This is a genomic window from Wenjunlia tyrosinilytica (assembly GCF_014646055.1).
In the GTDB taxonomy this organism is placed as follows: Bacteria; Actinomycetota; Actinomycetes; order Streptomycetales; family Streptomycetaceae; genus Wenjunlia; species Wenjunlia tyrosinilytica.
On sequence record NZ_BMMS01000003.1, the window covers coordinates 172,541 to 357,979 of the forward strand.

General features: G+C 71.9%; 154 protein-coding genes, 7 tRNA genes and 5 pseudogenes (1 of these 166 running past the window's edge). 60 read left to right on the forward strand and 106 right to left on the reverse strand.

The annotated features are described in order from the left end of the window. The 3 genes from thrS to IEY86_RS04610 all read right to left on the reverse strand — a co-directional run. Positions 1 to 47: the 5' end (the start) of a threonine--tRNA ligase gene (gene thrS / locus IEY86_RS04600; RefSeq protein ID WP_189130207.1), read on the reverse strand. It extends 1,933 nt beyond the left edge of the window; only the first 47 of its 1,980 coding nucleotides appear in the window; its start codon is at positions 45 to 47; its stop codon lies beyond the left edge, outside the window. Positions 48 to 260: 213 nt separating this feature from the next. After that, positions 261 to 1,460, reverse strand: a complete 1,200-nt coding sequence (locus IEY86_RS04605; protein WP_229698151.1) for a hypothetical protein — start codon at positions 1,458 to 1,460, stop codon at positions 261 to 263. Next, on the reverse strand, positions 1,457 to 2,023 hold the full coding sequence (locus IEY86_RS04610) for a DUF4365 domain-containing protein (RefSeq protein ID WP_189130208.1): 567 nt from the start codon (positions 2,021 to 2,023) through the stop codon (positions 1,457 to 1,459). Before IEY86_RS04610 ends, IEY86_RS04605 begins: the two co-directional genes overlap by 4 nt. 269 nt (positions 2,024 to 2,292) lie before the next feature. Between IEY86_RS04610 and IEY86_RS04615 the strand changes: the two genes are divergently transcribed. Next, complete coding sequence (locus IEY86_RS04615; protein ID WP_189130209.1) at positions 2,293 to 3,033, forward strand: exonuclease domain-containing protein; 741 nt, start codon at positions 2,293 to 2,295, stop codon at positions 3,031 to 3,033. Between the two features lie 76 nt (positions 3,034 to 3,109). Here the strand turns inward: IEY86_RS04615 and IEY86_RS04620 are convergent, their stop codons facing one another. Next, complete coding sequence (locus tag IEY86_RS04620; protein WP_189130210.1) at positions 3,110 to 3,553, reverse strand: hypothetical protein; 444 nt, start codon at positions 3,551 to 3,553, stop codon at positions 3,110 to 3,112. Between the two features lie 887 nt (positions 3,554 to 4,440). Between IEY86_RS04620 and IEY86_RS04625 the strand changes: the two genes are divergently transcribed. Together IEY86_RS04625 and IEY86_RS36175 are read left to right on the forward strand one after the other, a co-directional pair. Next, positions 4,441 to 5,019: an alpha/beta hydrolase gene (locus tag IEY86_RS04625; protein ID WP_229698152.1), complete on the forward strand. Its 579-nt coding sequence runs from the start codon at positions 4,441 to 4,443 to the stop codon at positions 5,017 to 5,019. A 13-nt stretch (positions 5,020 to 5,032) separates the two neighbouring features. After that, entirely contained in the window at positions 5,033 to 5,263 is a 231-nt protein-coding gene (locus IEY86_RS36175; RefSeq protein WP_229698153.1) for an alpha/beta hydrolase family protein, read from the forward strand. A 3-nt stretch (positions 5,264 to 5,266) separates the two neighbouring features. Here IEY86_RS36175 and IEY86_RS04630 read toward each other — a convergent pair whose 3' ends face one another. Continuing rightward, positions 5,267 to 6,715 carry a helix-turn-helix domain-containing protein gene (locus IEY86_RS04630; RefSeq protein ID WP_189130211.1) on the reverse strand — a complete coding sequence of 483 codons (1,449 nt, stop codon included), beginning with the start codon at positions 6,713 to 6,715 and terminating at the stop codon, positions 5,267 to 5,269. A 369-nt stretch (positions 6,716 to 7,084) separates the two neighbouring features. Between IEY86_RS04630 and IEY86_RS04635 the strand changes: the two genes are divergently transcribed. After that, positions 7,085 to 7,375 carry a hypothetical protein gene (locus tag IEY86_RS04635; RefSeq protein WP_189130212.1) on the forward strand — a complete coding sequence of 97 codons (291 nt, stop codon included), beginning with the start codon at positions 7,085 to 7,087 and terminating at the stop codon, positions 7,373 to 7,375. Further along, entirely contained in the window at positions 7,365 to 7,775 is a 411-nt protein-coding gene (locus IEY86_RS04640) for an ATP-binding protein (RefSeq protein WP_229698154.1), read from the forward strand. The genes IEY86_RS04635 and IEY86_RS04640 overlap by 11 nt, the downstream gene beginning before the upstream one ends. 517 nt (positions 7,776 to 8,292) lie before the next feature. On the opposite strand, the gene IEY86_RS04645 is transcribed toward IEY86_RS04640, so the two are convergent. Further along, positions 8,293 to 8,367: transfer RNA gene (locus IEY86_RS04645), tRNA-Val, on the reverse strand. A gap of 158 nt (positions 8,368 to 8,525) precedes the next feature. On the opposite strand from IEY86_RS04645, the gene IEY86_RS04650 reads away from it, so the two are divergent. Both IEY86_RS04650 and IEY86_RS04655 read left to right on the forward strand, forming a co-directional pair. Next, a complete protein-coding gene (locus IEY86_RS04650; RefSeq protein WP_189130213.1) occupies positions 8,526 to 12,005 on the forward strand; it encodes an SCO7613 C-terminal domain-containing membrane protein in 3,480 nt (1,159 codons plus the stop codon). A 56-nt stretch (positions 12,006 to 12,061) separates the two neighbouring features. Continuing rightward, on the forward strand, positions 12,062 to 13,180 hold the full coding sequence (locus IEY86_RS04655; protein WP_189130214.1) for a PP2C family protein-serine/threonine phosphatase: 1,119 nt from the start codon (positions 12,062 to 12,064) through the stop codon (positions 13,178 to 13,180). Positions 13,181 to 13,527: 347 nt separating this feature from the next. Here the strand turns inward: IEY86_RS04655 and IEY86_RS04660 are convergent. Beyond that, positions 13,528 to 13,599, reverse strand: a tRNA-Val gene (locus IEY86_RS04660). Between the two features lie 57 nt (positions 13,600 to 13,656). Continuing rightward, positions 13,657 to 14,136 carry a TIGR02611 family protein gene (locus IEY86_RS04665; protein ID WP_229698155.1) on the reverse strand — a complete coding sequence of 160 codons (480 nt, stop codon included), beginning with the start codon at positions 14,134 to 14,136 and terminating at the stop codon, positions 13,657 to 13,659. Positions 14,137 to 14,356: 220 nt separating this feature from the next. On the opposite strand from IEY86_RS04665, the gene IEY86_RS04670 reads away from it, so the two are divergent. Together IEY86_RS04670 and IEY86_RS04675 are read left to right on the forward strand one after the other, a co-directional pair. Then, the gene (locus IEY86_RS04670; RefSeq protein ID WP_018382204.1) at positions 14,357 to 14,770 is read left to right on the forward strand and encodes an SsgA family sporulation/cell division regulator; all 414 of its coding nucleotides are present in this window, start codon (positions 14,357 to 14,359) and stop codon (positions 14,768 to 14,770) included. 255 nt (positions 14,771 to 15,025) lie between these two features. Beyond that, positions 15,026 to 15,607, forward strand: coding sequence for a CGNR zinc finger domain-containing protein (locus IEY86_RS04675; RefSeq protein ID WP_189130216.1), 582 nt, complete (start codon positions 15,026 to 15,028; stop codon positions 15,605 to 15,607). 217 nt (positions 15,608 to 15,824) lie between these two features. On the opposite strand, the gene IEY86_RS04680 is transcribed toward IEY86_RS04675, so the two are convergent. Further along, positions 15,825 to 16,322 (reverse strand): hypothetical protein, encoded by a 498-nt coding sequence (locus tag IEY86_RS04680; RefSeq protein WP_189130217.1) that lies wholly within the window; start codon positions 16,320 to 16,322, stop codon positions 15,825 to 15,827. 204 nt (positions 16,323 to 16,526) lie between these two features. On the opposite strand from IEY86_RS04680, the gene IEY86_RS04685 reads away from it, so the two are divergent. Next, positions 16,527 to 17,045, forward strand: a complete 519-nt coding sequence (locus IEY86_RS04685; protein ID WP_189130218.1) for a DsbA family protein — start codon at positions 16,527 to 16,529, stop codon at positions 17,043 to 17,045. 57 nt (positions 17,046 to 17,102) lie between these two features. Here IEY86_RS04685 and IEY86_RS04690 read toward each other — a convergent pair whose 3' ends face one another. The 3 genes from IEY86_RS04690 to IEY86_RS04700 all read right to left on the reverse strand — a co-directional run bounded on the left by IEY86_RS04690 (position 17,103) and on the right by IEY86_RS04700 (position 20,060). Continuing rightward, the gene (locus IEY86_RS04690; protein ID WP_189130219.1) at positions 17,103 to 17,945 is read right to left on the reverse strand and encodes a GNAT family N-acetyltransferase; all 843 of its coding nucleotides are present in this window, start codon (positions 17,943 to 17,945) and stop codon (positions 17,103 to 17,105) included. Between the two features lie 223 nt (positions 17,946 to 18,168). Next, a complete protein-coding gene (locus IEY86_RS04695; protein ID WP_189130220.1) occupies positions 18,169 to 18,990 on the reverse strand; it encodes an aminotransferase class IV in 822 nt (273 codons plus the stop codon). After that, positions 18,987 to 20,060 carry a chorismate-binding protein gene (locus IEY86_RS04700; protein WP_373286955.1) on the reverse strand — a complete coding sequence of 358 codons (1,074 nt, stop codon included), beginning with the start codon at positions 20,058 to 20,060 and terminating at the stop codon, positions 18,987 to 18,989. The genes IEY86_RS04695 and IEY86_RS04700 overlap by 4 nt, the downstream gene beginning before the upstream one ends. A gap of 316 nt (positions 20,061 to 20,376) precedes the next feature. Between IEY86_RS04700 and IEY86_RS04705 the strand changes: the two genes are divergently transcribed. The 6 genes from IEY86_RS04705 to IEY86_RS04730 all read left to right on the forward strand — a co-directional run bounded on the left by IEY86_RS04705 (position 20,377) and on the right by IEY86_RS04730 (position 21,830). Further along, a tRNA-Gly gene (locus tag IEY86_RS04705) sits at positions 20,377 to 20,449 on the forward strand. 26 nt (positions 20,450 to 20,475) lie between these two features. After that, positions 20,476 to 20,546 (forward strand) — tRNA-Cys (locus tag IEY86_RS04710). A gap of 38 nt (positions 20,547 to 20,584) precedes the next feature. Further along, positions 20,585 to 20,659, forward strand: a tRNA-Val gene (locus IEY86_RS04715). 23 nt (positions 20,660 to 20,682) lie between these two features. Then, positions 20,683 to 20,754: transfer RNA gene (locus IEY86_RS04720), tRNA-Val, on the forward strand. A 211-nt stretch (positions 20,755 to 20,965) separates the two neighbouring features. Then, positions 20,966 to 21,412, forward strand: a complete 447-nt coding sequence (locus tag IEY86_RS04725) for a helix-turn-helix transcriptional regulator (protein ID WP_189130222.1) — start codon at positions 20,966 to 20,968, stop codon at positions 21,410 to 21,412. Between the two features lie 10 nt (positions 21,413 to 21,422). Next, positions 21,423 to 21,830: a VOC family protein gene (locus IEY86_RS04730; protein WP_189130223.1), complete on the forward strand. Its 408-nt coding sequence runs from the start codon at positions 21,423 to 21,425 to the stop codon at positions 21,828 to 21,830. A 108-nt stretch (positions 21,831 to 21,938) separates the two neighbouring features. Here IEY86_RS04730 and IEY86_RS04735 read toward each other — a convergent pair whose 3' ends face one another. From IEY86_RS04735 to IEY86_RS04745, 3 genes are all read right to left on the reverse strand, one after another. Continuing rightward, the gene (locus tag IEY86_RS04735) at positions 21,939 to 22,241 is read right to left on the reverse strand and encodes a TFIIB-type zinc ribbon-containing protein (protein WP_189130224.1); all 303 of its coding nucleotides are present in this window, start codon (positions 22,239 to 22,241) and stop codon (positions 21,939 to 21,941) included. Positions 22,242 to 22,297: 56 nt separating this feature from the next. Beyond that, positions 22,298 to 23,215, reverse strand: a complete 918-nt coding sequence (locus IEY86_RS04740) for a phosphotransferase (protein ID WP_373286956.1) — start codon at positions 23,213 to 23,215, stop codon at positions 22,298 to 22,300. A gap of 209 nt (positions 23,216 to 23,424) precedes the next feature. Beyond that, the gene (locus IEY86_RS04745; protein ID WP_189130225.1) at positions 23,425 to 23,619 is read right to left on the reverse strand and encodes a hypothetical protein; all 195 of its coding nucleotides are present in this window, start codon (positions 23,617 to 23,619) and stop codon (positions 23,425 to 23,427) included. Between the two features lie 129 nt (positions 23,620 to 23,748). Here IEY86_RS04745 and IEY86_RS37480 point away from each other — a divergent pair, with 129 nt between their 5' ends. Further along, a complete protein-coding gene (locus IEY86_RS37480) occupies positions 23,749 to 23,880 on the forward strand; it encodes a hypothetical protein (protein ID WP_265803720.1) in 132 nt (43 codons plus the stop codon). Between the two features lie 68 nt (positions 23,881 to 23,948). On the opposite strand, the gene IEY86_RS04750 is transcribed toward IEY86_RS37480, so the two are convergent. Then, on the reverse strand, positions 23,949 to 25,838 hold the full coding sequence (locus tag IEY86_RS04750) for a penicillin-binding transpeptidase domain-containing protein (protein WP_189130226.1): 1,890 nt from the start codon (positions 25,836 to 25,838) through the stop codon (positions 23,949 to 23,951). Positions 25,839 to 25,942: 104 nt separating this feature from the next. Continuing rightward, positions 25,943 to 26,176 carry a DUF8836 family protein gene (locus tag IEY86_RS04755; RefSeq protein WP_189130227.1) on the reverse strand — a complete coding sequence of 78 codons (234 nt, stop codon included), beginning with the start codon at positions 26,174 to 26,176 and terminating at the stop codon, positions 25,943 to 25,945. A 254-nt stretch (positions 26,177 to 26,430) separates the two neighbouring features. Between IEY86_RS04755 and IEY86_RS04760 the strand changes: the two are divergent. Continuing rightward, positions 26,431 to 27,690 (forward strand): annotated as a pseudogene (locus IEY86_RS04760) (serine/threonine-protein kinase); the annotation flags it as partial. 812 nt (positions 27,691 to 28,502) lie between these two features. Here IEY86_RS04760 and IEY86_RS04765 read toward each other — a convergent pair. Next, a complete protein-coding gene (locus tag IEY86_RS04765) occupies positions 28,503 to 30,050 on the reverse strand; it encodes an aldehyde dehydrogenase family protein (RefSeq protein ID WP_189130229.1) in 1,548 nt (515 codons plus the stop codon). A gap of 228 nt (positions 30,051 to 30,278) precedes the next feature. On the opposite strand from IEY86_RS04765, the gene IEY86_RS04770 reads away from it, so the two are divergent. The 4 genes from IEY86_RS04770 to IEY86_RS04785 all read left to right on the forward strand — a co-directional run bounded on the left by IEY86_RS04770 (position 30,279) and on the right by IEY86_RS04785 (position 33,765). Continuing rightward, entirely contained in the window at positions 30,279 to 30,731 is a 453-nt protein-coding gene (locus IEY86_RS04770) for a MaoC family dehydratase (protein WP_189130230.1), read from the forward strand. A gap of 63 nt (positions 30,732 to 30,794) precedes the next feature. Continuing rightward, positions 30,795 to 31,982 carry an acyl-CoA dehydrogenase family protein gene (locus IEY86_RS04775; protein WP_189130231.1) on the forward strand — a complete coding sequence of 396 codons (1,188 nt, stop codon included), beginning with the start codon at positions 30,795 to 30,797 and terminating at the stop codon, positions 31,980 to 31,982. Continuing rightward, the gene (locus IEY86_RS04780; RefSeq protein WP_189130232.1) at positions 31,979 to 33,091 is read left to right on the forward strand and encodes an acyl-CoA dehydrogenase family protein; all 1,113 of its coding nucleotides are present in this window, start codon (positions 31,979 to 31,981) and stop codon (positions 33,089 to 33,091) included. Before IEY86_RS04775 ends, IEY86_RS04780 begins: the two co-directional genes overlap by 4 nt. Before the next feature lie 47 nt (positions 33,092 to 33,138). After that, a complete protein-coding gene (locus IEY86_RS04785) occupies positions 33,139 to 33,765 on the forward strand; it encodes a TetR/AcrR family transcriptional regulator (protein WP_229698156.1) in 627 nt (208 codons plus the stop codon). A 32-nt stretch (positions 33,766 to 33,797) separates the two neighbouring features. Here IEY86_RS04785 and IEY86_RS04790 read toward each other — a convergent pair whose 3' ends face one another. The 5 genes from IEY86_RS04790 to IEY86_RS04810 all read right to left on the reverse strand — a co-directional run bounded on the left by IEY86_RS04790 (position 33,798) and on the right by IEY86_RS04810 (position 42,856). Next, the gene (locus IEY86_RS04790; protein ID WP_189130233.1) at positions 33,798 to 34,619 is read right to left on the reverse strand and encodes a TrmH family RNA methyltransferase; all 822 of its coding nucleotides are present in this window, start codon (positions 34,617 to 34,619) and stop codon (positions 33,798 to 33,800) included. A gap of 82 nt (positions 34,620 to 34,701) precedes the next feature. Further along, on the reverse strand, positions 34,702 to 35,922 hold the full coding sequence (gene cobA, locus IEY86_RS04795; protein WP_189130234.1) for a uroporphyrinogen-III C-methyltransferase: 1,221 nt from the start codon (positions 35,920 to 35,922) through the stop codon (positions 34,702 to 34,704). Between the two features lie 125 nt (positions 35,923 to 36,047). Then, positions 36,048 to 40,394 carry a nicotinate-nucleotide--dimethylbenzimidazole phosphoribosyltransferase gene (gene cobT / locus IEY86_RS04800; RefSeq protein WP_189130235.1) on the reverse strand — a complete coding sequence of 1,449 codons (4,347 nt, stop codon included), beginning with the start codon at positions 40,392 to 40,394 and terminating at the stop codon, positions 36,048 to 36,050. 335 nt (positions 40,395 to 40,729) lie between these two features. After that, a complete protein-coding gene (cbiE, locus tag IEY86_RS04805) occupies positions 40,730 to 41,923 on the reverse strand; it encodes a precorrin-6y C5,15-methyltransferase (decarboxylating) subunit CbiE (RefSeq protein ID WP_189130236.1) in 1,194 nt (397 codons plus the stop codon). A gap of 279 nt (positions 41,924 to 42,202) precedes the next feature. Then, positions 42,203 to 42,856: a GNAT family N-acetyltransferase gene (locus IEY86_RS04810; protein ID WP_189130237.1), complete on the reverse strand. Its 654-nt coding sequence runs from the start codon at positions 42,854 to 42,856 to the stop codon at positions 42,203 to 42,205. A 213-nt stretch (positions 42,857 to 43,069) separates the two neighbouring features. Between IEY86_RS04810 and IEY86_RS04815 the strand changes: the two genes are divergently transcribed. Then, complete coding sequence (locus IEY86_RS04815) at positions 43,070 to 43,837, forward strand: class I SAM-dependent methyltransferase (RefSeq protein ID WP_189130238.1); 768 nt, start codon at positions 43,070 to 43,072, stop codon at positions 43,835 to 43,837. 60 nt (positions 43,838 to 43,897) lie between these two features. On the opposite strand, the gene IEY86_RS04820 is transcribed toward IEY86_RS04815, so the two are convergent. The 8 genes from IEY86_RS04820 to IEY86_RS04855 form a co-directional block, all read right to left on the reverse strand. After that, positions 43,898 to 45,073: a serine hydrolase domain-containing protein gene (locus IEY86_RS04820; RefSeq protein ID WP_373286951.1), complete on the reverse strand. Its 1,176-nt coding sequence runs from the start codon at positions 45,071 to 45,073 to the stop codon at positions 43,898 to 43,900. A 118-nt stretch (positions 45,074 to 45,191) separates the two neighbouring features. Further along, positions 45,192 to 46,022, reverse strand: a complete 831-nt coding sequence (locus IEY86_RS04825; RefSeq protein WP_189130239.1) for a MetQ/NlpA family ABC transporter substrate-binding protein — start codon at positions 46,020 to 46,022, stop codon at positions 45,192 to 45,194. Between the two features lie 230 nt (positions 46,023 to 46,252). Then, positions 46,253 to 47,017 (reverse strand): methionine ABC transporter permease, encoded by a 765-nt coding sequence (locus IEY86_RS04830; RefSeq protein WP_189130240.1) that lies wholly within the window; start codon positions 47,015 to 47,017, stop codon positions 46,253 to 46,255. After that, complete coding sequence (locus tag IEY86_RS04835; protein WP_189130241.1) at positions 47,014 to 48,093, reverse strand: methionine ABC transporter ATP-binding protein; 1,080 nt, start codon at positions 48,091 to 48,093, stop codon at positions 47,014 to 47,016. Before IEY86_RS04835 ends, IEY86_RS04830 begins: the two co-directional genes overlap by 4 nt. A gap of 722 nt (positions 48,094 to 48,815) precedes the next feature. Next, on the reverse strand, positions 48,816 to 49,487 hold the full coding sequence (locus IEY86_RS04840; protein ID WP_189130242.1) for an AIM24 family protein: 672 nt from the start codon (positions 49,485 to 49,487) through the stop codon (positions 48,816 to 48,818). A gap of 332 nt (positions 49,488 to 49,819) precedes the next feature. Beyond that, positions 49,820 to 50,335, reverse strand: coding sequence for a GNAT family N-acetyltransferase (locus IEY86_RS04845; RefSeq protein ID WP_189130243.1), 516 nt, complete (start codon positions 50,333 to 50,335; stop codon positions 49,820 to 49,822). Between the two features lie 211 nt (positions 50,336 to 50,546). Next, entirely contained in the window at positions 50,547 to 51,209 is a 663-nt protein-coding gene (locus tag IEY86_RS04850) for a sigma-70 family RNA polymerase sigma factor (protein WP_189130244.1), read from the reverse strand. A 101-nt stretch (positions 51,210 to 51,310) separates the two neighbouring features. After that, the gene (locus tag IEY86_RS04855) at positions 51,311 to 52,519 is read right to left on the reverse strand and encodes a glycerophosphodiester phosphodiesterase (protein WP_189130245.1); all 1,209 of its coding nucleotides are present in this window, start codon (positions 52,517 to 52,519) and stop codon (positions 51,311 to 51,313) included. 279 nt (positions 52,520 to 52,798) lie between these two features. Between IEY86_RS04855 and IEY86_RS04860 the strand changes: the two genes are divergently transcribed. Next, complete coding sequence (locus tag IEY86_RS04860) at positions 52,799 to 53,470, forward strand: lysophospholipid acyltransferase family protein (protein WP_189130246.1); 672 nt, start codon at positions 52,799 to 52,801, stop codon at positions 53,468 to 53,470. Positions 53,471 to 53,592: 122 nt separating this feature from the next. On the opposite strand, the gene IEY86_RS04865 is transcribed toward IEY86_RS04860, so the two are convergent. Together IEY86_RS04865 and IEY86_RS04870 are read right to left on the reverse strand one after the other, a co-directional pair. Further along, positions 53,593 to 55,137 carry an MFS transporter gene (locus IEY86_RS04865; RefSeq protein WP_189130247.1) on the reverse strand — a complete coding sequence of 515 codons (1,545 nt, stop codon included), beginning with the start codon at positions 55,135 to 55,137 and terminating at the stop codon, positions 53,593 to 53,595. Continuing rightward, positions 55,134 to 55,682, reverse strand: a complete 549-nt coding sequence (locus tag IEY86_RS04870; protein WP_189130248.1) for a TetR/AcrR family transcriptional regulator — start codon at positions 55,680 to 55,682, stop codon at positions 55,134 to 55,136. Before IEY86_RS04870 ends, IEY86_RS04865 begins: the two co-directional genes overlap by 4 nt. 138 nt (positions 55,683 to 55,820) lie before the next feature. Between IEY86_RS04870 and IEY86_RS04875 the strand changes: the two genes are divergently transcribed. Continuing rightward, complete coding sequence (locus IEY86_RS04875) at positions 55,821 to 56,555, forward strand: DUF427 domain-containing protein (RefSeq protein WP_189130249.1); 735 nt, start codon at positions 55,821 to 55,823, stop codon at positions 56,553 to 56,555. A 55-nt stretch (positions 56,556 to 56,610) separates the two neighbouring features. Here IEY86_RS04875 and IEY86_RS04880 read toward each other — a convergent pair whose 3' ends face one another. Further along, complete coding sequence (locus IEY86_RS04880; RefSeq protein WP_189130250.1) at positions 56,611 to 56,799, reverse strand: hypothetical protein; 189 nt, start codon at positions 56,797 to 56,799, stop codon at positions 56,611 to 56,613. Positions 56,800 to 56,958: 159 nt separating this feature from the next. Next, positions 56,959 to 61,671: an HAD-IC family P-type ATPase gene (locus tag IEY86_RS04885; RefSeq protein WP_189130251.1), complete on the reverse strand. Its 4,713-nt coding sequence runs from the start codon at positions 61,669 to 61,671 to the stop codon at positions 56,959 to 56,961. A gap of 120 nt (positions 61,672 to 61,791) precedes the next feature. Here IEY86_RS04885 and IEY86_RS04890 point away from each other — a divergent pair, with 120 nt between their 5' ends. Continuing rightward, on the forward strand, positions 61,792 to 62,250 hold the full coding sequence (locus IEY86_RS04890) for a hypothetical protein (RefSeq protein WP_189130252.1): 459 nt from the start codon (positions 61,792 to 61,794) through the stop codon (positions 62,248 to 62,250). Positions 62,251 to 62,345: 95 nt separating this feature from the next. Here the strand turns inward: IEY86_RS04890 and argH are convergent, their stop codons facing one another. The 7 genes from argH to argC form a co-directional block, all read right to left on the reverse strand. After that, on the reverse strand, positions 62,346 to 63,779 hold the full coding sequence (gene argH / locus IEY86_RS04895; protein WP_189130352.1) for an argininosuccinate lyase: 1,434 nt from the start codon (positions 63,777 to 63,779) through the stop codon (positions 62,346 to 62,348). A 123-nt stretch (positions 63,780 to 63,902) separates the two neighbouring features. Further along, positions 63,903 to 65,117 (reverse strand): argininosuccinate synthase, encoded by a 1,215-nt coding sequence (locus IEY86_RS04900; RefSeq protein WP_189130253.1) that lies wholly within the window; start codon positions 65,115 to 65,117, stop codon positions 63,903 to 63,905. 288 nt (positions 65,118 to 65,405) lie between these two features. Further along, positions 65,406 to 65,933 (reverse strand): arginine repressor, encoded by a 528-nt coding sequence (locus tag IEY86_RS04905; protein ID WP_189130254.1) that lies wholly within the window; start codon positions 65,931 to 65,933, stop codon positions 65,406 to 65,408. A 5-nt stretch (positions 65,934 to 65,938) separates the two neighbouring features. Next, positions 65,939 to 67,123 carry an acetylornithine transaminase gene (locus IEY86_RS04910; RefSeq protein ID WP_189130353.1) on the reverse strand — a complete coding sequence of 395 codons (1,185 nt, stop codon included), beginning with the start codon at positions 67,121 to 67,123 and terminating at the stop codon, positions 65,939 to 65,941. Beyond that, positions 67,123 to 68,028, reverse strand: coding sequence for an acetylglutamate kinase (argB, locus tag IEY86_RS04915; protein WP_189130255.1), 906 nt, complete (start codon positions 68,026 to 68,028; stop codon positions 67,123 to 67,125). Before argB ends, IEY86_RS04910 begins: the two co-directional genes overlap by 1 nt. Beyond that, entirely contained in the window at positions 68,025 to 69,176 is a 1,152-nt protein-coding gene (gene argJ, locus IEY86_RS04920; RefSeq protein WP_189130256.1) for a bifunctional glutamate N-acetyltransferase/amino-acid acetyltransferase ArgJ, read from the reverse strand. Before argJ ends, argB begins: the two co-directional genes overlap by 4 nt. After that, the gene (gene argC / locus IEY86_RS04925; RefSeq protein WP_189130257.1) at positions 69,173 to 70,201 is read right to left on the reverse strand and encodes an N-acetyl-gamma-glutamyl-phosphate reductase; all 1,029 of its coding nucleotides are present in this window, start codon (positions 70,199 to 70,201) and stop codon (positions 69,173 to 69,175) included. The genes argJ and argC overlap by 4 nt, the downstream gene beginning before the upstream one ends. 145 nt (positions 70,202 to 70,346) lie before the next feature. On the opposite strand from argC, the gene IEY86_RS04930 reads away from it, so the two are divergent. Beyond that, positions 70,347 to 70,538: a DUF1918 domain-containing protein gene (locus IEY86_RS04930; RefSeq protein WP_189130258.1), complete on the forward strand. Its 192-nt coding sequence runs from the start codon at positions 70,347 to 70,349 to the stop codon at positions 70,536 to 70,538. Between the two features lie 3 nt (positions 70,539 to 70,541). Here the strand turns inward: IEY86_RS04930 and IEY86_RS04935 are convergent, their stop codons facing one another. After that, positions 70,542 to 71,735: a glycoside hydrolase family 10-like protein gene (locus IEY86_RS04935; RefSeq protein ID WP_444545846.1), complete on the reverse strand. Its 1,194-nt coding sequence runs from the start codon at positions 71,733 to 71,735 to the stop codon at positions 70,542 to 70,544. A 429-nt stretch (positions 71,736 to 72,164) separates the two neighbouring features. Between IEY86_RS04935 and IEY86_RS04940 the strand changes: the two genes are divergently transcribed. Next, positions 72,165 to 73,022, forward strand: a complete 858-nt coding sequence (locus tag IEY86_RS04940) for a 3-hydroxybutyryl-CoA dehydrogenase (RefSeq protein WP_189130259.1) — start codon at positions 72,165 to 72,167, stop codon at positions 73,020 to 73,022. A gap of 195 nt (positions 73,023 to 73,217) precedes the next feature. Here the strand turns inward: IEY86_RS04940 and IEY86_RS04945 are convergent, their stop codons facing one another. Next, a complete protein-coding gene (locus tag IEY86_RS04945) occupies positions 73,218 to 73,454 on the reverse strand; it encodes a hypothetical protein (protein ID WP_189130260.1) in 237 nt (78 codons plus the stop codon). 194 nt (positions 73,455 to 73,648) lie between these two features. Here IEY86_RS04945 and IEY86_RS04950 point away from each other — a divergent pair, with 194 nt between their 5' ends. Next, positions 73,649 to 73,849, forward strand: a complete 201-nt coding sequence (locus IEY86_RS04950; RefSeq protein WP_189130261.1) for a hypothetical protein — start codon at positions 73,649 to 73,651, stop codon at positions 73,847 to 73,849. 473 nt (positions 73,850 to 74,322) lie between these two features. Here the strand turns inward: IEY86_RS04950 and IEY86_RS04955 are convergent, their stop codons facing one another. The 11 genes from IEY86_RS04955 to infC all read right to left on the reverse strand — a co-directional run bounded on the left by IEY86_RS04955 (position 74,323) and on the right by infC (position 86,097). Continuing rightward, the gene (locus IEY86_RS04955; RefSeq protein WP_189130262.1) at positions 74,323 to 74,733 is read right to left on the reverse strand and encodes a VOC family protein; all 411 of its coding nucleotides are present in this window, start codon (positions 74,731 to 74,733) and stop codon (positions 74,323 to 74,325) included. Between the two features lie 137 nt (positions 74,734 to 74,870). Next, the gene (locus tag IEY86_RS04960) at positions 74,871 to 75,263 is read right to left on the reverse strand and encodes a helix-turn-helix domain-containing protein (RefSeq protein ID WP_189130263.1); all 393 of its coding nucleotides are present in this window, start codon (positions 75,261 to 75,263) and stop codon (positions 74,871 to 74,873) included. An 80-nt stretch (positions 75,264 to 75,343) separates the two neighbouring features. After that, positions 75,344 to 76,468 carry an FAD-dependent oxidoreductase gene (locus IEY86_RS04965; protein WP_189130264.1) on the reverse strand — a complete coding sequence of 375 codons (1,125 nt, stop codon included), beginning with the start codon at positions 76,466 to 76,468 and terminating at the stop codon, positions 75,344 to 75,346. Positions 76,469 to 76,582: 114 nt separating this feature from the next. Then, positions 76,583 to 77,860, reverse strand: a complete 1,278-nt coding sequence (locus tag IEY86_RS04970) for a PP2C family protein-serine/threonine phosphatase (protein ID WP_189130265.1) — start codon at positions 77,858 to 77,860, stop codon at positions 76,583 to 76,585. 417 nt (positions 77,861 to 78,277) lie between these two features. Beyond that, on the reverse strand, positions 78,278 to 80,797 hold the full coding sequence (pheT, locus tag IEY86_RS04975; RefSeq protein WP_189130266.1) for a phenylalanine--tRNA ligase subunit beta: 2,520 nt from the start codon (positions 80,795 to 80,797) through the stop codon (positions 78,278 to 78,280). Next, a complete protein-coding gene (gene pheS / locus IEY86_RS04980) occupies positions 80,797 to 81,942 on the reverse strand; it encodes a phenylalanine--tRNA ligase subunit alpha (RefSeq protein ID WP_189130267.1) in 1,146 nt (381 codons plus the stop codon). The genes pheT and pheS overlap by 1 nt, the downstream gene beginning before the upstream one ends. Before the next feature lie 223 nt (positions 81,943 to 82,165). After that, positions 82,166 to 83,455 (reverse strand): ATP-binding protein, encoded by a 1,290-nt coding sequence (locus IEY86_RS04985; protein WP_189130355.1) that lies wholly within the window; start codon positions 83,453 to 83,455, stop codon positions 82,166 to 82,168. A gap of 191 nt (positions 83,456 to 83,646) precedes the next feature. Next, positions 83,647 to 84,465 carry a TrmH family RNA methyltransferase gene (locus IEY86_RS04990; protein WP_189130268.1) on the reverse strand — a complete coding sequence of 273 codons (819 nt, stop codon included), beginning with the start codon at positions 84,463 to 84,465 and terminating at the stop codon, positions 83,647 to 83,649. Between the two features lie 182 nt (positions 84,466 to 84,647). Then, a complete protein-coding gene (gene rplT / locus IEY86_RS04995; protein WP_189130269.1) occupies positions 84,648 to 85,034 on the reverse strand; it encodes a 50S ribosomal protein L20 in 387 nt (128 codons plus the stop codon). 99 nt (positions 85,035 to 85,133) lie between these two features. Next, positions 85,134 to 85,328, reverse strand: a complete 195-nt coding sequence (gene rpmI, locus IEY86_RS05000) for a 50S ribosomal protein L35 (protein WP_189130270.1) — start codon at positions 85,326 to 85,328, stop codon at positions 85,134 to 85,136. Between the two features lie 127 nt (positions 85,329 to 85,455). After that, a complete protein-coding gene (gene infC / locus IEY86_RS05005; protein ID WP_189130356.1) occupies positions 85,456 to 86,097 on the reverse strand; it encodes a translation initiation factor IF-3 in 642 nt (213 codons plus the stop codon). Between the two features lie 420 nt (positions 86,098 to 86,517). On the opposite strand from infC, the gene IEY86_RS05010 reads away from it, so the two are divergent. Continuing rightward, positions 86,518 to 86,892, forward strand: a complete 375-nt coding sequence (locus IEY86_RS05010) for a DUF1844 domain-containing protein (protein WP_189130271.1) — start codon at positions 86,518 to 86,520, stop codon at positions 86,890 to 86,892. 50 nt (positions 86,893 to 86,942) lie between these two features. Here IEY86_RS05010 and IEY86_RS05015 read toward each other — a convergent pair whose 3' ends face one another. From IEY86_RS05015 to IEY86_RS05025, 3 genes are read right to left on the reverse strand one after another with little or no spacing between them, the layout of a single operon-like run. Next, complete coding sequence (locus IEY86_RS05015; RefSeq protein WP_189130272.1) at positions 86,943 to 87,680, reverse strand: SseB family protein; 738 nt, start codon at positions 87,678 to 87,680, stop codon at positions 86,943 to 86,945. A 31-nt stretch (positions 87,681 to 87,711) separates the two neighbouring features. Further along, positions 87,712 to 88,923: a type VII secretion-associated serine protease mycosin gene (gene mycP / locus IEY86_RS05020; RefSeq protein WP_189130273.1), complete on the reverse strand. Its 1,212-nt coding sequence runs from the start codon at positions 88,921 to 88,923 to the stop codon at positions 87,712 to 87,714. Next, positions 88,920 to 89,879, reverse strand: a complete 960-nt coding sequence (locus IEY86_RS05025; RefSeq protein WP_229698158.1) for a hypothetical protein — start codon at positions 89,877 to 89,879, stop codon at positions 88,920 to 88,922. The genes mycP and IEY86_RS05025 overlap by 4 nt, the downstream gene beginning before the upstream one ends. 127 nt (positions 89,880 to 90,006) lie before the next feature. Here IEY86_RS05025 and IEY86_RS05030 point away from each other — a divergent pair, with 127 nt between their 5' ends. Then, entirely contained in the window at positions 90,007 to 91,206 is a 1,200-nt protein-coding gene (locus IEY86_RS05030) for an amino acid deaminase/aldolase (RefSeq protein ID WP_189130274.1), read from the forward strand. Between the two features lie 104 nt (positions 91,207 to 91,310). Here the strand turns inward: IEY86_RS05030 and IEY86_RS05035 are convergent, their stop codons facing one another. The 4 genes from IEY86_RS05035 to IEY86_RS05050 all read right to left on the reverse strand — a co-directional run bounded on the left by IEY86_RS05035 (position 91,311) and on the right by IEY86_RS05050 (position 95,924). Beyond that, positions 91,311 to 92,207: a DUF2510 domain-containing protein gene (locus IEY86_RS05035; RefSeq protein WP_229698169.1), complete on the reverse strand. Its 897-nt coding sequence runs from the start codon at positions 92,205 to 92,207 to the stop codon at positions 91,311 to 91,313. A gap of 86 nt (positions 92,208 to 92,293) precedes the next feature. Beyond that, on the reverse strand, positions 92,294 to 93,079 hold the full coding sequence (locus IEY86_RS05040) for a 3-oxoacyl-ACP reductase (RefSeq protein ID WP_189130276.1): 786 nt from the start codon (positions 93,077 to 93,079) through the stop codon (positions 92,294 to 92,296). A 95-nt stretch (positions 93,080 to 93,174) separates the two neighbouring features. Further along, complete coding sequence (locus tag IEY86_RS05045) at positions 93,175 to 94,551, reverse strand: aldehyde dehydrogenase family protein (RefSeq protein WP_373286952.1); 1,377 nt, start codon at positions 94,549 to 94,551, stop codon at positions 93,175 to 93,177. Between the two features lie 8 nt (positions 94,552 to 94,559). Further along, positions 94,560 to 95,924: a glutamine synthetase family protein gene (locus tag IEY86_RS05050; RefSeq protein WP_189130277.1), complete on the reverse strand. Its 1,365-nt coding sequence runs from the start codon at positions 95,922 to 95,924 to the stop codon at positions 94,560 to 94,562. A 38-nt stretch (positions 95,925 to 95,962) separates the two neighbouring features. Here IEY86_RS05050 and IEY86_RS05055 point away from each other — a divergent pair, with 38 nt between their 5' ends. Both IEY86_RS05055 and IEY86_RS05060 read left to right on the forward strand, forming a co-directional pair. Next, positions 95,963 to 96,832: a FadR/GntR family transcriptional regulator gene (locus tag IEY86_RS05055; protein WP_189130278.1), complete on the forward strand. Its 870-nt coding sequence runs from the start codon at positions 95,963 to 95,965 to the stop codon at positions 96,830 to 96,832. Positions 96,833 to 96,935: 103 nt separating this feature from the next. Further along, positions 96,936 to 97,631, forward strand: a complete 696-nt coding sequence (locus IEY86_RS05060; RefSeq protein WP_189130279.1) for a gamma-glutamyl-gamma-aminobutyrate hydrolase family protein — start codon at positions 96,936 to 96,938, stop codon at positions 97,629 to 97,631. Positions 97,632 to 97,669: 38 nt separating this feature from the next. Here IEY86_RS05060 and IEY86_RS05065 read toward each other — a convergent pair whose 3' ends face one another. From IEY86_RS05065 to IEY86_RS05075, 3 genes are read right to left on the reverse strand one after another with little or no spacing between them, the layout of a single operon-like run. Beyond that, the gene (locus IEY86_RS05065; RefSeq protein WP_189130280.1) at positions 97,670 to 99,979 is read right to left on the reverse strand and encodes an ABC transporter permease; all 2,310 of its coding nucleotides are present in this window, start codon (positions 99,977 to 99,979) and stop codon (positions 97,670 to 97,672) included. A gap of 5 nt (positions 99,980 to 99,984) precedes the next feature. After that, on the reverse strand, positions 99,985 to 100,752 hold the full coding sequence (locus tag IEY86_RS05070) for an ABC transporter ATP-binding protein (RefSeq protein ID WP_189130281.1): 768 nt from the start codon (positions 100,750 to 100,752) through the stop codon (positions 99,985 to 99,987). Further along, positions 100,749 to 101,255: a PadR family transcriptional regulator gene (locus tag IEY86_RS05075; protein ID WP_189130282.1), complete on the reverse strand. Its 507-nt coding sequence runs from the start codon at positions 101,253 to 101,255 to the stop codon at positions 100,749 to 100,751. Before IEY86_RS05075 ends, IEY86_RS05070 begins: the two co-directional genes overlap by 4 nt. A gap of 175 nt (positions 101,256 to 101,430) precedes the next feature. On the opposite strand from IEY86_RS05075, the gene IEY86_RS05080 reads away from it, so the two are divergent. From IEY86_RS05080 to IEY86_RS05100, 5 genes are all read left to right on the forward strand, one after another. Continuing rightward, positions 101,431 to 102,708, forward strand: coding sequence for an ABC transporter substrate-binding protein (locus tag IEY86_RS05080; RefSeq protein WP_189130283.1), 1,278 nt, complete (start codon positions 101,431 to 101,433; stop codon positions 102,706 to 102,708). Positions 102,709 to 102,928: 220 nt separating this feature from the next. Then, entirely contained in the window at positions 102,929 to 104,671 is a 1,743-nt protein-coding gene (locus IEY86_RS05085) for a glycoside hydrolase family 13 protein (RefSeq protein WP_189130284.1), read from the forward strand. A 22-nt stretch (positions 104,672 to 104,693) separates the two neighbouring features. Continuing rightward, a complete protein-coding gene (locus IEY86_RS05090) occupies positions 104,694 to 106,013 on the forward strand; it encodes an ABC transporter substrate-binding protein (RefSeq protein ID WP_189130285.1) in 1,320 nt (439 codons plus the stop codon). Between the two features lie 9 nt (positions 106,014 to 106,022). Next, positions 106,023 to 107,408 (forward strand): ABC transporter permease, encoded by a 1,386-nt coding sequence (locus IEY86_RS05095; protein ID WP_189130286.1) that lies wholly within the window; start codon positions 106,023 to 106,025, stop codon positions 107,406 to 107,408. After that, positions 107,405 to 108,319 (forward strand): carbohydrate ABC transporter permease, encoded by a 915-nt coding sequence (locus tag IEY86_RS05100; RefSeq protein WP_189130287.1) that lies wholly within the window; start codon positions 107,405 to 107,407, stop codon positions 108,317 to 108,319. Before IEY86_RS05095 ends, IEY86_RS05100 begins: the two co-directional genes overlap by 4 nt. On the opposite strand, the pseudogene IEY86_RS05105 reads toward IEY86_RS05100, so the two are convergent. Then, positions 108,297 to 108,598 (reverse strand): annotated as a pseudogene (locus IEY86_RS05105) (helical backbone metal receptor); the annotation flags it as partial. The gene IEY86_RS05100 and the pseudogene IEY86_RS05105 overlap by 23 nt on opposite strands. Positions 108,599 to 108,730: 132 nt before the next feature. Beyond that, positions 108,731 to 109,180 carry a MarR family winged helix-turn-helix transcriptional regulator gene (locus tag IEY86_RS05110; protein ID WP_189130288.1) on the reverse strand — a complete coding sequence of 150 codons (450 nt, stop codon included), beginning with the start codon at positions 109,178 to 109,180 and terminating at the stop codon, positions 108,731 to 108,733. 130 nt (positions 109,181 to 109,310) lie between these two features. On the opposite strand from IEY86_RS05110, the gene IEY86_RS05115 reads away from it, so the two are divergent. The 3 genes from IEY86_RS05115 (at position 109,311) to IEY86_RS05125 (ending at position 112,953) form a co-directional block, all read left to right on the forward strand. Continuing rightward, positions 109,311 to 110,894 (forward strand): MFS transporter, encoded by a 1,584-nt coding sequence (locus IEY86_RS05115; RefSeq protein WP_189130289.1) that lies wholly within the window; start codon positions 109,311 to 109,313, stop codon positions 110,892 to 110,894. Between the two features lie 76 nt (positions 110,895 to 110,970). Beyond that, positions 110,971 to 111,897 carry an NADP-dependent oxidoreductase gene (locus IEY86_RS05120; RefSeq protein ID WP_189130290.1) on the forward strand — a complete coding sequence of 309 codons (927 nt, stop codon included), beginning with the start codon at positions 110,971 to 110,973 and terminating at the stop codon, positions 111,895 to 111,897. Positions 111,898 to 112,041: 144 nt separating this feature from the next. Further along, entirely contained in the window at positions 112,042 to 112,953 is a 912-nt protein-coding gene (locus tag IEY86_RS05125) for a 5'-3' exonuclease (protein ID WP_189130359.1), read from the forward strand. A 49-nt stretch (positions 112,954 to 113,002) separates the two neighbouring features. Here IEY86_RS05125 and IEY86_RS05130 read toward each other — a convergent pair whose 3' ends face one another. The 13 genes and pseudogenes from IEY86_RS05130 to IEY86_RS05190 all read right to left on the reverse strand — a co-directional run bounded on the left by IEY86_RS05130 (position 113,003) and on the right by IEY86_RS05190 (position 126,592). Further along, a complete protein-coding gene (locus IEY86_RS05130) occupies positions 113,003 to 114,163 on the reverse strand; it encodes a phosphatidylinositol-specific phospholipase C1-like protein (RefSeq protein ID WP_189130291.1) in 1,161 nt (386 codons plus the stop codon). 221 nt (positions 114,164 to 114,384) lie between these two features. Continuing rightward, positions 114,385 to 117,171 carry a DEAD/DEAH box helicase gene (locus tag IEY86_RS05135; RefSeq protein WP_189130292.1) on the reverse strand — a complete coding sequence of 929 codons (2,787 nt, stop codon included), beginning with the start codon at positions 117,169 to 117,171 and terminating at the stop codon, positions 114,385 to 114,387. A 61-nt stretch (positions 117,172 to 117,232) separates the two neighbouring features. After that, positions 117,233 to 118,120: a diacylglycerol kinase gene (locus IEY86_RS05140; RefSeq protein ID WP_189130293.1), complete on the reverse strand. Its 888-nt coding sequence runs from the start codon at positions 118,118 to 118,120 to the stop codon at positions 117,233 to 117,235. Positions 118,121 to 118,256: 136 nt separating this feature from the next. Next, the gene (tatC, locus tag IEY86_RS05145) at positions 118,257 to 119,186 is read right to left on the reverse strand and encodes a twin-arginine translocase subunit TatC (RefSeq protein WP_189130294.1); all 930 of its coding nucleotides are present in this window, start codon (positions 119,184 to 119,186) and stop codon (positions 118,257 to 118,259) included. A 58-nt stretch (positions 119,187 to 119,244) separates the two neighbouring features. Continuing rightward, entirely contained in the window at positions 119,245 to 119,526 is a 282-nt protein-coding gene (gene tatA, locus IEY86_RS05150) for a Sec-independent protein translocase subunit TatA (RefSeq protein WP_189130295.1), read from the reverse strand. A 295-nt stretch (positions 119,527 to 119,821) separates the two neighbouring features. Then, positions 119,822 to 120,022 carry a hypothetical protein gene (locus IEY86_RS05155; RefSeq protein ID WP_189130296.1) on the reverse strand — a complete coding sequence of 67 codons (201 nt, stop codon included), beginning with the start codon at positions 120,020 to 120,022 and terminating at the stop codon, positions 119,822 to 119,824. 23 nt (positions 120,023 to 120,045) lie between these two features. After that, the gene (locus IEY86_RS05160; protein ID WP_308425098.1) at positions 120,046 to 120,255 is read right to left on the reverse strand and encodes a hypothetical protein; all 210 of its coding nucleotides are present in this window, start codon (positions 120,253 to 120,255) and stop codon (positions 120,046 to 120,048) included. A 144-nt stretch (positions 120,256 to 120,399) separates the two neighbouring features. Beyond that, entirely contained in the window at positions 120,400 to 121,347 is a 948-nt protein-coding gene (locus IEY86_RS05165; protein WP_189130298.1) for a helix-turn-helix transcriptional regulator, read from the reverse strand. Positions 121,348 to 121,360: 13 nt separating this feature from the next. Continuing rightward, complete coding sequence (locus IEY86_RS05170) at positions 121,361 to 122,323, reverse strand: helix-turn-helix transcriptional regulator (RefSeq protein WP_189130299.1); 963 nt, start codon at positions 122,321 to 122,323, stop codon at positions 121,361 to 121,363. A 170-nt stretch (positions 122,324 to 122,493) separates the two neighbouring features. Continuing rightward, entirely contained in the window at positions 122,494 to 122,865 is a 372-nt protein-coding gene (locus tag IEY86_RS05175) for an FKBP-type peptidyl-prolyl cis-trans isomerase (RefSeq protein WP_189130300.1), read from the reverse strand. A 40-nt stretch (positions 122,866 to 122,905) separates the two neighbouring features. Beyond that, complete coding sequence (locus IEY86_RS05180; protein ID WP_189130301.1) at positions 122,906 to 123,820, reverse strand: FKBP-type peptidyl-prolyl cis-trans isomerase; 915 nt, start codon at positions 123,818 to 123,820, stop codon at positions 122,906 to 122,908. Between the two features lie 122 nt (positions 123,821 to 123,942). Next, complete coding sequence (gene pafA, locus IEY86_RS05185) at positions 123,943 to 125,304, reverse strand: Pup--protein ligase (protein ID WP_189130302.1); 1,362 nt, start codon at positions 125,302 to 125,304, stop codon at positions 123,943 to 123,945. Between the two features lie 9 nt (positions 125,305 to 125,313). Next, positions 125,314 to 126,592, reverse strand: a pseudogene (locus tag IEY86_RS05190) (MFS transporter). A gap of 97 nt (positions 126,593 to 126,689) precedes the next feature. On the opposite strand from IEY86_RS05190, the gene IEY86_RS05195 reads away from it, so the two are divergent. Continuing rightward, positions 126,690 to 127,751 carry a LacI family DNA-binding transcriptional regulator gene (locus IEY86_RS05195; RefSeq protein ID WP_229698160.1) on the forward strand — a complete coding sequence of 354 codons (1,062 nt, stop codon included), beginning with the start codon at positions 126,690 to 126,692 and terminating at the stop codon, positions 127,749 to 127,751. 191 nt (positions 127,752 to 127,942) lie between these two features. On the opposite strand, the gene prcA is transcribed toward IEY86_RS05195, so the two are convergent. The 5 genes from prcA to arc all read right to left on the reverse strand — a co-directional run bounded on the left by prcA (position 127,943) and on the right by arc (position 133,661). Next, positions 127,943 to 128,740: a proteasome subunit alpha gene (prcA, locus tag IEY86_RS05200; protein ID WP_189130304.1), complete on the reverse strand. Its 798-nt coding sequence runs from the start codon at positions 128,738 to 128,740 to the stop codon at positions 127,943 to 127,945. Positions 128,741 to 128,842: 102 nt separating this feature from the next. Beyond that, positions 128,843 to 129,688 carry a proteasome subunit beta gene (prcB, locus tag IEY86_RS05205; protein WP_189130305.1) on the reverse strand — a complete coding sequence of 282 codons (846 nt, stop codon included), beginning with the start codon at positions 129,686 to 129,688 and terminating at the stop codon, positions 128,843 to 128,845. 93 nt (positions 129,689 to 129,781) lie between these two features. Further along, positions 129,782 to 130,000: a ubiquitin-like protein Pup gene (locus IEY86_RS05210; protein ID WP_189130361.1), complete on the reverse strand. Its 219-nt coding sequence runs from the start codon at positions 129,998 to 130,000 to the stop codon at positions 129,782 to 129,784. A 138-nt stretch (positions 130,001 to 130,138) separates the two neighbouring features. After that, positions 130,139 to 131,650: a depupylase/deamidase Dop gene (dop, locus tag IEY86_RS05215; RefSeq protein WP_373286953.1), complete on the reverse strand. Its 1,512-nt coding sequence runs from the start codon at positions 131,648 to 131,650 to the stop codon at positions 130,139 to 130,141. Between the two features lie 244 nt (positions 131,651 to 131,894). Then, entirely contained in the window at positions 131,895 to 133,661 is a 1,767-nt protein-coding gene (arc, locus tag IEY86_RS05220) for a proteasome ATPase (protein WP_189130306.1), read from the reverse strand. 182 nt (positions 133,662 to 133,843) lie between these two features. On the opposite strand from arc, the gene IEY86_RS05225 reads away from it, so the two are divergent. Beyond that, positions 133,844 to 134,197: a ferredoxin gene (locus IEY86_RS05225; RefSeq protein WP_189130307.1), complete on the forward strand. Its 354-nt coding sequence runs from the start codon at positions 133,844 to 133,846 to the stop codon at positions 134,195 to 134,197. A 56-nt stretch (positions 134,198 to 134,253) separates the two neighbouring features. Here the strand turns inward: IEY86_RS05225 and IEY86_RS05230 are convergent, their stop codons facing one another. From IEY86_RS05230 to IEY86_RS05240, 3 genes are all read right to left on the reverse strand, one after another. After that, positions 134,254 to 134,826, reverse strand: a complete 573-nt coding sequence (locus tag IEY86_RS05230; RefSeq protein ID WP_189130308.1) for a hypothetical protein — start codon at positions 134,824 to 134,826, stop codon at positions 134,254 to 134,256. A 212-nt stretch (positions 134,827 to 135,038) separates the two neighbouring features. Beyond that, the gene (locus tag IEY86_RS05235; RefSeq protein ID WP_189130309.1) at positions 135,039 to 135,950 is read right to left on the reverse strand and encodes a tRNA (adenine-N1)-methyltransferase; all 912 of its coding nucleotides are present in this window, start codon (positions 135,948 to 135,950) and stop codon (positions 135,039 to 135,041) included. Between the two features lie 131 nt (positions 135,951 to 136,081). Continuing rightward, the gene (locus IEY86_RS05240) at positions 136,082 to 137,332 is read right to left on the reverse strand and encodes a site-2 protease family protein (protein WP_189130363.1); all 1,251 of its coding nucleotides are present in this window, start codon (positions 137,330 to 137,332) and stop codon (positions 136,082 to 136,084) included. A gap of 110 nt (positions 137,333 to 137,442) precedes the next feature. Here IEY86_RS05240 and IEY86_RS05245 point away from each other — a divergent pair, with 110 nt between their 5' ends. Continuing rightward, the gene (locus tag IEY86_RS05245; RefSeq protein WP_373286954.1) at positions 137,443 to 138,525 is read left to right on the forward strand and encodes a RecB family exonuclease; all 1,083 of its coding nucleotides are present in this window, start codon (positions 137,443 to 137,445) and stop codon (positions 138,523 to 138,525) included. Between the two features lie 39 nt (positions 138,526 to 138,564). Next, complete coding sequence (locus tag IEY86_RS05250; RefSeq protein WP_189130310.1) at positions 138,565 to 139,236, forward strand: response regulator; 672 nt, start codon at positions 138,565 to 138,567, stop codon at positions 139,234 to 139,236. A 136-nt stretch (positions 139,237 to 139,372) separates the two neighbouring features. On the opposite strand, the gene IEY86_RS05255 is transcribed toward IEY86_RS05250, so the two are convergent. The 8 genes from IEY86_RS05255 to metH all read right to left on the reverse strand — a co-directional run bounded on the left by IEY86_RS05255 (position 139,373) and on the right by metH (position 152,643). After that, positions 139,373 to 140,971 carry an ABC transporter substrate-binding protein gene (locus IEY86_RS05255; RefSeq protein WP_189130311.1) on the reverse strand — a complete coding sequence of 533 codons (1,599 nt, stop codon included), beginning with the start codon at positions 140,969 to 140,971 and terminating at the stop codon, positions 139,373 to 139,375. 85 nt (positions 140,972 to 141,056) lie between these two features. Beyond that, positions 141,057 to 142,418, reverse strand: a complete 1,362-nt coding sequence (locus IEY86_RS05260; protein ID WP_229698162.1) for an ABC transporter ATP-binding protein — start codon at positions 142,416 to 142,418, stop codon at positions 141,057 to 141,059. Further along, positions 142,402 to 143,493, reverse strand: a complete 1,092-nt coding sequence (locus IEY86_RS05265; protein WP_189130312.1) for an ABC transporter ATP-binding protein — start codon at positions 143,491 to 143,493, stop codon at positions 142,402 to 142,404. The genes IEY86_RS05260 and IEY86_RS05265 overlap by 17 nt, the downstream gene beginning before the upstream one ends. Beyond that, positions 143,493 to 145,172 (reverse strand): ABC transporter permease, encoded by a 1,680-nt coding sequence (locus IEY86_RS37485; protein WP_265803746.1) that lies wholly within the window; start codon positions 145,170 to 145,172, stop codon positions 143,493 to 143,495. Before IEY86_RS37485 ends, IEY86_RS05265 begins: the two co-directional genes overlap by 1 nt. Continuing rightward, positions 145,172 to 146,194, reverse strand: a complete 1,023-nt coding sequence (locus IEY86_RS05275) for an ABC transporter permease (protein WP_189130313.1) — start codon at positions 146,192 to 146,194, stop codon at positions 145,172 to 145,174. Before IEY86_RS05275 ends, IEY86_RS37485 begins: the two co-directional genes overlap by 1 nt. Positions 146,195 to 146,293: 99 nt before the next feature. Continuing rightward, entirely contained in the window at positions 146,294 to 147,835 is a 1,542-nt protein-coding gene (locus IEY86_RS05280; protein ID WP_229698163.1) for an ABC transporter substrate-binding protein, read from the reverse strand. Between the two features lie 432 nt (positions 147,836 to 148,267). After that, on the reverse strand, positions 148,268 to 148,975 hold the full coding sequence (locus IEY86_RS05285; RefSeq protein WP_189130315.1) for an HAD family hydrolase: 708 nt from the start codon (positions 148,973 to 148,975) through the stop codon (positions 148,268 to 148,270). A gap of 161 nt (positions 148,976 to 149,136) precedes the next feature. Beyond that, positions 149,137 to 152,643 carry a methionine synthase gene (gene metH / locus IEY86_RS05290; RefSeq protein WP_189130316.1) on the reverse strand — a complete coding sequence of 1,169 codons (3,507 nt, stop codon included), beginning with the start codon at positions 152,641 to 152,643 and terminating at the stop codon, positions 149,137 to 149,139. A 255-nt stretch (positions 152,644 to 152,898) separates the two neighbouring features. Between metH and IEY86_RS05295 the strand changes: the two genes are divergently transcribed. The 5 genes and pseudogenes from IEY86_RS05295 to IEY86_RS05315 all read left to right on the forward strand — a co-directional run. Beyond that, positions 152,899 to 153,663 carry an IclR family transcriptional regulator gene (locus IEY86_RS05295; protein ID WP_189130317.1) on the forward strand — a complete coding sequence of 255 codons (765 nt, stop codon included), beginning with the start codon at positions 152,899 to 152,901 and terminating at the stop codon, positions 153,661 to 153,663. A gap of 209 nt (positions 153,664 to 153,872) precedes the next feature. Beyond that, positions 153,873 to 154,664 carry an MIP/aquaporin family protein gene (locus tag IEY86_RS05300; protein ID WP_189130318.1) on the forward strand — a complete coding sequence of 264 codons (792 nt, stop codon included), beginning with the start codon at positions 153,873 to 153,875 and terminating at the stop codon, positions 154,662 to 154,664. 51 nt (positions 154,665 to 154,715) lie between these two features. Then, entirely contained in the window at positions 154,716 to 156,272 is a 1,557-nt protein-coding gene (gene glpK, locus IEY86_RS05305; protein WP_189130319.1) for a glycerol kinase GlpK, read from the forward strand. A 2-nt stretch (positions 156,273 to 156,274) separates the two neighbouring features. Next, entirely contained in the window at positions 156,275 to 157,876 is a 1,602-nt protein-coding gene (locus IEY86_RS05310) for a glycerol-3-phosphate dehydrogenase/oxidase (protein WP_189130320.1), read from the forward strand. A 403-nt stretch (positions 157,877 to 158,279) separates the two neighbouring features. Next, positions 158,280 to 159,180: pseudogene (locus tag IEY86_RS05315) on the forward strand (PAC2 family protein); the annotation flags it as partial. A gap of 639 nt (positions 159,181 to 159,819) precedes the next feature. Here IEY86_RS05315 and mshC read toward each other — a convergent pair. The 4 genes from mshC to IEY86_RS05335 form a co-directional block, all read right to left on the reverse strand. After that, positions 159,820 to 161,049 carry a cysteine--1-D-myo-inosityl 2-amino-2-deoxy-alpha-D-glucopyranoside ligase gene (mshC, locus tag IEY86_RS05320; protein ID WP_189130321.1) on the reverse strand — a complete coding sequence of 410 codons (1,230 nt, stop codon included), beginning with the start codon at positions 161,047 to 161,049 and terminating at the stop codon, positions 159,820 to 159,822. 142 nt (positions 161,050 to 161,191) lie between these two features. After that, entirely contained in the window at positions 161,192 to 162,022 is an 831-nt protein-coding gene (locus tag IEY86_RS05325; RefSeq protein ID WP_189130322.1) for an SCO1664 family protein, read from the reverse strand. Further along, complete coding sequence (locus IEY86_RS05330; RefSeq protein WP_189130323.1) at positions 161,980 to 162,576, reverse strand: DUF3090 domain-containing protein; 597 nt, start codon at positions 162,574 to 162,576, stop codon at positions 161,980 to 161,982. Before IEY86_RS05330 ends, IEY86_RS05325 begins: the two co-directional genes overlap by 43 nt. Before the next feature lie 178 nt (positions 162,577 to 162,754). Then, positions 162,755 to 163,462 (reverse strand): histidine phosphatase family protein, encoded by a 708-nt coding sequence (locus tag IEY86_RS05335; protein ID WP_189130324.1) that lies wholly within the window; start codon positions 163,460 to 163,462, stop codon positions 162,755 to 162,757. A 91-nt stretch (positions 163,463 to 163,553) separates the two neighbouring features. Here IEY86_RS05335 and corA point away from each other — a divergent pair, with 91 nt between their 5' ends. Then, positions 163,554 to 164,540 carry a magnesium/cobalt transporter CorA gene (gene corA, locus IEY86_RS05340; protein ID WP_189130325.1) on the forward strand — a complete coding sequence of 329 codons (987 nt, stop codon included), beginning with the start codon at positions 163,554 to 163,556 and terminating at the stop codon, positions 164,538 to 164,540. A 104-nt stretch (positions 164,541 to 164,644) separates the two neighbouring features. Here corA and IEY86_RS05345 read toward each other — a convergent pair whose 3' ends face one another. Next, a complete protein-coding gene (locus IEY86_RS05345; RefSeq protein ID WP_189130326.1) occupies positions 164,645 to 165,430 on the reverse strand; it encodes a ferritin-like domain-containing protein in 786 nt (261 codons plus the stop codon). A 386-nt stretch (positions 165,431 to 165,816) separates the two neighbouring features. Here IEY86_RS05345 and IEY86_RS05350 point away from each other — a divergent pair, with 386 nt between their 5' ends. Continuing rightward, positions 165,817 to 166,422 (forward strand): hypothetical protein, encoded by a 606-nt coding sequence (locus IEY86_RS05350; RefSeq protein ID WP_189130366.1) that lies wholly within the window; start codon positions 165,817 to 165,819, stop codon positions 166,420 to 166,422. A 124-nt stretch (positions 166,423 to 166,546) separates the two neighbouring features. Here IEY86_RS05350 and IEY86_RS05355 read toward each other — a convergent pair whose 3' ends face one another. Further along, complete coding sequence (locus tag IEY86_RS05355) at positions 166,547 to 167,596, reverse strand: LLM class F420-dependent oxidoreductase (RefSeq protein ID WP_189130327.1); 1,050 nt, start codon at positions 167,594 to 167,596, stop codon at positions 166,547 to 166,549. A 119-nt stretch (positions 167,597 to 167,715) separates the two neighbouring features. Between IEY86_RS05355 and IEY86_RS05360 the strand changes: the two genes are divergently transcribed. Then, a complete protein-coding gene (locus IEY86_RS05360; protein ID WP_189130328.1) occupies positions 167,716 to 168,696 on the forward strand; it encodes an aldo/keto reductase in 981 nt (326 codons plus the stop codon). Further along, entirely contained in the window at positions 168,681 to 170,684 is a 2,004-nt protein-coding gene (locus IEY86_RS05365) for a helix-hairpin-helix domain-containing protein (RefSeq protein ID WP_444545847.1), read from the forward strand. Before IEY86_RS05360 ends, IEY86_RS05365 begins: the two co-directional genes overlap by 16 nt. Positions 170,685 to 170,885: 201 nt before the next feature. On the opposite strand, the gene IEY86_RS05370 is transcribed toward IEY86_RS05365, so the two are convergent. Further along, positions 170,886 to 171,509 carry a hypothetical protein gene (locus tag IEY86_RS05370; RefSeq protein WP_189130329.1) on the reverse strand — a complete coding sequence of 208 codons (624 nt, stop codon included), beginning with the start codon at positions 171,507 to 171,509 and terminating at the stop codon, positions 170,886 to 170,888. A 47-nt stretch (positions 171,510 to 171,556) separates the two neighbouring features. Between IEY86_RS05370 and IEY86_RS05375 the strand changes: the two genes are divergently transcribed. Continuing rightward, positions 171,557 to 171,742 (forward strand): DUF5703 family protein, encoded by a 186-nt coding sequence (locus IEY86_RS05375; protein ID WP_189130330.1) that lies wholly within the window; start codon positions 171,557 to 171,559, stop codon positions 171,740 to 171,742. A 68-nt stretch (positions 171,743 to 171,810) separates the two neighbouring features. Here the strand turns inward: IEY86_RS05375 and IEY86_RS37775 are convergent, their stop codons facing one another. The 3 genes from IEY86_RS37775 to IEY86_RS05390 all read right to left on the reverse strand — a co-directional run bounded on the left by IEY86_RS37775 (position 171,811) and on the right by IEY86_RS05390 (position 174,557). Next, positions 171,811 to 172,572: a chaplin gene (locus tag IEY86_RS37775; RefSeq protein ID WP_189130331.1), complete on the reverse strand. Its 762-nt coding sequence runs from the start codon at positions 172,570 to 172,572 to the stop codon at positions 171,811 to 171,813. A 269-nt stretch (positions 172,573 to 172,841) separates the two neighbouring features. Beyond that, entirely contained in the window at positions 172,842 to 173,075 is a 234-nt protein-coding gene (locus tag IEY86_RS05385; RefSeq protein ID WP_189130332.1) for a chaplin, read from the reverse strand. 156 nt (positions 173,076 to 173,231) lie between these two features. Beyond that, positions 173,232 to 174,557, reverse strand: coding sequence for a M20/M25/M40 family metallo-hydrolase (locus IEY86_RS05390; RefSeq protein WP_189130333.1), 1,326 nt, complete (start codon positions 174,555 to 174,557; stop codon positions 173,232 to 173,234). A 212-nt stretch (positions 174,558 to 174,769) separates the two neighbouring features. Here IEY86_RS05390 and IEY86_RS05395 point away from each other — a divergent pair. The 5 genes and pseudogenes from IEY86_RS05395 to IEY86_RS05415 all read left to right on the forward strand — a co-directional run. Next, positions 174,770 to 174,857: transfer RNA gene (locus IEY86_RS05395), tRNA-Leu, on the forward strand. Positions 174,858 to 175,131: 274 nt separating this feature from the next. Further along, positions 175,132 to 176,631 carry an esterase/lipase family protein gene (locus IEY86_RS05400; RefSeq protein ID WP_229698164.1) on the forward strand — a complete coding sequence of 500 codons (1,500 nt, stop codon included), beginning with the start codon at positions 175,132 to 175,134 and terminating at the stop codon, positions 176,629 to 176,631. Positions 176,632 to 176,635: 4 nt separating this feature from the next. After that, positions 176,636 to 181,069 (forward strand): WD40 repeat domain-containing protein, encoded by a 4,434-nt coding sequence (locus tag IEY86_RS37500; RefSeq protein WP_189130334.1) that lies wholly within the window; start codon positions 176,636 to 176,638, stop codon positions 181,067 to 181,069. Between the two features lie 81 nt (positions 181,070 to 181,150). Further along, positions 181,151 to 184,753 (forward strand): NACHT domain-containing protein, encoded by a 3,603-nt coding sequence (locus tag IEY86_RS05410; RefSeq protein WP_189130335.1) that lies wholly within the window; start codon positions 181,151 to 181,153, stop codon positions 184,751 to 184,753. A 333-nt stretch (positions 184,754 to 185,086) separates the two neighbouring features. Next, positions 185,087 to 185,439: pseudogene (locus tag IEY86_RS05415) on the forward strand (2-oxoacid:acceptor oxidoreductase family protein); the annotation flags it as partial.

The following is a 185,439-nucleotide window of genomic DNA, read 5'->3' on the forward strand; positions in this document are numbered from 1 at the left end:
TCTTCCCGCTCGGAATCGCGTTTGATGGTCACACGGAGGTCTGACACCGGTCTCTCCTGACTCGTTCTGCTGGTCGCAGCGGATGCTGCGTGGTGAATCGTACCGATCCCGGAGGGCTCGGGGCGAAGCGATGAGCCGCCCCGTGATCGTCGGCGCTCTCCATCGATTCCCTGCTTCGATCCGCTGCCTCGGCCGATCCCCGAGTCCTTCTCCCGTGTCCTCCTCCCGGTCCTCCTCCGGTCCTCCTCTCACTCCCCGCCTCAGTCCTCGCCCTCACGGGCTCCCCCGATGAGGTCCGCCTGTTCCTGGAGGGACTTCAGGAGCCGGTCGCGCTCCGCGTCGTCGACGTGCACGGGGGTGACGTCCTCGGCACCGATGAGGGTGCGGAAGCCTCCCCTGCTCTCCAGCCGGCCGCTGACCCGGATCGGCACCCCGGACAGATGGGCGTGGGCGGCGGTCCGGTAGTCGTCCGGCTCGAGCTCCGCCCGCACATGCCGTACGTCGGCGCCCGCGAGGACCCTCAGCCGCACCGTCCCAGGGACGCCTGGTCTCGACAGGCGCAGCCGCACCACGGAACCCGTGATGCGCACCGGCACCGAGGGTTCCAGCTCCCGGTAGCGCTCGCCCGCCTGCTGGAGGGCGGGCAGGTCACCCGGGGAGAACTCCACGGTCCGGGGGCGGTCGGCGAATCCCAGGGGCGTCCCGGCGGCGGGCGACCAGGCAAGGCAGACCTGCGCCCCCTCGCTGTCGCGGACCAGACGTACCACCGCGCGCGTCAGCTCGCGGCAGACCCCGAGCCGGACCGCGGCGTCGAAGGCTTCCATGGAGCCGGTGGCGCGCCGGTGGTCGACGGCGTCACGGACGGCCTGCAGGCCCCGCAGCAGGGTCAGGGCCGCTCCTCTGCCCTCAGGGGCGGGGATGTAGGCGGTGAGGACGTGGCCGCCCGATGACGGCCCGACGAGGACCTGGTCCACGTATCCGGCCGCGAACCGGTCGTAGCGCTGCCCGAAGAAACCGGCCGGGACGCAGTCGGCGCGCACCGCCGCCATCAGCATGGCGCGGGCGGCCGAGCGCATCCGGTCGGCGGCGTTCCACGGCACGGCGCCCGCGACGCCGGGGGCCTCGCGCTGCCAGCGGATCTCGTCGCCGGGGACGGTCAGGCCCAGCAGGATGCGGCGGGCCGAGGGGGTCCCGGAGCGGGCCAGGGCGGTGAGCGCCTCGGCGAGCAGGTCGGTGTAGTCCTCGAGGCGGCAGCCCTCGGGCACCAGGAGGCTGGGCTCGCGCTCGCCCGGCCGTGCGCCGCTACCCGGCGGGGTCCAGCGGGTGTACCTGCCGGGGACGCCGCCGCGCCGCTCCCAGCCGTTGCGGGCGAGCAGCGCCCCGAGGACGGCGGGGTCGACGCGGTCGGGGTCGGGGATCTGCGCCGGCCGGTCGGGCCGTGGTCCGGGGATGCGCGTCAAGGTCTTCCTCCCGCCCCGACCCGCGCCATGATCGCGCACAGCGCCCGGTCGTCGAAGATCCGCGAGGTCGGGATCCGGACATTGGTCCTGTGCCGTCCCGTGACGGCGTGGCCCGCGAGATTGGTCCAGTAGCAGCAGTGGCGCAGCTCCAGGCGGTCGTGGCCGGCGCGCACCCATTCCTCGCGCGCCCGGGGGGCGATCATCACCACGAGGATCTTGGGAACCGACACCGGGGTCCTGGCGAGCTTGACCAGATGGTCGTTGTCGAGGGTGAAGCCGAACGAGGTCCCACTGGGGCTGGGGGTGATCTGGTAGGTGCACTTGAGCTGCACCTTTATGGTCACTTCGTCGTCCACGAGGTGGGCGCCGGAACTGTGGCTCAGATGCCAGTCGATGCCGTTGTCCGGGAAGGGCTGGGAGAGGGAGCAGCCCGCCGCTGCCGTCACGGCGTGGAGGTAGGCGACCTGGAGGGTCTCCATACAACTGGTGGCGGCGAGCGCCCCCCGCAGCGGTTCGCCGGGCCGGGGGATCAGCGCGCCGTGCTCGGGCTGCGTGAGCGCCATCTCGGTGCCTTCCGGGCTGTGGGCGCGAGTTGGACGAGAGGGAACGGGTAACCGTGCGTAGCCACCGGGAGCATGGCGGGAATACGGCCCGTCACCTTGTTCTTCTCCCCCGGGAACGGGCCGCAAACGGCTCCGGCCGAACAGGGTTCGATGACGCTCTGTCACGGGTACACCGAGGACAGCGGGTTGCTCGCGCACAACCGCGAGGCATCTCCGTGGAAATGCTCTGACGACTCGTCATGCACCTTGCTGCCCAAGGGGGTTGGCCGATGCTGTCCTGGTTCGAGGGTCCTCTCGCCTCTTTCGACACGGAGACGACGGGCGTGGATGTGGAGCGCGACCGGATCGTCTCGGCGGCGCTGGTGGTGCAGGAGGCTCCCGGGGTTGACGCCCGCACCACCCGCTGGCTCGTGGACCCCGGGGTGGCGGTGCCGGAGGCGGCCACCGCGATACACGGGCTGACCGACGCCTTCCTGATCGAGTACGGGCGCCAGCCGGGTCCGGTGGCGGAGGAGTTGGCGCTTGCCCTGGCCGAACAGGCCGCGGACGGCGTGCCCTTGGTGGTGATGAACGCCCCGTTCGACCTGACACTGCTCGACCGGGAGCTGCGCCGCCACCTGGGCCGTGAGCTGTCCGGCTTTCTGGACCACCGGCCGCTCACCGTGCTCGACCCCCGTGTCCTGGACAAGCATCTGGACCGCTACCGCAGGGGACGGCGCACTCTCACGGACCTGTGCCTGCACTACGGGGTGACCATCACGGACGCGCACGACGCGGCCGCGGACGCCGCGGCGTCACTGGAGCTGGTGCGCGCGATCGGCCGCGGGTACGCGGCGAGGATCGGGCGGCTGAGCCCGGCGCAGCTGCACGCCCGCCAGGCGATGTGGCACGCGGCGCAGGCGCGGGGGCTTCAGGAGTGGTTCGCCAGGAACGGCTCGCTGGAGCGCTGCGACCCGGCGTGGCCGGTGCGCCCCCGCACCGCGCGTGCCGACTCCGGCGAGGCGGCGTAGCGGTTGACAGCCTTTGGGGGGCGGCCGGGCGGGCCCACCGCCGCATGGGCGGTGGGCCCGCGGAAGGGGCCGCGGGTCAGTGCGTGGGCGCGACGGTGGCGCAGATGGCGTAGACGTTGATGGCGAGGGCGGGGGTGGTGTTGACGACGGTGACCCTCCACGAGTCGCCGTCCGCGTCCGGTGCGTCCGTCACCACGGTGGCGTTGACCGGGGTGAGGGGGAAGGAGTAGCCACCGCCGAGGACCCTCTTGCCGGCCGGGCAGTTGGCGGTGACTGTCGTGGTGCCGTTCGCGGGCACCGTGCCCTCCTGGGTCACGATCTCGTACCCGGCGATGCCCCGGGGGCCCCTGTCGTTGCGGCGGGCGTCGTCTTCCTCACCCGGGTGCGGCGTGACCTTGCCGTGGGCCGCACGGGCGGTCGTGGGCACGTCATGGCCGCGGGCGGCGGCGCTGCCCGCGCCGAGACCCGCGACGGCTACGGCCGCCGTCAGTACCGTGGCCACTTTGTTGATGCGATTCATCTGGACACTCCTCAAGTTCCTGTTGGAGCCGCCGGAGGCAGCGCCGATGAGGATGCCCGAGGGGCGGCGCGAATAGTCCTATTAGCCCTTTTTCGACCCATGTGGCGGGCATAGTTCAGCCGACCGTCGGCACACACGGCACCCACCCTCACGGCCCACCGCCGTCCCGGCGATGGGCCATTGACCCGGCATCACGCACGGTGAAGCTCGTGGATGCGCGCGGCGAAGCCCCCACCCGGGGGCGCGGGTGGCCAGGCCTCACCGCATCGGTTGTGAAGCGGGAACCTCGCCCGATGCCGCGCACAGCCAAGCGCCTCAAAGACGACCAAGGTCGACCCGACGACTGCCTCCCCGGGAGGCTTCTGCCCGCCGTGAGATTTCTTCGGAAGATGAAACCCGAACGCTACCTCGCCATGGAAGTGAATGGACACACGAACTTCTACGTCCACTCGCCGGCATTCATCGAATCAGCGGCGTCTAATGACGGCCACAGGTCAGTGGTTGCGGTTGAATCTCGAATTAGCGATAGAAGGCTTGCCCTAGCCGGACATGCAACAGCTTGAGAAAGACAGGGAAGCACGAGACGTATGGCTCAAGAACCTCTACTCGTCAAGCTCGGCGACAAGATCTGCATGCTCGGCATCACCAGAAGGATTCTCGCTGCAGTACGTGTCGTCACGTGGCCCGAGATCCCTGAGGGAGCTACACCCGACACGGGGGTCACAATAAGTCTTGAGCCAGGGCCTGATCCCTCTGCGGGCATCGATATTTTCAAGCCAAGGATATAGATGGTTCTGTATTACCGGGGCTACAAACATCGCTATCGCTGAGCTGCCGTAAGCGGGTGCTCTGTTGCACCGACCGGCCCCCGCCCTACGCTTGGCCCCATGCCCACCAGCGCAGAAGTGACAGTCCGCACCCTCGACGGTCTCCACCTCGCCGGCACCTTGGTCGAGCCGGGACAGCCAACCTCCCGGGCCGTGGTGTTCGTACATGGCGGCGGCGTCACACGGGAAGAGGGCGGCTTTTTCACGCGGCTGGCGGATGGGTTGGCCGACGCGGGCGTTGCCTCGCTACGCTTCGACCTCCGCGGCCACGGGCAGAGCGAGGGTCGTCAGGAAGACCTCACGCTATCGGCCGTCCTCAACGACATCCGAGTCGTGCTGGCACAAGTCCGAGAGTCCACCGGGGCGGAGGATGCCATACTGCTTGGCGCCAGCTTCGGCGGTGGCATCTGCGCGTACTACGCCGCACAGCGTCCCGACGACGTCTCACGCCTGGTGCTCTTCAACCCCCAGCTCGACTACAAGAAGCGCACCATCGACAGTCGGCCGTACTGGGAGAACGACTACCTCCAGGAGGAAGCCGCACAGCAGTTGGCGTCGGAGGGCTTCATCCAGTTCACGCCGACGCTGAAGCATGGGCGGCCCCATCTTCAACGAGGCCTTTTGGCTACGGCCCCATGAGGCACTCGGTGACGTGCAAGCTCCGACCCTCATCGTGCACGGCACGAAGGACACCTTCGTGCCCGTCGAATCTTCGAGAGCAGCGGTCGGGCGGTTCGGCGGTCCGTGCAAGCTCGTCGAGATCGATGGCTCTCAGCACGGCTTCGCCGTCCATGACGACCCGCAGTACCTCAACCCCCAGAGCCAGGAGTGGCAGGCGTTCGTCATCCGCACCGTGACCGAGTGGGTGACCACGCCTCTGTGACCGTCAGGAGGCGCGCAGCGCTTCGCGGAAGTCTCGTACCGCAGGCCGGCTGCTCCAGCGATCCAGGGTGTGCAGCACCTCGGAGAGGACCCGCAAGGTTCGCTCCGACTTCATGGCGTGAGCGACCTCGGCAGATCTGCGGCCGAGCTGGGCAGCTTCGTCGGGCTCACCGCAGAACGCCACAGCAGCGGCACGTCGGGCGTTGAAGAACCCTGTATCGCGCCGCGACAAGGTTCCTGCCCCGATCGCCTCGCCGAACAGCTCGACCGCCATGCTCGGCTTCCCGGCCTCGGTGTAGGTGACAGCTTTGCGCAGCAACAGCGTGTCGGCGGTGAAGTACGCCCCCAGGGGCGAGGGGTCGTCACTGGGCACCGCGGCCAACAGCCCGCGGGCCTCGTCGAGCTTCTGCTTGACGGCGTCCAGCGGTTCACCGGTCATGGCCAGACCGAGGGCTTGTTGCTGCGTGACTTCGGCACGGGCGCGCGGCGGGAGTTGCCACCGCTCATGGCGCCCTGCTTGGGCAAAGGTGAGCACCCGTACGGCGTCGCGTTCGTCGTAGGCCATCTGGGACTTCTTGAGCAGGACATATCCCTGCATGGCGGCGTCATCGGCTTCCTGAGCCCACTCCATCGCGCGGTCGTACCAGAAGCCAGCCTGACCAGGTTGGCGCATATCGCGGTACAGCCATCCGGCGAACTCCGCTCCGTCGGCTCCGACCGACAAGAGCTCCCGGCGCGCCTTGGGCTTCACGCCCCGAGCATGCTGCTCGATGGCCCCCAGCAGCCCGAGGACCACCGGCAGGGTCTTCTTCGGCCCAAGGGCCCCGTCGTCACGCTTGGCGAGGTCGAGTTGAGTACGGAAGCAGTCGACGACCGGACCATCGGGACAACGGCGGGAATCCTCCAGGGCGCTCCTGGCGCGCTGGAGTTCCTCCAGGCCACGGCCAGGCAGGGCGGCAGCGGCAATGCCGCTGATGAGCGTTCGGCGGTAGAGCGGACTCATGGCCTCGAATTCCGTGGCGGTAGTACCGTCGGCTGGGAGTGCCGACAGGCTGCCGACGCCGCTCGTCGCCAGCGCTTCCGCGTCGACCGGCACGAAGACCTGTTGCCCGTTGACCACAACCGGAAGTAGCGCGGACCCTTGGTTCCGGGGCCGTTGCTCGGACTTGTGGTCGGTCCCCTGCCGCGGATTGGCAGAAGCCGCGAACTGTCGTTCACTGCCTGGCAGCTTGAACCACAGTAAGGATGCAGGGATCTTCAGGCTATGCGCCCATTGCATGAGCTTGGAGAGGTCCTGCGGCGCCGATCCGTTCTCGATCCGGCTGAGCTGCGCCTGGGTCACGCCGAGCCACTCGGCGACGGCTCCTTGCGGCAACGCTCGCTCGTGGTGCGGATGGGTGCGGTAGGCGTAGAGCACCTGGCCGAAGTGCCAGCTTTCCAGCGCCTCCCGCATCCGTGGGTGCTGCCAGAATTCGGCAGGAAGAGCGGGCGGTCGGCCGACTGACTGCCGCTCCTGACGGGTGCAGGCCCCGCACCGATCTCCGGCGTTGTCTCTGGCCAGCCGCGTACCGCAGGGGCAGAAGCGGGCCGCTTGCTGTGGTGCCATATTGCCGTCGCTCCCGCCCTTGGTGCCCCTGGCCATGCCTACCCAGCGTATTGCCGCATACGGCCCCGGGACGGCGAATACACCAGACGTATACCCGCCTATTCGCGGCCGCCGTTGGCCTGCCGACTGGCCCCCAGCAGGCTCGGGAGGCCCCGCTTTCCCCCCAGCCGACACGGGGCGGCAAGGAGCCGACACCATGCCCACAACACCCCAAGCTTGCAGCGCGACCTGCCGGCCTTCGCTGAAGCGCGCGGTTCGCGGCTCGCTGACCTGTTCGTCGAGGCCCAATGGCAGCAGCTCAAGGCGTGGCAGGAAGTTGTGACCCACTGCCACGCCAAGAACGTACGCCACGTCGTCATGTCCTCGCCCGAACACCTCCACCAGGTCCCGATCTCGGCAGAGATCATGAAGGACGAGGTCGAACGAGAGATTGGCGGCACGCTGTGGCTCGCCAAACGCTGTGAAGCGACCGCGACTTCCTGGCAGGAGGCGAGCCGTGGACAGTGAGCATTTCACCAGCCGACTGGAGTTGGCCGCCCAGCTCGAAGCTTCTCCTTGGGCTCGGCGTCACACACGGGATGTACTCGGCGCCTGGGGTCTGATGGCCGAGCGGACCGACACGGTTGAGCTGTGCGTCAGCGAGCTGGTGAGCAACGCGGTGCGGATCTGCGAGGAAACCCCGGGTGCTCCGGTGACCCGGATCGTGCTGACGCTGCGCTACCTGCCCGGCGAACTCGTGGTCGAGGTTGCGGACGGCTTCCACCGACCGCCGGTCCGCAGGACACAGGTCAGCCCTGAAGGCGAGAACGGCGGCTTTTCATCGTGGAAGCCCTCTCCAAGGAGTGGGGGGTACTTCCAGCCTCCGACCGGTGGCAAAGTCGTGTGGTGCGCCATTGGGCTGACCTGAAACGCCCCTCGGTCACCCGTGTTCCGTCATCCCCTCGTCAGGCTTTCTCTGGAGTGCGCACGTGTCCCCTCGTCGAACCGCTCGGTTCCGCAACTACGTGATTCGGGCGGACAGCGACAGCCGGAAGCTGTACCGCGCGGTGTGCGTCACCGACGAGAGCGCGTCGAGCGTCGAAGGATGATCATCCAGCACGCCACCACCCGGCACGGCAACACGTACCTCGCCGCCGACTGAACCGGGCTCTCTTCGAGGCCCTAGTCCATCCACGAGGAACCGAACGGCGGCATCCGCAGGAGCCATCAAATCAAGGAGCCGCTCGAAAGCCTGCACACGGCCTAGAACAGCAGTCACGGCCCCGCAGACGGGCAGGCGGCCCCGGCCGGCCTCTGGGCCGTACAACCGGCCGCCGAACGCGCACAGCGCCTTCCCCAGCCGGGGACGGGTGCTGCCGTGGAGCCAACAGGGGCCGCCCTGGTGGGCAGCCCCTGGAAGGTACCGGGTTCCAGTTGTCTTCTTGTGGTGGGCGATACTGGGATCGAACCAGTGACCCCTTCGGTGTGAACGAAGTGCTCTCCCGCTGAGCTAATCGCCCGGAATGTCGCAGGGTCTCCCCCGCGGGCACTCGAGAACAATACAGGGCGGCCGAGGCTTCGTTCAAACGGCATTGCGCGGTCCGGCCGCTCCCGTACTCATCGCGAGTTGAGTAGCGGTACCCATGTGCCCGCCGTCACACGTGTCGAGACTCGGGGCATGCCGCACCAGTCAGCACCCTGCCCCGGCTGCGGGGTCCCGCTGCCCTACGCCGTCCGCGCCTGCCCGCGCTGCCGTCTGCCGCTCGAAGGCCCCCTCGCCGCCGAGCTGTGGCAGGTGGACCGGACCCTCTCCGACATCGACCAGCGGCGTACCGGGCTGCTGCACCGCCGCGCCGAACTGCTCGCTGCGCTGCGTGCCCTGACGGTCGTGCAGATGGCGGCTCCCGTCCCGCGAGCGGCCGGGCCCGTGTGGGGCCTCCCCGGGCAGGCCCCGGCGGCGGCGCGGCCGAAGCGGGATGCCTCGCCCCCGACCGTCCAGAACATGCTGCTGGCCCTCGGCGGGGTGCTCCTCACCGTGGCCGCCGTCGCCTTCACCGTCGTCAGCTGGGGTCATCTGGGGATCGGCGGCCGGGCCGCCGTGCTGCTCGCCATGACGCTGATCGCGCTGGCGGTCCCGGTGCGGCTGATGCGACGCGAGCTGGCCGCGACCGCCGAGGCCGTCGCCGGACTCGGCCTCGCGCTGGCGGTCCTCGACACCTACGCCGCACGCCACACCGGTCTCGCCGGCCTCGATTCGGTGAACGGGCCCGGCTACGCGGCCGTTTGCCTCGCTGTCCTCAGTGTCGGATGGGCGTACTACGGCCGACGGGTCGGACTGCGGCTGGCCGCGCCGACCGCCCTGGTCCTGGCGCAGTTGCCGTTCAACCTCCTCGCCTCGGCGCTCACGCCCGGTGTCCACGGCATGGTGACGGGGCTGCTGGCCACGGCGGCGCTCGATGCCGCGGTCGGGCTCGCCGTCCGCCCCGGCGGACGGGCGGTGCGCGTCATCGCCGCCGCCGCAGGGGCGGTCTTCGGACTCAGTGGGACGGTCACCGCGCTCGTTCTGTCCTTCCGCACCGACGCAGTCCTGGACGCGGCCGAGGCCGCCGCCCTGCTGGCCGCAGGTGCGGCGCTCGCCCTCGGGTCGGCCCACCGCCTGCCGAAGCCGACCGCTCCTCGTGGGGCACGCCCCGACGCCGACACCTGGTCCTCGCTCCTGGCCGCCGTCGCCGGGATCGCGCTGATCGCGGCTGTCGGCGGGCTGGGCCGGACCGTTCTGCACGCCGACTGGCGGATCGTGGGCTACCTGGCCGCCGCGGTGGCGGCCCTGGGCACGGTCGCCTTCGCGGCCTCGCGGACCGGGTTCCCCAAGCGGTTGTCCACCGGGCTCGCCGCGGCCGCGGCCGCCGTGCACACGGCCGTGCTGCTGTGGGCGGCTCCCGCGCTCGCCACGGCGGTCGCCGCTCCCCTGGGATGGGGCCACTCGGCATGGGACGGAGCACCTCGCGGTTCCCGGGCCGCGCTCTCCCCCGAGTTGGTCTGGCCTGGCTCCGCCGCCGTCGCCGTGGTCCTCGCGACGACCGCCGCCGTCCTCGCGGCCGCGTCCCAATGGTCCGGCCCGGCCGATGAGCGCACGGCCGATGAACACAGGACCGATGAACGCGGGGCCGACGCGCGCACGGCCGGGGCCCGCCCCACCGGGCGGCGCTCGGCCCGCCTGGTGTGCGCGGCGATCGCCATGGGCGCCGCCACGGCCGCCGTGGCACCGCTCGCCCTCGATCTGCCCTACACCCTGGCCGTGCCGGTGCTCGTCCTCTCCTCCGGGGCCCTGCTCGCCGCCTCCGCTCTCGTGGCCCGCACGGACGCGGCCCGCACCTGCCTGGCCGCGGGGACGGCGATGGCCGCCACGGCCTCCGGCTGGTCGCTCGCCGAACGGCCCATGACCCTCGCGGCGCTGGGCCTGCTCCTCACCGCCTTCGCCGCCTCCGCCTTCCTGGCCAACGAGCCGGCGGTGAGGGCCACGGCCACCTCGGGCGCGGTGCTCGCCGCGACCGGGCTCGCCTGGGCGGGTCCGCTCGCGCTCGGCGTCCCGGCCCATGGCGCGGCCTTCGCCGTGCTGGCCGTCCGCGCGGGCTGCCTGGCCCTGGCCGCCGTCCCCGCGCTACGGGGACGCGTCGAGTCCACCGCCCTGGACTTCGTGGGCACCGTTCCCGCACTGCTCGCCATCGGCCTCGCCGTGCCTGGAGAGGGCGCGGGTCCGGTCACGGCGCTCGCGGCTTTGTGCGCGGTCGCCGCCGCGTGGCTCAGGCCCGGCCAGTGGCGGGGCGTGGCGCTCACCGAGTCGGCCGCCCTCGCCGCGCTGGCACCGCTGCTGTCCGCTCCCGCACTCGTGGAGGCGCTGGCGCGGCCGTTCCGCCCGCTGGACGCGCCCTGGTCGGGTGCGAGTGACATGGCCGCGGGTGCCATGACGTCCGCCTCCCTCCTGCTCGCGGCCGTGGTGCTGCTCTCGGCGGTCTGCGCGGTCCTGGCGGCCGCGGTGGCAGGAGGCCGGGCCTGGGCGGAGACGACGACGTGCTCGACGGCCCCGGTGGTCCTGGTCGTCGTCACGGGCTCGACGGGGCTGCCGTACCCGGCGGCTCCGGCGTGCGTGGTGATGGGCGCCGCGGCCCTGTTCGCGGTCGCCGCCGCCCGGAAGGGCATGACGGCACTGGTCGCCTCGGCCGCCGCCCTCAGCGCCACCGCCGCGGCCGCCACCTGGTCGCTCGCCGAACGTTCCGCCACGCTCATCGTCCTCGCCGCGGCCACCGTGCTGGCGGCGGGCTGCGCCGCCCGGGCGCGCTCCGCTCCGGTACGGGCGCAGACGGCCTGCGCGGCGGTGTCGGCCGCCTGCGCCGAGGCCGCCGCCCTCTCCTGGGCCGTGCACCCCGTTGCCGCGTACGCGGCGTTCCCCGTGCTGGCCGTGGCGGCGGCCACGGTGCCGCTCGCCGCCCGACTCAGGGCCCGCCCGGAGGGTGTCCCGATCGAGGTCACGGGCTACGCGGCGGCCGTCGCCGCCGTGGCGCTCACCGCGCACGACACGGCGCTCCTGGCTCTCTCCCTCGCCCTGACCGGAGTGATCGCGCTCGGCACCGCGATACGCCGGGACCGCCGTCGCGCGGCCTGCGCGGGCACGGTCCTGCTGGTCCTGGCCGCCTGGATCCGGCTGGCCGACTCCTCGGTCCACGCCCCCGAGGCCTACTCGCTGCCCGTGACCGTGGCGGCGCTCCTGGTGGGGTGGCTGCGCCGCCGCAAGGACCCCGCCTTGTCCTCCTGGACGGCGTACGCACCGGGGCTGGGCGCCACGATGCTGCCGAGCCTGGCCGCCGCGTGGACGGACCCCGACTGGCCGCGCCCGCTCCTGCTCGGAACGGCCGCCCTGGCCGTGACGCTGGCCGGCGCCCGGTACCGCCTGCGGGCCCCGCTCCTGCTCGGCGCGGGCGTCCTCGCCCTGGTGGCGGCGCACGAGCTCGCGCCCACCGTCATACAGGTCGTCGACCGGCTGCCCCGCTGGGTCCCGCCGGCGCTGGCCGGAGCGCTCCTGCTCGCCGTGGGGGCGACGTACGAGCACCGGCTGCGCGACATCCGGCGGCTGCGCGGGACCCTCGGGCGGATGAGCTGAACGCCCGGGGCTCAGGGCCGGTATTTCCCCCTCCGGGCGTGATGTACTGATCTGTGATGGTTGAGCAGGCCGCGGCCGACGCGCAGCGGCAGACCGTCCAGCGCCCCAACGCCTCCCGACTGCGCCGGGAGGCCACCCCACTGCGCTTGCTTCCGTATCTGATCATCGCGGCCATCCTCGTGCTGAACACCGCGACCACCCACGACGAGGTCTTCACGCCGCTGCTGGCCGCGGCACCCGCCCTCGCGGGAATCGGCACCAACCAGGTGTGGCGCCCGATCACCGCGGGGAGCATCGCCGCCTGCGCCCTGCTGGCGCAGCACGCCAGCCACCCCTCCCCCGAGGACGTCACCCAGTTGTTCGTCATCGTCGGGCTGACCTTCGCCAGCGCGGCGGCGGTCACCCTGTGGGACCGCCAGCAGCGGGAACTGGACGTGGTCAGAGCCATCGCGGAGGCGGCCCAGCGGGTCGTGCTGCGCCCCGTGCCGTCCAAGGTCGGTCCCCTGCGCGTCGCGGTCAGCTACCGCGCGGCCACCAAGGGGGCGAGCATCGGGGGCGATGTGTACGACGTGGCCCGCACCCCGTACGGCGTGTGCGTTCTGCTGGGGGACGTCTGCGGCAAGGGGCTGACCGCGGTGCGCACCGGCGCCGACGTCCTGGGGGCGTTCCGGGAACTGTCGCGCAGCGAGCGCGACCTCGCGTCGCTGGCTGCCCGTCTGGACCTGACGGTGTCGCACAGCGTCGGCGACGGCAGGACGCAGGAGGGCATGGCCGCGTTCGTGACGGCCGTACTGCTGAGGGTGCCGGACGGGGGCCGCGAGGCGGAACTGGTCAACTGCGGCCACCCCTCACCGATGCTGCTGAAGGACGGCAGGGCCATGTCGGTCGACCCGCCGCGCACCGCGCCGCCGCTTGGCCTGCTGGACCTGAGTGAGGGCGCCTACCGGGTGGACAAGGTGCCTTTCGACTCCGGGGACACGCTGCTGCTCTACACCGACGGGGTCAGTGAGACCCGTGACGGGGCGGGCACTTTCTATCCGCTCGCGGAACGGCTACCGAGGCTGAGCACCACCGACCCCCAGGCGCTCCTGGACGCCCTGGGGGCGGAGCTGGGCGCCTACGCCCGGCCGGGCCCGAGCGACGACGCGGCGATGCTGGCCCTGCGCCGCAGGTGACCCGGCGCGTCCGCGCACCACCGACGGCGGCGAAGCCCCCGCTTCCGGGGGGTGCGGGTGGCGAAGCCCCCGCCCGCGAGGCGAAGCCGAGCACAAACGACAAGACCGACGCCCGTCCGCGCTCTCCGCGGACACCCCCCGCCCGGGGGTGCGGGTGGCAAAGCCCCCGCCCGCGAGGCGAAGCCGAGCACAAACGACAAGACCGACGCCCGTCCGCGCTCTCCGCGGACACCCCCCGCCCGGGGGTGCGGGTGGCAAAGCCCCCGCCCGCGAGGCGAAGCCGAGCACAAACGACAAGACCGACGCCCGTCCGCGCTCTCCGCGGACATGCGTCGGTCTCGGTCTTGTGGGCGATACTGGGATCGAACCAGTGACCTCTTCGGTGTGAACGAAGCGCTCTCCCGCTGAGCTAATCGCCCGGGCGCAGGGAAAACACTACCGCACCGCGGGGGGTGGTCAGTGCGCCGCGGCCTCGTTCACCAGGGCACACCCCGCTCGTGGATGTAGATCGCGATCCCGCCGGCGGCCAGCAGGAGTCCGGCCACGAGGAAGGCCAGATTGCGTCTGCGGGTCCTGGGATCGAGCGCCTTGTGGGCTGCCTTGGTGGCCTGTTCTTTGCTCCAGCGCAGGGCGCGCTGCGCCCAGACGAACTCGGTGCCGAGCACCGCCAGGCCCAGGAAGATGGCGACCCAGCCGGGCCCGGGGAGTACCAGCATCGCCATCCCGGCGACGATGATCGCGACTCCCACCAGGAAGACGCCGACCTGCCAGGTCACATGCAGTGGCCTGGAGCGCTTGATGAACATCGGTGCCTTGGATCCGAAGACCCGCTCACCGGCGTCCGCGGCCGCCTCGTCCTCGGCGTGCCCCGGTGCGCCGGCCTCGGCGCCGCCGCCCGCGCCACCCTCGGCGGACTCGCCCTCGGGACCGGCCGCCGGCACCTCATCCGTCGGCACGGACCGCCGATCGTCACTCCCCGCTGTCATGGCACCAAAGTTACCCGACCTTTGCCTTTCACCGGAACGGCGGTTGTGCCTGGGAAAACGCTGAGCCGGACGGGGTACCCGAAGCTTCACAATCCGGGCAGAGGGGTTTACAACGTCCTTCCAGGTGGCATGTCGATTTCGCCGACGTGCGAATCCCCGAGCGCACACTGAGCGAAAGGCCCTGGCGCTTATGAACACCACGGTCAGCTGCGAGCTGCACCTGCGCCTCGTTGTGTCGAGCGAATCCTCACTGCCCGTCCCGGCGGGCCTGCGGTACGACACGGCCGATCCCTACGCCGTGCATGCCACCTTCCACACCGGCGCGGACGAGACCGTCGACTGGGTCTTCGCCCGTGACCTCCTGGCCGAGGGCCTGCACCGGCCCACCGGCACCGGCGACGTCCGAGTCTGGCCGTCCCGCAGCCACGGTCAGGGCGTCGTGTGCATCGCACTCAGCTCCCCGGAGGGCGAGGCCCTCCTGGAGGCTCCCGCACGCGCGCTGGAATCCTTCCTCAAGCGCACCGACGCCGCGGTCCCGCCCGGCACCGAGCACCGCCACTTCGACCTGGACACCGAGCTCTCGCACATCCTCGCGGAGAGCTGAGGCCCGACGCTCTCGCCGTCCTACTCGGGGGCACGGCACGAGCCAGACCCAGATGGCCAGCAACGGCCCGCAAGGCTCAACAGCACGGCACCAAGGCTTCGCCGGAGCGCCGCCACACTTGGATGATCGTCCAAGTGCGGTGGCGCTTCGCTCGTTCGCGACCGCGTCTTCCCGCGCTACAGTCACCCGTCAGAGCGCGCGGCGCACCAGCCGTGCCCAACCGCAGCGACACCTGACGGGCCAGGGGGCCATCCCGTGCTGATCACCCACGACACCCGGTGTGCGCTCGACTGCGTGGTCGACCTGCTCAACACCGATCCGCGGAGCAACGGCGAGGAGGGCCTGCCGGACGTCCCCGCGCTGCGGGCCTTCGTCAAGGCGCACCGGATAAGCGACGTGGGCGGACTCGACGAGCGCGATCTGGCCGCGGTGCGCACCACCCGGGACCGGTTCCGCGCCGTCCACCACGCCGGGTCCGACCGTGTGGCGGCCGAACTGCTGAACGCGATGGTGGCCGAGGCCGGAACCACCCCGCAGCTCACCGACCACGACGCCTACAACTGGCACATGCACTACTTCGCGCCGGGCGCGGCACTCGCCGAGCACATCGCGGCGGACGGCGGCATGGCGCTCGCATTCCTTCTGGTGGCCGGTGAACGGGAACGGCTGCGGTACTGCGACGCGCCCGACTGCCGCCGTGCCTTCGTGGACCTCTCCCGCAACCGCTCGCGCCGCTACTGCGACAGCCGCACCTGCGGGAACCGACTGCACGTCGCCGCCTACCGGGCACGCCGGCGCGAGGCCGCGGTGCCCTCCCCGAGCGGCCCGGCGGACTGAGCCCGGCCCCGGCGCCCCGGCCGCGAAAGCCCGAAAGCGAAATCTCGCACCGCACATCTCTGCGGATTACGCAATTCCATCACAAGGAGTACGGGAACGTCACACAGAGGAAATTCCCGGGTGCTCGATCGAGAGTTCAGCGATAAAGGGAATGACGTTTCATCAGACCGGGCGAATTATCCGTCGGATGACAATGGCCCACTAATGTGAGGACTTGTCAGATTCCGCGTTTGCGCAGGATCTCCTCGATCTCCTTGAAGTCCGACAGGCCGTCATCGCCGCCCCGGGCCGAGCCCTTACGGGTGGCAGCCGGGCGCTTCGCGGCAGGCTCCACCGCCGCCGGAGCGCCCTTCGACGCCTGCGAGGACGCCTTCGGGGACGCCTTGGGGGACGCCTTCGGGGCCTCGATCCGCGGGCTGTCTCCCGACGCCCTGCGCCCGGCGAAGCGCGTGACCAGGAAGAGCAGCGCGGACAGCGCCAGCACCACCACACCGGCCCACACGGTCGGCTTGAAGACCAGGTCGGCGCCCCACTTCCCGATCGCCCTGCCGATCTTCTCCCCCAGCGGGAGCACCCCGGTCATGTACAGACCGATGGGCAGCAGAGACCACGCCGCCAGGCGCGCCGCCGCCAGATACCGGCGCCGCCAAGCGGTCACGAACGTGATCGCAAGCCCCGCCCCGGACAGGGCGATGCACACCGTTGCCGTCAGCATCCCGTCGCCGCCTCAGCCGTCGCGGACATACCGCCTCCACCCCCGTAGACGTCACTCTCCCTCCCATCCTGCCTCCGCGCACGGGTGGAAGGCCATGACGCCGGCCCGTTACCGGGGAAAACTCAGGGACCCGATCCGGGCGTTCCCGGGGGCCGCCCCTCCCTGGGCGCGATCCGCCGCGCGGAAGGTGCCACACTTCACCGCATGAGTGACGCCCCACGCCGCCGCGCCGTCCTCGAGGTCTGGTGCGAGCTGCAATGCCCCGACTGCCGCACCGCGCTCGACGACATCCGCGCCCTGCGCGAACGCTACGGCGACGCCCTCACCATCGATCTGCGGCACTTCCCGCTGGAGAAGCACAGGATGGCCACCCCCGCCGCGCAGGCGGCCGAGGAGGCACTCGCCCAGGGCCAGGGCTGGCCCTACGTCGAAGCGGTGCTCTCCCGCGCGGAGGAACTGGGCGAGCGAGGCGAGAAGGTGCTCCTGGAGGTGGCCGAGGAGCTCGGCCTCGACGCCGCCGAGGTCGACACCGCGCTCATCGACGGACGGCACTTCCTGATCGTCGACGCGGACCTCGCCGAGGGCAAGGCCATCGGCGTCACGGGCACCCCGACGTATGTCATCGACGGCGTGCGGCTCGACGGAGGCAGGAGCCAGGAGGGGCTGCGCGAGCGCGTCGAGCGGATCGTGGACCGGCTCCTGGCGGGCGGCGACGGGGGGTAGCCCGCCCGGGCGAAGACCGCTCCTGGGACAGGCCTGTGCGCGAGGAGTCGCCCACGGCTACAGCAGCGGCTTGGCCAGGTAGTGGTCCGTGATCGTGAAACCCAGCGATTCGTACAGCCGCTTCGCGGGAGCGTTGGCCGCGAAGACGTTCAGTCCCAGCTCGGCCACCGCGGCGGCGGCGCACTCCGCCTCGGCGATCCGCATCAGCGTGCGCCCGTGGCCGCGCCCCCGGAAGCCGGGCCCGACCTCCACGTCGTACACCCATGCCTGCTCGGGGCGCAGGGGCCCGCGAAGGCCGACCCACACCACGCCGACCCTGGCGCCGTCGCCGGACAGGACCCGCAGGACCGTCCCCGGCGTGCGCGGTCCGTCGGCGAGCAGGTCGCGGTAGCCCTGCTCGGCCTTGGCGCGCGCCCGCTCCGGGGACAGCCCGGCCTCGACCCAGTCGCGGATGTACCCGGCCTTCTGCTCCTCCAGCCAGGCCGGGTACTCGTCGTCGCCCATGGGCCGCACGGTCATACCGTCGGGCAGGGGAAGGTGCTGGGGCGCCCGCCCCAGGCGCTTGGCCATGTGCCGCGCCATCTCGGTGTACCCCAGCGCGGACGCCAGCCGCAGCGCCGGTTCCGCCCCGCCGGGCACCTTGATCTCGACCCTCTCGCAGCCCCACTGCCGCAGCACTTCCTCAGCGGCCAGGGCGGCCACCGTGCCACGACCGCGGCGGCGGTCCGCCTCGTCGATGCGCAGCTCGCCGACCTCGCCGACGAGTGCGCCGAGGGAGCGCTTGGCCCCGACGACGACCTCGCCCGCCTCCCGGCTGTTGACGCAGACCGCGTATCGGCGCCTGCGCGCCGCGTCCGGTCCGCGCTCCTCGGGCTCCTTCGGCCTCAGCGTCGTCGTCATCGCGTTCCCCCGTCCCCTGGCCCGTCCCTGGCCCGTCCCTGACCCGTCCCTGGCCTGTCCCGCCGGTCACCGCCGTGCGGCGGCCCCGCACGGCCTCGTCCAGTGCATACCCCTCGCCCCCGACCCCACCGCCCCCAATCCCACCGCGCCCGTGCTCATCCTGCTCACCGCGCCCGTGCTCGCCCCGCCGTGCTCATGGACCCATACCCGCCGCTGCGGACGGTCACGGGGCGATGTCGGCCGCGCTCCGCTCGGCGAACACCTCCATGGCCTTGGCCGTCACCGGTCCGGGCGCGCCGGGCAGTTCCCGGCCGTCCACGCGGTTCACGGCCTGCACATCGCGCAGCGAGGAGGTCAGGAAGACCTCCTCCGCCTCGAACAGCGCGGCCAGCGGCAGATCGGCCTCCTCCGCCCCGCACCAGTCGGCCACCAGCCGCCGGGTGATCCCGGCCAGGCAGCCGGACTCCAGCGGCGGAGTCAGCAGGCGTCCGCCGAGCACGACGAAGACATTGGAGCCGGTGCCCTCGCACAGCGCGCCGGTGGTGTTGCCGAGCACCGCCTCGGAGGCACCCTGCTCGCGGGCGCGGGCGAGCGCGACCACATTCTCCGCGTAGGAGGTGGTCTTCAGACCGGCGACGGCGCTGCGTTCGTTGCGGGTCCACGGGACGGTGACGACGGCCGTGCTGTCGGGGCGGCGGCTCGTCGGCGCGAGGGCGACCACGAGCGTCGGGCCCGCCTCGCCCCGGTCCGAGCCCAGCGGGGACAGTCCGCCGGTGTAGGTGACGCGCAGCCGCCCGAGGGGTGCCGGGTTGGCCTCCAGGACGGCCTCGCAGGCGCGCCGGACCTCGTCGGCGTCGGGATCGGGCAGGCCGAGCCCGCGGGCGGAGCGGGTGAGGCGCTCGAGATGGCGGGTCAGCGCGAACGCCCGGCCCTCCTGCGCCTTGAGTGTTTCGAAGACGCCGTCGCCGACGGTGAGCCCGTGGTCGAACACGGACACTGTCGCGCTGTCGACGTCCCGCAGGCCGCCGTCCACCCAGATCGTCACCGCTGAATCCTCTCCATCGCCTGGTCGCCGGTCCCCGTGCCCAGGTCGCCGTACTCGCTCGCTCCCGACGCTACCGCCAGCAGCCTGGCGGCCTTCAGTTCTGTCTCGTCCCACTCGCGTTTGGGCTCCGATCCCCAGGTGATGCCGGCGCCGGTACCGAAGCACAGCACGGGGCCCTCGGTGGCGGCTCGGTCGATCCAGAAGGTGCGGATACCGACGGCGAGCTCGCCCTCGCCGCGGTCGGCGTCCACCCAGCCGACGCCTCCGCAGTAGGGGCCGCGGGGGGCGGTCTCCAGCTCCTCGATGATGCGCAGGGCACTGGACTTGGGTGCTCCGGTGACCGAGCCCGGGGGGAAGGTCGCGGCGAACAGCTGCGCCCAGCCGGCGCCGGGGCGCAGCTCGCCGCGGACGGTGGAGACCAGGTGGACCAGCCCGGGATGGGGTTCGACGGCGCACAGCCGCGGGACGGTGACCGTTCCGGTGGCGCACACGCGCCCGAGGTCGTTGCGGACGAGGTCCACGATCATCACGTTCTCGGCGCGGTCCTTGTCCAGCAGGTCGGCGGGGGTGCGCCCGGTGCCCTTGATGGGGCCGGACAGCACGGTGGAGCCGGTGCGGCGCAGGAAGAGCTCGGGGGACGCGGTGGCGACCTCGACCCCGTGGGCGGGCAGGCGGACCGTTCCGGCATGGGGGGCGGGGTTGCCGCGGGCGAGGACGGCGGTCAGCTCGTCGATGTCGGCGGCAGCGGGGTCGGGCAGCGGCGCGGACAGTACCCGGCACAGGTTGGCCTGGTAGACCGCGCCTTCCGCGATGCGCTCACGTATGCGGTGGACCCCGTCGACGTAGGCGGCCTCGTCCATGGAGGAGGTCCAGGCGGTGCGGTCGGGCCCGTGCCAGCGGCCGGGCACCGGGCGGTGCGGGCGCGCGGGGCGGACGGTGCCGAAGCGCGCGCACAGGATCCGGCCCTCGAAGTCCGCGACGACCGCCCAGAAGCCGGAGGAGTCGAGCGCGGCCGGGTCGGTCGTGACGTCCCGCAGGTCGGTGGCGATGCGGCCGCCGAAGCGGGCCATGGGGGCGAGCTCGGTCACGGTGCTTCCTGGTGCCGGTGTGGTGCTGGGGGCGCAAGAGACACATGATTCGCACATGCGTCCTGGTAATCACCCCTGGGGGTGGTGCGAGTGTAGGTCGGGTGCCGGGCGGGGTGTCGGGCGCACCGGTCGGCGGATGCGAGCGGAGGGGGAAGGGCCGCTGACCGGCACCTGGCCAGCACACTGCGGATAACGGAATTTGAGCTGGCTCCGGAATCCGCTAGAGTTCATGACGTCGCCGGGGCACGGAAGTGGCCCGGCGGGAGTCCCTCCCGGACGTAGCCCGGGGGAGGCGCACGCGGACGTGGCTCAGTTGGTAGAGCATCACCTTGCCAAGGTGAGGGTCGCGGGTTCGAATCCCGTCGTCCGCTCGATGGGGGCTCCTCGAGCCCCCCTCGGTGGAGTGGCCGAGAGGCGAGGCAACGGCCTGCAAAGCCGTCTACACGGGTTCAAATCCCGTCTCCACCTCCGAGGAGCCGACGGTGCCGCAGCGCGGGAAGCTTCACGGGCGATTAGCTCAGTGGGAGAGCACTACCTTGACACGGTAGGGGTCACTGGTTCAATCCCAGTATCGCCCACCAGGTCCGCGAGGACCTGCTGGTAAGGACGATTAGCTCAGCGGGAGAGCACTACCTTGACACGGTAGGGGTCACTGGTTCGATCCCAGTATCGTCCACGAGGACGAGGCCGACACGGGTCCGCAGAAAGCGCGGACTCGCGTCGGCCTCGTCATTTCGGCGTTGGCCGTTTCGGCGTTGGCCGTCGAGGACGTCGGATGGAGCCGCTCGGCCGGCGTCGGCGTCTCGAGCACCACCAGCAGCGCCGGCCCCACCGAGTCGGCGACGTGATCGTAGCCGGGGACCCTCGGCGGCCCGTATCCTCCTCTCATGACCCCGGAAGACCTCGCCAACCTGGAGCACCTGCGGCGGGCGCGGGACCTGATCGACCGGGAGTACGCGCGTCCGCTCGATGTGCCGACAATGGCCCGCCACGCGCTGATGTCCTCCGGGCACTTCTCGCGGCAGTTCCGGGCGGCCTATGGCGAGACCCCGTACAGCTATCTGATGACCCGCCGGATCGAGCGCGCGATGGCGCTGCTGCGGGCCGGGATGAGCGTGACCGACGCCTGCATGACGGTCGGCTGTACGTCGCTCGGCTCGTTCAGCTCGCGCTTCACCGAGCTGGTGGGCGAGACGCCGAGCGCGTACCGGGGCCGCGAGCACTCCGCCATTGCGGCGATGCCCGCGTGCATGGCGAAGCTGAGCACCCGGCCGAGCAGGGCCGGGTCACCGTCGAGCAGGATTGGAGAAGCGGGCGACCCGGCCGCCGCTTAGCGTTGCTCTCATGGACATCGCACTTCAGTACTGCAACATCACCGTCAACAACGTGGACGACTCGCTCGCCTTCTACCGCGACGCACTCGGCCTGGAGGTGCGCAATGACGTGGCCTCGGGCGGTTTCCGCTGGGTCACCCTCGGCAGCGCGGCCCAGCCGGGCCTGGAGATCGTGCTCTCCGAGCCGCACGCCGGACGCTCCCAGGCCGACGGCGACGCCCTCCAGGCGCTGCTGACCAAGGGCGTCCTGCCGATGATGGTCTTCCGCACCGACGATCTCGACGCCACCTTCGAGAAGGTCCAGGCCTCCGGCGCCGAGGTGCTCCAGGAGCCGATCGACCAGTCCTGGGGGCCGCGGGACTGCGCCTTCCGTGACCCCTCGGGCAACATGGTGCGGATCTCGCAGGCGAAGAAGTAGCCCTGGTCAGGACCGGGGCCCGCGTGGAACAAGCCCCGGACGCGCGAACGGGGTCCGGACGCACCCGAGGAGTGTCCGGACCCCGCCGCCTCAAAGCGGATCAGGGAATCACGAGGAGAACAGCATCCGCCCGAAGCCGCGGTGGTGGCTGCCGTGACCGTGTCCGTAGTGACCCTGGTGGCCTCCGTGAACCGCGCCCCAGGCGGGACCGGCGGGAGCGGCGTTCCCCGGGTACGCGGGCGGCGGGGCGGCGGCCGGCGGCGCCTGCTGGACCCACTGGGACTCCAGACGGGTCAGCGCCTCCAACTCCCCGTAGTCCAGGAAGATCCCCCGGCAGCCGGAGCACTGCTCGATCTGCACGCCGTTGCGGTTGTACGTCTGCATCAGCGCGTGACACTTGGGGCACTGCATGGCGACTCACTCCTTCGGTCCCGTTCCACACCGGCGGGTCACCCGCTCGGCGGTCCTCACGATACGACGTCGACCCGGGCTCGACCGGCCATCCTGGCGCACGTCTCGAGCAGGAGTTCGTCCACTTCGTCCAGCGCGCGCCCCTCACGCCGCGCCCGCACCACGGCCAGCGCGGCCGACTGGACCGTCAGCGCCCGCGCGGGCACGTCCAGGGCACCCCAGGGATCACCCTCGCCCGGCACCGCCGGGCCGCCCGCCGCCCGGTACGACCCGAGGAAGCGCGACCACACCTCGGGCGCCAGCAGGCCCGTCGCGAACCACGCCGCCGGGCGCGCCAGATCCCAGGCGGGTTCCCCCAGGCCCAGATCGTCCACGTCGATCAGCAGCCACGGGCCACCGCCGTAGCGCACCAGCTGCCCGAGGTGCAGATCGCCGTGGACCAGCACCCGAGAAGGCGGCTGCGGCCCCTCCCCTCGGGCCCAGCCGGGCAGTCCCGCCGCCGCCCGGAAGACCACGTCGTGGGCTGCCGCGTCGTCCAGCCCGCTGAGCCTGTCGAGGGCACGCGCCACCTTCGCGGGGCCGCGCATCGGGGGAACGGGGCCGGGCAGCGAGTCGACGCGGACGGTGTGGAGGCGGGCCAGCAGTACCGCCGCATCCTCCCAAGGGGCGGCATCCGGGTCATCGCGGTCGACGGGCTCGGCATAGGGCCACAGGGTGACCCGGCGGCCGAGCAGGAAGGCCTCCGGCGGGCCGCCCGGCACGGGCGCGAGCAGGATGCCGCCGAGTGGGGGCGCCGACGCGATCCGCAGCCGCGCCCCGAGCTCCGTGTGATCCGAGTCGGCGGCATGCGCCTTCGCGACGACCGTGCCAGCGCGCACGACCGTCCCGTCGGGCCGGTCGGCGAGCACCTCCGGCTCACCTCCGCCACCGGCCACCGCCAGCCGCCCCAGCCCTTCGACGAGCTCCGCTTCCACATCCACCGCCACGGAAGGAAACCCAAGCAAAGAAACCCGGGCAAAGAAACCCGAGCGATGGAACCCGAGCGGTGGAACCCGAGCAATAAGAGGGGCTTGCCCGGCACCTCCCCAGATGCCGGGCAAGCCCGCCGTCCGCGCTACCCCCGTCCCCACGGGGCCGCCGGTTCGCCTGCCCGATCCGCTCCACCGGGCCCGGAGGGCGTCTGTCAGCGCCCCATCACTCCGGCGACGGACGACGCCTGTGTGACCACCTGCTCCCAGCCGCCGAAGGCGACGGCAAGCACTATCGCCAAAGGCAGCACCATCGCCGCCGCGACCAGGGGGTGCCTGGTGCCGGAGGTCCGGCCGCCGAACAGTGCCACGGCTCGTGTCCGAGTCCAGTTGACCGTCCGCCCTGTCATGGCCCGCTCCCGTGGTCGGCTTCGCTTCCGGCGATGGTGTGAAACGCCTGTGCAGATGGGAGCGGCGGGCGGGCTGACCTCGGGGGACGAGTGGCCGCCCACCGCTTGCGCCAAGACTAGGTTTCCGCGGTGCCACCGGACGTCATGCCGTCGTACCGCTTTCCAGGCATCCCGGAGGAGGAGCGCACGAGCGTCGACGTACTCCCCTGGGTGGAGACCGCCGCCGCGGTCCCGGGGATGTCCCCGACGGGTTCCCTGTGAGGAGCTGTGTCCGGATCTGTGTCCGGAGCTGTGTCCGGGTGCCTGTCAGGACCCCACGCCGGAGGGGATCATCCGAGCCCCTTGAGGAAGCGCGCGGCCACCGGACCGGCGTCCCGGCCGCCCGATCCTCCGTCCTCGAGCAGGACCGCGAAGGCCAGGTCACCGCGGAAGCCGATCATCCAGGCGTGCGTGTGCGGCGGGGTGTCCTGCCCGAACTCCGCCGTCCCGGTCTTGGCCCCCGGCTCTCCCCCTATGCCGCGCAGCGCCTTGCCCGAGCCCTCGGTGACCACGGCCCGCATCAGGGTGCGCAGTTGACGCGCCGCATCCGGATCCAGCGGCTCGGCGGCCTTGTGCCGCTCCTTCACGGCGTCGGGCACGAGCACCGGCTGGTGGAACGAGCCGCTCCGCACGGTCGCGGCGATCGACGCCATGACCAGCGGGGAGGCCTCGACCTTTCCCTGGCCGATCATGTCGGCGGCCTTCTCGTTCTCACTCGTGGGCGCGGGCGCGCTGCCGTCGAAGGAGGCGGCGCCGACCTGCCACTCGCCGCCGATGCCGAACCGCCCCGCCGCCTCGGTCAGTGCCGCGTTGTCGAGCTTGCCGCGCAGGCCGATGAAACCGGTGTTGCAGGACTGGGCGAAGTCCTCACGGAAGGTGGTGCCCTTGGGCAGGACGAACTCCGCCTGGTTCTCGAACTTCTGACCGTTGACGGTGGCCGTGCGCGGGCAGGAGGCGGCCGTCCCGGGCTCGACCCCGGCCTCGAGCAGGGCCGCCGCGGTCACCACCTTGAATGTGGAGCCGGGTGCGTAGCGGCCGGTGAAGGCGCGGTTCCCTTCCGATCCGGGGTTGTTGGCCACGGCCAGCACCTCTCCGGTGCTGGGCCGGACGGCCACCAGGGAGGCGTTCTTCTTCAGCCCGGACAGGGCGGCGTCGGCGGCCTTCTGGGTGTCGCGGTCGATCGTCGTGCGCACCGCCCGCCCCGGCTTCGGCTTGGTGCCGAAGACCTCCCCCGACGCTTCCTTTGTCTCCTTGTCGATGATCCGGATCGTGACGCCGGGGGTTCCGGCGAGCGTGCGCTGGTAGCGGTACTGCAGGCCGGTGGCGCCCACGTCGTCCGAGTCGGCGGCCTGGGGTCCGGCGTTGGCCAGCGTCTCCTTGCTCGCCGGCCCCACCGTGCCGACGAGCGCCTTGGCGGCCGTGGGCAGGGCGCGGCGGGAGTCCCGGAACTGCAGCCCGGCGATGGGCAGCAGCTTCTCGCGCACCCGCCGGTAGACCTCGTCCCGCAGGGTGACGACGGGCACGGACTGGTCCGGCGCGGCCTTGTCCACGCGGGACTTGAGCGCCTTGATGTCGATGTCCGCGCCGAGCGCCGGATCCCCGAGCGCCTTGTAGGCGCGGTCGGGGTCGCTGAGCTTGGCGGGCCAGATGGCTATGGCCCACACCTTGCCCGTCGCGGCCAGGTCCGTGCCGTCCGCCGCGAGGATGCCGGCTCGGGTCGGCAGGGTGCGATAGCGCATCAGATGGGTGCGGCCGGTGAGCGCGGGGTGCAGCACCGAAGGAGTGAAGTGCACCTTCCAGCCGTGCTCGCCCTTGCGTACCTTCGCGGCCGAGGCGTACGTCCACCTCGTGCCGACTCCGCGCAGGGTGATGCGGGCGCGGAACGGCACGCGCGCCGCGCTGTCGCCCCCGCCCTTCTTCCTCCCCGGCGTGAGCTCGGCCTTCGTGACGTTCAGGTCCTCGTCGAACCGGGTCAGTTCGGCCCTGGCCGCCTTCGGGTCGTCGGTGAACGACGCCGCCTTCCGCTCGTCCCCCGCCGCCCACGCGGACAGGAACGACCTCGCCGCGGCGGTCGCCCCGTCCCCGTCGGACCCGCACCCCGTGGTGAGCCCGGCGAGGGTCAGGGCGGCGACCGCCGCGGCGAGCGTCGTGTGGTGGTGCACTGATCGGGCGAGTCGCACGGGTCCGTCTCCCTGGCCAAAGCTGCGTTTCCGGGCGTACACCGTACCCGAGCACGCTTGGGCCTGTTATCCACGCTGACGGCCCGTCGTCCCTCCGGAGGCGACTACGACTCGTCCTCGTGCTCCTGGGGTATCGGCTGCTCGACCAGCGCCAGTACACGGTTGGCCATGAAACGCGCCGTGCGCACAACTGATCCACTGCGGGTGACTTCGCTCACTTCGACCACCCCTCGCCGCACCGCCGTCTCCACTCTGCGCCCCGCCCTCGTGGCCACCACCTCATACGTTCTGGTGGTGTCCCCTGCGTCCACGACTATCTCCACGCGGTCACCCTTCAAGCCGTCAAACCCCCTTCGCCCATTGGTGGATGGGCAGGTATCGGCCTGCCAGGACCGGTCCCCGTCCTGTGTCTCCAGCCCTTACAGGATCCCATCCGGCACTGACAATCCCGGGCCCCGCCAAGGCGTTGCGTATCAGCACACCGGGCGGACCAGTCCGTAAGCTGTGCCACGTCAGACGGACGGGCAGCACGAGGGGCGTCCCCCACCGGAGGTAGGGGAAGAGGCCTGCCCAGCGGAGGTAGGGGAAGGGCATGGCGATGATGCGGCTCCGGCGCGAGGATCCGCGTGTTGTCGGCTCCTTCCGGCTTCACCGGCGCCTCGGTGCGGGCGGTATGGGCGTGGTCTATCTGGGCTCGGACAAGCGCGGCCAGCGGGTGGCGCTGAAGCTGATCCGGCCGGAGCTGGCGGAGGATCAGGAGTTCAGGTCCCGGTTCGCCCGCGAGGTCTCCGCCGCGTCCCGGATCCGGGGCGGCTGCACCGCCCGCCTCGTGGCCGCGGACATCGAGGCGGACCGCCCGTGGCTGGCCACCCAGTACGTACCGGGCCCCTCCCTCTACGACAAGGTCGGCGACCAGGGCCCGCTGCCCGCCGCCGAGGTGGCCTCCATCGGGGCGGCGCTCGCCGAGGGCCTGGTCGCCGTGCACGAGGCCGGGGTGGTCCACCGCGATCTGAAGCCGTCGAACATCCTGCTCTCCCCCAAGGGCCCGCGGATCATCGACTTCGGCATCGCCTGGGCCACGGGCGCCAGCACGCTCACCCATGTCGGCACGGCCGTCGGCTCGCCCGGCTTCCTCGCACCCGAACAGGTGCGCGGAGCCGCCGTGACGCCCTCGACCGACGTGTTCGCGCTCGGCGCCACCCTCGCCTACGCGGCGACCGCCGACTCACCGTTCGGGCACGGCAGTTCCGAGGTCATGCTCTACCGCGTCGTGCACGAGGAGCCGGATCTGCGGGCCGTGCCGAGCTCGCTGACGCTCCTGATCGCGTCCTGCCTGGCGAAGGACCCCGATGACCGGCCGAGCACCGCGCAACTGCACGAACGGCTGGGCGAGATCCACGCCCGCGAGGCGCGGGGCCTGGACCCGGTACGGGGCTTCCCGACGACGACGCAGGACCGGCCCAAGGGACGCGACGCGGCACACTACGCCCAGCAGCGCACCGAGCAGCGGCGGCCCGGCCAGGCCTCCGGCCGCGGCACCTCGAGCACCGGTCGGCCGACGGCGAGCACGTCCTCCTCCCGGCCGGGCGGCGCCCCCTCGCGTCCGGGCAATTCCGCCCCCAGACCCGGCAATCCGTCCTCACGGCCGGGCAACTCCGCCTCACGCCCGGGCCGCCCGCCCGCCCCGACGCAGCGCATCCCCGGCTCCCCCCGTCCCCCGGGCAGGGACCGCGACCGCAGGCTGCTGCGCCAGCGCCTCGTCGTCTTCGTCACCGTGACCCTGCTGGTGGCCGCGGGCATCGCGACGGCGCAGGGCTGCCAGGGGCCGGACGGCAACGACGGCCTCGGCCGACCGGACGACGGCACCGCCCGGCCCTCCTCCTCGGCGCCGGCCACGACCGGAACCGCCGCCGAGCGGGAGCCCCCCGCGCGCGTGCCGAAGGGCAATGTCGCTCCCCCGGCCCCCGGCCGGGGTACCGCCGGGACGGCCGCCGCGGCACTGTCGTTGACCGGCCCGCCCACGCAGACCCCGCACGTCGACTGGGCGAACCGCCGCTACACCGACCCCGCCGGCGGCGGCGCGCTGCCCCTGCGCAACGGTGAGCTGCGCTCCGCCTCGGGCGATCAGGTGAAGCTGACGCGGCTGCTGCCCGCGGGGTACGACGGGCGGCCGGCGCAGGTCGTGGTGCTCACCCGGGTGGCCGGACCGGTCCGTGAGCACCTGGTGGAGATGTTCGCGTTCCACCGGCAGCGTCCGGTCCTGGTGGCCTCGCATGTCGTTCCCGCCGCCCCGGGCGCCGCCTACAAGTGGCGGATCGCCCGGGGGAGGGTCGTGCGCGAGGAGCGTTCGGGGAAAGCCTCCCCGCGGGTGGGCGGCGCCCCGGCCACGAGCTTCGCACCGCTTGCCGACGGCACCTTCGCCGAGCGGGGCGCCACTCCCCGTTCGTAGCCGTTCGCTGATCTCTTCGCAGATCTGTTCGTCGTGCTCTTCGCAGTGCTCTTCGCAGTGCTCTTCGTAGTGCCGTTCTTACTGCTGTTCTCAATGCGTTCAGTGCTGTTCTCAATGCTGTTCGTAGTGCTCTTCGTAGTGCTGTTCGTAGTGCTGTTCGTGGAGAGCCGGTTTCGTGCGGAGCCGTTCGCGAGATCCTTCGTCGAGCGGACGTGTCAGGGCTGGAGCGTGTAAGCGGGGAAGTTTCCGGGGAGCCGCTCGTCGGCCGGTCCCTCCGTGACGGCGCGCACCAGCAGCTCGCCGCCGACGAACGCCCCTCGCCAGGAGGAGCCGAGGCCGCCGAAGAACTCCTCGCGGTCGCCGCGCGAGCGGGGCCCGTTGATACCCACCTTGAACGCGCGGACCTCACCGGCCAGGCGCTTGGCGGTGACCGCGTCGTCGCAGGAGAGGGTGGCGACCAGGGCGCCGTTGGACGCGTTCATCGTGGCCAGCAGTTCGGCCTCGGTGTCGACGAGGACGATAGTGTCGACCGGGCCGAACGGCTCCGCGTGGAACAGCGGGGAGGAGCGCGGCGGCGCGAGGATCGAGGCGGGGGCGACGTAGGCGGAGGTGTCCTGCCCCGGCAGGAACCGGCCGTCGTCCAGTGAGCCCCGGTGGATGGGCACCGCGCCCTTCGCCACGGCCTCGTCGAGCTGGTTCGCCAGTTCCTTGGCCTTGGCGTTGTTGATCAGCGGGCCGAAGTCGAGCTCTGGCAGTTCGTCCTCGGGGTGCTCCACGGCGAGCGGGTGGCCGAAGCGGACCTGGCGCACGGCGTCGAGGTAGGACCCCAGGAAGCGGTCGAAGAGCGAGCGCTGGACGACGAACCGCGGGTAGGCGGTGCAGCGCTGCTTGGCGTAGTCGAAGGTCTTGCGGATCTGCCCGGTGAGCTTGTCCCAGTCGCCGTACTCCCACACGCCCCAGCAGTTGAGGCCCTCCTGCTCGAGGATGTGGCGGCGTTCGAGGTCGGTCAGGGCGGTGGCGATCTGCCCTCCGGCGTCCCGCCCGCCGACGAACGACACACAGGCGATCTCGGGCGCCTGCACCAGGGCCGGGGACAGCTCGGCGCCGCCTCCGCTGACCAGGGTGAAGGGCAGGCCCTCCCGGGCGGCGAGGGCGCAGCTGAGGGTCAGGCAGGCCAGTCCGCCGTCCGTCGGGGTCTTGGCCACGGCCGCGTTGCCCGCCAGGACCTGGACGAGCATCGCGTGGACCAGCACGCTCATCGGGTAGTTCCAGCTGGCGATATTGCTGACCGGCCCCTCCAGCGGGGTGCGGCCCTCGACCATGCGGTCGATCTCCTCGACGTACCAGCGCACACCCTCGATACAGCGGTCGACGTCCGCGCAGGCCAGGCGCCAGGGCTTGCCGATCTCCCACACGAGCAGGAGGGCGAGCAGGTCCCGGTGCTCGGCGAGCGCGTCGAGGGTGGCGACGACCCTCGCCTTGCGCTCGGCCGGCGGTACCTCGCGCCAGGCGCGGTGGGCGTCGTGGGCGGCGCGGACCGCGTCCAGCGCCGCCGCGGTGTCGAGTCGGGGCGGGCCGGTGATGGCGGTGCCGTCGACGGGGGAGGTGGCCGGGGAGGGCCGGCCGTCGCGGTGCCAGGTGCCGTTCCACAGGTTGCGCACCTGGTGGTCGGCGTCGAAGGCCTCGGGGGCCACTTCCCGGCATCGGGCATAGGCGTCGGACCATGCCGTGCCGGGCTTGAGGATGAGATGCGAACCAGTCACTCGTCGCGCTCCTTCCACGGGGCGGCCCTGGGGCCTGCCCGGGTGGCGTGAAGGTGTGTTCGGAAGGATCACACCAAATCACAGACCGTGGCGTTCCGCTGGGAGAACTGTTGTCAATAGGGGCTGCCTCACATGTGGAGGCTGGCGCAGGGGTCCGGCCGGAGGGTAGCTTTCTAAGCGCTTGCTTAGTCATGTACTCAGTCCAGTCGAGGAGGACGAGGTTCCGCCATGCGCATTTTCAACGGACTCGACGAGCTGACCCGGGCCAAGGGCGAGAAGCTCGGGACCAGCGAGTGGCACACCGTCACGCAGGAGCAGGTGGACCTCTTCGCCGAGGCCACCGGCGACCACCAGTGGATCCATGTCGACCCCGAGCGCGCCGCGGCGGGGCCCTTCGGCGGGACCATCGCCCACGGGTTCCTGACATTGTCGCTCATCCCCCTGCTCAGCCGGCAGATCTACCGGGTCGACGGGGTGAGCATGGGCGTCAACTACGGCACCAACAAGGTGCGCTTCCCCTCCCCCGTGCCGGTCGGGTCGCGGGTGCGAGGATCGGCGGAACTGGTCGAGGTCGCCGATGTGGCCCAGGGCAAGCAGGCGATCGTCCGCTTCACGGTCGAGATCGAGGGCCAGGACAAGCCGGGGTGCGTCGCGGAGTCCGTCGTCCTGCTGGTCCCCTGAGCCCCGTCCCGCCGAGAACCCTGAGCCGCCGAGAACCCTGAGCCGCCGAGAAGGAGAACAGGCATGACGACCGTCACCGCCGACGACCTGCGCGAGCGCGTGCGGGCGCTGCTCGCCGAGCACGACCCCGGCTCGACCGACCGGGACGACTTCCTGCGCGCCCGCTTCGACGCGGGGCTGGCGTGGGTCCACTTCCCCGTCGGCCTCGGCGGCCTCGGGGCGCCCCGAGGCCTCCAGGCGGTGGTCAACGCCGAACTCGCCGACGCCGAGGCCCCGGACAACAACCCCCCGCGCATCGGCATCGGCCTGGGCATGGCCGCGCCGACCATCCTGAAGTTCGGCACCGACGAGCAGAAGCACCGCTTCCTGCGCCCGCTGTGGACGGGTGAGGAGGTGTGGTGCCAGTTGTTCAGCGAGCCGGGCGCGGGCTCGGACCTGGCGGCGCTCGGCACCCGGGCCGTCCGCGACGGCGACGACTGGGTGGTGACCGGGCAGAAGGTGTGGACCTCGGGTGCCCACAGTGCCCGCTGGGCCATATTGATCGCCCGCACCGACCCCGACCTGCCCAAGCACCGCGGCATCACGTACTTCGTGTGCGACATGAGCGCGCCGGGGGTCGAGGTGCGGCCGCTGCGGCAGATCACCGGCGAGGCGGAGTTCAACGAGGTCTTCCTCACCGAGGTGCGCATCCCGGACGCCCACCGGCTCGGCGAGGTCGGCGACGGCTGGCGGGTCGCGCAGACCACGCTGATGAACGAGCGGGTGGCCATCGGCGGCGGCGCCATGCCCCGTGAGGGCGGCCTGATCGGCATCGTCGCCGACACCTGGCGCAAGCGGCCCGAGCTGCGCACCCCCGATCTGCACGACCGCCTGCTGCGGCTGTGGGTCGACGCCGAGGTGTCCCGACTCGCCGGTGAGCGCCTGCGGCAGCAACTGGCCGCGGGGGCACCCGGCCCCGAGGGCTCCGCGATGAAGCTGGCGTTCGCGCGGCTGAACCAGGCCATCAGCGGCCTGGAGGTTGAGCTCCTCGGCGAGGAGGGCCTGCGCTACGAGGAGTGGACGATGCACCGCCCCGACATCGTGGACTTCGGCGGGCGGGACGCGGGCTACCGCTACCTGCGCGCCAAGGGCAACTCCATCGAGGGAGGCACGTCGGAGATCCTGCGCAACATCATCTCCGAGCGCGTTCTCGGGCTGCCGTCCGAGCCGCGCAACGACAAGGACATCGCCTGGAAGGACCTGCCCCGATGACGAGCCCGGACCTGCTGTACTCCGACGTCGAGGACGACCTGCGCTCCTCCGTGCGATCGCTGCTCGCCGACCGCTGCCCGCCGACCGCGGTCCTGGCGCGCTGCGAGGGCGACCGGCCGCACGACCTCCCCCTGTGGAGCACCCTCGCCCGTGAGCTGGGACTGGCCGGGCTGCTGGTGCCCGAGGCACTGGGCGGTCATGGCGCCTCGGCCCGTGAGGCCGCCGTGGTCCTGGAAGAACTGGGCGCAGCCATCACCCCGGTCCCGTTCCTCTCCAGCGCCGTACTGGCCACCTCCGCGCTGCTGGCCTGCCGGGGCGCGGAGCCGGAGCTGACCTCACTGGCCTCGGGCGGGCTGACGGCCGCGCTGGCCGTGCCGCTGTCCGCGGCCGCCGACGGGGCGTTCCCCGGGGGTGTGCGGGCCGACGAGGACGGGGTGCTGACCGGGCGGGTCGGCAGCGTCCCCGACGGCGCGGTGGCAGACCTGCTGGTGGTGCCGGCCGTGGGCCCGGACGGCCCGGGGCTGTACACGGTGCGGACCGATGCCGGTGGGGTGGACCGCTCGGCCCCGGTGCCGCTGGACCTGACCCGGCCGATCGCCGACATCTCGTTCGAGCAGGCGCCCGGACGCCTGCTGGCCGGACCGGGACAGGCCGAGCCGGCGCTGGAGCGGGCGCTGCTGACCGGGGCCGGGCTGCTCGCCTCGGAACAGCTCGGGATCGCCCAGTGGTGCCTGGAGACGACGGTGGCGTATCTGAAGGAGCGCACGCAGTTCGCTCGCCCGGTGGGATCGTTCCAGTCGCTCAAGCACCGACTGGCCGACCTGTGGCTCGAGCTGGTGTCCGCCCGGGCGGCGGCGCGCAACGCAGCCGACGCGCTGGCCGCCGGCAGCCCGGACGCCCCCGTGGCGGTGGCCCTCGCACAGGCGTACTGTGCTCCGGCCGCGGTTCGCGCGGCGGAGGAGTGCGTCCAGCTGCACGGCGGCATCGGGATGACCTGGGAGCACCCGGCTCACCTGTTCCTGAAGCGGGCCAAGGCGGACGAGATCGCCCTGGGCACACCGGGGCGGCACCGGGCGCGGCTCGGGCATCTGGTGGGCCTGCCGGGCTGAGCGCGCCGCCGGGCGGGGAGCACCCGGCGGGAAACAAAGGAGATGATGTGCCCGTGGAGAGCTCTGTGGACCTGTCGTCGGATCTGTGGCGGCAGGTCCAGCCGGAGGCGGCCCGGCGGCTGATGCTGGCGGCCCTGGACTCCTTCGCGAGCCGCGGCTACCACGCCACGACCACGCGGCACATCGCCACGGGCGCCGGGATGAGCCCGGCGGCGCTCTATGTGCACTTTCCGTCGAAGGCGGCGCTCCTGAGCGAGATCAGCCGCACCGGCCATGAGCTGACGCTGGCGCTGGTGGAGAGGGCCGTCTCTCAGGGCGGGGACCCGGTGGCCCGGATGCGCGCCCTGGTGGAGGAGTTCGTCGCCTGGCACGCCGAGCGGCACACCGTGGCGCGGGTGGTCCAGTACGAGCTCGACGCGCTCCCCGAGGAGGCCCACCGGGTCGTCGCCGACCTGCGCCGCCGCACCGAGCAGGTGGTCCGTGACGCGATCGCCGACGGGGTGGAGGAGGGCTCGTTCGACGTCCCGGACGTCAGGACGGCCGCCCTCGCGGTCCTCTCCCTTGGGATAGACGTGGCCCGCTGGTACACAGTCCGCACCCCCAAGTCGCCCCGGACGCTGGGCCGCGAGTACGCCGACCTCGTCCTGCGGATGCTGGGCGCGAAGGCCGCCTGACAGGTCCCACGCCCCGACGGGTGCCGGTGCGCTCAGACGCCGGGCTGCGGGGCGTGGGCCACCGCGTAGAAGGCGACGGCCGCCGCGGCGCCCACGTTGAGGGAGTCGACGTCGTGGGCCATCGGGATGCGCACCCACTCGTCGGCCGCGACGAGGGCCTGCGTGGTGAGGCCGTCGCCCTCGGCGCCCAGCATGAGGGCGCAGCGCTCGAAGCGGTGCGGGACGGCCTCGTCGATCGGGGACGCCTTCTCGCTGGGGGTGAGGGCGAGGAGTTTGAAACCGGCCTCGCGCACCGCCTCCAGGCTCCGCGGCCAGGACTCCAGCCGGGCGTAGGGCACGGCGAAGACCGCGCCCATGGACACCTTCACCGAGCGCCGGTACAGCGGGTCGGCGCAGTCCGGGGAGAGCAGGACCGCGTCCATGCCCAGCGCCGCGGCGGAGCGGAAGATCGCGCCCGTGTTGGTGTGGTCGTTGACGCCCTCCATGACGACGACCCGGCGGGCGTCGAGGAGCAGTTCCTCGGCGGTCGGCAGCGGCTTGCGCTGCATGGACGCCAGGGCGCCTCGGTGGACGTGGTAGCCGGTGACCCGCTCGGCCAGCTCCGGACTCACCGCGTACACGGGCGCCGGGACCTCGTCGATGACGTCGCGCATCACATCGACCCACTTCGCCGACAGCAGCATCGAGCGCATCTCGTACCCGGCGACCCGGGCTCGGCGGATCACCTTCTCGCCCTCGGCGATGAACAGCCCCTCGGCCGGTTCACGGCGCCGCCGCAGCTCCACATCGGTCAGGCCCGTGTAGTCACGCAGGCGCGGGTCGTCCGGGTCTTCGATCGAAATCAGCTCGGCCACGGCGTACATCCTGCCGTGACCCGCTGCGCCTGCCAATGCCCGGATACTGGCGAGTAGGTGACCACCGTCCGGAGCGGGCGGCTCACGGGCCGACGGCCACGACCTCGCCGACGACGATCACGGCCGGCGGCCGCACTCCCTCGGCGCGCACGGCCTCGGCGACGGTCTCCAGGGTCGCGTCAACCCGCCGCTGGGCGGCCGTGGTGCCCTCCTGGACCACGGCGACGGGGGTGTCCCCGGGGCGGCCGTACTCCACCAGGGCCGCCGCGATCTCGCGCACGCGCTCCACGCCCATGAGGACGACCAGCGTGCCGCGCAGCCGTGCCAGCGACCGCCAGTCCACGAGGGAGCGTGAGTCGCCGGGTGCCACATGCCCCGACACGACCGTGAACTCGTGTGCCACGCCTCGGTGGGTGACCGGGATCCCGACGGCCCCCGGCACGCTGATGGAGCTGGAGATGCCGGGCACCACGGTGCAGGGGACGCCGGCCTCGGCGCAGGCGATCGCCTCCTCCATGCCGCGGCCGAAGACGAACGGGTCGCCGCCCTTGTAGCGGACCACGAACCTGCCCGCCTTGGCGTGCTCGATCAGCGCGGCGTTGATCGCCTCCTGCGCCATCGCCCGCCCGTAGGGGATCTTGGCGGCGTCGATGACCTGAACGCTCGGCGGCAGCTCGTCCAGCAGTTCACGCGGCGCCAGGCGGTCGGCGATGACGACGTCGGCCTCGGCCAGGAGGCGCCGGCCGCGCACGGTGATCAGATCGGGGTCACCGGGGCCACCGCCGACCAGGGCCACTCCCGGAGTGCGGGCGCGCCGGTGCGGGGCGGCGAGGGTGCCGTCGCGCAGCCCCTCCACCACGGCGTCGCGCACGGCGGCCGAGCGGCGCGGGTCCCGCCCGGTCAGCACCGCGACGGTCACGCCCTCGCTGCGGCCGGTGGCCGGGGTCCAGGCCGTGGCGGCATCGGCGTCGTCGCTGCGCACGCACCAGATCCGCCGCTCCTCGGCCTCGGCGGAGGCGGCCTCGTTGGCCCGCGGGTCGTCGGTGGCGACGAGCACGTACCAGGCGCCCTCGAGGTCGCCGGCGCGGTAGCGGCGGCGCTCCCAGGCCAACTCGCCCGCGTCGGCCATCGCCTGGACCGCCGGGGTCGCCGAACTGGAGACGAGGAGCACATCGGCACCCGCCGCCAGCAGGCCGGGGAGTCTGCGTTGGGCCACCTGTCCCCCGCCGAGCACGACGACGCGTCGGCCGGACAGGCGCAGGCCCACGGGGTAGGCGGGCGCGTCGGGCTGGGATGCGGGCATGGCGGTGCTCCTCGTGCATGCGGCTGGTGGTTCCTCGCCGCTGCGCCTTCGGAGCGGCCGGCCGTGGTCAAGCGTCCACTGCTAACGGTAGGGCCCCGCAGCCGCGGAGCCCCCGGGGGCCGTGGTCAGGATTTCTCGGTGACCCCGGCCGAGTCGAAGGTGGCGACCTCGTGCATGGCCCGCGCCGCGCTCTGGACCACGGGAAGCGCCAGCAGAGCGCCCGTGCCCTCGCCGAGGCGCAGGTCGAGGTCTATGAGCGGGCGCAGGCCCAGCTTGGTCAGGGCGGCGACGTGACCGGGCTCGGCGCTGCGGTGGCCCGCGATGCACGCGGCCAGCACCTCGGGCGCCACGGCCCGGGCCACCAGGGCCGCCGCGCCCGCGCTGACCCCGTCCAGGATGACCGGGGTGCGCAGCGACGCCCCGCCGAGCAGGAGGCCGACGATGGCCGCGTGCTCCAGACCGCCCACCGCGGCGAGGACACCGATCGGGTCGGCCGGGTCGGGCCGGTGCAGCTCCAGGGCGCGGCGGACGATGTCCACCTTGTGGCTGTGCATCTCGTCGTTGATGCCCGTGCCGCGGCCGGTCACCTCGCCCGGGTCGGCGCCGGTGTAGACGGAGATCAGGGCGGCGGACGTCGTGGTGTTGGCGATGCCCATCTCGCCGGTCAGCAGTGCCTTGTTGCCCGCGGCGACCAGGTCGCGGGCGGTCTCGATGCCCACCTCCATGGCCCGCAGGGCCTCGTCGCGGGTCATGGCGGGTCCGGTGGTGAAGTCGGCGGTGCCCGAGCGGACCCTGCGCGGCAGCAGGCCGGTCGCGGCGGGCAGATCGGACGCCACACCGACGTCGACGACGCAGACCTCGGCGCCGACCTGGTTGGCGAACGCGTTGACGACCGCGCCCCCGCCCAGGAAGTTGAGCACCATCTGGCCGGTGACCTCCTGCGGCCAGGCGGTCACCCCCTGGGCGTGCACACCGTGGTCACCCGCGAAGACGGCGACGGCGGCGGGCTCGGGGATGGGCGGCGGGCACTGCCTCGACAGGCCGCACAGCTGGGCCGAGATGATCTCCAGCATGCCCAGCGCCCCGGCGGGCTTGGTCATGCGCTTCTGGCGCTCCCACGCCTCGCCGAGCGCCTTGGCGTCCAGCGGGCGGATACCGCGCAGCGTCTCGTCGAGGAGGCTGTGCGGGACCTCGCCGGGCAGCGCCCGGTTGCCGTACTCCTCCTCGTGGACCACCCAGGACAGGGGACGGCGCTTGGACCACCCGGCCTGCATCAGCTCGGGCTCGTCCGGGAACTCGTCCACGTAGCCGACGCACAGGTAGGCGACGACCTCCAGGTGCTCGGGCAGGCCGAGTTCGCGCACCATCTCGCGCTCGTCGAAGAAGCTGACCCAGCCGACGCCGAGGCCCTCGGCGCGGGCGGCGAGCCAGAGGTTCTCGACGGCGAGGGCCGAGGAGTACGGCGCCATCTGCGGCTGGGTGTGGCGGCCCAGGGTGTGGCGGCCGCCGCGGGTCGGGTCGGCGGTGACGACGATGTTGACGGGCGTCTCGAGGATCGCCTCGACCTTGAGTTCCTTGAACTGCTTGGCCCTGCCCTTGGGCAGCGACGCCTCGTACGCCTTGCGCTGGCTCATGGCCAGCTCGTGCATCTTCTGCCGGGTCTCGGCGGAGCGGATGACCACGAAGTCCCAGGGCTGGGAGTGGCCGACGCTGGGGGCGGTGTGGGCCGCCTCCAGGACACGGATCAGGACCTCGGGCGGGATGGGGTCGCTGCGGAAGCCGTTGCGGATGTCCCGGCGCTCGCGGATCACACGGTGGACCGCCTCGCGCGCGGTCGGCTCATAGCCCTGCGCGGCCGCGTCGGCGGCTGCCAGGGGCTGGGGGGCGGACTCGGGTCCGGGTTCGCTGCCGGACGGCTCGGCGTCGGCCGCCGGGGTGTCCTCGGAGCGTGTTTCGCCGGTCCCGGGCGCCGGCTCGTCCTGAGCTGCGGGCCGGGGTGCCTCGGCGGCGGGCTCGGGCCTCGACTTGGGCTCCGACTCCGACTCCGATCCTGATCTGGGCCCTGATTCGGGCCCTGGCCCGGGCTCCGGCTCCGGCTCCGACTCGGGCATTCGCTCCGACTCCGGCTCGGCCTCGGCGGCCACCGGCTTCTCGGACGCGGCCGTCTCGGCCACCGGCGCCTCGGCCACCGGCGCCTCCGTGACGGCCCGCGGGTGCGGGGCCGGGTCGACGTCCGAGGCGAGGAAGGAGTCGACACGGGAGTGGGGCAGGGACTGGGCGTGCTTGGGCGCGGAGGGCCCGGCCACCGGCTGGGCTTGGGCCGATTGCCCCGCTGCCTCGGCGGCAGGCTCGGCGGGGGCCTCGGTCCGGGTCTCTGCCTCGGTCTGGGTCTCTGCCTCGGTCTGGGTCTCTGCCTCGGTCTCTGCCTCCGGCGGGAGGTGCTCCTGGGCGACGGGCGTCGCCGCGGCCGCGGCTTCTCGGCCGACACCCCGGGCCGGAACGGAAGCGTCGCCCGCCGGGGTCTGCGAGCCGGGCCGCGCGCGGCGATTGCGCACGGGGGCCACCGGGGGCGTGGCCTCCTCCTCGGCCGGGAGGGAAGCGTCGGCGGCAGGGGCGCCGTTCCCCGGGCGAACCCGGCCATCGCGCTCGGGGGCCTCGGTCGCCGCCTCCCGGGCGACGGCCTGAGCCGGGACGGAAGCGCTGGCGGCCGGAGCCTCGGCCCCCGGGTGAACGGGCGCCGCATGCTGGTCGGCGCCCTGCGCCGGAACGGAAGCGTCGGCAGCCGGGGCCGGGCAACCCTGCGGACCGCCGCCCTTGCCCTCGGACGTGGCCGCCTGGCCGACATCCTGGCCCGGCAGGGACGCGTTGGCCGCAGGGCCCTGGGAACCGGGAGGGTTGGGCGCGGCATGCTGCGCGCCCCAGCCCGGAACGGACGCGTCGGCAGCCGGAGTCTCGGGACCGGGGCGAACGGGCGCGGCATGCTGGCCGCCACGCTGGTCCGGAACGGAGCCACTGGCCGACGGAGCCTCGGCCCCGGAACGGAGGGGGGCCGCTGCCGGACCGGCACCCTGGAACCCACCGGACGCGTCGGCAGCCGGGGCCTCGGCCCCGGAACGGCCTCGGCCGGAGCGCGCGGGAGCCGCCGACGTGCCCTCCCGGGCGACGCCACGCGCCGGAACGGACGCGTCGGCAGCCGGGGCCGCGGGACCGGGCCGCACCCGGCCGCCGGGCTCGGGCGCCGCCGGGGACGTGGCCTCCTGGGGCGCACCGGACGCGCTGACGACCGGGGCCTCGGCCCTGGAACGGCTCCGGCCGTTCACTTCGGGAGCCGCCGACGTGCCTTCCTGGGCGACGCCCCGCACGGGGACGGACATGGTGTTCGCCGGCGCCTCGGAACCGGGCCGCACGCGGCCATCGCGCTCGGGCGCGGTCTGCTGGGCACCGCCGCGAGCCGCGCCGGAAGCGTTCACGGCCGCCGTGTCGGACTCCGGCCGCGTCCCGCCCTCGTGCTCCGGCGCCACGGGCGCGACGCCCTGGGCCGGGGCCTCGGCTCCGGAACCGCCCCGGCCGTCGGGCTCGGGCGCGACCGCGGGCGTGGCCTCTCGGCCTACACCCCGGACCGGAACGGCCGCGTCGGCGGCCGAGGTCCGCGGCGCGTCGGGCGCCGTCTCCGGCTGCACCGGAGCCGGGGCCGGGGTGGCGCCGGGTTCGAGCCGGGTCCCCGTCGCCCCCGCGAGGGTGTGCTGCGGCGGCAGTTGCACGGCGCCGGTCTCGTCGCGGGGGAAGTCCAGGTATTCGGGGCCGGTCGGCGGCCCCGCCGCGGGGGTGGCCGCCGGGGCCGGCCCGCGGTCGGCGAGCGAGCGCACGGAGACCCCGCCGCTCGACTCCGGCCCCATCGGCGGACCGGCGTGCAGCGGCCGCCGCGGGGGCTGCGCCACCGGCTGCGGCTGCGGCTGAGGTGCCTGCGCCGGAATGGACTGGGACGACCTCGGGGACGACGGCACCCGCGGAAGGCCGTTGTGCTCCGGCGCGGCGGGCTCGGCGGCTTCGGGTCCCCCACCGGTGGGAGGAGCGGGAGGCTGCGGAACTGCGGGCTGCGGAACTGCGGGCTGCGGAACTGCGGGCTGCGGCGCCTGCTGGGGCCGCGACTGCTGGGGCTGCGGCTGCGACTGCGGCTGCGTGGCTGCGGGTTGCGTGGCAGCGGGGTGCGTGGCAGCCGGGTGCGCCATCCCGCGCACCGGAACCGACTCGGTCCAGGCGCCCTGCGGAGAGGGCATCAACAGCAGGTCGTCGTCCTCGTCCACCGGGTCGGGCTGGTCGAGGAAGGTGTAGGCGGGGGCGTCGGGTTCGGGCCGCCAACCGAGGCCCGGGCCCACGGGGTCGCCGACGGGCCGGCCGTCCGGACGCGGTCCCGCTTCGCCGCCCGCGTTCTCCGGCGTTCCTTCGCCCGGGACGTGGCCGGTGTCAGTCATGCGTGCCCCTCGCCCATCCGTAGTGCTCCTTCCATGCCCCCGTCCATGTGGTGCATGTCCGTGGCGCGGCCGCAGCACGCCGCCCTTAAGGAAAGAACGAGCGCGCAACGCAACCGGCACGACTGCTCCGGGAACGTGCTGCATTCTCGCTGGCAGCCGCCCTCAGTGGCCAATCAAAAGCCCTCACGGCACTGTGGATTGCGCCACGTCCCCCGCCGCACCCGCCGGGCACGCCGACGCGAGGAGACGCGCCACGACAGTCGGCCAGCCTACCCGTCGCGACGCCCCCTTGTTCGGGCAGTCCGTTCGAAATCCGGCGGCTTCGCCGGTCGGTGTCAGCCGCGGTCGCCGCACACGGCGAAGGCGTCGGCCCACACTCCCTGATCGCCGGTCGGCAACAGCCGCGCTGACCGCAGAAGTTCGGTCTCGACGGCGTATCCGGCCGATTCCAGTGCCTCGCGGACCTCCTGGGCCTGCGCCCGGGTTGCCACGAGCGTCACGATCCGCTCGGGTTTGCGGGAGGCGCACGCGGCGACGACCCGCGCTCCCCCGGCGCCGACCCTGACGACGTCGGGCTCCGGCAGATCCTCGAGGGCCGCGGGAGCCTGTCCGTGCACGACCTGCACCTGTACCGAGTGCCGCCGGGCGTTGGCCTCAATGCGCTCGCACGCGAGGGCGCTGCCGTCCACCGCGATCACCGCGGCACCGAAACCGGCCGCCTCCACGGCCACCGCCCCGCTGCCCGCTCCCACGTCCCACACCAGGTCCCCGGTGCGGGGACCGAGCTTGGCCAGGACGAAGGCGCGTTCCAGGGAACCGAGTCCGTCCGGCTCGCCGTAGTGCTCGTCGTGCCGCGCCCAGCCCCGCACGGCGCCGGGGAAGTCCGCGGACTGGCCGGCTATCCAGCCGGTGGCGTCGAAGGCTCCGCTGCCGCCGACCACCAGCACCACGTTCGGGTCGCGCCAGGTGTGGTCGGCGACCTTGTCGGAGGTCAGGACGGAGACCTCCTCGCGTTCGGTGCCGAGGAATTCGCAGATGACGAAGGTGCGGTGGACATCGCCGAGGAGCAGGGCGAGTTCCGCGGGCCCGGCGCCGGGGGCGGTGAGCACGGCGACCTTGTGGTGGGCGCGGCAGACGTTGACCGCGCGGCGCAGCGAGCGCTCGTGGGCCACGACGACCTTCGCGTCGTCCCAGGGCATCCCGGCGCGCGCGAACGCCTGGGCCACGGAGGAGGCGGCGGGCACGACCTCGACCTCGAGCCCGTACTCGGAGCGGCGCAGCACCCGGACGATGCCGAAGAAGCCCGGGTCGCCGTCGCCGAGGACCACGGCGGTGCCCCGGTGATCGGCGATGCGGCGGGCGGCGAGCGGAACGCTGCCGATGAGCACCTGCTGAGCGGCCCTGGGTATCTCGGGCAGCGTGAGGTGGTGGCGGGCGCCCGCCACCATCGTTGCCGCGCCCAGGGCGGAGCGTGCCGCCGCCGAGAGCGGCGAGCCGTCCCACCCGATCACCGTGACCCGGTCCGCCATGTGGACAAGTCCCCCTTGTCGCCGTCTGTGCGTGAGCGGTGAGACTACCGGGCCCCGATCATCGCACTCGCGCCCGTTCCCCTCCGCGGCGGGGGACGGGCCGACCGCAGCGGGAGCAGGACCAGGATCCGGCAGGACGGGGCTCGGGACCAGACGGCACTGTCGACCGGACGGCGCTCAGGACCGGACGGCGCTCAGGACCGGACAGCGCCCAGGGCCGGACTGGGCCAGGGACCGACCGGCGCCCAGGACCGACCGGCGCCCAGGGCCGATCGGCGCTCAGGACCAGTGGTAGCCGCGCTCGCCGTCGCGCTGCGCGCCGATGGTCGCGACGGTGAGCTCCTGGGTGCCGCCGTCGAGGTCCTCGGGCAGCAGGCTCCAGACGATCAGGTCGGTGCGGGTCTGCGGGCCGAGGCCCTCGCCCTCGGGGCCGCGCACGATCCAGGCGCTGCGCAGCACGCCCTCGCTGATGCAGCCGATCTTCTGGGCGACCTGCTGGGAGGCGGTGTTGCCCGCGGCGGTACGCAGCTCCAGGCGTTCGAACCCCTGGTCCTGGAAGAGCCACTGGGCCACCGCGAGCACGGACTCGGGGGCGTAGCCCTCGCCGCGCGCCCAGGGCGCGGTGGCGTAGAAGACCTCGGTGGTGCGGCGTCTCCAGTCGGTGTTCTTCAGATGGAGGGCCCCGACGAGGCGGCCGGTGAGGAACTCCGAGACGGCGAAGACGATTCCCCGCCCACGGGAGCGCTCCTCGGGGGCGGTGCGGTTCACCCACACCCTGGCGTCGCGTTCCGTGTAGGGGGCGGGCGCACTGGTCCAGGCGCGCAGGAACTCGTCGTTCATCATGTCCACGAGCGCCGGGATGTCCTCTTCGTCGAAGGGGCGCAGCACCAGGCGATCGGTGCTGATGGAGATCTCCGGGAACGTGGAAACCATTGCGTCTCTCCTAGCGGGTTCGTGCGCGGGGCCGAATGTCCCGAAAGCAGCATGCAGCATCGACCAGCGCATGTGCAGCGCCGGGTGAGGGGCCGGGCGCGCCGGGCGCCCCCTTTTGGGGCCTTGTGGACAACGTCCTTCGGCCGATGCCGTGTTGGCCTGGTCGCCTGACGTTTCCGCTGTGTCCATCCGATCCTGCTACCGTCAGCCCGCGTGACGGTCCACGAAGCAGCAGGTGTCGGATACCAGCGAGCCGCGGGCGCCTACGAGCGGGCTCGCCCCTCCTATCCCATGTCCGCGCTCGCGGAGCTCACCGACGCGCTGAGTCTGGAGCCGGGGCGGACGGTGGTGGACCTCGGGGCCGGCACGGGCAAGTTCACCAGGCTCCTGGCCCTCACCGGGGCACGGGTTCTGGCGGTGGAGCCGGTCGCCGCGATGCGCGAGAGCCTGGCCGAGCTGCTGCCGTCCGTCACCACGATGGACGGCACCGCGGAGCGGACCGGGCTGCCGGACGCCTCCGTGGACGCGGTGGTGGCTGCCCACTCGTGGCACTGGTTCCGGCAGGAGCCCGCGCTCGAGGAAGTGGAGCGGGTACTGCGCCCGGGAGGGGCGCTGGCTCTGGTGTGGAACACCTACGACGAGACGGTTCCGTGGGTGCGCGACTTCCAGTCGATCTACTTCCGGCGGGCCCCCAAGGGACTGCCGAGCCACCAGGACGGTGCCTGGCGCACGGCGCTCGACGCCCGGCCGGGGTGGTCGCCGCTGCGTGAGCGCCGTCTGCCCAACCCGCACACGACGACACGGCAGGGGGTGGTGGAGCGCATGCTCTCCTCCAGCCACATCGCCGCCCTGGAGGCGGACGAGCGCGAGCGGGTCCGGCGCGAGGTCGAGGCGGTGCTCCGCCGCCACAAGGCCACCCGTGGCCGGGAGACTCTGGAACTCCCCTACACCACCGAGATCTACTGGACGACCCGCGACTAGCCGCGACCAGCCGCGAGAAGGCAGCGGCCCGGACCCGCGGCCCACCCGGGACCCGGCCCGCTACCGGACCGGCCGGGTCGGGCGGCCCACGGCTCGTGCCAGATGGTTCGCGGCGGCGACGCGGGGCTCGTTGGTGCTCCAGCCCCGGTAGGGGTGGACCGCGTTGGTCAGCAGGACAAGGAACGCCCCGGTGTCGCGGTCCAGGATCAGGCAGGTCCCGGTGAAGCCGGTGTGTCCGGCCGTGCGCGGGCCGGCCAGGGCTCCCTGGTACCCGGGGCGGTCCAGTTCGAATCCCAGGCCGTGGGCTGGGGCGCCGGTCGCCGTTCCGGCGTCGGAGAGCAGCAGTTCGACGGATTCGGGCGCGAGGATCCGGGTGCCCTCGAAGGTGCCGCCGGCCAGCAGGGCACGGCAGAGCACACCCAGGTCGCGGGCGTCGGAGAAGAGACCGGCGTGGCCGCTGACGCCGCCGAACGCGTGGGCGTTCTCGTCGTGCACCTCGCCGTGCACCAGGCCGCGGTCCAGCCGTCCCCAGGGCTTGCGCTGGTCCTCGGTCGCGGCGATGCGCGACTTCCACGAGGACGGCGGCGCGAAACGCGTGGAGGTCATGCCGAGCGGCCCGGTGATGCCCACCTCGACGAGCGTGTCGAGTCCGTGCCCGGTGATGCGCTCCAGGAGCCACTGCAGGGCGATGAGGTTGAGGTCGGAGTACACAGGGGCCGTTCCGGGCGGGTGGAGCGGGGCTTCCCGCCACAGCAGTTCATCTCTGCGCTCCCGGGTGGGGCAGGCATGGAACGGCAGCTCGGCCCGCAGCCCCGAGGTGTGCGTCAGCAGGTGGCGCACGGTGATCCGCTCCTTGCCCGCCTCCGCGAACTGCGGCAGGTGGGCGGCCACCCGGTCGTCGAGGCCGAAGGTGCCGCGCTCCACCTCGCGCACGGCGACCAAGGCGGTGAAGAGCTTGGTGAGCGAGGCCAGGTCGAACACGGTGTCCCGGCGCATGGGCAGCCACTGGTCCCGGGGCAGTTCCACCCCGCTGTCCGTGTCCGGGTCGTACGCGCGGTAGCGCAGCGCCCAGCCCGCCGCCTCGTGCACCGCCACGGTCCGCTCGCGCCCCGCCAGGACGACCGCTCCCGCGTAGGGGCGCGGGCGCTCGGCGGTCCGGCCGAACGGCGGCGGGCACCATCCGGCCACGTCGGCGACCAGTCGCCTCAGGTGGTCCGGGTCCAGGCAGTGGCTCACCCGGGCCAGTGTGCCAAAGCACCCGTACCCGCCGGGTCGGCGGGCACGGGTGCGCTCAAGGCCTGCGCGGCTGGGGCCGCCGGAGCGGCGAGCTGTCGGCAGGAGCCTTGCGAGCGGCTCAGAACGCCGGGATGACGGCGCCCTTGAACTTGTCCACGATGTACTTCTTCACCTCTGGCGACTGGAGCAGCCTGGCCAGCTTCTTCACCCGCGGGTCGTTCTCGTTGCCCTTCTTCACGGCGAGGAAGTTGGCGTACGGGTTGCCCTTGGCCTTCTCGACCACGAGCGCGTCCTCGGCGGGGTTGAGGTCCGCCTCGAGGGCGTAGTTGCCGTTGATGACGGAGGCGTCGGTGTCGTCGAGGGAGCGCGGCAGCTGCGCGGCCTCGAGCTCCTTGAACTTCAGCTTGCCGGGGTTGGCGGTGATGTCCTTCGGCGTGCCGTTCTGGCCCACACCGGCCTTGAGCTCGATCACACCGTTGTCCGCCAGCAGCTTCAGCGCGCGGCCCTCGTTGGTGGCGTCGTTCGGCAGGCCCACCGTGGCACCGGACTTGAGGTCCTTGGCCGACTTGACCTTCTTCGAGTACAGGCCGAGCGGCTCCAGGTGCACATCGGCGACCGGCACGATCGTGGTCTTGTGCTCCTTGTTGAAGTCGTCGAGGTACGGCCGGTGCTGGAAGAAGTTGGCGCCGACATCGCCGTTCTGCGTCACCACATTGGGCTGGATGTAATCGGTGAACTCCTTGACCTCGAGCGTGAGGCCCGCCTTCTTCGCCAGGTTGTCCTTGACGAAGTTCAGGATGTCCGCGTGCGGGGTGGGGCTGGCGGCGACGACGAGGGGGTCGTTGGCGCCGTTCTTGCCCGAGCCCGAGCCCGAGCCGCAGGCCGACAGGGTGAGGGCGAGGGCTCCGGCGGCGAGCGCGGCGGCGGTGGTCTTGACGGTGTTACGCACGAAAAAGTGCCTCTCTCATGAAGGGTGGTACTGCCCGGCCAGGGGTGCGGCCGAGGTGAGGGAAAGCCGGTGGTGCCGGGTCGCCGGAGGGGTTCGACCTCGCGGTCGGCCGGTCTTGGGGGTCGGGAGGTCTCGACGGTCTCGACGGTCAGGAGGTCTGGGGTCAGGAGCTCTTGGGGGGCAGGAGGTCCTGGGGGGCACAGCCCTTGGGGGGGCAGAGCTCTTGGAAGTCAGGAGGTCTCGGTGGCAGAGGATGCGGTGGCAGAGGACGAGGTGGCCGCCGTGGCGCGCGCCGGTGTCCTCAGCAGGCGCAGTCGCGGACCGGAGGTGGAGCCCCGGCCGCGCTTGTCGACCGCGCGGGCGGCCAGGTCGCCGAGGAGCTGGACGGCGGTGACCACCACGACGAGCACGAGGACGGTCACATTCATCAGCCCGGTCTCGAAGCGCTGGTAGCCGTAGCGGATGGCCAGGTCGCCCAAGCCCCCGGCGCCGACGGATCCGGCCATCGCCGAGTAGCCCAGGAGCGCGATGACGGTGGTCGTCACACCCGAGATCACCGAGGGCAGCGCCTCCGGGACGAGCACCTTGCGCACGATGGTCCAGGTGCTGCCGCCCATCGACTGCACGGCCTCGACGAGGCCGTGGTCGACCCCGCGCACGGAGGTCTCCACCAGCCGGGCGAAGAACGGGAGGGCGCCGATGGACAGCGGGACGACGGCGGCCTCGACGCCGATCGTGGTTCCGACGACCCAGCGGGTGAACGTCATGAGCGCGACCATCAGGATCAGGAACGGCAGCGAGCGGCCGATGTTGACGACGGCGCCGAGCACCTTGTTCACGGGCGGGTTCTGCAGCAGGCCGCCGCGGTCGGTGAGGACCAGCAGGACCCCGATCGGCAGACCGGCGGCCACGGCGATCAGCGCGGACCAGCCCACCATCTGGAAGGTCTCGGAACACGCCTGCGTGAGCAGAGGCCGCATCTCGTCCCAGGTCACTTGGCGGTCTCCTTCACGGCGTGGGCGAGGTGCGGCGGTTCGACGGCGGGCTGCCGGGGCGCCGGGGCGGCCTCCGGTCCGGCGACGTCGACCTGGAGGCCCTGCTCCCGCAGGAAGCCGATGGGCACGACGTTGTCCTCGAACCGTCCGGGCAGCTCGATGCGCATCCTGCCCACCTGGAGGCCGGCGACGGTCTCGATGGCGGCCCCGAGGATGGAGACGTCCACGTTGTAGGTGCGGGCGAGCCGGGAGATGACCGGCTGGGCGGCCGCCTCTCCGTGGAAGGTGAGGTCGACGATCGTGCGGCCGTCGCTGGAGGGCACCTCGCCGATCGGGAAGAGCTCATGGGCGAGCTCCGAGCCGGGGGTGGCCAGCAGTTCGGGTACGGTTCCGGACTCCACGATCCGGCCCTCCTTCATCAGCGCGGCGGAGTCGCAGACGGTCTTGATCACGTCCATCTCGTGGGTGATCAGCAGGACGGTCAGCCCGAGCCGGCGGTTGAGGTCGCGCAGGAGCTGGAGGATCGAGCGCGTGGTCTCGGGGTCCAGTGCAGAGGTGGCCTCGTCGGACAGCAGCACCTGGGGGTCCCCGGCGAGCGCGCGGGCGATGCCGACGCGCTGTTTCTGACCGCCCGAGAGCTGGGCGGGGTAGGCCTTGGCCTTGTCGGCGAGTCCGACGAGGTCGAGCAGCTCCCCTGCCCTGCGGGAACGTTCCTTCCCGTCGGCGCCGAGGATTTCGAGCGGCAGCTCGACATTGCCCTGGACGGTGCGCGAGGAGAGCAGGTTGAAGTGCTGGAAGACCATGCCGATCCGGCTTCGGGCGGAGCGCAGTTCGCGGCTGGTGCGCTTGCCGCGCCCGGCGAGCGCGGTGAGCTCCTGCCCGGCGACGGTGACGGTGCCGGAGGTGGGGCGCTCCAGGAGATTGACGCAGCGGATGAGCGTGCTCTTGCCGGCGCCGCTCTGTCCGACGACACCGAATACCTCGCCCTCGCGCACATGCAGGTCGACGCCGTCGAGGGCGGTGAGATCCCGCCCTCGAGAGCGGTAGACCTTGGTCAGGCCGGCGGTGGTGATCACAGGGAATGTCCTCTGTCGGGCATGCGGGAGCGAAACACCGCATACGGGGGCGAATTACCGGGTGGGCGGCATGGCTCGGCCCGGGTGAACGGACCGGAGCGGCGTCAGCAGCGGGTGCCGGGCGGCTGGGGGTCGTGAGCCAGGCGGCAGCGGCGGATGGACACGACGGGCCGCCGGCGGTTCACCGGGGAGTGTGCGAGCTGCATGGGTTCAACACCGTGATGTGGGACGGGGGCCGATCCGGGTCGGTCGGCCGCGGGGCCCCTCCAGCGGGCGTGCGGGAGGGAGGTCTCGCTTCGGGGCGCGAGGCTCGGTTGGGGGCCCTCAGCAGTCACACATTCGACACAAGCGACGAATACCGGGCGTCATCGCCTCGGTGGCATACACGCTCTTCGTCGTCGCGGTCATGCGGACCAGTAAAGCAGACCGTCACAGCGGTCTCAAAAATAGAGGCCGCAAGTCCGGAATACGGACAACGGCCCCGGTGGGAGCGGGCCCGACCGGGGGCCTGCCCCCGGAAAGCCCGCCGCGGTCGCGGCAATCCGGGCAGATGCCGGGACGTTTCCGGGGAAACCGGGAAAAGCACTGTCGGCGGCCGGACGTCCGGCCGCCGACAGACGGAGCGAGGTGGACGGAGGGAAGTGGACGGAGGGAAGTGGACGGAGACCAGAGGGAGCGGAGCAGAGGAAGCGAGGTAGAGGGAGCAGCGTGGGATCAGCGTCCTACTGGCCGGCAACCGGCTTGGACTCGCTGGGCTGGACTATGACGAAGCCCTCGCCCTGGAGCATCAGCTGGTACACCTCGCCGGAGCCGCCGCGCAGCATCGACTTCAGGCTCTGCGAGCGGTGCAGCGAGGTCTGGAGGTGGCTGGACCAGCCGACGATCGCGTCGGTGTCGACATAGACCGGAGCCTGGGGCGAGACCGGTATGACGATCGGGTCGCCATCGCAGGTCAGCCCAATACGGCCCTGTCCGGTGAAGAGGCAGTTGAACAGGCCGCCACCGACCATGCCCGCACCGCTGATCATCTTGATGTCGTACTGAAGAGTGGGGTCGAAGCACAGCACATTGCGGCCGTTGATGGTCAGCGCGTCCTGCGGTTCGAGGTCGATGACGAAGCAGCTCTGCGCGTTGTGCGCGAACCACACCTCGCCCTGGCCCCGCACCGCCATGAGGGACAAGCCCTCACCGGTCACCGCGCGCTTCAGGAAGTTGCCCACGCCCTGGGACTTGACCTCGAACTGGAGGTTGCCCCGGTAGGCGACCATCGCACCCTGGCGGGCGTGGCACTCGCCATTGACGACGTACTTGATCGCCTTGGAGTGCTGCAGGGTCATCCCGGCCGCGGTGGGGGCCTGGGCCTGGTACTCGGATTTGAAGAGATCGCTACGCACGAGCAGATCGTAGAGCCTCACCCGTTCGGGTGAAACCAGGCATGCCGGACGGATGGAGGGGCGTCATATGTGAGCGATTGAGGGGTGTCGTGTGCTACCCGCCTGCCAGGGCCCGGTCGCCGCGGGCTGGGGCATCGGATCGCCACGGGTGAGGGCCTCGGACCTCGAAGGCTGGGGCATCGGACGTCGAACGCTGGGGCATCGGCCCTCGAAAACTGGGGCCTCGGCCCTCGAAGGCGACGAGCCCAGGGGGCGGCTCGCTCGCACGGACGGCAGGCCCGCACATGCCGCGGCCCCACCGCGGTCGGCGGCGGGGCCGTGCGCACAAGGGTTCAGGCGCTGGTGACCAGGTTCGTGGGCTCGGTCGGAGCGGGGGCGATCTTCTCCAGCGTGATCAGGCTCAGGCGGTTGCTGACCTGCTCGCGCGAGACCGCCTCGTAGCCCAGCTTGCGGTACAGGCGCAGATTCGTCTCGCTGCGGTGACCGGTGAACAGCCGGTAGCGCTTGGCCCGGCCCTGCTCCGCCAGCAGGTCCTCCAAGGTGCGCAGCAGCCTGCCGCCGAGGCCGTGCCCCTGCATCCGCGGGTGGACGATCAGCTTCCCGATGACGGCGGAGCCGTCGTCCTCCACGCTGCCGCGTACCGACCCGACGACTTCGTCGCCGAGCCGGGCCACCAGTACCGACCCCGACGCCAGCTCCGCGCGCAGCGCCTCGAGGGTCTGGGTGAGCGGCTCGATGCTGTAGTCGCCGTACAGCTCGGCCTCGCTCTGGTAGCAGAGGAACTGCAGTTTGAGGATCCGTTCGGCGTCGTCCTCACGCGCCGGAGAGATGGTCACGCTCATGCCCATGTGCGCAGGCCTCCCTGAGTCCGTCCGGGCAGGAGGGATGAGGGTCGCCTGTCCGGAACGTGTGCCCTGACCGGAAGCGGTGCGAGGGCGCCTCGCTTCCGTGGCGCTGATGATCGCACAGCAGTCCGAGGGAAGAGGACCTGGCCAAGGCCCGGTACCCGCCTCCCCCGTCGTCCCGATCAACGCCCTGTCGCCGAGTGTTTACCGGGGATTACCCCGATCTCGCCCCGGTGCAACCCTGGTTGGCCAGCAATCTGCGCAGACATTCCACGCATCTGGAGCGCAGCGGCCCGATGCTGCCCTGTGAGATTCCCAACTCCGCGGCGAGCTCCCGGTAGGTGGGAGCGGGCCGGGCGAGCAGTCCTGCCAGCAGGAGCGGGCAGCGGCCGGGCAGGCGGGGCACCGCATCGCGCACGGCACGCCGCAGTTCGGCGTCGTGGGCACGCGCCTCGGCACGGTCGGCCAGGTGGCGTGCGGTGAGCCGCCGGGTGCGGCGCCGGTCGGCGGCCGTCCGCCCGGCCTCCTCCCGCACCGCCTCGCGCAGCCAGCGCGCCGGTGATTCGGTGCTGCCGCCGTCCGCGAGGTGTTCGAGCATCCGCAGCCACACCGCCTGTTCGAGATCGCCGGGGTCGGCCGCGAACGCGGGCTCCTCGGGCGGCAGATGGGCGATCTCGTGGGCGAGCATGCGGTGCAGCCGGTCCAGGGCGGCAGCGCTGCCGAGGGCGGCGCCCCGCATCAGAGCGGGATCCCCGCGGTCCCGGCCGCCGCAGGCACGCTCGCCGCCGCAGGCACTGCCGCCGCAGCCGCAGTCCCGGCCGCCACCGGCACGACTGTCGACGTTGCCGCGCATCCCGCTGTTGTCCGTGTCGTTCACGCAAGGGTGCGACACACGTCGGGTCGGGGTGGTTCCCCGGTGCGCGGGAAACCACCCCCATGGGTGGGACGAACCGGCGCGGGGCGCCGCGGCGGACCGGGCTAGCGCAGGTCGGCGCGGGCGAGCACGGCGGTGTCGGGGTTGTCCGAGAAGACGCCGTCGATGCCCAGCTCGAAGTAGAGCTTGAAAGCGCCGAAGGAGTTGCCGTAGTCGGTCGGCACGGTGCCCTTGCGGAAGTCCGCGGGCAGGAACTGGTTCTCGTTGCGCAGGGTGTAGGGGTGCAGCACCAGCCCCTCGTTGTGGGCGTCGCGCACCAGGGTGGTGGGCTTGCCGAGCTTGCCCGTGGCCGGGTCGGTGGGCACGATCAACTCGGTGGTGGGGCCGATTCCCTGGGCGAACCCGGCGATCCAGGCCAGGCCCTCGGGCGTGACGAGGTCGGCCACGGTGCGCGGGTCGCCCGCCTCGGTGAAGTCCCAGGGCCGGCTGGTGGGCCCGGACAGCAGTTGGATCCTGGGGTTGCCGACGAGCCTGCCGAGCCGCTGGAGGCTGCTGGGCTCGAACGACTGGAGGAAGACCGGGGAGTTGCGCCTGCCCTTGCCGTGCGCGCGCAGGAGGCGGGCGAGCGGCTCCTCGAGGCCGAGGCCCAGCTTGCGGAAGTAGGAGGGGTGCTTGGTCTCGACGTGCAGCCACAGGGGGCGCCCCGACTTCGCCCGGCGTCCGGCCGCCCAGCGCAGCACCTCCTCGAAGGTGGGCACCGCCCAGCGGCCGTCGTAGAGGGTGTTGCGCTGGCGGACGGCGGGGATGCGCTCCTTGGCCCGCAGGGTCTTCAGCTCTGCGAGCGTGAAGTCCTCGGTGAACCAGCCGGTGATGGAGACCCCGTCGACGGTCTTGGTCGTCCTGCGGTCGGCGAACTCGCGGTGCTCCGAGACATCGGTGGTGCCGGTGATGTCGTTCTCGTGGCGGCAGACCAAGTGGCCGTCCTTGGTGGGGACGAGGTCCTGCTCGACGACGTCGGCGCCGAGTTCGGCGGCGAGTTCGTAGGAGCCGAAGGTGTGCTCGGGGCGGTAGCCGCTGGCGCCCCGGTGGCCGATGACGGCGGGAACGGGCAGCCGGTTCCTGCCGTGGTCGCGCTGCGACGCGTCGCCCTCGGAGGCGTCCTCCCCGGAGGCGCCGCCCGAGGCCGCCCGCGCCGTGCCGGACAGCCCGAGCACCGCGCTCCCGGCGCCGACCGCGCCCGCACCGAGCACCGTCCTGCGTCCCGGCCCCCGCTTGCCGTCCCTCTCACCCTGCGGCGCACCAGCCTGCGTCATGAGCACTCCTGACCCGTTGTGTCCTGGAACCCGCCAGTTCCGTCCGGAAACAGCCGTGTCCAGAACCTGCCAATTACTGGCGCATCGTAGGGCGCACCGCGCGAACCTCGGGCCTCCTTGGCGGTAACGAGGCCGGAACAGACACCGACGGCTCGTTGGCGCAACCGGGTCAACTCTGTGTATCACCGACGTGAACCGGCGGTGGGCCGGGGCGCGCTCGCGCGAGTATCGTCGGCAACCGCACGGCCGCCGCCGTGCCCGCCGCTACCGGAGGACCCGTTGTTCCGAATCCTGATGAAGGCACTGCTCGGATCACTGCTTCGTGTGCTGTTCCGCCCGCAGGTCGAGGGGGCGGAGCACATCCCGGCCGAGGGACCCGTGATCCTGGCGGGCAACCATCTCGCCTTCTCCGACTCGCTCTTCCTGACGCTGGTGGTCAAGCGCCCGGTGTACTTCATCGGCAAGTCGGAGTACGTCAGCGGACGCGGTCTCAAGGGCAGGCTCAAGGCAGGGTTCTTCCGCGGTGTCGGCATGATCCCGGTGGACCGGGACGGCGCCCACGGCGGGGTCGCGGCGCTCAACACCGGCCTGCGCCTGCTCCAGGAGGGCAAGGTCTTCGGCATCCACCCCGAGGGCACCCGCTCCCCCGACGGCCGGCTGTACCGGGGGCGCACCGGGCTCGCCCGGCTGGCGCTGAGCACCGGAGCGCCCGTCGTCCCGGCCGCCCTGATCGACACCGACCGCATCCAGCCGGCGGGCAAGAAGCTGCCGCGCATCCTCAAGGTCGGTGTCCGCTTCGGCAAACCGCTGGACTTCTCACGCTACGAGGGCATGGAGCGCGACCGCTACGTGCTGCGGGCGGTCACCGACGAGGTGATGCACGAGGTCATGCTGCTGTCCGGCCAGGAGTACGTCGACATCTACGCCACCAAGGCGAAGGCCGCGGCCTGACGGCACGCCCCGGCGGCGCGAACGGCCCGCACGGCCCGCACGGCCCGCGCGGCCTCGAGCGTCCCCCGCTTGCCCGACGGCACCCCGCACCAGGGCGCCGTCCGACCGCGCCCGGCGGCCCGTCAGTGCTCCAGCCCCTCCTCCAGACGCTGGCCGCGCAGCAGCAGCCATGCGGCGGCGGCCGCCGCGAGCAGCACCGCCGCGCCCGCCCCGCAGGCGATCCGCAGCCCGTCGACGAACGCGTCCTGGGCGGAGGCCAGCAGGGTCGCACCGGTGTGCGGGGCGAGGGTCCCGGCCGTCTCGACGGCGCCGCCCAGTGACTCCTGGGCGGCCGAGGCCGCCTCCTGCGGCGTGCCCCGGGGTATCGGGAATCCCCGGTAGGTGCCGGTGACGACCGATCCGAGCAGGGCGATGCCGAGCGCGGTGCCGAGTTCGTAGGCGGTCTCGGAGACCGCCGACGCCGAGCCCGCGTCGTCCTTGGGCACCACGGAAAGGATCACGTCGGCGGTCACGGTGAACGACAGGCCCGCGCCGACACCCACCACCAGCAGGGCTGTTCCGAGGACCGGGTAGCCGGTGTCCGGGCTGAGCATGACCAGCGCGGCCAGCGCCACCCCTACGGCGGCGAGCCCTCCCGCGACAATGGAGCGCACGGAGAACCGCCGGGCCAATGAGCCCGCCACCAGTCCCGAGCCCACCGCCCCGATCGCGGCGGGGAGTTCGAAGAGACCGGCCTCCAGCGAGGACCTGCCCTGGACCAGTTGCAGGAACTGCGAGAGGAAGAAGATCATCCCGGACAGCCCCAGGATGGTCAGCAGGTCGGCCAGGACCGAGCCGGAGAAGCCCCGGTGGCGGAACAGCCGCATGTCCAGCAGCGGGTGGGGCAGCACGAGCTGCCGCCGCACGAAACCCACCAGCGCGCCGGCTCCGGCCAGGCCCGCCACCAGGGCATGGGTCCGCAGGCCGTGGGCGGCGACCTCCTTGACCGCGTAGACCACACCGATCATGCCGACGAGCGACAGGGCGACGCTGGGCATGTCCCAGGGCCCCGGGCAGGGGTTGCGCGACTCGGGCAGGACCTTGGCGCCCACGAGGATCAGCAGGGCCATCACCGGAAGGTTGATCAGGAAGACCGAGCCCCACCAGAAGTGCTCCAGCAGGAACCCTCCGACGATGGGCCCGACCGCCATGCCCGCCGACGCCATCGCCCCCCAGATGCCGATGGCGAGGCTGCGCTCGCGCGCGTCGTGGAAGAGGTTGCGGATCAGGGCCAGTGTGGACGGCATGAGTGTCGCCCCCGCCACCCCCATCAGGGCACGGGCGGCGATGAGCATCGCCGGGGTGTGCGCGTACGCGGCCAGCAGGGACAGCCCGCCGAAGGCCGCGGCGCCCACGAGCAACAGCCGCTTGCGGCCGATCCGGTCGCCCAGGCCTCCCATGGAGACCAGCAGACCGGCGATGACGAACGAGTAGACGTCACCGATCCACAGCAGTTCCGTCCCCGACGGACGCAGGTCCTCGCTCAGGTAGGGAACGGCGAGGCCCAGGACGGTGGCGTCCACGGCCACCAGCAGCACGGCGAGGTTGAGCACGGCCAGCGCCAGCCACCGCCCCGAGCGGGGCGCCTCGGGCGCCGCCGCCTTCGGTGTGGTGTCGATGCTGGTCATGACTGCCTCCTCAGTGCTCCGCCGAGCAGCGTCTCGGTGACGAGGTGCGCCGAGTCGCGGCGCGCGATACGCCCGTCCTCGACGGCCCAGCCGCAACCGGCGATGAGTGCCGTGTACGCCTCGGTGAGCCAGACGGCGGGCAGGTCGATGCGGAAGACGCCCTGCTCCTGGCCGCGGCGGAAGAGCGCGGCGACCCGCTCGTCGGACGCGTCCCACCCGGCCTTGAGCTCGGCGTCGTCGTAGAGCTGGTTCTCGCTGTACAGGAAGGCCAGGAAGCCCGCCTCGGGCATGGCGGCGTCGACGAGGCGGCGCAGCGCCCGCACGGCGTCGCCCTCCTCGAGGCGGGCCGCGTCCATGGCCTCGTTCATCCGCCGTATCCCGAGCTCGCCGAGCGCCCGGACCAGCGCGTCGCGGCCGGGGAAGTGGCGGTGCAGGGTGGCCCGGCTGATGCCGGCGGCCTTGGCGATCTCGTCCATGGACGCCGTGGCACGCCGGGTCAGCAGCGCGGCCGCTTCCCTGAGCATGTGCTCCCGATCAACACTCATGAGGCAAGCTTATCGCATGTGAGACATCACTGTCTCATCAGATATAGGAATGTCTCATTCAGGAAGTGGCGGGAAGGAACCCTGAAGTGATCGGACGAGAAACCGAAATGAACGCCCGCCCCGGGCCGTTGTCCAGTCATGACTGAAACCAAGCGCGACCGTCTGCGCGTCGAGCAGGGGACCAAGCGAGTGCGCGCCTACCTCGGCGGGCATGTCGTGGCCGACACCGTACGACCGGTGCTCGTCTGGGAGAGCCCGCACTACCCGGCGTACTACTTCCCGGTCGACGATGTACGGACCGGGTTCCTCACCGCCACCGACGGCACCAAGCACTCACCGAGCAGGGGCGACGCGAAGGTGTTCACGGTCACCGTGCCCGGCAGGACCGCGGAGAACGCGGCATGGCGGTACGAGGACTCCCCCGTCGAGCGGCTGCGCGACCTGGTCCGGCTGGACTGGGACGCGATGGACGGCTGGTTCGAGGAGGACGAGGAAGTGTTCATCCACCCGCGCAGCCCGTTCACCCGGATCGACATCCTGGCCAGCTCGCGCGAGGTGCGGGTGGAGCTCGACGGGGAGGTCATCGCCGAGTCGCGCGCGCCGAAGGTGCTGTACGAGACGGGCCTGCCGCCGCGGTTCTACCTGCCCAAGACCGATGTCCGGCTCGACCTGCTGGAGCCGAGCACGACCGTCACCGGCTGCCCGTACAAGGGAACGGCCAGCCATCTGTCGGCGCGGGTCAACGGCACGGTCCACGCCGACATCGCCTGGACGTACCCGGCACCGCTCCCGGAGAGCGCGAAGATCGCCGGACTGGTCTCGTTCTACGACCGCAAGGTGAAGGTCTTCGTGGACGGCGAGCCGGTCGGATAGGCCCGCCGGGCACGCCCGGTCAACGACGAACAGGCCCGGCCGGGGACGGGACGGCTCAGGGGCGGGCGGCGTCCTGCGCGGCGGTGAGCGCGGTGCTGAGCAGGACGCGTCCGACCAGGCCGACCCCGGCGGCGTCTGCCACGGCCATGACGGCGGGGGCGGAGAGCCTGGCGGCCGTGTGGAGGAACTCCTTGGAGGGGACCGCCGTCAGTCGCGGCAGGGTGATGGTGACGGTGAGGGTCATGGGGGGCTTTCTCCGGGTCGGTGGGGCTCCGGCCTCACGCCGCGGGGATGCTCCCGCGACGGCCGCGCAGTCCAGTAGAGGCGCAGATGTCCTTTCCGTCGAGGGCCCTTGGTCACCATTTCCGGTGAACAACGGGCAAACCCGGCCGCGGGCGGAACCTCAGCCGCCGTCGGCCTCCGCCTCCGGCGGGGGCGGCGAAGCGGTCCGGGGAAAGAGCACCGGCGGCGCCAGAGCGGCGGCCAGCGTGGCCCCGGTCGCGCTCGTCAGGACGACCGCCCACGCGACCGGGCCCAGCGGCACACAGCCGAAGAAGTGACTGACCCCCGGCGTCTGCACCAGAGCGAACAGAACGGCGGCGGAGGCCGCGCTGGTCGCCACCACGGCCCCGCTGTGCCGGCCCGCCACCAGGGTCTGCCCGAGTTGGGTGCCGACCAGCGCCGCCAGGCCCATGGTGCCGGCCCGGGCACCGCGGCCGGTCATCCGTCCGACCTGCCAGGCGGCCAGCGCCCCGACGGTCGTGGAGGCGCCGCGGACGGCCAGGACACGGGCGGTGTCCCGGCGCAGCGGCGACTCACCGGGCCCGGGAGCGGGGGGCTCCTGACCGGATCCCGGCGGCCTGGCCGGGGCGACCGCCACCGCCAGGGCGGGCAGCATGTCGGTGAGCAGGTTGACCAGGAGGAGCTGGCGCGTGCTCAGAGGAGCATGTCCGGCCAGCGCGGTGCCGAGCACGGTGAAGGCGACCTCCCCGGCGTTGCCGCCGACCAGGATGGCGACCGCGTCCCGCACACTGCCCCACAGCGCCCGCCCCTCGCGCAGGGCGTCGAGGATGTGGCGGGGGTCGGGTTCGGTCAGGACGAGGTCGGAGGCGCTGCGGGCGGAGGTCGATCCCCTCGCGGCCATGCCGATTCCCACGTCGGAGGCGCGGATGGCGGCGGCGTCGTTGATGCCGTCACCCACCATGGCGACCACCCGGCCGGACCGCTGGAGGTCGCGGACGATGCGCACCTTCTGCTCCGGTGAGACACGCGCGAACACCGTCGTCCCGGTGACGCGCTCGATACGCGCCTTCTCGGTGAGCGTTTCCAGCTCCGTGCCGGTGACGACCGCGTCGGCGCCCTGGATGCCGAGGTCCCTCGCGATGGCGGCGGCGGTGGCCGGGTGGTCCCCCGTGATCATCACCACGGCGACGCCTGATCCGGCCAGTGCGGCCACGGTCTGCTCGGCGCCTGCCCGTACGGTGTCGGCGATCGCCACGAATCCGAGGAGCGTCAGATCCGCCAACGGGGTGTCGCCGGCCGTCTCGACGCTCTTCCGCCGTGCCTCGGCGACGGCGAGCACACGGAGCCCTTCGTCGGCCAGCCGCCTCACCTGTGTCTCGGCCTTGCGGCGCCGTGCCGGGTCCAGGGGCAGCGTTCGGTCGCCGCCGGGGTCCAGTGCGGTCGCGCAGTGTTCGAGAACGATCTCGGGGGCGCCCTTGACCGCCAGGTACGGCCCGTCGGAATCCGTGCCGAACGACGCCGCGTAGCCCCGGCTCTCGACGAACGGCAACTCGTCGGTGGCCCGCCAGCTCCCGTCGTCCCCGGCAAGGCGGGAGGCGGCGTCGACGACGGCGCGGTCGGTGGCATGGACCATCCGCTTGGCCCCGGGGCCGTTGGTGTCCGGGCTGCTGCGGGCCGCCGCGCGCAGCAGCCGGCGGCCGAACGGGCTGTCGAGGGCGGTCGGCCCGTGCACCGACGCGACCCGGACGACGGAGAGCCGGCCCTCGGTGAGGGTTCCGGTCTTGTCGAAGCAGACCGTGTCGACCCGGCCGAGCGCTTCGAGCACCCGGGGCGTGCGGACCAGGACGGATCTGCGGGACAGCCTCCGCGCGGCCGCCGACTGGGCGACCGTCGCGACCAGGGGAAGGCCTTCGGGGACGGCCGCCACGGCGATGGCCACTCCGGAGGCGAGCGCGGTGCGCAGGACCTGGCCCCGCAGGAGCGCCAGCAGGGTGACGGCGCCGCCGCCGAGCCCGGTGGCGGGCAGCACGACCTTGCTGAGCCGGGCGAGATGCCCCTCGATGCCCACCGGTGCGCGGGCGGGCCCGGCGATCTCCGCGGCACGACCGGCCTCGGTGTCGGCGCCGGTGGCCACGACGACCGCGGACCCGGAACCGGCCAGCACGGTGCACCCCTGGTAGACCATGCAGGCGCGCTCGGCCAGGTCGGCACCCGGAGTGGGGCGCGGGTCCTTGGCGACGGGCGCGGACTCACCGGTCAGGCTTGCCTCGTCCATCTCCAGGTCGTCGGCCACCAGCAGGCGGGCGTCGGCCGGGACGACGTCCGAGGTCCGCAGGGCGACGATGTCCCCGGGGCGCAGCTCCTGTGCCGGGGTGGACCTCGGCCTGGCGGCACGCAGCCCCGTCAGGTCACCGTCCGCCTCGGGGCCGGGTGCCCAGGTGACGCGCCGGGCGGTCAGCTGCTCCTGTAGGAGAAGGCCGCTGAGCGCCCGTCCGGCGCTCAGCCGCTGCCCGCCGCTGATCAGCGCGTTGCCCACCATCACTCCGCCGACCAGCAGGGAGTCCGCGGTGGACCCGACCACCGCCGAGGCCGCCGCGCCCACGGCGAGGACGGGGGTGAGCGGGTCGCGAAGCTCCTCCCGCACGGCCCGGACGAAGGCGGCGGCCAGGCGGACGGGACCGGCGAGAGCGGCGGCCGGAGGCCAGCCCGACTCGGCAGCCGTCGCTGCCACCGCCGCCACGGCCCGAAGGGCTCGGGTCCGGCCCGCTCCCTCGGTGCTCCGCGGAGCGCGGGCCTCGTCCGGCGGCGGCCGGACCATGGTCAGGACCTCCCGGGCGCCCAGCGCGTGCCAGGCGTCCCGCACACGCCCCGGGGGAAGTGGCGCTCGGGCCACGCCGTGGGCGGTGAGGACGCCGGAGACCAGCGCCAGCGCGGCCGCGGCGTTGACCGGTGAGGAGGCCCGCTCCCCCGCCGACCGGCCGTCACCGCGGCTGGTGAGGAGGGCGCCGAGCACCGAGGCACCGGTGGACATCCTGGCCGAGTGGGCACTGACCCGGTGGGCGGGGCCGATGGCGCTCAGCAGGCGCCAGGGCTGCTCGAGGCCGGGTCCGCAGACGAGGTCGGCGAACCAGTGGTGCGGGGCGCTCGCTCTTCGGGGCAGCACCGCGACCCCGACGTCGGCGGTCCGCAGGGCGTCGCCGTCGCGGTCGGTGACCAGCAGGACGCCGTGCCCGTCGGCCTGCAACCGCCGGATCCGGCGGGACAGGGCGTCCCCGCCGGGCAGGACCTCGTCCACCAGGGGGCGCAGCACGCTCGTGCTCGCGTTCTCGGTGATCAGGACCCTTTCGGCTCCGGAGCGTGCCGCGCCGATCAGCGCGTCCGCGAGCGGGTCAAGGACGGAGCCGACGCGGACCCGGCCCTGTCTGCGGCCGCGCTCGTCGAAGAGATCGAGCACCAGGGCGTCGTCGGCCTGCCCCGGGCGCTCGGTGTCCCTGGCGTGCTTCAGGCGCCATCCGCCGGCCGTCCAGGGACCGGCGCCGGTGAACTCGGACAGGTCCCGGTCGGCCAGCAGGGTGTGCGCGACGCCCCAGACCTCGGCGTCGTCCAGGTCCGCGGTGGCCAGGGCGGACAGCACCCTCGGCCTCGGGGTGCACAGGGCCGTCGAGACGATGACGACCGCGGAGATCCGGTCCAGCAGGCGCAGCGCGTCCGGCCGCATGGGGACGGCTCCCCGGCGGGCGAGGTCACGCAGGAGCACGCAGGTGAAGGCCTCCCGTCCCAGCTCGGCGGCCTTCGGCACCGTCGCCAGCAGCGCCTCGGCGGCCCGTGCCGGGCTGAGCGTCCACGCCAGCACGCCCGCGGCCCCGAGCAGCGTCGCCGCGGCCGTGCGGTCCGCGCAGGTCTCCACCGGCCCCGCCGGGAACGGCGCCGGGCGCGGGACCGGCTTCGCGGCCTCCCTCGGAAGCTGGGAGGCGTCCGCCGCGAGGTCGCCCTCGCGCTGGCGCCAGGCCTCCTGCGCGCTGCGGATCTCGGACAGCTGCATCGCGCGCTGCACCGCGTCGACCCCCATGGCCGCGGCTCCGGCCGTGGCGGCGTGGACCACGGCGCTGGCGAGCGCGAGCAGCATGTCGGCGTGGGGTGCCCCGAGCCGTTCCCGCAGGATCCGGCGCGCCCGGGGCTGGGTCTGCGCCAGCACCAGCGGTGCTCGCAGCGCTCGTGGCAGCGGAGGGACGGGGAGGTAGCGCCACGCGGCCGCGACGGCGATCCCCACGCAGTCCGTGGCGAGGGAGACCGCGGCCAAGGTGGCGGGGACCGTGTCGAACGGGGTCCAGGGGGCCTGGGCGGAGAAGGGTTCCGTGTCGACGCCGTGGGCCTCCTCGACGGCCTGCACCACTTCGAGGAGCCCGTCCACATCGACCTGGCCCTCGTCGAAGGAGATCACCATCTGCCCGAGTACCGCGTTGACCTCGGCCCAGTGGATGCCCTCGATGTCCCTCACCGACTCGACCAGCGACTGCGCGACCGCACGGTGCCGCCTGCCGCGCCCGGTCAGCCCCCGCACCTCGACGTGGGCGCGCCCGGCACGGGCCCACAGACGGCGGCGCCTGCGGCGTCCGGCCGTCTCGGTGACGGCGTCGGTGATGTCACCCCAGGCCCGCGGGACCGCCTCGGCCGCCTTCTCGCCCGCCCGCCGTGCCGTGTCCACGACCGACACCACGGCGTCCAGCAGACCGGAGAGCGCGCTCGCGGCGCTGTCCACCGGGGAGTCGGCCACACCGCGTGCCTGCTCCGCGACGGTGTCCAACAGGCGGCCGAGACGCGGCCAACCAAGGGAGGCAGCGGTGCCGTTGACGCCCGGCATCGACAGGCCCACCGGCACCTCCCTCGCTCGCGCCGCTGTGCGCAGCCGGACACCAAAGGACTTAAAACCCTATAATTACCATTAGATGGCGATAAGTCCTTCCGAGACTCGCAGTGGATCCGAGGGATCTCCATGAGCACTCCCACACCAGCCCGCAAGCCCGCACAGTCCGGCGGCCAAAGGCAGCCCACCCCCGCCGGGAAGCAGGACGCCGGGGGAGGCAGGAAGCGGGCGCCGTCGAAGCAGGCCGCGTCGAAGCGGACCACCCCGGCACCCGCCGCGCGGTCGGCCCAGCGCAGGACCGCCGGGCACGACGGGCACGACATCACCGTCCACATCCCGGTCGACCGGATGGCGCACAAGGCGGCCGACGCCGCGATGCTGCCCGTGGCCGTCGCCGGCCGGGTACTCCCCGCCAAGGGCGGGCTCCCGGTGTACATCGGCCTCGGCGCCCTGGGCGCCGCCGGTGTGATCGAGTGGCCCGTGGCTCTGGGCATCGGCGCCGGGTACGCGATCCTCCGGCGCACCGGGCTCATGCCTTCCTCAGGCGCGCAGACGCAACGAGGGGACTCCGCCGCCAAGGCCGCGTGACCTTCGGTCCCGGTCCGGGCGGACCGGGACCGCACGCCGGGGGGGCTGCCCCACCGGCGCCCACGGCCCGCAGCGGTCCGCCGGGGGCCGTGCGCCTAGCTCTTCGCGGCTGCCCAGGACTGCTGGACGGCGAGGTCGGCCTTCAGCTCGGCGAGCTGTTCCGCGACCCGCGCGGGGGCCGTGCCGCCGCGCCCGTCGCGGGAGGCCAGGGCGCCGGGAACGTTGAGCACCGAGCGCACCTCGGGCTCGAGGTGGGGTGAGATCGCCGCGAACTGCTCGTCGGTGAGCTCGTCCAGCTCGATCCCGGCCGCCTCGCAGACCTTCACGCACTCGCCCGCGACCTCATGGGCCACGCGGAAGGGCACACCCTGCTTGACCAGCCATTCGGCGATGTCGGTGGCCAGGGAGAACCCGGCGGGGGCCAGTTCCTCCATCCGCTCGCGGTTGACGGTGAGCGTGGCGATCATGCCGGTGAAGGCCGGCAGCAGGACCTCGAGGGTGTCGCAGGAGTCGAAGACCGGCTCCTTGTCCTCCTGGAGGTCGCGGTTGTAGGCGAGCGGGAGCGCCTTGAGCGTGGCCAGCAGGCCGGTGAGGTTGCCGATCAGACGCCCGGACTTGCCGCGGGCGAGTTCGGCGATGTCGGGGTTCTTCTTCTGCGGCATGATCGACGAGCCGGTGGAGAAGGCGTCGTGGAGGGTGATGAAGGAGAACTCCTTCGTCGCCCAGAGGATGATCTCCTCGGCGATACGGGAGACGTCGATGCCGATCATCGCGGTGATGAAGGCGAACTCGGCGACGAAGTCCCGCGAGGCCGTCCCGTCGATGGAGTTGGCTGCCGATCCGTGCTCGAAGCCCAGGTCCGCGGCGACGGCCTTCGGGTCCAGGCCGAGCGAGGAGCCCGCGAGGGCGCCGGAGCCGTAGGGCGAGACCGCCGTCCGCTCGTCCCACTGCCGCAGCCGCTCCGCGTCCCGGCCGAGAGCCTGCACATGGGCGAGGACATGGTGGGCGAAGAGGACCGGCTGGGCGTGCTGGAGGTGGGTGCGGCCGGGCATGGCCGTGCCGGGGTGGGCCTCGGCCAGCCCGATCAGCGCCTCCTCCAGGTCGGCGACGAGTCCCCCGATGAGCCGGGCGTGGTCGCGCAGGTACATCCGGAAGAGGGTGGCCACCTGGTCGTTGCGCGAGCGCCCGGCGCGCAGCTTGCCGCCGAGGTCGGGGCCGAGGCGCTCCAGCAGTCCGCGCTCGAGGGCGGTGTGCACGTCCTCGTCGGCGACGGTGCCGGTGAACGAGCCGTCGGCGACATCGCGCTCGAGCCGGTCCAGTCCCGCCGTCATCCGCTGGAGCTCGTCGGTGGTCAGCAGCCCCGCCTTGTGCAGGGCGCGCGCGTGCGCTCGTGAGCCCGCGAGGTCGTAGGGGGCCAGACGCCAGTCGAAGTGGACCGACGCCGACAGCTTGGCCAGCGCCTCGGCGGGGCCGTCCGCGAAGCGGCCGCCCCACAGCCGCACGTCGCCGCCCTGGTTGCCGTTGCTCACAGCGCCGTTGCTCACCGCGGTTGCTCCTCGAAGGTGGTGGATGTGACACCGCCTCCCCGCCGTCGTCCGCGCGGTCGTCGTCCGCGGAGTCGGCAAGGAGGCGGCTTCGCCGTGCACGGGCTGTCAGGCGGGCAGGCCGGTCCCGGCCCGCTGGTCCCGCCGCGCGGCGATCTTGCTCGACATGCCGAACAGCTCGATGAAGCCCTTGGACAGCGACTGGTCGAAGGTGTCGCCGCTGTCGTAGGTGGCCAGGTTGAAATCGTAGAGCGAGGTGTCGCTCTTCCGGCCGGTGACGACGGCCCGGCCGCCGTGCAGCGTCATCCGGATGTCACCGCAGACATGCTGGTTGGCGTCCTGGATGAAGCCGTCCAGGGCCCGCTTGAGCGGGGAGAACCACATGCCGTCGTAGACGAGCTCGCCCCACCGCTGGTCCACGGTCTTCTTGAACCGGGCCAGCTCCCGCTCGACCGTGACGTTCTCCAGCTCCTGGTGGGCGGTGATCAGCGCGATGGCGCCCGGTGCCTCGTAGATCTCCCGGGACTTGATGCCGACCAGCCGGTCCTCGACCATGTCGAGCCGTCCGACACCCTGGGCGCCGGCCCTGCGGTTGAGCTCCTCGATCGCCTGGAGCACGGTGACCGTCCGGCCGTCGATCGCGACCGGCACACCGGCGGCGAAGGTGATGACGACCTCGTCGGCCTCCCGCGGCTCGGCGGGGTTCTGCGTGTACTCGTACACGTCCTCGATCGGCGCGTTCCAGATGTCCTCGAGGAAACCGGTCTCGACGGCCCGGCCGAAGACGTTCTGGTCGATGGAGTACGGGGACTTCTTGGTGGTCGCGATCGGGAGGTTCTTCTCCTCGCAGAACGCGATCGCCTTGTCCCGGGTCATCGCGTAGTCCCGGACGGGGGCGATGCACTTCAGATCAGGGGCCAGGGAGGAGATGCCCGCCTCGAACCGCACCTGGTCGTTGCCCTTGCCCGTGCAGCCGTGGGCCACGGTCGTGGCGCCGTGCTTGCGGGCGGCGGCGACCAGGTGCTTGACGATGGTCGGCCGGGAGAGGGCGGACACCAGCGGATACCGGTCCATGTAGAGCGCGTTGGACTGGATCGCGGGAAGGCAGTACTCGTTGGCGAACTCGTCCCTGGCGTCGGCGACCTCGGCCTCGACCGCGCCGCAGGCAAGCGCCCGCTTCCGGATGATCTCCAGGTCCTCGCCGCCCTGGCCGACGTCCACCGCTACGGCGATGACCTCGGCGCCGGTCTCCTCGGCGATCCAGCCGATGCAGACGGAGGTGTCCAGGCCGCCCGAGTAGGCGAGTACGACGCGCTCGGTCATTGCTCTCTCCTTAGGTGCGCGGTCTTCGCGTGTCGGCTGCCGAGTCGTCCCGTCCTGGTAGCTCTCCATGCAGCTCGTGGAATAAGTATGCAGCATTCCGCATGGATCTGCAAACGCTTCGCCCCGGAACGCCGGATCCGGGGCGAAGGCGCAGGTCAACGGGGCTGCGGGCGGTGCGGGCGGGCTGAGAGGCTGAGCTGTGCGGCGGGGCTGAGAGGCTGGGCTGAGACGGGGGCTACGGGGTTGTGGGACCGGGCCGCGGGGTTGCCGGGCTCGGCCGCGGGCGGGCTACTGGCCCCTGGGCTGGGCCAGCTGGAGCAGGTGGTCGGCGAGGGCCTGGCCGCCCGCGGGGTCGCGGCTGATCACCATCAGGGTGTCGTCGCCCGCGATCGTGCCGAGGATGTCGTGCACCTCGGCGGCGTCGATGGCCGAGGCGAAGAACTGCGCGGCGCCCGGAGGGGTGCGCAGCACCACGATGTTCCCCGAGGCCTCCGCCGAGATGAGCAGCTCACCGGCGAGGCGCGCCATCCGCTCCTCCTTGACCGACTCGCCCAGGGGCGCCATGGGGGTGCGGAAACCCCCCTCGGAGGGCACGGCGTAGATGAGGTCGCCGCCGGCGTTGCGGATCTTGACCGCGCCGAGCTCGTCCAGGTCCCGGGAGAGCGTCGCCTGCGTTACCTGCAGCCCGTCGTCGGCGAGCAGCTTGGCGAGCTGGCTCTGCGAGCGCACCGGCTGCCGGTTGAGGATGTCGACGATCCTCCGGTGGCGCGCGGTACGGGTCTGCGGGACGGCCGGTCCCTGGTGAGCGTCGGTCATCGTGGTCAGTCTCCGGTTCGTCGCACCCCGTCGAGGACGCCGGGCAGGGCCTGGACGAAGCCGTCCACCTCCTCGTCGGTGACGATGAGCGGAGGAGCCAGCCGCACCGTGTCGGGCACGGCCGCGTTCACCAGGAATCCGGCGTCCTGAGCCGCTTGCTGCACCTGAGGTGCGATCGGCTCGGTGAGCACGATACCCAGCAGCAGGCCCGCGCCCCGCACATGTCTCACAAGCGGGTGCCCCAGCCCTTCGACGCCCTCGCGCAGCCGCTCCCCAGCGCGCTTGGCGCGGTCGAGCAGCCCCTCGGCCTCGACGGTGTCCAGGACGGCGAGCGCGGCGGCGCACGCGACGGGGTTTCCGCCGAAGGTCGAACCGTGCTGACCCGGTGTCAGCAGCTCGGCGGCGGGGCCGAAGGCGACGGTCGCGCCGATGGGCAGGCCGCCTCCCAGCCCCTTGGCGAGGGTGACGACGTCCGGCTCCACCCCGAGCGCCTGGTGGGCGAACCAGTGCCCGGTCCGTCCGATGCCGGTCTGGATCTCGTCCAGGACCAGCAGTGTGCCGGTGGCCGCGGTGATCTCGCGCGCGGCCTCGAGGTAGCCCTCGGGCGCGGGGATGACCCCGTTCTCGCCCTGGACCGGCTCGACGAAGACGGCGGCGGTGCCGGGGGTGACGGCGGAACGCAGTGCCTCGGGGTCACCGAAGGGGACATGGGCGACATCGCCGGGCAGCGGGAGGAACGGCTCCTGCTTGGCGGGCTGGCCGGTGAGCGCGAGCGCGCCCATGGTGCGGCCGTGGAAGCCGCCCTCGGTCGCCACCATGTGGGTGCGGCCGGTGCGCCGTCCGATCTTGAACGCCGCCTCGACGGCCTCCGCGCCGGAGTTGGAGAAGTAGACCTTCCCCTCACGGCCGAACAGCTGCAGCAGCCGCTCGGCGAGCCGGACCGGGGGTTCGGCGATGAAGAGGTTGGAGACATGGCCGAGCCGCCCGACCTGCCGGGTGACCGCCTCGACGATCGCCGGATGGCCGTGCCCGAGCAGGTTCACGGCGATGCCGCCGATGAAGTCGGTGTAGCGGTTGCCGTCCGCGTCCCACAGGGTCGAGCCCTCGCCGAGCACCAGAGGCAGGCGCGGGGTGCCGTAGTTGTCCATGAGCGAGTCCTGCCACCGGCCGGTCAGTTCCTCGTTGCCCATCATGATCCCCCGTCCGGATCGGGGACGACCTGCGTTCCGATCCCCTCGTCGGTGAAGACTTCCAGCAACAGCGCGTGCGGCACCCGGCCGTCGAGGACGTGAGCCTTGCCGACGCCTGCCAGGACCGCGCGCAGGCACCCCTCCATCTTGGGCACCATCCCCGAGGCGAGGTCCGGCAGCAGCTTGTCCAGCTCGCTCGTGGTGAGCTGGCTGATCACCTCGTCGCTGTCGGGCCAGTCCGCGTACAGGCCCTCGACGTCGGTGAGGACGACGAGCTTCTCGGCCTTCAGCGCCGCGGCCAGCGTGGAGGCGGCGGTGTCCGCGTTGATGTTGTAGACGTGGCCGTCGGCGCTGCGCGCGATGCTGGAGATCACGGGTACGCGGCCGTCGTCGAGCAGTGCCTGGATGGCCCCGGTGTCGACGTCGGTGATGTCGCCGACGAGCCCGATGTCGACCGCCTCGCCGTCGACCTCGGCCATGCGCTTGACGGCGGTCATGGTGTGGGCGTCCTCGCCGGTCATTCCGACGGCGAACGGGCCGTGGGCGTTGAGCAGGCCCACGATCTCGCGCTGTACCTGCCCGGCCAGCACCATGCGGACCACGTCCATCGTCTCGGGGGTGGTCACGCGCAGTCCCGCCGTGAACGTGGACTCCATGCCGAGGCGGTCCAAATGGGCGCTGATCTGCGGGCCGCCGCCGTGGACGACGACGGGCTTGAGGCCGGCGTAGCGCAGGAAGACGACGTCCTGGGCGAAGGCCTGTTTCAGCTCCTCGTTCACCATGGCGTTGCCGCCGAACTTGATGACGACGGTCTTGCCGTGGAAGCGCTCCAGCCAGGGCAGCGCCTCGATGAGGGTGTGCGCCTTGGGCAGGGCGGTGTGGTTGCGTGCGGTCGGCCGGCTCATGACGAGTACGCGCTGTTCTCGTGGACGTAGTCGGCGGTCAGGTCGTTGGTCCAGATCACCGCGCAGTGCGGGCCCTCGGCGAGGTCCGCGGTGACGACGACCTCGCGGAAGCGCATGTCCACCTTCTCGCGGTCCTCCCCCACGGATCCGTTCTTGCAGACCCAGACGCCGTTGATGGCGACGTTGAGGCGGTCGGGGTCGAAGGCGGCGCTCGTGGTGCCGATCGCGGAGAGCACCCGGCCCCAGTTGGGGTCCTCGCCGTGGATGGCGCACTTGAGCAGGTTGTTGCGGGCGATGGACCGGCCGACCTCGACCGCGTCCTGCTCGCTCGCCGCCCCCACGACCTCGACCTTGATGTCCTTGGAGGCGCCCTCGGCGTCGCCGATGAGCTGGCGGGACAGGTCGGCGCAGACCGCCTCGAGCGCCGCCGTGAAGTCCTCGGTGGACGGGCTGACGCCGCTGGCGCCGGAGGCGAGCAGGAGCACGGTGTCGTTGGTGGACATGCAGCCGTCGGAGTCGACCCGGTCGAACGTGGTGCGGGTGGCGGCGCGCAGCGCGGTGTCCAGCGCGCCGGGGCCGAGGTCGGCGTCGGTGGTGAGGACGACGAGCATCGTGGCCAGGCCCGGCGCGAGCATGCCCGCGCCCTTGGCCATGCCTCCTATGGTCCAGCCGTCGCCGCTGACGACCGCGGTCTTGTGCACGGTGTCCGTGGTCCTGATGGCGATGGCGGCCTTCTCCCCGCCGTGCCGGGACAGCTCGGCGGCGGCGGTCCCGACCCCGGGGATCAGCTTGTCCATGGGCAGCCGCACACCGATCAGGCCGGTGGAGCACACCGCGACCTCCCCGGCGCTCAGGCCCAGGGTGTCCGCGACCTTCTCGGCGGTGGCGTGGGTGTCCTGGAAGCCGAGGGGGCCGGTGCAGGCGTTGGCCCCGCCGGAGTTGAGGACGACGGCCGAGACCTGGCCGCCTCTGAGGACCTGCTCGGACCACAGGACGGGGGCGGCCTTGACGCGGTTGGCGGTGAAGACGCCCGCGGCGGCCAGGGACGGCCCCTCGTTGACGACCAGGGCCAGGTCCGCTCCCCCCGACTCCTTGATCCCGGCGGCGATACCCGAGGCCTTGAAGCCCTTGGCGGCCGTGACACTCATGGTGCGACTCCGATCGTCGAAAGCCCCGATTCCTCGGGGAGGCCGAGGGCGATGTTCATGCTCTGCACCGCGCCGCCCGCGGTGCCCTTGGTCAGGTTGTCGATGGCGCTGACGGCGACGATGCGGCCCGCGGCCTCGTCGAGCGTCACCTGGAGCTGTACGGCGTTGGAGCCGTACACGGCGGCGGTGGAGGGCCACCGGCCCTCGGGGAGCAGGTGGACAAACGGTTCGGCGGCCAGGGCGTCGGCGTAGGCGGCGCGCAGCGACTCGGCGGTCGTTCCCGGTCTGGCCCTGGCCGAGCAGGTCGCCAGGATGCCCCTGGGCATGGGCGCGAGGGTCGGTGTGAAGGAGACGGTGACGGGCTCGCCGGCGACCGCGGAGAGGTTCTGGACCATCTCCGGGGTGTGGCGGTGGACGCCTCCGACGCCGTAAGGGCTCATCGACCCCATGACCTCCGAGCCCAGCAGGTGGGGCTTGAGCGACTTGCCCGCGCCCGAGGTGCCGGAGGCGGCCACGACGACCGCCTCCGGCTCGGCGAGCCGGGCCGCGTAGGCGGGGAAGAGCGCCAGGGAGACGGCGGTGGGGTAGCAGCCGGGGACGGCGATGTGCCGGGTCCCCTTCAGGGCGTCGCGGGCGCCGGGCAGCTCGGGCAGGCCGTAGGGCCAGTTCCCGGCGTGGGGGGAGCCGTAGAAGCGCTCCCAGGCGGCGGGGTCCTCGAGCCGGAAGTCGGCTCCGCAGTCGATCACGAGGACGTCCTCGCCGAGCGTCTCGGCCACGGCGGCGGACCGGCCGTGCGGCAGGGCGAGGAAGACCACGTCGTGCCCGGCGAGCACCTCGGGTGCCGTGGGCTCCAGGACACGGTCGGCCAGCGGCGGCAGATGGGGCTGGAGCGCGCCGAGGCGCTCGCCCGCGTTGGCGTTCGCGGTCAGTGCGCCGATCTCGATCCCGGGGTGGCCGAGCAGCAGGCGCAGGACTTCGCCGCCCGCGTATCCGCTCGCCCCCGCCACCGCTGCACGCAAAGCCATGAACCCTCCTCGTCGATGGCATGACTATACAAGCTATTGCAGCATTATGCAAAGAATCATGCGTTCACCGAAGTGGAGGGTTCGCCCCGCATCGATAGAATGTGGACATCTCAGCCCTGCTCCACAGCGGACGGAGGCACGGTTCATGCACGCTGACAAGGGCGACAAACTGCTCGTGCACGGCAGGATCGTCGGCCAGCACGACCGGGTCGTCGAGATCGTCGAGGTGATCGGAGAGAACGGCACGCCGCCGTACCGGGTGCGGGCCGACGACGGTCACGAGTCCGTCATGTCACCGGGACCGGACTGCGTCGTCCGGCACCACAAGGAGATGTGAGGGCTACCGCACCGCCCCGGGAGGCCGCGCGGGCCCCGGGTAGTGGTCCGCGACCACACGGGCCATGGCACCGATCGGGTCCGCGACGACCTCCTTCGCCGAGAAGAACACATTGCCCCGCACCTGGGGATACCGCAGGTCGAAGGTGAGGTGCCGGGACAGCTCGGCCGGGTCCTGCCAGGGGGCCGGCTGCCCCGGTGCGCCCGCCTTGTACAGCGCCTCGCCGATGTAGAGGTCCACATCCGTCCCCGCGACCGTCCGCGCCCACCACGGCACCAGCTTGGCGTAGTCGGCGGCGGCGAAACCGATGTTCCAGTAGACCTGCGGGCAGATGTAGTCCAGCCACCCCTCGCGCACCCAGGTGCGGGTGTCCGCGTACAGGTCGTCGTAGGTCTGCACTCCCGCCGTCGTCTCCGAGCCCTCGGGGTCGGTGGCCGCGTTGCGCCAGACGCCGAACGGACTGACGCCGAAGACCATGCGGGGCCTGGTCCGGCGCAGCCGCCTGGACATGGAGTGCACCAGTTGGTCGATGTTGTGCCGCCGCCACGACGCCCGGTCGGGGAAGCCCCCGCCGTACCTGGCGAACGCCGCGTCGTCGTCGAAGACCTGGCCGGCCACCGGGTACGGGTAGAAGTAGTCGTCCCAGTGCACACCGTCGATGCGGTAGCGCAGGACGGCGTCGAGCATCGCGTCCAGCACGAACCGGCGCACCCGCGGCAGACCGGGGTTGTAGTAGAGCCTGCCGCCGTAGGGGACGACCCAGTCGGGGTGGAGGCGGGCGGGGTGGTACGGGACGAGTTTGGTGGGGTCGGTGTGGTTGGCGATGCGGAAGGGGTTGAACCAGGCGTGCAGCTCAAGCCCCCTGCGGTGCGCCTGACGCACGGCGAAGCCCAGAGGATCCCAGCCGGGGTCGGCGCCCTGAGTTCCCGTCAGGTACTCCGACCAGGGCTCGTGCCGAGAGGGCCAGAAGGCGTCTGCGGTCGGCCGGACCTGGAGGATCACCGCGTTGAGCCTTCGGGCGACGGCGGTGTCCAGCAGGGCGGTTAACTGGGAGCGCTGCGTCCGCGGGGGCAGGGCCTTCGCGCTCGGCCAGTCGCGGTTGGCGACGGTGGCGATCCACATGCCGCGGAACTGCCCGCGTCCGGCTCCGCGGCCGGAGGGGTTCTTTGCCGAGGGGCGCGGCTCGGCCGCCGCCATGGCGGAGTCGGAGGCCAGCAGCGCCGACGACATCGCGCCCACCGCGGCGGTCCCGAAGACCCGGCGGCTCATGAACGAGCCGGTGCCGCTCCCGCCGATGCCCGTGCCGCCAGTGCCCGTGCCCCCAGTGCCCGTGCCGCCGGTGCTCGTGCCGCCATTGCTCGCGTCGCCGTCGCGGCGGTCGCCGTTACCGCTGTCTCGCATGCGCTCTCCCCGTCCCGTTGGGTGGCGTCTCATGGCAGAACAGGTCGCCCGGTCATAGTGGCCGCACACCGCCGCGCCGACAAGGCGCCGCGCTCACCCCCGATGACCCGGCACTCGAGTGCGCGGGGGTAACGTCGTCAGCGAGGCGGACAGTGGCCCACGAGGCCGAGCAGGCAGGATCGAACAGCCGCCCGCCGAAGACGGACACCAGCGAAAGGCACGTGCGTGACCGACATCGAACGCGTCGGAGTGGTGGGGTGCGGCCTGATGGGCGCCGGCATCGCGGAGGTCTGTGCCCGGGCGGGCCTGGACGTCCGGGTCGCCGAGACGACCGGTGAGGCCCTGGAGTTCGGCCGTACCCGGCTGACGAACTCCCTCGACCGGGCCGCCGAACGCGGCAAGATCACCGAGGAGGAGCGCGACGCGGCGCTGGACCGCCTGACCTTCACCACCGACCTCGGCGAGTTCGCGGACCGCGATCTGACGATCGAGGCCGTGGTGGAGAACGAGCAGGTCAAGGCCGAGATCTTCCAGGTACTCGACCAGGTGGTGACCCGCCGGGACGCGATCCTGGCCTCCAACACCTCCTCGATCCCGCTGGTGAAGCTGGCCGTCGCCACTTCCCGGCCCGAACAGGTCCTGGGCATCCACTTCTTCAACCCGGCCCCGGTCCAGCGCCTCGTCGAGCTGATCCCCTCCCTGACCACCTCCGACGAGACCCTCAAGCGCACCGAGTCGCTGGTCGGCGACATCCTGGGCAAGCACGCCATCCGTGCCCAGGACCGCTCCGGCTTCGTGGTCAACGCACTGCTGATCCCCTACCTCCTCTCGGCCATACGGATGTTCGAGTCGGGCATCGCCAGCCGCGAGGACATCGACAACGGCATGGAGATGGGCTGCGCCCACCCGATGGGCCCGCTGAAACTGTCCGACCTGATCGGCCTGGACACCGTCGCGTCCGTTGCCGACTCGATGTACCACGAGTACAAGGAGCCCCTGTACGCCGCTCCCCCGCTGCTCCAGCGGATGGTGGACGCCGGGCGCCTCGGCCGCAAGAGCGGAAGCGGCTTCTACCAGTACTGACGGCCTCAGGGAAGTCCCTCGCGGCGGCGGTGAGGACCGCCGCCGCCAAGGCCCGGGGGACGGCGGCGGCACCCGGTCGGCGGACCGCCTCGACGCGGCCTCGACACGGCCGGGGCGCAGGGCGGCCGGATCCGGCAGCGCCCCCGCCGCACCGACCGGACGGTGCGTCTCGGGCGGCGCGGCGCCGCCGGTGACTCAGGCGGACTTCTCGGGCACGGGCTGCGCCTCGACGACGATGACCGGCGGGGACAGCTCACGCACGATCGCCTCGGCCAGCGCCTGCCGCGTCATGTCCCGCAGCGCCTCGCGGGCGGCCTCGTCGGCCTCGCCCCACAGATGTCGTGGCACGCGATAAGTGCCGGTCACCGTACGGCCGTTCACTTCGAGTTGGCAGCCCAGAATCACATGCGGGCGGGCCATGAGGTCGCTCATGCGGTCCTCCGAGAGGCAGGTACCCGCTCAGTGTGCCCCTCCGCAACGAATCATCGGCCCCGACACGGCGGGGCATTTCCTGCCCGATCCCCTCAACGAGCGTGATTCGACGCGCCGATGACGGCTTCCCCGGCTGAGAAGGCGAGCCGCACGGACCGCTGCGAAGCGGTACTCGGCTGCGAGAGGATGGCGCCATGGCGAAGGAGATCAAGCACACCGCCGGCGGCAAGTACATGACGTTCGCCGAACTCGAGGCATTCGTCCGCGACGCCAACGCGACGGGCGCCACGGGCAAGGAGATCCTGAAGGCCGAGGTCACCATCGGCGGCAAACTGAAGAAACTGGCCGTGGACATCGACATGACCATCAACGACCTCGGCGGCCTGGCGGGGTAGGGGCTTCGCCGGGCGGCGGCCCTGAACGCGCCATCCGCCCGGGGGGGGTGGTCGGTGAGTCCTGAGAGGCGCAGCCGGTTGTTCATCGAGCCGGGCGACGCGCGGCGGTCCTTCGCCCACGTGCACCGGCGGACGCCGAGGGCCTGCTGAAGGAAGCCCTTCCGACGCGGGAGGCGGAGCGGCTCGCCCGCAGGGCACCGCTGACCGCCGGGGGAGATCCGGCGGCATATCGCCGCGCCGGCGGCTTGGGCTCTCCCACAACCCGACTTCTGGCCGACCACGCCATGGCGTCGTCATTCGCCGGCGCCCGGGAGACGGCCGGTGGCGAAGGCGGCCCGCGGTACGGGAGAGCCACTCGATGCCGGCGTCGGGCGAACGGCGGCGGCACAGCGTGGATCTCCCGTCGCGGGCGGTGCGGCGGTCCGGCCGCCGGCGTGGACCGGACAACCGGAGGGGGCGGCAGCCCCTCTCATTCAGGTCTTCGGCTGGGTGAAGCGGATGTTGTTGCCGAAGGGGTCGCGCAGGCCGCAGTCGATTCCGTACGGACGATCGGTGGGTTCCTCGGTGAACTCGACGCCCAGGCCGAGCAGCGTGTCGTACGTCTTGCGGCAGTCGTCCGTGCTGAAGATGAGCGAGCCACCCGTGGCGCCCTTGGTCACCAGTTCCCGGACCTGCTGCGCCGTCTCCTCGGACATCGCCGGGGGACCCGGCCTCTCCAGCAGGATCTGGCGCTCCGGGTGACCGGGGACGCTGACGGTCAGCCAGCGCATGAAGCCGAGGTCGACATCGGCGTTCACCTCCAGGCCGAGCTTGCCGACGTAGAAGTCGAGGGCCTCGTCCTGGTCGAGGACGTAGATCTGTGAGTGTGTGATGGCGTTGAACATGTCCATCACGCTACTCGGCGGGCCGGACGAAAACTTATCCAAAACTGCTCGGTCGGCGGGAGGTACGGGCAGTGCGGAGAGTACGGGCAGTGCGGAGAGTACGGGCAGTGCGGACGGGCTACCGGCGGTGGCGCCGGTCAGGCGCTCGGCCGCGTCCACGCCATCGTGAAGCACGTCGGCACGGCCGTGGCCGCCGCCTCCTTGCGGTACTTCCTCGGCGACCGGCCGACGATGTCGCGGAACGTGCGGCTGAAGGTGCCCGGGCTCGCGAAGCCGACTTCGTAGCAGATGTCCGTCACACTGCGGCCGGTCTCCCGGAGCAGGAACATCGCCCGCTCGACACGGCGTCGCTGCAGGTAGCGGTGCGGTGTCTCGCCGAACGTGGCCCGGAAGGTGCGCGTGAAGTGCGCCGGCGACACATGGGCGATCCGGGCCAGGGCGGGGACGTCCAGCGGCTGCGCATACGCGCGGTCCATCGCGTCCCGTGCCCGAAGCATGCGGCGGTTGGTCTCTTCTGCGGCGCGGCTCACGGCGTCATCACACCACAGCGCTCCGCCGCCCGTCACAGACCCGGCGCCCGGCCCCGCTCCGGCCCCTCCCGGGCAGGGCCCTAGACGCGTTCCATGCCCATCACCAGGTCGAGCACCTCCCGGGCGCAGCCCCAGGAGAAGCTGAAGCCGGAGCCGGCGTGGCCGAAGTTGTGGACGATGTTGAAGCCGTACTCCCGTTCAAGGCAGACGTTCTCGACGCGGTACGGGCGCAGGCCCACGACGAGTTCGACGTCCTCGTCGTCGAGGCCGACGCCCTCCAGTTCCTCGTGCAGGAAGTCCTGGCAGCGCCGGTACATCTCCCGGACCGGCGGGTAGCCCTTGTCGAGCCCGCTGTCGTACTCGCCGGGTTCGACGAGGCCGCCGAGCATCACCGTGTCGCCGCGCGGGACGACGAGGAGCATGTCCTGCTCGTCGCGGCTCTTGGCGAGGGCGTGGGCCTGGATGACGGGGCGGTTGAGCTTGTCCGCGGGCATCCTGATCAGTGCTCCGCGCAAGGGGACCATGGCCGCGCCCGCGAGTTCCGCCGCGCCCATCCCCGAGCAGTTCACGATGGCGTCGACCTCGAACTCCTTGCGCAGCGCCGCCTCCTGGGGCAGCAGCCGACCGGTGACGCGGCGGCCGCCCTCCTGGACGGTGACGCCCGAGTGGACGGCCTGGCGGCGCAGCCAGCCCATGTACACGGGGGCGTCGACGGCGGGCACGGTGAGCCGGTAGCCGTCGACGATCCCGAACTCCTTGACGACCCGCTCGTCCACGTCCTCCCCCGTCAGCCGCCGGTACCCCTGGATCTGGCCGACCTCGTACAGGGCCTCGAGCTCCCGCCGTTTGACCACCTCGACGCGGTCGCTCTCGACCGGCTCGGTGAAGTAGAAGTTCGCGCGGACCATGCGCACACCGCTGTACGCCGGTCCCGTCGACGCCTTGAGCGTGCGCAGCCCGGCGAACTTCTGGTACGAGGCCATGCACCAGGACTTCGACCGGCTGATCGAGACGGGGTTGCCGTGCTGGCCGCACACCGCCGGCGGAAATTCCCACAGGGCCCCGGCGACCGCCGACACCGTTCTCTCCGCGGGCCGCTCTCCTAGCACATGGACGTCCAAACCGTTCCCGGCGAGGGTGAGCGCGGTGGTCAGGCCGCTCACCCCAGCCCCGATCACGAGAACTCTGCGCACCGTCCGTGCCATTCCCGGCTCCTTCCTTCCACGGGCGGGTATACGGACGGGGCACCGGCGAGGTTCATTCCCGGCAACCAGGAACCTCATCGGGGGTTGCGCCGTTATCTCCAGTGAGACCCCGCGTCATCCCCCGTACGCGGGGTCTCGCCATGTCTTGGTGTCCTTCCCTTCGGCGGCCTCGTCCGCGCGCACCGCCGGGGTGCGCTGGAGCGCCAGCAGCGCCACGTCGTCGGAGAGTCCGCATCCCGCGTGCCGGTGCAGCGCGTCGCGCAGGGTGGCGACCACCGCGGCCGGGTCGAGGACCCCGTCGTGGGTCGCGCCGTGGACGGCCGAGGCCACATTCTCCGCGAGAGGGAAGAACGCGCCGTCGGCGTCCCGTGCGTCCCCCGCCCCGTCGGTGTGCAGCAGCAGGGCCTCCCCGGGCCGGAGCGCGGCACGGGCGGTGGTCACCGGTTCGGCGTCGAGGTCGAGCAGTCCCAGCGGCGGCGCGGCGTGCGGTGCCTCCACGGTGTGGGCGCGCTGTCCGGGGGCGAGGCGCAGCGGCGGCGGGTGGCCGCAGTTGACCACGACGGCCTCGCCGCCGTCGTGGAGTTCCACGAGCACCAGGGTCACGAACTCCTCGGCCGGGGGTGCGCCGGATCCGTCGCCCGGGTCGGCGCGCTGGAGCAGGTGCCGGTGCAGGGAGCGGTCGAGGCGCCGCAGGAGGCCGTCGAGGGTGGGTTCGTCGTGCGCCGCCTCGCGGAAGCTGCCGAGGACGGCGGCGACGGTGCCTATCGCGGCCAGCCCGTGGCCGCGTACGTCGCCGAGGATCGCGCGCACTCCGTACGGCGTGGCCAGGACCTCGTAGAGGTCGCCGCCTATCTGGGCGCCCTCGCTGGCTGACAGGTAGGTGCCGACGATCCCGAACGGGCCGAGGCTGTTCGGCAGGGGCCGCAGCAGGACCTGCTGGGCCGCCATGGCCACCTTCCTGAGCGCGTCGAGTTCGCGGATCAGGCGCGTCCGGCGGCCGGTGACGAGGTAGCTGGTGGATATGACGGCGAGGATGGCGACAACGGTGACCGCCCGTGAGGTGGCGCCGCCGAGCCTGCCGTCCACCCCGAGCGGGACGAGGGCGACCAGCGCGCAGATGCCGCCGAGGACCACGCACATCCTGCGTCCGGTGCCCGCGCAGGCGATCGCCGGGGCGGCGGCGAGGAGTTGGGTGAGGTGGATCTCGCCCGGTACGACGAGTGCGAGCGACAGGACGCCCGCCACCCACAGCCCGGGCAGGACGAGGACGAACAGCCCCCATGCCCTCGACGACCCGGCGCGCTGGGCCGCAGGACGCCGAGCCGGAGGGCGCCGAGCCGAATGAGAAGAACCCGGAACGCGGGGCTCCGGAACCGGACCTGCGCGGTTCATGCCGACGGTTCACCTCGCAGCCGATCGGGCCACTGATCCGGCCAAGGTCGAGGCCTCGCCGCTCCTGCGAGAGAGCGGCCTCCAAGGCCACTGCCGCGTGCCTGTCTTCGCCGGATGATTGTTGCTGCCCGGTGGGCACCTCAGACACGGAGGGTACTCGGTTCATCCCATCGAGTGAAGAATCCTCGGCGGGGCCGCCCGAAAAGGCCATACGAATCCCCATGAAGCGACCGCCCGACGAGGGCAGCCCCTCGCATTCCGGAAGAGGGGACGGCGAAGACGGGTTCGAGACCCGCCGAGACCCGCCGAGACCGGCCGGACCCGCCGAGACCGGCCAGACCGGCGAAAACAGAGGGCGGCCCCCGAAGGGACCGCCCTGTTCACGCCGTGCGCCGTCGTTACGCCGTGCGCCGCCGGTCAGGCGCCGCGCAGCACCGCGCCGGTGCGCTCCGCGGCCGCCGCCACCGCCGCGTCACGCGCCGCCGTGGCCTCCTCGACCGTCAGCGTCCGGTCGGGTGCGCGGAAGCGCAGGGCGTACGCGAGCGACTTCCTGCCCTCCCCGATCTGCTCCCCGGTGAAGACGTCGAACAGCCGCAGCGACTCCAGCAGTTCACCCGCCCCCGAGCGCAGGGCCGACTCCACGTCCGCCGCCGGGACACCCGCGTCCACGACCAGCGCCACATCCTGCGTGGCCACGGGATAGGTGGACACGTGCGGCGCGGTGACCTGGCCGTCCCCCGCCGCGGCGAGCGCGTCGAGGTCCAGCTCCATCGCGCAGGTGCGCTCCGGCAGGTGCAGCGCCTTGATGACGCGCGGATGCAGCTCGCCGGCGTGGCCGACGACCCTGTCCCCCGCGCGCAGCGCGGCGCAGCGGCCCGGGTGCCAGGGGGCGTGCTGGTCCCGCGAGACGGTCAGCTCCACACCTGTCTCCCGCGCCACGGCACGAGCGGCCTCGACCGCGTCGGCCCAGGTCGCCGGGTGGCCCGCCCCCCACCAGCCGGAGGGCTCACGCGCCCCGGCGAGTACTGCCGCGACCCGCACCGGCTGGTCCGGCAGAGCCTCGTTGAGCTCGGCGATCTCGTCGTCGGTCGGGCGGCGGTCGACGGGCAGGCGCGGCGGCGGGCTGGTCACCTCGCCCTCGCGCGGCCGGAAGACCAGACCGGTCTCGAAGAGCGCGAGGTCGTGCGACCCGCGCCCGTCGTTGCGGCGCAGGGCGGCGAGCAGGCCCGGCAGCAGCGTGGTGCGCAGCGCCGGCTCCTCGTCGGAGATCGGGTTGGCCAGGCGCAGCACATCGCGGCGTGCGTCGTCCGCGTCCAGGCCCAGGGCGTCGAAGACCGCCTCGCCGATGAACGGGTAGTTGAGCGTCTCGACGTATCCGGCCCCGGCCAGCGCCCGGCCGACCCTGCGGCGCAGCCGCTGCGCCTCGGTGAGCCCGCGGCCCGCCGGGAGCTTCGGCATGGTCGAGGGCAGCTTCTCGTAGCCCTCGAGCCGGATGACCTCCTCGGCGAGGTCGTTGGGGTCGGTGAGGTCGGGCCGCCAACTGGGCACGGTGACGACGAGCTCGTCCGAGCCGTAGACGTCGCAGCCGACCTCCTGGAGGCGGCGGACGACGCTTTCGCGGCCGTACTCGGTGCCGGCGACCTTGTCCGGGTGGTCGGCGGCCATGCTGATCGTGTGCCGCGCGGAGGGCGCGACGACCTCGGTGACGCCCTCCTCGGCGGTGCCGCCGCCGAGGAGCACGAGCAGATCCACGGTGCGCTGCGCGGCGGCGGAGGCCGCGTCCGGGTCCACGCCCCGCTCGAACCGCTTGGACGCCTCGGTGGACAGCTTGTGCCGCCGGGCGGTGCGCGCGATGACCACCGGGTCGAAGTGCGCGGCCTCGATGACGACGTCGGCGGTGCCGAGGGCCTCGCCGGTCTCCGGGTCGCGGGCGGGCTCGGCGATCTCGGTGGAGGCGCCGCCCATGACACCGGCGAGGCCGATGGGGCCGGAGTCGTCGGTGATCAGCAGGTCCTCGGTGTCGAGGACGTGCTTGACGCCGTCGAGGGTGGTGAGCTTCTCGCCGGGGTTGGCGCGGCGCACACCGATCGGCCCGCCGACGCTCGCGCGGTCGTAGGCGTGGAGCGGTTGACCGAGCTCCAGCATCACGTAGTTGGTCACATCGACCGTGAGCGAGATCGATCGCATCCCGGCCTTCTGCAGGCGCCGCTGAAGCCAGATCGGTGACCGCGCGTCGGGGTCGAGGCCGACGACCGTACGCGCGGTGAACCGGTCGCAGCCCGCCGGGTCGGCGACCTCGACCGGGTGTCCGAGGGCGTTCGCCGCGGGAACGTCCAGCAGGGCGGGGTCGCGCAGCGGCAGACCGTACGCGGTGGCGGTCTCCCGGGCGACGCCGCGCATGGACAGCGCGTAGCCGCGGTCGGGGGTGACGGCGATGTCGAGCACCTCGTCCACGAGCTCGAGCAGTCCGATGGCGTCGGAGCCCGCCTCGTGCTCCGGCGGCAGCACGATGATGCCGTCGTGGTCGTCGCCCATGCCCAGCTCGCGGGCCGAGCAGATCATGCCCGCGGAGGTGCGGCCGTAGGTCTTGCGCGCCGAGATCCGGAAGTCTCCGGGCAGCACGCCACCGGGCAGGATCACGACGACCTTGTCGCCGGCCCGGAAGTTGGTGGCGCCGCAGACGATCTCCTGCGGCTCACCGGTGCCGTTGGCGTCGCCGACGTCCACCAGGCAGAAGCGGATGGGCTTCTTGAAGCCGCTCAGCTCCTCGATGTCGAGGACCTTGCCCACGACCAGGGGGCCCTTGAGGCCGGTGCCGAGCTGTTCGACGGTCTCGACCTCGAGCCCCGCGTCGATGAGCTTCGCCGCGACGTCGCGGCCGGTCTCACCGGCCGGCAGGTCGACGTACTCCCGCAGCCAGGAAAGCGGGGCCCGCATCAGATCTCCATCCCGAAAGGCAGGGTGAAGCGAACGTCACCCTCCACCATGTCTCGCATGTCCTCGATGTTGTGGCGGAACATCAGCAGCCGCTCGATGCCGAACCCGAAGGCGAAGCCGCTGTACTTGTCCGGGTCGACCCCGCACGCGGTCAGCACCCGCGGGTTGACCATGCCGCAGCCGCCCAGCTCGATCCAGCCCTCGCTGCCGCAGGTGCGGCAGGGGCGGTCGGGGTTGCCCACCGACTCGCCGTGGCAGGCGAAGCAGACCATGTCCATCTCGGCGGACGGCTCGGTGAACGGGAAGTAGGACGGGCGCAGCCTCGTGCGCAGTCCCTCACCGAACAGCGCCCTGACCATGTGGTCCAGGGTGCCCTTGAGGTCGGCCATGGTCAGGCCCTCGTCGACGGCCAGCAGCTCCACCTGGCTGAAGACGGGGGTGTGCGTCGCGTCGAGCTCGTCCGTGCGGTACACCCGGCCCGGGCAGATGACGTAGAGCGGGGGCTCGCGTTCCAGCAGGCTGCGGATCTGCACGGGCGAGGTGTGGGTGCGCAGCACGACGCCGGACTCGGCCCTCGGGGCGATGCCGCTCTCCACACCGTCGGCCGGTCCCTCGACGAAGAAGGTGTCCTGCATGGTGCGGGCGGGGTGGTCCGGGGCGATGTTGAGCGCGTCGAAGTTGAACCACTCGGCCTCGACCTCTGGCCCCTCGGCGACCTCGTAGCCCATGGCCACGAAGACGTCGGCGATCCGCTCTCCCAGGGTGGTCAGCGGGTGGCGGGCGCCGGCCGGGCGGCGGTCGTACGGCAGCGTGACGTCCACCGCCTCCTCGACCAGCACACGGGCGTCGCGCTCGGCCTCCAGCTCCTCCTGGCGGACCTTGAGGGCCTGGTTGACCTGGCCGCGGGCGCCGCCGACGCGCTTGCCCGCGTCCGCCTTGGCGTGCGGGGGCAGCGCACCGATCTCCCGGTTGGCCAGCGCCAGCGGGGAGCGGTCCCCGGTGTGGGCGACCTTCGCCTCGCGCAGCGCGTCCAGGTCGGCGGCGGCCGCGATCGCCGCCAGCGCCTCGTCGCGCATGCGGGCGACTTCTTCCGGTTTCAGTGCCTCGACCTCGACAGGGTCGTACGACTTGTTAGGTGCGGACATCTCTTCCCGTGCTCCCGGTTGGCTGTGCTCGGACCTGCTGGGACTTGCTCGGACCTGCTCGGATCTGGGAGGCCCCTCGGTCCGCCACGCTGCGCTCGGTCGGCGCGCGCCGACGCAGGGATCGAGTCTAATGGGCGATCTGTGCACAACTGCCGCGCGGTGTGATCACCGGGCGGTCCCGGAGGCTCTCCCAGAGGGCTGGGGGCGGCCCGTCGGTGCGGGGTCAGGCCATGAAGGCCGGGGCGCCGACGGGCAGGGTAAATCGGAACTGCGCGCCGCCCGCGGGGGCGCGGCCCACCGCGACGTCGCCGCCGTGCGCCTCGATGAGGCCCTTGACGATGTACAGGCCCAGGCCGGTGCCGCCGCGCTTGCTGCCCCGCCAGAAGCGGGTGAAGACGCGGCTCATCGACTCCTCGGGGATGCCGGGGCCTTCGTCGCTCACGGTGACGGCAGTTCCTTCTGTGTGGGGGCCTTCTGTGTGGGGGCCCTCCGTGGGGAGGGCTTCGCTGTGCCGGGCTTCGCTGTGCCGGGCTTCGACGGGGGAGGCCTGGCCGTGCCGCGCTTCCGTGGATCCGCCGCCGCGCAGATCGACGGGCTCCACCTCGATGGTGACGCGTCCTTCGCCGTGGCGCACCGCGTTTTCCAGGAGGTTGGCCAGGATCTGGTCGATCTTGTCGGGGTCGGCCCACAGGTCCGGCAGATGGTCGTGGACGCGGATCTCGAACCGCTCCCGGCGCTGCCCCGCCGCGATATGGCCCTCCACGTGCCGGTGGACGGCGCTGACGATGTCCACCTTCTGCCGCCGCACCTCCAGCCGCCCGGCGTCGATGCGGGAGATGTCGAGCAGCTCGGTGATGAGGCGGGTGACGCGGTTGGCGTCGGCGTCGACGGTCTCGAGCATGAGGCGCTTCTGGTCGTCGGTGAACCGCTCCCACTTCGCCAGCAGGGTCGCCGTGAAACCCTTGACGCTGGTCAGCGGGGAGCGCAGCTCATGGGCGACCGTGGCGATCAGCTCGGCATGGCTGCGCTCGGTGCGCCGGCGGGCCTCGGTGCCGCGCAGGGCCAGAACGAGACGGCGCACCGGCCCCTGGGGGTGGGTGCGCACGTACCGGGCGGAGACGAGGACTTCGCGTCCTCCCGGCAGGAGGAGATTGCGCTCGGGGTGCCCCGCCCTGATGCGCAGTCCGCCGTAGGGGTCGGCGCAGGACCACCACCGGCGGCCCTCCATGTCCTCCAGTGGCAGCGCCTCGGCGATGGGGCGGCCGAGAACGTCGTTCGGGGCCAGTCCCGTGATCTTGGAGGCGGCGGCGTTGAAGCAGGTGACCCGGCCGTCCTGGTCGGCGATCACGAGGCCGTCGGGCAGGTCGTCCTCGGTGATGCCCTGCTGGGCGAGGCCGAAGGCCGCGGCCGGGGGGTGCTGGTCGCCGCCGGCGGATTCGTGCTCCTCGGTGTCGCCGTCCGCCGAGGCGCCCGGGTCCGAGTCCCCGCAGGAGTACGTCTCATGGGTGCGCATGTGGACGGCGGCGCCGCTCGTGCCCGGAACCGAGGCGGCCTGGGACACCCGCTGGGCGGACCGGCGAACCGGGGTAATGGCGCCACGCCGGGCTCCGGCGTTCGCGCTGTCCTTACCGAACACGTGCCTACCCCCTTCCGGGATCCCCCGGGGTCGTCACCTTACCGGGTTGACGCGAAGCTGCGGCACCCTCAGGAAGCGCGCTGGGCGCGAGCGGAGGCGTACAGGCACACGGCGGCGGCAGTGGCGAGGTTGAGGCTCTCGGCCTTGCCGTGGATGGGCACCCGCACCACCTCGTCGGCGAGTGCGCGGGTCTCCTCCGCAAGCCCCCACGCCTCGTTCCCGAAGACCCACGCGGTGGGGCGGGCGAGCATGCCGTCGTCGAGTTCGGCGTCGAGGTCGCGCTCCCCCGCTCCGTCGGCGGCGAGCACCCGCACTCCGGCGTCGCGCAGCCCGGCGACGGCATCCTCGACGGGAACGCCGACGGCGACGGGCAGGTGGAAGAGGCTGCCCACCGAGGCCCGCACGGCCTTGGGGTTGTAGAGGTCGACCGAGGCGTCGGTGAGGACGACGGCGTCGGCGCCGGCGGCGTCGGCACACCGCAGGACCGTTCCCGCGTTGCCCGGGTCGCGCACATGGGCGAGGACGGCGACCAGGCGCGGGCGGGCCTCGAGGATCCGCTCGAACGGGGAGTCGATGAAACGGCAGACCCCGACGATGCCCTGCGGGGTCACGGTCTGGCAGATCGACTCCACGGCCTCGTCCGAGGCCAGGTGGAAGGCGGCGCCGGCCGCCCTGGCCCCGGCCACGACGTCCGCGTGCCGCTCGGCCGCCTCGGGGGTGGCGAACAGCTCCACCAGGGTGCGGCCGCCGTGCGCCGCGGCCTCGCGGACCGCCTGCGGGCCCTCCGCGATGAAGCGCCGCTCCTTGCCGCGGAAGCTCCGCCTGGTCAGGCGGCGGGCCGCCGCGACGCGGGAGGAACGCGGGGAGGTCAGCTCGGGGCTCGCCATGGTGCTCGCTTCTCGTGGCTTCCTACTCGGAACGGATACCCGGGACCGGCTGCGGGCAGGGGCCCGGTGCGCGGCGCCTGATCGGGGAAGGGGATCGGGAGAGCAGCGGATCGGGACAGCAGCGGACCCGCAGGCGGGAAACACCTGCGGGTCCGAAAGCGCGCGCCGGGTCGGGCCGTGGCTCAGGCGGCCGACTTCGGGGCGTTGACGTCGCTCGGCAGCGCCTTCTGGGCCACCTCGACCAGCGAAGCGAACGCGTTGGGGTCGTTCACCGCGAGCTCGGCCAGGATCTTGCGGTCGATCTCGATGCTGGCGGCCTTCAGACCCTGGATCAGGCGGTTGTAGGTCATGCCGTTCGCACGGGCGGCGGCGTTGATCCGCTGGATCCACAGCTGGCGGAAGTCGCCCTTGCGCTTCTTGCGGTCGTTGTAGTTGTAGACGAGGGAGTGGGTGACCTGCTCCTTGGCCTTGCGGTACAGGCGGGAGCGCTGGCCCCGGTAACCGCTGGCCTGCTCGAGGATTGCCCGGCGCTTCTTGTGGGCGTTGACCGCCCGCTTGACGCGTGCCACTGATGTACTCCTTGACGAGGACCGCGGTGAGACTCACGCGGTCCGGTTTCGATTGGGTCCCGGTCGGATGTCACGCCCTCGGGTCACGAGGGCGGGGCTTCACTTGCCGAGAAGCTTCTTGATCTTCTTGGCGTCGGCCGGTGCCACCTCGACCTTGCCGGCAAGACGGCGCGTCAGCGTGGACGACTTGTGCTCGAGCAGGTGACGGCGGCCTGCGCGCTGGCGCAGCACCTTGCCCGAACCGGTCAGGCGGAAGCGCTTGCTGGCGCCACTGTGCGTCTTGTTCTTCGGCATGTCGCCGTTCTCTCCTCGTCGGTGGCGCTCCCGCTGCGCCCTGTCGGACGTCGTGCGGGAGCGTCGCGTGTTTCCGTTTGCGGTTCGGGGCGGGGGCCCCGAGGTGCCATGGGTGTCAACCCGGGGGTCACGCCTCGGCCGGTGCCTCGGTCTGCGCTTCGGACGGCGTGTCCGCGGTGTCCTCGCCGGAGGTTCCGCCCTGACGCTCGGCCTTGCGGGCGGCAGCGGCCTCGCGGGCCTCCGCCATCGCCTCGGTCTTCTTCTTGTGCGGACCGAGAACCATGATCATGTTACGGCCGTCCTGCTTGGGGTTGGACTCGACGAAGCCCAGGTCCTGGACGTCCTCGGCCAGCCGCTGCAACAGTCGGTAGCCCAACTCCGGGCGCGACTGCTCGCGACCGCGGAACATGATCGTGATCTTGACCTTGTCGCCCTGCTTGAGGAACCGGACGACGTGACCCTTCTTGGTGTCGTAGTCGTGCGGGTCGATCTTCGGCCGGAGCTTCATCTCCTTGATGACCGTGTGCGCCTGGTTCTTGCGCGCCTCACGGGCCTTCATGGCCGACTCGTACTTGAACTTGCCGTAGTCCATGAGCTTGCAGACCGGCGGCCTGGCGTTCGCCGCGACCTCGACCAGGTCCAGGTCGTACTCCTGGGCCAGCTCAAGTGCCTTGGCAAGCGGCACGATGCCGACCTGTTCACCGCTGGGACCGACGAGTCGCACCTCGGGGACGCGAATCCGGTCGTTGATGCGGGGCTCGGCGCTGATGGGGCCTCCTAGGTTGCACCGACGCGGCGGTCCGGCGAACGGCCGCGTGAATGATCTCTTCGGTTCGGTCGACCGAACCACCCCGGAGCAATGAAAATGCCCCGAAACGGTCGCTGGCGGGGCTCCTGTCGTACCGGGAGCACCGCCGCGGCTCGCCGCGGGGCGCACGGGCGGGAACATGCCGTGTGGCACGAACCGCCGGACCGGACCCGCCGACCCTCGGGTCGGCCAGGTGGGAGATCGGAGCCTCCACTTGCGGGCCGGGTACGCGAGCACCCGACCGGTCGATCTCAGATCATACCAGCGTTTTGGGCGCTCCGGATATTCCCCCGGCAGGCGGCGGCCGCGCCGGGCCTGGAGGCGGCGGCGCGGCGGGGCCTCTTAGGCTGGGGGCCGGATCCGCTACACCGAAAGAGTGCCATGACCGACTCCCCCGCCTCCACCCCCGACGACGGCGCCGCTCCCGGCTTCGACGACATGACCCGCGACATCGCGGACGTTCCGGCCGTCGAGGTGATCACGACTGTCGCGGTGCACCTGATGAGCGCGGCCGCGGTCAACCTGGGCCTGGCCGAGGAGGGCGCGGACCACAAGGACCTGGACGAGGCCCGCAAACTGATCACCGCCCTGGCCGGGCTGGTCACGGCCGGCGCCCCGGAGATCGGCAGCTACCACGCCGCCCCGCTGCGCGACGGCCTGAAGTCCTTGCAACTGGCCTTCCGCGAGGCCTCGATCGTCCCGGACGACCCGGGCCAGGGCCCCGGCGAGAAATTCACCGGCCCGGTCCACGGCTAGGCGGGCCGGGCGGTGGGCCCCCTTGCGGCGTCGCCGTCCCGCCCCCGCCCTCAGCGCACGTGGACCGGGTTGCCGGGGACCTCGGTGCCTGCCGGGAGGACGGCCAGGTTGAGGCCTTGGACCAGTGTGGAGCGCAGGATCTCGTCCGCGGCGAGGGCGGCCGCCACTCGGCGGGCGACTTCCTCCACCGCGGCGTCCGGGGCCAGGACCAGGCCCAAGGTGGCGTCCGTCGTGGGGTCTCCGGGCAGGAGGTGGGCGCTCAGGACGGCCGGTTCGGGGGACACCGCGGAGCGGACCGCTTCGGCGACCGCCGGGTCGGTCACGGCGTCCGCACCCTCGCGGCCCCGCGCCAGGGCGCGCATCGCCGGGCCGGTGAGCTGATAGGTCACCGGGCCCGCGATGTCGATGAGCAGGGTGTCGGCCTTCTCGTGGTAGGCCGATTCCAGGGCCTGGCGCAGGTGCACCGCCACCGGGCGGGCGTCGGGGCGCCAGCGGGACATCGACTCCACCGAGGTGAACGCGGGCAGCGCCACCCGGCCGTCACGGGCCCGGATCGTGGGCACCGCCATGTCGCTGGTCTTCTCCCGGCGCAGCCCGTCCGGCCCCTGCTCGACCTCGCCGAGCACGGCCACCACCGGCACCAGCAGCCGTGTGCCCGCCAGGGCGGCCAGCACATCCGCCTCCGCCGCCGGGTCCTTCGCGTACCGGGCCAGTGCCTCGGCGAGCCCGGGGTCGGCCGCGCCTTCGTCGCCCGGGAAACCCGGGTCGGGGATGTTCTTCAGCTCCACCCGGCGAGCCTACCGGCCGCGCTACGGCGGCTCAGAAGGCCCGCCGCCCCCGCCTGCCGCGCAGGTGCAGCACCCCGGCCGCGACGCACAGCGCCAGCCCGGCGGCGGCGCACAGCTTCACCAGGAGGCCCGGCATGCCCCCGGCCCCCGAGGCGTCCGCCCGCGCCGTGTCCGGGCCCGCGCCGAAGTACCGGTGGGGGTAGGCGGAGACCGAGGGCACCGGCGGCTGCGGGGTGAGCACGCGCGCCCGCTCCAGCGCCGCCGCCGGGTCGACGAGCCCCGTGCCCACGGCGTCGCTGCGCCCGCCCCGCGGGGTGTTGCGCGCCGTCGCCTCCAGCAGCCGCTTGATCTGGGCCGGGCCGAGCTCGGGGTACGCCGAGCGGATCAGCGCCACCGACCCCGAGACGTAGGCCGCCGCCGCGCTCGTTCCCCATCCCTCGTAGTAGTGCCGGTCGGGATCGGCTATCACCACGTCCACGCCCGGCGCCGCCACGGAGGTGTACCAGCGCCGCGTGGAGAAGTCGCCGCGGTTGCCGAGGCGGTCGACGGCCGTCACCGGGATCACACCCGGGTACGCGGCCGGGTACGACGCCCTGTCCCCCTCCTTGCCGCCGTTTCCGGCGGAGGCGACCACGACCACGCCCTTGCCGAGGGCGTACTGGATCGCCCGGTCCTCCTCCCGCTCCGGGTGGGAGGACTTGCTGTCGTCGCCCAGCGACAGGTTGATCACGTCGGCGCCGTGGTCGGTCGCCCACCGGATGCCCTGCGGCAGCGCCGATCCCCGGGTGGCACGCGCCCGCCTGCGCTGCGGGTCGCCGTCGTCGAGGATGACCCGCACCGGGAGGATCTTCGCCCGGGGGGCGATCCCGGTGATTCCGTCCTGGCCGCCGAAGCCATGGCCGCGACCGGCGATGATCCCGGCCATCGAGGTGCCGTGCCGGGCCCAGGAGCCGTCACCGGCGCGGGCGCCGAATCCGACCATGTCCTTGCCCTTCAGCACCTGCCCCTGAAGGTCGGGGTGGCTGCTGTCGACGCCGGTGTCGATCACGGCGACGGTGACGCCCTCGCCCCTGGTGGTACGCCACGCCGTCCCGGCGTGCAGGGCTTCCAGCGCCCATTCGCTGTCCCGGATCCCGTCGGCGCGGGCGGCCGGGGCCTGCGCCGCCGTCACCGTGAACGCCGTGGCGGCCAGCAGGAGGAGCGTGGGCAGCAGCCGCGCCGACCGGTGCGGGAACACGCTCATCGGCGGCCCTCCTCGTCCCGCGCGGCGGATTCGGCCGCCCTGGTGAGCCGGGCCTCGACGAGCACGGCGACCGCCCTGGCGTCATGGCCGAGCCCCGCCTGGGCGGCCGGTGAGGTGGCCCCCTTGGCCATGGCCTTCGCCGCCGACTGGGGCACCGCCGCGCGTCCGTCCGCGAACCCGCTCGCGGAGAAGACGACGAACGGGGTGTCGGTGCGCACCCGCACCGTCCAGCTCGCCCTCTGCCGGTCGCCGAAGTCCTCGGCGGCGGTGCCGGGAAACGCCAGCGCGCGCGGCTTCAGATCGGCCCGCTCCCCCAGCCTCTGCTCGGTCCAGCGGTCCCCCAGCGCACGCATGAGCTTCCGGTCGGCCTCGGTCACGAGGATGCCGACGGTGATCACCGAGGAGGAGGTGACATCGGTGTAGGTGGCACGCAGCAGCCGGGCGCAGCCGACCGGCGCGAGCGCCTGTTCCAGCAGCGGATCGAACGCCTTCGCCGGTCCGCAGGCGCTGTCGGGGGCCACGCCTGCCCGCTTCCAGGTGCGGTCCGCCCCGCCGGGGCCCGCCCCGATCCCGCGCAGCGTCCGGGGGAGGAGGCTGTCCACGGGGACGCTGTGCCACACGGCGCGGGCGGCCTCGAAGTCCGCGGCCTGACGGTCCTCGGCGGCCGCGGCGGCGTCGGCGCCGGGGCCGAGCCAGTTCCCCGCGGCCGCGCCGCCGAGCAGTCCCAGGCCCAGGACGAGGCACAGGGCGGCCGCACCGCCCCGTCGGCGGGAGCGGGGGGCACGGCGGCGGCCGCGTCCGTCGTCGCGTGCGGGAGGCGGCGGCCGGCCCGGCAGTGGCGGGTACGCAGGAGGTGCGGGCGCCCGGGCGGGCGGCGCGGGCGCGTACGCACGCCGCGCCGACAGCCTGTGCACGATGTCCGCCTCGGCTCCCCCGCTCCCCGCCGCGGTGCTCACAAGCACCCCTCCGCCCCAGATCCCGACCCGTTCCGCGCAACTCTATTGGCTCAACGTGCCGCCGCGCGGCCACCTCGGTGACGTCAGGCCTCTACCACCCGGTAACCGGGTCTGGCAGGCTTCGCCCATGCCGACTCCCGCCGCCGACCGGGCGCGCTACGACCGGGCCACCGCTCACCTGGACGCTCCCCTGGCCGTCGTGGACATGGAAGCCTTCGAGGACAACGCGCGTGACCTCGTGCGCCGGGCCGGCGGCAAGCCGATCCGGGTGGCGAGCAAATCGGTGCGGTGCCGGGCGCTGCTGGAGGCGGTCCTGGCCATGGACGGGTTCGCCGGGATCATGGGCTTCACTCTGGCCGAGTCGCTGTGGCTGGCTCGGGCGGGCTTCGACGACGTCCTGCTCGCCTACCCGTCGGCGGACCGGTCGGGCTTCGCCGAGCTGGCCTGCGACCCCAAGCCGGCCGCCTCGGTCACGGTGATGGTCGACGACCCCGCGCAGCTCGACCTGGTGGACGCGAGCCGGGCGGGCGGGCGCGAGGAGATCAGGGTCTGCCTGGAGCTGGACACGTCGCTGCGGATGCTGGGCGGCCGGATTCGGATCGGCGCGCTGCGCTCCCCGCTGCGCACGGCCGAGCAGGTCGCCGAGCTGGCCTCGGCGGTCGTGCGGCGCCCGGGTTTCCGGCTGGTCGGGCTGATGGCCTACGAGGGGCACATCGCCGGTGTCGGCGACGCGGTCCCCGGGCGGCCGGTGTACTCGCGGGCGATCCGGCTGATGCAGGCGACGGCGCGGCGGGAGCTGGCCGTGCGCCGCGCCGAGGTGGTGGCCGCGGTCCGGTCGGTGGCGGATCTGGAGTTCGTCAACGGCGGGGGGACCGGCAGCGTCCAGCACACGGCGGCCGAGGACGCGGTGACGGAGATCGCCGCGGGGTCCGGCCTGTACCAGCCCCGTCTGTTCGACAACTACACCTCGTACCGCGCGCGTCCCGCCGCGCTCTTCGCTCAGCCGGTGGTGCGGCGGCCGGGCGTCGGCGTGGTGACGGTCCTGGGCGGCGGCTATCCGGCGTCGGGGGCGGCGGGCGCGCACCGTCTGCCCGTGCCCCACCTGCCGGAGGGGCTGAGGTACGACCCGCAGGAGGGTCCCGGAGAGGTGCAGACCCCGCTGCTGGGATCCGCGGCGGACGATCTGCTGATCGGAGACAAGGTGTGGTTCCGCCACGCTAAGGCGGGCGAGCTGTGCGAGAGGTTCGACTCCCTGCACCTGATCGAGGGCGACCGGGTGCGCGAGAGCGTCCCGACGTACCGGGGCGAGGGCAGAACGTTCCTGTAGGTCCCGGGCCGACGCGCTTCCCCGTCCCCCGTGCCGCTCACCGGGCCCGCTCACCGGGCCGCCCGGCGCCCCCGGCCGGGCCCGGTCCCCGCCCGCCCCGGGTCTCACACCCCGTTGGTCGGTCCCACCGTCTTGACGCCCTTGAGGATCTCGTCCATGACGGACAGCTCGGGCGCCTTGCCCGTGGCGTCGAAGCCGAAGCGGATGGTGGTAAGCGCCCCCGTCGTCGGGGACTTGAAGGACACGCTCTGCACGGTGCCGTCCGGCCCCTTCGCCACATCCAGCTTCCAGCGCACCAGGTACCCGGGCTGGCCGGCGACGGTGACCTTGCCCGCCTTGGTCTCCTTGTGGCTCTTGATCTCGCCGTAGGCGGACTTGGCATTGGCGGCGATGTCCGCCTCGGCCGCGTGCTTGGCGTCCGCTCCCGCCCCGGGCACCGTGTAGACCCCGGCGCTGACGCAGGACTTGGACGGGGTGGTGTCGCAGGTGAACGGGGCCGTGGAGATGTAGGCGTTGCCCGTGTCCTTGGTGTCGCGCTTCTCCCACCCGTCGAGCAGGGGCAGGCTGATCCCGGCGCTGTGGTCGACCGCCGCGTCCGACGGGTCGGCCGGGGGCGCGGTGCTCGGCTCGCCGCTGCCGGGCGCCGGAGTGGACGGCGGGGCGCTCGGCGCGGAGGACGAGCCGGTGGGAGCCGGTTTCGCGGCACTGGCCTTGCCGCCCCCGTCGCCGTTGTGGAGCACGGCCGCTCCGGCGGCCACCGCGCCGACGAGCAGGACGCCGCCGACCACCGCGGCGATGACCGCGCCCTTGCGGTTGCCGGGCGGCGGCTGCGGCGGGAAACCGGGCATCGCCGGCTGCCCGTAGGGGCCCACCGGCGGCACCGGAGGCTGGTCGGTGGTACGGGTGTACTCGGTCCAGGCGTTTCCGTCCCACCATCGTTCGATGCCGGGGCCGTTGCCTGTCTGCCCCTGGTCCGGGTACCAGCCGGGCGGTGTCGTCATGCTCACGGGGCAAACGGTACGGCAGGCCGGGCCCAGCGGCTCCCGGGAGGCCCGGCGCGGCCGCCGGGCCTCCCCGGAACGGCAGGTCAGACCGGTGTGACGTAGGCGCCCGCGATGCCTCCGTCGACGAGGAACTCCGACCCGGTGATGAACGAGGAGTCGTCGCTCGCCAGGAACGCCACGGCCGCGGCGATCTCCTCCGCCTCGGCGAAGCGGCCCAGCGGGATGTGCACGAGCCGGCGGGCCGCCCGCTCGGGGTCCTTGGCGAACAGCTCCCGCAGCAGCGGGGTGTTGACCGGCCCCGGGCACAGGGCGTTGACACGGATGCCCTCACGGGCGAACTGCACTCCGAGCTCGCGGGACATCGCCAGCACCCCGCCCTTGGACGCGGTGTAGGAGATCTGCGAGGTGGCCGCGCCCATGACGGCGACGAAGGAGGCGGTGTTGATGATGGAGCCCCTGCCCTGGCGCCGCATGTAGGGCAGGGCCGCCTTGCAGCACAGGTAGACCGAGGTGAGGTTGACCTCCTGGACGCGCTTCCACGCCTCCAGCCCCGTAGTGAGGATGGAGTCGTCGTCGGGCGGTGAGATCCCGGCGTTGTTGAAGGCGACGTCGACGGAGCCGTAGGTGTCGAAGGCGGTCCTGAACAGCGCCTCCACCTGCTCGGGGTCGGTGACGTCCACCTTGACGTAGGTGCCGCCGACCTCGTCGGCGGCGGCCTTGCCCGCGGTGTCGTCGATGTCCGCGCAGACGACATCGGCGCCCTCGGAGGCGAAACGGCGGGCCGTGGCCAGGCCGATGCCGCTGCCCGCGCCGGTGACGACGGCGGTGCGGCCGACGAGGCGGCGGCAGACGGGGTTCTGGTCGGTCAACTTAACGGCCTTTCTCTCGTGGAGCGTATCTGGCGTGGGGGCGTGGGGGCGTGACGCGAGCAGGAGCGTGCCCGCGGTGGCGGGCCGCCGTCCTTTCAGGACGCGGACTCCGTGCTGATGAAGACGTTCTTGGTCTCGGTGAAGGCGGTCAGGGCGTCGGGGCCGAGTTCACGGCCGAGGCCGGACTGCTTGTAGCCGCCGAACGGGGTCCAGTAGCGGACCGAGCTGTGGGAGTTGACGGAAAGGTTGCCCGCGGCCACGGCGCGCGAGACACGCACGGCCCGGCCGACGTCGCGGGTCCAGATCGAGCCGGACAGCCCGTAGTCGGTGGCGTTGGCGAGCCGCACCGCGTCCGCCTCGTCCTCGAAGGGGATCACGACCGCGACGGGGCCGAACACCTCCTCGACGGCGACCCGGGCGCCCGGGTCCTCGGGGGCGAGCACGGTGGGCGGGAACCAGAAGCCCTTGCCACCGGGTGCTTCGCCCTGGATCGCCACGGGAACGCCGTCCGACAGGTAGGAGGCGACCCGGTCGCGCTGGACGGCCGAGATGAGCGGACCCATCGCGGTCCTCTCGTCGGCCGGGTCGCCCACGACGACCGCCCGCACGGCGGGCTCCAGCAGCTCCAGGAACCGGTCGTGCACGGAGCGCTGGACGAGGATGCGGGTGCGCGCGCAGCAGTCCTGGCCGGCGTTGTCGAGGAACGACATCGGGGCGGCGGCAGCGGCCGACTCCAGATCGGAGTCGGCGAAGACGACGTTGGCGCTCTTGCCGCCGAGCTCCAGCGTCACCCGCTTCACCCGGTCGGCGCACTTGGCCATGATCTGCTTGCCGACGGACGTGGACCCGGTGAAGACGATCTTCGCCACCGCGGGATGCTCGACCAGGGCGTTCCCGGCGACCTTCCCCGCGCCGGGCAGGACCTGGAGGATCCCCTCCGGCAGCCCCGCCTCCAGGGCGAGTCCGGCGAGTCTGAGGGCGGTGAGCGGAGTGGTCTCGGCGGGCTTGAGCAGGACGGCGTTGCCCGCGGCCAGCGCCGGGGCCGTGCCCCATGCGGCGATGGGCATGGGGAAGTTCCACGGGGCGATGACACCGACCACGCCGAGCGGTTCGAGGATGGTGATGTCGAGCCCGCCGGGCACGGGGATCTGGCGCCCGTTCAGCCGCTCGACGCCACCGGCCGCGTAGTCGAGCAGGTCGCGGACGTTGCCGGCCTCCCAGCGGGCGTTGCCGATCGTGTGGCCGGCCTCGAGGACCTCGAGCCGGGCGAGCTCCTCGATGTGCTCGTCGACCACCGCGGCGAACCGGCGCAGCAGTCGCGCCCGGTCCGCCGGGGCCAGGGCCGCCCAGCCCGCCTGCGCCTTCGCCGCCTTGGCGACCGCGGTGTCCACGTCGGCCTCGGTGGAGGCGGCGACCGTGGCCACCACCTCCTCGGTGGCGGGGTTGAGCACGTGGTGTTCCAGCAGGGTCACGGCGTTCCTCACATGCGCTCGAAGGAGCGGAACCGCTCCCAGTCCGTCACGGCGGCGTCGAAGGCGTCGAGCTCGACACGCGCCATGTTGCGGTAGTGGTCGACCACCTCGTCACCGAAGGCGGCGCGGGCGATGGCGCTGTTCTCCCACAGCTCGGCGGCCTCCCGCAGGGTGGTGGGGACGTGCTCCAGACCGGCGGTGTAGGCGTTGCCGGTGCACGGCTCGGGCAGCTCCAGCTTGTTCTCGATGCCGTACAGCCCCGCCGCGACCATGCCCGCCACCGCGAGGTGCGGGTTGACGTCGCCGCCGGGGAGCCGGTTCTCGAAGCGCAGGGAGCGGCCGTGGCCGACGACCCGCAGGGCGCAGGTGCGGTTGTCGTTGCCCCACGCCACGGCGGTGGGGGCGAACGACCCCGGCTGGAAGCGCTTGTACGAGTTGATGTTCGGCGCGTACAGCAGTGTCAGCTCCCGCAGGGCGGCGAGTTGCCCGGCGAGGAAGTGCTCCATCACCGGGGACATTCCGCCGGGGCCGTCGCCCGCCATGACCGGGCGCCCGTCCTCGTCCTGGAGGGAGAGGTGGATGTGGCAGGAGTTGCCCTCGCGCTCGTTGAACTTGGCCATGAAGGTGAGGGAGACACCCTCCTGCGAGGCGATCTCCTTGGCGCCGGTCTTGTAGACACCGTGCTGGTCGCAGGTGATCAGCGCCTCGTCGTAGCGGAAGGCGATCTCGTGCTGGCCGAGGTTGCACTCGCCCTTGGCCGACTCCACCGTCAGGCCCGCGCCCGCCATCTCGTTGCGGATCCGGCGCAGGAGGGGTTCGATGCGGCCAGTGCCGAGGACGGAGTAGTCGATGTTGTACTGGTTGGCGGGGGTGAGATCGCGATAGGCCCGATTCCAGGCTTCCTCGTAGGTGTCGCGGAAGACGATGAACTCCAGCTCCGTGCCGACGTGGGCACTCCAGCCGTGCTGGGCGAGGCGGTCGAGCTGGCGGCGCAGTATCTGCCGGGGCGCCGCGACGACCGGCGAGCCGTCGTTCCACGCCAGGTCGGCGATCAGCAGCGCGGTGCCCTCCTGCCAGGGGACACGGCGCAGGGTGGCGAGGTCGGGGTGCATGGCGAAGTCGCCGTAGCCGCGTTCCCAGGACGACATGGCGTAGCCGTCCACGGTGTTGAGGTCGACGTCCACGGCGAGCAGGTAGTTGCAGCCCTCCGTACCGTGGTCGAGTACCTCGTCGAGGAAGAACGGCGCGGCGAACCGCTTGCCCTGGAGCCTTCCCTGCATGTCGGGAAAGGCCAGGACGACGGTGTGGATATCGCCGCCCTCGACCAGGGCTGCGAGCTCCTGGACCGTGAGCGGGGGTGTGCGGTCTGCCACGGGAAATGCCTCCTTCGGCCAGCCGGGAGCCATAAGGTATGCACAAGTACCATTGCTTGGGAAGGGGGAGGTCGAACGTGGAGAAGGACGGTGGCGGCGTGAGCGCGGCGGACGAGGGCCCGGGCACCGCCGGGCACGGCGATCCGGTCGCTGCCGGGCACGAGGCGGACCCGCCCGACCGGCTCGCCCCGGTGCTGCGCCCGGTCCGGGCGGGCAACGGCTTCGAGGAGGCGCTGGAGCAGATACTCCAGATCGTCCGGCTCGGGCTCGTTCCCAGCGGTGAACGGCTGCCCTCGGAGCGGGAGTTGGCCGAGCGGCTGCGGATCAGCAGGGTCACCCTGCGCGAGGTGCTGAAGGTCCTGCAGGAGCAGGGCCTGGTGGAGAGCAGGCGCGGCCGGTACGGAGGCACCTTCGTCTGCCGGCGGACCGATCCGGAAGGGCTGGCGGGCGGGGACGCCGAGGCCCAGCTGCGCCGGGTGGTGGCGCAGATGGGGGCCGAGGGGATCGAGGACGTCCTGCGCTTCCGGGAGGTGCTGGAGCTCGGGGCGGTGGAGCTGTGCGCGGCCTCCGACCTGTCGAAGGCGCAGGAGCGGATGCTGACCGAGGCGCTGGCCGCGACCGGCGAGGCGCCGCTGTCGGACTACCGCAGGCTCGACACCCGGCTGCACCTGGCGGTGGCCGAGCTGTCCGGGTCACCGTCCGTCGCGACGCACTACGCGGCGGTGCGGGCGAAGGTCAACGAGCTGCTGGACCGCATTCCGCTGCTCGTGCGCAATCTCGAGCACTCCCAGCGCCAGCACACCGCCATGGTGGAGGCGATCCTGGACGGGGACGTGGACGCGGCCCGCGAGGTGGCGCGCGAGCATGTGGCGGGGACGGCGGCGCTGCTGCGCGGCTTCCTGGCCTGAGAGGGGGCCCGGGAGGCACCGGGGCCTTGCTTTCCCTTCACCGCCGAGTAAAGGTATGCGTAAAGACCTTTGAAGCGCCGGGCCGGGGAGAGAGGCAGGACTGATGGGCAGACCGCTGATCGGGGTCAGCACCTACCTGGACGAGGCCCGGTGGGGCGTGTGGCACATGCGCGCCGCCCTCCTGCCCGCCCAGTACCCGACTCTGGTGCAGCGCGCGGGCGGTCTAGCGGCGATGCTCCCGCCGGACGGTCCGGAAGCCGCCGAGGACGCGGTCGCCCGCCTCGACGGACTCGTCGTCTCCGGCGGCCCCGATGTCGAGCCGGTGCGGTACGGCGAGCGGCCCCACCCCCTGACCGGCCCGCCCGCCGGGGAGCGGGACACCTGGGAGCTGGCCCTGATCGCCGCCGCCCTGCGGGCGGGCACTCCCCTGCTCGGCATCTGCCGGGGGATGCAGCTGATGAACGTGGCCCAGGGGGGCACCCTCCTCCAGCATCTGCCGGACACCGTCGGGCACGAGGAGCACGCCGCGCGCAAGGGCGTCTTCGGCACCCACGCGGTCCGTGCCGTCGAAGGCACCCGGCTCGCCGCGATCATGCCGGGAGAGACGACCGTGCCCACCTACCACCACCAGGGCGTCGGCAGGCTCGGTGCAGGGCTGCTGGTCTGCGCCCACGCCGACGACGGCACGGTGGAGGCGGTCGAGCACGAGGACGCCGCCTTCGCCCTGGGAGTGCAGTGGCACCCCGAGATGGGCGACGACCTGCGGGTGGTGGCCGCGCTGGTCGAAGCGGCGCGCTGAGCCGCCGCCCTCGGCCGCCCGCGCGCAGGCGCCCGGCCTCAGAGCACGTCGCTGAGGGTGTCGGCGAGCCGCCGTCTGACCGCCCGGGCGGCGGGCACCACCGAGACCGCGACGGCTCCCACCACCGCCGCGCCGCCCACCAGGGCGAGCGTGGCCGGCGAGGGCGCCTGCGCTATCCCGGCGCCGATGCCGCTGGAGCGTCCCTGGAGGTCGATGAGCCAGTCCGAGGCGAAGACACCCAGCACCGTGCCGACCGCGGCGGCGGCCAGCGCGACGAACCCCGTACTGGCCACGATCACCGCCATGATCTGGCGCGGGGTCAGCCCCATGGCCTTGAGCGCCAGCAGGTCCCGCGCCCGGTCGCGCACCCCGGAGCCGATCGTCGTGGACAGCTCGGCCAGTCCGATCAGGGCCAGCACCGCGACCAGGCCGACGATCACCCCGCGCACGGCCGAGAGATCGTCCGCGGGGTTGGGGACCTCCCGCACCTCCAGCCGTCCGTGCGACGAACTCGCGAGGGCGGAGCTGACCGCCCGGGCATCGGCGCCGTGGCGCAGCTCCAGGCGGTAGAAGTCCGGAGTCAGCTTCGGATCACGGTCGCGCAGGGTGTCGAGGGCCGTCGAGACCACCCGGCCCGCGTCCTCGGTCTCGATGCTGCGCCCCACGATGTGCAGGACCTGGGGGCTGCCCTCGACCGTCATCCGTACCCAGTCGCCGACCCTCACATCCAGCAGGTCGAGCAGCCCCTGGCCCGCGACGGCCTCGTCGGGACCCGTGGCGGCCCGGCCCTCGGCGACGGAGAACGGGTAGGGGTCGCGCGCGGTGCCCAGGCCGCGCAGGGTGATCGTCCCGGTCTGGCCCGGGACCAGTGCCTCCACCTCGGCGCCGGGGTGGGCGACGGCCACGTCCGGCTGCTCGGACAGCATCCCGCGCACCTCGGCGTCACCGAGGCCCTCCGAGCGGACGGTCAGCCGGGCGGCGAGGCCGACCTTCTCCGGGTGGGCCTCGAAGCGGTCCAGCGTCGACCAGGCGCCGAGGGCGACCGTGATCAACAGCAGCGGCACGGCCAGCCGCCCCACCGCGGCGGACGAGCGCCCCGGGCGGCTGAAGGCACCGCGCCAGCCGAGCACCAGTGCGGGCGGGGTCCTCAGCCGAAGAGCGAGCCTGGTGGTGCCGGACATCCGCCGGCTGCGGGGGACGGCCGCCCGGGCGACGGGCACCGGCGGCACCCGGCCCGCCCGCCACGCCGCGACCCCGGTGGCCGAGGCGATGGCGAGCACCGCACCCGCGCAGGTGACCGAGGGAACCCAGGCGTGCTCGGGCAGGACCTGCCACAGCCGCATCGCCTCCCCTATCCGGCCCGGTATCCGGCTGCCCAGCGTCTCCGTGACCACCGCGCCGATGGCCACGCCCAGCAGGGCGAACGCGATGTGCTCGGCCAGGAACATCCGCACGACCTGCGCCGGGGTGAAGCCGATCGCCTTGAGCACGGAGATGTCCCGCAGGTGACCGCGCACCCTGGTGCTGATGGCCCCGGTCACCGCCACGGTGGCCGCGAGCAGGGCGCCGAGCCCGAACAGGCCGAGGAGCAGGCCGAGGAGCCGGTTGTCGCCCTCGGCGTCGGAGCGTGCCTGCTGCCACGTGGAGACCTTGGCGATCTGGTCGGCGCCGAGGGTGGTGACGGCCCGCTGGACCGTGAAGTCGGTGTCCCCGGGGTCGTCGAGCCGCAGCCCGATGGCCTGCCCCCGGTGGTCGCCGCTCGGGTCGACCTCGGCCAGCACGGAGGGCAGCACCCAGCCGATGCCGGGAGTCTCGCCCTGCCGGAACCTGGGCTCGGCGCTCTCCGCGATGCCCTCCACCTTCAGCGTCCGCGGCGTGCCGCCGCTGCCGCGCACCCGCAGCGTGTCACCCGGCTCGGCCCACAGGGCGGCCGCCACCGACCGCTCCAGCACGATGCCGTCGCGGTGGTCGGCGTCCAGCCAGTGGCCCGAGCCCAGGAGCGGGTGGGCGACCGCGGGTTCGGCCGGTCCCGAGGAGCGCAGCTCCAGCGCGGCCTTGGCCCCCGCCAGTTCCGCTCCGGCCGGGGTGGTGGGGAAGGGACCGGACGAGCCGGAGACCCCGTCGAGCCGGGCGAGCCTGCCGGTGTCGGCGCCGGCGCGGGTGTGGATCCACACATGGGCGCCGGAGGACTGGGTGAACACCCGCTGCCAGGGGTTGGCCGCGTATTCCAGGAGGGCGCCCGCGAGCAGGAGCGAGGCGATGACCCCGGCTGTCGCGAGCACGACGAACAGGGCCTCTCCCCGGCGGGCGCGCAGGTCGGCGTGCGCCCAGCGCAGCGTGGCGCGCATACCGGTCAGCCCTTCAGCTCGAGCACGTCGGCCACCCCGCTCGTACGCCGGCCCTCGCCGCCGAGGGTCGCGTCGTCCACGACCCGCCCGTCGAAGAAGCTGATCACCCGGTCCGCGGCGCTGGCCATCCTGGCGTCGTGGGTGACCATGAGGATCGTCTGGCCGCGCTGGTGGAAGCGGGACAGCAGCCGCAGCACCTCCCGGGTGCCCTTGCTGTCGAGGCTGCCCGCGGGCTCGTCGGCGAGGAGCAGGCCCGGATGGTTGACGAGGGCGCGGGCGAGGGCGACGCGCTGCTGTTCGCCACCGGACAGCTCGGCGGGCGTGCTGCCCTCCTTGCCCTCCAGGCCCAGCTCGGCGAGGAGTTCCTTGCGGCTCGCCCTGGCCTGCCGGGGAGTGCTTCCGGCCAGCAGGGCGGGCAGTTCGACGTTGTCCGCGACGGTGAGGTTGGAGACCAGGTTGAAGAACTGGAACACGATCCCGATGCCGCGGCGGCGCAGCACGGCCCACCGGGCCTCGTTGCAGGTGTCCACGCGCTTGCCGTCGAGCCGGATCTGCCCGCTGTCGGGCCGGTCGAGGCCGCCGAGCAGGTGGAGCAGGGTGGACTTGCCCGCTCCGGAGGGGCCGGTGACGGCGACGAACTCGCCGCGCTCGATCCTGAGGTCGACACCGCGCACGGCTTTGGCCTCGACGCCGTCCGCCCGGTACGTCTTGACCAGGCCCTCGGCCCTCAGCATGGGCGGCACGTCGGCGCGGGACCGATCGGCGTCGCTCATTCCAGCTCCTCCTGACAGCGCTCCAGCCAGTCGAGGTCGGCCTGCAGATGCAGCATGGCGCCCTCGATCAGCAGTTGCGCGACCCGGTTGTCCCGGTCCTCGGCGGCCGCCAGTTTGGACAGGTCGCGCATGGTGTTGAGGTAGTGGCGCCGCTGCCTGTTGATCAGGGAGATCTGGTCGGCCACGCCTGTTTCCGGCGCCAGGGCGAGCTTCATGAAGAACTCGTCCCTGACCCGCGGCTCATCGGTCGGCTCCTCGAACCACGCCCTCACCGCTTCATGGCCGGCTTCGGTGAGTTCGTAGATGCGCTTGTTCGGCCGACTGGACTGGGCGACGTCCTCCCCGCGGATCAGGCCGGATTTCTCCAGCCGGTTCAGGGTGACGTAGATTTGTCCGACGTTCGGCTGAGGGTACGCGGCGCCCAGGAGCTTCTCAAGGGCGAGCTTGAGCTCGTATCCATGGGCGGGCCCCTTGGCGAGGAGCGCGAGCAGGGGAAGACGCAAGTGCCGCCCGCCTCCTCCCCGCCGATACCTGCTTGTTAGGGGGCCGCATCCGATGACGAACCGGTGGCCCCTTGCGTATTGCCGCGACGTCTAGTATCCCGCATGCCTAACAGGTATACATGTGCGAAGGCGTCGGGCGCACCGGGTCGGCGCCGGTGCACCAAGGAGGAAACCTATGCGGTGGGCGCGTGCCGCGGGTAGGGGGCTCCTCGTCGGAGCCCTCGTGCTCGTCGGCTACGCCGGTGTGGACGCCCGGGCGGGCGAACGCACCACCGCCGCCGAGGGCCGGGGACCGCTGACGCTCGTGACGGGCGGGGACCTGACCGGATACCTGCGCGGTGTGCTGGGCGACTGGAACCGCGGCCATCCGTCGGAGAAGGCCACGCTCGTGGAACTGCCGGAGGCCGCCGACGAGGTGCGGGCCCAGATGGCCACGGCCCTGCGGTCGGGCAGCGACCGCTTCGACGTGCTCAACATCGATGTGGCGTGGACCTCGGAGTTCGCCGCCGCCGGGTGGATCGCCCCGGTGGAGCGCGACCGGTTCTGCCTGGACCGCTTCCTTCCTCCGGTGGTGGACACCGCGACATTCCGGGGGCGGCTGTACGCCGTGCCGTATGTGACGAACGCCGGGCTGCTCTACTACCGCAAGGACGTCCTGGACAAGGCGGGCGAGAGGGCGCCGCGCACCTGGGCCGAGCTCGAGCGGATGGCGAGGGATGTCGCGCCCGAGTACGGCCTCGACGGCTACGCGGGCCAGTTCCTGCCGTACGAGGGGCTGACGGTGAACGCGGCCGAGGCGGTCCGGTCGGCGGGCGGCACGATCCTCGGCGACGAGGGGGCACGCGTCACCGTGGACTCCCCGGCGACGCGCGAGGGCCTGTCGTTCCTCACCAGGGGTGTGCGCGAGGGCTGGATCCCGAAGGAGGCCCTCACCTACAAGGAGGAGGAGTCCCGGCGGGCGTTCCAGGACGGGCATCTGCTCTTCCTGCGCAACTGGCCGTACGTGTACTCGCTGGCCAACGGCAAGCAGTCCAAGGTCGCCGGGAAGTTCGACGCGGTACCGCTGCCGGGCCCCCGCGGGCCGGGCTCCAGCGTCCTGGGCGGCTCCAATCTCGCGGTCAGCGCGCACTCGAGGCATCCGCGGTCCGCGGCCGACCTGATCGCCTACCTCACGAGCGAGCGGGTGCAGCGCAAGGTCCTCACCCAGGGATCGCTGCCCCCGGTGTGGGCGGGGCTGTACTCCGATCCGGCGCTGGTGCGCAGATTCCCCTATCTGCCCACGCTCCGGCAGAGCGTGCTGACGGCCAAGCCGAGGCCCAAGAGCCCCCGGTACGACCAGGTGAGCCTGGCCTTCCAGGCGGTGGTGCACGACGCGCTCGCACAGCGGCAGACGCCGCGCGAGGCGGTGGCCCGCCTGCGGCGTGAACTCGAGGCCATCGTCAGCCGCGGCTGACCATCACCCTCGTTCTGCCACTGTTCCCCCCACTCGCTACTTACATGTTAGGTAGCTTGCCCTGCCCAAAGGGCCTCAGATTCCCCCTCAAATCAGGACGGCTGTCTCTTCCGTTACCTCTGAATCGTTGACACCCGCTTGTCACGAGTACTTAACATGCATGCATAACAGCAGACGCCGGCTCAGGTCGCGCACGCACGAATCAGGACGGTCACGGGAGATGCTCACAGCCCCGGTCGAGGACAACCCTTCGCAGTGCCCCGCACCGGGCACCGCGGCCGGCGCCGACCGGCGCTGGTGGAGGGACGCGGTGATCTACCAGGTGTACGTCCGCAGCTTCCTGGACAGCACGGGCGACGGTGTCGGCGACCTCGCCGGGGTCCGCGTCGGTCTGCCCTACCTCAAGAAGCTCGGGGTGGACGGCATCTGGCTCAGCCCCTTCTACCCTTCCCCCAACCACGACCACGGCTACGACGTGGCCGACTACAGCGACGTCGACCCGATGTACGGGGACCTCGCCGAGTTCGGCCACCTGGTGGCGGACGCCCACCGGCTCGGCCTGAAGGTGGTCATCGACATCGTCCCCAACCACTGCTCGAGCGAGCACCCGTGGTTCCGGGCGGCGCTGGAGAGCGGCCCGGGCGGCCCGGCCCGCTCCCGCTTCCACTTCGCCGACGGGCGCGGCGAGAACGGGGAGCTGCCGCCCAACAACTGGCACGCGATGTTCGGCGGCTCCGCCTGGTCCCGGATCACCGAGCCGGACGGCACGCCCGGCCAGTGGTACCTGCACCTGTTCACCCCCGAGCAGCCCGACCTGAACTGGCGCGAGCCGGCCGTGGGGCGCCACTTCGACGAGGTACTGCGCTTCTGGCTCGACCGGGGCGTGGACGGCTTCCGCATCGATGTGGCCGCCGGACTGTTCAAGCACCCCGAACTGCCCGACTCCCCCGACCCCGAGGCCGACGAGCGCAACCGGGACTCGGTCAACCCGCTGGCGTGGAACCAGCCCGAGGTGCACCAGGTCTGGCGCGACTGGCGGGCGGTGTGCGAGGAGTACACCGCTCGCGACGGGCGCGACCGGCTGCTGGTCGGCGAGGTGTCCGTGCCGACCGCGAGCCAGCAGGCCGACTATGTGCGCCCCGACGAGCTGCACCAGGCGTTCTTCTTCCACCTGCTCAGCGCCCGCTGGGACGTCGAGGCCTTCCGGACCACCATCACCGACGCGCTGCGCGACATCGCCGGCACCGGCTCCACGGTCACCTGGGTGCTCAACAACCACGACCAGGTCAGGACCGTGACCCGCTACGACGGGGAGTCCACCGGCCTGGGCACCGCCCGCGCCCGCGCCGCCGCCCTCCTGATGCTCGCCCTGCCCGGCGCCGCGTATGTCTACCAGGGCGAGGAACTGGGCCTGCCCGAGGTCGTCGACCTGCCCGACGAGGTCCTGACCGACCCGATCTTCCGCAGGACCGGCAGCCGCCGCCACGTCCGCGACGGCTGCCGGGTGCCGCTGCCCTGGTCCGGCCACGCGAGCCCCTTCGGCTTCACCTCGGAGGGCAGCACCGCCCGGCCGTGGCTGCCGCAGCCGCAGTGGTTCGCCCAGCACGCCACCGACAGGGCGCTGGCCGACACCCGCTCGTTCTGGCACCTGTACCGCGAAGGGCTGTACCTGCGGCGCAGCCTTCCGCAGCTCGGCGAGGGGGACCTGCGGTGGCTGGAGTGCCCGCCGCAGGTGCTCGCCTTCGTCCGCGGCGACGGACTGGTGTGCGCCGTCAACTTCGGCGAGCAGGCCGTCCCGGCCCCCGTCGCCGGCACCCCGCTGCTCGCCAGCGGCGACTGCGCGGCGGGGACCCTGCCCGGCAGCACCGCCGCCTGGTGGATCTGCGACCAGTTCGGTCAGCAGACCCCGCAGGCCCCCGTCCCGCAGTCCCTGCAGATCTCCACACAGCAGAACTCCAACTGAGCCAAACCGAAGGGAACACGCAATGAGACGCATAGCGGCATCGGGCGCGGCGGTACTGAGCCTGGCACTGGCGGCGACCGCCTGTGGCGGCGACACCAAGACGGCCTCGAGCGGGAGCCAGGAGCTCAAGGGCCAGACCGTCTCCGTCGCGGGGGTCTGGACCGGTGTGGAGCAGAAGAACTTCAAGAAGGTCCTCGACGCCTTCAGCGCCAAGACCGGCGCGAGGACGACGTTCGTCTCCACCGGCGACAACGTCTCCACCGTGGTCGGCAGCAAGATCGAGGGCGGCAACGCGCCCGACGTCGTGATGGTGCCGCAGGTCGGCGTCCTCCAGCAGTTCGCCAGGAAGGGCTGGCTGGCCAAGCTGTCGGGCAAGGCGTTCAAGGCCACCGCCGCCAACTTCGCCCCCGTGTGGTGGGACTACGGCAGCGTCGACGGTGACTTCTACGGCGTGTACTTCAAGGCCTCGCACAAGTCGACCGTCTGGTACAGCCCGCAGGCGCTCGACCAGGCCGGGGTGACACCGCCGAAGACCTACGCGGACCTGCTCAAGGCCGGGCACACCGTGTCCGACTCGGGGCTTGCGGCCTTCTCGGTCGCGGGTGAGGCCGGATGGCCGCTCACCGACTGGTTCGAGAACATCTACCTCTCCCAGGCCGGCCCCAAGAACTACGACAAGCTGGCCGGCCACCGCATCAAGTGGACCGACCCCACCGTCGTCAAGGCGCTGACCACCCTGGGCAAGCTCTTCCGGGACAAGGCACTGGTCGCGGGCGGCGGCGCCAAGGCCCTGCAGACCGACTTCCCCGAGTCCGTCGAGCAGGTCTTCGGCCGGCAGGCCAAGGCCGCCATGGTCTACGAAGGCGACTTCGTCGGCGCGCTGGTCGCGGACCAGTTCCACAAGACGGTGGGCCAGGACGCCAAGTTCTTCCCGTTCCCCGCGGTCGACGGCGGCAAGCCCCCGGTGGTCGGCGGCGGTGACGCGGCCGTGGTGCTCAAGGCGGGCAAGAACCGCAAGGCGGCCATGAAGTTCGTGGAGTACCTGGCCACCCCGGAGGCCGCGGCCGTGTGGGCCGAGGCCGGCGGCTACATCTCCCCCAACCGCAAGCTCGACCCGGCCTCCTACAAGGACGACACCACCCGCAGGACCGCCGAGTCGCTGGTCAAGGCGGGCGACAGCGTGCGGTTCGACATGTCCGACCAGGCGCCGGCGGCCTTCGGCGGCACCCAGGGAGCGGGCGAGTGGAAGCTCCTCCAGGACTTCCTGCGCGACCCCTCCGACCCGGCGGCCACGGCCCGCAAGCTCGAGGACGCCGCTGCCAAGGCCTACCAGAAGGACTGAGTCTCCCCCATGGCTGTCACCGCCCGTCACGCGCCGCCCGCGAAAGCGGGCGGCGCCCCGCCCAGCCGAAGCACCCCGTCAGGAAATCCCCGGCGCCGCGCGGCGCGGCGGCGCAGGCTCATCGCGCTGGTCTTCCTCTTCCCGGCGCTGCTGCTCCTCGGCGCCCTCGTCGCCTATCCGATCGTCTTCTCGGTCGGCCGCAGCCTCTTCGACGCCTCCGGTGACCGCTTCGTCGGCGTCGACAACTACTCCGAGATGTTCAGCGACCCGGCGACGCTCACGGCGATCCGCAACACCGCGATCTGGGTCGTCGTCGCGCCCATGCTCCTGACCGGGCTCGGACTCGTCCTCGCCGTGCTCACCGAGAAGGTGCGCTGGGCGACCGCCTTCAAGCTGCTGATCTTCATGCCGATGGCGATCTCCTTCCTCGCCGCGGGCATCATCTTCCGCGTCGTCTACGAGCAGGACCCCGAGCGGGGTGTGCTCAACGCGGTCGCGGTCGGCGTCCACGACGCCTTCAAGGAGGGCTCGGCCTACCCGGACGCCCGGGCGCGGCTGGGCCAGGGCCTCGACCCCCGGGGCGACGGTTCCTACCGCACCGGCCCGAACCTCGCCCCCGGGCGGACCGTCTCCCTCGGACTCGTCGGCGTGCCCCCCAAGGACATCCCGGCCGAGGCCAGGCCCGCAGCCAAGGCCGCGAGCGCGTCGGCCGCCGCCCATGAGCTGCGGGGCGTGGTCTACGTCGACTTCACTCCCGGCGGCGGGGGCAGGCCCGGAAGGGTCGACCCCAAGGAGAAGGGGCTGCCCGGTCTGACCGTGGAGGCGGTGCGCGAGGGGAAGGTCACCGCCAGGTCCACCACCGCGGCCGATGGATCGTTCCGCTTCTCCGGCCTGTCACCGGGCAGCGGCTACGCCCTCCAACTGCCCCGGAAGAACTTCGCCAAGCCGTACACCGGCATCGCCTGGCTCGGCCCCGCCCTGGTCACCCCGGCGATCATCGCCGCCTACATGTGGATCTGGACGGGCTTCGCGATGGTGCTCATCGGCGCCGGGCTCGCCGCCCTGCCCCGGGAGACGCTGGAGGCGGCACGGGTCGACGGAGCCAGTGAGTGGCAGATCTTCCGAAGGATCACCGTGCCCCTGCTCGGGCCGGTCCTCGGAGTGGTCTTTGTGACGCTGGTGATCAATGTGATGAAGGTCTTCGACCTCGTCTACATCATCGCCCCCGGCCCGGTGCAGCAGGACGCCAATGTGCTGGCCATGCAGATGTGGCTGGTCTCCTTCGGCGGCGGCAACAACCAGGGCCTGGGCAGCGCCATCGGTGTCCTGCTCCTCCTCCTGGTGGCCCCGGCCATGTTCCTCAACATCCGACGCTTCCGCAGGAGCCAGTCATGACCGCCGTCCACGGCACCGCCACCCGAGCCCGGCCGCGTCCCGTTCCGGGGCCGCGCCCGCGTCCCCGGCCGGCCGCCTGGCTGACGAAGGCCGCGAGCGGCGGCCTGGTGCGCACCGTCCTGGTCGTCGTCGCCCTGCTCTGGCTCACCCCGGCGCTGGGGCTCTTCCTCGCCTCGCTGCGCTCGGAGCAGGACAACGCCACCACCGGCTGGTGGACGGCGTTCACCCACCCGGACCAGCTCACGGTCGACAACTACACGGCCCTGCTGAAGGACTCGGGGATCACCCAGGCGTTCTGGAACACGGTGCTGATCTCGGTGCCCGCCACGGCCGCGGTCGTCATCATCGCCGCGCTCGCCGGATACGCCTTCGCGTGGCTGGAGTTCCCCGGCCGGGACTGGATCTTCCTGACGGTCGTGGGCATGCTCGTCGTGCCGGTCCAGATCGGCCTGCTGCCCGTGGCCCGGCTCCTCGGCGGGCTCGGCCTGTTCGGCTCCATCCCGGGTGTCGTGCTCTTCCACGTCGCCTACGGACTGCCGTTCGCGATCTTCCTGCTGCGCAACTACTTCGCCGAGATCCCCCGGGAGATGCTCGAGGCGGCGCGGATGGACGGCGGCGGGGAGTGGCGGATCTTCTTCCGGCTGGTGCTTCCGCTGGGGCGGCCCGCAATCGCGTCCCTGTGCATCTTCCAGTTCCTGTGGGTGTGGAACGACATGCTGGTCGCGCTGATCTTCGCCGACAGCGAGTCGCAGCCGCTCACGGTGGCGCTGCAGTCGCAGATGCGGCAGTTCGGCAGCAACATCGGGGTGCTGGCCCCGGGGGCGTTCCTGTCGCTGATCGTGCCCGTGGTCGTGTTCTTCGCGTTCCAGCGGCACTTCGTCGAGGGGGTCATGGCCGGTTCGGTGAAGTGACCGGCCGGGCGAGCCGCTCGGCGAGCAGCCGCGGCGCGCGCACCAACGACGGGCCGTACCGGGTCGGATGGCGCCCGCTGACGAGGACCGAGGCGGTCGCCGGGAATGCCTGCGGCCCGTCGTCGGCGGTGAAGCGGTACGGCTCGTCCGGAAGCACCACGAGATCGGCGCCGGCCCCGGCCGACTCCCCCACAGCGATGCGCGGACAGCGCTCGGAGTGATCCGCGTGCACATTGTCCGCCCGAGGCGCGCCAGCACATCCCCACATCCCCCATCCCGACATCCCCGACGAGGGTGTCCGGAGTGGCGCAGCGCTCGGTGTACAGCCGCCGGACGGCGCCGGCGAGCCCGCGCTCGACCGGCTCGGCACCGCCCGGCGGCCCGTGCGAGCGCCCGGGTGCCGCCCGCGGGTCAGGGCAAGCGGCACTCCATGGCGGGCCGCAGCTTGGCGAGGAGGGTGTTGAGCGTGGCCCGCTCCTCCTCGGTGAGGGTGTCCAGCGCCGCCTGGGTGGTGGTCATCTGGGCACGGATGCGGCGCATGGTCTGGGAGCCGGACTCCGTGGCGACGACGTTCTTGACCCGGCGGTCCTTCTCGTCGGGCTGGCGCCGCACGAGATCGCGGGACTCCAGCCGGTCGATGATGCCGGTGACATTGGAGGCGTCGCACAGGAGCCGGTCGGCGAGCGCGCGCATGGACATCGGAGTGCGCAGCGATGCCAGCGCCTTGGCCTGCGCGGGGGTGAGGCCCTCGCGGGCGGCGGCGTCCGCGAAGTCTCGGTAGTAGGCGGTCATGGTGGCCGCCACGAGCTCGATGAGCTCGAGGTTTGCCTGCGGTGCCGGTGCCTGCGGGGTGGGCGTCATGGGTCAAGCATACGCAAAGAACTTGACTATCTCAACTATATAGGTCTACCTTGATCCCACTTGCTTGACAGCCTCAAGCTTCTACCTTCTCAAGCTTTCCTCTTCTTCCTTACACGGAGCACTCCTCCTCATGCCCCACGCCGATACCGCCCCCGCAGCAGGCAGGCAGCGCAGCGACACCACCATCGTCCTGACCCTCGCGCTCGCCGCCATGGTCGTGTCGATGATGCAGACCCTGGTCGTCCCCATCCTCGGACTGATCCAGAACTCGCTCGGCACCACCACCGCCAATGTCAGCTGGGTCACCACCGCGACTCTTCTCTCCGCCGCCGTCTTCACCCCCCTGCTCGGGCGCTTCGGCGACCAGCACGGCAAGAAGCGCACCCTTGTCGGTGTCCTCGTCGTCATGGTCATCGGCTCCCTCGTGGCCGCGACGACGCACTCCCTCCTGTGGCTGCTCGTCGGCCGGGTGCTCCAGGGCTCCGCGACCGCGATCTTCCCGCTCGCCCTCTCGGTGCTGCGTGAGGAGATCCGCCCGCAGAAGCTGCCGGGAGCGATGGCCCTGGTCAGCGGAACGCTCGCCTTCGGCAGCGGTCTGGCGCTGGTCGCCACGGGACTGCTGACCCAGGGGGACAACGCCGACTACCGGACCGTCTTCTGGTTCGCCCTCGGCCTTGCCGCCGCCGCCCTGCTGGCCGTGATCTTCCTGGTGCCCGCCGACCGCAACCGCATCGGCGGCCGCACCGACGTGCTCGGCGCGCTCACCCTGGGCGCCTTCCTCGTCCTGCTCCTGCTGCCCATCTCCCAGGGGCACGAGTGGGGCTGGTCCTCCGCCCCCACGATCGGCACCTTCGCCGGCGCCGCCGTGATGGCCGCCGTGTGGGCGTTCACGGAGAGCCGTGTGCGCGAGCCGATGGTCGACCTGAAGATGTTCGCCCACCGCCCGGTGCTGTTCACCAACGTCGCCGGACTGCTCGTCGGCTTCGCGATGTTCGCGCAGTTCATCGGTGTCTCGTACCTCGTCCAGATGCCCGACAGGCTCACCGGCTACGGCTTCAGCGCCTCCGTGCTGCGTGCCTCGGTCGAGTACCTGCTGCCCAGCACGATGGTCTCGCTCGTCGCCGCGCCCGTCGGCGGCATCCTGGTCAAGCGGTTCGGTGCCCGTGTGGTCCTGGCCATCGGCGCGGTGATCGGCACGGGCGGGTTCGCCTGGCTGACCACCTCCCACGACTCCACCGCCTCGGTGATCGGCGCGGGCATGGTCATCGGTGCCTCGATCAGCTTCGGCTACGCTGCCATGCCGGCGCTCATCGTCGCCAGCGTGCCGCACCACCAGACCGGTATCGCCAACGGGATCAACTCGATCTCCCGCTCCGTGGGCAGCTCGATCGGCAGCGCCATGATCACCACGCTGCTGGCCTCCAAGACCATCGAGGGTCTGCCGCACGGTGTGCCGCCGCTGCCCGCCGAGAGCCAGTTCAACCTCAGCTTCGACATCGCCGGAGCGGCCTTCGTCCTCGTCCTGATCGTGGCACTGTTCGGTCTGACCAAGGCGCACGCCCCGCGGATGCACCGCGTCGCCGGGGACGAGGCGGGCAACGTGGGCAAGGAGACCGAGTCCGCCACGACGGCGGAAGGCACGACCACGGCGGAGGGCGCCGCGGTGGCCACCGCGGCCGACCGGGTCCCGCAGACCGCCGAGGCCATCGGCTGACACCCGGCGCCGGCCCATCCGCCGCCCCCACCCGCACCGCTGCCCCCACCCGCACCACCAGCCAGGAGTTCCCCACATGAAAGCCATCGCCTACCGCACCTACGGCGGTCCCGAGGTCCTCGAGTACGTCGACCTGCCCGACCCCAGGGTCGGACCCGACTCGGTCCTCATCCGCGTCAAGGCCGCCGCGGTCAACCCCGTGGACTGGAAGGCGCAGGCCGGGTACCTCGACAGCGCCCTCCAGGCCGTCTTCCCGGTCGTCCCGGGATGGGATGTCTCGGGCGTCGTCGAGCAGGTCGGGGCCTCGGTAGCGGAGTTCGCCCCCGGCGACGAGGTGATCGCCTACGTCCGCGAGGACTTCCTCTCGCGCGGCACCTACGCGGAGCTGGTCGCGGCGCCGATCCGCACCGTGGCCCGCAAGCCCCGCAACCTCTCCTTCGCCGAGGCCGCCGGGCTCCCGCTCGCCGGACTGACCGCGTACCAGGCGCTGTTGAAGTCGCTCGAGGTGCGCGGCGGCGAGACCGTCCTGGTGCACGCGGCCGCGGGCGGTGTGGGGTCGATGGCCGTGCAGATCGCCCGTGCCGTCGGCGCCCGGGTGATCGGCACGGCGAGCGAGCGCAACCACGAGTACCTGCGCTCCCTCGGCGCCGAGCCGGTCGCCTACGGCGACGGCCTGGTCGGGCGGGTGCGGGCGTCGGCCCCCGAGGGCGTGGACGCGGTGCTGGACCTCGTGGGCGGCGACGCGCTCAAGGCCTCCCCCGAGCTGCTCGCCCCCGGCGGACGGCTGGCCTCCATCGCCGACGGCTCGGTGCTCGCCATGGGCGGCGCCTACGTCTTCGTCCGCCCCGACCCGCAGGACCTGGAGGCGCTGACCGAACTGGTCGAGCGCGGGGAGCTGAAGGTCGAGCTGGCGGCCACCTTCCCGCTGGAGCAGGCGGCCGAGGCGCAGCGGCTCAACGCCGCGGGCCACACCCGCGGCAAGATCGCCCTGCTGGTCGGCTGAACCAGCCCCGTCGCGGCGGTGGGCCCGCGGGCACAGGGGTGCCCGCGGGCTCAGCCGTTCCCGCTGCGCCGCCGGGGGCGCAGACCCGTCCGTGACACGGATCACCCGCCCGTACGGCATGATCGAGGGGTGACCGCACGCCTGATGCTGCTCGACTCCGCCAGCCTGTACTTCCGTGCCTACTTCGGTGTCCCCGAATCGGTGAAGGCTCCCGACGGCACCCCGGTGAACGCCGTCCGCGGGCTGCTCGACTTCATCGCCCGGCTCGTGGACGACCACCGGCCCACCCACCTCGTCGCCTGCATGGACGCCGACTGGCGGCCGCAGTGGCGGGTGGACCTCATCCCCTCCTACAAGGCGCACCGGGTGGCCGAGGAGGCCCCGCCCGGCGAGGTGGACACCGAGGAGGTGCCGGACACGCTGTCGCCGCAGGTGCCGGTGATCGAGGCGGTGCTCGACGCGGTGGGGATCGCCCGCGTGGGGGTGCCGGGCTACGAGGCCGACGACGTCATCGGAACACTCACCGCGCTGGCGAAGACCCCGGTGGACGTGGTGACGGGCGACCGCGACCTGTTCCAGCTCGTGGACGACGCCCGCGCGGTGCGGGTGCTCTACCCCGTCAAGGGTGTGGGCACCCTGGAGACCGTGGACCAGGGCCGCCTGGCGCAGAAGTACGGCATCGGCAGCGGCGCCGCCTACGCCGACCTCGCTCTGATGCGCGGCGACCCCAGCGACGGGCTGCCGGGTGTGCCCGGGATCGGCGAGAAGACGGCGGCGAAGCTGCTCGAGGCCCATGGCGACCTGGCCGGGATCCTGGCCGCCGTGGACGACCCGCGTTCGAAGCTGACGGCGGCCCAGCGCGCGAAGTTCCATGGCGCCCGGGACTATCTGGCGGTGGCACCGAAGGTGGTGCGGGTGGCGCACGATGTGCCGCTGCCGGAGCTCGACGCCGCGTTGCCGCGGCAGCCGCGCGCCCCTCGGGCGCTCGCGGAGCTGAAATCCCGCTGGGGTCTGGGCGGCTCGCTGGAGCGGCTGGTCAACACCCTGGCCCGGTGAGCCCGCGCCCCGGACCTGAGCGGCGGTCCGGCCCTGAGCGGCGCCCCGCTCAGGGCTCGAGGTGCGCGGCCCGGCAGTCGCCGGGCGCGTTGACCGGGTCGCACCGCACGGTCAGGCCACCGGGGAGCCGGGCGGTGTAGTCGGACCCGTCCCGTGCGGCGAGTCCGGTGACGGGGAAGTCCGTGCTGATCATCTGCGCGCCCGAGGCGAGGGCGGCCCGCAGCCGCGAGGTGTCCCCGGAGGCGGCCTCGGTGAACGGCACATCGGAGCGGGTCCGCACGAAGTAGCCCTTCTCCACCATGGAGCGGATGACGGCCTCGTTGGCGCCCGTGGGATCGTTCCAGCCGACGAAGGCCGCGTCCGGGCGCCCGGGGCGGGAGTTGGTGAACAGCACCCTGCCCTCCAGATTGGGCCGCCCGCCCGCGCGGTAGGCGTCCTGCAGGGCCTGGTCCTGGTTGTCCATCAGGAACATCAGCTTCCCTCTGGAGCGGCGCAGCGAGGGCCAGCCCCGTTCCAGCACCGACTGCTCGAGGGTCCTGCCGGGCACACGGACGTCGTCCGGGGTCACCATCCGCGAAGCGCCCACCACCGACCGGATCTGCTCATCGAGCGCGTCCAGCAGGCCGGTCGTCCACGGCGGGCTCTTGGCGCCCCCCTGCGCCTCCATGGCCGGATCGGTCCGCTTCAGCTCCAGCAGCACGGGGACGGGTACATGGCCGCCTCGGGCCGTGGACCAGCCCATGACCTGCCTCAGGCACACCCTCAGTGATACGCAGTTGGTGCCGTAGTCGTGGTCGGCCCAGTGCAGCACCTTGAACCCGGGGCGGCCGTACTCGGGATCGGTCAGCGGTCCGAGACCGGCGTCGCGGCGCACCAGCGGACGGCTGTAGAGGCCGCCCTCGGGGTCGGGGAAGACATCGAGCTCGATGCCGCGCACCCGCTGGTCCTCGAACTGCGCGGGCAAGGAGGCATGGGAGTACTCGAGGTTCCAGAAGCCGGCGTCGGTGCGCCGCTGCACCTCCTTCTCGGCGAAGGCGAGTTCCCGGTGGTAGCTGTTGTGCGTCGCCATGGCCTGGATCTGATTGAGCCTCACCGAGGAGGCCCCGGCCTCGGCGCCCGGCGCCGCTCCGGAGAGCAGACCGCAGGCGGCGGCGAACGACACGGCGATCACGGCGGCGCGGCGGTGGCGCGAGCGGGGCGACGCGGGCACTGCGGCCTCCCGGAGCGGGCGCGGAGCGTGGGTGGAACGGGGGATCGCGACCCTGCCGGGAAGTGCTTGCGCGTCCGTGCCCAGCAGTTGCCGTCCCGGTGAACATGCCGGGACGGCGACTGCCGGTCAAGGAGGCGTCTCGGACAGCGCGTTGGTGATGGATGATGCCGAACGGCCGAACGGCCGAACGGGACGAACGGGACGACTGGCGTGAGGCTGCGTCAGCCCACGGAGGAGTAGGCGATGACGCCCCGTCGCAGCGAGTCGACGGCCTTGCGGGCATTGGCGCGCACCGGACTGCCCTCCGGCGCCGCCTTGGTGATCTGGCCCAGGACGTCGATGAGCTGCCGGGTCCAGCGCACGAAGTCGCCCGCGGGCATGTCGGCGTCGCGCAGTACCGCGTCCAGGCCGTGACCGCTTGCCCAGCGGTACGCCGCCCACGCGAAGCCCAGATCCGGCTCGCGCTGTCCGACGTTCTCGATCGTGGACAGCTTGTGCTGTTCCTCCAGCGCGTCGAGCCGGCCCCACAGCCGCACCATCTCGCCCAGGGCCTCCTTGGCCGGCCCCGTCGGCAGGCGCGGCGGCATGGCGTCGTCCGACTGACGCGACTCGTAGACCAGCGCCGAGGCGCAGGCGGCCAGCTCGGCCGGCTTGAGCGCGTCCCAGGCGCCCTCCCGCAGGCATTCGGCGGCCAGCAGGTCGAGCTCGCCGTAGAGCCGGGCCAGCCGCTGGCCGTCCGGGGTGACGTCGTCGCCCTTGAGGTAGTCCAGGTCGGTCAGCAGGGCGCAGACCCGGTCGAAGGTGCGAGCGATGGTGTTGGTACGGCCCTCGATCCTGCGCTCGAGCTGCCTGGTGTCACGGGTCAGCCGGTGGTAGCGCTCCGACCAGCGCGCGTGGTCCTCGCGGTCGTCGCAGCCGTGGCAGGGATGCGCCCTGATGGCCGAGCGCAGACGGGCGATCTCGGGATCGTCGGCCGCCGCGGCGCGGCTCTTGCGCCGCCGCTGGGGCTCGTAGTGCCCGGCCTTGGTGCGCAGCGCCGACGCGAGGTCGCGCCTGGACTGCGGGCTGCGCTGGTTGAACGACTTGGGGATGCGCATACGGTCCACAGGCTCGACCGCCGTGGGGAAGTCCGCCATGGACAGCCGTTTGACCTGCCGCTCGGCGGTGAGCACCATCGGGCGCGGCCCGTCGTGGTGGTCCTGCCGGTGCCCCTGGCTGCGGCCGGGCGGCAGGCCGGGGTCGACGACCACGGCGAGTCCGGCGTAGCGGCCGGCGGGAACGTGGATGATGTCGCCGGGCCGCAGCTTCTCCAGCGACTCGGCCGCCGCCGCCCTGCGCTGGTTGACGCCCTGCCGTGACAGCTCGGCCTCGCGGTCCTTGAGCTGCCTGCGCAGCCGGGCGTACTCCTCGAAGTCCCCGAGGTGGCAGGTCATGGCCTCCTTGTAGCCGTCGAGGCCCTCTTCGTTGCGCTGGACCTGCCGGGAGATGCCGACGACCGAGCGGTCCGCCTGGAACTGGGCGAACGAGGTCTCCAGCAGCTCACGCGAGCGGTGCCGCCCGAACTGGCCGACGAGGTTGACCGCCATGTTGTACGAGGGCTTGAAGGAGGAGCGCAGCGGGTAGGTCCGCGTGCCCGCCAGACCGGCGAGCGCCTTCGGGTCGAGGTTGGGCTGCCACAGCACCACGGCGTGGCCCTCGACGTCGATGCCGCGCCGCCCGGCCCGGCCGGTGAGCTGGGTGTACTCCCCCGGGGTCACATCGGCGTGGGTCTCGCCGTTCCACTTGACCAGCTTCTCCAGTACCACGGACCGCGCGGGCATGTTGATGCCCAGGGCCAGGGTCTCGGTGGCGAACACCGCCTTGACCAGGCCCCGCACGAACAGCTCCTCGACCACCTCCTTGAAGGTCGGCAGCATCCCCGCGTGGTGGGCGGCGACACCGCGCTCGAGGGCGTCCAGCCATTCGAAGTAGCCGAGGACGTGCAGGTCCTCGTCCGGGATGGCGGCGGTGCGCTCCTCGACCAGGGCCCGTACGCGGGCCCTGTCCTCGTCGTTGTTCAGCCGCAGCCCCGCGTACAGGCACTGCTGGACCGCGCCCTCGCACCCGGCGCGGCTGAAGATGAAGGTGATCGCCGGCAGAAGTCCCTCGGCGTCGAGCCGCTCGATGACCTCCACGCGGGAGGGCGTCCACACCCGGCGGCTGGGCGCCTTGGTGTAGCCCCTGCGCTCACGCCCGCCGCGCTCGCGGCGGTTGCGGTCGCCGATGCGCTGGGTCTCCGATCTGGCGAGCCTGACCAGATCGTCGTTGACCTCGTGCTGGTCGTCGTCGACGAAGAGGTCGAAGAGCTTGCGTCCGGCCAGGACGTGCTGCCACAGCGGGACGGGCCGGTGCTCGGAGACGATCACGGCGGTGTCGCCGCGAACGGTGTCGAGCCAGTCGCCGAACTCCTCCGCGTTGGAGACCGTGGCGGACAGGGAGGCCAGGGTGACGGACTCTGGGAGGTGGATGATGACCTCCTCCCAGACCGCTCCGCGGAAGCGGTCGGAGAGGTAGTGCACCTCGTCCATGACGACGTATCCGAGGCCCCCCAGCCCTGGGGAGCCCGCGTACAGCATGTTCCGCAGGACCTCGGTGGTCATGACGATCACGGGGGCGTCCCCGTTGATCGAGTTGTCCCCCGTGAGGAGTCCGACCTTGTCGGCGCCGTAGCGCTTGACCAGGTCGGCGTACTTCTGGTTGGACAGCGCCTTGATCGGCGTGGTGTAGAAGCACTTGCGGCCCGCGCGCAGGGCCATGTGGACCGCGAACTCACCGACGATGGTCTTGCCCGAGCCGGTGGGGGCGGCGACGAGCACCCCTCGGCCGTCCTCCAGGGCCCGGCATGCCTCGATCTGGAAGGGATCGAGCTCGAAGTCGTACATCTCGCGGAACGAGCCGAAGGCCGTGGCCTGCTCCTTGGCACGCTTGACAGAGGCGGCGTAGCGCTCCGCCGGGGACATGTCGTTCATTGTCTTCGAGCCTACCGGCCGGGTACGACACGGGTCTCGATCATTTCGGGCGCCGAACGCGTCAGGCGAGGACCCTCACCGCCTCGGGGACGGTCTCGGCGGTCAGCGGGAGCGCGCCGAGCGGCTCGCCGTCGGCGTAGCCGGTGACCCCGGGCGCGGTCAGCCGCACGGTGGCGGCGCGGTGCACCGTGACGGCCGGGTGGTCCAGGTGGGTGCCCTTGTAGACACGAGGGAAGACCCTCAGCAAAGCGGTGCGGCCGCACCGGCCGACCACGGTGATGTCGAACCGCCCGTCGTCGAGCCGCGCTTCGGAGCAGATGCGCATGCCGCCGCCGTAGGAGGGGCCGTTGCCGATCGCGACCAGGGTGGCCTCCACCTCCTGCTCGGGGCCCGCGTCGAGGCGGATCCGGAACGGGATCGGCCGCAGCGCGCCGAGCTCGGCCAGCAGCGCCAGGTTGTAGCAGAACCTGCCGCGGGCCAGGCGCATCCTGTTGGCGCGGTCGTTGACCCGTGAGTCGAGGCCGGCGGCCATGACGGTCCCGAACCAGCGCTCGCCGACGCGTCCGAGGTCCACGGCCCGGGTCCGCTCCTCCTTGAGCGCCTCCGCCACGACCGCGGCGGACGCCTCGGGATCGCCGAAGGGCAGACCGACGGCGCGGGCGAAGTCGTTGCCGGTGCCTGCGGCGACCACACCGAGCGGGGTGGCGGTCCCGGCCACCGCCTGCAGCGCCAGTCCCACCATGCCGTCACCTCCCACGGCGACCACGGCGGTGTCCCCGGCGGCGGCCGCCTCGCGCAGCCTGGCCAGGGCGTCGTCGGCGTCGGTGCCGACGATCCCACGGACGGTGAACCCGGCCCGGCGCAGCACCCGGGAGACGGGTTCGGCCGCACGGGCGCCCCGGCCGCGGCCGGCGGTGGGATTGACGAAGAGGAGGACGTCGCGACGCACGGGCGGACCCTACCGGGCGGCGTCGGGCGCCGGAAGGGGGACGGCGGGGCGGCGGAAGGGGGACGGCGGGGCGCCGGAAGCGGAGGTCCCGGGCCCGGACCGGCTCGGATCCGGGGCTCAGTGGCGGGGCCCGGGATCAGGTGATGTCGTCGTCGAACCGTTCCGCCGTGCGGACGGGCTCCACGGCGCCCACCGACTGCGGGGTGAGGTCGAGGTCGGAGGCCTCGTCGTCGTCGAGCTGGGCGTCCGGGTCGGCGGCCCTGCGGCGGGCCTTGCGGCGGTCGTTGACCAGTGAGACCAGGACGGCGAGGAAGTACAGGACCACGATCGGCCCGGCCAGCGCGGTCATGCTCAGCGGGTCGGTGCTCGGGGTGGCGACGGCGGCGAAGACGGTGATGCCCATGACCATGCCGCGCCACCAGCCGGCCATCCGGCGGCCCGTGATCACCCCTCCGAAGTTGAGCAGCACCAGGAGGAGCGGCAGCTCGAAGGAGAGGCCGAAGACGACGACCATGCGCGTGACGAGGTCGAGGTAGTCGTCGAGCGGCAGCAGGTTGTCGACGTCCTGCGGGGTGAAGCCGATCAGGACCTGCGCGGTGGTCGGCAGGATCTTGTAGGCGAAGAAGCCGCCGGCGAGGAAGAGGGGGAAGCCCGCGCCCACGAAGGCGAGCGAGTATTTCTTCTCGTAGTTGTGGAGCCCGGGGGCGAGGAAGGCCCAGAGCTGGTAGAGCCAGATGGGGGTGGACAGCACCACTCCCGCCATCAGCGAGACCTTCAGCGCGAGTGTGAACGGCGTCAGCAGGCCGTTCATGGTCAGGTGCGCGCAGCGCTTGTCGCCGCTCGCCTTCTTGTGCGCGATCTCGCTGAGCGAGGCCTCGCAGCCGATGGACTTCAGCACCGGATCGACGAGGAAGTTGATCAGGTCCTTGTAGAAGAACGCGGCGACGACCGTGACCACGAGGATCGCGATGACCGACTTGAACAGCCGGTTGCGGAGCTCACGCAGATGCTCCGCGAGGGGCATGCGCCCCTCCGGGTCCTTGGGCTTGCGGGCAGGCTTGAGCAACCGCCGGTCCTCGTCTCGAACGTCGGCCGGGCGGGCGTGCCCTGCCGGTCTCCTGGTGTCAGCGCTGGGTGCGGTCGGGCTCGGTGACCGGTCGGGCACCGGTGACGTCGCCGGGCGCTGCCTGGATCGTACGGGGAGCGGTCTGCTGCGGCTCGGACGGGGCGTCCTGGGACTCCGGCTTGTCCGCGCCGTCGCTCTTCATGGCCTTGGCCTCGCTCTTGAGGATGCGGGCCGACTTGCCGAGCGACCTGGCCATGTCCGGAAGGCGCTTCGCTCCGAACAGCAACAGGATGACCACGAGGATGAGGATGATCTCCGTGGGTCCGAGCCTGCCAAACATAAGCGACTACCTTTTCACCAGGGGTGGCGTGGGTCCACATTCCATGAGGGCCGCGGCTCGGCATGTGCGGGCCTGGCCCTCTACTGCCAGCGATCGTAACCCGCAAGGGTTAACGGTTGGCAATCCCTCGAAGGCCCGGCGGTGACACGGCACTCGGCCCTGCCTCGTCGCCGGGGGTCTCCTCGGCGGCCCCCACGCGCACCGGAAAGGGCCGACGGCCAAAGCGTACTCCCCCGGTCTGGACCTTCACAGAGGCTGGCGGAGGAACTCCCAGGTCAGACGGGGAAGATGCGTTTCAGCTCCGTGCGCCGCCGCCCCTGGCCGCCAGGGGGGCCGCCACCCGCTCCACCTCTTCGGAGGCCGCACGGATGCCGTGGGAGGCCCGCCGCAGCTCCTGGGTCAGCCGCCCCAGCTCCCGGGACACCCGAAGGGCCAGGACGGCGAGGACCGCCAGTCCGGCCACGGCCAGCACCACACCCGTGATCATCAACGCCATGCGCCGAGCCTATCCGTGCCCGCTCAGCCGGTGTGCAGGCGCATGGTGGCGACCCCGCCGTCGGTGAGGAGCTCCACGATGCGCTCCCCCGCCGGCTTGCGGACGTGGCCGCCGCAGTCGGGGCAGGTGAACGAGTAGAAGGTGGTCCTGCTGGAGCGGCCGATGGCCAGTCTCAGCGCGTCCGGCGGCAGCTCGAACCGTCCCCCGCAGTCGGGGCAGCTCGCCTTGAACATCGCCGTGGTCACCAGCGCTCCCCTCTCCGCCGCCCCCGCCCCACCGCTCACTGCCCCCGCTCCCCGCCCCGGGCTCCCGGCCGCTCGCCCGCCCCGCCGCCGTACCCGCTGCTCGCCGTATACCCGCTGCTCGCCGTGCGCCCGCTAGCCGCCGTACGCGGCGAGCGCCGACTCCGCGGCCTCCCGCGCGCCGTCCACCAGCTCCGGCGGCGAGACCACGCGCCCGTCCCGCCCCAGCCGCAGCGCCAGTCTGCGCAGCCCCATGGGGTCGGCGGCCCGCAGGGTGATGCGCAGGCCCCCGTCGGGCAGTTCCTCGGCGGTGTCGTGGCTGTAGTACTCGGCGACCCAGCGGCCACCGGGCCCTACCTCCACGACGACCTCGGGGTCCTCGGCGGAGGGCTGGACCAGCCCCTGGGAGAGGTCGCGCAGCTCGACGGGCGGCGGATCGGCCTGCTCGTCGAGCAGTTCGATGTCGGCGACCCGGTCCAGCCGGAACATCCTGCGGTCCTCGGACAGACGGCACCATGCCTCGAAGTAGGTGTGCCCGACCGTGAAGAGACGGATGGGGTCCACCTCCCTCGTCGTCATCGCGTCGCGTCCCGGTGAGTAGTACGTGATGCGCAGCCGCCGGCGTTCAGAGATGGCGCGGTCGACATCGGCGAAGACGCTTCCCTCGGCCTCGAACGTCACCGACAGTCGCGAGCTGCCCCGCGCCGCCTCGCCCGCCGCCGCCTCCAGCTTGGCGGTGGCGCGCAGCAGGGCCTGCCGGTCGCTCTCGCGCAGGCCCGGCAGGGTGGCCACGGCCCGGGCGGCCACGAGGAGCGCGGTGGCCTCGTCGGCGGCCAGCCGCAGCGGCTGGGCCACATCGTCGACGTTGTGCCACCAGATGCGCTCGCCGTCGGTGTCGATGTCGAGCAGGTCGCCGCCGCGGAAGCTCGTCCCGCACATCGGCAGGACGTTGAGGTCGGCGATCAGCTCGGCGTCGGTGATGCCGAAGGCGCGGGCGACCTCGCTCACCCGGGCGCCGGGCCGTTCCCTCAGATAGGTGACGAGCGAGAGCATGCGCCTCGTCTGATCGATGGCATTGGCCATGTCCTGGTCCCCCTCAGCCCTTGGCCACGGCGCGCAGCCGGTCCACCACGTCGGCCCGCAGCTCCGCGGGCTCCAGCACCACCACGTCGGGGCCGAACTCCACCAGCCACGCGTCCAGGCCGTGCCCGTAGGGGATCTCCAGCTCGTCCCACTCTGCGTCGACAGGTGCGGTCTCGAGCGCCTTGGCCCGCAGCGGGTAGCCGGCCCCTCGGCGCAGCCGGATGCGGGCGGTCGAGGTGGCGCCCTCCCCGCCCCAGCGGGCGACCGCCTCGCGGACGTCCACATGGTCGGGGACCTCGGTGCTGAAGGCGCCCGAGCGGGTGCGGACCCGGCTGGTGATCCGGCTGAGCCGGAAGACCCGCACATCCTTGCGTCCGCGGTCCCATCCGGCGAGGTACCAGTGCCCGCGCCAGCACTCGAGCGCCCAGGGCTCCACGAGGCGCGACTCCGCCTGAGCCGCGTTGGACCTGCGGTAGTCGAAGGAGACCGGGCGCCGGTCGCGGGCGGCGATCATCAGCGGCTCGAAGGCGGCCTCGTGGGCCGGGATGCGCGGCTCCAGCGCGCCCAGGTGCCCGTCGGAGGCGTCCTCGCCGAACGGGACGCCTGCCGCCCGCAGCTTCTGCAGGGCGCCGCTGGCGGCCTCGGCGAGCCTGGCCTGCTGCCACACCTTGGCGGCCAGGCCCAGCGCCGCGGCCTCCTCGGCGTCGAGGGCGACCTCGGGGAGCCGGTTGCGGTCCCGGCGGGCCAGATAGCCGACCTCGTCGTCGCCGCCCTCGGCGGTCTCGATGATCAGGCCCAGCTCACGGAGATCGTCCTTGTCCCGCTCGAACATCCGGTTGAAGGCTTCGTCGGAGCCGCCGTCGAGCTCCCGATAGGCCTCGATGGAGGCCCGCAGCTCGCGCTTGCTCAGCGGCCGTGCGGTGTTCATCAGGCACAGCGCCAGATTCATCAGCCGCTCGGCTTTGGCAATCGCCATCCGACACCCTTCTCGTCCAACACCCGCCCCGGAGACGGGAGCCGCCGCCCCCGACCGCTCGACCGTACCGCCACCGGAGCACCCGGCAAAAGCGGAGGCCCCTCCCGGCCGCGGTCGGCGGCGGGAGGGGCCTCGGCCCGGTCACGGCCGGTGCGGCCGCGCGGTGGTGCTCAGACTCCGAGCAGGTCCACGACGAAGATCAGCGTCTCGCCCGGCTTGATCGCCGGGGTCGGGCTCTGGTCGCCGTAGGCGAGGTGCGCCGGGATGGTCAGCTGGCGGCGCCCGCCGACCTTCATGCCCTGCACGCCCTGGTCCCAGCCCGCGATGACCCGGCCGCCGCCCAGCGGGAAGCGGAAGGGAGCGCCGCGGTTCCAGCTCGCGTCGAACTCCTCACCGGTGCTGAAGGAGACACCCACGTAGTGGACGGTGACGGTCTGGCCGGCCTTGGCCACCTCGCCGTCTCCCTCCCAGATGTCCTTGATCTCCAGCTCGGCCGGAGGCTCGCCCTCGGGGAAGTCGATCAGCGGCTTCTCGATGCTCACGAAAACTGCTCCTCAGTAGGTTCAGCGCCTGCGAACAGTCTTACACCACGCCCAGGACGTCGACCACGAAGATCACGTCCGAGCCGACCTGCTTCTGCTGCTCCTTGGGGAGCTTGCCCTGCGGAACGACGATCAGGACCCGGCTGCCGACCTTCTGGCCCTTGAGGCCTTCCTTCCAGCCCGGAAGCTGCGCCACCGGCACCGCCTGGGGGCCGCTCTGCGACCAGGTGTCGCCGCCGGACTTGCCGTTCTTCCACAGGACGGCCTCGTAGTTCGCCAGGACGGTGTCCTTCTCGCCCACCGCCTTGCCGTCACCCTGGATGATCGTCTTCGAGACGATGTCCGTGGGGGCCTTCCTGCCCTTGGGGACGGTCACCTTCGGGGCCGTGCCGTCGGTGTTGGCGCCGACCTTGGGCAGGTTCGCGTCGGTCTGCGGGACCGCCTTGCCGGTCGGCTTCGTCGAGTAGGCGTTCTTCAGGTCGACGACGAAGACCAGTGTGGAGTTGGCGGGGATGTTCTGCTGGGCCTGAGCCCCGTAGCCCTTGTCCGGCGGGATGACCAGCTCGACGCGGCTGCCGATGTTCTGGCCGACCAGGCCCTCGTCCCAGCCCTTGATGACCTTGCCGGTGCCCACCTCGAACGTGATCGGCTTGCCGCGGTCGTAGCTGTTGTCGAAGACCTTGCCGTCCCAGGTCTGCCCCAGGTAGTGCGAGTTCAGCACCTCGCCCTTCTTCAGGGCGGGGCCGGTGCCCTTGTGCAGGACCTTGACCTTGAGCTCCTTGGGCGGGTCGCCCTCGCCCTTGGCCACCTTGGGCTTCTTGCCCGGCTCTCCGGTGACGGCGGGGATGCCCCCGCTCTTGCCCGAGCTGGACGAGTTGCTGCTGTCGTCGCCCCCGCAGGCCGCGGCGGAGGCGACGAGCAGGGGGACGGCCAGTAGGGCGGCGATTCGGCGCACGTGAATCCCTCAAGACGCGAAGTGGTCGGACATCGGTGAACGAGAGCCACTCTAGCCACGACGCACGGCGGCGGCGGTGCACGCTGACACGCACCGCCGCCGCCGTGTGACCCGCCGGAGCCCTACATTCCGGCGATGAGCTTCTCCACCCTGTCGTCCACGGAGCGGAACGGGTCCTTGCAGAGCACCGTGCGCTGCGCCTGGTCGTTCAGCTTCAAGTGAACCCAGTCGACCGTGAAGTCCCGGCGCTGTTCCTGGGCCCGCCGGATGAAGTCCCCGCGCAGCCGTGCCCGGGTCGTCTGGGGCGGCACGGACTTGGCCTCGAAGATCTTCAGGTCATTGCAGATCCGGGCCGCCTGGCCGCGCTTCTCCAGCAGGTAGTACAGGCCCCTGCGGCGGTGGATGTCGTGGTAGGCGAGGTCGATCTGGGCGATCCTGGGGTGCGACATCGTGATGTTGTCCCGGGAGCGGTACCGCTCGATGAGCTGGTACTTCATGACCCAGTCGATCTCGGTGCCGATCCTGGCGAGGTCGCCGCTCTTGATCGCCTCGAGGGTGCGTCCCCACAGCTCGAGGACCTGCTCGACGATGCCGGTGCGGATGCCGCGGCGCTCGGCGAAGTCGACGGCCTTGGAGTAGTACTCCTCCTGGATGTCCAGGGCGGACGCCTCCCGGCCGCTGGCGAGGCGGACCTTGCGGCGCCCGCTTATGTCATGGCTGACCTCGCGGATCGCCCGGATGGGGTTCTCCAGGGTGAGGTCGCGCATGACGGTGCCCGCCTCGATCATGCGCAGCACCAGGTCGGTGGCGCCGACCTTGAGGAGCATGGTCGTCTCGGACATGTTGGAGTCGCCCACGATCACATGCAGGCGCCGGTAGCGCTCGGCGTCGGCGTGGGGCTCGTCCCTGGTGTTGATGATCGGACGCGAGCGGGTGGTGGCGGAGCTGACGCCCTCCCAGATGTGCTCGGCGCGCTGGCTGACGCAGTACACCGCCCCGCGGGGGGTCTGGAGCACCTTGCCGGCCCCGCACAGCAGCTGGCGGGTGACGAGGAACGGGATGAGGATGTCCGCGAGACGGGAGAACTCCCCGTGCCGGGCCACCAGGTAGTTCTCGTGGCAGCCGTACGAGTTACCGGCCGAGTCGGTGTTGTTCTTGAACAGGTAGACGTCGCCGGCGATGCCTTCTTCGTGCAGGCGTCGCTCGGCGTCGACGAGGAGGCCCTCGAGGATACGCTCGCCTGCCTTGTCGTGGGTGACCAGCTCGGTCACATTGTCGCACTCAGGAGTGGCGTACTCCGGGTGCGAGCCCACGTCGAGGTAGAGGCGGGCGCCGTTGCGCAGAAACACATTGCTGCTGCGGCCCCAGGAAACGACACGGCGGAACAGGTACCGCGCCACTTCGTCCGGGGAGAGTCGCCGCTGCCCCCGGAACGTGCACGTGACGCCGTACTCGTTCTCCAACCCGAAAATGCGGCGGTCCATGAGTGAACATTACGCCCGAAGGCCCGGTCTGAAACCGGGTTGGACCGCCCCGGTTCGATCACTTGTCTGCGAGTGACGCTGCGACAGGTTCAGGGCTGGACCGATCGGCGTGCCCGGCGAGACCGCGCCCGGTGACGAGAAGGACGAGCAGAGCGACGATTCCGCCCGCTCCGGCGACGGCGTAGCCCGCAACGATTCCCCCGTACTGGGCGGCCGGACCCGCGGCCGCCGTGCCGATGGAGGCGCCGACGCCGAAGGCGGTCACCAGCCAGGAGAAGGCCTCGGTGACCGTGCCGACCGGGGCATGGCGGTCGACCACGACGAAGGCGCAGGCCAGGACGGGCGCCAGGAAGACCCCGGAGATCCCGCTCAGGACGATCATCGCGGCCAGGCCGGGGACGAGGGACAGCGGCAGGTAGCACACGGCCAGGCCCACCATGAGGAGCTTCAGGCGGCGCTCGGGTGTGCCGCGCCACTTGCGGGAGCCGTAGACCAGGCCGCCGGTGAGGGCGCCCGCGCCGAGGGCGGCGAGCAGCCAGCCCGCCTGCGTCCCGCCGCCGTGCTCGTCCGCGTAGGCGACGCTGGAGACCGCTATGGAGCCGAGGGCGACGCCCACGAAGAACAGGGAGGCGAACAGCACCCGCAGCCCAGGGGCCCGCAGAGCGCCGAGCCAGTGGGGCTCGCGCGCCTCGCCCCGCCAGTCACGGGAGGGTCGGGAGGTGACGACGACGAGCGTCCCGGCGACGCCGAGCAGGCCGGTGACGACCAGCGCGGTGGCCTCGGAGGCCCACGCGACCACGAGGGTGACCAGCAGGGGGCCGATGGCGAACATGACCTCCTGGGCGGAGGCGTCCAGCGCGTAGGCGGCGTGCACCTGGTCGTCACGGCGCAGCACGCTCGGCCACAGGGCCCGCAGGCCCGCCTCCAGGGGCGGGGTGAACAGACCGGCCACGACGACCGCGACCGCGGCGAGGACCACGGGGTGGGGCCCGACGGCGGCGAAGAGGGCGAACCCGGCCGCGGACAGCAGGGCGGAGCCCGCCATCACGGCGGACTGGCCGCGCTTGTCGACGGCCCGGCCGAGCAGTGGCTGCCCGATGGCGGTGGCGACGCCGTAGAGGGCGGACAGCGCGCCGGCGAGGGTGTAGTCGCCGCCCTCGGCCCGGGTGAACAGCACGATGGCCAGCGCGGCCATGGCATTCGGCAGCCGCCCAAGCAGCGTGCCGCCGAGCAGGCGGGCCGCGTGCCGGGTGCGCAGCATGTCGAAATACCCCGTGCCTTCGGCCATGCCCGTGCCTTCCGTCCTAGGGTGTTACGTATAACCCACCGCGCCATAAGTACCATGGCCGCCAGCGAGAGGTCCACCGCGATACGGAGGCGCCAGCGTGCGCAGCACGAGAACGGCACCGCGTGGAGCCCGTCCGACCAGCAAGGACGTGGCCCGGGCGGCCGGCGTCTCGCAGGCCACCGTCTCGCTCGTGCTGGGCGGCAAATGGCAGGGGCGGGTCGCCGAACGCACCGCGGTGTCGGTGCGCGAAGCGGCACAGGCGCTGGGCTACCGGCCCAACCTCGCCGCCCGCAACCTCCGCCTGGGCGGCACCCGCACCGCGCTCCTGGTCGTGCCCGCCCTGACGAACGAGTTCTTCGGCGGCGTCTACACCGGCGCCGCCCGGGTGGCCGCCGAGCACGGCTTCGGCGTCGTGCTCTACCCCTCCCCCGAGGGTATCGGCCCCGCCCGGGATCCGTTCGACTCCGCCAGGGCGACCCTGGACGGCGTCATCGCGTCCTCGATGGCGGCGGAGGCGGTGGAGGCCCTACGAGGCCCCGCGGGCGGCGGCGCACTCCCGCTGGTGATGCTCGACAGCGCCCCGCTGCCGGACGCGGGCGAACTGACGGCCGCGGTGAACCACGACGTGGCCGACGGCATGCGCCAGGTCGTCGAACACCTTCTCTCGCTCGGCCACCGAAGGATCACGCACGTGGCGGCGGCCGTGGACTCCTGGACCTTCCGCGTCCGCGAGGACGCCTTCGCGGCGGCCATGGGCGCGGTACCGGGCACTCATGCGGCGAGCGAACCGGCGGCACTGACCGTCATGGGCGGCCAGGCGGCAGCGGAGCGCGCCCTCACCCGCCCCGGCCCCCGCGCCACGGCACTGGTGTGCGACGACGACATCCTGGCGGCGGGAGCCTGCAAGGCGGCACGGCGCCTGGGACTGTCGGTCCCGGGCGATGTGTCGGTGACGGGCTTCGACGACCTCTCACTGGCGACGGCTCTGGACCCGGAGCTCACCACGGTGCGGCTGCCCGCCCAGGAACTGGGAGCACGCGGCATGTCGGCCCTCCTTGCCCTCCTGGAGGCCCGGCCACTCGACGAGCCCCGATTGCCCGTCCATCTGGTCTCCCGGGGCTCCACGGCCCCACCCAGCGCCCCCGCGCCCCCGGACTGACCCCTCGCACGGGGAGCGCGCCCGGCGCACACGCGCGATCGTACCGTCCTGCGCCGAACCATCCCTCGACCAGGACGCCCCCGTCCCCTGGGAACGCCCCGCCTGCCCGCCTCGCCTCGCGGCCGACACCCGCACCAGCGAGAAGCCGCGCCCGGACAACCCAACCCGTCCGGACGCGGCCTTCCCGCAAATTACTCTTCTTCTGTCCCGGACGCCCCCGAGGCCTCCGAGCCCTCGGCCGCATCCTCGTCCTCATCGGCCTCGTCCGACGACCCCGCGCCCACAGCCGCCGTGCCATCCAGAAGCCGGGCCAACTGCCGGCCCAGCACCCGCTTGAACTTCCGCTGCTGCGGACGCGTCCGGTCCAGCACCGCCACTTCGAGCTGCTCCGGGGTGATCGTCCTGTCGCTGCCGTTGTTGTCGCGGGCCAGCGACTCCACCGCCAGCTTCAGGGCCTCCGCCAGGGACATCCCCTCACGGTGGCGCTCCTCGAGGAAGCTGCTGATCTGATCGGCGTTGCCACCGATCGCGACCGTCCCGTGCTCGTCCACGACCGACCCGTCGTGCGGGAGCCGGTAGATCTGATCGTCCTCGGGGCCGGCCCCGACCTCGGCGACGATCAGCTCCACCTCATAGGGCTTCTCCCCCACGCTGGAGAAGATGTTGCCCAGCGCCTGCGCGTAGACGTTCGCCAGCCCCCTGGCATTGACGTCCGCCCGGTCGTACGAGTAGCCGCGCAGGTCGGCGTACCGCACTCCCGCGATCCGCAGGTTCTCGAACTCGTTGTACTTGCCCACCGCCGCGAAGGCGATCCGGTCGTAGATCTCGCTGACCTTGTGCAGCGCGCGGGACATGTTCTCGGCGACGAAGACGATGCCGTCGGCGTACTGGAGCACCACCACGCTGCGACCGCGCGCGATGCCCTTGCGGGCGAACTCGGCCCGATCCGCCATGGCCTGCTGGGGTGAGACGTAGAACGGCGTCGACACCGGCTATCCGTCCCTTTCTGTCAGTGGCGATTGCATCCGCCGGATCACTGGAGTCCGCCGGAGCCCTTGCGTCCGCCGGATCGCAAGAGTCCGCCGGATCACTTACAGCACGGGGGCCATCGGCCCGTTCGGATGCTCCAGGCGCCTGGCGTGCACCGCCCGGGCCACCTCGGAGACCTCGTCCTCGGACAGCTTGTTGAAGCCCTCCTCGGTGAGCACCGTGACAATCGGGAAGATCTTGCGGGCCAGGTCGGGACCGCCCGTCGCCGAGTCGTCGTCCGCCGCGTCGTACAGCGCCTGCACGACGAGAGTGATCGCCTGCTGCTGGGTGAGGTCGTCGCGGTAGAGCTTCTTCATCGCTCCGCGGGCGAAGACCGAGCCGGAGCCCGTCGACGCGAAGCCGTACTCCTCGGAGCGACCGCCGGTGATGTCGTACGAGAAGATCCGGCCCTTCTCGCGGTCCAGGTCGTAGCCCGCGAAGAGCGGCACCACGGCCAGGCCCTGCATGGCCATGCCCAGGTTCCCCCGGATCATGGTGGACAGCCGGTTGGCCTTGCCCTCCAGGGAGAGCACGGAGCCCTCGATCTTCTCGTAGTGCTCCAGTTCGAGCTGGAAGAGCTTCACCATTTCCACGGCGAGGCCCGCCGTGCCCGCGATGCCCACCGCGGAGTACTCGTCGGCCGGGAAGACCTTCTCGATGTCGCGCTGCGCGATCACGTTGCCCATCGTGGCGCGACGGTCACCGGCGAGCACGACGCCGCCGGGGAAGGTCGCGGCGACAATGGTCGTCCCGTGCGGGGCCTCGACGGCGCCCTTCACCGGCGCCACATTCAGCCGTCCGGGGACCAGCTCCGGCTGGTGCTCGGCCAGGAACTCCAGGAACGAGGACGAGCCGGGCGTCAGGAAGGCAGCAGGTAGACGTCCGGTGCCGTCTGGGTTGACTGCCACACGACTCCTTCCACATATGGGGTGGCCCGACGCTGCGCGCCGGGCCGATCTTTCATCAGCTCTGCACGGACCTTACCCACGGGGATCCGGGGGCTACTGGCCGCCCTTTTGGACGAACGAACGCACGAAGTCCTCGGCGTTCTCCTCCAGGACGTCGTCGATCTCGTCCAGGACGCTGTCCACGTCGTCCGAGAGCTTCTCCTGGCGTTCCTTGAGGTCCTCGGAGGCCTGCGCGTCCTGCGCGGTCTCCTCGGCCTCCTCGGTCGAACGTGTGGCCCGCTGCTGGCTGCCGCCTGTGTCCTTGGTCGCCATGTCCTTCACCCCGCTCGGTTTGACGTACAAGATCAGACCCTACAAGCGGAGCCGCCTTCCGGCCCCGCCGTCCGCACATTTGCTCAACGTCCGGCATGCCCCTTGATGATTCCCGGAATCGGCCTCTTTCAGCCGCGTTCAGCCGCCCGAGAGCACCCTGACCAGGTCCTCGGCCGTGCGGCAGCGGTCCAGGAGCTCCTTGACGTGATTGCGGGTGCCGCGCAGCGGCTCCAGGGTGGGGACGCGCTGGAGGGAGTCCCGGCCCGGCAGGTCGAAGATCACCGAGTCCCACGAGGCCGCTGCCACGTCGTCGGCGTACTGCTCCAGGCAGCGGCCCCGGAAGTAGGCCCTGGTGTCCTCCGGCGGCTTGATCCGGGCCCGCTCGACCTCGGACTCGTCCAGCAGCCGCTGCATCCGGCCGCGGGCGACCAGGCGGTTGTAGAGCCCCTTGTCCTGGCGCACGTCGGCGTACTGCAGGTCCACCAGGTGCAGGCGCGCCGCGTCCCAGCCCAGGTTGTCGCGCTTGCGGTAGCCCTCGAACAGCTCCCGCTTGGCCACCCAGTCCAGTTCCCCCGACAGGCTCATCGGATCCGTCTCCAGACGGCCCAGGACGTCCTCCCAGCGGGTGAGCACGTCCTTGGTCTGCTCGTCCGCGTCGTTGCCGTACCGGTCCTCGACGTACTTGCGGGCCAGCTCGAAATACTCCATCTGGAGCTGCACCGCGGTGAGTGTCCGGCCGCTTCGCAGTGTGATCAGGCGGCGCAGGGTGGCGTCGTGCGAGACCTGGTGGAGGGTGCGGACGGGCTGGTCGACGGCGAGGTCGACGGCGATGAACCCGTCCTCGATCATCGACAGCACCAGGGAGGTGGTGCCGAGCTTGAGGTACGTCGAGATCTCGGAGAGGTTGGCGTCGCCGATGATCACATGGAGGCGGCGGTACTTCTCCGCGTCGGCGTGCGGTTCGTCACGGGTGTTGATGATGGGGCGCTTGAGGGTGGTCTCGAGGCCGACCTCGACCTCGAAGTAGTCCGCGCGCTGGCTGAGCTGGAAGCCGTGCTCCTGCCCGTCCTGGCCGATGCCGACGCGGCCGGCGCCGGTGACGACCTGGCGGGAGACGAAGAACGGGGTGAGGTGGCGGACGATGTCCGAGAAGGCCGTCGACCGCTGCATGAGGTAGTTCTCGTGGCACCCGTAGGAGGCGCCCTTGTTGTCCGTGTTGTTCTTGTAAAGGTGGATCGGCTGGGCCCCGGGCAGCTGGGCGGCGCGTTCGGCGGCCTCGGCCATGATCCGCTCGCCGGCCTTGTCCCACAGGACGGCGTCACGGGGGTTGGTGACCTCCGGCGCGGAGTACTCCGGATGGGCGTGGTCCACATAGAGCCGGGCACCATTGGTCAGGATGACGTTGGCGAGGCCGATGTCCTCGTCGGTGAGCTGGCTGGAGTCCGCGCTCTCACGGGCGAGGTCGAAGCCGCGCGCGTCTCGCAGCGGGTTCTCCTCCTCGAAGTCCCAGCGGGCCCGGCGGGCCCGGTGCATCGCCGCCGCGTAGGCGTTGACGATCTGGGACGAGGTGAGCATGGCATTGGCGTTCGGGTGGCCAGGGACGGAGATCCCATACTCCGTCTCAATGCCCATTACTCGCCGTACGGTCATGCGGCCCTCCTTGCCCGGCGGCGCCCCCGGCTTGGACGCGCCGCTCAAGTACCGCTTCAGATGTGGCCGTTCGCGGTGCCCCTCGCCCCGGCAAAGGGGCGCGGTGCGAAAAGCCTATGACGCATCCGCGGCAGTGGGGAGATCATTTCACTCATTGCTCGAACCCGGGCGTATCCGCACAGGACCTGCGGACAAACGTGTCCGGCTGCGGGTACCTGGTGGGTACCCGCAGCCGGACAAGTCGTTACAGGTACTGACCGGTATTCGCCACCGTGTCGATCGACCGGCCGGTGTCCGCGCCCTGTTTTCCGGTGACGAGGGTGCGGATGAAGACGATCCGCTCGCCCTTCTTGCCGGAGATGCGGGCCCAGTCGTCCGGGTTCGTCGTGTTCGGCAGGTCCTCGTTCTCCTTGAACTCGTCCACGCACGCGGCGAGCAGGTGGGAGACCCGAAGGCCCTTCTGGTTGTGGTCGAGGAAGTCCTTGATCGCCATCTTCTTGGCCCGGTCCACGATGTTCTGGATCATGGCGCCGGAGTTGAAGTCCTTGAAGTAGAGGACTTCCTTGTCACCGTTGGCGTAGGTGACCTCGAGGAACCGGTTCTCCTCCGTCTCGGAGTACATCCGCTCGACCACGGACTGGATCATGCCGGCCACCGTGCCGTCACGGGAGCCGCCGTGCTCGGAGAGGTCCTCGCCGTGGAGCGGGAGGCTCGAGGTGAGGTACTTGGAGAAGATGTCCTTGGCCGCCTCGGCGTCGGGCCGCTCGATCTTGATCTTGACGTCCAGGCGGCCGGGCCGCAGGATCGCCGGGTCGATCATGTCCTCGCGGTTCGAGGCGCCGATGACGATGACGTTCTCCAGGCCCTCCACACCGTCGATCTCGGCGAGAAGCTGCGGGACGATGGTGTTCTCCACGTCCGAGCTCACACCGGATCCGCGGGTGCGGAAGAGCGACTCCATCTCGTCGAAGAAGACGATGACGGGCGTGCCCTCGCTCGCCTTCTCCCTCGCACGCTGGAAGACCAGGCGGATGTGCCGCTCGGTCTCGCCGACGTACTTGTTGAGCAGCTCGGGGCCCTTGATGTTGAGGAAGTAGCTCTTGCCCGCCGGGCGCCCGGTGACCTCAGCCACCTTCTTGGCCAGCGAGTTGGCGACGGCCTTGGCGATGAGTGTCTTGCCGCAGCCGGGAGGTCCGTACAGCAGAACGCCCTTGGGCGGCCGCAGTTCGTGCTCCTTGAACAGGTCGGGGTAGAGGTAGGGGAGCTCGACCGCGTCGCGGATCATCTCGATCTGGTTCCCCAGACCGCCGATCTTGTTGTAGTCGATGTCGGGGACCTCTTCGAGGACGAGTTCCTCGACCTCGCTCTTGGGGACCCGCTCGTAGACATAGCCGGAACGCGGCTCCATCAGCAGGGCGTCACCGGCGCGGAGGGGGCCGTCCAGCAACGGCTCGGCGAGCCGCACCACCCTCTCCTCGTCGGTGTGCCCTATCACCAGGGCGCGTTCGCCGTCCTCGAGGACTTCCTTGAGGGTGACGATGTCTCCGACACGCTCGAACGCGTGGGCCTCAACAACGTTGAGCGCCTCGTTGAGCATGAGCTCCTGGCCACGCTGGAGTTCCTCCAGCTCGACGGAGGGGCTGACGTTCACCCGGAGCTTCCTGCCCCCGGTGAAGATGTCGGCCGTTCCGTCCTCGTTCGCCTGAAGGAACACGCCGAACCCGGCCGGGGGCTGGGCGAGCCTGTCCACTTCCTCCTTGAGGGCCACGATCTGGTCGCGGGCCTCCCGGAGCGTGGAAGCGAGCCGCTCGTTCTGAGCGGACACGCCTGCCAGGTTGGTCTGCAGCTCGACGATCCGCTCTTCGAGAATCCTCGTGTGTCGCGGAGAGTCGGCGAGCTTGCGTCGCAGGACGGCGATCTCCTGCTCAAGAAAGGCGATCTGGCCCGCGGGGTCCTCCGACCCCCGTGCGGGCCGGACACCGCGGTTGATGTCGTCGTCGTGGGCTGCCACGGTCCTCACCTCCTCCAAGGGGAGCTGGACGCTTTCAGACCCTACCTGGGCCGGGTGGGGTTGAAACCCCTAGATCACAAAGACGGAAGGCGTGTGTCCGATCTTCACCCTTGCGCACGTCCCCACGCCAGTGAGATACCCACCGATCAACATCGGAAAGCGACCGGTTGTTATCGTCAGTGATGTCAACACCCTTCAGGGTTGGTTCCATCCCGGTCGACGAGCGAGCAGGCGAGGTACCCGTGGGCGAGGAAGCCGTCGAAGACGCACTCGAAGTCTGGATCGACCAGGACCTGTGCACGGGCGACGGGATCTGCGCTCAGTACGCCCCCGAGGTCTTTGAGCTGGACATCGACGGCCTGGCGTACGTGAAGGGCACGGACGACGAGCTGCGCCGGCAGCCCGGGGAGACGGTTCCGGTTCCGCTGCCGCTGCTCCAGGACGTCGCCGATTCGGCCAAGGAATGCCCGGGTGACTGCATCCACGTACGCCGGGCCCGCGACATGGTCGAGGTGTACGGGCCCGCGGCCGAATAGCCGCGCACGTCACGCGGAGTGAGCACCGGAGGCCATGACTGGAGCATCCGCCTCCGTTACCTGTTCGCCGACAGCGCAGGGCGCACGACCTCGGCTCGACCGGACCTCCACTTCCAGCTCCGCGAGACGGTCTTGTCGGGGCAGCAGCGCGGCACCGCGTCCGAGGAGTAGCCGAGCAGTCGCGCGGTGATCGTGGAGCCGTGCGCCGACAGCTTCGCCACCGTCATCCCCTGGCGGGGCTCGAGCAGGGCGCGCACGGTCGTCGGCCCGTCCGCCTTCGCCCGCGCGAGGACGTAGATCCCGTGCGGAGGCGTGCCGTTGCCCGCCTCGCAGTGCACCGCGGCCACGGCCTCCCACCGGCCGTCGCCGTCGAGGTCGGCGGTGATCCGCCGCGCCACGGTGACGGGCGCGCCGGCGCAGTCCAGCGGGTAGGAGGCGGTCATGGGGTCGGGTGCGGTGCGGGTGGCGCGTGATGCGGCGGAGGGACTCGGGCTCGCGGCCACTTCCGTGGGCCGGACCAGCACGCCGGCGCCGACCACCGCGGCGAGCGCCGCCGCCGTGACGATCCAGTCGATGCCTCGCGACCGGGTGTGCGGAAGGTCCTGCCCCTGCGAACCGCTGTTGACCACGCGCGCGTCTCCTCGAAGTCCTCGAAGTGCCGGAGAGGGCCCTGAACGGGCCTGGAGGGGAGTTCGATGCTGTGGGCCAGCATCGTGCCACACGCGGTCACCAGGGTGAACACGCGGGGCGGCCCCGGTCCGCGCGCCTTACGGCACGGGTGGACCGGGGCCGCCCCATGGGTTCGCCTGTGCGGGTCGCCGGTGGATCGTCAGTGGGCCGCTCAGACCGCCCCGTTGCCCGGTACGGCGGTCGCGCCGGGGCCCGAGTAGTCCTCGCCGTAGGCGCCCTTGGAGGGGCGGCGGCGGCGCAGCGGGGGCTCCACGCCGTCCGCGAGTCGGCGGGCCGTCAGCAGGAAGCCCGTGTGGCCGATCATGCGGTGGTCGGGGCGCACCGCCAGGCCCTCGACGTGCCAGGTGCGCACCATGGTCTCCCACGCGGTCGGCTCGTTGAACGTGCCGTGCTCGCGCAGCGCCTCGACGGTGCGGGCCATCTGGGTCGTGGTCGCGACGTAGGCGCAGACCATGCCGCCCGGGACGAGCGCCTTGGAGACCGCCTCCAGGCACTCCCAGGGGGCGAGCATGTCCAGAATGACGCGGTCGACCTCGGTGTCGGACAGGTTGTCCTGGAGGTCGCCGACGGTCAGCTGCCAGGCGGGGTGGTCACCGCCGAAGTACCGGCGGACGTTCTTGGTCGCGATGTCGGCGAAGTCGGCGCGGCGCTCGTAGGAGTGCACCATGCCCTCGTCGCCCACCGCGCGCAGCAGGTAGCAGCTGAGCGCCCCGGATCCGACCCCTGCCTCGACGACGCGCGCGCCGGGGAAGATGTCGGCCATCGACAGGATCTGACCCGCGTCCTTGGGGTAGACCACGGCGGCTCCGCGCGGCATGGACAGGACGTAGTCGGGGAGCAGGGGACGCAGCGCGAGGTACGCGGTGTTCCCCGTGGTACGCACGACAGTTCCCTCGGGAGCGCCGATCAGCTCGTCGTGCGGGAAGGACCCCTTGTGGGTGTGGAAGTTCTTCCCGGCCTCGAGCGTGAAGGTGTGGTGGCGTCCCTTGGGGTCGGTGAGCTGGACCTGGTCCCCGACCTCGAAGGGCCCGCGACGGCGGGCGGCACCGGTCGGTTCGGACATGCGGACAAGCGTACTGGAGTCGGCCGACCCGAACGAACACAGGACCGCTCGCACCCGGTCCGACCTGGGGTTCTTCCGGCGTACAGCCCGCCCCGGCCCGCACGGCCGAGCCGGGCGGGCCCATGGAGTCTTCAGCTCGACGGCCTGGCCATGGCGGCGACGAAGGCCCGTTCGACGTCGGAGGTCGACAGCACTCCGTAGACCTCTCCGGTGGGCTCGACGACGAGGTACTCGGTGGCGGGCGTGGCCCGCAGGGTGTCCAGCAGTTCCTCCCCCGCCAGTTCCGCGGAGACCCTCATACCGGGCTGGAGGTCCTGGGAGAGCCCGCCGACCGACACCCAGGGGCGGCGGTGCTCGGGCACGTCCACGATCGCCGCCTCGCGGACGAGCGCCATGGGGTCGCCGTTGCCGTCCACGACCACGAGCGCGCGCGCTCCGGCCTCGTTGGCCCTGCGCAGGGCCTCCGACAGCGGGGTGTCCGAGGAGACGGGCACGGCCCGGCGGGTGAGGGAGCGGGCCCGAAGGTCCGGGAGGCGTTCGCGGAGCCTGGCCATTCGCAGGGCGTTGCCCGCGCCGGTCCAGATGATGGCGGCGAGCACCGCGCCGAGCAGGGCGTCGGTGATCGAGCCGGTGCTGTCGGTGCGCATGTCGTCCGAGTAGGACAGCAGCGGCAGGGCCACCAGGACGACGATGGCCAGGACCCGGCCGGTCCAGGCGGCGGCGACGGTGCCGGTCATCGGCTTGCCGCTGATCTTCCACACCACGGCCCGCAGCATCCGGCCGCCGTCGAGGGGAAGGCCCGGCAGGAGGTTGAAGACCGCCACGATGAGGTTGCTGACCATGAGCCCGGCCAGCAGGACGCCGGGCACGGTGCCGGGGCGCACTCCCCGCATCGCCAGCCAGAAGACTCCGGCGAGGGCCATGGAGAGCAGAGGGCCGACGAAGGCCAGGACGAACTCGCGGCCCGGGGTCTCCGACTCCTTCTCGATCTCGGAGACGCCGCCGAAGAACTGGAGCTGGATCCGGCGCACCGGCAGCTTGAACCGGAGCGCCGCGACGGTGTGGGCCAGCTCGTGGACGAGCACCGAGGCGTAGAAGGCGATGGCGAAGAACAGCGAGACCAGGTAGCGGACGGCTCCGAGGTCGGGCAGGACCCGCTCCAGCTGGCCGCCGAAGATCCAGGTGATGAGGATCGCGACGAGGAACCAGCTCGGCGCGACGTAGACGGGCACCCCGAACGGGCGGCCCATCAGGAGTCCGCCTCCGGGGCCTCGGGGCCGTTCCTTCCGGTCTCCGGCGGCGCCCGGTCCGCCGGAGTTGCCCGGCTGCCCGCTCGACTCGTTCACTGATGCCCCTCGTGGTCCCCGTCGTGCCTTGATCATTCTCATGGCGCGTTGCCGTCGATGGTATGTGCCCGGCAACGCGTGGCCGACACCGCGTCGGCCGCGGTTGGCCCCCGATATGTCAGTGGTACACCGTAGGGTCGCTTTTCATGAGTTCCAGCAGCGTGAGTTCCACCAGTGAGGCGGCCGGTGACGCGGAGTGCGGCCCGGTGCTGCCTGGCCCGCGCGCCGAGGCGGGGCGGACGGGAGTGGGGCCTACGGGGGTGGGGCGGACGGAGGCGGCCGACGGTGTAGAGGCGGTCGGGGCCGCTGCCGCCGCCGGGACCGCCGGTGCGGTGGCGGCCGCCCCGGAGGCAGCCGGTGCTGAGGCGGCCGCCCCGGACACAGCCGATGCGGAGGCGGCCGCCCCGGAGACAGCCGCGCCGACTCCCTCGCTGTCGCCGTCACGGGCCGCGGACTTCATGACGTGCCCGCTGCTCTACCGCTTCCGGGTGATCGACAAGCTGCCGGAGAAGCCGAGCCCCGCCGCCACCCGCGGCACCGTGGTGCACGCCGTGCTCGAGCGGCTGTTCGACGCCCCTGCGGGCGAGCGCACCCCGGTGAGGGCCAAGGCTCTGGTGCGGCCGGAGTGGGAGAAGCTGCTGGCCAAGCGGCCGGAACTGGTGGAGCTCTTCGGGGCGGACGAGGGCGGCGCGGATCTCGCGCGGTGGCTGGTCGGGGCGGAGCAGTTGGTGGACCGCTACTTCACCCTGGAGGATCCCAACCGGCTGGAGCCCGCCGAGCGCGAGCTGTACGTGGAGACGGTCCTGGACTCCGGGCTGAAGCTGCGCGGCTATGTGGACCGGCTCGATGTGGCGCCCAGCGGCGATCTGCGGGTCGTGGACTACAAGACGGGCAAGGCCCCCTCGCAGCGCTTCGAGTCGCAGCCGCTGTTCCAGATGAAGTTCTACGCCCTGGTGCTCTGGCGCCTGCGCGGGCTGGTGCCCAGGCGCCTCCAGCTGGTCTACCTCGGCAGCGGCGACGTGGTGACGTACGACCCCGACGAGTCCGACCTGCTGGCCGTGGAGCGCAAGCTGCTGGCACTGTGGCAGGCGATCAGCCGGGCGACCGAGAACGGCGAGTGGCGCCCGAAACCGAGCCGGCTGTGCGACTGGTGCGATCACCGGGAACTCTGTCCGGAATTCGGCGGTACTCCCCCGCCGTACCCGCTTCCGGTTGCCACGGGCTCTTAGGGAACAATGGGCGCCCACCGCCCACACAGAGGAGTCCTGGTGGCCATTCGGGTGCTATTGGTCGACGACCAGCCACTGCTGCGCACCGGTTTCCGGATGATCCTGGAGGCCGAGCAGGATCTGGCCGTCGTCGGCGAGGCGGGAGACGGCCAGCAGGCCCTCGACCAGGTGAGGGTGCTTCAGCCCGACGTGGTGCTGATGGACATCCGGATGCCGCGCATGGACGGCGTGGAGGCCACCCGAAGGATCACCGGCCCCGGACGGGACGGCCCGGCGAAGGTGCTCGTGCTGACCACGTTCGACCTCGACGAGTACGTCGTGGAGGCCCTGCGGGCGGGGGCGAGCGGCTTCCTGCTCAAGGACGCCCCGGCGCAGGAGCTGGTGCAGGCGATCCGGGTGGTCGCGGCCGGGGAGGCCATGCTCGCCCCGAGCGTCACCCGGCGGCTGCTGGACAAGTACGCGGGCCGGCTTCCGTCGGGCGACGAACCGGTCCCGCAGGCCATCGGCACCCTCACCGAGCGCGAGGTCGAGGTCCTGAAGCTGGTGGCCCGCGGCCTGTCCAACGCGGAGATCGCCGCGGAGCTGTTCGTGAGCGAGACGACGGTCAAGACCCATGTGGGCCACGTGCTCACCAAGCTGGGTCTGCGCGACCGCGTACAGGCGGCCGTGTACGCGTACGAGAGCGGTGTGGTGCGCCCCGGCGCCCAGTGACCGCCCACGGTGCCCTGGGGGCCGTCTCAGGGCCCATGACGGCACGGGCAAGGGACACACGTGTGGGGCCCGGCGCCGAAGCGCCGGGCCCCACACGTGTGCTCAGGTGTTCTCGGATGTTCCCGCGGTCGGCGGGTCAGCTGCCGGAGCCCTTCTCCAGCTCCCAGAAGCGGAAGGTGGAGGAGGCGTCCAGCGTCCACTGCACACCGTTGATGTTGTCGCGGTGGGCGATGTACTGGCGTCCCTGCCACAGCGGCAGCAGCGGAACGTCGTTCGCGAGGATTTCCTGCACCTTGGTGAAGTCGTCGACCACGGCGCTGCGCTCCGCCTGGCGGCGCGAGTCGGGCAGCAGGTTGTTGAGGATGTCGCCGTTCTGGTACGGCGACTTCAGGAAGTTCTTCCTGCCCACGAACGGCGCGATGTAGTTGTCCGGGTCCGGGAAGTCGGGGTACCAGCCCATGCCGAAGACCTGGAACTTGCGCTTGTTGTAGCCCGCCTGGAAGTCCTCCCACTGCTTGCCCTGGAGCTGGACCTTGAACAGGCCGCTGCGCTCGAGCTGCCGCTTGATCACGGCGAACTCGTCGGCGGTGGCGGAGCCGTAGTGGTCCGAGGTGTAGGACAGCGTGAGGCTCACCGGCGTGGAGACGTTGGCCTTCTGCAGAGCCGTACGGGCCTTGTCCCTGTCCGGCTCGCCGTAAGCGTTGTAGAACGCGTTGATGTGCCCCGGAATGCCCTTGGGGATCATCGAGAACAGAGGCTCGGCGGTGCGCTTGTAGACGTCGCGGACCAGGGCCTTGCGGTCGATGAGGTGGGCCATCGCCTGGCGCACGGCGACGTTCTGCACCGACGCGTCCTTGGTGTTGAACACCAGGTACCGGATCTCACTGCCCGGGGCCTCGGTGACCTTGATGCCCCTGTCCTCCTCGCCCCCGAGCTGCGTGATCTGCTTGGGCGTGAGGGTGCGGTGGGTCAGGTCGATGTCCTTCTTCTCCAGCGCCTGCTGCATCTGCGTGGAGTCGGGGAAGTACCGGACCTCGAACTTGCTGTTCTTGGCGTGGATGCTGCCCTCGTAGTTGGCGTTGCCCGTGAACTCCGCCTTGAGCAGCCGGTGGTGCCTGCCGCCCGAGCGCTGGAGGGAGCTGAGAGCGTAGGGCCCGGAACCGGCGATGCCGTCGTCGGTGCTGAGCTTGTTCGCCGGGTAGGACTCCTCGTCCACGATCGCGGCGGCCGGGGTCGCCAGGACGAACGGGAAGGTCGCGTCCGCCTGCTTCAGCATGAAGACGACCGTCTTGTCGTCGGGCGTCTCGATGCGGTCGAGGTTGCCGAAGAGGCTGGACGGGCCGAAGCCGCTCTCTATCTTGATGGTCCGCTGTATGGAGAACTTGACGTCGGAGGCGGTCAGCGCATGGCCGTTGGAGAACTTCAGGCCGTCCCGGACGGTGCAGCGGTAGGAGGTGCTGTTCTGGCTGGTGAACACGCACTTCGACGCGGCCTCGGGCTGCGGCTCCGAGCCGTCGTTGGGATAGCGGAGCAGGGTCTGGAACGTGTTGGTGAACAGGGTCCAGCTGCCGATGTCGTACGCGCCGGCCGGGTCAAGAGTGCCGATGGAGTCCGTGCTGCCCATCACGATGGGGTCCTGGCTGCCGTCCTTGCCGCCGGAGCTACCGCACCCCGCCAGCAGGGGCACGAGCAGACCGGCCACGGCCGGCAGCACCAGTAGCTTGGCTCGCTTCATCGTTGTGGATCTCCTAGCGCCCTTGTTCCAGTCCCTGCGGGCGGTGCCGGTCTGGCACCGCCCGCCCCCCGATCGCAGTCCTCTGTCATGCCTGCGATTCGCCGTAGAGGTGGCAGGCCACCCGTACATCGCTGTCCACGACCGGCAGGAGCTTCGGGTCCGCCGGGGCGGCGAACTCCACCACGACCTGCCCGCCGTCCTCGCGCATCGTGGTGACGCCACGCCAGAACGGCTCCCGGGGCTCCGTCTCGGAAGCCTCCTCACGCAGCTGCCTGAGGTACTCCACCAGCTCTGCCGAGTCGTGCCCCTTGCCCGGGGCGAGAGCCACTGTAGTCAGCCTCGGCGCCGAGAGTACGTCGAGGTTGCCAATAAGGCCCTTCTCCCTCGCGTACTCCTGCGGCGGCAGGTCCAGCCAGCGCCGCTCGAGCAGCGCCCGAAGGTCCCTGGCCTCCCAGCCGCAGCCGGCCAGGGCGACGGGGCAGCGCGGGTGGAACGAGCAGCCCAGGGGCGGCTGAGCGGCGTCCGGCACCTCGCCTCGCGGCAGGTCGCGGGGGACGCCGCGGTGCGGGTCGGGCTCCGGGATCGCCGCGAGGAGCGCCTTGGTGTAGGGGTGTTTGGGATCGCTGAAGACCTGGTCGGTCGGCCCGATCTCGACGATCCTGCCCAAGTACATGATCGCGATGGTGTCGCAGAAGAACTTGGCGCTGGCCAGGTCGTGCGTGACATAGACGTAGGTGAGGTCCAGGTCCCGCTTGAGGTCCAGCATCAGCTGAAGGATCTTCGCGCGCACGCTCATGTCGAGCATGGAGATCGGCTCGTCGGCGACGAGCAGCTCCGGATCGGCGATGATCGCGCGGGCGAGGACGGCACGCTGCTTCTGCCCGCCGGACAGGTCCGCGGGGAACTTGTCCAGGAACCGCTCCGGCGGGGTCAGGCCCACGCGCTCCAGCGCGTCGGTGACCTTGGCGTCGTACTCGTCGTCGTCCTTGACCAGGCCGTGGATCCTCAGCGGGTGGCCGACCGCGGTGCGAATGGTCATCGCCGGGTTGAGCGAGGCGTGCGGGTCCTGGAAGACCATCTGCAGCATGCGCCGCATCGGGCGCAGCCTGCCCTCCCTGAGCTGGGCGAGGTCCTGGCCGCGGTAGGTGATGCTGCCGCCGGTGGCCCGGTTCAGGCCCAGCAGGGTGCGGCCGAGGGTGGTCTTGCCCGAGCCGGACTCGCCGACCAGGCCGAGGACCTCGCCCTTGCGCAGGGTCAGGTCGACCCCGTCGACGGCCTTGACGGCGCCCTTCTTGCGGCCGGTGAGGCGCGCGAGCGCTCCCCCGCGCATTCCGAAGTGGACCTGGAGGTCTCGCACCTCCATCAGGACGTCCTGCCGGGCGCCGTCACCGGCGCCCCCGTCGGCGTCGAGCACGGCGACGGACTCGGTGTCAGGCTTCGTCGGCAACGCTGATCTCCTTCACCGCGAGCGGCTCGCGCCCGTCCTTACCCAACTCCTCGCCCAGCGAGGGGTCCGCCTCCAATGCCTGGTGCCAGCAGGCGCTGCGCACTCCGCCGGCAAGCACCACCTCGGGCGGCTCGTGCTCCTCGCATCCGCGCATGGCCACCGGGCAACGGGCCGCGAACCGGCAGCCCTCGAGGGGCCGGCCGAGGTCCGGCGGGCTGCCGGGGATGTAGTGCAGTCCCGTGGTGGACAGCGAGATGGTGGAGCGGAGCAGCTCCTTGGTGTACGGGTGCTGCGGGTTGGCGAAGACCTCGCGGGCATCGCCCTGCTCGACGATGTGCCCCGCGTACATCACCGCGACCCGGTCACACGCTTCGGCGACGATACCTAGGTTGTGGGTGATGAGCACAAGGGCTGTGTCGAAGTTCTTGCGAAGGTCGGCGAGGATCTTGATGATCTGCGCCTCGACGAGGACGTCCAGAGCGGTCGTCGGCTCGTCGGCGACGACGAAGGCCGGACGCAGCACCAGCGCCAGGGCGATCATGATGCGCTGGCGCATACCGCCGGAGAACTCGTGCGGGTAGGAGTTGTAGCGGCTGGGCGGGATACCCATGCCGCGCAGCGCCTCCAGTGCCCGCTCGCGGATCGCGGTCTTCGACAGCTTGCGCTCGTGGGTGCGCAGGGCCTCCTCGAAGTGCTCCGAGATCTTCATCAGCGGGTTGAGCCGGGTCATCGGCTCCTGGAAGATCAGACCGAGGTCGGGGCCGCGCAGCTTCTGGAGCCGCTTGGGCGGCAGGCCGACGAGGTTGGTGCCCTTGAAGTCGACCACGCCGGACAGCGCGGTGCCGGTGGGGGTCAGACCGAGGACGCCGCGGCCGAGCGTCGACTTGCCGCAGCCGGACTCGCCGACCAGGCCGAGGGTCTCTCCGGGGCGGACGTCGAAGGTGACACCGTCGACGGCCCGGACGGGGCCGCGCTCGGTGCCGTACCAGACCCGCAGATCACGAACGGACAGCACGGGCTCGCGCTCCCCGCCTGCGGCGTCGGCCGCCTCAGCGGCAGCGGTGGTGGTGGCCATCAGCCCTCCTTCGAGGCGTCGGAGGCGGTGCCGGACCCGCCGGCGGCGGACCCGGAATCAGCGGCGCCGGCCGCGGACTCGGAAGTGGCAGCAGTCTCCGCGCCAGCGCGAGCGTGCGCCCCGGCCCCGGGCTCGGACTCGGACTCGGACGCGGACGCGGACTCCACCGGAGTCTCGGACTCGGACGCAGCCTCGGGCTCGGACGCAGACTCCACCGGAGTCTCGGACCCGGCCGGAGTCTTGGCCTGGGCCGGAGTCCCGGCCTCCACCGGAGTCTCAGACGCGGACGGAGTCTCGGCCTGGGCCGGAGTCCCGGCCTCCACCGGAGTCTCAGACGAGGACGCGGACTCGGCCAGAGTCTCGGCCTGGGCCGGAGTCCCGGACTCCGACTCGGACGTGGCCGCAGACTCGGACTCGGCGGGGGCCTGGGCCGCGGTCTCCGGCTTGGACTCGGACGTCGCCGGGCCCGCCGCCTCGGCGGCGGGCTCTGCCTGGCCCTCGGCGTCGGCCGCGGGCTCGGACACGACGGGAGACTGCGCGTCGGCGGGGTTCTGCGGTGCGTCCGCGGCGGAGTCGCCTGCCGTCGCGGGTTGTGCCTCGGCCGGGGTCCGCGCCCCCCCGGGGGCGGCCTCGGCCGCGACCGGGGTCGTCGCGGCGCCCGCCACGACCACTCGCCGGGAGGCGAGGCCGCTCGGGATCAGGACCTTGGTGATGCGGCGGCGGCGCGTTGTCGGGTTGAGGACGTCGTTCAGGCCCTCGCCGAGCAGGGTGAAGCCCAGGATCGAGAAGAGCACCGCCAGCCCCGGGAAGAGGGCGGTCCACCACATGCCGGCGTTCACGTCGTCGATGGCGCGCTCGAGGTCGTAGCCCCACTCCGCCGCCTCGGTGGGCTCGATGCCCATGCCGAGGAAGCCCAGGCCCGCCAGCGTGGAGATGGCGTCGGCCGCGTTCATCGTGGTGATGACCGGCACCGACTGGACCACGTTGGAGAACAGGTACTTGCGGATGACCACGGACGGCTTCGCGCCCATGGCGCGCGCCGCCTCGACATAGGTGGCCTCGCGCGCGGACAGCGCCGAGCTGCGGACCACCCGGAAGTACTGCGGGATGTACACCACCGTGATCGCGAGCGCCGCGGTCACGACGCTGCCGCCGATGATGCCGGAGAAGATGAAGCCCGCGACGATCGCCAGCAGCAGGTACGGGAAGGCGAAGAGCGCGTCCATGATCAGCACCAGGACGCGGTCGAGCCATCCGCCGAAGTACCCGGAGAGCAGGCCGAGCACCACGCCGATGACCAGCGAGAAGATCACGGCGAGGATCATGACCTCGAGCGCGGTGCGCGCGCCGTAGATCACCCGGGTGAGCACGTCGAGGTTCTGGACGGTGGTGCCGAACAGATGGCTGCCGCCGGGCTCTCCCTGCTTGGGGAAGCGCTCGCCGCCGCTGCTGTACTGGTCGAAGTCGTAGGGCGCGATCAGCGGAGCGAAGATCGCCACGAGCACGAAGAGCGTGCTGATGCCGAACCCGGTCCACAGCAGGGCCTTGGGTACACCCCGGGCCTGCTTGACGGGCGCGAACGTGCGGCGCAGCCCCTGGAAGCGGCCCGGCTTCGCCTTGCCCGCGACGGGCTCGACGAGGTCGGGGTCGGTGGGAGGAAGAAGCGCTGTCTGGGTCATCAGTACCGCACCCTCGGGTCGATCAGGGCGTTGACGAAGTCGATCAGCATGCTGATGAACACCACCACGAGGGCGAAGACGGTGACGATGCCCTGGACTGCGACATAGTCGCGCTGGTTGATGTACTGGATCAGCATCAGGCCGATGCCGGGCCAGTTGAAGGTCTTCTCGGTGAGCACCGCCCCGCCGAGGAGCATGGCGACCTGGAGTCCGAGCACGGTGATCACCGGGACGAGCGCGTTGCGGAAGGCGTGCTTGGTGACGACCGCGCTCTCCTTGATGCCGCGGGCGCGCGCCGCCTCGATGTAGTCGCCCTGCAGGGTCTGGATGACGTTCACCCGGATCATGCGGATGAAGACGCCGACGATGAGCAGGCCCAGGGTGACCGACGGCAGCACGAGGTGCAGGAGCGCGTCGTTGACGGCGTCCCAGTTGCCGGCGATCATCGCGTCGACGATGTAGATGTGCGTCGTCGTGTCTACGTTGAGCGACATGAGCTGGTCCGCCTGGTCGGAGACCGGCAGCGAGCCGCCGCTGAAGACGAGCTGCGCGAGCAGGCCGGTGACGAAGACCGGGGCCGCGTACGTGGTGATGCTGAAGACCCGGGCGCCGACGTCGAAGGCGCTGTCCCGGAAGCGGCCGGAGAACAGGCCGATCGGCAGGCCGATGAGGATCGCGACGATCAGGGCGCCGATCGTGAGGCTGAGGGTCGCTCCGCCGTTGTCGACGATGAGGTCGGTGACTTTGCGGTGGTCGACGAAGGTTGTACCGAAGTCGAGATGCGCGACGTTGCTGATGTAGTTCCAGTACTGCTCGAGAAGCGGCTTGTCCAAGCCCGCTATGTGGCGCTTCTCCGCCAGCTGTGCGGCGCTGAGCTTCCCGCCGGCGGCGGCCGACACGGGGTCACCGGGGGCCACCCGCATCAGGACGAAGACCAGCGTGAGCAGGATGAGCACCATCGGAACTGCCAGCAACAGCCGCTGGACGATGTAACGTCCCAGGCCGCCTGACTGCTTGCTCATAGGTTCGTTTCTCTCCATGACGCCGGGTGGGGCGCGGACGGGTGGAACCCCCGTCCGCGCCCCCGCGGCGTCCGTCAATGACTGACAGGTGCCAGGTAACTACTTCTTGCCCTTGCCCACGAGCCAGAAGCGGAAGATGTACGACGGGTCGAAGGTGTCCTGGACACCGGTCACACCGTCGCGCACGACGCCGTTCTGCTTGCCCTGCCAGACCGGCAGCAGCGGAACGTCCTCGGCGGTGATCTTCTGGATCTCCGCGAAGGCGGCCTCGCGGACCTTGGCGTCCGAGCTGGCGAGCTCCTTGTCGAGCTGCTTGTTGACGGCCGCGTTCTTGTAGTTGTTGGTGAAGTAGCCACCATCACGCAGGAACGGGCTGGAGTAGTTGTCCGAGTCCGGGAAGTCCGGGTACCAGCCGAGGCCGAAGACCGGGTACTGGTCCTCGTCGAAGGCGGCCTTCTGGAACTGCTCCCAGGCGCTGGTGTCGAGCTTGACCTTGAACAGGCCGGTCGCCTCGAGCTGGCGCTTGATCTCGGTGAACTCGTCGGTGGTGACGGCGCCGTACTTCTCCGGGCTCGACCACAGGTCGATGCTGACCGGGGTCTTGACCTTGGCCTTCTTCAGGATGCCGGCGGCCTTGTCCTTGGACGGGGCACCGTACTTGTCCTTGAACGCCTGGGTCGCGCCGGCGACACCCTGCGGGACCATCGAGTACAGCGGCGTGACGTTGCCGTTGTAGACGTTCTTGGCGATGGCGTCGCGGTCGAGCACCTGGGCGAACGCCTGGCGCACGGCCTTGTTGTCCACCGGCTTGCTCTTGACGTTGAACGTCAGGTAGCGGATGTCCGCGCCCGCGCCCTGGACGACGGAGACGCCCTTGGACTTCTCCTTGCCGATCGCGTCGAGCGTGGTCGGGGAGAGCTTGCCGTAGGCGACGTCGACCTTGCCGTTCTCCACGGCCTGCTTCAGCGTCGACTCCTGGCTGAAGAACTGGAGGACGAACTGCTTGGCCTTGGGCTTGCGGTTGCCCTTGTACTCCTTGTTGGCGATGAACGACGCCAGCTGCTTCGGCTTGTACTTGTCCAGCGTGTAGACGCCGGAGCCGATGCTCTTGCTGACCGCCGAGACCTTGTCCGCCGGGTAGACGTCCGGCTTGTCGCTCGGGACGATCGCGGCGGCACCGGTGGTCAGCACCTGCGGGAAGGTGGCGTCGGGGCGCTTGAGGTGGAAGACCACCGTCTTGGCGTCCTTGGCCTCGACCGACTGCATGGAGCCGAAGAGCGTGGAGGCGCCCGTCGGGTCGGCGATCTTGACGACGCGCTTGATGGAGAACGCGACGTCCTCAGCGGTGAGGTCGCTGCCGTCGGAGAACTTCTGCCCGCTCTTCAGCGTGCAGGTGAAGGTCTTGGGGTCGCCGAAGCTGCACTTCTCGGCCGCGTCCGGGCTGTACTCCTTGGCGCCGGCCTCATAGGTGAGGAGCGTCTGGAACGTGTTGTAGATAACCGTCCAGGAGCCCAGGTCGTACGTCTTTGCCGGGTCGAGCGACTGCACCGGCTCAGTGGTGCCCATGATGACGGCCCCCCCACCGGAAGAGCCGGACGAGTCGTTCTTGTCGCCGCCGCACGCAGCCACAGTCAGAGCCATCAGGCCGACAGTGGAGGCAGCCACGACGCGCTTGGTACGTGACATCAAAGAATCCCCTTGCTCAAACGCCGACCGAAGATTCGGCATTGATCAGGCAGGACCCTAGTGCGAAGGCGCGGTTGTCTCAGAACACGGACATGTCCCAGCGAAATCACGCGCCGATAACAGCAGCTCACTCACCGATTTCCGAACAGTGGAACCAAGGCCGCCTACTGTCACCAAAGCGGACACATGCCCCTGCCTCAAAGGCGCCTCAACACCCCTGAGAACAGGCGTCGGCAACACTGTCGATGGGATTGACTGTGAGATAAATCACGGCATGAACTCGGTTGACGAGGAACCGGAATCGGCCAAGACCGAAGTCACACCGAATGAGCGGTCGGCGACCTGGAGTCATGACCATGGAAATCATGATTTCGCTGGGTGTTCCGGTCAGCGCACCACGGTGACCAGATCACGCAGAAAAGCAAGATCGACCTCTTCCAGGGAAGGCACCACCGTGCGGCCGGACGCGGGCTCGATCAGCGCCACCGAGGGCACCGCGAGCACCCGGCAGCCGGCGGCCTCGGCGGAGGCGACACCGGTCGGGGTGTCCTCCACCACGACGCAGCGGGAGGGATGGGCGCCGAGGCGGGAGGCGGCCAGGAGGTACGGGTCCGGGTGCGGCTTGGTGTTCGCGACCTCGTCGCCCGCTACGGAGAAGGCGAAGTGCTCGGGGCCGATCGTGCGCAGCACGATGTCGATGATGCGCCGGTGCGAGGCGGAGACGAGGGCGGTGGGCACCTCGTGCGCGGCCAGCTCGGCCAGCAGCCGCCCGGCGCCCGGCATCAGCGGAAGGTCCCGGCCGATCAGCTCCACGAAGCGCTCGTTCAGCAGGACGGACAGCTCCGGATAGGTGATCCTGGCGCCCGTCTCCCTGATCAGGTAGGCGCCCACCCGGGTCATGGGTCCGCCGACCACGTGCTCGCGGTACTCCGGAAGGAGCTCATGGCCCAGCTCGGCGAAGATCTCCACCTCGGCGTCCCACCAGAAGCCCTCGGTGTCCACAAGGGTGCCGTCCATGTCGAGCAGGACGGCCTGGAGGCCGGAGCCGTCGCCGTGGGCGGTACTGATGCCAGTGGTGCGGACGCTGCTGGTCACGTGGCCCTCTTTCCCTCGTTCCACCCCGGGCGTACGCCCCGGGGACGGGCAAGGCCGGTCGCCGTCTCCCCTCCCGGGCACACCTCGGGAAGGGCGGGCGACCGGCCTGTGCCGGACCATCCAGTCTACGACTGCCTGCGGATACGGCCTTGAACGGCGGCTTACCGCGCGTTGAAGTACTTGGCCTCCGGATGGTGGATCACGATGGCGTCGGTGGACTGCTCGGGGTGGAGCTGGAACTCCTCCGACAGCTTGACCCCGATGCGCTCGGGCTCCAGCAGGGCGGCGATCTTGCCCCGGTCCTCGAGGTCCGGGCAGGCCCCGTAGCCGAGGGAGAACCGGGCACCGCGGTACTTCAGCGCGAACATGTCCTCGATCTCGGCCGGGTCCTCACCCGCGAAGCCGAGCTCGGCGCGCACCCGGGCGTGCCAGTACTCGGCGAGCGCCTCGGCCAGCTGGACGGACAGGCCGTGCAGCTCGAGGTAGTCCCGGTAGGCGTCGGCGGCGAACAGCTCCGCGGTCGCCTCGCCGATCCTCGAACCGACGGTGACCACCTGCAGCCCGACGACGTCGGTCTCCCCCGACTCCTGCGGGCGGAAGAAGTCGGCCAGGCACAGACGGCGGCCCCGCCGCTGGCGCGGGAAGGTGAATCGGGTGCGCTCCGAGCCGTCCTCGCCCAGGATGATCAGGTCGTCGCCCTTGGAGACGCAGGGGAAGTAGCCGTGGACGACGGCCGCCTCCAGCAGGTTCTCGGTGTGCAGCTTGTCCAGCCAGCCGCGCAGGCGGGGGCGGCCCTCGGTCTCGACCAGTTCCTCGTACGAGGGCCCGTCGCCGGTCCGGGCGGTCTTCAGACCCCACTGGCCCTTGAACAGGGCGCCCTCGTCCAGCCAGGAGGCGTAGTCCTTGAGCGGGATGCCCTTGATCACGCGGGTGCCCCAGAAGGGCGGGGTCGGCACGGGGTTGTCCGTCGCGGTCTCCGAGCGGGCCGGGCCCTCCTCGGGCTGCGGCTCGGCGACCACGCCCTCGCGGGCCGGGACGCGGCGCTGCTTGAGTTCCGGGAGGGTGGCTCCGGGCACTCCGCGCTTCACCGCGATGAGGGCGTCCATCAGCCGCAGGCCCTCGAAGGCGTCGCGGGCGTAGCGGACCTCTCCCTGGTAGATCTCGTGGAGGTCCTGTTCGACGTAGGCGCGGGTGAGGGCGGCGCCGCCGAGGATGACGGGGAAGTCGGCGGCCATGCCGCGCTGGTTGAGCTCCTCCAGGTTCTCCTTCATGATCACCGTGGACTTCACCAGCAGCCCGGACATCCCGATCACATCGGCGCGGTGCTCCGCGGCGGCGTCCAGGATCGCCGAGACCGGCTGCTTGATCCCCAGATTCACCACGTTGTAGCCGTTGTTGGACAAGATGATGTCCACCAGGTTCTTGCCGATGTCGTGGACGTCCCCGCGCACGGTGGCGAGCACGATGGTGCCCTTGCCCTCGCTGTCGCTCTTCTCCATGTGGGGTTCGAGGTGGGCGACGGCGGTCTTCATGACCTCGGCGGACTGCAGGACGAAGGGCAGCTGCATCTGGCCGGAGCCGAACAGCTCACCGACGACCTTCATCCCCTCCAGCAGCACATCGTTGATGATCTCCAGCGCCGGGCGTTCCCCCAGCGCCTCGTCCAGATCGCCTTCCAGACCGTTGCGCTCACCGTCGATGATCCGCCGCTTGAGCCGCTCCTCCAACGGCAGCGCCGCCAGCTCCTGCGCCCGCCCGGCCTTGACCGAGGTGGTGTCCACCCCCTCGAACAGCTCCAGGAACCGCTGCAACGGGTCATAGCCCTCACCCCGCCGGTCGTAGACCAGATCCAGCGCCACCTCCCGCTGCTCCTGCGGGATCCGGGCGATCGGCAGGATCTTGCTGGCGTGCACGATCGCCGAGTCCAGCCCGGCCTCCACACACTCATTGAGGAACACCGAGTTGAGCACCATCCGCGCCGGCGGGTTGAGGCCGAAGGAGATGTTCGACAGCCCCAGGGTGGTCTGCACCTCGGGGTGGCGGCGCTTGAGCTCCCGGATGGCCTCGATGGTGGCCACGCCGTCCTTGCGGGACTCCTCCTGCCCGGTGGCGATGGTGAAGGTCAGGCAGTCCACGATGATGTCGCACTCGAGCACCCCCCAGTTCCCGGTCAGATCCGCGATCAGCCGCTCGGCCACCGCCACCTTGTGCTCCGGGGTGCGCGCCTGACCGTCCTCGTCGATGGTCAGCGCGATCAGCGCCGCACCGTGCTCCACCGCCAACCGGGTGATCCGCGCGAACCGCGACTCGGGGCCGTCACCGTCCTCGTAGTTCACCGAGTTGATCACCGCCCGGCCGCCCAGCTTCTCCAGACCGGCCTGGATCACGGCGGGCTCGGTGGAGTCCAGCACCACCGGCAGCGTCGAGGCGGTGGCGAACCGGCCGGCGATCTCGTTCATGTCCGCCACACCGTCGCGGCCGACGTAGTCCACACACAGGTCCAGCAGGTGCGCACCCTCACGGATCTGCTCGCGCGCCATCTCCACACAGTCGTCCCACCGGCCCTCCAGCATGGCCGTACGGAACTTCTTCGACCCGTTGGCGTTGGTGCGCTCGCCGATCGCCAGGTACGAGGTGTCCTGACGGAAGGGGACGGTCTGGTAGAGCGAGGCCGCACCCGGCTCGGGTCGCGGACGCCGCTCGCCCGGGCTCATCTCCCGCACCCGCTCCACCACCTGGCGCAGGTGCTCCGGGGTGGTGCCGCAGCACCCGCCGACCAGCGAGAGCCCGTACTCGCGCACAAAGGTCTCGTGCGCGTCCGCCAGCTCCCGCGGGGACAGCGGATAGTGCGCACCGTCCTTGCCCAGCACCGGCAGACCCGCGTTCGGCATCGCCGAGACCCTCGTGCGCGCATGCCGCGACAGATACCGAAGGTGCTCACTCATCTCCGCCGGACCCGTCGCACAGTTCAGGCCGATCATGTCGACGCCCAACGGCTCCAACGCCGTCAACGCCGCACCGATCTCCGAACCCAGCAGCATCGTCCCCGTCGTCTCCACCGTCACCTGCACCAGCACCGGCAGGTCGGCGTCGAGCTCGGTGAGGGCCCGCTTGGCACCGATGACGGACGCCTTGGTCTGGAGCAGGTCCTGGGTGGTCTCCACCAGGATCGCGTCCGCTCCTCCCTCGATCAGACCGGCGACGTTCTGCTGGTAGGCGTCGCGCAGGACCGTGAACGGGGCATGGCCAAGCGTCGGCAGCTTGGTCCCCGGGCCCACCGACCCCAGCACCCACCGCTGCCGGCCGTCCGCCGAGAACCCGTCGGCGACCTCGCGGGCGATCCGCGCTCCGGAGCGGGAGAGCTCGAAGACCCGGTCGGCGATGTCGTACTCACCGAGGGCGGCGAAGTTGGCGCCGAAGGTATTGGTCTCCACACAGTCCACGCCCACCGCGAAGTACGCCTCGTGGACGGACCGGACGATGTCCGGACGCGAGACATTGAGGATCTCGTTGCAGCCCTCGTGGCCCTCGAAGTCCTCGAGGGTGGGATCCTGCGCCTGGAGCATCGTGCCCATGGCGCCGTCGGCCACCACCACCCGGGTGGCCAGGGCCTCGCGGAGTGCGTCGGCTCGTAGCTTCTGTGCGGACTGCTGGGACGGCGAGGCCATGGATGTGCTCCCTGGGATGCGACGGCTGTCGGCTTTGCGAGCTCGGCCGGGGGGCCGTGCTCGCACCTGGCCAGCGTAGCCGGACAGGCTCGAGCGGCCGGGGAGCGTTCCGCGTGGCGGACACCTCCGTACGAGCGGGGTGCAGGGGAGGTGCGTCGGAGGGCGGGTTCTTGACACACTCTTCCGTACGACAACAGGGTCGGCATCGCCCAATGCTGTTCAGCATTGCCGACCAACTTCAACGGAGGTAGCCCCATGCCCGGACCCATCCAGTCCCTGACGCGGGCGGCAGCGGTGCTGCGCCTGCTCGCCGGTGGCGAGCGGCGGCTGGGACTGTCCGAGGTGGCCGCCTCGCTGGGTCTGGCCAAGGGCACCGCGCACGGGATCCTGCGCACGCTCCAGCAGGAGGGCTTCGTCGAGCAGGACACCGTGTCCGGCAAGTACCAGCTGGGCGCGGAGCTGCTGCGCCTGGGCAACAGCTATCTGGATGTGCACGAGCTGAGGGCCCGCGCCCTGGTGTGGGCGGACGACCTGGCCCGGGCCAGCGGGGAGAGCGTCTACATCGGCGTCCTGCACCACAAGGGCGTGCTGATCGTGCACCACGTCTTCCGGCCCGACGACAGCCGCCAGGTGCTGGAGGTGGGGGCCATGCATCCCTTGCACAGCACGGCCCTGGGCAAGGTGCTGTCCGCCTTCGACCCGGTGGCGCACAACGAGGCGATGGACGTCGAGCGCACCGCCTTCACCCACCGCACGGTCGTGGAGGCGGACGCCTTCGAGAAGGTCCTCGAGGACACCCGCTCGCGCGGCTGGGCGAGCGACATGGAGGAGACGTGGGAGGGGCTGGCGTCGGTGGCCGCGCCCATCCACGACCGGCGCCGGATGCCGGTGGGGGCGGTGGGCCTGACCGGCGCGGTCGAGCGGGTCTGCGAGGAGGGCGAGGTGCGCTCCCGCCTGGTGGCGAGCGTGCGCGACGCCGCCCGTTCCATCTCCCGGGACCTGGGCTCCAGCCCGTTCTGACCGCTGTCCCAAGTCGTTACACGACGGACCCTTGACGTTAACGAGCCAACGGCAGAAAACTGTCGCCCGGCGGTCGGCATTGTCGAACGGCTAACGACAAAGTCCTACAATGTTTGCCGCTGCCCAATCCTCCCCGCCTGGGCAGGGAACGTGGCGCCCGGGCCCGGCACCGCGTTCCTCCTGGACAGAGCACATGAAGGAGTCGCGCGGTGTCCAGCGACAAGATTTTCATAGGTGAAGTGATCGGCACAGCCATCCTCATCCTGCTCGGCGGCGGCGTGGTCGCCGCCGTCGTTCTCAAGAAGTCGAAGGCCCAAGGCGCGGGCTGGCTGGCGATCACCTTCGGCTGGGGCTTCGCGGTCCTGGCGGGCGCCTACACTGCGGCCCACCTGTCGGGCGCCCACCTCAACCCCGCGGTCACCGTCGGCATCGCCGTCCAGTCCGGTGACTGGGACAAGGTTCCGGTCTACCTCGCCGGCCAGCTCGTCGGCGCGATGCTCGGCGCGGCCCTGGTGTGGCTGACGTACCTCGGCCAGTTCCAGGCGCACCTGACCGACCCCGAGGTGCTCGCCGGCCACGGAGCCGACCCCGCCGGTCCCACGACCAAGGACGAGCCCGCCGAGCTGCCCGGCGGCCCCGTGCTGGGTGTCTTCTCCACCGGTCCCGAGATCCGGAACGCCGCGCAGAACCTCATCACCGAGATCATCGGCACCACCGTTCTCGTCCTGGTCATCCTCGCCGAGGGCCTCACCAAGGGCCTGGCCCTGTCGGGCACCGGCATCCTGATCACCTCCCTGCTCGTCGTCGGCATCGGTCTGTCCCTCGGCGGTCCGACCGGCTACGCGATCAACCCCGCCCGCGACCTCGGGCCCCGAATCGTCCACGCCCTGCTGCCGCTGCCCAACAAGGGCCGCTCGGACTGGGGTTACGCCTGGATCCCCGTGGTGGGCCCGCTCATCGGCGGCGCCCTCGCGGGAGGCATCTACAACTGGGCCTTCTAGAACGCCCGCACCTCCCGCCGACCACCAGCACAGGACCTCAGGAGCTTCCACGTGACCGACGTCAACACCACCGACGCGAACACCACCGACGCCCACAGCAGCGGCCCCTTCATCGCCGCGATCGACCAGGGCACCACCTCCAGCCGCTGCATCGTCTTCGACCGCGACGGCCGCATCGTCTCCGTCGACCAGCAGGAGCACGCGCAGATCTTCCCCAAGCCGGGCTGGGTCGAGCACGACGCGAGCGAGATCTGGACCCGTGTCCAGTCCGTCGTGGACGGTGCGATCAGCAAGGCGAACATAACCGCCGACGACATCAAGGCCATCGGCATCACCAACCAGCGCGAGACCACCGTCCTGTGGGACAAGGCCACCGGTGAGCCCGTGCACAACGCCATCGTCTGGCAGGACACCCGCACCGACGCCCTGTGCCGGGAGTTCGGGCGCAACGTCGGCCAGGACCGCTTCCGCCGCGAGACCGGCCTTCCGCTGGCGAGCTACTTCGCCGGACCGAAGATCCGCTGGCTGCTGGACAACGTCGAGGGCCTGCGTGAGCGCGCCGAGCGCGGCGAGATCCTCTTCGGCACCATGGACTCCTGGGTCATCTGGAACCTCACCGGCGGTCCCGACGGGGGTGTGCACGTCACCGACGTCACCAACGCCTCCCGCACGCTGCTGATGAACCTGCACACCCTGGACTGGGACGACAAGATCCTCGCGTCCCTGGACATCCCCAAGCAGCTGCTGCCGCAGATCCGGTCCTCGGCCGAGGTCTACGGGACCGCCGCCTGCACCCTGGCCGCCGGAGTACCGGTCGCCTCCGCGCTCGGCGACCAGCAGGCGGCCCTTTTCGGCCAAACCTGTTTCTCCGAGGGCGAGGCCAAGTCCACCTACGGCACCGGTACGTTCATCCTCCTCAACACCGGCGGACAGATCGTCAACTCCTACAGCGGCCTGATCACCACGGTCGGCTACCGGATCGGCGACCAGGCCCCCGTCTACGCCCTCGAGGGCTCGATCGCCGTCACCGGCTCGCTCGTGCAGTGGATGCGCGACCAGATGGGCCTGATCAAGAGCGCCGCCGAGATCGAGACACTGGCCAGCTCCGTCGAGGACAACGGAGGCGCGTACTTCGTGCCGGCGTTCTCCGGCCTGTTCGCCCCCTACTGGCGCTCCGACGCCCGCGGCGTCATCGCGGGCCTGACCCGCTACGTCACCAAGGGGCACCTGGCCCGCGCCGTGCTCGAGGCCACCGCCTGGCAGACCCGCGAGGTCGTGGACGCCATGCAGAAGGACTCCGGTGTGGAACTGGCGGCGGTGAAGGTCGACGGCGGCATGACCTCCAACAACCTGCTGATGCAGACGGTGGCGGACTTCGTCGACGCCCCGGTGGTGCGGCCGATGGTCGCCGAGACCACCTGCCTGGGCGCCGCCTACGCGGCGGGCCTGGCCGTCGGCTTCTGGCCGGACACCGAGGCGCTGCGCGCCAACTGGCGCCGGGCCGCCGAATGGACCCCCGATATGGACGCGGCCGCGCGCGACCGCGAGTACAAGAACTGGCTCAAGGCCGTCGAGCGGACCATGGGCTGGTTGGACGAGGAGAACTAGAGATGAACACCCTGCAGAGCGTGCCGAGCCTCGGCACCCACCAGGCAGGCACGCGCAACGCGGGCCGCGCCGAGACCCGTGCGCTGCTGGAGAACGCCACCTACGACCTGCTGGTCGTCGGCGGCGGCATCCTCGGCACGTCGGTGGCCTGGCACGCCGCGCAGTCCGGCCTTCGGGTGGCGATGGTGGACGCCGGCGACTTCGCCGGCGCCACCTCCTCCGCCTCCTCCAAGCTCGTCCACGGCGGTCTGCGCTACCTGCAGACCGGCGCGGTCAAGCTGGTGGCGGAGAACCACCACGAGAGGCGTGTCCTCGCCAAGGACGTCGCCCCTCACCTGGTGAACCCCCTCACCTTCTATCTGCCGGTCTACAAGGGCGGGCCGCACGGTGCGGCGAAGCTGGGAGCGGGCGTGTTCGCCTACTCCGCGCTCTCCGCGTTCGGCGACGGCGTGGGCCGGGTCATCAGCCCGGCCAAGGCCGTGCGGGACGTGCCCGCCCTGCGCACGCAGGACCTCAAGGCGGTCGCGGTCTACGGCGACCACCAGATGAACGACAGCCGGATGGCCGTGATGACCGTGCGCGCGGCCGTGGACGCCGGGGCCGTCGTGCTCAACCACGCCGAGGTCACCGGGCTGCGGTTCACCCGCGGCCGGGTGACCGGCGCGGAGCTGCGCGACCGCCTCGACGGCGCCGAGTTCGGAGTCGACGCCCGCCTGGTGCTCAACGCCACGGGCCCGTGGGTGGACCACCTGCGGCGCATGGAGGACAGCGCGGCCGCTCCCAGCATCCGCCTGTCCAAGGGCGCGCACATCGTGCTCAAGCGCAAGGCGCCGTGGAAGGCGGCGCTGGCCACCCCGATCGACAAGTACCGCATCACCTTCGCCCTGCCGTGGGAGGACCAGCTCCTGCTGGGCACCACCGACGAGCAGTACGAGGGGGATCCGGCGGACGTGCGGGTCACCGAGGCGGACATCGCCCAGATCCTGGACGAGGCGGCGTTCTCGGTGCAGGACGCGCACCTGTCGCGCGACCTGATCACCTACGCGTTCGCGGGGCTGCGGGTGCTGCCCGGCGGTCCCGGCGGCACGGCCTCGGCCAAGCGCGAGACCGTCGTCACCGAGGGCAGCGCCGGAATGCTGTCGGTCGCGGGCGGCAAGTGGACCACCTACCGGCACATCGGCCGCACCGTCATGGACAAGCTGGCCAAGCTGCCGGGCGGCCCGCTCGCCGACGACATGGAGCCGCAGTCGCGGCTGCCGCGCCGAGTGCCCCTGCCCGGTGTCGCCAACCCGAACGCCGTCGCCCACCGGCTGCTCGTCGACCGCGAGCCCGGCGCCCGCCTCGACCCGCTGACCGCCCGTCACCTGGCCACGCACTACGGCGCGCTGTCCTTCGAGATCGCCCGCCTGGCCAACGAGGACCCCTCGCTCGGCGAGCGGATCCACCAGGACGGTCCGGAGATCTGGGCGCAGGTGGTGTACGCGCGTGACCACGAGTGGGCGGCCACGGTGGACGACGTGCTGCGCCGCCGCACCACGCTCACGGTGCGCGGACTCGACACCGAGCAGGTGCGCTCGCGCGTCGAGGAGGTACTGAAGGGCTGAGAGGACGTCAGGGCCGGTGCCCCGCAGCGAGGCTGCGGGGCACCGGCCCTGATCATTTTCCGGCCCGATCGGTTAGGGTCGCGGCAGTTGGGGCCGGGGTGCGCGCCACCCGGCCCGGACGGGGTAGGGATGACGCCGACCACGAGCATTTCGGGGGCGCCCTGTCCGTGGGCTTCCCCGCGAACGAAGGGGACTGGATTTCCCCGCGACGGAAGGGGACTGGGATGCGTGTCGGAGCGGCTGGGGCCGGGCCGGGCGTCACGGAGAGCACCCGCTCGCTGACCCTGCGGATCCTGGCGGCCCGAGGACTGCGGCAGCGGGTCCCGTACGCCGTAGGCTTTGCGGGTACGGCCGAGTGCGGGTCCGTCCGCGCCCGGAACGGCAGCAACGAAGGAGGCGGTGGGTGATCGAGCTCGAGGGCGTGCCCGAGCTGATCGACCCGGTCATGGTGGCCGCGTTCGAGGGCTGGAACGATGCCGGGGATGCCGCCTCCACCGCGGTGGAGCACCTGGACCGGGAGTGGAAGGGCGAGGTCTTCGCGGCGCTCGACGCCGAGGACTACTACGACTTCCAGGTCAACCGGCCCAATGTGTGGCTGGACGGCGGGGTACGCCGGATCACCTGGCCCACCACGCGCCTTTCGGTGGTGCGGGTCACCGAGCCGAAGCCCCGCGACCTGGTCCTGGTGCGGGGGATCGAGCCGAGTATGCGCTGGCGCTCGTTCTGCAACGAGATCCTCGGCTTCGCCCATGAGTTGGGCGTCGAGATGGTGGTCGTCCTGGGAGCGCTCCTCGGCGACACGCCGCACACCCGGCCGGTGCCCGTGAGCGGCACCACCTCGGACCCGGAGCTGGCCCGTACGCTCAATCTGGAGGAGAGCCGCTACGAGGGCCCCACCGGCATCGTGGGCATCCTCCAGGAGGCGTGCACACACGCCGGGGTGCCCGCGGTCAGCCTGTGGGCGGCGGTCCCCCACTACGTCTCGCAGCCGCCGAACCCCAAGGCGACGCTGGCCCTGCTCAACCGGCTCGAGGACCTGCTCGATCTGCGCATGCCGCTGGGCGACCTGCCCGAGGACGCCCGGGCGTGGCAGCTGGGCGTGGACCAGCTCGCGGCCGAGGACAGCGAGGTCGCCGAGTATGTGCAGTCCCTGGAGGACGCCAGGGACACCGCGGAGCTGCCGGAGGCCTCCGGCGAGGCGATCGCCCGCGAGTTCGAGAAGTACCTGCGGCGCCGGGACGGCCATGGCCCTCATGCCCGGGAGGGCGGGGAGCAGGGCGATCCCGGTTACTTCCGGCGCGGGACACAGGGGCAGCTCGGCGGCCCTCCCGCACGGGAGGGTGAGACGGGAGCCGACGCCGACGCGGGCTCGGAGACCGGCACGGGCGGCGGCACTGACTCGGGCTCTGACTCGGACTCGGACTCCGGCTCCGGCACTGACTCGGGCTCTGACTCGGACTCGGACTCCGGCTCCGGCACTGACTCGGGCTCCGACTCGGACTCGGACTCCGGCTCCGGCACTGACTCGAGCTCCGACTCGGACTCCGGCTCCGGCACTGACTCGGGCGGCGGCACCGACTCGGACTCCGGCTCGGGCTCCGGCACCGACTCGGACTCCGGCGGGCGCGAGGCCAAGGGGACCGATACTCCGGGCGCCGGGTCCGCCGACGCGGACTCCCGGGGTGCCCGGTCCCGAGGCGCCCACTCCACGGCCGCGGATTCCACAACGCCGGAGTCCACAACATCGGAGTCCACGGCCCCGGATTCCACGGACGCCGAGTCCGAGAGCGCCGACGCCGGGAACGATTCCGGCCGCGACGCGGACGACGAGTAGGTGGACGAGCAGGCGACCGTGCTCGCCGCGCGCGGCTTGAACGCCAGCGGCCCCCGGCACCGCGCCGGGGGGCCGCGGGCGTCGGATCGGCCGACGCGTCAGCCGGACGTCACAGCGCCACACCCAGCAGGGCGTCGACGGTCCGCGAGACCAGGCCGGGCGCGGAGATGTCCGAGCCGCCCGACTCCTGCTGGCGGGCGGCCCACGTGTCGACGGCCGCGAGGGCGGCCGGGGCGTCGAGGTCGTTCGCCAGTGCCTCGCGCACCTCCCGCAGCACCTCCTCCGCCGCCGGGCCGTCCGGCCGGGACACCGCGGCGCGCCAGGCGGTGAGTCGCTCCACGGCCTCGTTCAGCACCTCGTCGGTCCACTCCCAGTCGGCGCGGTAATGCCGCGAGAGCAGCGCCAGCCGGATCGCCGCCGGGTCGACACCGTCGTTGCGCAGCGCGGAGACGAAGACCAGGTTGCCCTTGGACTTGGACATCTTCGCGCCGTCGAGCGCCACCATCCCGGCGTGCACGTACGCCTGGGCGTAGGGGTGCTGCCCGGTGAGCACCTGGGCGTGCGAGGCGCCCATCTCGTGGTGCGGGAACGCCAGGTCGGAGCCGCCGCCCTGGACGTCGAAGCCCATGCCGAGGTGGTCCAGGGCGATGGCCACGCACTCGATGTGCCAGCCGGGCCGCCCGGGGCCGAGCTTGCCGCCGTCCCAGCTGGGCTCGCCCGGTCGCGCGGCCATCCACAGCATCGGATCGAGGGGGTTCTTCTTGCCGGGCCGGTCGGGGTCGCCGCCCCGCTCGGCGTACAGCAGCCGCATCGCCTCCGCGTCGAGCCGGGACACCTCGCCGAAGTGCGGGTCGCACTCGACGGAGAAGTAGACGTCGCCGTCGAGTTCGTAGGCGGCACCGGCCTCCAGCAGCCGCTCGACGAGCGGAACGATGCCGGGGATCGCCTCGACCGCGCCGATGTAGTGGTCGGGCGGCAGCAGCCGCAGCGCGGTCATGTCCTCGCGGAAGAGCGCGGTCTCGCGCTCGGCGAGCGCCACCCAGTCCTCGCCGGTCTCCTCCGCCCGCTTCAGCAGGGGGTCGTCGACGTCGGTGACGTTCTGGACGTACTCGACGTCGTGCCCGGCGTCGCGCCAGACCCGCTGGACGAGATCGAAGGCCGTGTAGGTGGCGGCGTGCCCCATGTGCGTCGCGTCGTAGGGGGTGATGCCGCAGACGTAGAGGCGGGCGACCGGTCCGGGCCGCAGCCCCACGGCAGCGCCGGTCGCGGTGTCGTGAAGTCGCAGCGGGAGACCCTTGCCGGGCAGGGCGGGTACCTCAGAGGCGGGCCAGGCATACATGCCTTGAGAGTAGCCTCAACGGCGTTCATCATACGAACCGGAGCAGGTCAGATGGCCAAATTGGCGGTCTTGCGCCACCACCCGGAACATGCAGTCGAACCCGTCCGGTCACACTCGGTCGAGAACGCGCGATGGCGGCGGTTCAGATGGGCGGCCAGGGAACGGCGGGCCAGTTGCGGCTCGGCTCGGGGTGGCGGCCGGAGGAGAGCAGGGCGTTGACACGCGCTCTGAGGGCCTCGAGCTCGGCCTCGGTGATCAGCTCGCCCAGGCGTTCGCCGAGCCCGGCGCCGAGCTGGCCCCGCAGCTTCTCCAGCACCGCCGACACCTCCTCGGGCAGCGGCTCGCCCGCCCAGCCCCACAGCAGGGTGCGAAGCTTGTCCTCGGCGTTGAAGGTGACGCCGTGGTCGATGGCGTAGAGATGCCCGCCCTCGACGGGCAGCAGGTGCCCGCCCTTGCGGTCGGCGTTGTTGATCACCGCGTCGAGCACGGCGAGGCGGCGCAGCCCGATGTCGTCGGCGTGCACCAGCAGGGCGGTACGGCCGCCTCCGATCTCGGCGGGGCCGACGGCCCGCCAGCCGGGCTCGGCCTCCTCGCCCTCCTGGAGCGCCAGCAGCTGCGCCCGCGGGTCCGGCTCGATCCAGAGCTGGACCATGCCCTCCCCGTACGGGCCGTCGCGCAGGACGGTCGGCGGGACGAGTCCCCAGCCCGTGGCCTCCGAGACCAGGTAGGCGGCGACCTCGCGCTGGGCGAGCGTGCCGTCGGGGAAGTCCCACAGGGGCCGCTCCCCCGCGACCGGCTTGTAGACACACATGGCACGCTTGCCGGAGTACTCGACGGAGCACTGGAGGACGGCGTTGGAGGCGTCGCCGATCCGCCCGCGCACGGTCAGTTCCCCGAGCGCCAGCAGCTCGGTGGCCTCCACCTGCTCGTTCAGGAGGACGCCCCTCTCAGGTACCCGTTCTGACGCGGGCATACATGTCCTTCCGGATCGAGCGGCAGGCTGCAGAACGGGCACGGCGGGCGGCCGGCGGCCACCACGTCGAGGGCGCGCTTGGCGAACCCCCGGGCCATGGCACCGGTGAGCCTGACCCTCAGCAGCGGAGGCCCGTTCTCGTCGTCCTGGAGCAGCCGCTCCTCGGCCGCCTCCAGGTCCTCCTCCTCGTTGACCTCGACCTCGACCAGCGCCTGCGCCTCGACGACCACCCGCTCGCTCTCGCCGTCCCAGGCCAGGGCCATGGTGCCGACGCGGAACTCCTCCTCGACGGGGATGTCCAGCGGGGCGGTGTCGGCCAACTCCGCGGGGGCGACGGCGGGCACCGGGGCGCTGCCGCCGGTACGGCGCACCACCTCGTCCAGGAGTTCGTCGACGCGTTCGGCCAGCGCCGCCACCTGGGCCTTCTCCAGGGCGACGGTGGTGGTTCTGCCCGCTGCCGTGGCCTGGAGGTAGAAGGCGCGCTCGCCGGGCTGCCCGACGGTACCGGCGACGAACCGGTCCGGCGGGTCGTAGAGGAACACCTGACGGGGCACGTCCTGCTCCGAATACTCGACGGCGGGGCACTTGGGGTCCGGCACTTGGGGGTCCGGCGCTGGGTTGGCGGCCGGTGCGGCTCGGGTCCCGCGGGGGCGACCCCCGGATCCGGCCACGGTAGATCCAACCCTACTGAGGGCCGGTGGCTCCTGCGAAAGCGGGCGTCCCGGCGTACGGTCAGGGAGCTCCGGCGCCGCCGCCCACGGCCGCGTCACCGTCCTCCGGTCCGCTCTCCGCCCCCGGCACCTTCGGTACGAGACCGGCCAGATCGCCGGTGTCCCCCAGCCTCAGCAGGAACGGCCGCGCCGAGGTGTAGCGGATCGCGGTGACCGAGCACGGGTCGACGGCGATGCGTTGGAAGAGGTCCAGATGCAGGCCGAGGGCGTCGGCCACGACCGACTTGATGATGTCGCCGTGCGAGCACACGACGAACAGGGCGTCGGCGCCGTGCTCCCGCTCGATCCGGGCGTTCCACTCCCGCACGGCCGCGACGGCCCGTTGCTGCATGGCACGCAGCGACTCGCCGTCCGGCCCGGGGAAGACGGCCTCGGAGGGGTACTGCTGGACCGTGCGCCACAGCGGCTCGTCGGCGAGTTCACTGAGCTTGCGGCCGGCCCAGTCTCCGTACCGGCACTCCCCGACCCGCTCGTCGGAGTGCAGCTCGATCTCGGGGCGGACGTCGAGCAGCGGGCGGACGGTCTCCCGGCAGCGCTGCAGCGGGCTGGAGACGACCGCGGACAGGGGCAGTGCGGCGACCCGGGCGGCGAGCGCTGCGGCCTGCTCGCGGCCCCTGTCGTCGAGGGCGACGCCGGGGGTCCACCCGGCGAGGACTCCGGAGGCGTTGGCGGTCGAGCGGCCATGGCGTACGAGGAGCACGGTGGGCATGGGACCCACTGTAGGCAGGATGGAGCGGGGCCGGTCGAGCGGGCGGACATCGTGGCGTTAGGTCGGCGCCATGCGGGGCAGGATGCTGTGAGTGATCGTGGACTGCGCCATCTACCGCGACGGGCACCGTGTCGAGGGGTCCGCCGAGCTGCCGGATGCCCTGGAGCGGGCTCGCGAGACCAAGGACGAGTTCCTGTGGATCGGGCTGCACGAGCCGACGGAGCAGGAGTTCGACCGGGTGGCCGGGCAGTTCGGCCTGCACCCGCTCGCCGTCGAGGACGCGCTGAAAGCCCACCAGCGCCCCAAGCTGGAGGTCTACGACGACTCGCTGTTCCTCGTCCTCAAGCCCGTGCTGTACGACGAGCCGAGCACGACGGTCTCCACGGGCGAGGTGATGATCTTCGTGGGCCACAGCTTCGCCGTGACGGTCCGCCACGGTGAGGCGAACCCGCTCGCGGAGGTCCGCAAACGCCTGGAACAGAACCCCGACCTGCTCAAGAACGGTCCCGTCGCGGTGATGTACGCGATAAGCGACGCCGTGGTCGACAAGTACACCTATGTGGCGAACGAGCTCCAGGTCGACCTCGAGGAGCTGGAGGCGGACGTCTTCGCCCCGAGGGCCGCGGGCGACTCGGGTGGGATCGCTGAGCGCATCTACTCGTTCAAGCGGCAGGTGCTCGAGTTCCGGCGGGCGACGGCGCCGCTGGTGGATCCCGTGCAGCGCCTGGCGAGCGGCGGGGTGCCGTTCGTGGTGCCGCAGACCCGGCCGTTCTTCCGGGACGTCGCCGACCACCTCGTACGGGCCAACGACTACGTGGACGGGCTCGACCGCCTGCTCTCCGACATCCTCGGGGCCAACCTGGCGCAGATGGGTGTGCAGCAGAACGACGACATGCGCAAGATCTCCGCGTGGGCGGCGATGGCGGCCGTGCCGACGCTCATCGCGGGCATCTACGGCATGAACTTCGACCACATGCCGGAGCTGCGCCGGGTCTGGGGCTACCCCGCGGCCCTGACCGTGATGGCGGTGTTCTGTTCCGCGCTGTACCGCTTCTTCAAGCGGCGCGGCTGGCTGTAGGCGTCCGGGGCCGCGTCCGCCGGCGCGTTCCGCCGGCCGGGGCGCGCCCGTCGAACGGCCGGAGCCCGCCCGCCGACCGGGCGCGTCCGCCGGTCAGGACCGCGTCACACGACCTCGGCGCTCGCCGGCCTCGGCGGCCCGCCGAGCGCGTTGCGCCGTTCGGGCATCCTCAGGGAGACCATGCGCCGCCACCCCCCGAGCCGCTCGAACAGGTAGAGGCCGTGGATGCCGAGGGCCAGTACCGCGTTCTTCGGGCCGGGCCACCCGAGGACCTCGCCCATGTGCCGCATCACGGCGAGGCTGACGTCCCGGTAGACCCGGATCTCGGTGAGGGCGCTGTCCCTCAGCACGGACCGGATGGTCTGCCCATGGCCCCTGCGCGCCAGACGCAGCAACTCCTCGTGGCAGAAGGCGAGATGGTTGTCCTCGTCGTCGGAGATCATCCGCACCGCCCGGCCCACTTCCGGGTCGTCACCGAAGTACTTGCGGAGCATCCGCATCTGCTCCGACGCGCGCTGCTCGGTGACCCGGCTGTGCGCGAGGTAGACGATCACGTCCCGCTCGGACAGCGGTTCGTCGCGGCGGAGCTTGTCATGGGTGAGGCCGATGCCCTCGCGTTCGAGCAGCATCGTGTAGTCGGTGTCGTCGGGGACGTCGCGCTGTTCGAGTCCGCGCTTGTGCAGCAGGGCCTTGAAGATGCGGCCGTGCTTTTCCTCGTCGGCTCCGTGGCGGGCGACCTTCGGCGCGAGCTCCTGGTCCTCGATGAGCCTTGCGATCCGGCCGTTCTCCCATCCGCCCTGGTACTCGCCCTTCGCGGCGATGCTGCAGAACAGGTGGTACGAGTCGTCGTTGTGGAGGATCTCCTCGAAGAGACTGCGGGCGGAAAGCATCGCGATCACCTCTCGCGGGTGCCGAACGGTCTTTACGGTCCGAACGTCATGGAAGAAGTCAAATACCCCCGGCCGTCCGCGGCAACAGGTGCGCCCGCCCGTTCGCCCAACCGTGGGCCGTAACCGGGGGGGCGGCGGCGCGTTGTGCTCGGTGACGGCCGTGGCGGGGAAGACCCCCGAGCCCCCACCACGGCCGTGGAAGCCATTCCGCGGGGCGCACTCCCCCGCCGGGCCCCGCGCCGATCGCCCACCGTGGGGGCTCTGACGTCCCATCGGCCCCCTGCCGCGCCAACCGCTCGACCCGGCTGTCCGAAACGCTGGGTAAGGTGCGGAGAAGTCGGAGAAGTACGCAGGACGCCGGGGACGGGGACGCGAAACGGGTGGACATGTTCAGCAGGGCGACGAAGGGCCGTCCGACGGCGCGGCCGCTGGGCCCCGCGGGCTCCGACTGGTCGTCGTACGAGCGGTTCGAGGACGCCGCGCACGCCTACTTCCTGCACGCGGACGTCGCCGTGGAGGCGGTCCGGGGAGTGCTGGGGCGTCGCAGGGTCCGCGGCTTCACGCTGGAGCGCGTGGTGGACCTGACGGAGGCGGGCGCCTCGGTCTGGCAGGAGGCGGCGGTCTGCGACGGACGCCGGCTGGTCCTGTGGCACAGCGAGGAGGTGGCCGACGCCGATGCCCCCGGCGGCACGGTCCTGGACTCCTCCGTGCAGGTGCTGCCGCTGGACGCGATCGTGCACGTGGGGATGCGCACGCTCGTAGGCCGGGACACGGACGGGCGGCGCGTCGACCGCGGGGTCTATCTGGTGGTGGCGACCTCCACGCCGCACGAGATGACCGCCTCGCAGGCGGAGGGCGAGCAGCCGACGGCCACCGCACGCTTCCGGCCCGAGGCGTTCCGGTTCAGCAAGTCGCTGGACGACGGGGGCGCCGGGCAGATGGCGCGGCTGACTGAGTTCGGCCGGCTGCTCGGGCGGCTGGTGCCCCGGTAGCCGGTGCCCGGGCCTCGGCGCGAGGGCGGCCGGTGCACCGGCCTTCGGGGCACGGGCGGCCGGTGCCCGGTGGCCCGGGGCACGCCCCCGCGGGGCCCGGCCGCCCTCTCGGCGCCCGCGGCGGCTACTCGGCCAGTCCGGCCCGCTCCAGGGCCTTCGCGCCCGTACGCAGCGCCGCGATGCGGTCCTCCAGGGTGATTCCGCCGGGGGCGAGGGTGAGCGTGGTGACCCCGGCGTCGGCGTACGCCTGCATCCGGTCGGCGATGCGCTCCATCGGCCCGACGAGGGCGGTGCTGTCGATGAGCTCGTGCGGGACGGCGGCGGCGGCACCCGCGTAGTCCCTGGCCAGGTAGAGGTCCTGGATCTGCCCGGCCTCCTTCTCGTAGCCCATGCGGGAGGCGAGCCGGTTGTAGAAGTTCTGCTCACGGCTGCCCATACCGCCGACGTACAGGGCGGTGTAGGGGCGGAAGTGGTCGGCGGCGGCCTTGGGATCGTCGTCGACGGCGATCGGCACGGTCGGGACCAGATCGAAGCCCTCGAGGGTCTTGCCGGCCTTGGCGCGCCCGGCCTTCAGCGGCTCGAGGGAGACCTCGGCGTGCTCGGGCGCGAAGAACACGCCGAGCCAGCCGTCGGCGATCTCACCGGTGAGCTCGAGGTTCTTGGGGCCTATGGCGGCGATGTACAGCGGGATGTACTCGCGGGCCGGGTGCACGGTGAGCTTGAGCGGCTTGCCGGGGCCACCGGGCAGGGGCAGCGTCCAGTTCGCGCCCTCGTGGACGAGGCGCTCGCGGGACATCGCCTTGCGGATGATCTCGACGTACTCGCGCGTGCGGGCGAGCGGCTTGTCGAACTTGACGCCGTACCAGCCCTCGGAGACCTGGGGGCCGGAGACGCCCAGGCCCAGGCGGAACCGGCCGCCGGAGAGGGTGTCCAACGTGGCCGCGGTCATCGCGGTCATCGTGGGAGTGCGGGCCGGGATCTGGAAGATGGCCGAGCCGATGTCGATGCGCTCGGTCTGCGCGGCGACCCAGGACAGGACCGTGGCGGCGTCGGAGCCGTAGGCCTCGGCGGCCCAGCACACCGAGTAGCCGAGCCGGTCCGCCTCGCGCGCGACGGCGAGGTTGTCCGCGTCCACACCGGCGCCCCAGTAGCCGAGATTGATACCGAGCCGCATATGGTTCCCCTTACCCGTCAGTAACGTCGTTGTTGTCTCGGACCCTAGCGCGGCATGCCCGGCCAGGGAAACGTCTCCTCCGTCACGCGGACCTGTCCGGGCCAGTACTCTTCGCGAACATGGAGCGAAGGCACCTCGGCCGCACCGGGCTGCGCGTGTCGCGACTGGGTCTCGGCACACTGACCTGGGGACGGGACACCGGCGAGCACGACGCCGCCGACATGTTGAAGGTGTACCTGGATGCGGGCGGCAACCTCGTGGACACCGCGGACGTCTACAGCGACGGCGGGGCCGAGTATCTGCTCTCGCGGCTGCTGGACGGCATGGTCGCGCGCGAGGAGCTGGTGATCGCGACCAAGGCGGGCAGCGTCCCGGACCCCTACCGGCGCTTCGACGCCTCGCGCGGCCATCTGCTGAGCGCGCTGGACGCCTCGCTGGAGCGGCTGGGCACGGACTACGTGGACCTGTGGCAGGTGCACGCGTTCGACCCGTCGACGCCCACCGAGGAGACCCTCCAGGCACTGGACATCGCGGTCGCCTCGGGCCGGGTGCGCTACGTCGGCGTGTCCAACTTCAGCGGCTGGCAGCTCGCCAAGGCCGCCACCTGGCAACTGGCCGGAGCCTCGCGCACCACCGTGGCCAGTACCCAGATGGAGTACTCGCTCCTGCAGCGCGGGATAGAGCGCGAGGTGCTGCCCGCGGCGCTCGACCTGGGGGTGGGTGTGCTCCCCTCCTCGCCGCTCGGCCGGGGAGTGCTGACGGCGAAGTACCGTTACGCCACCCCGCCGGACTCACGCGGCGCCTCCGAGCTGCTGTCCGCCTTCGTCGAGCCCTATCTGGACGAGGGGTCGCGAAGGATCGTGGACGCGGTGGCGACGGCGGCCGACGGGCTGGCGGTCTCGGCGCTGCACGTGGCGCTGGCCTGGGTGCGGGACCGCCCGGGCGTGGTGGCGCCCATCGTCGGCGCCCGCAACGCGCTCCAGCTCGAGGAGGCTCTGTCGGTGGAGGCCCTTACTCTGCCCGAAGAGATCCGCTCGGCGCTGGACGACGTATCGGCGCCGCTGCACCGCTATCCCGATCAGGACTGGAGCACGCTCTGAGCACCGAACCCGCGGGCCCCGGCCCGCAGCAGGACTCACCGGACGGCGCGTCGCCGAGCACCACCGAGCGGCCGGCCGAAGCCGTGCGCGCGATCGGCGAAGGGCGGTCGCGGGGCGGTCCCGGCACCGAGGCGGGCGGGGCTCAGGAGAGCCCTCCGGACGAGGCACGCCCTGCCGCGGCGGTTTCCCGGGCACCGCGGGACGAGGCGTCGGCCGCCGCGCGTGCCGTACTGACCGAGGGCGGCGCGCCCGAGGCACTGGCGCGTCCCGCCGTGGACGCGCTCGGCGAGGGCGCCGCGCGCCTGCTGCGTGAGGATCCCTGGCTGGTGCTGTCGCTGCCCGGCGTGCGCGTCGAGCACGCCGACGGATTCGCCCGGGCGCTGCTGGGTCCGCAGGCCGGTCCCGGCGATCCCCGGCGGGCGCGGGCGCTGGTGGTGCGGCTGCTGGAGCGGGCCGCTCTGGAGGGGCACACCGCCGTGGAGGCGTCGAAGGTGCGCGCGGCGCTCGGGCAGCACTTCGTGCCGGACCCGGAGGAGGCGCTGCGCGAGTCCGTCTCCGACGGAAGCGTCCTGGTCTTCCAGGAGGAGGACCTCGACGGCCCGGCGGCGAGCAAGGCGTCCGAGGACGAGGAGCCGCCGATGCGTGTGCTGCTCGGGCTCGACCGCTACGCGCTGGCCGAGGAGAGCCTTGCCGACGGCCTGGTCCGGCTGCTGTCCACGCTGGACCCGGCCGCGCCGAAGGCCGACTGGGTGGGCGCGGCTCGGGAGGCCCCTTCCCCCTCGGCCGCCGATCTGATCCGGGCGGTGGCCGAGAGCGGGGTCGTCGTGCACACCGGCGGGGAGGCGGCGCGGGCGGAGCCCGCGGCGCTGGTGTCCGCCGCCCGGGGGCTGGGACTGCGCGCGTGGGCGGTGACGGCCACCGAGGACAGCCGGGCGCGGCTGGGCGGGCTCCTGGGCTCCGGGAACTCCGGGAACTCCGGGAACTCTGCGGACTCCGGGGACTCCGGGGACTCTGCGGACTTCCCGGAGGCGCTGGTGACCCTCCCGGGGCTGCTCTCGGGCTCGGGGGAGGGTCCGGAGCGGGCCGAGGACGGCAGCCTCGACGTCGATCTGCTCGTGGTGTGCGACGCGCCGAGGCTCGATGTGGAGGCCGCGGCCACCCTGGTGGAGTCGGTGCCGGACGGGGCACGGCTGGTGCTCAGCGGCGATCCAGGTGTGCTGTGGTCCGTGGGGCCCGGCCGGGTCTTCGCCGACCTGCTCGCCGCGAAGGTGTGCCCTCAGGTGGCCTCCCGCACCCCGGACCCGGGGCCGCTGGGGGAGCTGGTCTCGGGGATCGGGATCGGCGAGCTCACGGCGGTGGAGGCGCCCGAGAAGGAGATCGTGATCGTCCCGGTCCGCGACGCCGGAGAGGCGGTGCACCGGACCGTCCAGTTGGTGGCGGACTCCGTCCCCCGCGCCATCGGGGTGCCGTCCGAGCACACCCAGGTGATCACCCCCGGCCATGGCGGCGCGGCGGGCACCCGGGTGCTCAATGCGGCATTGAAGGAGCGGCTCAATCCCGGCCCCGGCCGGTTCGACGGCTTCGACCCGGGCGACCGGGTGGTGCACGTCCCGGCCCCGGGCACAGTGGTGCCCGCCAGGGTCGTCGGCGCCGACGAGGGCGGGTTGCGCCTGGAGAGCGCGGCCGGACCGGTCACGGTGGCCCGCGAGCATCTCGCCACGGTGCGGCACGCCTGGGCACTCACCGCCCACCAGGCGGCGGGGATGCGCTGGCCCGCCGTGGTGGCCGTACTGCCGGGTGACGCCGTCCAGGCGCTGGACCGGAGTTGGGTCTACACGGCGTTCGGAAGCGCCGCCCGGCACCTGTCGGTGGTGCACGGCGTGGAGCAGGCACTGCCGAAGGTGATCGCGCAGATCCCGGCGAGGGCTCGTACCACGCGGCTGCGGTCGATCCTGCGGGAGCAGCCCGTACCGCCGCAGGAGGGCTGAGACGGGCGCACGGACCGTCCGGACCGTCCGGACCGGTGCGGGCCCGGACGGGGCCCTGCACCTGGCAAGGGCTCCCGGCCGTCGGCGGTCGGCCGTCGGCCGCCACGGGTCAGGGGCCCCGGGCCGGCGGTCAGGGGGCTGCGGTCGGGGTTGGCAGCCGGGGGTTGGAGCCGGGGCGTCCCGGCCCAGTCAGCGGCCCGGTCAGCGGTCCGGGTCGAGGGCTTCGAGTTCGTCGTCGTACACGGCGCTGATGTCGAAGCGGCAGATCAGCAACTGCGGGTCCGCGTCGTCGAACGGGGAGGCCAGCCACTCCCCCGGCTCACTGGGCTCGGTGGCGGCCACCCACAGCGTGGAGTCGCCCTCCTCCAGCCCGAACTCCTCGTACCGGGAGGCGATCTCGTCCGGTTCGTACTCGCCGAAGAGGATGCCGATCGCGGCGTTCAGACTCTTGGCGGGCCCACTGCCGGAGTCGGCGACACGCGCGACCCGCGTGGCCTGGGCGAGCAGCCTGTCCGGCTCGGCCACCTGGTAGTCGCGGCGGATCAGGACACTGACGGCCTCGGGCTCCTCCGGGCCCTGGTATGCCGTGGAACTGCTCCCGGGTACCTCGAAAGGGGTCACCTCGTTGTAGACGACATCCAGAATCTCGTCGTAGGCGACCGCCGCTCCGGCGAGTGCGTCATAGGCGGCGATGACTTCGGCGTCGCCGCCACCGTCCTGCTCCGCGGCCCCCTCGATCGCGGCCAGATGGCGGTCCAGCGCGGCTTTGACCGCCTCGGCGGCGGTGCGTACCTCGGCAACGGTGGGCTGCGCGACATCAGACATGGTGCTGACGCTATCCGTACTGGGGCGTTGCCCGCACAATAGATTTGATGGCCGAGTATGAATTTCAGGAGCTCTACGTCCCACGGGGTGTCTCCCGGAACGCCGCACGGCAGTTGCTGACCGAGCACGCCGAGTACGGGCACTGGGAGTTGGACCGGCTGCGCCTGTACGCGGACGGCAGCCGCCGGGTGCGGTTGAGACGCAGGATCATCCGCACCGTGCGTACCTGGTAGGCGCGAGACGACGGAGCGGGCCCCCGCCTGCGCGGGGACCCGCTCCTTTACGGCCTGTGCCGTGGACCTCAGCCCTGGTAGGACCGCGCCCTGCGGTAGAGCACGGCCCCGCCGAGGAGCAGCGCGGCGCTGGCTCCGCCGAGCGCCCCGAGCGAGCCGGCACCGGTCTCCGCGAGCGTGCCCGGGGTCTTCGGAGGCGTCTGGGCCTGGTGCTGCGGAGGCGTCTTGGACCCGGGGACCTCCGGGATGCCCGGCTGACCGGGCTGCCCCGGTTGACCCGGCTGACCGGGCTGCCCCGGCTGACCGGGCTGGCCCGGCTGGCTCGGCTGACCTGGCTGCCCCGGCTGACCTGGCTGGCCCGGCTGACCGGGGTTCCCCGGGTTCTCCGGTGTGCCGTTGTGCTCCTCCACGTTCGAGCAGCTGTTGCCCAGCGTGGGGTTGAGGGCGCCGCCCCCGCTGACCGAGTTGCCGCAGGCGTTGACCGGCACGTCGATCGGCGCCTGGATGCTGTTGCCCGAGATGACGCCCGGCGAGCCCTTGGCCCCGCCACGGGCGTTCGCACCTGCGGACCCCTGGCCGCTGCTCCTGCTGATGTTGGCGCAGCGGTTGCCGATCGCGGGGTTGAGCACTCCGATGACATTCACGGTGTTTCCGCACACATTGACCGGGATGTGCACGGGGACCTGCACGTTGTTACCGGAGCCCACCCCCGGGGAGTTGACGGCGGCGCCGCTCGCTCCCGCATCGGCGTACGCCATGCCAGTGGCGGCGGCCAGCATGCCCCCTGTGGCCATCGCCGTGGCCAGGCCCTTCCTGGCGACCTGTCGCATAGATTCCCTGCCTTCCGGAAAAGCTCGCGGGACCTACGCCCGCATCGGAGTAACGGACAGAGGCACGAATAGGTTATGGCCAATATTCATTTCACCCGGTCGGGTGGCGTACTTTTCGAGTGACGCCCATTCGAGGCACGCGTACGCCCCGGAACGCATGGCGCGCGTTCCGGGGCAGCATTCAGCGGTGGACCGCAATGGGCCTCGGGCGGATCGCCGTCGTCCCGGTCGACCCGGTCGACCCGGTCGAGTGAGGCGAGTCAGTCGATTCAGTCGTTGGCGCAAACACTGCCGAAGGTCGGGTTCAGCAGGCCGACCACGCTCACGGTGTTGCCGCAGACGTTGACCGGCACATGTACGGGCACCTGGACATTGTTGCCGGAGACCACGCCGGGGCTGTTCACGGCGGCGCCCTGGGCACCCGAATCGGCGAAGGCCAGCCCGGCGCCGGCCAGCACGAAACCACCGGAAACAGCGGCCGCAGCGACGATCTTCTTGATCATAATTCCTCCTTGGCAGACACAAACGAATCCGGCCTCGACGACCTCGGATCCATATGACTGATCCAACGAAGAAGGGTGATTAGAGCTACGACCGTATAGAAAGCTTCACCCGTTCCGGGTGATATACGTACTGCCGAACGATTCGACAAGCGCCGATCAGCAGTTGTCGATAAAGCGATCGAGCACTCGTACGCCGAATTTCAGTCCGTCCACGGGCACACGCTCGTCGACACCGTGGAACATGCCGGCGAAGTCGAGCTCCGGCGGGAGCTTCAGCGGCGCGAAGCCGAAGCAGCGGATCCCCAGGTCGTCGAAGGACTTCGCGTCCGTGCCGCCGGAGAGGCAGTAGGGGACGGCCCGTGCGATCGGGTCCTCGGCCTTGAGCGCGGTCTGCATGGCCTCCACGAGGTCGCCGTCGAACCCGGTCTCGAGCGCCTTGTCCGCGTGCACGTCCTCGCGGCGCACCCGCGGCCCGAGGATGCGGTCGAGGTCGGCCAGGAACTCGTCCTCGAAACCGGGCAGGAACCGCCCGTCGACGTGCGCCGTGGCCTGGCCGGGGATCACGTTGACCTTGTACCCGGCACCGAGCATCGTCGGGGCCGCGGTGTTGCGCAGCGTGGCCCCGATGATCTTTGCGATGCCGCCGAGCTTGGCGAGTGTCGCGTCCATGTCCTCGGGGTCGAGCTCGACACCGAGGGCGTCGGAGAGCTCGTCCAGGAACGAGCGGACGGTCTTGGTCAGCCGGACCGGGAACTTGTGCCTGCCCAGCCGGGCCACGGCCTCGCACAGCTCGGTGATGGCGTTGTCGTTGTTCGTCATCGAACCGTGCCCGGCGGTGCCCTCGACCGTCAGGCGCATCCAGTGCATGCCCTTCTGGGCGGTCTCGATCAGGTACAGGCGCAGGTTCTCGTTGACGGTGAACGAGAAGCCGCCGACCTCGCCGATGGCCTCGGTGACCCCGTCGAACAGGTGCCGGTGGTTGTCGACGAGGTGCCGGGCCCCGTAGATGCCGCCCGCCTCCTCGTCGGCGAGGAAGGCCAGCACGATGTCCCGCGGGGGCCTGCGGCCCGAGCGCAGCCGGTCGCGGACGACGGCGAGGGTCATCGCGTCCATGTCCTTCATGTCCACGGCGCCCCGCCCCCAGACGCAGCCGTCCGCGATCTCGCCGGAGAACGGGTGGTGGGTCCAGTCGTCGGCGTTGGCCGGCACGACGTCGGTGTGGCCGTGGATCAGCAGCGCGGGCCGGGAGGAGTCCTCGCCCTCGATCCGGGCCACGGTGGAGGCCCGGCCCTGGTGGGACTCGATGATCTTCGGCTCGAGGCCGACCTCGGCGAGCTTCTCTGCGACGTACTCCGCGGCGGCCCGCTCACCCGGGCCCGAATGGTCCCCGTAGTTGCTGGTGTCGATCCTGATCAGCTCACGGCACAGATCCACAACCTCGTCCTGGCCGGTCACCGACGGCGCCGGGGTCGACTCGCTCACGCTGCCTCCTCGTTTCCGGGTCTCTCCCGGGTTTCGCGCTTCCGGGTGTCTGCGAGCGGCCACGGTTGTCCGCGGTCGTCCCCGCCATCCTCCCCCCTCACGCAACCCCGGCCCAAGGCCCTCCCGGGAGGCGAACGGCGGGTGATCGGCGGGCATCGTTTGTTTGCTATGGTTGACCGCGTCGTGGAGGGCAGGACCCCCCGGCACACCCGGTCCGGGTGGCGGAATGGCAGACGCGCTAGCTTGAGGTGCTAGTGCCCTTTATCGGGCGTGGGGGTTCAAGTCCCCCCTCGGACACCAGCAGGACCCCTGTTGAGCGGTTGAACAGGGGCTTCTTCGTTTTCCCGGCATCGTTTGGCGGTTGTTCTCGCGGCTTCGTTCGCGCGGCATTGCGGTCGCGGTTCTGCTGTCGCGGCTTCGTGCTCGCGGTTCTGCTGTCGCGGCTTCTCGCGGCGCTTTCGTCCCGCCGGGCGAGGCCGCGGCCGGGCGATCTTCCTCTGTTACCGGCGCGTCGCCGGTGCTGGGCGCTTACATTCGGCTTCCGGGTGTGGGCGAGCGGTGAGGGGGCCGGTCGGTGGCAGGGGTTCAGGGGGCACGGCCGGTCAGCCGGGACGCGGTGGTCGTGGTGCCCGGCATCATGGGCAGCGAACTGGTCGAGGTGGAATCGGGGCGGCCGCTGTGGGGGCTGCGGGATCCCCGGTGGTACGCGCAGGCGTGGACGACCGGGCGCAGCCTCGAGGCGCTGCGGCTGACGCCGGACGAGCGGGAGGGGCGGATCGGGCGGGTCAAGGCCGTGGGGCTTCTTCGGGCCCCCGCGTTCGCTCCCGTCCTACGTGGCTTCGAGCCCTACACCCCCCTGGTGACGGCCGTGCGCCAGGCGGTGGCCGGGCCCGGCGCGGTACTGGAGTTCGCCTACGACTGGCGTCTGCCCGTCGCCCTGAACGCCCGCCTGCTGGCCGACGCGGCGCAGGCGCATCTGGAGCGGTGGAGGGCCGCGGATCCCGCCAACGGCGGTGCCCGGCTGGTGATCGTGGCGCACTCGATGGGCGGTCTGCTCGCCCGGCACTTCACGGCGGTGCTCGCAGGCTCCGAACTGGTGCGGGAGACCGTGACCTTGGGGACCCCGTTCTACGGTTCGGTCAAGGCCGCCGTGCTCCTCAGCTCGGGGAAGGGTTCACCGCTGCCGCTGCCCCACCGCAGGCTGCGGGAGCTGGCCGCCACCCTGCCGGGGCTGCACGATCTGCTGCCCGGCTACCGCTGTGTGGACGAGGGGACGACCGCGCGGCGTCTGACCGAGGCCGATGTCGCGGCGCTCGGCGGCGACGCGGAGCTGGCCCGTGAGTCGTTCGCCTGGCGGGAGGAGCTGCTGGCGGCCGAGGAGGGTCCGCCCCTGGCACTGGTGGGGGACCTCCAGCACACCATGCAGTCGCTCACGCTCGCCGACGGAGTCGCGCGGGCCCATGGTTACACCTGCCATCTCAATGACGGGGGTGTGCTGGAACGGCTCGATCTGAGCGGTGACGAGACCGTGTACAGCGAGTCCGCCGCCCTGCCGGACTCGAACCCGGTCCATCTGCCGCAGACGCACAGCGGCTTGTGCCGGTCCGACGATGTGATGACGATCCTGCGAGCGGTGCTGGTGCGCCGGAGGAAGGGGCCCTCGCTGGCGGCCGAGGAAGGGGTGGGACTGCGGCTGCCCGATGTCGTTCGGCCCGCCGAGCCGTTGAGTGTCGTCGTGGACCACCGGGACAGCCCGGTCGGCGTGCGGTGCAGGGTCGTCGACGCCACGACCGGCCGGACCGTGGCACGGCCCCCACTGGTCGTCCGTGACGGCATTGTGCGTGCCTCGGTGGCCCTGCCGTCGCCCGGGCTGTACCGGGTGGAGGTCAAGGGCCGCGGGCTCTCCGAGGTCAGCCAACTCGTCATGGCCGCGCCCCTGGACCCCCACGTGTCCTCGGACCCCCATGTGTCCTCGGACCCCGGCGCGTCCTGGGACCCCCGCGCGTCCTCGGACCCCCGCGCGTCCCTGGGCCTCCGCGCGTCCCTGGACGGCGACGACTCCCTCGACGGATAGGACCATGGAGAGCGCGGACGGCTTCGCGTTGGTGTGCCTCCCGATCGACACGTACCGGGACGCGGGATACCCGGGCGTCCCGGCCGGCGAGGAGGCCGCGGGGATCGGTGAGTTGCTGGCACCGCTCGGTGCCCGGACGGACCAGTGGCGGGCCGCCGAGCACGAGCGGACGCTCGGCGCGGTGATCGCCCGCCTCGACGCCTGGTCGAGGCGGGCCGACGACGGCCCCTCGATGCTGTACTGGGTGGGGCACGGCGAGTCCACGGGGCAGGACGCGTGGCTCGCCGCGCACGACAGCACCCCGGACAGGGCGGTCACCGGCGTGCGTCCGCAGACCTTCGCCGACGCGATCGCCGACGAATGGCTCGAACGGGAGGCGGCCGGACCGGCCGCGTGGGCCGCCGTGGTGGTCGAGGCATGTGGGGCCGAGCGTTTCGTACAACTGGTCCTCAACCGCCTCACCGAGGAGGGCAACCTGCCCCAGCGTCTGGTCCTGGTGGGCTCCGGGGGCATGGGGGCCGGTGAACTCGGTGCCTTCCGCGCGCGTCTGCGGGAGGTGCTCGCGTCGTTCCCCAACAACGACGAGTCCATACCCGTGCACGAACTCTTCGGGCGCCTCGAGAGCGCGACCCTGCGCGTCCACGCCCTGCACATCCGCGACGTCCCACCGCTGCCGAATCCTCACCGCCTCCTGCCGGCGGCCGTCACGGCGCCCGTCGACACCCACGAAGAGCTCCAGGAGCTGCTGCGGCACCTGCCGCAGGACGAGCGCGGCCACTTCGTCCCGAAGGCGCAGGGCGCCGAGCACGGTGAGCTGTCGTGGTACTTCGAGGGCCGTGTGCGTGAACGGGCGGCCATCGCCGCGTGGTTGAGACGGGCGGGCTCGGGCATGCTGGTCGTCTGCGGCCCGGCCGGCGCCGGCAAGTCCGCGTTGCTGGGCAATGTGCTCATCCACACCAATGACCGGTTGCGGGAACTCCTCGTCGACCAGGGGCGTCTGACCCCGCTGCCCGAGGACGATCGACCGCCGTCCGGGGCTTTCGACGCCGTCCTGCATCTGGCCGGGGCGACGGTGGGGTCGCTGGTGGAGCGCCTGGCCGAGGCGATCGAGGCCAGTGAGTTGAGTGAGGGGCGTGAGTTGGGTGATGCCGACAGCCCGGACGGAGAAGCCGCCGACGGCCCGGGCGGGCCGTACAGGGACGCCCACGCCGGTGCCGACACCCCGGCCGACACCCCTGACGCGGTTCCGGACACCGAAACACCGCCCGGCCTCGACCGGATCCTCTCCCGGCTCGCGTCCCGCAGCCGCCCGTTCACGATCCTCGCCGACGCCCTCGACGAGGCCCAGGAACCCGGTGCCGTGGCCGCCGGAGTGCTGGGGCCGCTCTCCCGCCGGGGCGGGGTGCGCGTCCTCGTCGGCACCCGCCCCCGGGCGCAGGGCAGCGGACAGGACCTGCTCACAGCGCTCGGGGGCGGTCGCGACGCCGGTCCTGAACTGCTCCGCCTCTCCAACGATCCCGAGGCGGTGGCCGCCTTTGTCAGTCGTCGCCTGCGGCAGGCCGAACGGGAGGACAGGATCAAGCTCCCCTCCGGCGTCCTGGAGCGCGTGACCACGGCGATCCGTGGCCACGACCGGGAGTTCCTCTTCGCCCGACTCGCCGTCCACGAGATCCTCGCCCGCCCCGGTCTGCTCACCGAACCGGGACTCACCGCCCTGACGCGCCTGCTGACACGTGATCACCGCGGCCTGTTCGCCCTCGCCGTGGCGCGGCTCGACGAGGAGTTCCCGTGGAGCGTCCCCCTCCTGCGGGCGCTGTCCCTGGCGCTCGGCCGCGGGCTGCCGCGCGCCGAACGGATCTGGGGCCGGATCGCCGAGGCGGTCGCCGACGGGAAGCTCGGCGCTCCCACGGAGGAGGACGTCGACCGGCTGCTGCGGATCGCCTCGCCCTACGTCCTGCTGGACACCGAGGACGGCCGCAGCGTCTACCGCCTGGCCCACCGCACGTTCCAGGAGCACTTCGAGACGGGCGAGGCGGCCCGGACCGGCAGGACCGACAGGACCAACAGGACCGACAAGGCAGACAGGACCGACAAGGCAGGCGGGACGGGCGGGACCGACGGGGTCGACAAGGCAGACGGGGCCGACGGCCACACAAGGGCCGCTCGGGCCCTGCTCGCCGCCGCCCGTGAAGCCCTGCCCGCTCCCCCCGACCCGTACATCGTCCGCCATCTGTCCGGGCATGTGGCCCGCGCCGGCGTATGGGGCGAACTCGCTGCGCTGCCCAGGGTTCTGGACCGCCTCGACCCCGGCGCGGTGGCCGCCGACGCCGTGCGCGGCGCCTTCGGGCGCGCTGTCCTTCCGCCCGAGATCGCGGCCGTGATGTCCGCCCACCAACGGCTTCAGGCACTCACGCCGAGGGAGCGTGCGGCCCAGCGCGAGGTCACGATGACCCGGCACACCCCGGCCGAGGCCCTGGCGCGGGCGCTGCGCAGCCCCGACCGCGAGCCCGTGGTCGCCTGGGCCTCGACGTCGGCGTTCCCCGCGCACTTGAGCATGCGGGGTCACGACGGCGTCGTTCAGGCACTGGCGCGGCTGGCTCCCGACGACGGGCGGATCCTGCTCGCCTCCGCCGGAAGCGACGGAAGCGTCCGGCTGTGGGACCCGCCGGCCGCGCGCCCCGTCGGTGAGCCCCTGCGTGGGCACCGCGGCGGGGTGCTGGCCCTGACCAGTGTGCGCACGGGGGACGGGCGGGTGCTGCTGGCCTCGGGCGGATCGGACACCACCGTGCGGCTGTGGGACCCGGTCTCGGGCACCGCGGTCGGCGAACCGCTGGACGGCCATCGCGGCGGTGTCCGCGCGCTGGCGCGCATCGCGCTGCCGGACGGCGGGACGCTGCTGGCCTCGGGCAGCGGGGACGGCACGATCCGACTGTGGGATCCCGGGTCCGGGCAGCCGCTCGAGCGCCCCGCCCTCGTCCACGGCGGGCCCGTGCGTGCTCTCGTGCGCGTTCCGTCGGAGCCCGGTCGGGTCCTGCTCGCCTCGGGAGGCGAGGACGGAACCGTGCGGTTCTGGGACGTGCTGAACGGTCGCCCCGCGGCCGAGACCGGGCGGGGCCATATCGGCGCCGTGCTGGCTCTCGCGCCGCTGGTGACCGAGGACGGACGGGTCGTCCTCGCGTCGGGCGGGGACGACGGCACGATGCGGCTGTGGTCGCCGGGCACGGGTCGGCCGAGCCGTCGGCGGCTGCGTCCTGGGCACGGTGTCGTGCACGCCCTGGCCGGGGTCCGGCTCCCGGACGGCCGGACCGCGGCGGCGTCGGGGGGCGCGGACGGGACGATCCGTATCGGCTCGGTGGAGTTCGGCGGCCGGGTCGGCACGCTCGGCCACGGCCGCGCGGGGGCGGTGCACGCGCTGGAGGAGCTTCGGCTGGACGACGGACGGGTGTTCCTGGCCTCCGGGCACGAGGACGGCGGCGTACGGCTGTGGAATCCCTCCGACGCGCGGCCCGCGAGCAGGCGCCGCACCGGCTCCCGGGCGCTGGCGGGGCTCGAACTGCCCCACGGACGCCATGCGGTGGCCATCGGGTACGGCGACGGCACGGCCCGGCTGGCCGACGCCAGGACGGGAGCCCGCCTGCACAAGGCGTGGGGCGCCCGGGACGGCTCGGCCCTGTCGCTGGCGTCCGTCCGGCTGGCCGACGGCCGCCACGCCCTCGCGACCGGGCACCGGGACGGCTGCGTGAGGATGTGGGATCCGGCCACCGGTGAGCGGTGCGGACCCACGCTGCCCGGGTGCGGTGCCGCCGTCCGGGTCCTGGCCGAGCTGCGGCTTACGGAGGCGGACACCCTTCTGGCCGCCGGGTGCGACGACGGCTCGGTGCACCTGTGGGACACCGCCTCCGGTCGGACGAGGGGCGCACCGCGCACCGCGCACCGCGGGTGGGTGCGGGCGCTGTGCGGGGTCGAGGCGCGCGGCGGCTCCATGCTGCTCTCCGGCGGTGACGACGGTGCGGTGCGCCGCTGGAACCCGGCGACCGGCGGGGCTGTCGGACCGGCCACACACTGCTACCGGGGAGCCGTCAGGGCCCTGGTCCCCGTCCCGTTCCCCGGAGGGCGCACGGTCCTGGCCTCGACGGACGGGCACGGCATCGGGCTGCTCGACCCGTTGACGGGCCTGCGGGTGGGCTGGATCGGGGCGGGCCGCGTCGAGCTGCTGCGCACCCTGGCCCTCGTCCCCGTCCCGGGTGGGCGGGCCCTGCTGGCGTCCGGTGGGGAGCACGGCAGCCTGCGGCTGTGGGACCCGGTCGAGGCGGCCACGGTGACGCGGCTGTTCATGTCGGAACCCGTGCACGCGATGGCCGCGGCGGGCAACCGCCTGGTCGTGGCCCATGAATCGGGGGTGGTGGCCATCGGTGTCACCGAACTCCTGGGCCTGTGACGGGCCTGCCACGCGGACGAAGAGGGAAGCCACACAGGAAGGCCCCCGCGCGGTTCGGGGCGAGCACACCGGGGGGAACGCATGTCCGCGGAACGATTCGACCGCCTGGCCGAGGTAGTTGTCGTCTCGGCGATCACCATCGCCGAGCCGCAGTGCCGTGAGCATGTGCGCACGCCGGCCGACACAGCGGCGGTTCTGCTCGGCGAACAGGGCGACCGGCGTCTGCGCCGGGAGCTGACGCTCGGCGTCGAGACCGCCTGCCTCCAACTGGCCCGCTGCCTCGAGGCCTTCGACGCGGTGGGGCCCAGGCGGATGGCCGAGGGCGGGAAGGACGCCGCGGTCGACGCCGTCCACGCCGGTGTCGCCGAGCTGGCGCTGACCCCGGCGGAACTGGTGGACCTGCGCATGCGGGGCGAGAACGTCGCCACCCGCCTGCGTCCGCGCACCGTCCAGCGCTGGCGTGACGCGGAACTGGACGCCCAGGCGCAGGAGTACGGCCAGCTTTTCCTGCACCAGGCGGCGGAGTACACGGTCTCGATGGCGACCCGGCTGGCGTCGGCGCTGCAGAACCGGGCGCAGCGGCAGCCACGCGCCGTCGCAGACGCGGTCCTCGAGTGCCTCCGCGACAGCATCGACACGTTCATGGTCCCCCGGCAGCGCGCCGAGGTGTCGGCGGAGGTCAGCCTCTTCGAGGCAAGGTATCTGACCGACATCCTGCAGACCCACGGCTATATGGAGCTGTTCGGCATCGATGTGCCGGAGAGCTTTCGCCGCCAGCCGGTCGACATCGGCTACATCAGCCTGCTCTCCTCCGTCCCCGACCGCCGGACGTCGGGCAGGGACGCGCTGATGCGGGTCGACGCGGCCGTGGCCGAAGCCTCCAAGCCCATGAGGGACACCCGGAACCGGATTCCGGGCCTGCGCCCGGTCTCCGGGGACGAGGACGAGGGCCCGGAGCAGGTGCGCATCCTCATCACGGGGGCACCGGGGTCGGGGAAGACGACCGTCACCCAGTGGCTGGCGGTACGCGCCGCGAGGCGCGACTTCCCCCAGACGCTGGAGGCCTTCCAGGGCCTCGTACCGTTCGTGGTGCAGTTGCGCCACCTCTTCGTCGGGTCGAGGCAGGCACAGCCCTCCGTGACGGATCTGGCGAGGATCGGCTCGCACCGTGTGGGCAATGTGCCGGACGACTGGATCGAGGCGCAGTTGCGCGGCGGCAACGCGCTGCTGGTCTTCGACGGCCTCGACGAGTTGGTCCCCCTCCCCCACCGCCGGGACGCCCAGACGTGGATCGCCTCCTTGATGGCGCGGTACCCGGAGGCCAAGTTCATCGTGACCTCGCGTCCGGAGGCGCTGGACACACGCTGGTTCTCCGAGCGGAGCTTCCGCCGGCTCACGCTCCAGCCGATGCGGGACGCCGATGTCCGCCGATGCGTGCGGCACTGGTTCAGCTACCTGCTGAAGACCAGTCCGTCCAACGCGAAGCGGGTCTACAAGGGGCGGCGTGAACGGCTGCTCGGCCACATCGCGGAGCGGCGGTCGGTGAGCGACCTGGCCGAGACACCGCTGCTGTGCGCGATGCTCTGCGCCTTCTACGCCTCGAACCTGTCCGACGACGTCCCCAAGAGCAGGGCGAACCTGTACGGGAAGGTCGTCAAGGCCCTCCTGGACGCCCGCGACAGGCAGCGCGGAGTGCCGGGTGCGGGCCATCGCATCGAGCAGACGGACAAGGAGTACATCGTCCAGGCCATCGCCCGCCACATGGCCGACAACGCCGTCTCCAGCCTGCGGATCCAGCCCCTGGCCGTCCTCGACGAGCGGTACGCGACCACGTGGAGCGAGCTTCAGTCGTTCGAGGCCAACCGGGGGGCCACGGTCCGCGAGATCCTCACCCACCTGATGGACACCTTCGCCAGCCCCCGCCTGGGCCTGGACGACGCCCTGGAGTACGTCGTCGAGCGCAGCGCGGTCCTGCAGCGGGTGGGCCCGAACGAGGTGCAGTTCGCCCACCGCACCTTCCAGGAGTACCTGGCCGCGTGCGACTACGTCGACCGCGGGGAGGCCCCTCGGCTGGTGGAGTACATCAGGTACGACGACGCCCAGTGGCAGCGGATCCTGGTCTTCGCGGCCGCCAAGTCGTCGCGCCGGGACGCCAGTGTGCTGGTGCGCGACCTGGTCGCCGAGGCCACCGCCGCATCGTCCGGCCGCCGCCGCGACCTCCTGCTGCTGATCGCGGAGTGCGTGAGCGCGACGAGCGTCGAGCCCGGGGTCGCGCGGTCCGTGCGCACGCTCCTGACCGAGATCCTTCCGCCCCGCTCACGCGAGGAGGCCAGGATGCTCGCCGGTGTGGGCGACCACATCCTCAACTGGCTGGCCGGGCACACCGGTGACCCCGCCACGATCGAGGCCTGCGTCTTCGCGGCCGGCTGCATCGGCGGCCCGGAGGCCATGGCCCTGATCGCCGACTACGCGGCCGAACTCGGCCGCGCCGGCCGGCTGCCCGCGTGGGCGAGGGAGTTGTTCTGCGAGATGTGGGACCGGTTCGACGCCGTGGAGTACGCCCAGCGGGTGCTCGGCGAGATCGACTTCGGCGCCGAGACGCTGCGCGTCGACACCGCGCACAAGGTCCCCGCGGTCGGCGCGCTGAAGCATGTCCGCCGGCTGTCGGTCGGCATCGAGAAGGGAACGTGCGAGGCGGACCCGCGGACCTGGGCGGGCCTGAGCGCCGTCGAGGTGCTCGACTGCACCGGCTTCCGGTATCTCGAGCGGCTGGACGGTCTGGAGCACCTGACCACGCTCCGCCAACTGGGCCTGCGCGTGGGGCCGCTCGTGCGGGACTACGGCCCGCTGGGCCGGCTGTCCGGCCTGGAACGGCTCCATCTGGTCAACTGCCGCCATTTGGAGGACCTGGGCTTCCTCGCCGGACTGCCGAATCTCTCGGTGCTCTGCCTGGAGGGCTGTTCACGCGTCACGGACTGGTCGCCGCTTCGCGGCCTCACCGGGTTGCGCACCCTGCGGATCAGCGGCGGAACGATGAAGGACCTGGACTTCTGCCGTCCTCTCACCGAGCTGCGGAGCCTGCGTGCCGAGCCCGACGACGGTCTGGGCGACACCTCGGGGGTCGAGGACTGCCGGGATCTGTGGCGGCTGCATCTGCGGCTGGGCAAGGCCCCGCGGCCCCCGGTGGTGCTGCCCGACCCGGAGGCCGGGTGGCTGCGCGACGTCTGCCTGTCGGGGTCGGTCGGCGCGGCGGACCTGGAGGCGGTCGCCCGCCATGAGCGGCTGCTCCGTCTGCGCGTGGAGAACCCGGTCGACCTTGACTCGCTGGGGCCCCTGACACCGCTGAAGCGACTGGAGACCCTGGAGGTCGTCGACGCCCGGCAGTTGCGGGACTGCGCCGGGCTGGAGAACTGGCCGGAGCTGAAGTCCCTGGATCTGAGCGGATCGAGCATCGACAACATGGATCCGGCGGCGGGTCTGACCCGGCTGGAGAAGGTCGGCCTCGCGCGATGCCCCTTCCTGACCGACCTCACGGCGCTGCTGTCCTTGCCGGTGCTGCGCCATGTCGATCTCGAGGAGAACGTCGGATGGCTGCCCCTCGATGTCATCGAGGCGCTGCGCGACGTCAAGCGGGTGCGCGTGGAGTTCGACTCGTACCTCAATGTGGGGCACGCCGGCGCGTGATCTTCTGGCGTCACGGGCACGCCGCGGGATTCGGCGCGCCCCGGTTGAGGCGCCACCAGGTGGGCCGTCGGGCGGTGCCGACGGCCCATCCCGGTTTTTCACGCACGGTAGGTGTCTGCATCACTTCTTGACCCGCCCTCTAGCCCTGTTCCCGAAGCTTCCAGCGGCTCGGCCGCCCAGCGAGGAGCACGTTCCCGTCCGCTTCGTCGGGCAGCCGCGACAGGCAGCCCGGGGGAGCACCGGCCATCGGTTCGACCAGTCCTCCCCCCGGCCCCACGCAACCCACCGCGCAGGGCCTCGAGGAGGTCGAGACAGTTGAGCAGCTCAGTCGCTCGAACCAAGCAGGTGAAGCGCCTCGATCGGGTGATCATCCGGTTCGCCGGCGACTCCGGTGACGGTATGCAGTTGACCGGGGACCGGTTCACCTCCGAGACCGCGTCGTTCGGCAACGACCTGTCGACCCTGCCGAACTTCCCCGCCGAGATCCGAGCCCCCGCGGGCACCCTGCCGGGCGTCTCCTCCTTCCAGCTCCACTTCGCCGACCACGACATCCTCACCCCCGGCGACGCCCCGAACGTCCTGGTCGCAATGAACCCCGCCGCACTGAAGGCCAATCTGCCCGACCTGCCGCGCGGCGCCGAGATCATCGTCAACACCGACGAGTTCACCAAACGCGCCATCGCCAA

What these genes read in the sequence shown, in the direction of transcription:
- IEY86_RS05170 (WP_189130299.1), bottom strand. Translation starts at nt 122,323, where the DNA reads ATGGCGATTGCCAAAGCCGAGCGGCTGATGAATCTGGCGCTGTGCCTG.
- IEY86_RS04700 (WP_373286955.1), bottom strand. Translation starts at nt 20,060, where the DNA reads ATGGCCCGCTTCGGCGGCCGCATCGCCACCGACCTGCGGGACGTCACG.
- dop (WP_373286953.1), bottom strand. Translation starts at nt 131,650, where the DNA reads ATGACCGTACGGCGAGTAATGGGCATTGAGACGGAGTATGGGATCTCC.
- IEY86_RS05085 (WP_189130284.1), top strand. Translation starts at nt 102,929, where the DNA reads ATGCTCACAGCCCCGGTCGAGGACAACCCTTCGCAGTGCCCCGCACCG.
- IEY86_RS04770 (WP_189130230.1), top strand. Translation starts at nt 30,279, where the DNA reads ATGCGCATTTTCAACGGACTCGACGAGCTGACCCGGGCCAAGGGCGAG.
- IEY86_RS04685 (WP_189130218.1), top strand. Translation starts at nt 16,527, where the DNA reads ATGAGTGACGCCCCACGCCGCCGCGCCGTCCTCGAGGTCTGGTGCGAG.
- IEY86_RS05295 (WP_189130317.1), top strand. Translation starts at nt 152,899, where the DNA reads ATGCCCGGACCCATCCAGTCCCTGACGCGGGCGGCAGCGGTGCTGCGC.
- IEY86_RS04905 (WP_189130254.1), bottom strand. Translation starts at nt 65,933, where the DNA reads ATGACCGACGCTCACCAGGGACCGGCCGTCCCGCAGACCCGTACCGCG.
- IEY86_RS04745 (WP_189130225.1), bottom strand. Translation starts at nt 23,619, where the DNA reads ATGACAGGGCGGACGGTCAACTGGACTCGGACACGAGCCGTGGCACTG.
- IEY86_RS05100 (WP_189130287.1), top strand. Translation starts at nt 107,405, where the DNA reads ATGACCGCCGTCCACGGCACCGCCACCCGAGCCCGGCCGCGTCCCGTT.
- IEY86_RS05325 (WP_189130322.1), bottom strand. Translation starts at nt 162,022, where the DNA reads ATGCCCGCGTCAGAACGGGTACCTGAGAGGGGCGTCCTCCTGAACGAG.
- cobA (WP_189130234.1), bottom strand. Translation starts at nt 35,922, where the DNA reads ATGCCCGCATCCCAGCCCGACGCGCCCGCCTACCCCGTGGGCCTGCGC.
- IEY86_RS05225 (WP_189130307.1), top strand. Translation starts at nt 133,844, where the DNA reads ATGTCAACACCCTTCAGGGTTGGTTCCATCCCGGTCGACGAGCGAGCA.
- IEY86_RS04620 (WP_189130210.1), bottom strand. Translation starts at nt 3,553, where the DNA reads ATGAATCGCATCAACAAAGTGGCCACGGTACTGACGGCGGCCGTAGCC.
- IEY86_RS05245 (WP_373286954.1), top strand. Translation starts at nt 137,443, where the DNA reads ATGAGTTCCAGCAGCGTGAGTTCCACCAGTGAGGCGGCCGGTGACGCG.
- IEY86_RS05265 (WP_189130312.1), bottom strand. Translation starts at nt 143,493, where the DNA reads ATGGCCACCACCACCGCTGCCGCTGAGGCGGCCGACGCCGCAGGCGGG.
- argB (WP_189130255.1), bottom strand. Translation starts at nt 68,028, where the DNA reads ATGAGCCGGCCGACCGCACGCAACCACACCGCCCTGCCCAAGGCGCAC.
- cobT (WP_189130235.1), bottom strand. Translation starts at nt 40,394, where the DNA reads ATGACTGACACCGGCCACGTCCCGGGCGAAGGAACGCCGGAGAACGCG.
- IEY86_RS04845 (WP_189130243.1), bottom strand. Translation starts at nt 50,335, where the DNA reads ATGGGCATGAGCGTGACCATCTCTCCGGCGCGTGAGGACGACGCCGAA.
- IEY86_RS05090 (WP_189130285.1), top strand. Translation starts at nt 104,694, where the DNA reads ATGAGACGCATAGCGGCATCGGGCGCGGCGGTACTGAGCCTGGCACTG.
- IEY86_RS04855 (WP_189130245.1), bottom strand. Translation starts at nt 52,519, where the DNA reads ATGACGCAGGCTGGTGCGCCGCAGGGTGAGAGGGACGGCAAGCGGGGG.
- IEY86_RS04610 (WP_189130208.1), bottom strand. Translation starts at nt 2,023, where the DNA reads ATGGCGCTCACGCAGCCCGAGCACGGCGCGCTGATCCCCCGGCCCGGC.
- mycP (WP_189130273.1), bottom strand. Translation starts at nt 88,923, where the DNA reads ATGAGCGTGTTCCCGCACCGGTCGGCGCGGCTGCTGCCCACGCTCCTC.
- pheT (WP_189130266.1), bottom strand. Translation starts at nt 80,797, where the DNA reads ATGCGGGCCCCGCTTTCCTGGCTGCGGGAGTACGTCGACCTGCCGGCC.
- IEY86_RS04935 (WP_444545846.1), bottom strand. Translation starts at nt 71,735, where the DNA reads ATGGCGGCGGCCGAGCCGCGCCCCTCGGCAAAGAACCCCTCCGGCCGC.
- IEY86_RS05240 (WP_189130363.1), bottom strand. Translation starts at nt 137,332, where the DNA reads ATGATCAAGGCACGACGGGGACCACGAGGGGCATCAGTGAACGAGTCG.
- IEY86_RS04810 (WP_189130237.1), bottom strand. Translation starts at nt 42,856, where the DNA reads ATGGTTTCCACGTTCCCGGAGATCTCCATCAGCACCGATCGCCTGGTG.
- IEY86_RS04990 (WP_189130268.1), bottom strand. Translation starts at nt 84,465, where the DNA reads ATGGCGAGCCCCGAGCTGACCTCCCCGCGTTCCTCCCGCGTCGCGGCG.
- IEY86_RS05275 (WP_189130313.1), bottom strand. Translation starts at nt 146,194, where the DNA reads ATGAGCAAGCAGTCAGGCGGCCTGGGACGTTACATCGTCCAGCGGCTG.
- IEY86_RS04725 (WP_189130222.1), top strand. Translation starts at nt 20,966, where the DNA reads ATGACCCCGGAAGACCTCGCCAACCTGGAGCACCTGCGGCGGGCGCGG.
- IEY86_RS37500 (WP_189130334.1), top strand. Translation starts at nt 176,636, where the DNA reads ATGGAGAGCGCGGACGGCTTCGCGTTGGTGTGCCTCCCGATCGACACG.
- IEY86_RS04930 (WP_189130258.1), top strand. Translation starts at nt 70,347, where the DNA reads ATGCACGCTGACAAGGGCGACAAACTGCTCGTGCACGGCAGGATCGTC.
- IEY86_RS04970 (WP_189130265.1), bottom strand. Translation starts at nt 77,860, where the DNA reads ATGAACCGCGCAGGTCCGGTTCCGGAGCCCCGCGTTCCGGGTTCTTCT.
- IEY86_RS05345 (WP_189130326.1), bottom strand. Translation starts at nt 165,430, where the DNA reads ATGCTTTCCGCCCGCAGTCTCTTCGAGGAGATCCTCCACAACGACGAC.
- IEY86_RS05350 (WP_189130366.1), top strand. Translation starts at nt 165,817, where the DNA reads ATGTTCAGCAGGGCGACGAAGGGCCGTCCGACGGCGCGGCCGCTGGGC.
- IEY86_RS37775 (WP_189130331.1), bottom strand. Translation starts at nt 172,572, where the DNA reads ATGCGACAGGTCGCCAGGAAGGGCCTGGCCACGGCGATGGCCACAGGG.
- argC (WP_189130257.1), bottom strand. Translation starts at nt 70,201, where the DNA reads ATGGCTTTGCGTGCAGCGGTGGCGGGGGCGAGCGGATACGCGGGCGGC.
- pafA (WP_189130302.1), bottom strand. Translation starts at nt 125,304, where the DNA reads ATGGACCGCCGCATTTTCGGGTTGGAGAACGAGTACGGCGTCACGTGC.
- IEY86_RS05155 (WP_189130296.1), bottom strand. Translation starts at nt 120,022, where the DNA reads ATGGCGTTGATGATCACGGGTGTGGTGCTGGCCGTGGCCGGACTGGCG.
- pheS (WP_189130267.1), bottom strand. Translation starts at nt 81,942, where the DNA reads ATGTCCGCACCTAACAAGTCGTACGACCCTGTCGAGGTCGAGGCACTG.
- IEY86_RS05060 (WP_189130279.1), top strand. Translation starts at nt 96,936, where the DNA reads ATGGGCAGACCGCTGATCGGGGTCAGCACCTACCTGGACGAGGCCCGG.
- tatA (WP_189130295.1), bottom strand. Translation starts at nt 119,526, where the DNA reads ATGTTTGGCAGGCTCGGACCCACGGAGATCATCCTCATCCTCGTGGTC.
- rpmI (WP_189130270.1), bottom strand. Translation starts at nt 85,328, where the DNA reads ATGCCGAAGAACAAGACGCACAGTGGCGCCAGCAAGCGCTTCCGCCTG.
- IEY86_RS04730 (WP_189130223.1), top strand. Translation starts at nt 21,423, where the DNA reads ATGGACATCGCACTTCAGTACTGCAACATCACCGTCAACAACGTGGAC.
- IEY86_RS05165 (WP_189130298.1), bottom strand. Translation starts at nt 121,347, where the DNA reads ATGGCCAATGCCATCGATCAGACGAGGCGCATGCTCTCGCTCGTCACC.
- IEY86_RS04955 (WP_189130262.1), bottom strand. Translation starts at nt 74,733, where the DNA reads ATGTTCAACGCCATCACACACTCACAGATCTACGTCCTCGACCAGGAC.
- IEY86_RS05035 (WP_229698169.1), bottom strand. Translation starts at nt 92,207, where the DNA reads ATGACGACACCGCCCGGCTGGTACCCGGACCAGGGGCAGACAGGCAAC.
- IEY86_RS04625 (WP_229698152.1), top strand. Translation starts at nt 4,441, where the DNA reads ATGCCCACCAGCGCAGAAGTGACAGTCCGCACCCTCGACGGTCTCCAC.
- IEY86_RS04865 (WP_189130247.1), bottom strand. Translation starts at nt 55,137, where the DNA reads ATGACCAGCATCGACACCACACCGAAGGCGGCGGCGCCCGAGGCGCCC.
- IEY86_RS05070 (WP_189130281.1), bottom strand. Translation starts at nt 100,752, where the DNA reads ATGAGCGACGCCGATCGGTCCCGCGCCGACGTGCCGCCCATGCTGAGG.
- IEY86_RS04950 (WP_189130261.1), top strand. Translation starts at nt 73,649, where the DNA reads ATGGCGAAGGAGATCAAGCACACCGCCGGCGGCAAGTACATGACGTTC.
- IEY86_RS05385 (WP_189130332.1), bottom strand. Translation starts at nt 173,075, where the DNA reads ATGATCAAGAAGATCGTCGCTGCGGCCGCTGTTTCCGGTGGTTTCGTG.
- IEY86_RS05125 (WP_189130359.1), top strand. Translation starts at nt 112,042, where the DNA reads ATGCTGCTCGACTCCGCCAGCCTGTACTTCCGTGCCTACTTCGGTGTC.
- IEY86_RS04965 (WP_189130264.1), bottom strand. Translation starts at nt 76,468, where the DNA reads ATGGCACGGACGGTGCGCAGAGTTCTCGTGATCGGGGCTGGGGTGAGC.
- IEY86_RS04890 (WP_189130252.1), top strand. Translation starts at nt 61,792, where the DNA reads ATGAGCACTCCCACACCAGCCCGCAAGCCCGCACAGTCCGGCGGCCAA.
- IEY86_RS05030 (WP_189130274.1), top strand. Translation starts at nt 90,007, where the DNA reads ATGCCGACTCCCGCCGCCGACCGGGCGCGCTACGACCGGGCCACCGCT.
- IEY86_RS05080 (WP_189130283.1), top strand. Translation starts at nt 101,431, where the DNA reads ATGCGGTGGGCGCGTGCCGCGGGTAGGGGGCTCCTCGTCGGAGCCCTC.
- IEY86_RS05410 (WP_189130335.1), top strand. Translation starts at nt 181,151, where the DNA reads ATGTCCGCGGAACGATTCGACCGCCTGGCCGAGGTAGTTGTCGTCTCG.
- IEY86_RS04780 (WP_189130232.1), top strand. Translation starts at nt 31,979, where the DNA reads ATGACGAGCCCGGACCTGCTGTACTCCGACGTCGAGGACGACCTGCGC.
- IEY86_RS05370 (WP_189130329.1), bottom strand. Translation starts at nt 171,509, where the DNA reads ATGTCTGATGTCGCGCAGCCCACCGTTGCCGAGGTACGCACCGCCGCC.
- IEY86_RS05360 (WP_189130328.1), top strand. Translation starts at nt 167,716, where the DNA reads ATGGAGCGAAGGCACCTCGGCCGCACCGGGCTGCGCGTGTCGCGACTG.
- IEY86_RS04775 (WP_189130231.1), top strand. Translation starts at nt 30,795, where the DNA reads ATGACGACCGTCACCGCCGACGACCTGCGCGAGCGCGTGCGGGCGCTG.
- IEY86_RS05115 (WP_189130289.1), top strand. Translation starts at nt 109,311, where the DNA reads ATGCCCCACGCCGATACCGCCCCCGCAGCAGGCAGGCAGCGCAGCGAC.
- IEY86_RS04875 (WP_189130249.1), top strand. Translation starts at nt 55,821, where the DNA reads ATGACTGAAACCAAGCGCGACCGTCTGCGCGTCGAGCAGGGGACCAAG.
- IEY86_RS05280 (WP_229698163.1), bottom strand. Translation starts at nt 147,835, where the DNA reads ATGGCTCTGACTGTGGCTGCGTGCGGCGGCGACAAGAACGACTCGTCC.
- IEY86_RS04690 (WP_189130219.1), bottom strand. Translation starts at nt 17,945, where the DNA reads ATGACGACGACGCTGAGGCCGAAGGAGCCCGAGGAGCGCGGACCGGAC.
- IEY86_RS05120 (WP_189130290.1), top strand. Translation starts at nt 110,971, where the DNA reads ATGAAAGCCATCGCCTACCGCACCTACGGCGGTCCCGAGGTCCTCGAG.
- IEY86_RS05065 (WP_189130280.1), bottom strand. Translation starts at nt 99,979, where the DNA reads ATGCGCGCCACGCTGCGCTGGGCGCACGCCGACCTGCGCGCCCGCCGG.
- IEY86_RS05010 (WP_189130271.1), top strand. Translation starts at nt 86,518, where the DNA reads ATGACCGACTCCCCCGCCTCCACCCCCGACGACGGCGCCGCTCCCGGC.
- IEY86_RS05110 (WP_189130288.1), bottom strand. Translation starts at nt 109,180, where the DNA reads ATGACGCCCACCCCGCAGGCACCGGCACCGCAGGCAAACCTCGAGCTC.
- IEY86_RS05095 (WP_189130286.1), top strand. Translation starts at nt 106,023, where the DNA reads ATGGCTGTCACCGCCCGTCACGCGCCGCCCGCGAAAGCGGGCGGCGCC.
- IEY86_RS05055 (WP_189130278.1), top strand. Translation starts at nt 95,963, where the DNA reads ATGCACAAGTACCATTGCTTGGGAAGGGGGAGGTCGAACGTGGAGAAG.
- IEY86_RS05375 (WP_189130330.1), top strand. Translation starts at nt 171,557, where the DNA reads ATGGCCGAGTATGAATTTCAGGAGCTCTACGTCCCACGGGGTGTCTCC.
- IEY86_RS04680 (WP_189130217.1), bottom strand. Translation starts at nt 16,322, where the DNA reads ATGCTGACGGCAACGGTGTGCATCGCCCTGTCCGGGGCGGGGCTTGCG.
- IEY86_RS04650 (WP_189130213.1), top strand. Translation starts at nt 8,526, where the DNA reads ATGCCGCACCAGTCAGCACCCTGCCCCGGCTGCGGGGTCCCGCTGCCC.
- IEY86_RS05335 (WP_189130324.1), bottom strand. Translation starts at nt 163,462, where the DNA reads ATGCCCACCGTGCTCCTCGTACGCCATGGCCGCTCGACCGCCAACGCC.
- IEY86_RS04670 (WP_018382204.1), top strand. Translation starts at nt 14,357, where the DNA reads ATGAACACCACGGTCAGCTGCGAGCTGCACCTGCGCCTCGTTGTGTCG.
- IEY86_RS04985 (WP_189130355.1), bottom strand. Translation starts at nt 83,455, where the DNA reads ATGCGCACCCATGAGACGTACTCCTGCGGGGACTCGGACCCGGGCGCC.
- argJ (WP_189130256.1), bottom strand. Translation starts at nt 69,176, where the DNA reads ATGAGTGTCACGGCCGCCAAGGGCTTCAAGGCCTCGGGTATCGCCGCC.
- metH (WP_189130316.1), bottom strand. Translation starts at nt 152,643, where the DNA reads ATGGCCTCGCCGTCCCAGCAGTCCGCACAGAAGCTACGAGCCGACGCA.
- IEY86_RS05310 (WP_189130320.1), top strand. Translation starts at nt 156,275, where the DNA reads ATGAACACCCTGCAGAGCGTGCCGAGCCTCGGCACCCACCAGGCAGGC.
- mshC (WP_189130321.1), bottom strand. Translation starts at nt 161,049, where the DNA reads ATGTATGCCTGGCCCGCCTCTGAGGTACCCGCCCTGCCCGGCAAGGGT.
- IEY86_RS05235 (WP_189130309.1), bottom strand. Translation starts at nt 135,950, where the DNA reads ATGTCCGAACCGACCGGTGCCGCCCGCCGTCGCGGGCCCTTCGAGGTC.
- IEY86_RS04615 (WP_189130209.1), top strand. Translation starts at nt 2,293, where the DNA reads ATGCTGTCCTGGTTCGAGGGTCCTCTCGCCTCTTTCGACACGGAGACG.
- IEY86_RS04655 (WP_189130214.1), top strand. Translation starts at nt 12,062, where the DNA reads ATGGTTGAGCAGGCCGCGGCCGACGCGCAGCGGCAGACCGTCCAGCGC.
- IEY86_RS04900 (WP_189130253.1), bottom strand. Translation starts at nt 65,117, where the DNA reads ATGACCGAGCGCGTCGTACTCGCCTACTCGGGCGGCCTGGACACCTCC.
- IEY86_RS04880 (WP_189130250.1), bottom strand. Translation starts at nt 56,799, where the DNA reads ATGACCCTCACCGTCACCATCACCCTGCCGCGACTGACGGCGGTCCCC.
- IEY86_RS04945 (WP_189130260.1), bottom strand. Translation starts at nt 73,454, where the DNA reads ATGAGCGACCTCATGGCCCGCCCGCATGTGATTCTGGGCTGCCAACTC.
- IEY86_RS05355 (WP_189130327.1), bottom strand. Translation starts at nt 167,596, where the DNA reads ATGCGGCTCGGTATCAATCTCGGCTACTGGGGCGCCGGTGTGGACGCG.
- IEY86_RS04910 (WP_189130353.1), bottom strand. Translation starts at nt 67,123, where the DNA reads ATGGGCAACGAGGAACTGACCGGCCGGTGGCAGGACTCGCTCATGGAC.
- IEY86_RS04870 (WP_189130248.1), bottom strand. Translation starts at nt 55,682, where the DNA reads ATGAGTGTTGATCGGGAGCACATGCTCAGGGAAGCGGCCGCGCTGCTG.
- IEY86_RS04630 (WP_189130211.1), bottom strand. Translation starts at nt 6,715, where the DNA reads ATGCGGGAGGCGCTGGAAAGCTGGCACTTCGGCCAGGTGCTCTACGCC.
- cbiE (WP_189130236.1), bottom strand. Translation starts at nt 41,923, where the DNA reads ATGGCGGACCGGGTCACGGTGATCGGGTGGGACGGCTCGCCGCTCTCG.
- IEY86_RS05210 (WP_189130361.1), bottom strand. Translation starts at nt 130,000, where the DNA reads ATGGCGACCAAGGACACAGGCGGCAGCCAGCAGCGGGCCACACGTTCG.
- IEY86_RS05255 (WP_189130311.1), bottom strand. Translation starts at nt 140,971, where the DNA reads ATGAAGCGAGCCAAGCTACTGGTGCTGCCGGCCGTGGCCGGTCTGCTC.
- IEY86_RS05135 (WP_189130292.1), bottom strand. Translation starts at nt 117,171, where the DNA reads ATGAACGACATGTCCCCGGCGGAGCGCTACGCCGCCTCTGTCAAGCGT.
- IEY86_RS05160 (WP_308425098.1), bottom strand. Translation starts at nt 120,255, where the DNA reads ATGTTCAAGGCGAGCTGCCCCGACTGCGGGGGACGGTTCGAGCTGCCG.
- IEY86_RS37485 (WP_265803746.1), bottom strand. Translation starts at nt 145,172, where the DNA reads ATGACCCAGACAGCGCTTCTTCCTCCCACCGACCCCGACCTCGTCGAG.
- IEY86_RS04735 (WP_189130224.1), bottom strand. Translation starts at nt 22,241, where the DNA reads ATGCAGTGCCCCAAGTGTCACGCGCTGATGCAGACGTACAACCGCAAC.